Source organism: Microbacterium canaveralium (genome assembly GCF_047238045.1).
Taxonomy (GTDB): domain Bacteria; phylum Actinomycetota; class Actinomycetes; order Actinomycetales; family Microbacteriaceae; genus Microbacterium.
Window position 1 is genome coordinate 2,437,508 of record NZ_JBDFMA010000003.1, and the last position, 223,773, is coordinate 2,661,280.

Consider the following 223,773-nt stretch of genomic DNA (forward strand, 5'->3'; position numbering starts at 1 on the left):
GGCAGACCGGATGCCAGGCGCGTCACGCGGATCTCGAGCGTGTGCAGGAGTCGGCTGAGGTACGTCGCGGTCGCTTCGCCCTCGAGGTTCGGGTTCGTGGCGAGGATGACCTCCTGCACGGTGCCGTCGGCGAGGCGTTGCATGAGCTGGGTGATGCGCAGGTCGTCGGGACCGATACCGGCGATCGGGCTGATCGCGCCGCCCAGGACGTGGTAGAGCCCGCGGAATTCGCGAGTGCGTTCGATCGCGGCGACGTCCTTCGCGTCTTCGACGACGCAGATCAGGGCCGCATTGCGACGCGGGTCACGGCAGATCGAGCAGCGATCCTGCTCCGAGACGTTGCCGCAGATCTCGCAGAACTTGACCTTTTCGCGGATCTCGCCGAGGAGGGTCGACAGTCGGGACACGTCGAACGTCGGCGACTGAAGGATGTGGAACGCGATGCGCTGCGCCGATTTGGGCCCGATCCCGGGGAGGCGACCGAATTCGTCGATGAGGTCTTGGACGATGCCGTCGTACATCAGGTGAACCTCGTCGGGGGCTCGTAGGGCTCGTCGCGCACGTAGTTGGCCCCGAGCATCTGGCGCACCACGGCCTCACCGTAGCGCTGCACTCCCCCGCGCAAGGGGGCCATCCGCGGCACCACGACCGGCGGGATCGGCAGGTCGGCCTCGTCGTCGGGGGGCGGGATGACATCGTCATCGTCGAGCTCGTCGGGGGCGGACACCGACGCGACGACGTCGCCGGACGGAAGCACCGCGCCCTCGAACGGCGGCGGCGCGATGCGCGGGACGGCCCGACCCACCGCCTCCTCGGGCTCGTCGTCGACGGCGAGGGCGGTGGCGGCGGACGGCACGGACGCGGTGGCCGCCGACCCGGGGGGCGGGGTGGACGTCGCGGCGGGGCCGGATGGTGCGGGCGCCACCGGGGCGGATGCTGTCGGCGCACCGGTAGTCGGTGCGCCCGGAGTCGGGGCACCGGTCGGGGCGGAGGCCATTGAGGCGGATGCCGTCGGGGTGGATGTCGTCGGGGTGGATGTCGTCGGGGTGGATGTCGTCGGGGTGGATGTCGTCGCGGCACCGGGTATCGGGGCGACCGCCCAGTCGGTGACCGACGTCGACGCGTACGACGTGGACGAACGCGGGGCCGAGCCCTCCTGGGAGCCTCGCGTGCCGCCGTCGCCACCCGGCGCGGGTGAGCGTTGCGGCGCGCCGCCCGAGCCACCGGGGCCGGCGTCACCGTCGAGACGAGCGAGGTACTTGACCCGGATGCCGAGCACCGATTGGATCGCCCGCCGGAGGTCTTCGCTGGGGCCTCCATCGGCCGACCGCGTCTTGAACGCGGTGAGGTCGGAGCCCGTGCGGAAGCCCAGCGTCAGGACGTCATCGTCGAACGCGAGGACCGACGCGGTGGACACGACGAGCCACGATGTTCTGCTGAGCGCTTCGAGCTGAGCGAGCACCTCGGGCCAGGCGTCGCGCACGTGCGAGAGCTCCAGCGGCCCGACCGGCGCGACCGGAGGGGTCGGGGCCACCGGCTCGAGCGGGGAGGCATCGTCGGCGTCCACGGTGGGCGCGACGTCGAAAGGGTGAGGTTCGGCAGGGTGCGGGTCGGCAGGGTGCGGGTCGGCAGGGTGCGGGTCGGCAGGGCCGGGGGACGATGACGATGTGGCCGGGGGTGCGTTCGCGGCGGTCGGCGCCGCGGGCGCGGAAACCGGTGCGTCGACGTCTTCCTCGATCGGCGGCGGTGCGTCACCGTCATCGAACGGAGGCGGGGCATCGTCGTCGGATGGGGCGTCCTGCCGCGGCTCGGCGTGATGTGGCGCCGGATCATCGACGGGTATCGCAGGCGACGCCACGGGCGGGGCGCTCGGCGGTGCCACGGAAGGGCCCCCCGGCGACGCCACGCGCGGGGCACTCGGCGACGCGACGGAAGGCGCGGCGATCGTCGGCCGGGCGACGGCGGGTGCGTCGTCGGGCGAGGCTACGACCGGCACCGCTGCCGACTCCGTCGCGCGGCCCGGCGGCGCGACAGCCGGAGCGACCGCACCGGGGTTCGCAACACCCGGGGACGCAACACCCGGCGATGCGACGGTCGGCGATGCAACGGACGGGGACGTGACCGCGGGGGCAGCGGACGGCGGGGCTGCGGCAGCCGAGGCGGCGCGACTCGTCGGCGCGGCAGACGTCGCGGGTGCATGCTCGGCCGCGTGCGTCGAGGCGGCGGCCGGCGACGCCCCCTGCGAGACACCCGCGTGCGTGAGGACCCGTGCGACCAGGAGCTCGAGCTGCAACCGCGGAGACGTGGCTCCGGTCATCTCGTCGAGCGCGGCGACGACGAGGTCGGCCGTTCGCGACAGTCGCGCGACGCCGAACGCCGTGGCCTGGCGGCCCATGCGCTCGAGCTCGTCGTCCGGCACCCCGCGCAGCACCGCGGAGGCACCGGCACCCGTGGCGGCGACGACGATGAGGTCGCGCAGACGCTCGAGCAGATCGTCGACGAAACGGCGGGGATCCTGACCGGTCTGGACGACGCGGTCGACCGCCGCGAAGGCGGCCGCCCCGTCGAGCGCGGCGAAGGCGTCGACGACCTCGTCGAGCAGCTCGGAGTGGGTGTAGCCCAGGAGGGCGACGGCCCGCTCGTAGTTCACGAGGACGCGGTCGTCGGCATCCCGATCGGATCCGGCGATGAGCTGATCGAGCAGGGAGAGCGTGTCACGCGGCGACCCGCCGCCGGCGCGCACGACGAGCGGCAGCACACCCGCCTCGACGGCGACGCCCTCGGTCTCGCAGAGCTCTTGCACGTACTCGAGCATCGCCGCCGGCGGAACGAGGCGGAACGGGTAGTGGTGCGTGCGCGAACGGATCGTGCCGAGCACCTTCTCGGGCTCGGTCGTGGCGAAGATGAACTTCACGTGCGCGGGCGGCTCTTCCACGAGCTTGAGCAGGGCGTTGAATCCCTGCTGCGTGACCATGTGCGCCTCGTCGAGGATGAAGATCTTGAACCGGTCGCGGGCCGGCGCGAAGATCGCCCGCTCACGCAGGTCGCGCGCGTCGTCGACACCGTTGTGGCTCGCGGCGTCGATCTCGACCACGTCGAGCGACCCGCCGCCCCCGCGCCCGAGCTCGACGCAGCTGTCGCACTCGCCGCACGGAGTGTCGGTGGGCCCCTGCGCGCAGTTCAGGCAGCGCGCGAGAATACGGGCCGAGGTCGTCTTGCCGCAGCCGCGAGGCCCCGAGAAGAGATAGGCGTGGCCCACCCGGTCACTGCGGAGGGCGGTCATCAACGGCTCGGTCACCTGCGACTGCCCGATCATCTCGCCGAACGCCTGCGGGCGGTAGCGGCGGTACAGGGCTGTCGTCACTCCCCCAGCCTACGGCGTGCCACCGACATCGCGTCTGGCGCGGCCCCCGCAGGGCACCTCCGCCCGCCGCCGGGCTCCGACCCCCACCCCTGGCATCCGCGAGACTTCATCGCGCCGACATCTCCCTTGCAGCGTGCGGGGCACATGTCGGCGAAATGAAGTCTCGGCGAACCTGCCCTCCCGGAACGGCGAACGCGGCGACGCCCGGGAGGGCGCCGCGGCGTTCGAGACAGCGAATCAGGCGTCGAGGCCGACGGACACCGGCTCGTCGTCGCTCGAGACGAGCGGGATCGCCGCCGTGACGATCGGGACCGACGCCGACATCAAGGTGCCGTCCTCTCGAACCGAACCCTCGAGCTGACGGATCGACGGACGTCCAGGGATCAGCGGCCCCTGGCCGTGCAGCGCGACGCGGACGGTTTCGCCCGGGGCGACCGTGTAGTCCACACCTCGCACGGCGAAGTCGACGGGGGCGCCCTCCTCTCCGGCGTGCAGGGTCAGCGCACCGGAAGTGAGCGTCACGTTCAGGCGCGTCCCGTGCCAGTGCAGCACGTACGACAGCTCGGGCCAGTCCGCCGGAAGACGCGGGTCGAACGTCAGACGGCCGAAGTGGTCCCGCATGCCGCCGAATCCGCTCACGAGCGCCGTCCACACACCGCCCGCGGAGGCGACGTGCACACCGTCGGAGGCGTTGTGGTGCAGATCGCCGAGGTCGACGAACGCGGCCTGACGGAAGTACTCCAGCGCGAGGTCCTGGTACCCGACCTCAGCCGCGAGGATCGACTGCACGACCGCCGACAGCGTCGAGTCGCCCGTGGTGAGCGGGTCGTAGTACTCGAAGTCGGCGAGCTTCTCGGCATCCGTGAAGTGGTTGCCCTGCAGGAACAGCGCCAGCACGACATCGGCCTGCTTGAGCACCTGGTACCGGTAGATCACCAGCGGGTGGAAGTGCAGCAGGAGCGGGCGCTGGTCGGGCGGGGTGTTCTCGAGATCCCAGATCTCGCGCTCGAGGAACACGGCGTCCTGCGGATGGATGCCGAGGGCCGGGCTGAACGGGATGTGCATCGCCTCGGCCGCCAGTTCCCACCGGTCGGGCTCGGACGGGTCGAGGTTCATCCGGTCGGCCATACGGCCGTACGCCTCGGGGTTGTTCTCGGCGAGATCGCGCACCGTGCGTGCGGCGAAGCGCAGGTTGAACCGCGCCATGACGTTGGTGAAGAGGTTGTCGTTGACGACGGTGGTGTACTCGTCGGGACCGGTGACGCCGTGGATGTGGAACGAATCCGGCTCGCTGTCGGGACCTCCGTCGCTTGAGCGCCAGAAGCCCAGGGTCGACCACAGCCGAGCGGTGTCGACGGCGATGTCCACGCCCTCCCGGGCGAGGAACTCCTCGTCGCCGGTCGCGCGGACGTACTTCGCCAGCGCGAAGGCGACGTCGGCGTTGATGTGGTACTGCGCCGTGCCCGCGGCGTAGTAGGCCGAAGCCTCTTCGCCGTTGATCGTGCGCCACGGGAAGAGGGCGCCGGCCTCGTTGAGCTGGTGCGCGCGCTTCCGCGCCGCGGGGAGCATCAGGTACCGCATCCGCAGGGCGTTCCGCGCCCACTGCGGCGTCGTGTACGCCAGGAACGGCAGGACGTAGACCTCGGTGTCCCAGAAGTAGTGGCCGCTGTAGCCCGAGCCTGTGACGCCCTTCGCCGGCACGCCCTGACCGTCGGCGCGGGCCGCGGCCTGCGCGAGCTGGAACAGGCACCAACGCGTCGCCTGCTGGAGGTCTCCCTGACCGCCGATCCGCACGTCCGAGCGCTCCCAGAACGCCGCAAACCAGTCGATGTGGCTCTCACGGAGGGCGGTCACACCGACGCTGCGCGCCCGGTCGAGGGTGCGCCGGCAACGATCGACGAGTTCACCCGCGGGCACGCCGCGCGACGTGTGGTAGCTGACCAGCTTGGTCACGGTCGTGGGAACACCGGCCCGCGCCTGCACGCGGAAGACGTTCTTGGCGATGTCCGGCTCGATGAGCTGCCGCGACGTGTACTCGTTGGCCGTCTCGACCTCGTGATCGGCGACGACGGCGATCGTCATGCCCGACTCGGTGACCTCGTACGAGAGCGCGGACCGGTTGCCGTCCTGCCAGTACTCGCGCGGCTGGAGCACGCGGTCGGTGAGCCTCTCGGTCTTGCGGGGGTCGAATCCGGCCGTCTTGGATGCCATCGGCGAACCGCCGTAGATCCCCTCGCCGTCCTGGCGGTTCAGCAGCTGGCACGCCACCGTCACGGGCGCGTCGGAATTGAGCACCGTGACCGTCAGGCGGAGGACGGCGAGATGCTTCTCCTCGAAGGAGACGAACCGCTCGTCCTCGATGCGCACCTCCTTGCCGGAGGGAGTGACCCACAGGAGCGACCGGCGGAGGATGCCCTGCCGCATGTCCAGCACACGCTCGTACTCCCGCACATCGGCGACGTCGAGCGAGAGGGGCTCATCATCGACGTAGACGCGCATGACCTTGGCATCCGGGGCGTTGATGATGGTCTGCCCGACCTCGGCGAAACCGTACGCCTGCTCGGCGTGACGGATCGGGAACGTCTCGTGGAACCCGTTGATGAACGTGCCCTGCTCGTGCGCGAAGCGGCCCTCGATGGAGTTGCCGCGCAACCCCAGGTAGCCGTTGCCGACGGCGAAGAGCGTCTCGGTGACGCCGGTGTCGTCTGCCGAGAACTGGGTCTCGACGAGGCGCCATTCGTCGATGGGGAAGCGATCGCGATCGATCATCGGGCAGGCCTTCCGGTGTGCCGGGATTCGGGTGGGTCGCGCGGGGCGACGGCTCAGTCTACGAACGCCTGGAGGTCGTCGACGACCACGTCGGCTCCGGCGGCGAAAAGGTGCTCGGCGCCGACCCCGCGGTCGACGCCGACGACGAGCCCGAATCCGGCCGTGGAGGCCGAGGTGACGCCGCTGGTGGCGTCCTCGACGGCGGCCGAGCGCGCCGGGTCGACCCGCAGCATGCGCGCAGCCTCGGCGAAGACATCGGGAGCGGGCTTGGATGCCAGATGGTCGCGTTCGGCCACGACGCCGTCCATCACCACGGGGAATCGATCGCGGATGCCGGCCGCCTCGAGGACCTCGACGGCGTTCTTCGAGCTCGACACGACGGCGATCGGGGTGCCGGCCGCCTGCAGGACGTCGAGGAGCGCGACGGACCCCGGGTAGGGGGCGATGCCCTCGGCGCGGAGGATGCGCGAGAACACCACGTTCTTGCGGTTGCCGACGCCGCACACGGTGTCCAGGGCCGGGTCGTCGGACGGATCGCCCCAGGGCACCTCGACGTCACGGCTGCGCAGGAGGCTCGCCACACCGTCGTACCGCTTCTTGCCGTCGACGTGCTCGAAGTAGTCGCGGTCGGTGTAGGGCGGCTGGATGTCCCACGCCGCGAACAGCTCGTCGAACATCTCTTTCCACGCGCGCATGTGCACTTCGGCGGTGGGCGTGAGCACGCCGTCCAGGTCGAACAGGACGGCGTCGTAGGAGGTCAGGTCGGGCAGGTCACGGCTGTCGGTCACGGCGGACTCCAGATCCCGGGGCGGGAGACGCGGTCACGACGATGCGCCGCCGTTCCAGCGTAGTGGTGAGGGGTGTTCGCGATCGGGTCAGGAGGCGACCGACAGCGTCTGGCGGGCGATCTCGAGCTCTTCGTTGGTCGGGACGACGAGGACCTCGACGCGCGACGCATCGGTGGAGATCCGACGGATGCCACGCTCCCGTGCCGCGTTGCGCTCCGGGTCGAGCTCGACGCCCGCGAAACCGAGGGTGGCCACCGCTTCGGCGCGCACGCGGGCGGCGTTCTCACCGACGCCGGCGGTGAAGGAGATGACGTCGACACCGCCGAGCTGTGCGAGGTAGGCGCCCGCATACGCGCGGAGCCGGTGGACGTAGACGTCGAACGCGAGCTGCGCGTCGGGGTCGCCGGCGTCGCATCGCGCCGTGAGGTCGCGCATGTCGGAGACGCCCGCGAGACCGACCAGGCCCGAGCGCTTGTTCAGCAGCGCGTCGAGATCGGCGATCGAGAGATCGGCGCGCCGCGCGAGCTGGAGCAGCACGGCGGGGTCGAGGTCTCCGGACCGCGTGCCCATCACGAGGCCTTCGAGCGGGGTCAGGCCCATCGACGTCTCGACCGACCGCCCGCCCTCGATCGCCGTGACGGACGCGCCGTTGCCGAGGTGGAACACGATCTGACGCAGGTCGGCGAGCGGGCGTCCGAGGAACGCGGCCGCGGACTCGCTGACGAACTTGTGGCTCGTGCCGTGGAAGCCGTATCGGCGGATGCGATGCGCTTCGGCGAGCTCGCGGTCGATGGCGTACGTGTACGCCGCCGGCGCGAGCGACTGGTGGAACGCGGTGTCGAAGACCGCGACGTGCGGGATGCCCGGGAACGCCTTCTTCGCCGCCACGATCCCGGCCAGGTTCGCGGGGTTGTGGAGCGGGGCGAGGACGGAGAGCTCGTCGATGTTGATCTCGACGAGGGGCGTCACGAGGGTCGGCTCGAAGAAGCGTGCGCCGCCGTGCACCACGCGGTGTCCGACGGCCACCGGCGGCCGCTCCTCGAGGGAGGGGCCGTGCACTGCGAACGCCTCGAGCATGACGGCGAACCCGGCGGTGTGGTCGGGGATCTCGCGCTCGATGGTGGTCGTGGCATCCATGACCGTGGGTGCGGGACCGTCGGCGGAGGCCAACGCGGCGGCCGCGACGGTGTGCGTCGCGACGCCGATCCCGTCGCCGATGCGCTCGACCAGCCCCGAGGCGAGGACGCGCTCGTGCTCCATGTCGAGCAGCTGGTACTTGAACGACGACGACCCGCTGTTGACGACGAGCACGACGCTCACGAGTTGCTCCCCTGGGCCTGGATCGCGGTGATCGCGATCGTGTTGACGATGTCGTCGACGAGAGCGCCGCGCGACAGGTCGTTGATGGGCTTGTTGAGGCCCTGCAGGACCGGGCCGATCGCGACCGCTCCGGCCGATCGCTGCACGGCCTTGTACGTGTTGTTGCCGGTGTTCAGATCAGGGAAGACGAACACCGTCGCGCGCCCCGCGACCTCCGACCCGGGCATCTTGGCCTTCGCCACCGCGGCGTCGGCCGCCGCGTCGTACTGGATCGGTCCTTCGACGAGCAGTTCGGGGGCGCGCTCGCGCACGAGGGCGGTCGCGGCCCGCACCTTCTCGACGTCGGCGCCCGTGCCCGATTCGCCGGTCGAGTACGACAGCATCGCCACGCGCGGCTCGATACCGAACTGCTCGGCGGTCGCGGCGGACGAGATCGCGATGTCGGCGAGCTGCTCGCTCGTGGGGTCGGGGATCACCGCGCAGTCGCCGTAGACGAGCACGCGATCGGCGAGGGCCATGAGGAACACGCTGGAGACGACCGAGACGCCCGGCGCGGTCTTGATGATCTCGAACGCCGGACGGATCGTGTGGGCGGTGGTGTGCGCCGCGCCCGAGACCATGCCGTCGGCGAGCCCGAGGTGCACCATCAGGGTGCCGAAGTACGACACGTCGGTCACCGTGTCGGCGGCCTGCGCATAGGTCACGCCCTTGTGCGCACGAAGGCGCGCGTACTCGGTCGCGAACTTGTCGACATGCACGGCGTCGAAGGGGCTCAGCACCTCGGCGTCGCGGATGTCGATGCCCAGTTCGATCGCGCGCCCGCGGACCTCGAGCGGCTCGCCCAGGATCGTGAGGTCGGCGATGCCGCGCGCGAGAACGGTCGCCGCCGCCCGCAGGACGCGGTCGTCGCTGCCCTCCGGCAGCACGATGCGGCGGCGGTCGCTGCGGGCTCGGTCGACGAGCCCGTATTCGAACATCAACGGGGTCACGACGCTCGGACGCGCGACGCCGAGTTCGCGCGTGAGCAGCTCGGTGTCGACGTGGCGTTCGAACATCGCCAGGGCGGTGTCGTACCGCCGCTGCGAGTCGGCCGCGAGGCGCCCGCGGGTGTTCATGATCCGGACGGCGGTGTCGTACGTGCCGAGGTCGGTCGCGATGATCGGCAGCGACGACCCCAGTCCGTCGATGAGGCGCACGATGGGGTCGGGGAGCTCGAACCCGCCGTTGAGCACGACGCCCGCGAGGGACGGGAAGGTGCCCGAGGCGTTGGCCAGGAGCGTCGCCAGCAGGACCTCGGTGCGGTCACCGGGGATGACGATGACCGCGGACTCCATGAGGCGCGGCAGGACATTGACCATCGACATGCCTGCGACGACGACGCCCAGGACCTCGCGCGTGAGGAGTTCGGGGTCGCCCTTGATGAGCTCGCCCTCGACCGAGCGCAGGACTCCCCGCATCGACGGGGCGATGAGGAAACGGTCCTCGGGGAGCGCCCACACCGGGACGGTGCGACGGGGCGAGGATCCTGCGGCGTCGACGACCGGGCGCACGGAGCCGATGATCTCGTCGAGCTGCGCGGGCTCGGCACGATTGACGACCACGGCGAACACCTCGGCGCGCTCGTGCAGCAGCTCGGGCATCGCCAGGGCGGCGATCTGCCCCACCTCCTGCGGCGTGCGCGCGACGGAGAGCCCGAGCGTCTCTCCCTGCCCCTGCTGCGCGCGGCCGCCGAGCACGAGGAGGACGGGTGCCCCGAGGTTGGCCGCGATCCGGGCGTTGTACGCCAGTTCGGTCGGGCTGCCGACGTCGGTGTAGTCGCTGCCGATCACCACGACCGCGTCGCACTGCGCCTCGACGGCCTTGTAGCGCTCGACGATGCGCCCGAGAGCCGCGTCGGCGTCGTCGCGGACGTCGTCGTAGGTGACGCCGACGCACTCGTCGTACTCGAGGTCGACGCCGTCGTGATCGAGCAGCATCTCGAGGACGTAGTCGCGCTCGGCGGTGGAGCGCGAGATCGGTCGGAACACGCCGACGCGCGGGGTCACGCGACTGAGGGCGTCCAAGACGCCCAGAGCCACCGTGGATTTCCCCGAGTGCCCCTCGGCCGACGTGATGTAGATGCTCTGCGTCACGGCATCCACCCTAGGCGGGGCGAGCGACATCCCGTCGGGGTTGCCTCGGCGTCGAGCGATCAGGATGAGGGTGGGACCGGGAGGAGTCGAGCGCCCGCCCCGCGCAGGTCGGCGGCGCGAGGATCCGCGGGATCGATGTCGGCCACCACCCCCGCAACACCGTCGAGGGGCAGGATCCCGAAGCGCGACGCCGCACCCACCTTCTCCTCGCTCGCGAGGACGTACGTCTCGGCCGCCCGAGCCGCGAGCGCACGCTTCATCGCCGCCTCGTCCGCATCCCCCGTGGTCAGGCCCGCCTCGGGGTGCACGCCGGTCACGCCGAGGAAGAAGACGTCGGCACTCACCCGCTGAGCCGCTTCGACGGCGGCGGCGCCGCACGCCACCGCGGAGTGCTTGAACACTTCTCCCCCGATGAGGAAGACCCGGGCCTCGTGGTGCAAGAGCGCGGCGGCGATGGTCGGCGCGTGCGTGATCACCGTGCCGGCGAAGGTACGAGGCAGTGCGTCGACCAGGGCGAGGGTCGTCGTGCCGCCGTCGAGGAGCACCGTCATGCCGGGCGCGATCAGCTGGACGGCCGCCGCGGCGACGGCACGCTTGCTCTCGAGCGCCACCGAGCCGCGGGTCTCGTAATCGGCGACCGCCGGCGAGGCGGGGAGCGCTCCCCCGTACACACGGACGGCGAGGCCCGCGGCATCCAGCTCCCGAAGATCACGCCGGATGCTGTCCTCGGACAGGTCGAGCTCGGCCGCGACGTCTTTCACGACGAGGCGACCGTCGCGGCGGAGCCTCTCCAGCAGAACGTCCTTGCGCGCGGCAGCCAGCATCACGGTTCACATTCTTGCACGTTTCTGCACTATCGTTCCGACTATGAGCCGCCCGCTTCTGATTCTCATCGCCGGACCGTACGCCTCGGGGACAGACGGCGACCCCGACCGCATGGCCGCGAACCTGCGCCGCCTGGAGGCCGCGGCCTGGCCGATCTTCCGGGCCGGGCATGTCCCGATGATCGGCGAATGGGTGGCGTTGCCGGTGCTCGCGAGCGCGGGGGCGTCGGGGCCGAACGATCCGCTGGCGACCGACGTCCTGTATCCGACCGCCGAGCGACTCCTGCACCACTGCGACGCCGTCCTGCGCCTCCCCGGCGCGTCGCGCGGCGCGGACCGTGACGTCGAGATCGCGCGAGAGCGCGGCATCCCGGTCTACAGCTCGCTCGAGGAGATTCCGGCCGCATGAGCGCCGACCTGCCCGGAACCACCGTCCCCGACCACCGCGGACGCACCGGTCTGCACCTCACCGGCCGCGACCTGGATCGCAATCCCCGCGTCGAGGTCGTCGACGTCGAACTGCTCGCGGCCGGCTGGCACGTCCTGCGCGCGACGACCTTCCGCTACCGCGGCGACGACGGCGAGTGGACGACGCAGAAGCGCGAAACGTACGACCGCGGCAACGGTGCGACGGTCCTGCTCTACGACCTCGCTCGGCGCACCGTGCTGCTCACTCGACAGTTCCGCTACCCCGTCTACGTCAACGACCACCCGGACGGCATGCTCATCGAGACCGCCGCCGGACTCCTGGACGACGACGACCCCGTGACCGCGATCCGCCGCGAGGCCGAGGAGGAGACGGGCGTGCGGGTCGTCGATGTCGAGCCGGTGTTCGAGGTCTACATGAGTCCCGGGTCGGTCACGGAGCGCCTCCACTTCTTCGCCGCCGCGTACGACGGCGCGAGCCGCGAGGGCGATCGCGGTGGTCTCGTGGACGAGGGCGAGGAGATCGAGATCCTCGAGTACGACATCGACGACGCCCTGCGGATGATGCGCGACGGCGAGATCCAGGATGCCAAGACGATCATGCTGCTGCAGTGGGCGGTGATCGACGGGCCGTTCGCGAGGCGCTGAGGCGCGGCATCCGGAGTCGCCCGGGCAGAAAAAAGACCCTCCGCGCACCCGGTAGAGCCTGGTTACCCTTGCTACGTTTCCGTCCTGGGGGAGTTGGCCTGGATGCCGCCACGCGGAGAGCCGGGAACAGTCTACCCGACGTCCCGAAGCCTCACACCACGAGCGGCGCGAGGGCGTGCACGGTGGGTTCGAGGGCGCGGATCACCGCGGCCGGCTCGTCCACGCGGTGCCGTGCACCCGAGAAGCCGAGCGCACCGACCGTGGCACCGGTGTCATCGCGGATCGGAAGAGCGAGGCATCCGGTCGTCGTGGCGATCTCTCCGCTCTGCCGCGTGACTCCGAAGCGCTGGTAGTCGTCCTCGACGGCCGGGTCGACGCTCGCGCCGCTGGTCAGGAGCAGCAGACGCCCCAACGCGTAGCGGGCCGGTTCGCGGGCCATCCGGGCCTCGTCCGACAGCGGGAAGTCGGGGTCGGAGTCGAGGACGACGAGACGCCCGTCGAGGAAGAGCACCACGTGCACGCCCCCGCGCACCGTCCGCCGCGCCTCGGCGAGCACCGCCCGCGCCGCCGACGGGAGCCGCGCGGGTGCCGCCACCACCCCGGTCAGCTGCGAGACGCGCGCGCCCAGCGCGAAGCCGGTGAGGTCGGGCGTGCGGACGAGGTACTCGTCCTCGACGAGGAGATTCAGCAGACGGTAGGTCGTCGCCCGCGGCAACCCCAGTTCGGTCGAGATCCGTTGCGCGCTCACCCCCGCCCCGAGGTGCGCGACGGCCTCGAGCACGGCAAGGGCCGAGCGCACCGCACCCGGCTGCCGTGCCGCGAGCCCCGCCCGATCACTCACGCGCGGACCGCCCGGGAGGCGCGACTCCTCCGAGCACCTGGGCGGCGACCGGCTCGTCGTACGCCCCGAGCGTGAGGGAGCGTCGGCGACGGCCGGCCACGGTCACGAAGACGACCGCGAGGAGCACCGCGACGCCGACACTCACGAGCGCGATCGGATCGGAGCCGGCGATGAGGAACGTCACGAGCGCGGCGCCGAGGACGAGCGCCGAGACGACGGCGATCACTGCCGGCCACAGCGTGAACTCGCCGATGCGGCGGAGGAAGACGGGGGCGGCCACGCACACCAGGACGTACGCGGCGATGTATCCCGTCGCCCCGACCGAGAGCGTCACCTGCATCGCCTCGCGGGGATCGACGCCCAGGATCGCGAGGACGAGCGGCACGCCCGCCACGATCGGCAGTGCGGCGAGGATCGCGGCGATCGGCGTGCGCAGGCGCGGGTGGGTGCGCCCGAGTCGCGCGGGCAGCACGCCGTCGCGACTCATGGCGAAGAGCACCCGCACCAGGGCCGTCATCGACCCGATCGCGCACGCGAGGAACGAGGCGGCGATGCCGACGTCGGCGACCGTTCCCCACGGCCCCAGTCCGTACGCGACCGCGAGGTCGTTGACGGGCGAGGCGCTCGCGGCGAGGTCCTGGCCCAGCGCGTGGAAGCCCGAGACCTGCGTGATGGCGGCGAGCACGTACACCGCGCCCGTGATGACGACGGTTCCCGTGATCGCACGGGGGACGTTGCGCAGCGGCGCGACCGACTCGACGCCCAGAGTCGCCGACGTCTCGAAACCGACGAACGCCGTGAGGGCGATCACGGCCCCTGCGGCGAGCGCGACGGGATCGATGGGGCCGGGCGCGAGCGCCGCGACGACGTCGACGGGTCCGATGAAGATGAGGAGCGCTCCGAGAAGGACGACGATGAGGGCCACCGAGACCGCCTCGACGAGGAGCGCGACGCGGGCCGACAACCGGATGCCGGCCATCAACACCGCGGCCACGACCACGGACTCCAGGAGCACGGCGATCGTCACGGTCGACCCGCGGTCGAGTCCCGGCCACCACCCCCCGAGCAGGTACGCGAGGTAGTACGCGCTGCCCAGCAGCGAGAACATCGCGATCGCGGCGTAGCCCACGACCACGGCGGCGCCGGCGGCGAGCCCCGCGCGCGGACCGAGCCCGCGCGCGGTGTAGGTGTACAACGCCCCGGCGGCCGCGAAGCGGCGGGCGAACTCCGACACCGTGCGGGCGACACCGAAGCTCAGCACCGCCGCGGCGACGATCGCGGCGACCGTGGCGCCCGGGGCGACGCCGCTCACCAGCAGCACGACGGTCGTCGCCGCCGCGGCCGGGGCGACGGCGGCCACCGACTGCGCGGCGAGGTCGACGATGCCGATCGAGCGGCGTTCCAGGCCGTGCAAGGGCGAACGTTCGCCGAAGCCGGCGACGGGCGTGGGCCGGGCGATGGCGCGGGCAAGTGCGGTCATGGTGCTCCCCGTGGACTCGGTGAGACCGTACGCCGCGGCCGTTGCACCCCCGCGACACCGATGTTTCGCGCTCGTGTCCCCTACTGAGACGCGGGCGCGGGCGGTGTCCCACTCGGCATGCGGGCACTTTCACACCGGCTACATCGAGCGGCAACGGCGCGGGAGGAACCTCGGATCCACACCCGATGCGAAAGGTTCGACATGACCCAGCTGGAATCGAAGGGGGCCGCGGCAGCGACCCCGCGCACGCTCAGCGGCTCGCTGGGCGTCACCGCGATCGTCTTCATGGTGGTCGCCGCCGCCTCGCCGCTCACCGTCGTCGGCGGCGCGGCGCCCCTCGGCATCCTGATCGGCAACGGCGTGGGCTACCCGGCGCTGTACATCGTCAGCGCGGTCATCCTGCTCCTGTTCGCCGTGGGCCTGGCGGCGATGGCCCGGCACGTGCCCCGCCCGGGTGCCTTCTTCACCTACATCGGCTACGGCCTCGGCCGGCCGGCCGGGCTCGCGGCGGCCTGGACGGCGATGTTCACCTACACGACGATCCAGGTCGCGGTGTACGGCTACATCGGCTACCTGCTGAGCATCACCGCGGTGTCGCTCGGTGGACCGTCGCTGCCGTGGTGGCTGTACGCGCTCGGCACCGTCGCGCTCGTCGGCGTCCTCGGGTACCGCCACATCGACCTCTCGAGCAAGGTGCTCGGCATCCTGCTCGTCGCCGAGGTCGCGGTGGTGCTGGTCCTCGTGGCCGCGGTCGTTCTCCAGGGCGGACCGCAGGGCCTCAGCCTCGCGCCGTTCGAGCCGTCGAACGTCGTCAGCGGTTCCCCCGGCGTCGGCCTCATGTTCGCGATCGCCGCGTTCATCGGCTTCGAGGCCACGGCGATCTTCCGCGACGAGGCGCGCGACCCCGACCGCACGATCCCCCGCGCGACCTACACCGCCGTCATCGGCATCGGGATCTTCTACACCCTGTCGGCGTGGGGCCTCGTCATGGCGTGGGGACCCGACGGCATCCTCGCGGCCGCCGCGGAGGACCCCGGCACGCTGATGCTCCGCACGGTCGCGATCTACCTCGGCAGCGTCGGTGAAGTGATCGTGAACGTGCTGCTGCTGACGTCGATGTTCGCGTGCGTGCTGTCGTTCCACAACGTCCTCACCCGCTACCAGCACGCGATGTCCGGCGCAGGCGTGCTGCCCGACCGCCTGTCCGGCGTGCACGCCCGCCACCTCTCACCGCACCTGTCCTCGCTCGCGCAGACCGCGACCGCGGGCTTGCTCCTGGCGGTGTTCGCGCTGCTCGGCCTGGACCCGCTGCTGCAGGTGTTCACGTGGTTCTCCGGTGTCGCGACGGTCGCGATCGCGGGACTCATGGCCGCCACCTCGATCGCCGTGATCGTCTACTTCGCCCGCAACCGCGCCGACCAGCGGATGTGGAACACCGTCGTCGCGCCCGCCCTCGGGTTCGTCGGTCTCGCGCTGTCCGCCGGCGTGATCGTGGCCTACTTCCCGGTCATGGTCGGCGACGTCGACGCCGACGGCGCGCCCGTCTTCGGCGCCCTGACGTGGTCGCTCCTGGCTCTCGTGGTGATCGTCCCGGTCTTCGGGTGGCTCCAGGCGGGCTGGATCCGCCGGCGCCGCGCCGCCGCCTACGCCAAGCTCACCGACGCCATCGCCGGCTGACCCTCCTCTCCCCCGCCCGCTCCACCCAGGAAGACACCATGACCCTCACCGACCCCGCTGTTTCCGCCTACACCGCGCCGGAGGCCCCCGCCCACCCGCTCGGCTCGCTCACCCCCGCGGAGATCACCGCCGTGCGCACCATCGTCGCCGGGCTCGACGGCATCGACGAAGCGACCCGCTTCGCCTACGTCGGTCTGGAGGAGGCCTCCAAGGGCGAGGTGCTGGCGTGGGAACGCGGGGAGACCGCCGCCCCCGAACGTCGCGCTCGCGTGCAGCTGCTGAACCTCCGCACGGCGCACTCCCTCGACCTCGTCGTGTCGCTCGCCACCGGGGCGGTGCTACGGCAGACCGAGCTCGACGGGTCCGACGGCCAACTGCCCATCCTGGATGCCGAGTTCGAGGAGGTCGGCGTGATCGCGAACGAGAGCGCGGAGTGGGTCGCCGCGCTCGCCACGCGCGGCCTCACCACCGACGACGTCGTGCTCGTGCCGCTCTCGGCGGGCCACTACGGCTACGAGAACGAGGTCGGCCGCCGCGTGCTGCGCACGTTCGCGTTCCGTCAGGACCACCCCGCCGACCACCCGTGGGCGCACCCCGTCGACGGCCTCACCGCGTACATCGACGTCGCCGCCCGCGCGGTCATCGAGATCGTCGACACCCCCGGGTTCGCGGTGCCCGAGACACACGGCAACTTCGACGACCCCGAGCTGCAGGGTCCTCCGCTGGAGGGCCTCAAGCCCATCGTCATCACCCAGCCGGAGGGGTCGAGCTTCACCGTCGACGACGAGCACGTCACGTGGGGCGAGTGGGATCTGCGCATCGGCTTCGACACCCGCGAGGGCCTGATCCTCCGTCAGCTGTCGTTCGCCGGACGCCCCGTGATGTACCGCGGGTCCATCAGCGAGATGGTCGTGCCCTACGCCGATCCCGCGCCCAACCGCTTCTGGCAGAACTACTTCGACACCGGCGAGTACCTGTTCGGTCGGTACACGAACGAGCTCGAACTGGGATGCGACTGCGTGGGCGACATCACCTACGTGGATGCCGTGCTGTCGGACGAGAACGGGATGCCGCGGACCATTCGCAACGCGGTGTGCATGCACGAGGAGGACTTCGGCTCCCTGTGGAAGCACACGGACATCTTCACCGGCTCCAGCGAGGTGCGTCGGGCCCGCCGCCTCGTGATCTCGTTCTTCACCACGGTCGGCAACTACGACTACGGCTTCTACTGGTACCTCTACCTCGACGGCACGATCGAGTGCGAGGCCAAGCTCACCGGCATCCTGTTCACCTCCGCGTATCCGGGCGAGGGCTACCCCTTCGCCTCGGAGGTGGCGCCGGGGCTGGGCGCGCCGTACCACCAGCATCTGTTCTCGGCGCGGCTGGACATGACCGTCGACGGCGTCGCGAACGTCGTCAACGAGATCGACGCGGTACGCCTGCCGATCTCGGCCACCAACCCCGCGGGCAACGCCTTCACCAAGAAAGTGACGCCGATCGCGTCGGAGAAGGTCTCGGGCCGCGTGGCGGATGGCGCCGTGAACCGCGTGTGGCAGATCGCCTCCACCGAGAAGACCACCGAGCGCGGGCAGGCGACCTCGTACGTGCTGTTCCCGACCGAGACGCCGGTGCTGCTGGCCGACGAGGCGTCGTCGATCGCCGCGCGCGCGGCCTTCGCGACGAAGAACCTCTTCGTCACCAAGTACGACCCGGCCGAACGCTACGCCGCGGGCGACTTCGTCAACCAGCACCCGGGCGGGGCCGGCATCCCGGACTTCATCTCCGGCGACGAACCGCTCGTGGGCGAGGACGTCGTGCTCTGGCACACGTTCGGCCTCACGCACTTCCCGCGCAACGAGGACTGGCCGGTGATGCCCATGGACTACGCCAAGTTCACGCTCAAGCCGTACAACTTCTTCGAGCGGAACCCCGTGCTCAACGTCCCGGCTCCGGAGAACGCCCACTGCACACCGACCGGCACGGGTCACGCTCACGATGCGCACGGTCACCACGGTCACGACGGCGGCCACCACCACTGACCGATGAGCGAGACCCTTCACCTATGGGCGGTCGCCCCGGCCGCGATCGGAACGTGCTGCCTGGCCGCCGATCGCGCGCGGGTGCGGCCGCCCGAGGTCGTGGCATCCGTCCTGATGCTCCTGGCCATGCTCGACGCGGGACTTCTCGGACTCGTCGCGCCGGTCTATTGGGCAACCGTTCTGCTCCTCGCCGCCCTGGCGCTGGCGGCATGGCGGCGTCCGCGGCAGCGGCGCACGCCCCGCGTGCCCACGACGATGACGCTGCACACGGCGCTCGGCCTGGTCATGATGGCGGCGCTGCAGGTGGCGATGGGGACGCATCCGCAGACGTCCGCCCATACGCACGGCGTCGCCCTCGGACCTCTGCTTCTGGCGGCGGTGATCGGTTACGGCCTCGCGTCGGTGCTGATGCTGCGCCGCATGCCCGCACGTCTGGACCGTGCGCAGATCGGCGCGATGGCGGCATCCATCGTCCTGATGTCGATCGCGGGGCTCTGACCCCCGCCGTCGTCAGGCGCGCAGCGCGAGAGCCGCGGCGCCCAGCAGCGGACCGTCGCCGTCGAGGCCCGACGGCACGACACGACACCGGCGGGCGTACGCGTGGACGGCGGCGTCGTGCGCCGCGGCGGCCACGAGATCCACGTAGTCGTCGGCGACTCTCGCAAAGCCTCCGGCGACGGCGACGGCCTCCAGATCGCACAGCGTCGCCGCGGCGGCGATCGCCTGACCGACCGCGGTGGCCGAGCGCCGCACCGCGGCGACCGCGATCTCGTCGCCCGTCCGGTACGACGCCGCCAGGTCGAGGCCGGTCTCGCCCGTCCATCCCTGGCTGCGCGCCCACGCCACCGACCCGGGACCGGCGGCGACGGCTTCGAGGGTCGCGGCCCCGACATCGCCCTCGATCGTGCGGACGAAGATCTGACCGAGGTGACCGGCATTGCCGGAGCTTCCGGCGACGGGGCGCCCGCCCAGGATCAGCCCTCCCCCGACGCCGGTGGACACCACGATCGCCATCGCGTTGTCGTACCCGACCAACGCACCGCGCCAGTTCTCGGCGAGAGCGATGCAGGTGCCGTCGAGGGCGAGCGTGAGCGGACCGTCGACGAGGTCGCCCAGCACCGCGTCGATCTCCAGACCGGCCGCCTGCGGGAGGTTCAGCGGCGACACCGAGCGCGCGGGCAGATCGACCGGCCCCGCACTGCCCACCCCGACCGCCGCGACGTGCACGTCCGGCACCGCGGCGAGCGCCTCCTCGGCTGCGGCGCGGATGTTCGCCGCGATCCCCGCGCGGGTGGCATCCCGTCCGGTGGGACGGCGCGCGACGCTCGCGCGCAACACCTCGCCCTCGGCGGTGACGACGGCGGCATCCACTTTGGTTCCCCCGATGTCGACGGCGAGGACCGGAGCGGTGACGGGCATGACGTTCTCCTCCGTTGGGCAACGTGCCCGATCCTAGAGCGCCCGCGGCGTCCGCCGATCCTGGGCACCTGCCGTATTCCGGCCCCCGGTCGGTTCGCGCAGGTTACGATCAGGTCACGGCGGCCACGGACGCTCCTCCGCCGCAGTGCGACACGAGGGATGCCATGGACGAGACGATGACGCCCGCGGCGGCTCCGCGCCTGCGCCGGCCCGACCTCAAGCCGGTGCGCACCGAGGCCGAAGAGGCCCTGGACGCCGACTCCTTCGCGGACCTCACCGAGCGCATCATCGCCTCGATCTCCCGCGTGATCGACGGCAAGCCGGACGCCGTGCGCAGTGCCCTCATCGCACTGCTCGCGGAGGGCCACCTGCTCATCGAGGACGTTCCCGGCGTCGGGAAGACGATGCTGGCGCGCGCCCTGGCCGCGACCATCGACGCCGACGTCCGTCGCATCCAGTTCACGCCCGACCTGCTTCCCGGCGACATCACCGGGGTCTCGGTGTTCAATCCCGTTCAGCGGCAGTTCGAGTTCACGCCCGGCGCCGTCTTCGCGCACATCGTCATCGCGGACGAGATCAACCGTTCCTCCCCCAAGACGCAGTCGTCGCTGCTCGAGGCGATGGAGGAGCGCCAGGTCACCGTCGACGGTCGCACCCACGTCCTGCCCTCCCCCTTCCTCGTCGTCGCGACGCAGAACCCGCTCGAGATGGAGGGCACGTACGCCCTTCCCGAGGCGCAGCGCGACCGATTCCTGCTCCGGATCTCGATGGGATACCCGGATGCCGCGGCCGAGACGCTCATGCTCCGGCAGCGCGACACGGTCAACCCGCTCGACGCCCTCACCCCGGTCGTCTCCGCCCGGCAGGTCACGGCGCTGATCGCATGGGCGCGCGGGGTGCACGTGGCACCCGCGCTCGAGGAGTACGCCGTCGCGCTCGCGCAGGCCACCCGCAGCCACCCCGACATCCGGCTCGGCGCGAGCCCCCGCGCCACCCTGCAGCTCGTGCGCGCCGCGAAGGTGCGGGCGGCACTCGATGGCCGCGCCTACGTCATCCCGGACGACCTCACGGCCCTGCTCTCCCCCGTCTTCGCCCACCGTGTCATCGCGAACCGGTCGGCTGCGGGTGGACGCGCGGGCGCCGTCGTCGTGGCCGATGCGCTCGAGCGCATCGCCGCGAGCGTCCGAGTGCCGCTGGCCCAGCGAGCGTGAGCACGCCGTGAGGGAGCGCTGGCCGCTGACCCTGCGCGGCACGGGCGCGGTCGTGCTGGCGATCATCGCGCTCGTGGTGGCTCAGCAGGCCGCGATCCCGGAGCTGCTGTACTTCGGCGTCTTGATGCTGGCGCTCGTGCTCGTCGCCGCGGTGAGCGCGGTGGTCGGCCGGGCGAGCGGCGAGATCGTGCGGACCGTCTCACCCGAGGCCCCCGAGGTCGGCGGCCTGGCCGAGGTGCACCTTTCGGCCCGTCTGAGCACGCCGCTGCCGACGCTCCCCGGTCGGTGGTCGGACACGCTCCCGGCCGGACTCGAGGGCGTCGCGGAGGGCGCGTTCCCGGCTGCCGCGTCGACCCTCCGGCGTTCCGGGGCCCCCGTGCGCCTTCGCTACGAGGTCCGCGGCTCGGTGCGCGGCACCGCCACCGTCGGGCCCCTGCGGGTGTCGACCACCGACCCGTTCGGCCTGATCCGCCGCCGGTTCCGGGTGGGTCAGGCCACCGAGGTCACGGTCGCCCCGACGATCGTCGACCTCGCGCCGCTGCCGTCGTCGCCCGGTGAAGCCGGGGGGACCCGGCAGAGCAGCGCGCTGCAACTCGGCCAGGGCGCGGACAACCTCATCGCGCGCCCCTATGCACCGGGCGACTCGATGCGGCGCATCCACTGGCGCGCCACCGCCCACCGCGACACCCTCATGGTGCGGCAGGAGGAGCAGGAATCCAGCCCCGCAGCGACCGTGGTGTTCGACCGTTCGCTCTCGCGGTGGTCGCCCGCGGCCGCCGAGTCTCCCGGTCGGGACCGCGCGTTCGAGACCGCGGTCTCGGCCTGCGTCTCCGTCGTCGCCCGGCTCGTTCACGAGGGCTACACGGTCGACGTCATCGACAGCGACGGGGGCGTGCTCGGCGACCCCGTCGACGGCGGAGAGGATGCCGAGGCGCGTGCGCTCGCGGCATCTTTCGCCACGCTCCGAGCGCGCACCGACACCCCCGCACGCCGCGTGGTGCCGGCGTCAGCGGCCGCGATGCTCGGCCCGGTCGTGGTCGTGACCGGGCGACTGGAACACGACGATCTGCTGGCCCTGCGCGCCGCAGCTCCGCGCTCGGCTCTCGCGGTTCTGCTCACCGTCGCCGATGACGACGGCGCGCGCGACCTCCGGTCGGTGACGGGGTGGCACGCCACCGCTCTCGCACCGGGCGGCGACATCGCGCGGGCGTGGGACGACGCAACGAAACCGGAGGACGCCCGTGTCGGCGGCTGACGTGTACGCGCCACGACCGGTGCGCAGTCGGCGGGATCTCGCCCTGCTGTCGGCGGGGATCCTCGCGGGCATCACCGCAGCCCTGCTCCCGGTGTTCTCGGTCATCGCCCCGGGCCTGTGGACGGCGGGGGCATTGACCGGGGCGGCCGCGGTGCTCGCCTCCGGCCTCGCGGTGCGCGTGTTCCGTCTTCCCGCTTTGCTGGCCACGGGCGTTCAGCTCGTCGTCGGGGTCGTGTTCTTGACCGCCGTCTTCGGCCGCGCGACCGCGCTGCTCGGCATCATCCCCACTCCCGCCACGCTCTCGACCGTCTCGACGCTCTTCGCCGGAGCCTCGGAAGAGATCCGCCTGGGTGTCGCGCCGGTCGTTCCGTCCACGGGGCTCGCCTTCGTGCTCGTCGCCGCGGTGACGGGGCTCGCGGTCGTGCTGGACCACGTCGTCCTCACGGCGCGGATGCCGCTCCTGGCCGGCGTCGGCCTCGTCGCGGTCTCCCTGATCCCTACGATCGCCATCCCCGCGGCCGTCGACGTCCCCGCCGTGCTCGCTCTCAGCGCCGCCATCCTCTTCCTCCTCCGCATGGACGTGCGCTCGCGCACCCGCACGGTGTCGCCGGCACGCCGCGTTCGCGCACGGGTGTGGGGAGCCTCGGCCACGGCGATCGGGATCGCCGCCGTGGCGGTGCTGGTCACCGTGGTGGCGGTACCGATCCTCCCCCAGCCCGGCTTGCGGTTCGCCTCCGGCACCGGTGCGGGCTTCGGCACGACGATCAACCCGAACCTCGAACTCGGCAACGACCTGCGCCAGCCGCGCGACATCGACGTGCTCACCGTCACCACGACCGGCCCCTCGGCGCCGTACCTGCGTGCGGTCACGCTGTCGCAGTTCGACGGGGCGGTGTGGCAGCCCGACGCGGGAGACACCGTGCCCGTCCCGGGCGACGCACCGGTCTTCGATCCGGTCCAGGTCGACGGCGACATCGCTGTGGCCGACTGGACGACGACCGTCAGCGTCGGCGAACTGGACAGCCCGTGGCTGCCCGTTCCCTACCCCGCGTCGACGGTGACGGGCCTCGAGGGCGAGTGGCTCGGCGTGCCCGAGAACCGCACGATCGTGTCGCGATCTGGCTCATCCCGCAATCAGGACTACCAGGCGCAGACGCTCGTTCCGCGCCCCACTCTCGAGCAGATCAGGTCACGGCCGGTCGGCGGTTCCGAGCTCGGAAACGCCGTCCGCGCGCTCCCCGCCGACATCCCCCCGATCATCGGCGAGACCGCGCGCTCGGTGACCGCCGGTGCGCAGTCGCCGTACGACGCGCTCATCGCGCTGCAGACATGGTTCCGCAGCAGCGAGTTCCGCTACTCGCTGGACGCACCCGTCGAGGCGGGATTCGACGGGGCCGGGCTCGACGCGGTCGCTCGATTCCTCCAGGAGCGCGCGGGGTACTGCGTCCACTTCGCCTCGGCCTTCGCCGTCATGGCGCGCACCCTCGACATGCCCTCCCGGATCGTCGTCGGCTACCTGCCGGGAACGCGGTCCGGGTCGGTGGAGCAGCAGGGACGCATCGAGTACACGGTCACCTCGAGTCAGTTGCACGCGTGGCCCGAGGTCTACTTCCGCGGCATCGGCTGGGTACCGTTCGAGCCGACCAACAGCCTGGGCGTCCCGACGAGCTTCGCCTCGGGGACCACGGGCGGATCGACCAACGGGACGGACACCCCGGACGAGCAGGATGCCGCGACCCCCGGCGCCACCCGAACGGATGCTCCGCAGCTCGACGACCAGAACGGTGCGGGCACCGCCGCCGCGGGCTCGGGAGCGGCGAACGGGCAGAACCCCGTCGGGGTGCTGCTGACGCTCGGCGGCGTGGTGCTGCTTCTCCTGGCGGCGACGCCGGGAACGCTCCGAGCCTGGCGACGCCGGTCGCGCGCCGCGCTCATCCGCGAGGGCGACGCCGTCGCCGCGTGGACCGAGATCCGCGCCGAGGCGGTGGATCTCGGCATCCGCGCGCCCGATGCCGAGTCGCCGCGCGCGTTCGCCGCCCGGCTCATCGAGCTCGATGTCGTCGACGTCGATGACATCGGCGTGGTGCGCGAGGCGCTCGAACGCGCGATCTACGCCGAGGACGGTGGGGACCGGGGAAGCGGACCCGCGCTGGCCGACGCCGTGGCGCGGATCCGCGCGCGACTGCGCGCCGGCACGTCGCCGGGCCGCCGACTCCTCGCCCTCGTCTTCCCCCGCTCGCTCACCATGCGGGCGGAGCCGGCATCGGTCGAGGTGCCCGAGACCGTCGGCTGACCCCCGCAGCCGACACCGGGACGTTTCTGGCCTCCCGGACCCGCCGCGGGACGCTCAGGACGGATCGCCCGAGGCTACGCCCGTCACCGCAGAGCCGTGGCCTCGCGATCTCCGATAACCCCAGACGACCAGCGACGCAGACACGAGAGCCAGGATCAGCCCACCGGTCATGGTCGCGGTCTCGAACTCGGCATGCTGCGCGGAAGACCAGTCCTCGGCCACGACGCTGCCGGTGAAGATCGCGGCGAGAACCGTCCCCGCCACGGCGACACCGATGCCGGTCGCGACTTCGGTGGCGGTGTCCACGAGCGACGCACCGATGGTGGTTCGATCTTCCGGCATCCCCTTCATGACGTTGGTGCCCGCCACGACGCCGTTCAAACGGATGCCGAATGCCACGAGTACGAGCGCCAGCGCGACCCAGGGGTATCCCCCGTGGCCGAAGCCGGCGAAGACCGCGAGGCCCACCACGACGGCGCCCGCACTGAGCCAGGCGACACGGTCGAGACCGAACCAGCGGACGACCGCGCTGACGAACAGACCACCGGCGAGGAGAACCACCACCTGGGGAAGCATTCCGATCGCGGCCCAGAACGGCGACCAGCCCCAGTCCACCTGCAGCTGCAGAGTGACGTAGAAGCTGAGACCCGCTGTTGCGAGCCCCGTGGCCGCCTTGTACAGGAGTCCACTGGACACCAGGGGCAACGTCACGATCGACAAATCGAGGACCGGATGGGCCGCACAGCGGGCGCGGACCACGAAGAGCACGATCGCGCCGACCGCGGCCGCGAGAAGCACCCAGGGCAGCGGCGCGCCGACGCCGTCTTGGACGAACACGGTCGGCGCGGCGAGCAGAAGCACCACCGCGACGGTGCCGGTCAGAGCGCCCGCGACATCCAGCGGGGCTCGGTGCAGATCGGCGGGATCATCGGCGGCGATCCCCGCGCGGATGCCGATACCCGCCAGGAGCGCGATGGGCACGTTGACCAGAAGCAGCACCTGCCACGGAGCCCACGACAGCACGAAACCGCCGACGGCGGGACCGATCGCCAGTCCGACCAGACCGACCGTCGAGATGAGGGTGGTCGCACGCACGCGCCCGTCGTCCGTGCGGAACAGGCGGAAGGCGAGGGCGAGCGAACCGGGGGTCGTCATCGCGGCCGCGACACCCATCACCGCCCGCACCGCGATCAGCTCCTCGGCGGTCGTCACGAAGGCCGTTGCGAGGCTGGCGAGGCCGAGCAGCCCGAGCCCGATGAGCATGACGCGCCGTCGGCCCACGCGGTCGGCGAGGGCGCCGAAGAGGAGCATGAGCCCGCCGAACACGACCGCGTAGACCCCGGTGGCCCATTGCAGTTCCGTCGTCGAGGCGTGCAGATCCCGGCCGATGCTCGGCAGTGCGACGTTCAGGATCGAGTTGTCGAGCATCTCGAAGAGGAACACGATCGAGAGCCCGGCCAGAGCCACCCCCGCGGGGCGCAAAGACTCCCGCCCGGGAACAGGCGGCGGGGATGAGGGTGATCCGAAACCGGAGGAAGGGGTTGCCATGGCACGTCTCCTTGCGGGCGTAGGTAAATGCGATGCATTCCCTTTTCGAGTGGGCAAGCCCGACCGTTCTGGCCGACTCGCTCGCTCTCGCCACCAAGGACGTGCGCTGGAATCTCGTGGCGATTATGCGCCGATGGGTCACCTCAGTCAAGCGACCGTCGCCACGATGAAATGCGAGAACCCCGCCCAGGCTTTCGCGTGGACGGGATTCTCGGCTGAGCGGAAGTGACAGGATTTGAACCTGCGAGGCGAGTTACCCCGCCTACATGGATTCCAGCCATGCTCCTTAGGCCGCTCGGACACACTTCCAACAGACGATCTTACACGGCGGCGGCGGCCTCCCCGTCGAGGCGCCGCTCCAGCCCCCGGCGCACGTCGGGCCACTCGTCGCTGAGGATCGAGAAGTACAGGGTGTCGCCGACCGAGCCGTCCGCTGCGATCCGATGTCGGCGCAGCCGCCCCTCGGGCGTGGCTCCCAGACGCTGGATGGCGCGGGCGCTGCGCTCGTTGCGCGCGTCGCACCGCAGCGCGACGCGATTCAGTCCCCATTCCTCGAACGCGTGGGTGAGCAGCAGCATCTTCGCCGCCGGATTCGTGCGACCGCCCTGGAACTCCCGCCCGTACCAGGTCGTGCCGATCTCGACGCGCCCCTGCGCCGGCACGTGGTCGTAGAACGTCGTGGATCCGCGGACCGCTCCGGTCGTGACATCCCGGACCGTGAAGGCGAACATGCCGGGGGTGCCCTGCTGATGCTCGATCCGCTGCGCGTACTCCTCGACGGAGGCGGGCCATGGCGTCGTCATCCCACGCCACAGTTCGGGATCGGTGAGGGGCCACGCCTCGGCGGCGTCGTCGGGGTGGGCCGGAGCCAGCCGGATGCCGAAGCCCACGAGGTCGAGGGAGTGGAGTGTCATCTCCCCCAGTCTCCTGCACCGCCGCGAGCGGCGGCGACTCACGACCGGAGGGTCGTGGACGGCGTCTCGCCGAACTCGCTGCGGTACATCGCGGCGAAGCGTCCGAGGTTCGAGAAGCCCCAGCGTGCCGCGATCGCGGCGACCGTGTCCACCGAGGGGTCGGCGGCGCGCAGTTCCGCCCGCGCAGCGTCCAGCCGGACGCGTCGGACGTACTGCATCGGCGTGCGCCCGGTGGCGGTGCGGAAGGCGTACTGGAGCCCGCGCGGGGAGAGCCTCGCCGCCTGCGCGATGTCGGCCAGGGCGATCGGACCGGTCGAGTGGGCCTCGATGTACACCTTCGCCCTCCGGACCGGCGCGGGCAACGGCCGAGCCGGACGCCCCACGGCGAGCGCCTCGGTGAACGTGGACGGGAACGTCATGAGCGACGCCTCCAGCAGGAGCGACCGCACCTGCTGCTCGATCACCGGTGCACGTTCGGGCGAGCGCAGCAGCACGTCTCGCCCGTACTCCCACGTGCGGGTCCAGTAGCGCGATCGTTGCTCGGAAAGCGGCGCATGGCCGATCGGGCGCACCCGCAGGGAATCGTCACCGGAGAGGCGCCGCGCGGCCTCATCCACGTCCGCACGGGCGAAGGACACGGCGGTGCCGGCGATCCGGCCCGAGAACGCGATCTCGATCGGACGGTCGATGACGACGAACGGAACGGTCGTGTCGATACGTTCCCGCCGATAGGTCGCCCGGATCCGCGGGCCCGCGATGCGACCGACGACCATCTGATCGCCGGGATCGGACTCCGTGACCATCGTCGACCCCACGGTGTAGTCGCAGAATCCGAACCCCGGCTCGGCGGCACCGTGAAAGACGAAAGCGGATTGGATGCCATCGGCACGGGAAATGCGGGTTCCGGGTATCACCGTCTGCCACATCTCTTCGACCGTGGCGGCATCCCTGGTCTCGACATGAGTGTGCTCCACGGGCCGTTTCTAGATTCTGATTGCACAAATCGGATAGACCGTTGCGCGGGCCGGTGATTTGTGGCACGGAACCGGTCCCACGGCCCCGGGGGATGCGCATTCCGTCCCCCGGGACCGATAATCGATTCGTCACCGCCCCCGCTGTGCGCCTATCGACGGGATGCCCTATGCCTTACCGCACCATCACGACACTGCAATCGTGGATCGACGATTTCCGGGCGCTCGGTTATGACGACGCCGGAACGCTGCGCGTCATCCCGCAGGACAGCGAGGGCGACTCCGACACGGGACTCATCGCGGCACAGCTGCGCAGCGTCTCCACGACGTTCTACGTCGCCCCCGAGACCGAACCCGGGACCACCGGCTGGGCGGTGACCTTCGAGCCTCGCGAGACCGCCGCTCCGCTCGGTTCGGCCCGCGTCCTCGCCCTGTCGGGTGAGCTCGCCATGCTCTCCGCCCTGTGCACGTTCCTGCAGGCGCGCGCCGACGAGTTCATTCGCGCCCGCGCCTGAGGCATCCCCGTCCACCGACGATTTCCCCACCGCGACGGGCGTCGTCAGCGCGCCGCGGGGTCGTCAGCGCGCCGCCGCCCCGGCTCCGGTGAGGCGTTCGAGAGCGGCCGCGACCGCGTCCGCGTCCGTCGGGGGCATCTCGGCGATCGCCGCCTCCACCGCGTCGTCGAAGGCACGCAGTGAAGACCACGGCGGGGAGTTCAGGTCGACGATCGCGGTGATGTGATTCACGCGGCGGTCTTCGACATCCAGATCTCGACGGACCGCGCCTCGCTGGACGAGACGGTCGATGAGGGTCGTGACTCCCGCGGAGGTGATGCCCAGGTGGTCACGCACGTGCGAGGGCCGCGCGCCCGGGTTCTCGGCGACGAACAGGAGGGCCTTTGCGTCGAGTTCGTTCAGTGACAGGGCGCGGCGCGCCTCTGCGGTCGCGGCACGACGCGCTTCATCGAAGGACCGAAGCGCGCGTCCGAGAGCGGAGCCCGCCGCGGGAGCCGTCGACGAGTCGGAGGAGTTCTGCACGAGCCCTGATCGTACTGGTGCCACGCGCGCGGCGCGGGCCATGCCCCGCGGCGTTTGCGCGCCGTGTCCGCCGCGCCGGCGGGCCGACGCGCGCTACTTCCAGGCCGGCGCGCGCGTTGCACGCACCGACGCGCCACGCAAGGGTCGCACGCCGACGCGTGAATCGCCCGTATACCGGACGTCCCCCCAAACAGCAGCACGGAAGGAACGACCATGTCGCAGTTCACTGCGTCGAACGACGGAGGCGCCGACTCGACCTCGAAAGCCGAGACCGCCGCGCACCAGGCCTCGGACGTGACGGCCACCGTCGGACACGAAGCCACCGGTGTCGTCCGGACCGGCAAGGAAGAACTCACGGCCGTCGCCGGTGAGGCCAAGACCCAGTTCTCGCAACTGTTCGCCGAGACCGGCCGGGAGCTCTCCGAGCAGGCCTCCACCCAGCAGCAGCGTCTTGCCGCGGGAGCCCGCTCCTTCGGAGACGACCTGTCGCGCATGGCTCAGGCCGACGAGGGGTCGGGAATCGCCGGCGACCTCGCCCGGCGTGTGGCTGCGCACGCCTCAACCGCGGGTCAGTGGCTCGCCGACCGCGACCCGCAGGAGGTGCTGCGCGACGTCAGGGCGTTCGCGCGTCGCCGTCCGGGCGCGTTCATCGCCGGGGCCGCACTGGCCGGTCTCGTCGTCGGCCGGCTCACGCGAGCCCTCGCCGCCGGCGCGACCTCGTCGAACTCGGCAGCACACGACTCCGACGCCACCGCGGACGGTCCGCGGTTCGCCGAGGCCGATGCTCAGGCTCGCACCACCGAGCGCGCCGACACGGACACTCCCGTCTACAGCCGCTCGGCGCACCTCCTCGACGGCACCGGACAGGAGCAGGCCGATGACCGACCCGACGCCGTCTGAACAGCGCGCGGCCACGACATCGCTCGGCGAATTAGTCGGTGAAGTCACCCGTGACATGTCGACGCTCGTCCGCCAGGAACTGACGCTCGCCAAAGCCGAGCTCAAGGACTCCGCATCCAAATCCGCCAAGGGCGCTGGTCTCCTCGGCGGAGCCGGCTACGCCGCGGGCATGGTCGTCCTGTTCCTGTCGCTCGCGCTGTGGGCCGCCCTGGCCCTGTGGATCGGGTGGGGCTGGGCCGCCGTCGTGGTGGCCGTCCTGTGGGCGATCGTGGCGGGCATCCTGTTCGCGGTCGGTCGCACCGAGCTGAAGAAGGTGGAGGGCGCGCCGATCACGGCGGAGACCCTCCGTGAGATCCCCGACGCATTCACGAGAAACGAGGAGAACCGATGACCGATTCACCGGAAGCCATCCGCGCAGACATCGAGCGCACCCGCGAGACACTCGGCTCGGACGTCGACGCGCTCGCCGACAAGGTGACGCCGTCGAAAATCATCGACCGCCAGAAGAACAAGGTCCACCGCGCCGTCAGTGACCTCCGCGATCGCCTCATGGGTGCGGCCGACGACACCGCCCACGGCGCGTCGGATCTCGCTCACGGCGCCGCCGGTGCGGTTCACGACGTGGCACACGGTGCGACGGCCAAGGCGAAAGGCAATCCTCTCGCCGTCGGGCTGGTCGCCTTCGGGGTGGGTCTGGTCGTGGCATCCCTCATTCCGCCCACGCGTGCCGAGCGCGACGCGGCCGCAGCCGCCAAGGACAAAGCCGCGCCGCTCGTGGAAGGCGCCAAGGAGCTCGCCCAGGAGATCGCCGGCGACCTGAAGGAACCCGCCTCGGACGCGGTCACAGCGGTCACGGACCGGGCGAGCGAGGCCGTCGACCACGTCAAGGCGGAGTCCGCCTCGGCGGCGTCCACGGTACGCGACCAGGCCCAGGCAGCCGGAGAGAACGTCCGCCAGGCCTGACCCACCCCGCGGGACGGGGCACCGGGCTCGTTCCGTCCCGCGGCCCTCTCACTCGACGCGTCGACCCCTTCCCCCGGGGGCCGGCGCGTCGTCCTTTTCCGGCCGCACGCGTTCACGCAATGGTCTTCACGGCGTAACCCGCCACCCCGGGTCGAACCCTCAGCATGGGGAAACCGCACACCGCGGCCATCGACCCGGCTCCGCTCGTCGGCGCCCCTCCCCGGAAAGCGACCGCGATGAACCGACCCGTCCGCGTGCTGTCCCTGTACGAGGGATTCTTCGCCGGAGGTGCCCGCATCCTCCACTCCGATGTCGTCGCAGGGTTGCACACCGGCGGAGGCCAGGAGCACCGCGTCCTGTCGCTCACCTCGGCGGCGCGCCGCGACGCCTCGCTGCAGTACGCCCACGACGACACCCGGTTCCGCATGCTGCACGGCGCCGGCGTGCGCATCGACACGTTCGACCGTGTCGCGGGCGACACCCCCATGACTCCGGACTCCTTCACGGCGGCGGAGCTCGCGCACGCCGCCGCGCTCATCGCGGATGCCGACATCGTCCTGTCGCTCAAGGAGCAGCCGCTGAGCCTGATCGTCGCCCTCGACCGCGCGGGAATGCTCCCCGACCGCCCCACCGCGGCGTGCCTGCATCGCTCCGACCCGACGCACTCCGGTCCGGCACTGGGCTGGCTCGTCGACGCGGGAGCGTCCGGTGCGGTGTCGGCGACCATCTCGTGCGCGGCCTCGACCTCGCTCGCGTACACCCGCGCGGGGGTCGCCACGGCGCACGCATGGGTCATCGACAACGGCATCGACACGCGCCGGTTCCGCCCCGGCACGCGTGCCGAGCGGCGCGGCATCCGCGCCTCGCTCGGTATCCCGGAAGCGGCGCCGGTGGTGATGCTGGCGGCGCGGTTCGACGCGATGAAGGACCCCGGGCTCTTCCTGGACGCGGTCGCCCGGCACTCGCGCCGCCACCCCGGGGCGCACTACGTCCTGTGCGGGTCGGGGATGACCCACCGCAACCCCGGGTTCGCCGCGTTGCTCGCGGACACCGACCTGGGCCCCGGAGTCGCCGTGCACGCGCTGGGCCTTCGCGATGACATGCCCGCCCTCTACCGCATGGCCGATGTCGTCGCCCTCACCAGCGCGTTCGGCGAGGCGTCGCCCCTGTGTCTCGCCGAGGGGGCGGCATCCGGAGCCATCCCCGTCACGACGGACGTCGGCGATGCCGCACGCGTCGTCTCCGGCGTCGGACTCGTGACCCCGCGGGACCCCGACGCGATCGCGGCGGCATGGCAGGAGGCGGTGACGCGACGCGTCGAGTTGCGATCCGCGGCGATCTCCGCCCGCGCCCGCCTCGACCGGCGCCGCATGATCGCCGACTATCGCGGGGCGATCGAAGAGCTCGTGCTGCCCGAGGCTCTCGCGGCCTGACGGCGAGACGGCCGTCCGGGCTGTCAACCCTCGTGCGGGATTGCGCCGCAGCGGGTGGAGTCGGGTCTCCCCGATCCCCTGGAGGAAGACATGGCTCAGCAGCCCCCGCAGCAGCAAGACGTCCCCGGCACCGACCGCGCCATGGACCCGAAACCGGACTACGGCCAGGACAGCTACCGTGGCTCGGGGCGCCTCGAAGGAAAGGTCGCGCTCATCACCGGCGGCGACAGCGGCATCGGCAAGGCGGTGGCCCTCGCGTTCGCGCGCGAGGGGGCGGACGTCGCCATCGCCTACCTGAACGAGCACGAGGATGCCGAAGAGGCACGCCGCTTCGTCGAGGACGCCGGCCGCCGTGCGATCCTCCTGCCCGGCGACATCTCCGACCCGCAGCACTGCCGTGACCTGGTCGCGCACACCGTCGATCAGTTCGGCGGCCTGGACGTGCTCGTGAGCAACGCGGCGTTCCAGATGAGCCACGAAACGCTCGAGGAGGTGTCGGACGAGGAGTGGGACTACACGTGGGCGACCAACGTCAGCGCGTACTTCCACCTCGTCAAGGCCGCGCTCCCCCACCTGAAGGAGGGCGCGTCGATCATCGGGTCGAGCTCGGTGAACTCCGACATGCCGAACCCCACGCTGCTCCCGTATGCCGCGACGAAGGCCGCCATCGCCAACATGACGGCGTCGCTGGCGCAGTTGCTCGCCGACCGGGGCATCCGCGCGAATAGCGTGGCCCCGGGCCCGGTGTGGACGCCGCTCATCCCCGCGACGATGCCCGAGGACGCCGTCGAGAGCTTCGGCGAGCAGACGCCGCTCGGTCGCGCCGGACAGCCCGCCGAGCTCGCGCCGGTCTACGTCCTGCTCGCCTCGGACGAGGCCAGCTACGTCTCGGGCGCGCGCGTGGCCGTGACGGGTGGCAAGCCGATCCTCTGAGCGTGGCTGCGCCCCTCGATCGCTCGTTCAGTCGAGGGGCGCCCAGGCCGCCACCGCGATCACGATGATGACCAGCAGCGCGACCGCGGCCTGCACGCACATCAGCACCGCGAAGATGTAGCCCTGCGGGGAGCCGCGCCGGCTGGCGAGCCCGTTGACCACGATCGCGGCGAAGATGCCGCCCTGGAACGCGATACCGATCCACGCCCACGCCGCCACGATCGGGATCGAGAACGCGAAGACCACTACCGCGACGAGCGCGAGAAGAGCGGATGCCACGATCCACACGCGCGGCTTCGGTCGGCGCACGGCATCCTGGTTCGTGACACGAGTGGGGTCGACGTCGCTCATGAAGGGGTCCTCTCCGGGGGTGAGCGGCCACCGTACGGATGCGGCGAGACCGACTCCGACGGGGTTGACAGCCACCGCCACGGACCCGGGCACCATAGACGGCGCGCGGCAGGCGCACCATCCCCGACGCCGGAACCCCGAACCGTGCCTACAGTGAGGCATGACCGCGAGCATCCTCTCGATCGGCACGGCGCTGCCTCGCACCCGTGTCGCCCAGTCGGCGCTGCGCGACCTGTTCGCCGCGCAGCCCGGATTCGATCGGCTGAGCCGTCGTCTCGTGGGGGCCGCGTTCGACGCGGCGGCCATCGACACCCGTCACACCGTGCTCCCGCAACTTGCCGGCGCCGATTCCGACGGGCTCGCGGCGCTGGCCGACGGCGAATTGACGATGCCGCCCACGGGCGCCCGCAACGACGAATACCGTCGGACGGCTCCGGCCCTGTTCGCCGAGGCCGCCTCCGCGGCGCTGGACGGCTCGGGACTGGGGCCCGACGCGGTCACACACGTCGTCACGGTGTCGTGCACGGGTATGTTCGCGCCGGGCCCGGACTACCTCCTCGTGCGCGATCTCGGTCTCTCGCCCACGGTCGAGCGCTACCACCTCGGCTTCATCGGGTGCGCGGCGGCAATCCCCGCTCTCAGGCTCGCCGCGCGGATCGTCGCCGCCGACCCGGCAGCCGTCGTGCTCGTCGCGGCGACGGAGCTGTGTTCGCTGCACTGGCAGACCTCGTCGCATCCCGACCAGATCGTGGCCGCGTCGGTGTTCGCCGATGGTGCCGCGGCGGCCGTGGTCAGCGCGCCCGACGACACCCGGCCGAGCCTCGACCTCGAGGGCTTCGCGACGTTCGTCACCGACGAGGGCGAGAAGGACATGTCGTGGACCGTCGGCGATTCGGGATTCGAGATGACCCTGACCCCGGAGGTGCCGCGCATCATCGGCCGCGAGATCGCCGCGATCGCCGCCGACGTGGTGGGCGATCTTGCCGAGGTCGACGCGTGGGCGGTGCATCCCGGCGGTCGAAGCATCCTCGACCGCGTCGAATCCGCCCTCGATCTGGATGCCACGGCCCTCGCGACCTCGCGCGAGGTGCTGCGTACGCACGGAAACATGTCGAGCGCGACCCTGCTTTTCATTCTGCGCGACCTCCTCGCCGATCCCGACCGGGCGGATGGCGATCGGGTCGCCGCTCTGGCCTTCGGGCCGGGCCTCACGGTGGAGGCGGCGCGGCTCACGGTGCGCCGGCCGACGCCGTGACGGCCGACCGGCGCTCCCGCGACGCCGGCCCCGGGGACGTGTTCTGGCCCGACCTGGCCGCGCGCGACACGGTCGTCACCGAGCTGATGGACGACCCCGACTGCGACCCGCGTGCCCTCGCGGCGACCTATCGACGTTTCGACGTCGTGAATCGTCTCGTCTCAGCCTGGGGCCACGTGTACCGCACGCGCGTGCGCCCCCAGCTGAGCGCGCTCGGCCGGCCCGCGCGGGTGCTCGACCTCGGCTGCGGCGGGGGCGATGTGGTCGCGCGCCTCGCGGCGCTCGCCGCCCGCGACGGCCTCGACGTGGAATGGGTGGGCGCCGACCCCGACTCCCGCGCGCTCGACGCCGCCCGAGAGCGGGAGGGCGCGGGGCTCGTCTTCACCGCACAGGGGTCACGCGAGCTCCTGGCGGCCGGTGAGACGTTCGACCTCGTGCTGTCGAACCACGTGCTGCACCACCTCGACGCCGCCGGTCTTGCGGCCTTCGCCGAGGACTCCCGGGCGCTGTCCCGCGGGTCGGTGCTGCACGCCGACATCGCGCGCGGACGCCTGGCCTATGCGCTGTACGCGGTCGGAATCGCTCCCCTGGCGGCGGGGACCTTTCTGCGCGTCGACGGGCTGCGCTCGATTCGTCGCAGCTACCGAGCGCCGGAACTCGCGACCGCATTGGGCGCCCCCTGGCGCGTGGAGACCCCGGCACCGTTCCGTCTCCTGGCCACCGCGAAGGGACAAGCCCGTGCGTGAGGTTCTCGTGGTCGGAGCGGGCCCCGTGGGCCTGGCGCTCGGCGCCGATCTCCGCGCGCGCGGCATCGACGTCGAGATCGTGGAGCGGCGAATCGGCATCGACGACGGCACGCGAGCAATCGGCATCCATTCCCCCGCGCTGGCCCTGCTCGAGGCGTCGGGCGCGACCGGGGCGCTGCTCGAGCGGTCGGTGACGATCCGGCGCGGCGAAGCCCGGGCCGACGGGCGACTGCTCGCCGCGATCCGCTTCGATCGGCTGCGCGCACGGCATCCCTACGTCGCCGCGCTCCCCCAGGCCGACACCACGGCGGTTCTGACGGCTCTCGCCCCTCCCGTGCGCCGGGGCGTCCAGGTCACGGCCGTCGTCGACGACGGAGCGGGGGTGCGCGTCGAGACGGACGACGGTGACGTTCGCGCGGGTCTGGTCGTTGTGGCATCCGGATGGTCGGGTCGGGGCCTGGTCTACCGCCCCGATGCCGTGCACACGCGGCACTACCGCGATCGTTACGCGATGGTCGACACGGTCGCCGCCGGTGGGCCCACGGCCGTCGTTCACCTCGAGCGCGGCGGAGTGGTCGAGTCGTTCCCCTTGCCCGGCGGCCGACGCCGCGTGGTGGCTTGGACGGGGCGCGACGAGGTGACGGATGCGGCGGGCTTCCTCCGCGACGCGGTCGCCGCCCGCACCGGTGTCGACATCGACACGGCGGGCGCCTCGACGTTCCGGGTGCGGCGGGCGGTCGCGCCGGCGCTGCGGCGGCAGCGGGTATTCGTCGTCGGCGACGCGGCGCACGAGGTGAGCCCCATCGGCGGTCAAGGCATGAACCTCGGCCTGCTCGACGCCCTGACGCTCAGCCCGCTGCTCACATCGTGGATCCGCTCGGGGCGCGATGACGGTCTCGCCCGCTGGGAGCGCGACCGGCTCGCCTCGGCACGGCACGCGGCACGGCTGGCGGCGCTGAACACGGTGCTCGGTCGGGCGGCCGGCCCGACCGCCCACGCGGCACGATCGCTTGCGCTGCGCACCGTCCTGCGCGGCCCAGGCGCCGAGGCGTTCGCCCGGGCATACGCCATGCGCTACGACCGCGCCGCGCGGGACTGACAGGCATCACGCCCGCGAGACCGGCGCTGCGACGCCCGCGCGATCCGTGCGCGGCGTGCTCGATCGCCCCGCTCAGGCCAGCACGAGCTGCGCCGCCAGCAGCAGAGCCGCCAGCATCGTCACCCGGAACACGGCGCGCCCGGGCGGACGCCGCAGCGCAAGCACGACGGTGGCCGCGGCGGCCGTCACGACCGCCGCGAAGAACGCCCCGGCCAGCGGGGTGGGTGTTGCGGTCGGACCGACGAGCACGGCGAGTCCCCCGATGACGATCCCGGCGGCCGCGACCAGCACCGACGCGCGTGCACCGAGACGGTGCGGGAGCCCGCGCACCCCCGTCCGACGATCGTCGTCGAGGTCGCGAACGACGTTGGTCAGATGCACCGCCGCGCCGAGTGCCGCGCCCGCGAGCGACGCCCAGGGGGCGGCGAGGCCGGGCGAGGGGAGCGAGAGCGTCGCGAACGAGGGAAACAGGCCGAAGCTGAGCAAGAACGGCACGATCGAGAACGGCGTCGACTTGAGCCCGGCGTTGTAGGCCCACGCGGAGGCCAGGGCGACGGCGTGCGCGGCCAGCAGGCCTGTGCCCAGCGGCGCCGAGAGGACGACGGCGACGACGGCGGATGCCACCGCCACCGCGAGCGCGAACTCCGGCGTGATCGCTCCCCCGGCGATGGGCTTGTCGGTACGACCGACCGCGGCGTCTCGGGCGCCGTCGATCGCGTCGTTCGACAGCCCGACCGAGACCTGACCGGCGAAGACGGCCGCGACCAACACGGCGAGACGGAGCGGCTCGACGCCCGCCGCCACGCCCAGGGCGAGCGAGAGCACCGTGACCACCAGCGTGGGCCCGGGATGGGTGGCGCCCCACAGGGCTCGCACGAGCTGGGGCCGGGCGGAAGGGCGGGGCACGGCATCCATCACCCGACGACGCTACCGCGAGGCGGACGGTGCGGGTCGGCACCCGCGTGCACGAGGCTTCGGATGCCGACACGTCCCCTTCGCGCGGAGACGTCCGACCGCACACGGGGTTGCGGGGGCGCTGACGTGCTGTTATTGCGTCGCTGCCCGTGGCACGCCCTCGATGGAATCCCCACCGTCAACCCCCGCGGACCTCGCCGCGCCGCCGCCTAACCTCGCGGCACACGTCACGGGCCACCGCGGCGCGCACGAAGGGGGCAGCATGGGTCAGGTCGTCGTCGTCACCGGGGGTTCCCGAGGGATCGGGCGCGCGGTCGCGCTGCGCTTCGCACGACGCGATACGCGGCTCGTGCTCGTCGCGCGTGACGAGGTCGCCCTCGCCTCCGCCGCCGAGGAGTGCCGTTGCCGCGGTGCCGAGGTGCTCACCCTTGCCATCGACCTCGCGACCCCCGAGGGCCCGACCAGGGCGACGGACGCCGCGATCGTCCGCTTCGGTCGCATCGATGTGTGGGTGGCTGCGGCATCCGTCTTCTCGTACGGGTCTGTCGAAGAGACCCCGGATGCCGTGCGCGACAGGGTCATCGAGACGAACCTCGTCGGCCACATGCGGGCGGCTCGCGCCGTGCTCCCCCACTTCCGGGCGCGCGGCGGGGGCACCATCGTCTTCGTCGGCTCGCTGTACTCCCAGGTCGCCGGCCCCTACGTTTCGTCGTATGTCGCGGCGAAGCACGGCCTGCTGGGCTTCGCACGGTCGCTGCGCCAGGAGATGCTCCCGCACCGCGGCATCCGCGTGAGGGTCGTGCTGCCGGCGAGCATCGATACGCCGATCTACCAGCGCGCCGCGAATCACACCGGCCGCACACCGTTCCCCCTGCCCCCGGTGGTCTCGGCGGACCGCGTCGCCCGCGCGATCGTGCGCGTCACGCGTGGACGCCGGCTCGAGGTCGGCGTGGGCGCGGCGCAGTTCGTGGCCCGCCCGCTGCAGGTGCTCGCTCCGCGCGTGTACGACCGATTCATCCGCGCGCTGCAGCATGCCCTCGGCCTGCGCCGGAGACCCGCCGCCCCGACCGCCGGCGCAGTCCTGGCACCGCAGCACGACCCGGGCGCCGTGAGCGGCGGCTGGCCCCGGTTCCCCGTCCGCCGTCCGCGCTGAAGGACCCGGATGCCAGGGCATCCGGGGTCCCGAGAGCTCACGCCGTCTCGAAGCCCTCGCGCTGGGTGTGCTCGTCGGCGACGCGCACGCCCCAGCGGTAGGCCAGCTTGCCGCCGAGCCAGCCCGAGACGCTGAGTCCCGACGCGGCGATCAGACTGAGCGCCAACGCCACGCCCGGGACGCGGCCGAGATCGAGCATGCGCACGAACAGGCCGATCGAGAACAGCACCATTGCGGTGACGTTCAGAGTCAGGTGCACCAGGGCCGTCCGACGTGCGGGAGTGCCCTTCGGGATGCGCGACATGTCCAGCAGGCCGAGCACCGACGCTCCCACCGCCCCGCCGAGCCCGATCGCGATGAGCCACCTCGACCCCGTCGCGAAGGAACGCGGGTCATCGGCGGCGAGGCCGAGCAGGTCGAACACGAGGCTCGACGACCACGCGCCGATCGGAATCGTCACGGCCACCGGGTGGAAGGGATGGCCGTACGGTCCCGCCACAATCGCGCGCGGCATCTTGGCGGCCCGCATCGCGAGAAAGCTCGCTCCGCGGCGCGGAGCCGAGGCCGTCGAGGGCCCCGGCATCGCGGCATCCACCCCGCTCATTCCTTGTGCAGCGCGTCCTGGGCGCGCCCCGCGAGCTTCTCGACCGTGTTGGGGAGCTCGGTCGTGCCGTAGAAGCGGACGTCAGGGTGCGTGGGCGGCGGCATCGGCACACCCGGCTCCGGTGAGGCGAGGTACGTGAACTCGCCCTTGCCGTCGGGGGTGGGGCCGGACGCCCAGCGGCCCTCGGCGGCAGCGGCACCGTCGGAGAAGTTGATGTACTGATACGACACGTCGCGGTCCTCCTTCTCGAGCGGGAAGTTGCTGGGCACGGGGAGGCTCTCGTAGCCCTCCTCCTGCAGTTCGGCCGCGGCCGCCGCCCACTGGTTCTGGTGCATCGTGTCGCGGGCCAGCAGGAACGCGAGAAGGTCCTTCACGCCGTGGTCGTCGGTCTGGTGGTAGAGCCGCGCGACCTGCACGCGTCCCTGCATCTCGGCGTTCGCGTTGGCCGTGAAGTCGGCGAGCAGATTGCCGCTGGCCGTGATGAAGCTGCCCTGCCACGGGTTTCCGTTGGAATCGACGGGTCGCGCTCCCGCGCCCGCGACGATGCCGTGCTGGATGTCGGTGCCACCGATGACCGCGGCCACGGTCGGGTCGTTCTGGACGGCTTCCTCGGTGATGCCGAGGGGCGACTTCTCGAGCAGCTGCGCGATCATGACCGCGAGCATCTCGACGTGGCCCATCTCTTCGGCGCCGATCCCGAAGACGAGGTCGCGGTACTTCCCGGGCATGTGCATGTTCCACGCCTGGAACTGATACTGCATGGCGACGGAGATCTCGCCGTACTGTCCGCCGAGCACCTCCTGCAGCTTGCGGGCGTAGACGGCGTCGGGCTTGTCGGGTGTAGCGGCGTGCTGGAGTTCCTGCCGGTGGAAGTACATCGTGCTCCTTCGTCGTCGGAACACCGCCCGGGGGGGTGCGGTGTCGACGACCACGAAACGGGGCGGCGAACCCGGCGACACGGGGGTTGCCATAGCGCTCCGACGGGAGCACAATCGCGCGCCCGCGGTCTTGGCACTCGCCACACGTGAGTGCTAATCTGACATCAAGTTGAGCGTAACGGACTCAACTTGAACATCCCTCCGGATGCCGGATCCGGACCGATCGAAAAGGAGAACGACCATGGCCACCTACGACCCCTTCCGCGACCTCGACCGCCTCGCGTCGACGCTCCTCGACACCCGCCGCGGCGGACCGCGACGCATGCCGATGGACCTGTACCGCGACGGCGACCACTACGTCCTGTCCGCCGACCTACCCGGCGTCGACCCGGGATCGGTAGACATCGATGTCGACGGCCAACTGCTCACCATCCGGGCAGAGCGCACCCTCGCAACCGGCGACGACGTCAAGTGGATCACGCGCGAGCGCGAGACCGCCTCGTTCGTGCGTCAGCTGAACCTCGGTCAGGGGATCGACACCGAACACATCAGCGCCACCTACCGAAACGGCGTCCTGTCGGTCATGATCCCGGTGAGCGAGAAGGCCAAGCCTCGGCGCATCGCCGTTTCGACCGAAGACGGCAACGACGTCATCGCCGCTCACGAGAGCACACCACAGCCGATCGAGCAGTGAGTACACGGAGGGGGTGACCGCGGGGTCGCCCCCTCCTCCCGTGTCAAGGGTCTCGGCGATCACCGCTCCCGCCCGCAGAGTGCTCCGGTGTCCGCGACCCTCTCCCCCCACGATCCGCTGGCCGCCGTCGACGCCGACGACAGGCTCTCCCTCCCCTTCACGCCGCGCGGCCCGGTGAGCGCCGCCGTCCTCCGGCATCTCGCCGGGGGCGCGCCCACCAACCACACCGCCCTGGCCGACCGCGCCGTCGCCGCCTCGACCGACGTCGAGACCGACGATGACCTGCAGCTCGCCCTCTTCGCGCTGTACGCCTCGGCGTACGGTTCGGTCGCGGCGTTCGATCCCGAGCGGGAATGGGATCCGTCGCTCCTCGCCACGCGTGGCGTCATCGAGCGGGCTTTCGAGGCGGCACTTCGCGCTCGCGTGCCGCAGCCCGAACTCCCCGCGACGACGATGGATGCCGTTGCGCGGGCGCTCTTCGCCCTGACCGCCGCCGACACCGGCCCGAGTCTCTCGCGCTACCTCGCGAAGAAGGCCACTCTCGATCAGGCGCACGAGTTCCTCGTGCAGCGATCGATCTACACCCTACGGGAGGCCGACCCCCACTCGTGGGCGATCCCGCGCTTGACCGGGCGCCCCAAGGCCGCCCTGGTGGAGATCCAGTCCGACGAGTACGGCGGCGGGAATCCTGGACGCGTGCACGCCGAACTCTTCGCCCGCGCGGTCCGCAGCGCCGGACTCTCGGACACGTACGGCGCCTACGTCGACGACGTTCCGGCCGTGACACTCGCCTCGCACAACGCGATGTCGATGTTCGGCCTCAATCGGCGTCTGCTCGGCGCGATCGTCGGCCACCTCGCGGCGTTCGAGATGACCTCCTCGGTCCCGAACCGCCTCTACGCCGAGGGCCTGCGCCGCCTCGGCTTCGACGACGACGTGTGCGGCTACTTCGACGAGCACGTCGAAGCCGACGCCGTCCACGAGCAGATCGCCGCCCGCGACCTCGCGGGAAGCCTCGCCGAAGATCGCCCCGACCTGCTCCCCGACATCCTTTTCGGCGCCGCGGTCTGCCTCAGCGTGGACGGTCGCGTCGGGGAGTACCTCCTCGACGCGTGGACGCGCGGCGAGTCGTCGCTGCGGCCAGAGGAGGTGCGATGACATCGGAGCCGCCGCGGATCACGGCCTATCCCGACGGTCCACTGCTCGTGCGGGGCGATGTCGACCTGCGCGACGTGGACGGCAACGCGATCGAGAAGCGTCGGCGAACGGTCGCTCTCTGCCGGTGCGGGCTGTCGACCATCAAGCCGTTCTGCGACGGGACCCACAAGCCCGCGGGGTTCCGCACCGAGGACTGATGCGTCTCGCCGCAGAGTACGTACTCCCGCTGCGGTGGGAGCACGACGACAGCCTGGACGACATGACCGCGTACCTCTGCACGTTGGCGGAATGGATCGACGTCACCGTCGTCGACGGATCGGACGCCCCCGTCTTCGCCGTCCACGCGACCGCATGGGCGGCCCACGTCCGACACGTCCGCCCCACCGTGGCGACGGGCGCGAACGGCAAGGTACGGGGCGTACTCACGGGAATTTCCCTCGCGCGGCACGAGCGCGTGATCCTGGCCGACGACGACGTCCGCTACGACCGGAACGGACTGGATGCCATCGTCTCCGCGCTCCGCGACGCCGACCTCGTCGCGCCGACGAACATCTTCCGTCCCCTCCCCTGGCACGCCCGGTGGGACACGGGCCGCTCACTCCTGAACCGCGCACTCCACCATGACTACCCCGGAACGTGCGGCGTCCGCCGCGCCGCGCTCGAGCGAACCGGCGGCTATGACGCCGACGCCCTCTTCGAGAACCTCGAGCTCGAACGGACCGTCCGCGCCGGGGGCGGCGCGATACGACAGCTCACCGACGTGTACGTCATGCGCCGCCCACCCACGCTCCGCCACTTCCTCGGCCAGAGGGTGCGGCAGGCCTACGACAGCCGCGCCCAGCCCGGACGCCTGCTCCTCGAACTGGCCCTCGCGCCGACCCTCCTCGCGCTGCGCCGACGTCCCGGCATCCTCATGCTCATCGCGTTCGGGATCGCCGTCGTCGCGGAGCGGGGGCGACGCCGTGGCGGCGGGCGGCGCATCTACCCGCGATCCGCGGCGGTCTGGGCACCGCTCTGGGTCGTCGAGCGTGCGGTCACGAGCTGGCTCGCGCTCGGCGCCCACGCCCGCGGAGGCGTGCGCTACGCCGGCACCCGGGTGCGGCACGCAGCGACCCCGCTCCGCGACCTCCGCCGCCGTCACTCCACGACGCGCGCCCCTTCTGCGGGCCGCGAAAGCTCGGCATCCAGGGCGTCCACGAGACCCGCGACAGTGTCGTCGATCGACGCCGGCTGACGGAACGCCCCGACCCGCTCGAGGTCGGCGAAGCCGTGCAGCGCCGACCGGACCTACCGCCCAGCACGTCCACGACGCGATGAGATCGCCCGCCGTGGCTCGGTCGCCGAAAAGTGAGCCGTCAAAGATCCTCGGGCGCGAGGTCTCCCTGTCCGTCCTCGCCGAGTTCGACGACGCCGGGGTCCTCCCCCTGCGAGTCCGTGCCGGTGGACTCGGGGTGCACGTCCTCGAGCGGGATGTCGGCATCGTCGGCGGGGATCTCCGCGGGGTCCGCACCCGTCGCGGTCGCGGGCGCGAGATCCGCGGGGTCCACGCCCTCGTCGAGTGCGGTGGTGGCATCCCATTCCGCCTGCGCGGGGTCGAGCGCCGGGTCGGGCTCGATCGAGGTGTCACCGTCGCGAAGCGGCTGAACGCCCGTGACACCGTCGGGAGCGGCGGGGATGTTCGGGTCGGACGAGACGTCGCTCATGAGGGGGATCCTTTCCATCGTCCGTGCGGCGATCGCACGCGTCGCCGCGAAGGCGACTCCCTCATCCAACGACGGCGGATCCTTCCCCTCCCGCCCCTTGACAGCATCGGCCCACCGCGCGTACCCGCGACGTTTTCGCTCCGAGGCCGGACCCTCGCGCGCGGCGTCCCTCAGCGACGTGAGCCCCGCGGGTGGGGGCAAGATATCCCGGTGCCGCGGACCGACCCCCGCGGAGGAGGGGCGACATGGGCCGAGTCCTCACCGCGAGTGCGAGCGGTGCCGACGACGTCGAAGCCGTGTGGCAGCAGTTCATCCCTGCCGCACGTCTGGAACACGTCGACCCCGTGCGAGTGCGTTTCCACTGGTCGTCGATCGAGACGGGTTCGCTGTCGCTCGTGCAGTACTCGCTTCACGCGGACGTGCGCTCGTGGATCCGACTCGAGGACCAGATCATGGCGTCGCAACTGGCGGCCCTGGACGCACGAGTCGTGACCGCCGGCCGCGACCTCGACGCGCGCCAGCCCTGGCTCACCGGCGATGGTCCCATGCACGCCCACTGGAGGGGGACCGGGAGGATCCGAGCGTTCCTCTTCGATCGGACGTCCGCGGAGCAGGTCGCGCGCGCCGTCTCGGGCGACGACCGACTCGTGCTCCGCTCCATCGACCCGGTCGCGCGCGACCGCGCCCTCGCCGCGACCTGGGAGCGGACCTTCGGCTACGTGGCATCCGCCCTGGCCGCCGGGCACGAGCAGCCTCTGGTGGCCGCAGAGCTCGAACGCCACGCCCTCATCTCGACACTCACGGCCTTCTCGACCACGTATCTGGAAGCGCTCGACCGCGCCAGCCAGCGGGCGGCGGCACCGCGGACAGTACGCAGGGCGCTCGCCTTCATCGACGCGCACGCCCACGAACCGATCACGATCGAGGACATCGCGGCGGCCGCCGGCATCTCCACGCGTGGCCTGCAACACGCCTTCCGTCGCGCCCTCGACACGACCCCGTCGCATCATTTGAGGACGGTTCGTCTGGCCGCCGCGCACCGCGACCTCCAGCGCGGTGAGGCGCACGTGAGCGAGGTGGTGCAACGATGGGGCTTTTCCAGCCCCTCACGGTTCGCGCGGTTCTACCGCGACATGTACGGGCGCAATCCGGGGCAAACGGTCCGGATGTTCTGACATCCGTCGCATCGGGTACCGCGTTGGCGCGAAGAGTCTGCTCTCGCCCGCCGCGGAGTGAGGGCGGGAGACAGTGACCGCGTTCCATTGCGAGGAGGACCTTTCGTGGGGAAGTTCATTTACGAGGGGGCCGCCCGGGCCGATTTCGAGGACCGACTCCTCGCACACCTTCAGATCGTCATCGGCAACAAGCTGCGTCGTGGCGAGCCGTTCTACTTCCAGTGGAAGGACGAGGTGAGCACGGGCGGCGGACGCACATCGGTGTGGATGCACCCCCGCGCGAACATCGTGTTCAAGTTCCACGGCGGTCGCCCCCCTGCCCTGAACCGGACCTGGCTCGAGACGCTCATGACGATGGCGAACTCGCCCACGGGGCTGTACGTGGTGCCCGAGCCACCCGAAGACCAGGCGACGGCTGACCCGGTGGGCTGACTCCCTGTCAACCCGGTCGCGCTTCCCGGTGCGCCCGCGTTTGCTGGTGACGACGGAAGGATGCCGCATGTCCATCTCCCCCACCGCGCAACCGCGGATCGTGGTGATCGGGGGCGGGAACGCCGGACTCTCGATCGCCGGCCGCCTGCAGCGAGCGCGACTCGGCGCGATCACGGTGATCGAGCCGCGCGAGCGGCACGTGTACGCCCCGCTGCAGTCGCACATCGCCGGGGGGACCGCGCGCGCCTCCCAGGCCGTGCGCCCCCAGGCCGACGTCATCCCGCCGGGTGTGAGGTGGCTGCGCGACGAGGTCTTCACCGTCGATCCCGTCGCACGCCGCGTGCACCTCGTCTCGGGCGGCCACCTCGAATACGACCAGCTCGTGGTCGCCGCGGGCCTGCGCCTGGCGTGGGAGGCGATCCCCGGCCTGACCGAGGCCATGGCGGCCCCCGAAGGCGTGTCCAACTACGACCTCGCCCTTGCCGCGAAAGCCTCGACGAGGCTCCGCGATCTTCGTCGCGGAACGGTCGTCTTCACTCAGCCGCCCGAACCGGCGTCCTGCGGTGCCGCCGCCCAGAAGCCGCTCTACCTCGCGTGCGACTGGTGGCATTCTCTCGGGGTCCTCGACGACATCCGCGTGATCCTCGTGCTTCCCGACCCGGTGCCCTTCGGCGTGCCCGACATCGATCGCGAACTCCACCGCGTCCTCGACCGGTACGGCGTCGAGGTGCGGTACTCCCGCGAGGTGCGGCGAGTGGATGCCACGACCCGCACGCTCACGATCGGACACGGCGACATCGAGGAGACGATCGACTACGACGTGCTGCACGCCGTCCCACCCCAGCGCGCACCGGAGTGGATCGCGGGCAGCGGACTCGCTGACGCCGACGACCCCGACGGCTTCGTCGACGTCGACACCGAGACCCTGCAGCACCGACGGTTCGCCGACGTCTGGTCGCTCGGGGACTCGGCCAGCGTCGCGACACGACGCTCGGGCGGGGCGATCCGACCGCAGGCCAAGGTGCTCACGAAGAACCTGCGCGCCGTCCTCCGCGGCGGCACCCCCACCGCTCGGTACGACGGCTACAGCGTCGTCCCGTTCACCGTTTCCCGCGGCACCGTGGTGTTCGCGGAGTTCGACCGGTGGGGTCGTCCGCAGCCGACGATCCCGTTCTGGCGGTCCCTGTCGCGCGAGCGCCGATCGACCTGGATCGCCGACCGTCGGGTCCTCCCCTGGGTGTACTGGCACCTGATCCTGCGCGGGCTCGCCTGACGCGTATAGGCCACGCGGGCCGATCCCTCAACCCCCGGGGGGCTCGACCCGGCTCGGGCGAAGACTGGCCCCAGCCCCGGATCACCCCACGAAAGGACATCATGGCCCAGGTCATCGAAACCATCGACGTCGACGTTCCCGTCCGCGTCGCCTACAACCAGTGGACGCAGTTCGAGGAGTTCCCCCACTTCATGAGCTTCGTCGAGTCCATCACGCAGAAGTCCGACACCCTTACGCACTGGAAGGTGAAGATCGCGGGGAGCGAACGCGAGTTCGACGCCGAGATCACCGAGCAGCACCCGGACGAGCGCGTCGCGTGGAACAGCGTCGGAGGCAACGAGAACCACGCCGGTGTCGTCACGTTCCACCGCCTCTCGGACAACGAAACGCGCGTGACCGTGCAGATCGACTGGGAGCCCACCGGCCTGCTCGAGAAGGCCGGAGCGGTCTTCGGCGCCGATGACCACTCGGTGAAGAAGGACCTGAAGAACTTCAAGGAATACATCGAGTCGCGCGGTGCCGAGTCCGGCGCCTGGCGCGGCGACGTCAGCTGACGCCCGACGTGAAGACGGATGCCGGTCCCCGAGGGGGCCGGCATCCGTCTTTTGTCAGGGAAGAGTCACCACTGGGGGTGGATCTCGGCGCGCAGACGGCGGTCGTAGACGTCGCGCACGACGGCGTCGAAGGCGTCGAGGTCGAACCCGCTGTCGAGCAGGTCACCGGCTGCGGCGTTGGCCCGCGCCTGCTCGGCCGAACGGGCGCCCGGAATCACCGAGGTGACGCCCACCCGGGAGGCGATCCAGGCCAGCGTCGCGGCGGGGAGCGTCACGCCTTCCGGAAGCGCGCCCTTGAGCTCGTCGGCGGCGGCGATGCCCTCGCCGAACGGAACGCCCGAGAACGTCTCGCCCTTGTCGAACGCCTCGCCGTTGCGGTTGTAGGTGCGGTGGTCGTCCTTGTCGAACGTGGTGTCGGCGGTGTAGGTGCCCGAGAGCAGCCCGCTCGCCAGGGGCACGCGGGCGAACACTGCGACGCCCTTCTCGGCCGCCGCGGGAAGGACCTCGTCGAGCGGCTTCAACCGGAACGGGTTGAAGATGATCTGCAGGTTCGTCAGGTTCGGGCGACGCAGGGCCGACAGCGCCTGGTCCATCGTCTCGACCGAGACACCGTAAGCGGCGATGACACCCTCGGACACGAGCTGGTCGAGTGCGTCGTAGGTCGCATCGTCGTCGATGACCGCCGACGGCGGGCAGTGCAGCTGGACGAGATCGAGAGTGTCCTGCCCGAGAAGGCTGCGGGAGCGGTCGAGCCAGCCGCGGAAGTTCTCCATCGTGTAGTTCTCGGACAGCTGGTCGGCGCGGCGCCCCATCTTGGTCGCGACGGTGACGCCCGCGGCATCCGTCTTCTGCAGGAACGCGCCGATGAGCTCTTCCGAGCGACCGTCGCCGTAGACGTCGGCGGTGTCGAAGAGGGTCACGCCGGCGTCGACGGCGGCCGCGAGCACGTCCATCGCGGCGCCTTCACTCACCCCGCCCCAGTCGGGGCCGAGCTGCCAGGTACCGAGACCGATCGCCGAGACCTGGCGGCCGGTGCGGGAGAGGGGGCGCTGCTGCATGGCGGATCCTTTCGGGGGTCGGGTCGAGCCTATCCAGCCCCTCCGTGTTCGGGGCCGAGCGTCAACCCCGGTCGCGGTTGCAGGTCCGACGCCTAACGTGGCGGCACAGCCACGGAAGGACTGCCATGAACACTCCCGCCGATCGCCTCCCCGGAGCCGACGAAGAGAACATCGTCCCCGAATCGGACGGGCTCGCCGCCGACGTCCCCGCCGGCGGCGCCGGAGCCGACACCGGTGCGGTCGGTGCCGCCTCGATCGACCCGGACGACGACGCGCACATCCAGAACGTCTCGAGCCAGAACGACGTGCCCGGCGTGGGGACGCGGGCCGGCGATGACGGCGCCGAGCGCGGTGCCGGACAGCACGGCGCGACGTCGCGGCACCACGACGACGAGGCACAACCGGCGACGGAGAAGACCTCGTCCACCTCGGAGGGCGAAGACCACGTGGATGCTGACTCCCTCATCGCCCAGTACGAGCCGGGCGTCGGCCGCAGCTCGGCCGAGTCGAGCAAGATCGCGCAGAGTCTCCCCGACCGCGACGACGCCTGACCTCCCCCTAGGCTGATCGGATGACGCCCGCGAGCCCTCCCCGCGCCGTGATCGCCGGCGCCAGCGGGTTCGTCGGTCAGGCGCTGACGGCGGCGTTCCGCGCCGACGGGTACGACGTCGCCGCCATCGGCCGCTCGGGTGACGCAACGTGGGCGGATCCGGCGGGGATCGCCCGTCTGGTCGACGGCGCGGACGTGCTCGTGAACCTGGCCGGAAAGATCGTGTCCTGCCGGTACACGGACGACAACCGCGACGAGATCCTGCGCTCCCGCGTCGACACGACGCGGGCGCTGCACACCGCGGTCCGGGATGCATCCCGCCCACCGCGCGTCTGGATGAACGCTTCTACCGCCACCATCTACCGCCACGAGACCGAGAGCGGAAACGACGAGGTCCACGGTGTCCTCGGCGACGGGTTCTCGGTCGACGTCGCCACGAGCTGGGAGCGGGCGTTCTTCGACGGCGAGCTTCCGTCCACCCGCCGCATCGCGCTCCGGATGGCGATCGTGCTCGGCGACGGGCCGGCCACGCGCATGCTGTTCGCCCTGGCGAAGCTCGGACTCGGCGGCCCGCAGATCGACAGCTGGTGGTTCCCGCACCGCCGGTACCGCGGAATCGGCGCGCGGCCGACCGGTCCGGTGCGGTCGTCGTGGCACCGCACGAGCGGGCGGCAGAGATTCAGCTGGATCCACATCGACGACGTCGTGGCATCCGTTCGCTTCCTCCGCGACCGAGACGACCTCGAGGGTCCTGTCAACCTCGCCGCCCCCGGCGTCAGCGACAACCGCACCCTGATGCGCGAGGTTCGGCGAGTCGCCGGCGTGCAGTTCGGGCTGCCGGCGTTCCGCTTCCTGCTCGATCCCGCCATGGCGGTGCTCCGCAATGAGCCCGAACTGGTGCTGAAGAGTCGGTGGGCCGTCCCCCGCGTCCTGACGGACGCCGGTTTCGCGTTCGCATACGACGAGCTGGGGCCGGCGCTGGATGCCGTGGCATCCGTGCGCCGGCCCCGGGCCCGCGACCTCTTCTCGGCCTGAATCGGCGAGAAGAGACGATCGATCAGGTGTTGCGGCGAACGAATCGCAGCAGCGCGGCGATGATGCCGACGATCAGGATGATGATCCCGATCCACAGGAGGAACTTCACGGCCTCGACGAAGATGCCGAGGAACAGGAAGACGAGTCCGATGACGATGAGGAGGATGGCGAGAGCTGGCATGCGTCCACTCTCCTCCCCCGCCGTCAAACCGTCGTCGCCCTTGACAGGGAGGACACGCGCACGGCACGCGCGTGTCAAGCACCCGCGGTGACGGATCGACTCGGTCTAGCCTCGTTGTCGACACCACGAGAGAGGCGCATCATGGGCGATCGCGACACCACCGGCCACGGCACGGGACCCGAAGAGGGCGAATACACCGAGATCGAGTTGCCCGGCGGCGAGGAGGCCGGCCGCAACCTCGATGCTCCCGGCGAGTACGTCGACAACGAGCGCGCCGATGGGACGGCGGCGCGTCCGCGCGCGGACGAGGCCGGGGCGTACACCGACGTCCAGCTTCCCGACGGCGATGAATCGCGCGAAGACGTCGACAACCCGGGCGAATACACCGATCGCGATCGGTGAGTCAGCGTTCGAGGGTCGACCGCGCATCGCGGTGGTACGCCGCGCGATAGGCGGCGGAGAAGGCCGCAACGGTCGGGAACCCCCATCGGCGCGCGACCGCGCCGAGCGTCGTCATGGCGGAGTCCGCCGCCACGAGATCGGCGTGCGCGGCACTGAGCCGGGCGAGTTCGAGATAGTCCTCGGGCGTGGCTGCCGCCTGGCCGTTCGCCGCGAAGGCTCGGCGCAATCCACCCGTCGACGTTCCCGATGCCCGCGCGGCGTCCTCGATCGTGACGGGGAGTGACGCGTGGTCGTCGAGCCACGCGGCCGCGGTCCGATAGACCGCCGCCTGCTCCAGGGCCGACGCCCGCCGCTCGCGCGGATCTCCGATCAGCGGGAAAGCCTCGAGAGCGGCCACGGCCAACGTGCGATGGACGTGGGCGCGGACGAGCGGTTCACCCATCACGGGGATCTGCGTCCACGCCCACCGCAACGTCGACGCCCAGTAGGCGCGCAGCGTCGACGACACCGGGTCGACGCCGCCGAAGCGCACCTCGATGTCGTCGTCGCCGTAAAGGGTGCGCGCGGTCCGCGTGAGGGTCTCGGCGTCGAAGCTCACCACGTGCAGGTCGGCGTGATCGACCCTCGCCGTCAATCGATCGCCGGGCTGCAGCACGCCCGGGGACACGCTGAACTCGCCCCGCGCTCGGCCGATGCTCCACGCGTAGCCCGGGGTGGAGCTGACGACGAAGAAACGGTCGGCCTCGTACGCGAGGGTGAGGCGCGTGGACCACTGCAGATGGCGCAGCGAGAACGCCTCGTCACCCACCACGTGCTCGGCGTAAACCGCCTCGTCGGCGTGCAGCTCGACGCGACCGTACTGGGCGCGCAACCACTCGTCGGTCGCGGCGACGTCCGCCGTGCGGACGCGGGTGTCGTAGAACTCGCTCATAAGGGGGTCGGCCCCGCGCAACGCTGGGCACCGCCAGCAATAGTAGTTAACCTCTCACCCCATGAGCGCACACGAGACGCCCCGGATAGTTCACCGTCGCCGAACCTCAGGAGAACCATGACCGATTCACTCGTCATCCGTGACATCCATCCCGACGACGCCGGAGAGGTTCTGACCATCCAGCGCGCCGCGTTCGCCAGTGAGGCACTCATCTACGGCGACCCCGACATGCCGCCCCTCACGCAGACGCTCGAAGAACTCGAGGCCGAGCTCGTCGAGAATCTCGGCTGCGTGGCCGTCGACGGGCACCGGCTCGTGGGCTCCGTGCGCGCGCGGCGCGACGGCGACCTGTTGCTCATCGGGCGACTGGCGATCGCCCCGGATCAGCAGGGCGGCGGCCTCGGCTCGAAGCTTCTCGCGGCGGTCGAAGAGCGCGGCCGCCGAGACGGCGCCACCGAGGCCGAGCTGTTCACGGGCGGTCTCAGCGAGGCCAATCAACGTCTCTACGAGCGCGAGGGATACCACCGCACCGAGACGACCGCCGACGGCGAGATCTTCTACCGCAAGCCGCTCGCCTGACAGGCGAAGGGTCGAGCGGGGCGCCGGACGCCCCGCTCGACCGCTCAGGTTCTTACGGGGTCGGCATGCCGCCGTTGACGTTGAGGGTCTCGCCGATCACGTAGCTCGACTCCGCGGATGCCAGGTAGACATAGGCCGGGGCGAGCTCGGCGGGCTGACCCATGCGTCCGAGGGGCGTCTCCTCACCGAACTCGGCGACCTTCTCCTGGGGCTGCCCGTCCGACACCTGCAGCGGCGTCCAGATGGGGCCGGGCGCGACCGCGTTCACGCGGATGCCCTTCGGTGCGAGCTGCTGACCGAGCGCCTTGGTGAAGGCGTTGATGGTCGCCTTCGTCGAGGCATAGTCCACGAGGATCGCCGACGGTGAGTACGCCTGGATCGATGTCGTGTTGATGATCGCCGAGCCCGCCGGCAGGTGCGGCAGCGCCGCCTTGATGATCCAGAACATCGCGTAGACGTTGGTCTTGAACGTGTCGTCGAACTGCGCGTCGTCGAGGGTCGTCAGGTCTTCGTTGAACAGCTGCTTGCCGCCGTTGTTCACGAGGATGTCGAGGCCACCGAGCTCCTCAACGGCCTGCGCCACCAGTGCGCGGCAGTACTCCGGGTCGCGCAGGTCGCCCGGGATCTGGGCGACGGTGGCGCCGGCCTCACGCAGGATGCCGGCGATGCGATCGGCATCCTCCTTCTCCTCCGGCAGGTACGACATCGCCACGGAGGCGCCCTCGCGGGCGAAGGCGATCGCCGTGGCGGCGCCGATTCCCGAGTCGGCACCCGTGATGAGGGCCTTGCGCCCCTCGAGGCGACCGCTGCCGACGTAGGTGTCCTCGCCGAGGGCAGCCTTGGGCGTCAGCTCGGCATCCAGTCCGGGCTCGGGCTGGTGCTGCTTCGACGGCTCGATGTCCGCGTAGAGCTTCGCGGGGTCGGTGAAGGTGTACTGGGTGGTCATGGCGAGTCCTTTCAGGGGGATGCCGGGGCGCGAACCGCCCCGGGTGGGCAGGATCAGTGATCGCCGAGGTCGGCCTCGTCGACCACGTCGCGGATCACGAGGGCGGCGTTGATGAGCGCCAGATGGCTGAGCGCCTGCGGAAGGTTGCCCCAGAAGGCGCCATCCTGTTCGGCGATCATCTCGGAGTACATGCCGACGTCGTTGGCCTGGGCGACGAGGGCGTCCATCGCCTCGATGGCCTCGGCGTGACGACCGACGCAGGCCAGCGCCGTCGCGCGCCAGAACGCGCACGCGACGAAGGTCTGTTCCTCCTGATCCATGCCGGTGTACCGGTAGACCAGGTGGTTCGCGGTGCCGAGGCGCTCGGTGATGGCATCCAGAGTCTTGGACATGCGCTCGCCCCGGTCGAATCCGGTCGGGGCATGCAGCAGCACCGACGCATCGAGATCGTCGCTGCCGGGGAATATCGTGTACGCCTCGAGCTCGTCCGACCAGCAGTGCTCGTCGACCCAGGCGTGGATGCGATCGCGCTCGGCGCGCCAGCGATCTCCGTTGTCGGGGATGTGCCCGCCGTCGGCGAGCCACTGTGCGTCGTCGAGGGCCTTCCAGCAGCCCATCTTCGACGAGGTGTAGTGCTCGAGTTCGGGCAGCTCCCACATGCCCGAATCGGCGCGTCGCCACAGGTCGCACGTGCGGTCGGCGACGTCGGCCAGCAGCCGTCCGGTCTCGGTGTCGAGTCGGTTGCCGGCCTCGACGTACGTGCGACAGATCGCGATGAGATCGCCGTAGACGCCCAGCTGCAGCTGGCCCTGCGCGGGGTTGCCCGTGACCACCGGCTGATTGCCGTTCCACCCCGGCACCTCGTGCTTCTCGAGGCCGATCTCGGCGTCACCGTCGAGGGTGTACATGACCTGCACCTCGGGACCGTTGCGCCGAATCGTGCGCAGCAACCACGAGATCGCGGCATGCGTCTCCTCGCGAAGACCGAAACCCACCCAGGCGTGGGCGGTGTACGCCAGGTCGCGGACCCACGCGAAACGGTAATCCCAGTTCTTGCCGCCGCGCGGGTTCTCCGGCAGCGACGTCGTGGCCGCCGCGGCGATGGCGCCGGTGGGGCTGAAGAGGAGGAGCTTGAGAGCCAGGGCGCTGCGTTGCACGTCATCGGCCCACGGCCCGTCGTACGAGAACTCGTCCGACCACATCGACCAGCCGTCGATCGTGCGGTCGATGCCGCGATCGACGTTCTTCGCGTCGGGCACGCGCAGCGGCTCACCCTCCGTCGCCGCGACGACCAGGAGGTGACGCGATCCCTTCGCGGTGGTGAAGCGGCCGTCGATGCTCTCGTCACCGGCGTCCGGCTCGCCGCGCAGGCCGTGTTCGTGGCCGACCACCGCAAGCGAAACGTGACCGATCCGCATGATCGAGAATCCGTCGATGCGCTCGGTCCACGGCGCCGCCGACCGCAGCATCGTGCCCGGCTGCACGCACCAGGCGAACTCGACCTCTCCCTTCACTCCCTCGACCCGACGCGCGAGTTCGGCCCACGGCAGACGTCCCGCGATGCCGGTGACCATGGCATCTGTCAGCGTCGCCACGCCGGTCGGGGTCGTGAAGGTCGTCTCGAGCACGTTGGTGCGCGCGACGTAACGCCGCGACACCTCGTACTCGCCGACCGGGGCGAGCTCGATGCAGCCGCCCGCCGACTCGTCCACCAGCCGAGCGAAGACGGGGCGGGAGTGGATGTTCGGCAGCGGGAGCCAGTCCACCGAGCCGTCGAGTCCGATCAGAGCGACCGTGCGACCGTCGCCGATGGCGGCGTAGTCACGAAGAGGCCGAGACGGCGGAAGCGGGGTCATGGGCACGGGTCAACGCTAGGAAGACCGTGAGGAGGGCGGGCCGGGGTTGTCGATCCGACGCCGAGCGGCTACGGGACGGGTCGCTACCCCGCGACCGACGCCGTCGCAACCCCCGCTGCACCCGTGACCGACCGACCTAACGTCGATATCGAACGCGAGTGAAAGGAATGCGCATGGCCGCCACCACGAAGGACGCACCCACCAAGAACCGCCGTCGCCCGGCCCGAGGCGGCAGCGGCCCGGAGACCACCGACGAGCAGAACGCCGAGAAGGGCTTCCAGGCCTCCGAGAAGCTGACCGATGCGCTGCAGGCCGTTTTGATCGACCTCATCGAGCTGTCGATCCAAGGCAAGCAGGCGCACTGGAACGTCGTCGGCAAGAACTTCCGCGACACCCACCTGCAGCTCGACGAGATCATCGACGCCGCGCGCGAATTCAGCGACACCGTCGCCGAGCGGATGCGGGCGCTGCACGCCCTGCCCGACGGCCGCAGCGACACGATCGCCGAGACCACGACCCTGCCGGAGTTCCCCCAGGGCGAGATCGACACCGCCGAGGTGATCGACCTCATCACCCAGCGCATCGATGCCGTCGTCGGCACCGTCCGCGAGGTGCACGACGAGGTCGACGACGAGGACCCCACGAGCGCGGACATCCTGCACTCGATCCTCGAGCGCCTCGAGCAGCTGTCGTGGATGGTCAGCGCGGAGAACCGCGTCGCCCGCAGCTGACACGCACGGAACACACACCGGATGCCGGGGCCCGAGGGCCTCGGCATCCGTCGTTGCCGCGGCGGATCAGCCGCGCGCGATGAGGAACCGGGGGGTGCGGACCCTCGAGGCGAGCGACGGAGATCTTCACCTCCGTGAGGGAGGCACTCACCGCCCGCAATTGTTCGTCGACCTCGGCGAACCGCCTCTCGACCTGCGCGAACCGCTGATCCACCTGCGCGAACCGCTGGTCCACCTGCGCGAACCGCTGATCCACCTGCGCGAACCGCTGGTCCACCTCGGCGAAGCGTCGATCCACCTGCGCGAACCGCTGATCGGAGCGCTGCTCGACGCGGTTCAACATCCACTTCGTCCCACCGAGGACGGTGGTCGATATCGACACCATCAGGCCGACCGCGGTGGCGATGAGCGGAAGGGACTCCATGTCGGCTCCTCTCGGCTGAAGTGGTGACACCGACTTTAGGCGCCTACGACGACGTAAGTCGCCGCTCACGGGCGTGCCGTGCACAACTTCACCCCGCCGCCCGCCGGGGAGGAACTGTCAGAGCCGCACCACCTCGGTGACGCGCACGACGGCGGTGCCTTCGCCCTCGGACGCGGCGAGGTCGACCTCGGCACGGATGCGCCAATCGTGATCACCGGCGGGATCGTCGATGGTCTGCTCCACGCGCCACAAGCCGTCCGACGCGGCGGACTCGTCGATGTGAACGTAGGCCGAGGAGCGCGCCGCCCCGCCGGTGCCGATCGCGTCGTGCTCGTCGAAGTAGGCGTCCAGCGCCGCAGACCAGTCGGCGTCGGGATCCAGCTCGACGAGCTCGTCGTCGCGCTGGAGGGCGGCCAACTGCACGCGCCGGAACATCTCGTTGCGCACCAGGACGACGAACGCGCGCCGGTTGGTGAGGATCGAGGGCGGGGCCGGCGGCACGACGGGCGCGGTCGGATCGTCCGCGGGGTTGACGAGCTGTTCCCATTCGTCGACGAGGCTCGAGTCCACCTGCCGCACGAGCTCTCCGAGCCAGGCGATCAGATCGAGCAGGTCGGGCGTCTGCGCATCGACCGGGACAGTCTGGCGGATCGCGCGGTACGCGTCACTGAGATAGCGCAGGAGAAGGCCTTCGCTGCGTGCCAGCTGATACAGAGAGACGTACTCGCCGAACGAGCACGCCCGCTCGAACATGTCACGCACGACCGATTTCGGCGAGAGCTCGAAGTCGCGGATCCACGGCTGGCTCGACGCGAACACCTCGTAGGACTGCGCCAGCAACCCGTCGAGCGGTTTCGGCCACGTGATCTCCTCGAGGAGCTCCATGCGCTCGTCGTACTCGATGCCCTCGCGCTTCATCGCGGCCACCGCCTCGCCACGCGCACGGAACTGCTGCTGCGACAGCACCGGCCGCGGGTCATCGAGCGTCGCCTCGATCACGCTGACGACGTCGAGGGCGTAGTGCCCCGTGCCGACACCGCCGACGGTTGGCGTGGCGTCCGGCCCTCGCCCGAGCTCCACTTCCGGGTCGAGCAGCTCTATCGCGGCGAGCGCGAACGGTGACAGCGGCTGGTTGAGCGCGAAGTTGGCCTGGAGGTCCACGGTGAGCCGAATGCGTGAGGTGTCCACCTCCACCACGCCCGCCTGCACCAGCGTGCGGAAGATCGCGAGAGCCCGACGGGCGAGTTCGAACTGGCGAGGGCGCGACTCGTGGTTGTCGAAGACGAGCGAGCGGACGTTGCCGAACACGTCGCCGCCGCGCGCGATGACGTTGATCAGCATCGCGGCGGTGAGCTTCATCTGCGGTTGCAGCGGCTCGGGCTCGGCGGCGACCAGACGGTCGTAGCTCTGCTCCGTCCAGTTGACGAACCCCTGCGGCGCCTTCTTCCGGACGATCTTCTTCTGCTTCTTGAGGTCGTCGCCGGCTTTGGCGATCTGCGCGGCGTTCTCGATCTCGTGATCGGGCGCCATGACGACCACCGTTCCGGCCGTGTCGTAGCCGGCGCGGCCGGCGCGCCCCGCGATCTGGTGGAATTCGCGCGCCGAGAGTTGGCGCATGCGCTGCCCGTCGTACTTCGTCAGCGCGGTGAGGAGCACGGTGCGGATGGGCACGTTGATGCCGACGCCGAGGGTGTCGGTGCCGCAGATGACGCGCAGCAGCCCGCGCTGGGCGAGCGTCTCGACGAGTCGGCGGTAGCGCGGGAGCATGCCGGCGTGGTGTACTCCGATTCCCGCGCGTACGTAGCGCGAGAGCGTCTTGCCGAAACCCGTGGTGAAGCGGAAGCCGCCGATCGCGGCGGCGATCTCGTCGCGCTGCTCACGCCCGATGATCCGGATCGACGACAGCGCCTGCGCACGCTCCATCGCCGCGGCCTGCGAGAAGTGCACGACGTACACGGGAGCCTGGCGCGTGTCGAGCAGCTCTTGCACCGTCTCGTGGATCGGGGTCCGCGCGTATTCGAAGTGCAACGGCACGGGGCGTTCGACGCCCGTGACCCGCGCCGTGGGTCGCCCGGTACGGCGGGAGAGGTCATCGGCGATGGCGGCGACGTCGCCCAGCGTCGCGGACATGAGGACGAACTGCGCCCGCGGGAGCAGCAGCAGCGGAACCTGCCACGCCCACCCGCGATCGGGTTCGCCATAGTAATGGAACTCGTCCATGACGACCTGGGCCACGTCGGCATCCGGACCCTGGCGGAGAGCGAGATTCGCCAGGATCTCCGCGGTGCAGCAGATGATCGGGGCGTCGGCGTTGACCGAGGAGTCACCGGTGACCATCCCCACGTTCTCGGCGCCGAAGATCTCGACGAGCGCGAAGAACTTCTCGCTCACGAGCGCCTTGATGGGGGCCGTGTAGTAGCTCCGGCCGCCCCGGGCGAGGGATGCCGCGTGCGCGGCGACGGCGACGAGCGACTTGCCCGTCCCCGTCGGGGTGGAGAGGATGACGTTCGCCCCCGACACGATCTCGATGATCGCCTCGTCCTGAGCGGGGTAGAGGGTGAGGCCGCGTCCGCTCGCCCACTCGACGAAGCCCAGGTACGCGGCATCCGGATCGGCACCGGCGGGTACGTGGTCGAGGAGCGAAGTCACTGGTCCACCCTCTCATCCCGCCCGTCGCCGACCGGCCGATGCCCTCATTCCGCGTCCGAGAACACCCCCACCCGCTCGCCGTCACGGACGAACTGCACCGAGCTGCCGACGGGGAAGCGTTCCCGGAAAGCGTCCGGCATCTCCGGTGTGACGACGAATTCCACCGTGGCCGGGAAGACGCCGGCGCCGCAGGCCCCGCTGCGGTAACCGCCCTGGAACGCGCCGCTCGCGCCGAGCTCGGGGATGATCGCGGTGTCGACGAGCAGCAGGCAGTCGGCCCGGGTGCCGGCCGAGTCCACCGCCGTCGACCCGGCGAACGCCGTCAGGCCGTGGAAGTCGGTGTACCCCGCCACGTCGGCGGAGTCGAATCCCCACGTCCCGAGCGCCGAGGTGTCCACCGCCGGATCGGGACGGAGGGTGTCCACCTGCGCGACTCCGGCGGTGCGCGGGACCGGGGCAAACGTCGTGGCCGCGATCGAGGCGGCGCTGCTGAGCGCCGCGACAGCCGCGAGGGAGCCGGCCCACAGCCAGAGCGTGCGGGTGCGACGCACGAGCGGGCTGCGCTCCGGCCGCTCCTCGGCTTCGTCGGCGGAGAGGTCGGAAGTGGTGTCCGCCGCGGGAGCGGTATCCGCGTCGGTGGCTGCGGCGTCGGTGGCTGCGGCGTTGACGGCGGGTGCCGACGCACCCTGGACGACGATCGGCGAGGTCGACTCCGCGCGCCGACGGCGCTCGAGCTCCTCCAGCTCGCGCAATCGCGCCCAGGCCAGGGGATCCCCGGCGAGATCGGCTTCCGGGCCGTACGCCCGCGCTCGGAGCCGTGCCAGCTCGCTCCGCGCCTCGGCATCCATGCCCTGCATCGTCCCACAGCCTTGACGGTGCGGGGCCGGTCTGGACGACGAGCCGGGGCACCGGAGGGGTGTCGGCCGCGGCCGCGTCGCCCGGGAGCCTTCGACTCCCTGACATCGCGCATCCATTCGAGGGAATAGATCAAGGGATGCCGCGTTGCACACCGTATGCGCTCTTTCGGCACTCTCTCCTTCGGGCACTACGGGCCGCTCGGCGGTGGTCATCACCTCTCCGCCGGCGACTCGATGCTGCAGGCCATCGACCTGGCCCAGGGCATGGACGACCTGGGCGTGAACGGTATCTCGTTCCGCGTCCACCATTTCGCCCGGCAACAGGCGGCCCCCATGCCGTTGCTCGCGGCGATCGCGGCACGCACGTCGCGCATCGAGGTGGGTACGGGCGTCATCGACATGCGATACGAGAACCCGCTGATGCTCGCCGAGGAGGCGGCATCCGTCGACCTGATCAGCGCCAATCGACTCGCCCTCGGCGTGAGCCGCGGGTCACCCGAGTCGGTCGTCCGCGGGTACGAGGCATTCGGCTACACCGGGTCGGAGGACCCGCGCGGCGCCGACATCGCCCGTGACCACTTCGATCTGTTCCTGCGTGCGATCGACGGCGAGGGACTCGCCGAGCGCGACCCGATGAGCCCGTTCGGCGGCGGAACCGGTCTCCAGCGCATCGAACCCCACTCCCCCGGGCTGCGTAAGCGCATCTGGTGGGGCGCCGGCACGACGGCGACGGCCGAGTGGGCCGGACGCACGGGCGTCAACCTCATGTCCTCGACCCTTCTGACCGAGGCCGACGGCACGCCGTTCGACATCCTGCAGGCCCGCCAGCTCGACGCGTTCCGCGACGCGTGGAAGGATGCCGGTCACGCGGGCGAGCCCCGCACATCCGTGAGCCGCAGCATCTTCCCGATCGTGAGCGACGAGGACCGGATGTACTTCGGCGGTTCCGCCGGCTCCGACCAGATCGGCGTCATCGACGGGATGCGGTCGACCTTCGGCAAGACGTACGCCGCCGAGCCCGACGCCCTCATCGAGCAGCTGCAGAACGACGCTGCGGTGATGAGCGCGGACACCTTGATGCTCACGATCCCGTCGCAGATGGGGGTCGAGTTCAACCTGCGGCTCGTCGAGAACTTCGCAAAGCACGTCGCGCCGGCGCTCGGCTGGCAGTCGACGCTCGCGACGGTCTGATCACTTCTCCCGCCAACGGACCCGGATGCCGACACCCTCGGCACCCGGGTCCGTTCGTCTGCGCCGCTCGATCTAGGCTGGCGGAATGACGTCCGTGCGGGTAGCCGAATTCCCCCGCGATCGCGCCACCGTCACGGCACTTCTGTCCGCGTACCTTCGGACGACGGAGGCGGAGAAGGCCGAACACGGCCTCGTCGTCGCCGACGCTCCTCTTCCCGACCGCTACGCCCGCGAGATCGCCGACCCGGACGCGGCGCTGGCCGGACGCCGCGTCCTCATCGCAACCCACGATGGCGTCGATTGCGGCCTCGTGGTCGTGAGCGACGCGGGGGATGCCGCCGAGATCTCACGTTTCTGGACGACGCCCACAGTCCGCGGTCGCGGGATCGGCGCTGCCCTCCTGAGCGCGGCGACGAACCTCGCCGGCCGCCCCGTCCGACTGTCCGTCTGGTCGTGGCGCGAGCCGGCCATCCGTCTCTACCGCCGGTACGGATTCGAGGTCGTTCCGTCGTGGGACGACCGCCCCGACCTCGTGTGTCTCGAACGACACGAATGAGCGCGATGCCCCCGAATCGGTGGGTCTCACCCGCGCCGCGGATCCGCGTTCTACCATGAAACGAGGGCATCCGCTCACCGATCGAACGACGGTCGCGGGGTCCGAATCGCGTCGACGGCGACGTCACGGCGACGCGAGGCGAGGTGCAGGATGGACGTTTCCCGGCGAATGGTGCTCACCGGCGCACTCGGGGCGGTCGGGCTCGGTGTCGGCATCGGGTGCGTCGTCGTGGCATCCGGACTCCTCGGCGCCCCGGAAGCGGCGCCGACGCCGACGCGCGTACCGACACCCTTACCGTCGCCGAGCCGAAGCCCGGGCGTCGGAGATCTCGAGCTGCACGCGTGGGACAGGGTGGTGCGATCGATCTCCACGACGCAGGACGCGACGGTGACCCTCGTCGACGGCGCGCTCCCTACCGGACTCGCCATCGCCGGTGGAGCGCTGGTCGGTCGGCCGACCATCACGGGTCCCTACGCCTTTCGCCTCGACGTGAACGAAGGACCGACGCGGCATCGACGCACGTACGCCGGCGAGGTCGCCCCCATCAAACGCGACCTCAGCGTGTCGCTGACTCTGGATGCCACCACCCCGATGTCCGTGACCGAGAAGGAGCTCGACCGCATCGCGCTTCTCGGAGCCAACGCCACGCTCGTCATCCTCTGCTTCATCCCTGACGCGACCTCGACGACCTTCACCCGCGTCGCGGACGCGCGCATCCAGAGGGCGTTCCGTCTGGCGCGCGAACGCGGCGTGCGCATCACCCTCCTGAAGCCGCACATCGTGACGGAGAGCGAGGCGGACAACTTCTATCGCGCGAACTACGCGCCGGACTCCATCGATGCCTTCTTCGCGAACTGGGGCCGGCAGTTGCAGTACTTCGCGCGCCTCTGCGCCGAGAACGACGTCGAATACCTGTCCCTGACGTGCGAGCAGCCCGGCCAGACGGACGCCGCCCAGTACGACCGGTGGGTGCCGCTCATCACCAGACTGCGAGCGGCGTATCCGCGACTCAAACTGACGGCCGCGTTCACGACTCTCGAGCTCTTCCTGCTGTACACCCACTGGGTGCCGGCGAACACGCCTCATCTGGCGCGGTTGCTCGACGTCTTCGGTATCAATTCGTGGGTGCGATTGACCGACAAGGTGTACACCCCCGACGCGCCGAACATCAGCGTCGACGATCTCGTGGCGGGGTGGCGAGGCGCCGGTGGTCGGACGGACGACCACCTGGGCAAGCTCGAATTCGTCTGCGAGCACTTGCGTCTGCCTTTCTTGATCACCGAGGTGGGAGTGCGCCCGCACGTCGACGGCCTCGCCAAACAGGAGGGCAGCCAACCGGTGACAGGGGCGAGGAATCACGACGTCCAGGCCCTGCTCTACCGCTCGGTCCTGCGGGCGCCATTCGAGTCGGCGTGGTGCACGGGCGCGTCCATCTGGCACATTCATGAGCCGTTCGCCTTCGGCGATCCGCGCCACGACACTCTGCTCGCCGGCGAGCGCGTGGTGATGGACGCCATCGCGAGGACGCCGTCTTTCGCGACAAAGGACTTCTGATCCCTTGCCCTCCGCGCACCACGGACGGGCTGCCGCCGGCCCCGAGAGGATAGCCAGTCACGACCGCCGACTCAAGGGCCGACGAGAGAGCGGGCACCCGGCATAGCGTCGTCCGTGCACCTCATCCAGAGGGGCGCCGTGCCACCTGGCACCTCACAGCAAGGAGAAAACCGTGCTTTGGACGATCCTCGGCCTCATCATCGTGGGCCTCATCGCCGGCTTCATCGCGCGTGCCGTCATCCCCGGCAAGCAGAGCATGGGCATCCTCATGACCATCGTCCTGGGAATCGTCGGCTCGTTCGTCGGCGGATTCCTCGGATTCCTGATCTTCGGCAGCGACCCGATGGGCGGGTTCCTCCAGCCCGCCGGGATCATCGGTTCGATCATCGGCGCGATCATCGTGCTCGGGATCTACGTCTTCGCCACACGCGGACGCAGCGCCCGCGCGCGCTGACCTCGGCGGCAGCAGACACGGCGCCCCCGCGTCCCCGGCTCCGGCCGGGTCGCGGGGGCGCTTCTGCGTCACGGACCGCTAGGTTCGGCACATGCCCGCGCTCGCCTCACCGCCCCCGGACGCCGTCGCGGCCCTGGCCGACCGTGTCGAGCGGGCGGCATCCGGACCGTCCCGATTCCTGCTCGGCATCGCCGGGAGCCCCGGGAGCGGGAAGACGACGCTCGCCGCGGCGCTCGTCGCGGAGCTGAACACCCGACGCCCGGACACGACGGCGGCATTGCCGATGGACGGTTTCCACCTCGCCAACGCCACGCTCGACCGGCTCGGCCGCCACGGTCGCAAGGGCGCGATCGATACGTTCGACGGGTGGGGCCTCCTCGCGCTGCTGCGCCGCGTGCGCGCGGAGACCGGGCACACCGTCTTCGCGCCGAGCTTCCGTCGCGAGGTCGACGAGGGCGTCGCGGGCGAGATCGCCATCGAACCCGGAGTGCGAGTCGTCGTCGTGGAGGGCAACTACCTCCTCGTCGACGACGGCCCGTGGGCGCTCGTGGGCGACGCGCTCGACGAGGCGTGGTTCTGCGCGACGCCGCCGGGCGCGCGCGAGCAGCGTCTCATCGAGCGGCACACGCGGCACGGTCGCACGATCGAGGCGGCGACGGCGTGGGCGCGGGAGGTCGACGGCGTCAACGCCGCGCTGATCGAGGCGACGCGCACGCGGGCCGACCTCGTGGTGTCCGGCGAGACGGGAGCGGTCGCCTAGGGAACCGCGAGGTGCCCCGGTCCTTGACATCCCACATCCGACCTCCTAGGTTCATTACTCAAGTAACGAACCCAAGGAGTCCGATGCTCGACGACGGCAAGCCGATCTTCATCCAGATCGCCGAGTCCATCGCCGACGGCGTGCTCGCCGGCAGCTATCCCGAGGGCACGCAAGTGCCCTCGACGAACGAGCTCGCCGCGTTCCACCGCATCAACCCCGCGACGGTCGGCAAGGGTCTCGGCCTCCTCGTCGACCGCGACATCCTCCACAAGCGGCGCGGTCTCGGCATGTTCGTCAGCGAGGGTGCCCGCCAGCGACTCCGCGATGAGCGCACGACCGCCTTCCGCGCCGGCTTCGTCGCGCCACTCCTCGCCGAGGCCCACTCTCTCGGCCTCGACCTCACCGACATCCATCGCATCATCGACCAGGAAGGGGCATCCTCATGACGCAGCCCGCCGTCCGCCTGTCGGGGGTGTCGCGCCGTTTCCGGCGCACGCGCGCCCTCGACGACCTCACCCTCGACATACCCATGAACGCCATCACGGGCCTCCTCGGCCGCAACGGCGCGGGTAAGACGACACTCATGTCGATCATCGCCGGCCACGACCGACCCACATCCGGTTCGGTGGAGGTGTTCGGCACCGACCCCTTCGAGGATGCCTCGACCATGTCATCCATCAGCTTCGTCCGCGACAACCAGAGGTACCCCGAGGACTTCACGCTGCGCCAGGTGCTCGAGGTCGCTCCACTGTTCCACGCGGGGTGGAGCACCGAGGTCGCCGAGCGCCTCGTCCACGGGTTCCGACTCCCCCGCAAGACGGCGATCAAGAAGCTGTCCCGGGGCCAGGCATCGTCGCTCGGCATCGTGCTCGGCCTCGCCTCGCGTGCGCCACTGACGATCTTCGACGAGCCTTACCTCGGACTGGATGCCACGGCCCGCCGCTTCTTCTACGACACCCTCATGCAGGACTACATCGATCATCCCCGCACGATCCTGGTGTCCACGCACCTCATCGACGAGATGGAGCCCCTCCTGGAGCACGTCGTGATCGTGGACGAGGGGCGTCTCGTGCGCACGGCCGCCGCCGACGATCTGCGCGGCAGCGCGGTCACCGTCAGCGGATTCGCGGCGGCGGTCGAGACCCTGGCCGCGGGACGACCGGTGCTGCAGCGACGGACGATCGGCGGCCTCTGCTCCGTCGTCCTCGAGACGCCGGCCGACGACGCCCTCCGGGACGGCGCGGCGAGAGCCGGGGTGCAGCTGACCCCGGCGACCCTGCAAGACCTCGTCGCCGCGTACGGCGTCGAGGCGGAATCCCTGGAAGGAACGCGCGCATGAGCACCTCGACCATCGAACGTCGACGCGGCGCCTCGCCGCTGGACGTGCTGCGACTCCATTTCGCACAGCGTGCCCTGCTGCTGCGCACTCCGCCGGGGATCATGCTCGTGGTCTTCGCGTTCATCGTCATCCTCGCCGTCATCTTCTGGCGCGCCGGTCTCGAGCCGGGCAGCGCCGAATGGGTGCAGAGCAGCCGAAACAACGGCGGTGTGGTCTGGGCGCTGCCGGGCTTCCTGGTGTGGCTCGGGATCCAGACGGTGTCACTGACCTTCCCGCTCGCGCTCTCCCTCGGGAGCACACGCCGCACCTTCGTCGGGGGAACCCTCCTCACTCACGTCGCGCTCGCGCTGTACGTCACCGCGATGCTGCTGGTGCTGCTGGCCGTCGAACTCGCCACGAACCACTGGTTCTTCGGTCTCTACCTCACGGACGTCGCCATCCTCGGCTCTGGCAACCCGTGGCAGCTCGCGCTCACGTCCTTCCTCGGCGCACTGTTCGCACTGTCCGGCGGCGGTGCGTTCGCCGCGGCCTGGGTGCGGTTCGGGGCCATGGGTCCCACCGCGCTCGGCGCCGTCTCGGTGCTCGGCCTGGGGATCGCCGTGATCCTGCTCATCCCCCTCGCCCCGGCCGCACAGCCGTGGTGGGCCGCCGTGGCCGCGGTGATCGTGATCGTCCTCGCCTTCGTCGGCCAGTACATTCTGCTGCGCCGCGCGTCGGTGCGATGAGGTCGGGCCGCTCCTCCGTGACCGTCCACCTCGTTCCCCTGGATGCCGCGGGCACCGACCGCGAGGAGCTCCGCCGGTTCCTCACGACCGAGACCTTCCCGTTCCATGTCGTCGCGCGGCCGACCGCCGACCAGGTGGATGCGGCGATCGAGGCTGGCGCGTGGGGCGACGCGGACACCGAAGCGCTGTGGATCGATCATCCCGAGTACGGCCGCGTCGGCGTGCTCCGCCTCGAAGACCTGAACGATCCGACCGCGATGATCGACCTGCGGCTCGCGGAGCGGTGGCGCGGCCGCGGGCTGGGCGCCGAGGCGCTCGACGCGGCGTCCGACCGCGTCTTCGAGACGCGGGCGGCGGTGCTCCGGTTCGAGGGGCAGACCCGCGCCGACAACGTCGCGATGCGCCGCACCTTCTCACGCTGCGAGTGGACGCAGGAGGCCTCCTACCGCGACGGCTGGCCCGTGGAAGGCGGCGAGCCCCTGACATCCGTCGCCTACGCGATTCTCCGACGCGAGCGCGGTCGGGATGCAGCCGCCGTTCCCGATCCGGTCCGGCTCGCGTGGGAGTCCGAGGAGCTGCTGCTCACACCCACGGTCCGTGGCGATGCCGCTCGACTGCGCGAGCTCCTCGCGGAGGACTTCGCCGAGATCGGGCAGTCGGGACGCCGGTGGACCCGGAGCGAGATCATCGCGGCACAGACGACGGACACTCCGGGCGGCCGTTTCGAGATGAGCGAGCGCGAGGCTCGGGTCGTGGGCCCGGACCTCGTCCTGCTGCACTACCGCCTCCTGCTCGACGGGCGCGACACCCGTCGGTCGGCGCTCTGGCGCTGCGACCCGTACCCGCGCTGCGTCTTCCATCAGGGCACCGCGGTCGGAACCTGACTGCTCCTCCCCCTGTGGACGGTCGGGACGCGATGTCGGAGCTCCATGACAGCATGTGTGCATGCCAGATCGACCGCCCGTCTTCAACGATCGGGAGGACGCCGTCCTCACCGACGTGGTCGGCGCGCTGATCGAGAGCGAGCGCGCTCTCGCCGAGCTCGAGGCGGCCCGCGTCCTGCAGTTCGCGGCCGCGATGCGCGTCGCACTCCACCGGAGAGAGCACCGACCCCGAGCAGTGCAGGAACGCGAGATGGCGCTGCGGTCGATTGCGGCCGAGATCGGCGTGGCCCTCCGATGGAACGACCGCACCGTGCAACGCCGCCTCGGCGAGGCCCTGCAGTTGGTCGACGACTTCCCGGCGACGCTACGAGCCCTCGCCGAGGCGCGGATCAGCGCTCGGCACGCGGCGGTCATCCGCGACATCGGCGCAGAGCTCGCCGATCCGTCTGTCCGTGCCGAGTTCGAGCGTCGCGTCGTCGAACGCGCGGCGACCGACACGGTGGTCGGAACGCGGGCCTTCGCTCGCGCCCTCGTCGAAGAGCTTCATTCGGTGTCGATCACGGATCGGTTCGCGAACGCCCAGCAGCAGCGCCGCGTCTGGATCGACGACGCCGTCGACGGCATGGCCCGACTCGGCGTGCTCGACGGCGCCACGAAGATCCGGGCGATGTACGACCGCCTCACCCGACAGGCGCGCGAGATCCGGGCAGTCGCACGATCCGCCGAGCTCGACGACACCGGTCCGGATGCCGTGCACGACCGCCGTACGATCGACCACGTCCGCGCCGACCTGCTGTGCGATCTAGTCCTCACCGGCCGGCCGGTGATCGACCCGACGATCGACGCCCTGCCGGGCGGACTCGGGGCGATCCGCGCGCACGTATCGGTCGTGGTTCCCGCCCTCACCGCCGTCGGTGCGAGCGACGGCGGCGCCGAGGTCGACGGGCTCAGCCCGATCGACGCCGACACCGCGCGGCGACTCCTTGCCGACTGCCCGGCGTGGGAGCGGCTCGTCACGCATCCGATCACGGGCGCGGTGCTCGCGGTCGATCGGTACCGCCCCTCCCCCGCCCTCCGACGCTTCGTCCGAGCGCGCGACGTGCACTGTCGATTCCCCGGATGCCGTCAGCCGGCGCGCCGATGCGACCTGGACCACACCCACGATCACGCCCGTGGCGGACCGACCGCCCGAAGCAACCTCGCGTGCCTGTGCAAGCGCCATCACACGCTGAAGACCGAGACCCCCTGGACCGCCCAGCAGCTCCTCGACGGCACCATCGAGTGGACGAGCCCGCTCGGGCGCTCGGTCACGGACCGGCCCGAAAGGTACGTCGCATTCGTTCCCGTGCCGGATCCGCCGCCGTTCTGATCCGCTCTCGGGCGACGTGCCGGCTCGGGCGGGCACTCCGCCCTCCGCGAACGTCCCTCCTCACGCGACCGCGACGATGCTTGGCTGGCGAGCATGCGACGTGTCCTCATCCTCGGCGGCACCGCGTGGCTCGGCCGTGCCATCGCGAAAGCCGCGCTCGCGCACGGCAGCGAGGTGACGTGCCTGGCCCGCGGAGAATCGGGCATCGTCCCCCGGGGCGCCCGACTGCTCCGCGCGGATAGGAGCACCCCCGGCGCGTACGACGATGTCGACGGTGAATGGGACGACGTCGTCGAGCTTTCGTGGGACCCGGGCTTCGTGGCATCCGCGCTGGATGCCCTCGCCGGTCGCGCCGCGCACTGGACGCTGGTGTCCAGCGTGTCCGTCTACGCTCGCGCCGACGTCCCCTTCGCCGACGAGATGGCAGAGCTCGTCGACCCCGTCGATCTCACGCGATACGCGGATGCCAAAGTGCACGCCGAGCGACTCACCTCGGCGCGAAGGGGGGAACGGGCGCTGCTCGTCAGGGCCGGACTCATCGTCGGTCCGGGTGACCCCACCGACAGGTTCGGCTACTGGCCCGCGCGCTTCGCCCGCGGCGGACGAGTCCTGGTTCCGACGAGCACCGGGCGTCACGTCCAGGGCATCGACGTCGATGACCTCGCGGCATGGATCGAACTCGCCGGGCGCGCGGGTGTCACGGGGCCCGTCAACGCGGTCGGCGAGGAGCATCCGCTCGCCGACGTCCTCACCGCCGCCCGCGACGCCGCGGACGCGGCGACGGAGAGCGTCACCCTCGACGACGACACGCTCGAGGCACGGGGTGTGCAGTACTGGTCGGGACCCCGATCCCTCCCCCTGTGGCTCCCCGACAGCGAGGCAGGCTTCGCGCGGCGGAGCGACGCCGCGTTCCCGGCGGCGGGCGGGGTACGTCGACCGCTTGCCGAGACGATGCGTCGCACTCTCGACGATGAGCGGGCACGCGGGATCGATCGTCCCCGCCACGCCGGGCTCACCGCCGCCGAGGAGCGTGAGGTGCTCGAGACCTGATACCTCGCGTCAGCGCCCGTTGCGGTCAGCGGCGGAGCGCGGCGGGGCCGACGCGACATCCAGTCGGTCGAGACCGCGGAGCGAAGTCCAGATGAGCTCCTCGCCCTTCGCGGCATGCTGCGACGCCCGCACGGCGCGCTCGTCGGCCCACGAGTTCAGCACGTGGCCGCTGTGCCCGCGAACGTGCTCGAGCACCACGTCGGGGAGCCCAGCGGCGCGACGCGCATCCCTCGCCGCGATGAGCGCCTCGAGGATGCCGCGATTGGCGACGGGTTTCTTCGCCGACGTGACCCACCCGCGGCGGCGATGTCCGTCCATCCACGACGAGTACGTGTCGATGGCGTACTTCGAGTCCGCTTGCACCACGAGGTCCCGGACATCGGCGTGGTCGGTGATCGCGTGCAGCAGTCCGAGCAGCTCGCCGATGTTGTTCGTCCCCTCCGGGATCGAGCCGGCGGCCCAATGGCCGTCTTCGCCGACCCAGGCCCACCCGGCGGGACCCGGATTCCCCTTGCACGCGCCGTCGGTGGCGACGACGTAGCGATCGGAGGATGCGGGTGAGGAAGCACTGCTCATCCCTCTAGTCTCCCCGACCCCGCACGGATGAACTGCCGGATGGAGTCTCGGGCCGCGGCGCGCGTCATTCCGGCGCCGCCGCGCGGCCGAGCGTGGCGCGCCTGCCAGAGTCCCGTGCATGATCGTGCCGCGCACCCGCTTGTCGTTCGCCGCCCGCAGTGCCATCGCCGCAGGCGCCGTGATCATCGCCGCCACCGTCGGCTTCCTCGTCTGCTTTCTGACCGCTCAGCCCGCGCCCGCCGGACCGAACGCCGAGGCGACCGAGCGGCTGAGTCAGTGGCAGCAGATCTTCGAGCAGTACCGAGCGCGCAAAGGCGCTTTGCCCGACCTGCCCGATGGCGGGTACTGCCTCGGCACGGGCTTCCCGACGGGAAGCGGTGGCACCGCGAACTGCCGCGACTATGACGCCAGCAACTATTACACCGAGGCCGGCAGCGTGTCCCTGATGCAGGCGCTCTCTTCCGTCGGCTCGTTGCCCGAAGGTGTCTCCGCCCCGGTGCAGGGAACGATCGGGCCCTACGCGGAGTACCGCAACGGCCAGATCGCGCTCCTGACCGCGGAAGAGGGCGGCTGCGTCGCTCCGGCCACCGAAGTGTGGAACGACGGAGCCACCCTCTTCATCTGCGGGATCACGCTGAAGCGCTGACTCAGCTCCCGCTGCTGTCGGCCTTCTTGCCGCCCGCTTCGAGCACGTCTCCGGCGGGAAGCTCCTGGTGACCGCCGAACTGCAGTCGCATCGCCGAGAGCACCTGGTTGGCGAAGTGGTCCTCACCTCGCGAAGCGAACCGCTCGAACAGCGACGACGCCAACACGGGGACCGGAACGCCGGTGTCCACGGCGGCCTTCACGGTCCAACGTCCCTCACCCGAGTCCGACACGCGGCCCGCGAGCCCGTCGAGAGTGGGATTCTGCGCCAAGGCCGCGGCCGTGAGGTCGAGCAGCCACGACGAGATGACCGATCCGCGCCGCCACAGTTCCGACACCTTGGCGGTGTCGATGTCGAACTGGTAGAACTCGGGTTCCTCCAGCGGCGCGACTTCGGCGGAGTGCTCGCCCTGCTTGAGGCCCGCGTCGGCGTTGTTGAGCACGTTGAGTCCCTCGGCGAGCGCGGCCATGATGCCGTACTCGATGCCGTTGTGGACCATCTTCACGAAGTGCCCGGCGCCGGACGGGCCGCAGTGCAGGTAGCCGCGCTCCTCCGGGGAGTAGTCACCGGTCCGACCGGGGGTGCGCTCGACGTCGCCGGGGCCCGGAGCGATGGTGCGCAGCACCGGCTCCAGGTGGGTGACGGCCTCATCGGGGCCGCCGACCATGAGGCAGTAGCCGCGCTCCAGACCGAACACGCCGCCGCTCGTGCCGACGTCGACGTAGTGGATGCCGGCGTCCTTGAGCTTCGCGGCCCGACGGACGTCGTCGCGGTAGTTCGAGTTGCCCCCGTCGATGATGATGTCGCCAGCCTCCAGCACATCGGCGACCTGGTCCACGACGCTGCCGGTCAGCCCGGCGGGGATCATGAGCCAGACCACGCGCGGCGCCTCGAGCTTCGCGGCCAGATCCGCGAAGCTGTTCGCCCCGACGGCCCCTTCCGCAGCCAGACCGCTCACCGCGTCCTGGTTCACGTCGTAGACGACGCAGTCGTGGCCGTCTTTCATGAGCCTGCGGACGATGTTGCCGCCCATTCGTCCGAGTCCGACCATGGCGAGTTGCATCCGTACCCCGTTCGTCGTGATTTCCGCCACGGAGGGCGGCTCTTCGAGTCTAGGAGCGCGCGGGGCGCTCACGGCCCGGTCAACTGTCGAAGTCTTCGGGGTCCACATCGTCGAGGAACCTGCGGAACTCCTCCACGCGATCCTCGTCTCCGCGCGTGTCCAATTCCACGGCTCCCTCGGGCACGCCCGCGACGGCGAAGACTGCTTCCGCGACGGCGATCGGCGCGTCCGTGCGCACGGCGAGGGCGATGGCATCGGAGGGACGCGCATCGATGATCAACGGACCCGTCGGTGTCCGCAGGTGGATCTCGGCGTAGAAGGTGCCCTCGGCGAGCCGCGTCACCTGTACGCGCTCGACGGATGCCGCCAGCTGACGCAGCATGACGACCATCAGGTCGTGCGCGAGCGGCCGTGGAGTACTCGTTCCCTCGACCGCGACGAGGATCGACATCGCCTCCTGCGGACCGATCCATACCGGGAGCACGGTGCCGTCCTCGACGCCCGAGCCGGGCAGCGGAGCCAGGAGGATCACGTGCTGGTGGGCGGAGTCCAAGGCCACGCCGAGAACACGAACCGGGACCATGACGCCATCGTACGGCGCGGCCGAGATCGTCGAGATGGTCGGTGGAACAGCACGGATGACATGACGGGTGATTCGGTGAGGTCGCGAAGCGGCGACTCCCGCGAGATGGCGCGGGAGACATCAGAGACTCATAGGTGCGCATAAGTCTTCGCTAAGAACGCTTGTTACCTCTGACCTCCGAACCGGAGGTATCAATGTCCATCAATCGCATCACTCTCACCGTCCCCGCCACCCTCGGCGCGCTCCTGATGTTCGCGGGGTGCGCATCGTCGAGCCCGACGCCGGACGCCAGTTCAGCGGGCGACTCCCCGCTCACGCCCTACCTGTCCGCCATCTACGGCGTCGATGCCGATCCGACCTCGCGCAACGCCGAGTTCGCGGAGCGACAGAAGAAGTCCGAGACCCTCGTCGCCGCGTGCATGAAGGAGAAGGGCTTCGAGTACACCCCCGTCACCGACCTGGGCTCGGTCGCGAGCGGGCAGGAGCAGAAGCCCGACGACCGCGAGTGGGTGGCGCAGAACGGCTACGGGATGCTCAGCTCGCTGGGCGAGTCCACGACCACCGACCCCAACGCGGACTACGTCGAGTCGCTCTCGGAATCGGAGCGAAACGCCTTCAACGAGGCGCTCTGGGGCCAGTACGCCACGGGCGAGGTCAGCGGTCAATTCGATCCCGAGAAGGCCGGATGCCAGGGTGCCGCCCAGGTGGAGGCCGGACAGCAGAACCCCCTCGATTCGGACGAGTTCGCCGATCTTCGGCAAGCGTTCGAGGACCTCTCCTCCGAGATCAGCTCCCTCCCCGAGCAGCAGAAGGCGGACAGCGACTGGTCCTCGTGCATGGCGGATGCCGGCTACCCGGACCTGAAGACCCAGTCCGACGCCCTGATGAGCATCAGCACCCGTATCGGCGAGGTCAACGGCGACGGATCCACGCTGCCGGACGAGTCCAAGATCGCCGAACTGAAGAAGGTCGAGATCGACACCGCCCTCGCCGACTTCGACTGCCGCGCCAAGACCGACTACGCCGAGCGTTCGAAGAAGGCGCAGTGGGCGTTAGAGGAGAAGTTCGTCGCCGCACACAAGTCCGAGCTCGAGGCAGCCAAGGCGGCCGCCGAACAGGCACGATCGTGACGGGATTGCGGGAACGCACGACGGCGGTCGTGGCATCCACTGTCGCCGTCGTGCAGCGAAACCGACCCTTGTGGATCGTCGCGGCCGTGGCGGTCGCGTCGCTGGCGACGGGGCTCGGGGTCGGCCGCTTCGTCATCTCACCCGCCGACGCGGCCGCGAACAGCGCGCCTCCCGCGCCCGGGTACGTCACGGCTCCCGTCGAATCCGGCCCGCTCAGCAACGACGTGACCCTGCGGGCCGACTTCGGCTACGCCGACCCGGTGGAGGTCAAAGTCGACACCGCCGGACTCCCCGGCGCCGCGATCGTCACCGGTCGTGTGCCGGAGGTCGGGGCGCAGGTGGACAAGCTCTCGATCGCGCTCGAGGTTGCCGGGCGCCCGGTCATCGTTCTCCCCGGCGAACTCCCGGCTTACCGCGCTCTCCGATTCGGGGTCTCCGGTCCGGACGTCTCGCAGTTCAAGACCGCGATGCGGGCGATCGGGCTGGATGCCGGAGACCCGGCCAACGCGATGTTCGACGAACAGGCCGCCTCCGCGGTCACCGCGTTGTATGCACAAGCGGGGTATCCCGCTCCGACCATCCCCGACGAGACCATCGCCGCGGTGCGGAGCGCCCAGAGCGCCGTCGCGTCCGCCGAACGCGCGGTGGCGGCCGCCCGGACCGCCGACGACGCGGCGCGCGCCGGGGCCACAGCGGTGGACAAGCAGGAAGCCGACAACGCGGTCGCCGCCGCTCAGCGTGCCCTCGACACGGCCGTGGGCCAGGGGGAAGACGATGCGACCGTCGCCACCCTGCGCGACGCCCTGTCGCTCGCTCAGGCCAAGCGGACTCAACTCGACGCGCCCAAGGACACGTCGGCGACCCGCGCCGACCTCGAATCGGCCAGGGACCAGCTCGAGCAGGCGCGCGACGACTTGGCACGTGCGCGGGAACGGGCGCTCCCGTCGCTCCCCGCCGGGGAAGTGCTCTACCTCTCCAACTTGCCCCGGCGCGTGGACTCCGTGGACGCCCAGCGCGGCACCGAGCTCAAGGGCACCGCCATGGTCGTGTCGGGGGCGACGCTGTCGCTGGCGGGCTCGGCGCCCGAGTCGGATGGGCGTCTCCTCGCGAAAGGGTCTAAGGCGACGGTGGATCTGCCCGACGGGACGTCTCTCGACGCCACCGTGTCGGAGGTCACCCCGGGCGAGAAGTCCGGAGACCGGTGGAAGATCCTCCTCGCCCCCGCGGCCGTGACCGACCAGCAGCTCGCTGAGCTCCGGGGGAAGAACCTCCGAGTCCGCATCCCCGTCGCCAGCACCGCCGGCGACGTCCTGCACGTGCCCCTGGCTGCGCTCTCCGCGGGCCCCGGCGGTGAGGACCGTGTCGAGGTCGTCTCCGGCGACCCGCGGGACCCGAAGGCTTCCACCCGTCTGGTCGTCGTCGAGACGGGCCTCGCGGCCTCCGGCGCGGTGGAGATCCGCCCGGTCGACGGCGACCTGTCCGTCGGCGACCAGGTCGTGGTCGGCCGATGAGCGCGCCACTGCTGGAGCTGCGCGAGGTCACGCGATCCTTTCCCGGTGACCCGGAGGTTCGCGCCCTGCGCGGAATCGACCTCACCGTCGTCGATGGCGACTATCTGGCCATCGTGGGGCCGAGTGGCTCGGGAAAGTCGACGATGCTGAACGTCCTGGGGCTGCTCGATCGCCCCACCAGCGGGGAGTACCTGCTGGAGGACACCTCGACGACAGCACTGGGGGACGAGGCCCGCACGGCGCTGCGGGCGCGCGTCCTCGGATTCGTCTTCCAGTCGTTCCATCTGCTCCCCCGTCGGACGGTCCTCGAGAACGTCCTGCTCCCCCTGATCTACAGTGGCGCGCCCCGTGCCGAGCGAGAGACTCGCGCGCGCGAGGCTCTCCACCGGGTGGGGCTCGACCACCGCATCGACTTCCGACCCGACGTCCTCTCCGGGGGCGAGCGTCAGCGTGTCGCCGTCGCGCGCGCCATCGTCACCCGGCCCCGCGTGGTGCTGGCGGACGAACCCACCGGCAACCTCGACGGCGAGAGGACGGAGGAGATCATGACGCTGTTCGAGGAACTGCACCGAGGGGGAATGACGCTCGTCGTCATCACCCACGACACCGCCGTAGCGGATCGCGCCGATCGCGTCGTGCGGATCACCGACGGCCGCCTGAGCGAGGTCTCATGAAGGACAAGAAGTCGCCCGACCGTTTCCGTTTCGGCGATCTCATGATCGAGGCGACCAGCGACATCGGCGCGCGCCCCGGCCGACTGATCGTCACCATCGCCGGCGCGGTCCTCGGCATCGCGGCTCTCGTGGCCACGGCCGGTCTCGCGCAGACCGCCTCCGACCAGATCGAGCGGCAGTTCACCGCCATCGCGTCGACGCAGGTCGTGGCACGCCCCGCGACGGCCAAGAACCAGGACGGCGAGAGCGTCGCCACCGCGACCCTGCCCGCCGATGCCGCGGATCGGATCAGCCGTCTCGCGGGCGTGGAGGCATCCGCGACCCTGAGCCCCCTCGACCTGCGCGGCGGGTCGGTGTCGGCGGTGTCGGTGGTCGATCCCTCCGCCCCCGCCACCGTCTCACCGAAGGTCTTCGCATCCGGTGCCGGACTGGTCAACACCGTAGGAGCCCGGGTCGTGAGCGGACGGTTCTTCGACGCCGGACACGATCGGCGCGGAGACCGGGTCGCCGTCCTGGGCGCCGAGGCCGCGGACGCGCTCGGCGTGCGCCGGTTGGACGCTCAACCGTCGATCTTCCTCGACGGGCGGGCGTACGCGGTGATCGGCATCATCACCGACGTCGACGCCGTGGGCGACCTCGCCGGCGCGGTGATCATTCCCGACGGGGCCGCGCGGGTCGATTTCGCGTTGCGTTCCCCGAGCGAGGTCCGAGCGCGCATCGTGCCCGGAGCCGGCCCGCAACTGCGTCCGCAACTCGCCCTCGCCCTGGCTCCCGATGCACCGGACGACATCACGGTGGGAGCGCCGGCATCCCGATCCGAGGTCAGCAAGGGGGTTCAGAGCGACGTCGCGTCCATCTTCACGGTGGTGGGCATCGTGGTGCTCCTCGTCGGGGGCCTGGGGATCGCCACCGTGACGATGCTCTCGGTCACCGAGCGCACCGCCGAGATCGGCCTGCGTCGCGCGCTGGGAGCGACCCGCCGCCAGATCGCGGCGCAATTCGTCGTGGAGTCGGTGGTGATCGGCGGGCTGGGCGGACTGATCGGTTCCTCGCTCGGGGTGTTCACGGTGGTCGCGGTGGCACTCGTCCAGCACTGGACACCCGTGCTCAACCCCCTCGTGGCCGTCGGCGGCGCCTTCCTCGGGGCCGCGGTCGGCCTCGTCGCGGGTGGTCTCCCGGCGCGCCGCGCGGCACGCGTCGAACCCGTCGTGGCGCTGCGGGGCACCTGACCTCACCAGCCGAAGGAGTTGAACCAGTCGCGACGTCGATCGGCGTCCGCGCGGGTGGGGTCCCCTCGCCACGTATCGTGCGGGCTGAGGGTGCCGTCCTCGGTCAGCGGGACGAACGCCCAGCACACGGAGCACAGGGCTCGTCCGCCGGGGAAGCCGTCGTCGAGAGTCGGTGCCGCCTCCGCGGCCGACCCGGCGCCCGGGCATTCCGGCGGATCCGCCTGCGAGTCGTTCCACAGCAGCGACCCGCCGCGACGGTGATGGAGGCCGCGATGGCCTTCCTCACGCGTGCAGATCTCGCCCCTTCGGCGGCTCAGGCACAGCAGACGAGCCGCCCCGGGAAGAGCGGCCAGCGTTCGTGTCATCCTTCGATTCTCGCCCCTGCTTGCGCAACGGGGGCAGGTGCGCGATACGCACAGGGCGATGGGGGCCGGTGGGGAGGGGATCCGCGGTCATGGTCGGAGACCTCCGCGTCACCGGCCGACGCGCCGGAGTACGGTGTCGACGGCCGCGTGGAATGTGAGGTGCTGTGCGATCTCGACTGCGCGGTCGTAGCGCACGCCGCCCAGGGCCACGAAGATCGAGCCGACGACTTCGACGTAGCCGACGATGCGTCCGTCTCGCGCCACCTCGTAGAGGTCGAGGTCGATACGGGTCCACGGGATCTCGGTGACGATCTGACGCTGCTCCGGACGACCGATCGGAACTTCCATGACCATGAGAGACCTCCTTGTTCGACCGGTGTGCTCTCAGAATGCGCCGTCGAACGGAATGCCGCTCCGGGCTTGACGGATCGGCGTCGCGGAGTTACGCCGTCAGCGCGCGCTGCGGACGGGGCGCCCGCGACGGGGACGCTCATCCGAGAGATCGAAGGGGACGGCCTCCCCCGCCAGCCGCTCGACCTCGTCCAGGAAACGCAGGTCCGCCTCGAGCCGTGCACGGCGGGCGGCGGAGAGCACGGCCCGGGAGACGGCATCCATGTTCTCGTCCTCGGGCATCGCGGCCTCGAGCGCGTCACGGACCGCAGCGCGCTGCGCGGAGAGCAGGGCGGGGACGTCGGTACCCGGCAGCGTGAGCGCGAGCGCGATGCGCAGGGCGACCTCGTCGCGACGCTCCGCGATCGACGCGGCACCGAGCCATGCCCGGGCCTCGGCCCGGCCCGCGGCGGTCGCTCCCCACAGCACACGGCCTTCGTCGTCGGCGCCCCGGTTCTCCACGAGTCCGTCCCGCTCGAGTCGCTCGAGGGTCGTGTAGACCTGCCCGACGTTGACGGCGACACCGGTGCGCCGCAGGTATTCCGCGCGCAGTTGGGAGCCGTAGCAGTCGCCGCGATCGAGGATCGCTAGCAGGCTCTGGCGCACCGTCATAGGGACCTCCGACCTACCAGCAAATGCTTTTCCGAGTATATGGTTCGACACCGAATGAACCCGTTTTCCGCGTCGTGACGCGGGAGTAGCCTGTGGTCAGACCACAGAGAAACGTCGATCGGAGACATCCCGTGGAGTGGCTCGACCCCCTCATGCTCGCTCGGTGGCAGTTCGGACTGACCACCCTGTACCACTTCCTCTTCGTGCCCCTCACGCTCGGGATGTCGCTGGTCGTCGCGATCTTCCAGACCGTCTGGTACCGCACCGGCGACGTGAAGTGGCTCCACCTGACCCGCTTCTTCGGCAAGATCTTCCTGATCAACTTCGCCATGGGCGTCGTGACCGGAATCGTGCAGGAGTTCCAGTTCGGCATGAACTGGTCGGCCTACTCCCGCTTCGTGGGTGACGTGTTCGGCGCCCCGCTCGCGTTCGAGGGACTCCTCGCCTTCTTCCTGGAAGCGACCTTCATCGGCCTCTGGATCTTCGGCTGGGACAAGCTGCCCCGGCTCGCGCACCTGGCCAGTATCTGGCTCGCGACGCTGGGCGCCACCTTCTCGGCGTACTTCATCATCGCCGCCAACGCGTTCATGCAGAACCCGGTGGGCTACCAGATGTCCGCCGACGGCAATCGGGCGGAGCTCATCGACTTCGGGAAGCTCCTCTTGAACCCCGTCGCGCTCGCGGCCTTCCCGCACACGATCTTCTCCGGCTGGATGTTCGCCGCGATGGTCGTGGTGTCGGTGTCCGCGTGGCACCTGGCGCGCGGCCGGAACGTGGAGATGATGCGCGCCCCGTTGCGCTTCGGCCTCTGGTCGACAGTCGTGTCCTTCGTTCTCGTCGCGATCGCCGGCGACCAGCTGAGCCTGGTCATGGTGGCGACGCAGCCCATGAAGATGGCGGCGGCCGAGGCGACGTTCAACACGGTGTGCGGCGCGAACGCCTCGTTCTCGATCTTCACGCTCGGAACACCCGACGGCACGAGCGAGCTGTTCTCGATCCGCGTGCCGTTCCTCCTCAGCATCCTGTCGACGCACTCGCTGGACGGCTGCGTCGAGGGCATCAACGACCTCAACACGATGTACAGCCAGCAGATGTTCCCGCAGTTCGCCGATCAGGTGGACGGCAACTTCGCCCCCGTTCTGTGGGTGACGTACTGGGCCTTCCGCTGGATGATCGCTCTCGGCGGTCTCGCGACCCTCATCAGCGTCGTCGGCCTGTGGATCACGCGCAAGAACGCCAAGCGCCCCGTCGCTCCGTGGATGTGGCGTGTCGCGATCTGGGCGGCTCCCCTGCCGCTGCTGGGCAGCCTCGTCGGCTGGGTCTTCACCGAGATGGGTCGTCAGCCGTGGATCGTCTTCGGCCTGATGCTCACACAGGACGGGGTCTCTCCCAGCGTCCCCGGCTGGAGCGTGCTGATCTCGCTGGTCGCCTTCACCGCGATCTACGCCACCCTCGCCGTGGTCGAGTTCGGACTCATCAAGAAGTACGCGCAGAAGGGGCCGGACCCGCTGCCCGACCCGAACGCGCCGAGCGAGCCCGACACCGTCGAGAACACCCCGACGACCGTCTACTAGGAGCACAGTCATGGACCTCGCATACCTCTGGTTCTGGATCGTCGGATTCCTCTTCATCGGCTACTTCGTCCTGGACGGGTTCGACTTCGGCGTCGGCATGTCGCTGCCGTTCCTGGGCAAGGACGACATCGCCCGCCGACAGATCATCAACACCATCGGCCCCGTGTGGGACCTCAACGAGACGTGGGTGATCGTCGCCGGCGCGGCGTTGTTCGCCTCGTTCCCCGAGTGGTACGCCACGCTGTTCAGCGGCTTCTACCTCCCGCTCCTGCTGATCCTGCTGGCGCTCATCGCCCGCGGCGTCTCGTTCGAGTACCGCCACCAGCGCGAGTCGCTGAAATGGAAGCGCGGCTTCGACCGGATGATCGTCATCGGTTCCGCCGTCCCCGCGTTCCTCTGGGGCGTCGCGTTCGCCAACATCGTGCAGGGCGTGCCCCTGGATGCCGACCACGAGTACGTGGGCACCCTGTTCACGCTGCTGAACCCCTACGGCATCCTCGGGGGCCTGGTGACCCTGTTGCTGTTCTTCACCCACGGCGTCTACTTCGTCGCGCTGAAGACCGACGGCCAGGTGCGCACCGATGCCCGCGCCCTCGCGCGGAAGTCGGGCCTGGTGACGATCGTCGCCGCTGCCCTGTTCCTGGTCTGGACGATCATCCAGGCCGCGAACAACCAGGCACCGCTCCTGCTCGGCGTCGTCGCGTTCTCCGGGATCGCGGCGCTGACCCTCATCGGCTCCTGGGTGGCGAACCTGCGCGACCGCGAGGGAACGGCGTTCACGCTCGGGGCGATCACGATCGTCACCGCGGTGGCCGCGCTGTTCTTCGCCCTTTTCCCGAACGTCATGCCCTCGACCCTCGAGCCGGGTTCGGGCCTCACGATCGAGAACGCTTCGAGCACCGACTACACCCTGACGATCATGAGCTGGGCTGCGCTCATCTTCCTCCCGCTCGTCCTGGCCTACCAGGCCTGGACCTACTGGGTGTTCCGCAAGCGCGTCACCCGCGCGCGCATCGAGAAGGCCGCGCTGGTGGCGCATTGACCGACACGACCCGGGTACGCCCCGTCGACCCCCGACTGGTGCGATACGCCTCCGCCTCCCGCAGCTTCTTCGCGGTCAGCGCGGCGATCGTCCTCGCCCAGACGGGGGTCGTCGTCGGCTTCGCCTGGACGCTCACCTCGGCCCTGGTCGGGGCGATCGATGGGCGGCCCCTCCCCGAACTCTGGGGATACGTCGGGGCGGCGGCATCCCTCGTCCTTCTGCGCGGGCTGCTGATCGCGGCGTCGGAGCGCGTCTCGGCCCGCGGCGCCGCCGCCGCATCGCTGCAGCTGCGCGAGCGCCTCGTGGCCGCGGTCGCCGCGCTCGGCCCCGGGTGGCTCGCGCGACGGAACGCGGCGTCGTTGTCGGTGACCGCGGGTCACGGACTCGAGGCGCTGGACGCGTACTTCGGTCGCTACCTCCCCCAGCTCGTCGCCACGATGATCGCGACGCCGATCCTCATCGGCGCGATCGCGCTGGCCGACCCGCTGTCGGGGCTCACGGTCGTGCTGACGATCCCCCTCATCCCGCTGTTCATGGTGCTCATCGGCCTGGCCACGCGCTCCGTGCAGAAGAAGCAGTACGGCACGCTCGGACGCCTCGCCGCCCGGTTCGCCGACACCGTCGAGGGCCTCGGAACACTCAAGGCCTTCGGGCGCGAGCACCGTGCTGCCGACACCATCGAACGGGTCACGCGCGACTACAAGCGCGAGACCATGACGGTGCTGCGCGTGTCGTTCCTCTCCGGCTTCGCGCTGGAGTTCCTGGCATCCATCTCGGTCGCCATCGTCGCCGTGACGATCGGGTTCCGGCTGCTCGCGGGCGACATGAGCCTGCTCGTCGGCCTGTTCGTGCTGCTGCTCGCCCCCGAGGCCTACCTGCCCCTGCGGCAGGTGGGCGTGCAGTTCCACGCCGCGTCCGAGGGGGTCGCCGCGACCGAGGAGATCTTCGACGCCCTGGATGCCGCCCGCAGCGCGACGCCGACGGACTCGACCCCCGCCGCGAAGGGGACGACGCTCGAACTGCACGACGTCCGCGTCGAACGCGGAGCGCACCGGATGCCGACGGTATCGCTGTCGGTCGGACCGGGAGAGGTCGTGCTGCTGTCGGGCCCGAGCGGCGTGGGCAAGTCGAGCGTCCTGGCCGCGGTCCTCGGGTACGTCGACCACGACGGTGAGCTGCGGCTGGACGGGCGTCCGGTGGCGCACGCGCGCGCCGCCGTCGCGTGGGCCGGACAACGACCCGGGCTCGTGTCGGGCACGGTCGCCGCGAACGTGGCGCTCGGGTCCGACGCCGATCCCGCGGCCATCGCGGCCGCGCTCACCGATGCGGGTGCCGCCGACGTCGACCCGGCGACACCGCTCGGAGCGGGCGGTGCGGGACTGTCGGGCGGACAGGCGCAGCGCGTCGCCGTCGCGCGCGCTCTCTACCGCTCGCGGGTGGCCGGGGCGAGGATCCTCGTCCTCGACGAGCCGTCGAGCGCCTTGGATGCCGACACCGAGGGCCACGTGTGGCGCACCCTGCGCGCCGAGGCCGACGCGGGCGCCGCCGTGCTGCTCGTCTCGCATCGGCCCTCCGCGCGCGGGATCGCCGACCGCGTGATCGACCTGGGGGTGCCGGCGTGAACGGTCGGGTGCGCGGCATCCTGGGAGCCGCGATGCCCTCGCGGCGGCGGTTCGCCCCCGCTGTCCTCTCGGGATTCGGCACCGCGGGGAGTGCGGTGGCCCTGCTCGCGACGAGCGCGTGGCTCATCGCGCGGGCGGCGGAGCAGCCGCTGGTCATGTACCTCTCCGTCGCGGTCGTCGGCGTGCGCGCGTTCGCGCTCTCGCGCGGCGTGTTCCGGTATCTCGAACGCCTCTCGGGGCACGACGCCGCACTCGAGCGGCTCGCGGGTGTCCGCGCCGACCTCGTGCGCGAGCTCGTGCCCCTGGCCCCCGACGGCCTGGCGCGCGCTCGACGGGGCGGGCTGCTGTCCAGCGTCGTCGACGACGTGGAGGAGTTGCAGAACCTCCCCCTGCGGGTCGTGCTGCCCCTCTCGGTCGCGGCGCTGACCTCGCTCGCCGCGGTCGTCTTCACGGCGTTCGTCTCGTGGCCCGCGGCGCTGACGCTGCTCGCGTGCCTGGTCGCCGCCTTCGCCGTGTCGGTGGCGGTGGGGTGGGCTGCGGGCGCGCGCGCCGAACGCGCCATCGCCCCGCTGCGCGCCGATGTCGCCGACGCGGTGCACGACCTGCTGACCACCCTCGACGTCCTCACCGCGTACGGGGCGCTCGAGACCGCGCGGGCGCGGGTACGCGACGCCGACCGGGCGCTGCGCCGTGCCGTCGTGCGACGCGGAGCCGCGCAGGGACTCACCTCGGGCACCGTCTCGGTGCTCGCGGGGCTGGCGTCGCTCTTCGCCCTCGCTGTCGCGGCGCCGGCCGTGACGGGCGGCACCCTCTCCGGACCGGGCCTTGCGGTCGTGGTGCTGCTGCCGATGGCGGTGTTCGAGGTGTTCGGACCCGTGCCGCTGGCCCTCGCGTCCTGGCGCCAGGTGCGCGCGGCCGCCGAGCGCATCGCCGACGCCGTCCCGGCCGGGATCCCCGAGGGCCTCCCCCGCGACGAACCCGCCGCCACGGGCGTCGCCCCGGCCCTCGGCGACGGCCTCGAGCTGAGCGACGTGCGCGCGCACTGGCCGGCCCGGTCGGACGCGGGGCTCGACGACACCGGTCGCATCGACGACGTCACGCTGCACGTCGGCGCGGGTGAACGTGTGCTCGTCACGGGACCGAGCGGCGCCGGAAAGACGACGCTCGCGCACGCCCTCGTCCGGTTCCTCGACTACGAGGGCTCCTTCACGATCGGTGGCGTCGAGGCGCGCACCCTCGCGGGCGACGACCTCCGCCGCACGATCGGGCTCGTCGAGCAGGCGCCCTACCTCTTCGACGAGTCGGTGCGCCAGAACCTGCTGTTCGCCCGCGACGACGCCACCGACCACGACCTGACGCGCGTGCTCCAGCGGGTCGGACTCGACGCCTGGGTCACCGAACGCGGCGGATTGGATGCCACGGTCGGCGACCGCGGCGGACTCGTCTCGGGCGGGCAGGCGCAACGTCTCGCCCTCGCGCGGGCTCTGCTGCGCGGCTTCCCCGTGCTCGTGCTCGACGAGCCCACCGCGGGCGTCGATCCCGCGGCATCCGACGCCCTGCTCCGCGACCTGCTCGGCGCGGTCGGCCGCGACCGCGCCGTCGTGCTCGTGTCGCACGTGGAGGTACCGGAAGACCTCGTCGACCGCACAGTGCGACTCGAGGGCGGGCGGGTCGTCGCGGCGTAGCGCACCCGAGACACCCCCTATCGGACGGTCGGCTCCACCGCGACGAGCCGGACGTGCTCGGGGGCGACGAAGAACCGGACGGCATCCCCCGGGGTGAGCCCGGCGGCGGCGAGAACCGGGATCTCCGCCGCACCCCGGTCCGCGACGACGCGGACGCCCGTCGCCGTCGGCTCGAGGTGCCTGACGATCGCGTCCCATCCGCTCGGACCGTCGCCGATACGCACGTCCGCGGCCCGGAAGACCGCGGCGAGCGCGGAGCCGTCCGCCCCGGCGAACGGGACGACGGAGCTCAGGTGCCATCCTCGCGATTCCCACTCGCCGCGCGAGGCGACGCCCACGACGCGTTCCAGCCCCGCGATCCGCGCGGCGACGTCGGTCGCGGGGGTCGCGAGCACCTCCCGCACCGGTCCGAGTTGCGTCGCCCGTCCCTCCTCCACGATGAGCAGACGGTCGGCGAGGACGGCGGCGTCGACCGCGTCGTGCGTGACGGCGACGGCCGTGACCCCGTCCAGCGCCTCTCGCAGCATCGTCCGGATTTCGGCGGCGGTCACGGCATCCAGTGCGACGAGCGGCTCGTCCAGAAGCACCGCCCGCGGCTTCGCGGCGAGCGCGCGAGCCACCGCCACCCGCTGCTGCTCCCCGCCGGAGAGCTCGGCCGGACGGCGATCGCCGACCCCCGGCAGGCCCACGCGGGCGAGCCACGCGTCGGCGTCGGCGCGGGCAGCGGCGGCCGCGACACCCGCCGCGCGCGGCCCGAACGCGACGTTCTCGCGGACCGAGAGGTGCGGGAACAGCCGGGCGTCCTGCCCGAGCAGCGCGATACCGCGGCGCATGGGCTCTGTGCGCACGCGCGGGTGGTCGGTCCGGTCGATCACACGACCATCGATCGCGATCACGCCCGCATCGAGGGGCTGAAGGCCGGCGATCGCCTGCAGCACCGTCGACTTGCCCGCCCCGCTGCGGCCCATGATCGCCACCGTCTCGCCCGGTGCGACGTCGATCGCGACGTCCACCGTGAACGCCCGGCGCCGCACGACGACGTGCGCCGACAGCGCCGCGCTCACGGCGCCCCTACCGACGGGCGCCACCCGCGGACGAGGAGCAGCACCGCGATCGCGGTCATCAGCAGGAGCAACGCCAGCGCCACGGCGGTGCCCTGCGCGACACCGCCGCCGTTGAACGCCGTGTAGATCGCGAGCGGCATCGTCTGCGTGACACCGGGGCGGTTGCCGGCGAACAGCGCCGTGGCACCGAATTCGCCGATCGCCCGGGCGAAGCACAGCACGACGCCCGCGACGATGCCGGGTGCGGCCAGCGGGAGCGTGATGCGTCGGAGGATGGTCGCGCGGCTCGCGCCGAGCGAGGCCGCGGTCCGTTCGATCTCGACACCGGTGCTGCGCAGCGCCCCCTCGACGGCCAGCACCAGGAACGGCAGCGCCACGAACACCTGCGCCAGCACGACCGCGGCCGTGGTGAACGGCAGGCCCAGCCCGCCGAGCCAGCCGTTGCGGCCGAAGAGGTACAGGAGAGCGACGCCACCCACCATCGGCGGCAGCACGAGCGGCACGGTCACCACGGCGCGCAGCACGGCGGCCGTCCGGGGCGAGCTGCGCGCGATGAGGAGGGCGAGGGGGATGCCGAGCGCGGCGCACACGAGCGTCGCCGCCGCCCCGGTCGCCAGCGACAGCAGCAACGCCGAGCGGGCGGCATCCGAGGTGACGTCCGTCCAGAACGTGTCCGCCTGCACCCGCGTCACGAGCGCGATGAGCGGGACGAGGAGGAACAGCAGTCCGGCCACCGCGGGGACGACGATCCACCGCGGGACGTACCCGGCGCCGCTCACGGGGCGCGGAACCCGTCTGCGGCGAGGATCTTCTGCCCCGCGTCGGAGAGGACGAAGTCGGTGAATGCGGCGGCGCCCGCGCTGTTCGCCGCGTCACGCACGGGCGTGATCGGGTAACGGTTGACGACGGCATCCGCCCCGGCGGGGACGATCGCTTCCACGTCGTCGCGCCCGCTGACGTCGGTGGCGTAGACCAGACCCGCCCGCGCGTCGCCGGCGGCGACCTTGGCGAGCACCGCGGTGACGTTCTGTTCCTGGCTCACCGGGGTCACCGAGACGCCCGCGTTCTGCAGCAGCGTCGCGGCGGCCGCGCCGCACGGTACCTCCGCCGCGCAGAGCACGGTGGGGACGCGCGTCAGGTCGGCCAGCCCCTCGACCCCACCGGGGTTGCCCTTCGGGACCGCGATGACCAGGGTGTTGGCGGCGAACACGCGCGGGTCGGCGGCGAGGTCGCCGATCTTCTGCATGTTCTTCTCGTCGGCGGAGGCGAAGACGTCGGCGGGCGCGCCCTGACCGATCTGCGTCGCGAGCGTGCTGGACCCGTCGTACACCGTCACGACGTCGACCCCTGGGTGGGCGTTCTCGAACGCCGAGGCGATCTCGTCGAACGCCCGTTGCAGCGAGGCGGCGGCGTAGACCTGCACCGTCCCGGTCACGGGGTCCCCGGACGAGGCGGGGGCGGCGGGGCCGGTCGCCGCGCACGCCGTCAGCGAGAGAGCCGCGCCGAGGGCGACGACGAGACGCAGGGTCCGCATGGAGCACTCCGATCCGCGCGCCCGGGGCCCGCGGCATCCATTCTCCCGCATCTGAGGAGTATTAGGCGATTCAGATCCGCTCTCGCGGGGTCTCCACGGTCACGACGGTCGCCTTCACGGATGCCACGGCGAGCGCCCCCGGCTCGAGACCGAGTTCCTCGGCGGCCTCGGCCGACATGAGCGACACCACGCGGTGCGGGCCGCACTGCAGGTCGACCTGGGCCATGACGCCGTCGATCCGTACGCGCGTGACGATCCCGACGAAACGATTCCGCGCGCTCGACGCGATGCCCGTGGGGTCGTCGGGCTCGTCCGCGAGCGCCACGGCGCGGGCGGCGAGCGCCTCGCCGGGGATCTCCGTGGGCGTCGCGCCCGTCGTGGGGAGGAGGCCCTGATCGATCCAGCGGCGGACCGTGTCGTCGCTGACCCCGAGCAGTCGCGCGGCCGGCGCGATGCGGAAGGTGTTCGGCATGGCACGACGGTATCGCCGCGACCCCGCCTCCCGCGAACAACGATCCGCGAGACTGCATCCGGCCGACGCCTCCCGGGCAGGCTGCGGCGCACATGTCGGGAAAATGACGTCTCGCGAATCCGGCTCCCGCGGCGACCCCGGCCCGCCGCCGCTCGCCTAGGCTCGACCCATGGATGCCGTGCGCGAGACCGGGGCCCCGCGTGAGGGCGGGCTGCTCGACCGGTTCGGGCGTGTCGCCCGCGACCTGCGCGTGTCCGTCATCGACAAGTGCAACCTGCGGTGCACCTACTGCATGCCGGCGGATGGCCTGCCGTGGATGCCGCAGCAGCAGCTCATGACGGGCGAGGAGATCGCGCGCATCGTGCGCGTCGCGGTGCGGGCCCTCGGCGCGGAGGAACTGCGCCTGACCGGCGGCGAACCGCTCGTGCGCAAGGATCTCGAGGACGTCATCGCCCGCATCCGCGCCGACCACCCCGACCTGCCGATCTCCATGACCACGAACGCCGTCGGACTCGACCGTCGCGCGCAGGCCCTGAAGGATGCCGGCCTCAACCGCCTCAACGTCTCGCTCGACACGCTGCACCCCGAGACCTTCGCCGAACTCACCCGACGCCCGCACCTCGACAAGGTGCTCGCGGGGCTCGAGGCGGCGAGCGCGGCCGGACTCGGGCCGATCAAGATCAACGCAGTTCTCCTCCGCGGCATCAACGACGCCGAGGTCGTGCCGCTCGTGGACTGGGCCGTCACGCACGGCTTCGAGATGCGGTTCATCGAGGACATGCCGCTCGACGGCGATCGGTCCTGGACCGAGACGCAGGTCGTCCCGGCGCGCGAGATCCGTGCCGCCCTCGAGCAGGTGTTCGACCTCGCGCCCGACCCGCGCGGGCGCGGCGCCGCCCCCGCAGAACGGTTCGAGGTGCGCCGCCGCGGCGACGGCTCCCTCGCCGGCCACGTCGGCATCATCTCCTCGGTCACCGAGCCGTTCTGCGCCGCGTGCACGCGCACCCGCGTCACGGCGGACGGGCGTGTCCGCTCGTGCCTCTTCTCGCACGAGGAGACCGACCTCCTCACGGCGCTCCGCGACGGCGCCGACGACGCCGACCTGGCGCAGATCTGGCGCGAGGCGATGTGGCGGAAGCCGCGCGCCCACGGTTCCGACCGCGTCGGTCTCGCCCGCGCCGACTTCGTCCAGCCGGAGCGCACGATGAGCGCGATCGGCGGATGAGGCCGCTCGTCGAGCCGGTGGCATCCCTCGCCCCCGAAGAACTGATCCGCACGGCCCGCCACGCCGTCCTCGTCGGCATCGGCGAAGAGGGACAGCGGCGTCTCGCCGCCGCCCGCATCGCCGTCGTCGGGGCCGGGGGCCTGGGCTCGCCCGTCCTTCTCGCCCTCGCCGCCGCCGGTATCGGCGAACTCGTCGTGATCGACGACGACATCGTCGAACGCACGAACCTGCAGCGGCAGCTGATGCATCGCGTCGACGACATCGGGACGCCCAAGACCGCCTCGGCGGCTCGCGCGATCCGCGACCTCTCGCCGCTCACCCGCGTGCGCGAGGTGGACGCGCGCCTCACGACCGCGAACGCGCGAGACCTCCTCGGTGACGCGCACGTCGTGATCGACGGCAGCGACACGTTCGATACCCGCAGCGCCGTGGCATCCGCGACCGACGAGCTGGGGATGCCGCTCGTCTGGGGCGCCGTGCAGGAGTGGTCGGCGCAGGCGACCGTCTTCTGGTCGCGACCCCCCGCGGGATACTCTCCGGTCACGCTGTCCGACGTCTTCCCGCCGGACTCGGTGGGCGAACCGCCCACGTGTGCACAGGTGGGGGTCCTCGGCGCGCTGTGCGTCCAGGTGGGTGGTCTGCTCGCCACGGAGGCGATCAAGCTCGTCATCGGTGCCGGGGAGCCCCTGCTCGGACGACTCGCCATCATCGACGCCCTGCGCGCCCGGCAGGACATCGTCCCGCTCGTCGGAAGGACCCCGCGTGCCTGATCTCCGCACCGTCGAGGAGCACCGAGCCCGCGTGCTCGCCGCCGCCCGTCCCCTCGCCGTCGAGACGGTACCGCTCGCGGAGGCCGCGGGCCGAACGCTCGCGACCGACGTGCGCGCACACCACGACCTGCCCGGCGACGACAACTCCTCGATGGACGGTTTCGCCGTGCACTTCGCCGACGTGAAGCGGGCGGATGCCGACAGCCCCGTGTCGCTGCGGGTCGTCGGCGATCTGCCGGCCGGCTCGTCCGACGACCCGGCGTTCGGCGTCGGCGAGGCCGTCCGGATCATGACGGGCGCCCCGGTCCCCTCGGGCGCCGACACCATCGTGCCGTTCGAGGACACCGCCGGCGGGCTGGCCGACTCCCTCGGCGAGATCGAGGTGCGTCGCGCCCCGGCCGCCGCCGGGGCGTTCATCCGGCGCCGCGGCGGAGACGTGCGCGTCGGCGACGTCGTCCTCACGGCGGGTGAACGACTCGGCCCCTTCGCGCTCGCGGCCGCTGCGGCGGCCGGTGTCGACCGGGTCGACGTGCGGCGCCGTCCGCGGGTCGCCGTGGTGTCGACGGGGAGCGAACTGGTGCCGCCGGGCAGCGCGCCCGGCCGCGGCCAGACGCCCGACTCGAACTCGACGCTGCTCGCCTCCCTCGTCGCCGAGGCCGACGCCGAGGTGGTGCTGGTGGCCCACGTGACCGACGAGGTCGGCACGGTCGACGACGTGCTCGCTCGTGCGGCCGACACAGACGTCGTCGTGTTCACCGGGGGCGTGAGCGCCGGAGCCTACGAACCGGTGCGACAGGCGCTGTCCGACCGCATCCGGTTCGACCGCGTGGCGATGCAGCCCGGCAAGCCCCAGGCGTTCGGCGCCCTCGATGATGGGCGTGTCGTCTTCGGTCTCCCCGGCAACCCCGTGAGCGTCGCGGTCTCGTTCGAGGTGTTCGTGCGGCCCGCGCTCCTCGCGCTGCAGGGTCGCACGGCGCTCGACCGTCGCCACACCCGGCTCACGGCCTCCGAGACCTGGACCACGCCACCCGGTCGGCGCCAGTACCTCCCCGCCGCGATCGACCTCGTCGCCGGCACGGTGCGCCCCGCGACCCCGGGCGGATCGGGCTCGCACCTGGCCGCCTCGCTGGCGCGCGCGGAGGCGTTCGCCGTGATCCCCGCCGAGGTGGCCTCCGTCGCCGTGGGCGACCCGGTCGATGTCATGCTGATTCCATGACCTTCACCCACTTGGATGCCGCGGGCCACGCCCGTATGGTCGACGTCACCGCCAAACAGCCCACCGTTCGCACCGCGACGGCTCGCGGCTTCGTGCGGTGCAGCCCCGAGGTCGTCGCGGCGCTCCGCGGCGGCACCGCCCCGAAGGGCGACGTGCTGGCCGTGGCGCGGATCTCCGGCATCCAGGCGGCGAAATCGACGCCCGCGCTCCTCCCCCTCGCGCACGTCATCGGCGTGCACCGCGCCGCGGTCGACCTCGAGATCGTCGACGACGGTGTCGAGATCGAGGCCACCGTCGGCACCGCCGACCGTACCGGCGTCGAGATGGAGGCCCTCACGAGCGTGTCGGTCGCGGCCCTCGCGATCGTCGACATGGTGAAGGGCATGGACAAGGGCACGTTCATCGAGAACGTCCGCATCGTCTCCAAGACCGGCGGGAAGTCCGGCGACTGGCACCGGCCCGGGGAGCCCGCGTGACCGTGCGGGTCCGCTACTTCGCCGCCGCGGCCGAGGCGGCGGGGACGGATGCCGAAGACCGCGAGGAACAGACGCTTCTTGCGCTCCGCGCCGCCGTCGTCGCGGACCACCCCGCGCTCGTCGGCATCCTGGAGCGTTGCGCCGTGCTTGTGGACGGCGAGCGTCGAGACGACGACGCCCCCCTCGCCGGGATCACGCACGTCGACGTCCTGCCGCCGTTCGCCGGCGGCTGACGACCTCAGCCGCCCAGGCCCTTCCACGCGGTCGTGCCGTCGGCCTCGACCTGGCGCTTCCACACCGGGAGGTCGGTCTTGATCGTCTCGATCACCGCGCGGCACACCTCGAACGCCTCCGCGCGGTGGCCTGACGCGACCGCGATGATGACCGCCGCTTCCCCCACGTCCAGCCGCCCCACGCGGTGGCTCACCGCCACGATCGCGTCGGTGCCTGCGGCGGCGTCCGCCGCGATGCGGTGGAGCGTCTGCTCGGCATCGGGGTGCGCGCTGTACTCGAGCGCGACGACGGCGTCGGTGGCATCCGGATCCGTGTTTCGGACGCGCCCGACGAACGTGGTGAGGGCTCCCGAGGCGTCGTCCTCGACGGCGCGCAGGTGCACGTCGAGGTCGAGGGCTTCCTCCGACAATCGGGCCATGCGGACGGCGCTCATGAGTGGTCTCCTCCGGCGAGCTGATCGAGGACGTGGGGGGCGAGCTCGGCGAGCACGGCGATCCCGGATGCCACGGCCCGCGTGGATCCCGGGAGATTGACCACGAGGGTCGCGGGGTCGGCGATTCCGGCGAGCCCGCGCGAGATCACCGCGAGCGGGGTGTCGGCGAGCCCGCGGCGCCGCAGTTCTTCGGCGATGCCGGGGAGTTCGCGATCCAGGACCCGCGTCGTCCCCTCGGGGGTGCGATCGGTGGGGGCGATGCCGGTGCCCCCGGTCGTGACGACGAGTCCGACGCCCGTGGCGATCGCGGCGCGGAGGGCGGCCTCGACGCTGTCGGCGCCGTCCGGCACGACGACCGGAACGTCGCAGTCGAAGCCCGCGTCGCGCAGGAGCGACACCGCGAGCGGGCCGCCCCGGTCCTCGCGGAGCCCCGCGGCGGAGCGGTCGGACACGGTGATCACGCGGGCGGTGTACGGCACCGTCCCAGCCTAGGCGCGCGAATCGGCCTCGGCGGGGATCGTCTCGACGTCGGGCACCTCGGGGGCGATGCGCCCCGCCGTCGCCTTCGGCTCCAGATCCTCGCGCTGGACCGACTCCGCCGCCGCGGTGATCCGCCGGGCCATCCCGCTGAAGATGAGCCCGTGGAACGGGAGGACCGCGAGCCAGTACGCGCGCCCCGCGAGACCGGTCGGGAAGAAGAGGGCCCGCTGGTCGAAGCGGGCCCCGTCTCCGTCGGGGCTGGCACGCAACTCGAGCCACGCGCCACCCGGCACCTTCATCTCGGCGCGCAGCCGCAGCAGGTGCCCGGGCTCGATCGCCTCGACGCGCCAGAAGTCGAGGGCGTCCCCCACCGTGACGACGCTGCGGCTCCGGCGGCCACGGGCGAGACCGACTCCGCCGACGAGGCGGTCCATCCACCCGCGGATGGCCCACAACAAGGGTGACGAGTACCAGCCGTTCTCCCCGCCGATCCCCTCGATGACCGACCACAGCTGCGCGGGGCTCGCGCTCGTGCGCATGGTCCGCTCGTCGGTGTACACCAGGCGTCCGGCCCACTCGGGGTCACTCGGCAGCGGGTCGCTCGGGACGCCGGAGACCTCGGCATCCTGCCAGCTCGTCTCGATCGCGTCGTCGTTCACGCGCCCGAGCGCCCGGCGGACGGCTTCGCGGTAGGGCATCAGCCCGCCCTCGGGGCGCGGAACGAGGTCGTCGATCGCGCGGTCCTTCACGACGCAGTCGTTCTGCAGCGATTCGACGAGCGGGCGGGCGATCGACTTGGGGATCGGCGTGACGAGATTGACCCAGTGCGAGGCCAGGCGCGGGGTGAGCACCGGCAACGACGCGATCGCGCGCTGATGAAGACCCGCTTCGAGGGCGTAGCCGTTCATCATCTGCCCGTACCGCAGCACGTCGGGGCCGCCGATGTCGACGGCGCGATTGACGTTGGGCGCGACACGGGCGGCGCCCAGCAGGTAGTGCAGCACGTCGCGCACGGCGATCGGCTGGATGCGGTTGCGCACCCATTTCGGCGCGGGCATGTACGGCAGGACATCGGTGAGGTGGCGGATCATCTCGAACGACGCCGACCCCGAGCCGATGACGACTCCGGCCTGGAGCACCACCGTCGGCACACCGCTCGCGAGGAGGATCTCGCCCACCTCGACCCGCGAGCGCAGGTGCGCCGAGAGCGGAGCGTCGTCGGGGTGGAGTCCGCCGAGGTAGACGATGCGGGAGACGGATGCCGCGCCCGCGGCGTCGGCGACGGTGCGTGCGGCGCGACGGTCGGTGTCCTCGAAATTGCGGCCACCGCCCATCGAGTGGATCAGGTAGTAGAGGACGTCGACCGCGTCGACGGCGCGCGCCACGGCCTCCGCGTCGGTCGCATCGCCCTCGACCGTCTCGACGTCACGGCCCCACGGGAACGCTTCGACGCGGCGCGCGTCGCGCGCGAGCACGCGGACCCGATAGCCGGCCGAGAGGAGCCGGGGCACGAGGCGTCCGCCGAGGTATCCGGTGGCACCGAGGACGAGGGCGCGCGGTGGGGAACCGTCGGCACGCGGATGCGCGACGAGGGCGGGTTCACGGCCGGTGGGCGCGGACAGCTCGGTCATGCCGAAACGGTACGCCCGACGCCCGCCGCTGCCGGGGGCTTGACGCCGATAGGGTGAACGGCGTGGAGACCGCGTGGGTGCGACGCGTGCTCGTCGTGGAGGACCAGCCGGCGATGCGTGTCCTGCTGTGCGACATGCTGGCGCACCGCGGATTCGAGGCCACGGGAGCCGCGGATGCCGCCGAGGCCACGACCGTGTTCGCCGAGACCGATCCCGATGTGCTGCTGACCGACATCGACCTGGGCTCGCGCCCTTCCGGGATGGAGCTGGCGACGATGCTCACGGGCCTCGCGCCGCACCTGGCCGTGGTGTTTCTCAGCAGCTTCCCCCGGGCCGCGGAGGGTGCCGCCCGCCTCGGCCCTGCGGGAGCGGTTTTCGTCTCCAAGCTCGACGTGACCAGCGCCGACGTGGTCGTCGAGGCAGTGGAGGCGGCATTGAGCGAAGCTGTTCCCCCCGCGCCGACGCCCGCGCGCACGTCCCCTCTCGCCGCGCTCACGCGCCGGCAGATCGAGGTGCTCGCTCTCGTCGCGCGCGGGTGGTCGAACGCCGAGATCGCCCGCGAGCGCGGCACCACGCGCGCCGTCGAGCGTTCGATCAGTCGCGTCTTCGGGCGCCTGGGGCTGGGGGCGGATCCGGCGACGAATCCGCGGGTGCGCGCGAGCGCGATGTACCTGGCCGAGTTCGGCTCGACGTCGTGAGACCGGTCGTCAGCGTCTTCTCGAGCGGGCGATTCGTTTCGCGGTGGACGTTCGTCGCGATCGCCGCGGTGTCGCTGACGGTCCTGGCGCCCCTGCCGACCGAGCTCTCCCCGCGGGACCGCGCGGGGGTGTCCCTGCTGACGGCGGCCGCGTTCGCCGCGGTGTGGGCGCTCGTCGCCGTGGTCGAACGGCGCGTCCGGCGCACGGCGGCCCGCGCCGTGATCATCGCCTCGGTTCTCGTCGCCACCGCGGTCGTCCGCCCCGTGGCGCAGGACGCGCTCTCGATCGCGCTGGGGCTCGCGGTCCCCGCGCCCGACACCCTCCCCCTGCGCGCAGTGACCAACCTCGCGGTGTGGGCGATCGCCCTGACGGGAACGGCGGTGCTGGTCGACGCGGCGCGTGCCACGCGCGAGACCGACGCGCTGCTGCGCGCCGTCCTCGGGCAGCTCCGTGGCAGCGCCGAGCGCGTCGCCACGTTCCGCACCGAGTCCCGGCGCGCGGTGTCCGCCGCGGCCGACGCGATCGCGGCGGCGCACCCGGTCACCGCGGAGGACGTGCGTGCACTGGCCGCACAGCTGCGCGCCCACGCCCACGCCCTCGGGACGCTCGCCGAGGGTGTCCCCGCCGACCGCCCCATCCCCGCGGTCCCGGTCCGGGCCCCGCGCGGCGGGTTCCGGCTGCCTCCGCCGGGGCTGATCGCCGCGGTCTACATCGTCGCGGTGGTGCCCTACGCGGTCCGCACCGTGGCACCGGTCGACCTTGCCCTCGGTCTCTGCGCCACGGCGGTTCTGGGACTGATCGCGGATGTCCTCCCCCGACTACCGGGTCTGCGCCGCGCGCGGGTCGCGGGCAACCGGACCTTCGCCGCCGCGGTCCTCGGGGTGGGGATCGCGCTCTCGGCGATCGCGGCGACCCAGGGCGTGCCGATGCCGGCCGCCGCGGTGCCCGCCCTGGCCTACCCCGCGCTGGCGGCCGCGCTCGCCCGCTGGCGGGGAGCCGCCCGAACGCTCACGGTCGAACGGCGTCGTCTGTCCTCCGCCATCGCCGCCCGAGTCCGCGCCGACGATCTCGGCACGCGCGCGGAGCGAGCCGGGTTGCACGAGGCCGCCGAACGGGTGCATCGCGATGCGCAGGGCGCGGCGGTGCAGTTCGTTCTGCGGCATCCCGATGCCCGGCCCGAGGAGGTCGCGGCCTTCCGCGCCGAGCTCGGCGAGGTCGCCGCCGCCGTCCGGCACGCGCTCGACGCCCCCGCGACCGCGGCGGGCGCCGCCTCGCTCGACGCGCTGTTGTCGACCTGGGGACGCGCGATGCCCGTCGACGCGCAGGTCGCCGACGGCGCGCGGACCGTGCTGCAGACCGACCCCGCCCTCGCGCGCGACGTCATCGACGTGGTCGCGGAGGGGCTCCTCAACGCCGCGAAGCACGCGCGCGAGCGCGCAGCCGCCGTGTACGTCGAGCACCGGGCGACTCCGGGCGGGCCGCGTCTGGACGTCCGCGTCGTATCGCCGGGCGCCCCGCCGCGGGGCGCAGCGCTGCGCCCCGGCGCCCGAACGGCCACCCTCGGCGCCCGTCTCGTCGACGCGGGCGACACGACCGTGCTGGAGGCGCGTTTCGTCATCGCGGACGTGGATGTCGTGTCAGCCGAACATTCCACGGAAGGCTCGACGGCCCCGGCGTAGCGTCGGCGCCGATGTCCGAACTCTCCGCGCTCCTGCCCCTCGCCGTCGGTATGGCGATCTCGCCGCTCCCCATCGTGGCCGTGGTGGCCATCCTTCTTTCCTCCCGCGGTCGCGTGGCCGCCCCGATCTACACCGGGACGTTCTTCGCTGTCACCCTCGCGGTGATCGCCGTGGGAGCCGCGACCTCCGCCGGAGCCTCCGCCGGCTCGCACGGGGAGGGCGGTCGCATCGTGGTGCTGGTGCTCGGCGCTCTTCTCGCCGTCGGGTTCTCCGTCATGGCGATCCTCAGCTGGCGCGGTCGGCCGAGGCCGGGCGCCGCCCCGAAACCGCCGAGCTGGCTCGCCGCGATGGATGCCATCACCCCCGCGCGCGCCGCGGGCCTGGGCCTGCTCATGGCAGCGACCAACAGCAAGAACCTGCCGCTGGAGCTCAAGGGCGGCGCGCTCATCGGCGCAGCGCACCCGTCCGTCGTCGTGGCGATGCTCCTGTGCCTCGGCGTCGCCGTCGTCGGCACCCTCACCCTCCTCATCCCCACCGCCCTGGGCGCGACCGGCATCCCGAGCATCACCTCCGCCCTGGACCGGCTCAAGAACGAGATGATCGAGCACAACGCGGTCATCATGACGGTGCTGTTCGCCGTCCTCGCCGCCAACGAAGCGGCCCACCTCATCCACCAGCTGATCGCCTGAGGATCCCATGGACACCCCCTCTCCCTCCTGTCGCGTCACCGCTCCCGCGGGCGTCTTCGTGGGCACGACCGACCGCGGTGCGCGCTCGTGGCGTGGCATCCGCTTCGCCCTCCCTGCCATCGGCGAGCGCCGCTTCCGCGATCCCGTGGCAGCGCCCGACCTCGAGGACGAGACGGATGCCACGGCCTTCGGTCCCGTGTGCCCGCAACCGGAGAACCCGGCGATCCCGCTCGGCGACGACGCCGTGCAGAACGAGGACTGCCTCTCGCTGAACGTGTGGGCGCCCGAGTCGGAGTCCCACGCCGCCCTTCCGGTGATGGTGTGGCTGCACGGCGGGGCGTACACGTTCGGGTCGTCGAGCCAGCCGTTGTACGACGCCACCTCGATGGTGTCCTCCGGCGGGGTGATCGTGGTCACCGCGAACTACCGGCTCGGCGCGCTGGGATTCGTCGATCTGTCGGCGGCCGTGCCCGGCGCCGGCTTCGACGGCAACCTCGCCCTCAAGGACGTCCTGCTGGCGTTGCGCTGGGTGCAGCGGAACATCGCGGCCTTCGGCGGTGACCCCGACCGGGTGACGGTGTTCGGCGAGTCGGCCGGCGGCGGCCTGGTCACGACGCTGTTGGCGATCCCGTCCGCGGAGGGTCTTTTCCAGCGGGCGATCGCGCAGTCCTCGCCCGCGTCGAGCGTGTACGACTCCGAGCGCGCCCGGCACGTCGCGCAGCGCTTCCTGGACGAACTCGGCGTCGACCCCGCCGACGCGGGTGCCGCCGACCGACTGCGTTCCGCACCGGTCGATGCCATCGTGGCCGCGGGGAAGACCGTCTACGCCGAGATCCCGACGACCGACCCGGGAACGCTCGCCTTCGCTCCCGTCGTCGACGGCGATCTCGTTCCCGAGGCCCCGGTGACGGTGCTGCGCGAGGGGCGCGGCATCCCGGTCCCCTTGATGATCGGCACCAACAAAGACGAGGCGTCCCTGTTCTCGTTCATGAAGTCGCCCCTGATCCCGATCACGGGCGACCGCATCGACACGATGTTCGCCGACATGGCGGCGGAGAATCCGGGGGTCGAGCTTCCCAGCCGCGAGCAGGTGCTCACCGCGTACGAACACGTGCGCCACCGCGCCGTGGGACTCGGCGTGGCCCGCGACATCGGCTTCCGTCTGCCGACGCTGTGGATCGCGGAGGGTCACTCCAGCGCCGCGCCGGTGTGGCTGTACCGCTTCGACCACGCCTCGCCGTTCCTGCGCCTCATCGGCCTTGGCGCGACGCACGCCACCGAGCTGCCCTACCTGTGGGGCAACCTCGTGAGCGGCCCGAAGGACCTGACCTTCCGTCTGGGCGGGCACCGCGTCGCCGAGCTCATCTCGGCGCGCATGCGGGCGCGCTGGACCGCGTTCGCGCGCGGAGAGGAGCCGACGGCCCCGGATGCGGTCGCGTGGCCCACGTTCACCACCGGCGAGGACGACCGCGCGACGCTGGTGATCGACCGGCACGATCTCGTCGTGAACGACCTCGACGGCGAGCTGCGCCGCGCCTGGGGCGACGGCATCCTGTCCTTCTCGTGACGCCGTCGCGGGGGTACCACACCGCCCCGGCGCACCCCGGTCGACTGGAAAACGCGGGACGATCCGGGTAGGGGTAGAAGGATGAGCCAGCAACCCCCCGCGGCATCCGAAGCCCCCCGTCTCGAGGTCGATGACGTCATCGTCGTCGACAAGAAACGCGTTCGCACCGCTATCGGCGGCACCGTCGTCGGCAACTTCATGGAGTGGTTCGACTTCGGCATCTACGGCTACCTCGCCGTGACGCTCGCCGTCGTCTTCACGTCCGACCTGCCCGAGCCATGGGGCCTGCTCGTGACCCTCCTGGGCTTCGCGATCTCGTTCCTCGTGCGTCCCTTCGGCGGTTTCGTCCTCGGTCCCCTCGGCGACCGCATCGGGCGTCAGAAGGTGCTGTTCCTCACGATGGCCATGATGGCCACCGCCACCGCCCTCATCGGTCTGCTGCCCACCTCCTCCGCGATCGGACTGTGGGCGATCGTCCCGCTGTACCTGCTGAAGATGGTGCAGGGCTTCTCGACGGGCGGCGAGTACGCCGGCGCGACGACGTACGTCTCGGAATTCTCCCCCGACCGCAGCCGCGGCTTCTGGTCGTCATGGCTCGATGTCGGCTCCTACGTCGGGTTCGCCGCGGGAGCCTCGGCGGTGGCGCTGACCACCGTCGTCACGACCGCGATCTCGGGCGATGACGCGATGGTCGAGTACGGTTGGCGCATCCCGTTCCTGCTCGCGATCCCCCTCGGCATCGTCGCGATCTACTTCCGCCTTCGCATCCCCGAGACGCCGTCCTTCGAGCAGACCCACGCCGCCGAGGCCGCGCAGCAGAGCAACTCCGACGACCCGATGGCCCGGCAGGGGCTCGCGGGCATCGTCCGCCACCACTGGCGCGCGCTGCTCATCGGCATCGCGCTCGTCGCGGCGACGAACACCGCCGGATACGCCCTCACGAGCTACATGCCCACGTACCTCGAGACGGAGGTGGGCATCTCCAACCTCGGCGCAGCGGTCGCGACCGTCCCGGTTCTGATCGTGATGTCGGCGGCACTGCCCTTCATCGGCAAGCTCAGCGACCGCATCGGCCGCAAGCCCGTCTACGCGATCGCGGCCGGCTCCGCGCTCGTGATGCTCGTCCCCGCGTTCCTCATCATGCAGATCGGCGAGCTGTGGGCCGTCGTGGTGGCGCTGTTCCTCGCGGCCGTGCCCGTCGCGTTCTACGTCGCGATCTCGGCATCCGCTCTGCCGGCGCTGTTCCCGACGGCCTCGCGCTTCGGGGCGATGGCCGTGGCGTACAACATTGCGGTGTCGCTGTTCGGCGGGACGACCCCCCTGTTCAGTCAGGCGCTCATCGAGTGGACGGGGAACACGCTCATGCCGGCGTTCTACATCATGTTCTTCGCCGCACTCGGTCTCATCGCCCTGCTGTCGATGCGCGAGAGCGCGCGCCGACCGCTCCTGGGCTCCGTCCCGGCGGTGGAGACCCCCGCCGAGGCCGAGGCCGTCGTCGCCCGTCAGGACGACGACCCGCTCATCGACACCTCGACGATGCCCCTCGAGGTCCGCCGGGGCTGATCCGGATCAGCGGCGGCGACCCGTGCCGAAGATGCCTCGGATCACGCCGTTGAGGATCGTCTTCGTCGACCCTCGGCCGAGCAGATCGTCCAGCGGCCCCGCGGACGGCGTCGAACGCCGCGCGGGTGCGGCCGTGCTCTGGAGGAGCCGGTCGTACTCGCGTTGCGCCTTCTTCTGCGCTTCCGCGTGCGCCTTGTCGATCGCGGCCTTCTGCTTGGCGTACTCCGCCTCGTCGGCGGCGGCCCGCTTCGCCCGTTCGGCGGCCTCGCGCGCCTCGGTCGCCGCCTGCATGCGGGCCGCGAGGATCTCGCGCGCCGACTCCCCATCGATCGGGGTGCCGTACTGCGCGAAGAGGGGGGATGCCGAGACGGCGGCGCCGAGGTCGTCGGCGGGGATGGGCGACATCGACGCCCGCGGCGCGAACAGCCGCGTCCACGCGACCGGGGTCGGCGTGCCGCGCTCGTCCATGACCGTCACGATCGCCTCGCCCGTTCCGAGCTCCTGGAGCACGCGCTCGAGGTCGTATCCCGACGCCGGGTACGTGCGGACGGAGGCGCGGAGGGCGGTCGCGTCGTCGGGGGTGAAGGCGCGCAGAGCGTGCTGCACGCGCGAGCCGAGCTGCGCGAGCACGTCGCCCGGGACGTCCTTCGGCGTCTGCGTGACGAAGAAGACGCCGACACCCTTCGACCGGATCAGCCGCACCGTCTGGGTGATCGCCGCGAGGAACGCCTTCGAGGCATCGCGGAACAGAAGGTGCGCCTCGTCGAAGAAGAACACGAGCTTCGGCTTGTCGAGGTCGCCGACCTCGGGCAGCACCTCATACAGCTCGGCGAGCAGGTACATGAGGAACGTCGAGTAGAGCTCCGGGCGCGACGCGACGTTCGGCACCTCGAGGAGGCTCACCACGCCCTCGCCCTGGGCCGTCGTGCGCAGGAAGGCGGAGACGTCCAGCTCGGGCTCGCCGAAGAACGTGTCCGCCCCCGCGGCGGAGAACGCGACGAGCTCACGCAGGATGACACCGGCCGTCGCGCCGGAGAGCCCGCCGAGGTCCTTCAGCTCGCTCTTCCCCTCGTCACTGGTGAGGAAGGTCAAAACGGCGCGCAGATCGGAGAGGTCGACGAGCGCCAGACCCTTCTCGTCGGCGTAGTGGAAGACGAGACCGAGGCTGGACTCCTGCGTGGCGTTCAGCCCGAGCACGCGGCTCAGGAGCAGCGGCCCGAAGCCGGACACCGTCGCGCGCACCGGGATCCCCGACCCGGCGTCGTCGCCCAGCGCGTAGAACTCCGTCGGGTACGCCCGCGGGGACCAGTCCTGTCCGAGCGCGGCCGTGCGAGCGAGGAGCTTCTCACTCGCGACGCCCGGGGCGGCGATACCCGAGAGGTCGCCCTTGATGTCCGCCGCGAAGACGGCCACGCCGTTCGCCGACAGCTGCTCGGCCAGCAGTTGCAGTGTGCGGGTCTTCCCTGTTCCCGTGGCTCCGGCGACGAGGCCGTGGCGGTTCGTCATCGCGAGGGGGATGCGGACGGGAACGGATGCCACGGGCTCACCGTTCACCAGCACGCCGAGGTCGAGGGCGGGCGCTGTCCCCGTGTATCCCGCGGCGATCGTGGCGACCTGCGCGTCGGTGAGCGGAGCGGCCGCAGCCGGGAGCGGCGCCGCGGGTGCCGCCGGCGGCGTCTCCACCGCCGTCTCCGCGGGGACCGGCTCCGCAGGAACCGGCTCCGCGGCCGCGTGACCGCTCGTCGCGGCGCGGGCGCGTGCGGCGGCGGCTTCCGCCGCGGCGAGGTCGGCACGGGCGCGGGCCAGGCGCAGTTCCGCCTCCGCGGCTTCGGCCTCGGCGCGCAGCCGCGCGAGTTCGGGGTCGTCGGCGGAACCGGGAACGGACGGCGCTGTGTCGCTCATGCCGTCAGCCTAGGAGGGCGCCGACGACGCGGCATCCGGAATCCGCCGACGGCGGCGGAGCGTGGCCCGGTCGTCGTCCCGCGCACGGAGACGGGAGAAGACCACCGCGAGCACGAGCGCGGCACCGGCACCCACGAGCGCGCCCCCGACGGTGTCGGAGAGCCAGTGGGCGTGCAGGTACGTGCGGCTGAACGCCATCAGGACGATCCACGCGGCCCCGGCCACGCGCACCCACACCGTGGGGAAGACGATCGCCGCCACGACCGCGATGGTCGCCGCATTCGCGGTGTGTCCCGAGGGGAAGGAGCCGTAGTCGGCCAGCACGAGGATGTCCTCCGGACGCGCGCGGCCGAACGTGTGCTTGAGCACCTGGACGAGCAGCGCGCTTCCCGCGGACGCCGCGAGGAAGTACACCGCCGTCCACCGCCGCCCGGTGAGGAAGAGCGCGAGCGCTCCCCCGAGCGGGACGATGAGGATCGCGGTGATGTATCCACCGACCTGGTTCATCGCCAGCGCGATCGTGAGCAGCGGCTGGAGGGGCGCGGACGCGAACAGCTGGTTCCACCACACGTCGATCGCGAAGGGACTCGGCCCGCGGAAGTACACCCAGGCGCCGAGTCCGCACGCGAGAGCGATGAGCACGAGACCGAGGACGGCCCGCACGCGCTCGGAGCGCACGTTCACGATCGGCGGGTACTCCGGATGCAGGTCCATCGGCCCATGATGCCCGTCCGATCGGGTTCCGGGGAGCATCGGGCCCGCCGACCCGCCCTCTGCTACTGTTCTCGACCGGCGCTCAGGGCGCGAGACGGGCGACGGTGCGAGGACGCACCAGAAGCCAGAGCGCGAGGACGCCGATGATCGCGCAGCCCACCATGACGGATGCCATGGTCGTGGCGGTGATACCGGTACCCGTGGCGAGCAGACCCACGACGGGCGAGATGACACCGGCGATGCCGAAGTTCGACGCGCCGATGATCGACTGCGCCGTGCCCGCGGCCTTGCCGTGCCGGTCGAGCGCGAGCACCTGCGCGCACGGGAACGTGAAACCGCACGACGTCATGAACAGGAACAGCGGGATGACGGTTCCCCAGAGTCCGAAACCGAGCTGATCGAACACGACGATGACGATTCCCCACAGCACGAGCGACGCGGTGGAGAAGGCGAGCACCCACTGGGGTCCGAACTGCGCCGCGAGCCGGGACGCGACCTGCACGCCGATCACGAGACCGACCGAGTTGGCGGCGAACAGCACCCCGTACTGCTGCGCGTCGAAGCCGTAGCTCTGCTGGAACAGGAAGGACGACGCCGACAAGTACGAGAAGAGACCGCTGAAGGTCATCGCCCCGATCACGAGGACCCCGACGAAGACCCGGTCACGGAACACGCTGGCGTACCGCTGCCAGACGGTCGTGGCGCCCTTGCCGCCGCGCCGCGCAGCGGGCAGCGTCTCGGGCACGAAGGCGATCGCGGAGACGAGCATCACGGCCCCGTAGGCCGCGAGCACCCAGAAGATCCCGCGCCACGGCATCACCGAGAGCAGCAGCGACCCGGCCAGGGGCGCCAGCACCGGGGCGACGCCCGAGACCAGCGCGAGTCGCGAGAGCATGACGACCAGACGGCGGCCGCCGAAGAGGTCACGGACGATCGCGGCGGCGACGACACCGCCCGCCGCTGCGCCGGCCCCCATGAGGACGCGCGCGATCGAGAGCGTCCCGAGGGTCGGCGACAGCGCGGCGAAGACGCTGGCGGCCACATGCAGCGCGGTCACGGCGAGCAGGGGAATGCGGCGACCGACCTTGTCACTGAGGGGACCCACGATGAGCTGCCCGAGTGCGAAGCCGATCATCGTGCCGGTCAGCGTCAGCTGGATCGCGGCCGCCGAGGTCTGGAAATCGGCCTCCAGCACCGGGAACGCGGGGAGGTAGAGGTCGATGGTGAACGGGCCGAGGGCGGTCAGTGCACCCAGCAGCACGATGTAGAGGACACGACGCCGCGCCGAGATGCTGTCGCCCGGGTGAAGGACCACCGGGGCGGTCTCGGGATTGCTCCCGAGCGCGCGGATGGCACCCGTCGTCGGGGAGCCGCCACGGGAGGAGGGCGGAATCACGGGCTGAGAGGCGGTGTCGAGCACGGCGTCCGTTCGTTTGCAACACGGATTGCCCGGCGGCAGACCGGGCGGAAATTTCGGGGGGCATCGAACCTCGAATCGATTCGACGTCGTTATCTTATCGCGCGATCTCGGCCGATCACCACCCCCGTTCGGGGGTTGCTCTCAGGTCGTCTCCGCATTCACCCGCATAGGCTAGGCGCATCGCCCGCCGAGCCTCCCGCCCCAGAGAGAGACAGCACACACCGCATGAGCCCCTCCCCCGACAAGCGCACGAGCGGCAACCCCGCCACTCGGGCCGACATCGACCTGACGGTCAAGCAGCAACGCGAGCAGAAGCGTCAAGAGAAGCTCGCCGAGTACCAGAAGCAGATCGCGCGTCGCAAGCGCAGCAAGGTGGTGTGGTGGGTCGTCGGTTCGACGGCCGTCCTGGCCGTGATCGCCGTCGTCGTGGCATCCTTCGTCTTCGCTCCCGCTCCGGCGCCCAGCTACCAGGCGGGGAACACGACAGGACGCGAGATCGACGGCGTCCAGACGTTCCAGAACCGCTCCGACCACGTGCAGGGGTCGGTCACCTACGAGCAGACCCCGCCCGCCGGTGGACCCCACAATCCGTACTGGCTGAACTGCGGTGTCTACAGCGAACCGCAGCAGAACGAGAACGCGGTGCACTCCCTCGAGCACGGCGCGATCTGGATCACCTACGACCCGGAGCGCGTCGACGAGGCCGGGATCGACACGCTCAAGGCCGTCCTGCCCTCCAGCTACGCGATCCTCTCGCCGTACCCCGGGATGGACACCCCCGTCGCGGTGAGCGCGTGGAACCACCAGCTCAAGGTCGACGACCCGGCCGACCCGCGCATCAAGGAGTTCTTCACCGAGTACTGGCGCAGCCAGAACGCGCCGGAGCCCAACGCCGCGTGCACGGGTGCGATCGACGGTCCCGGCAGGGAGTGAGGTGAGCGACGACGCCCCCGTCGCCCGGCCCACGACGCGACGCCTCGTGGTCGCCGTCGCGGTCGTCGCGCTTCTCGCCGTGGCCTTCGCCGTCGGCCGGTTCACGGCGTTCGGCGCGACGGCGGCACCGGTGACGCCGTCGAGCACGTCCGCCGACGCCGGCTTCGCCCGCGACATGCAGGTCCACCACACCCAGGCGGTGCAGATGGCGATGGAGATCTACCGCAAGACCTCCGACGATGAGCTGCGCACCCTGTCGTACGACATCGCGACGACCCAGTCCGGCCAGCGCGGCGAGATGTTCGGCTGGCTCGTGCAGTGGGGCGTGCCGCAGGCGTCGTCGCAGCCGCTGATGCAGTGGATGGCTTCCTCCGGCGCGCACAGCCACGGCGACACGTCGGCGCTGTCGCAGGACGACCTGCTCTCCCAGATGGGGATGGCAACGGATGCCGAGCTCGATCAGCTGCGCGACCTGGACGGACAGCCCGCCGACTGCCTCTTCCTCGATCTCATGATCCGGCACCACCAGGGAGCCATTCCCATGGCCGAGGCCGTGATCGAGCTGGGCAGCGATTCGCGCGTGAAAGAGGTCGCGCAGGCGATCATCACCGGCCAGTCCGCCGAGATCGACGCGATGCGCGACATTCAGACCCGTCTGTCCTGCGCGGGCTGACGCGTCCCGCACACACCGAAGGGCGTGGCATCCGATCGATGGATGCCACGCCCTTCCGTGTTCGTGCGAGCGTCAGCCCTTCGTCGCCCCGGCGAGCAGGCCCCGGACGAAGAAGCGCTGCAGCAGGAAGAAGACGATGAGCGGAACGAGGATCGAGATGAACGTTCCCGCCGACTGCAGGAACCACTGGTCGCCCCACGTCCCCGACAGCGAGTTCAGCGATTGCGTCAGCGGTAGCGAGGACGATGGCGCGAAGATCGTCGCCACGAGCAGGTCGTTCCACACCCAGATGAACTCCAGCACCGCGAACGACGCCAGCGCGGGAGCCGCGAGAGGCAGGATCAGGCGGAAGAACACCTGGCCGTGACCCGCGCCGTCGACACGGGCCGCCTCGATCACCTCGTGCGGGATCTCGGCGATGAAGTTGTGCAGCAGGAAGATGGCCAACGGCATCGCGAAGATCACGTGGGCGATCCACACCGTCGCGAAGCTGTGCTCGATACCGCGCAGCTCGAAGCCGGGGAAGATCGTCACGTCGTTGATGGTGAGTCCGCGCGAGAACAGGCTGAGCAGCGGAACGAGGGCCATCTGCAGCGGCACGATCTGCAGCGCGAAGATGAAGATGAAGAAGAAGTTCCGGCCCTTGAAGTCGATCCACGCGAAGGCGTACGCGATGAGCGACGCGATCGCCAGCGCGAAGAACACGACCGGGATCGTGATCGCCAGCGAGTTCAGGAACGACGCGGCCAGGGTCAGCGCCGTCCCGCCCGACGTCAGCGCGAGACGATAATTCTCGAGCGTGAACGACGGGTCGACGAAGGCGGTCCACCATCCGGTCGACTGGGTGTCGGAGCCGGGGCGGAACGAGGTCACCAGGAGGCCGAAGGTGGGGATCGTCCAGAAGAATGCGATCGCGATCGCCGCGATCGTCGCCCCCTTGGAGGTGAGACGCTTGCGCGCCATCGCCTCGTGGCGGCGGGTGTCGCGGGCGACCTGACGGGCCGAGCGTGTGTCTTCGGTGGGCTCGAGCACCACGGTGGAGGTGGTCATCGCACTTCCCTCTGCTTCCGGATCTGACGCACGTTGAAAATGATCAGCGGCAGGACGAACAGGAACAGCACCACGGCCAGCGCCGCGGAGTGCCCGTAGCTCTGGAACCGCTGCTGCTGGTTGACCATCTCGAAGGCGAGGACGGTGGAGTCGTTGCGACCACCGGTCATCACCGCGACGATGTCGTAGATCTTCAGCGCGCCGATGGCGATCGTGGTGAGCACCACGATCAGCGACGAACGGATGCCGGGAACAGTGACGTTGATGAAACGCTCCCAGGCGTTCGCGCCGTCGAGTTCGGCGGCCTCCATCTGCTCCGGCGGGACGGCCTTGATCGCGGCGGACAGAATGACCATCGCGAGGCCCGTCTGGCTCCAGATGAACACCACGACCAGCAGGAGGGTGTTGATCAACGGGGTCGCCGCGAGCCACGACACGGGATCGCCGCCCAGACCGGTCACGATCGCGTTCAGGATGCCGATCTGGTCACCCTGGCGGAAGTCGTAGACGAACTTCCAGATGATGCCCGCACCGACGAACGAGATCGCGAACGGCATGAAGATGAGGACCTTGAGGAATCGCTCCCCCGCCGCGCGGTCGATGAAGACGGCGTAGGCCAGGCCGATCGCGGTGGCGAAGGTCGGAGCCAGGAGCACCCAGATGAGGGTGTTGATGACCGACCAGAAGCCCTCCGGGTTGGTGAACGTCCAGACGTAGTTCTCGAAGCCGACGAAGTTCTCGCCGGTCTTGTCCATGAACGACTGCACGAGCGTCGACAGCGCCGGGTAGACCAGGCCCATGAGCAGCAGGATCGCGGCCGGTGCCGCGAACAGCACCAGCTGGAACAGGTACCCTGCGCCCTGACGCGACCGGTAGTCGGCGTAGAACAGGATGCCACCGAGGATGACGGCGATCCCGAGGACGTAGATCACGGCGTTCTGGTACGGGCGAAGCAGCATGAACGCCAGGATCGGGATGCCGAAGCACGCGACCAGTCGGAGCCAGAAATATCCCGTGCCCGACCGCGGTGCGTACTCGATGAGGAGCAGCAGCAGACCCACGACCGCGCCGAACACGAGGAGGATGAGCGGGATCTGCACCAGCGGATTCATCCCGCCCAGCGTCTGGAAGAAGCTGTTGAGGGAGATGCCGATCGTCGTCGGCCTGGTCTCGGACGGTGCCCGCGTGACCATGAAGAGGAACAGTGCCACCGCGGCGATGAGCGCGATGACGACGACCATCACGGTCGTCCGATGCCTTCGTGCGAGATCGCGGGCTGCCGTCGCGGCATCCGGCGCCTCGCGTCGGGGAGATGCCGAGGGCTTCTCCGCCTGCCTGAGCTGGGTCATGACTTCCCTCCCGAACACACCGTCGTGTTCATCGTCGGACGGGCCGCACTGCGGCACCGTGAGGCTTACGGTACCGGTGGGCCGCCCGCCGAAGCGGACGGCCCACCGGTCAGGGGATCGAGGTCAGTTGTTGTAACCGGCCTGGATGTTGCTGAGCACCTCGTCGGTGGGCGTGCCGTCGATCCAGCTGACCATGCCCTTCCAGAACGAACCGGCACCCACGGTGGCCGGCATGAGGTCCGACGCGTCGAAGCGGAGCGTGGTCTTCGGGTCCTGCAGCGTCTTCATCGCCTCGGTGAGGAACTCGCTGGAGGCCAGGGACGGGTCGGCACCCTTGTTGGCGGAGATGACGCCACCGAGCTTGACACGGGCATCGGCGAACTCGGGGGTCGACATGTACTCGACGACCTTCTGAACGCTCTCGTCCTCGGAGAAGGCCGCAACGAACTCGCCGCCACCCTCGACGGCCAGCTCGCCCTCCTTGACGCCCGGGAGGAGGAACGCATAGACATCACCGTCGGGGGCGATGGTGGGCGTCTCACCCGAAGCCGTCTTGACCGTGAGGAAGTTGGCCGAGAGGAAGGACGCCTGGTGCGTCATCGGGCAGCTGCCGTCGGCGACCTTGGCGGCGACGTCGGCGAACGCCGTCGAGTTGATGCTCTTGACGTCACCGAAGCCGGCGTTGACGTACGACGGGTTCAGAAGGATCTCCCCCACCGCGTCGAAGGCCTGCTTGATCTGCGGGTCGGTGAACTTGACCTCGTTGGCGACCCACTGGTCGTAGACCTCGGGACCCGACTGACGCAGAACCATGTCCTCGATCCAGTCGGTGCCCGGCCACCCCGAAGCGGCGTCGGACGCGAAACCGGCGCACCACGGTGCGGCACCCGTCTTCTGCTGAATCGTCTGCGTGAGGGTGAGGAGTTCGTCGAACGTCTTGGGAATCTCGACGCCCCACTCAGCGAACTTCGCCGGCGAGTACCACACGTAGCCCTTCAAGTTGGCGAGCATCGGAGCGGCGTAGAAGGTGCCGTCCTCGGTGCCGTACGACTTCCAGTCCTCGCCCCAGTACTCGTCGACATTGGCCGAGACGGCGTCAGAGGCCTTCTGGACCTCACCGGTGCCGATCAGGGTCTTGAGCAGGCCGGGCTGCGGAACGATGGCGATGTCGGGAGCGTCGCCGCCCGACACCTTGGTGACGATGTTGCCCTCGAAGCTCTTGTCACCGGTGTACACGACCTTGATGCCGGTGTCCTTGGTGAACTGATCGAAGCTCTGGTTCAGCGCGTCGGCCTCGGTACCGGTGATGCCGCCGGAGATCCGAACGGTGGCCCCCTCGCTGGAACCGCCGGAGCCGCTCGAGTCGCCCTCGGCGCAGCCCGCGAGCGCGATCGCACCGACCGCCAACAGCCCGACGGGAGCCAGGAGGCGATACCGCTGTGACATGCCCATGTGATTTCTCCTCTTTGAGTTCTGTGCATCGGAACCTGTCGGGAACCGATTCCAGATCACCGTAAGGGAGAACAACGCGTTGCGCAACAATCTTTGGTCACGAGTCAATAACTGGCGGATTCCCGCGCCCTTTCGCCGCGTCACGGTGCAGGAACCGGTTCCAGTTTGTGGAATTGTCGGATACTCTTTCTGACGTCGACACGGACGTTGACCAGCTTCAAGGAAGACGGCTCATGAGCGGAATCGCCGATGTGGCACGCCTGGCGGGCGTGTCCAAGTCGACGGCAAGCCGCGCGCTGACAGGCGGCGGCTACGTCTCCGACGACACACGTCGGCGCGTCACCGACGCCGCGGCATCCCTCGGCTATGTCCCTTCGACCAGCGCCGTGAGCCTGGCAACGGGCCGCACGCGCACGGTGGCGCTCATCGTCCCCAAGGTCAACCGCTGGTATTTCGGCGCCATCATCGAAGGCGTCGAACGCTCGCTCATCTCGCAGGGGTACGACGTCACGCTCTACGTCGCCGAGCCCGGTTCCCGCGACCGCGAGAGCCTGTACTCCACGTATCTCGCGCGCAAGAGATTCGACGGCATCATCGCCGTCGCGCTCGAGCCCGGCGACACCGACCTCGAGCGCCTCCTCGCGATCGACAAGCCGACGGTGTGCATCGGGAACCCTCTGCAGGGCATTCCGACGCTCGGCCTGGACAACGTCGGCATCACCCGCATCATCACGCAGCACCTCATCGCGCTGGGGCACACCGACATCGCGTTCGTCGGCAGCACCCCGCCCACGGACGCCCCCGCGCGCGACGTCGACGAGCGCTCGATCGGGTACCGCAACGCCATGGCCGACAGCGGGCTCGCGGTGCGTATCCGGAACGTCCCGTCGACACTCACGATCACCGACGCGTACGCCGCCGCGGCATCCTTCCTCGCCGACGCGGCCTCGCGGCCCACCGGTGTCGTCGCGGCGTGCGACGAAGTGGCCGTCGGCGTCATCATCGCGGCGCGCCGCATGGGCATCTCCGTCCCCACCGAGCTGAGCGTGGTCGGCATCGACGGGCACGACTACGCGGAGATGTTCGCATTGACGACGATCGAGCAGTATCCCGGAGCGCAGGGCGTCGAGGCGACGCGTCTGCTCCTGTCGATGCTCGAGGGCGAGGAGCCGCCACCCCGGAGCACCGTCGACACGCGGCTGGTCGTGCGCGCGTCGACCGCTCCCCCGCGCGCACTGTGACACGAACGGGACCCCGGATGCCAGGCATCCGGGGTCCCGTCCCATGTGGGTCAGTCGGGCTGTCGCACCGACCGGCGCCGCACCACGACGCCGAGACCGAGGAGCGCCAGAGCGGCGAGGACACCCGCGCCCAGCCACGCCCCGTCGGTGCCGGTGACGGCCAGCGAGCCGCCGGACGGCGCGTTCTCACCCTCACCCGCACCCGCGCCCGGGTCGACGACCCGGAGCGGCACCGTGACCGACGTTCCGGTGGGCTGCGCCATGAGCTGCAGGTCGAGCGCGTCGGGGGCGGTGGCGGGAACCGCGACCGTGACCGTCGCCGCGCCGCCGACGACCGGGACCTCGACGGTCTGACCGGCGCCGAGCGTCGCCGACAGCGACGTGTGGGCCGGGGCACCGAGCGACGTGAGGTCGAGGTTCGAGACCGCGAAGGTCGCCGATCCGCCGCGCTCCACCTGGGCGGGGACACCCGAGACCTGCACCGCGCGGGCGGTGAAATCGGGGGTGAGACCCGGGTTCTTCCGCAGGAAGTCGAACCAGCCGTCGCGGTCGATCAGACCGGAGTCGCGGGTGTCGGTCCCTTCGCGGAACACCGAGAAGCTGTCCCCGCCCTGGAGGAGGAAGCTGAACGAGCCGACGCGGTACTCGGCGGCCGGGTCGACGGGGGCCCCGTCGATCCAGATGCCCGACACGCGCTGCCCGGCGGGCCGGGACGCGTCATAGGTGTAGCGGACGTTCTCCGACACCCCGAGCGCGAGGTTCGTCGTCCCCCGGCCCGATGCATCGCCCCACTGCTGCTCCAGCATGAGCCGCAGCTGGTCACCCGTGAGGGTCGTCGTCCACAGGTTGTTGACGAACGGCAGGACCGCGTTGGCCTCTGCCACGGTGATGACGCCATCCTCCCCGTAGAGCAGCTCGTCGCGCAGACCGCCCGGGTTCACGACGGCCAGGTCGGCCCCGCCCAGCGTCGGGTCCGACAGCTTCCAGAGGAGCGCGTCGGCCACGAGCCCTCCGAGCGCCGACGGCTTGGACCGGTCATCCCGCTTCCCGCCGGCGTACACACCGTCGACGTAGCCGCCGTCCTGGAAGGCGGTGGTGATGTCGGCCGTGACCGAACCGACGGGCACCCGGCCGACGACATCCGCTTCCGCGCGCGCCGCGGTGACGATGTCGTTGACCTCCTTCACCCGCGGGTAGGTCGCGATCAGGCGCGCGTCGAGTTCGGCGCTCGTCTCGGGCTCGACCGCGGCCAGGCGCGGCACGTTGCGAACCGTGTAGTCGACGACGTCACCGGCCTCGTCCACCTTCAGCACGATCTGCCCGATGTTCTCGCCGTAGCTGCCCGTCTGCAGGATCGGGCGCGTGCGCTCCGCACCCGGGACAGGGGCTTCCCACGCGTACTTCGCGTGCGTGTGCCCGGTGAAGATGGCATCCACCGCCGGGGCGGTGTCGTTCACGATCCTCGCGAACACCCCGCCGTCGGCGACGGCCTGCTCGAGCGTCGCGTTCGCGTCACCCAGCTCGGTGCCCTCGTGGTACTGCGCCACGATCACGTCGACCTGGTCGTCGATCTCGGCCACGACGCGGTTCACCTCGGCGACGGGGTCACGGAACTCGATACCGACGATTCCGCTCTGAGTCACCAGGGTGGGGGTCTGCTGTGTGACCGCGCCCACGACGCCCACGCGCACCCCGTCGACCTCGAAGATCGCGTAGCCCGGCAGGATCGGCTGACCGTCCTTGAAGACGTTCGCGGCGAGGTAGGGGAAGTCCGCAAGGTCGGAGACCCGACCGGTGAGGTCGTCAGCACCCTTGTCGAACTCGTGGTTGCCGGTGCCCGACGCGGCCAGGCCGAGCGCGTTCAACACGTCGATGGTCGGCTTGTCGCCGAACTCCGACGAGGCGAACACCGAGGCGCCGATGTTGTCGCCGTTGGAGAGGAACAGCGAGTTGCCGTCACCGTACTCGGCGCGCAGCTGCTCGATCGTGCCGGCGAACTTCACCGTGTTGGCATCGATGCGGCCATGGAAGTCGTTGATGCCGAGAAGGTTGATGTCGGTCGTCGACGACAGGTCCAGACCCACGATCACCGGGTCGTGGTCACTGGAGCGGTAGGGCGAGGTGTCGTAGAAGTTCAGCGCGTTGTAGTTGTAGCGGCTGTACTCCAGGGCGAGCGCCTCGACGGCGTTGATGTTCCAGATGTCGGTTCCGGTGACCAGCTCGCGCGCCGAGGGCGACGCCAGGATGTGGTCGAGCGAGCCGGATTGCCCGTCGTACGAGTACGAGTACTTGCCGGTCCCCGCCTCGAGCGGCTCGAAGCCGAACGAGCGGAGCTTCTCGATCGGGTCTTCCTTCGTGTAGGCGTTGAAGTCGCCGAGGAGGAACACGTCGTCCGTACCGACCGCGGCCGACCGCTCCTTCGCGAAGTTGCCGAGGGCGTCCGCCTGGCGAACGCGATCGCCGTTGAAGGCGCCCTGCATGCCGTCATCGGCGTTGTCACCGGTCGCGTCGTCGCTCGACCCCTTCGACTTGAAGTGGTTCACGATCGCGAGGATCTTGGCATCCGGGTCGCCGACCGGGGCGAAGGCCTGCGCGAGCGGCTGACGAGCGTTGGCGAACGCGGGGTCGTCCAGGATGACGCTGTCGCCGACCGGTGCCACCATCGCCTTCTTGTAGATGAAGGCCGTGCGGATGACGTCCTCGGACGCGGGCCGGGCTGCGGGCGAAGGCACGAAGGCCCACTGCTCCGCACCGAGAGCCGCGTTGAGCGCACCGACGAGGGTCGACAGCGCCGCGTCGCGGTCCTTGCCGAACTGCGCCGAGTTCTCGATCTCTTCGAGCGAGACGACGTCGGCGCCGAGGCCGTTGATGGCCGCGACGATCTTCGCCTGCTGCCGCTGGAGGTTCTCGTCGTTCGCCGCGCCTCGCGGACCGTTGTTCGGGCACGTGTCCGCGGTGATCGGGTTGCCCGCGCGGTCTTCGTAGGTCGAGGTGCAGCCGACGCTCTCGGCGGTCGTGGTGAAGTAATTCAGCACGTTGAAGCTCGAGATCTTGACGTTGCCGCCGACAGCCTCGGGCGCGCTCGTCCGCGTGTTCTCGAACGATGCGGGCTGGACGGTACCGGCGTTGGCGACGGTGAGCTGCTCGGTGGGCTGGAACGTCCACACTTTGTTGCGGAACTCCAGGATCACCGGGGTCTGGAACGTCACGGCCGCGCCGACGCGCACCGGATTCTCGAGCGACACGTACGGCAGCGGGTCGTTCTTACCCGTGGTGAGGTAGTTCACGGAGGCGCCATCGTCGAGGATCACGCCACGGGCCGCGTTCTCGGCTACCGCGGTGTCGTACTCCTCCGTCCCCGGGCGCGCGACGTCCGTCGGGGTCCGCAGCGGCGTCGTACCAGCGGCGAGCCCCAGGATGGCGAACCGGTTGGTGTCGTAGTTGTCCGTGACGGTGAAGTCGCCCGTCGGAGCGAGGAGCATGCCCTCGAACTTCTCGCGCTCGTCTTCGGTGGCGGGCCAGGCGATCGCGGCGGGCTGGACGGCCTCAGCGAGCTCGTCGAGCACACGCACTCCGTCCGCCGCCGCGGAGATCTCGGTCAGGGAGTTGTACTCGGACACCTTGCCCGTGACCTCGACGTAGTCGCCCTTGTTCACCGTGGCCGTCGCGGCCGATCCGAAGACGAAGAGGGCGTCGGACGCGGTGTGCGTGGCCAGGTCGATGTTCCCGCCGGTCCCGGGCGTCTGGATGTAGAAGCCGTTGTATCCGCCCGTCGGGTAGGCCGCCGTGACGACGCCCCGCGTCGTGACCGTGCTGCCTGCCAGCGGCGAGGACGCGCCCGTGCCCTGGATGTCGCGAATCGGCACGACCGTGCCGGGGGTCGTCGGCTCGTCGGTCGGAGGATCGGTCGGCTCGGGGTCCGTCGGCTCAGGATCCGTCGGCTCGGGCGCGGGCGTCGTGCCCGAGGCCTGCGGCGTGACTGTCGTGGCGTTGGTGAAGTCGGCGGAATTGTCGTCCGTGTCAGCGAAGCCCGTCCGCACGAGCGAGTTCGGAGTCGTGGTCGACCCGTCCACCACAGCCGGAGCCGTTTCGAAGGCCACGCCGGCGCCGTATCCGAGGAAGTCCACGACGCGGGAGTCGTCCACGTCCCCCGCGGGCAGGGCGAGCGATTCGGCGACGTTGGCGAGGAACAGCTGCCCGGTCGTACCCGACGGGTTCAGTCCCGTGCTCGTGAGGTCGGGGGTGGGCAGCTCGGCACCGTTCGTCCCGTTGCCGGGGAGCCCGATGAGGTAGTACCCGCCGGGCGCGATCGATCCGCTCAGCGGCTGCGTGTTCGCGCCGTTCGGGGCGGCGACGTTCGCTGCGGAGCGGTACTGCAGCGACCACCCGGTCAGGTCCTGGACGGTGTCGCCGGCGTTGTAGAGCTCGACGAACTTCTTCGTGAACGGCGCGCCGGCGCTCCCGCCCTTCAGGTAGGCCTCGTTGATCACCACCCGGGGGCCGTCGGCGGCGAACGCGGGGGCAGGGACCAGAGCGGATCCGAGCAATGCGGCGCCGAGGACGGCGCTGAGGGTCGTGGTGAATCGGCGCGCGGGCGCGCGGGAGGGTGCGTGATGCATGGGTCTCCAAGGACCGACGCGCGACAGAGCGACGTCGGGTGGGGGATCGACGGGGGGTCCCTTCGACCGTAAACGAAGACATATCGATTTCCCAGACTCGGATGTTTCGAGTCGGTGAACATCGGCCTCGCCGTCGCCCCGGAGACGAACGAAGGCCCGGATGCCAGTGGCATCCGGGCCTTCGTCTCCGCGAAGTGCGGGAATTACTTGAGGGTCACCGTGGCGCCGGCAGCCTCGAGGGCTTCCTTCGCCTTGTCGGCGGTCTCCTTGTTCGCGCCCTCGAGCACGGCCTTGGGGGCACCGTCGACGACGGCCTTGGCCTCGCCGAGGCCGAGCGAGGTGAGCTCGCGGACGACCTTGATGACCTGGATCTTCTTGTCACCGGCGGCCTCGAGGACGACGTCGAACGAGTCCTTCTCCTCGACCTCTTCGGCGGGGGCAGCGCCACCGGCGGCGGGGCCGGCCACGGCCACGGGGGCGGCGGCGGTGACGTCGAACGTCTCCTCGAACGCCTTGACGAACTCGGAGAGCTCGATGAGGGTGAGCTCCTTGAACGCGTCAAGCAGCTCTTCGGTGCTGAGCTTAGCCATTGTGTTTCTCCTTGATCGGGATTGTCATCCGGGCCGGGTCAGGCCGCGGTGTCCTGCTTCTCGCGCAACGCGTCGACCGTGCGAACGGCCTTCGACGGAAGCGCCTGGAAGACGTATGCCGCCTTGGTCATCGTCGCCTTCATCGCACCGGCGAGCTTCGCCAGCAGGACTTCACGGCTCTCGAGATCGGCGAGCTTGTTGACCTCATCCGCGGTCAGAGCGGCGCCATCGAAGTAGCCGCCCTTCACCACGAGCTGAGGGTTAGCCTTGGCGAAGGCACGCAGGCCCTTCGCGACGGCGACGGGGTCGCCGTGCACGAACGCGATGGCAGACGGGCCCTTGAGCTCGTCGTCCAGTCCCGTGACCCCCGCGTTGGCAGCGGCGATCTTGGTCAGCGTGTTCTTCACCACGGCGTACTCCGCGTCCTGACGGATGTCGTTGCGCAGCTGCTTGAGCTGGGCAACCGTCAGACCGCGGTACTCGGTCAGCAGAACGGCAGTCGAGTTCTCGAAGTGCTTCGTGAGCTCGGCGACCGATGCGTCCTTCTGCGCCATGGCCACTCCTTGTGTGTACGAGGCGCTCCGCGGAAGCGGGGCGCCGGCCAAGACACCGGGCGACGGCAAAAAAGAAGAGCTCCGGCGCAGGCGCACGGAGCTCGGAATCCCGATCGGGAGGAGTTTCATGTCACCTGCGCAGGTCCTCTGCCTTTCGGCAGACGCTTCGATCTTCGTGCACGCACGACGATGACCGGCGGTCTTTGGCTTGGCTCCACTGTACCCGGCATCCCCGCCCCCGCCAAATCCGCCCCGCCCGCCGCCGGCCCGCCGCGCCCCTCCGCCGGCCCGCCGCGCGCCGGGCCGCCCCGCCGCGCCGGCCCGCCGCGCCGCCCCGCCCCGCCCCGCCCCGCGCCACCCCGCCCCGCCCCGCCGTACGCCACCCCAGATCGCCCTTGTTTCGCGAGATGGCCTGCGTTTCGCCCGAGTCTCGAGTCCTCTCGACAAACGGGAGTCATCTCGACGCGCGCTTGGCGCCGGTCAGCACGCCGAACGCCCCGAGGCGCTCGGCGAGCGCCTCGGGGGTTGCGACGTCGGAGAAATTGCCGCGGCACACACGCCACTGAGTCAGGCCGCGGATCCAGTCCTCTCGCCTCTTCTCGTCGATCAGAACCTGCTCGAGCGAACGACCGCCGCGCATCGACGGGTCTCGGTACTTCACCTCACCGTCGAACTCCCAGAACGTGCGGATCTCCGGCAAGCCGATGTCGACGAAGTAGTCCGCGCCCCTCGGCCCCGGCACCGGGACCTGCAGGTGGAAGTCGCGGAAGCCGAGGCGAAACAACTGCAGCCGGCTGACACTCTCCCCGGGCAACTCAGCTCTCCCGTCCGCGAACTCGATGACCCAGCGAGCCCGCCGTATGCCCCGCACCCCCGGTCTTCGCGCAGCTCTCTCGCGCAGGCGTTCACGCCACGCTTCCTGGGCTACGGCATCGAAGCGTCGCGCGACCATCGATTCGCGTCGGAGTGCCGCGTCCGCGCACGCGACCGACGTCTCCAGAGGCATCGTCCGCGCGACATCGAAGACCGTGCGGTCAAGAGTCGTGCACGGAATGCCGTCGACCGACGTGACGTCCTCCCGGTCGATGAGGTCGAGATGACGACGGAGCCCCGGTCTACTGGTCGCCCCGACCTGGGCGGCCACCGTCACTTCCACCGGCCGGTCCGCGAAACGGTACTGCGGGAGCCCGTGTAGGACGCTGGCGGACAGGTGCGAGACCACCGCGGAGCCGTCGCGCGTGCGCCGCATTGCCGCGAGGATGAGCATTCGGTGCTGGTCGGCCGACCTCAGTCCGAGGTACGCGGCGCGATCGACGTAGACACCGGACTGGAGCCGAAGCCATCGGCCTCCACCCGTGGATTGCGCGAGTTCCGCGTCGGTCACGTCCCGTGAGATCAGGTCTTGCCGCGTGAACAAGTCCAACGTTGAACTGTCCCCCACCGCGCCTCCGTGCATCCCCCGATCGTGCCGCGCGCCTCCTCTCACGGCCCCGCGTCCTCCGGCATCCGTGGAGATTCTTCGCATTCCACCACCTGTGCAGGACCACTCTCAACGGTGCCGAGATGACCTCCGTTCCCCGAGAGGACCCGCAAACCCGGTTCACCTCGGTCCATTCGGCATACACGGGTCATCTCGCCGCCGCGCGCTCAGCCACCACCGCCCGCCGCCCCCGCCGCCCGGGCCGAGCCCGCGGCACGCCGAGGCACCGGGCGGGACCGCGGGCGCCGCGGGGTTAGGGTCGAACGTATGTCCCCCGAGCTCGTCGCCTCCCGCAGCGCCGACCTCGAGGCGCGGATCGTCGCGGATTCCCGTGACCGGGTCGCGTGGATCCGGGCGCGTTCGCGCGGCATCACGGCGACCGACGTCGCGACCCTCACCAGCGCCAACGCGATCGCGCGGGCGGCGGATGCCAAGCTCCTCGGGTCGAACTTCTCCGGCAACGCCTATACGGCTCACGGCCGTCGGCGCGAACCCGAGATCGCCGCGTGGGTCGCGGCCACGCATGGCATCCAGCCCTCGTCGGCGCTGTATCACGCGGTCGTGGAGAAGCGTCACCTGGCGACCCCGGACGGGGTGGTCGTGGATGCCGAGGGGCGCATCGTCCTGGCGGAGATCAAGACGACGAACAAGTCATGGCGCTCGATCCCCCGCACGTACCTGCGGCAGGTGTGGTGGCAGCAGCACGTGCTGGGCGCGGAGCGCACTCTGGTCGCGTGGGAGCAGCACGACGGATTCGTCCCCGTCGACGACGAGCCCCGATGCCAGTGGGTCGACCGCGACGAGAAGGAGATCGCCTCGCTCGTGCGGCTGGCCACCTCGCTCATCGATGAGCTGTACCGCCGCACCACGGCGGGCCGCGCACCGGTGCCGCGCCCCGAACCCACGGAGAGGTATCGCGCTCTCGCACTGCTCGAGGGATAGTTGACGCAAATCAAACATCCGGCGTATAGTTGATCTTCGTCAACTAACGCGCCGACGATGTCGCGGCATCCTTCTTCCTCCCCTGGAGAGCTCCGCATGACCTCATCCGTCCCCGAGACCGCCGCGCCGCGGCGTGTGCTCCCCGCCCTCATCGGACTGCTGCTCGGCATGTTCGTGTCGATGCTGGCCTCGACCGTCGTCTCGACGTCGCTGCCGGTGATCGTCCACGACCTGTCGGGCGATCAGAACGCCTACACCTGGGTCATCACCGCGACCCTGCTCACGACCGCGATCTCCACGCCCATCTGGGGCAAGCTCGCCGACCTGTTCAACCGCAAGGTCCTCATCCAGGTCGCGATCGCCATCTTCGTCCTCGCGACCGCCGCCGCCGGCTTCTCGCAGAACACCGACATGCTCATCGCGTTCCGCGCCGTTCAGGGCCTCGGAGCGGGCGGTCTCGCCGCGCTCAGCCAGGTGATCATGGCCGACATCATCAGCCCGCGCGAGCGCGGTCGCTACATGGGCCTCTTCGGTGCCGTGATGGCCGTCGCCACCGTCGGCGGACCGCTTCTCGGCGGCGTCATCACGGATGCCTTCGGCTGGCGCTTCAACTTCTTCGTCGCCCTGCCCTTCGCGGTGGCGGCGCTGCTCATCCAGCAGCGGACCCTGCACCTCCCGGCTCGGGCCAAGCGCAAGGTCAAGATCGACTACCTCGGCATCGTCCTCCTCTCCACCGCCGTGTCGCTTCTGCTGATCTGGGTGACCAACGCGGGCCGCACGTTCGACTGGGCCAGCACCGAGACCCTGCTCATGGTCGGCGGCGCCGTGCTCGCCGCGATCCTGTTCATCGTCGTCGAGTTGCGCTCGTCCGAGCCGCTCGTGCCGCTGACGCTCTTCCGCGACGCCACGTTCACTCTCGCCACGATCGCGTCGATCGCCACGGGTCTGGCGATGTTCGGCACCTCGGTGTTCCTCAGCCAGTACATGCAGATGGCGCGGGGCGCCACGCCCACGCAGGCCGGCGTCATGACGATCCCGATGATCGCGGGCCTGCTCCTGGCATCCGTCATCGTCGGTGCGCTCATCACACGCCTGGGCCACTGGAAGCCGTTCCTCATCGCCGGTGGCGCGCTGTTGATCGCGGGCACCTATCTGCTCTCCACGATCCACTACGACACGAACTTCGCCCTGGTCTCGGTGTACATGTTCCTGCTCGGCGCGGGTGTCGGCATGACGATGCAGAACCTCGTCCTCATCGTGCAGAACACCGCCGACCCGGCGCGTATGGGCGCCGCGAGCTCCGGCGTGACGTTCTTCCGCAGCCTGGGGGGCACCATCGGCGTCTCCGTCATGGGCGCGGTGCTCGCCAGCACGGCGACGACCCTGTTCACCGACCGCGCCGCCGATCTGCAGGCCGCGATCGTGGGCCTCGGCTCGGCGGGAGCGCCGGTCGCGCAGGCGCTGCAGTCCGGCACGATCCCGCAGGTGTCGAGCCTGCCCGACACGGTGCGCGTGATCGTCGAGGACATCTACGCCCAGTCCATCGCGCATTCCTTCCTCATCGCGGTGCCGGTGGCGATCGTGAGCCTCATCGCCATCCTGTTCCTGCCGAACCGCCCGCTCACGCGCATGACGACGTCCGAACGGGTCGCCGCCAGCGAAGCCGACCTTGCGACCGTGTCCGTCCCGGAGGGGATGGCCGTGCTCGCCACGACCGGAACCGTCTCGACGGCGGATGCCACTTCCCGTCGCGACACCCGTTCGAACGCCCCGATGGGGGAGGATGGGTGACGTGACCAACGAAGACGACGCCGAGCGGCAGGCGGCCGTGAACGCGCTCGAATCGTCGTTCTCGGAGCTCATGACCACGTTCCGCCGCTACGTCGCCGAAGCGGCGGAACGGGTCAGCCCCGGGATGCTCCCGGCGACCTTCAAGACGCTGTCGGTCGTGAGCCGGTTCGGGCCGATCACGCTCTCGGCTCTGGCCGAACGACTCGCCACCGACAAGGGATTCCTCAGCCGTTCGATCAGCGACCTCGAGGCTGCCGGTCTGGTCACGCGCACTCTTGACCCGAACGATCGGCGTTCGAGGCTCATCGCCGTCACCGAGATCGGGCACGAGCGTCTCCGCGACGCCCGCGCCCCCCACGAGAGTCGCCTCTATGAGGCACTGGCCGATTGGTCGGTCGACGAGATCGGGAACCTGTCGACGATGCTGCACGCGCTGGCCGTGGGCGGAGTGCCCGATCGCGCGTGAGCGCCCCGGAGATGCTCGGTGCAGCGACGCGACACGGTGATCGAGCGGTAACACCGTCGAGACAATGTGACGCTTGACTGAGGGGGTCGAGGCGGAGTCGCCATCGACGTGACCCCCGAGAAGGAGCGCCCGATGAGATTCCGATCGACGCGTCCCGAGGCCAGCGTCGAGGCGCCGGGCCCCACCCATCCCGAGACCATGCGCGCCGTGGTCCTGGACGCCCCCGGCGATCCCGACGCGCTGCACGCAGCGACCGTGCCGGTCCCGACGCCCATCATGAGCGAGGTGCTCGTGCGGATCGTCGCCGCCGGCATCAACCCCATCGACGCGAAGACCCGCGCGGGTCGCGGCGCGAGTGGCGCGATCGCCGCATGGCCGGCGACACTCGGCTACGACTTCAGCGGCGTCGTCGTCGCCACCCCGTACGAATCGCATCCGTTCCCGCCCGGCACCGAGGTGTTCGGCATGACACCGACGCCGCGCACACCGGGCACCTACGCCGAATACGCGGTGGTCCCCTCGCTCTCGCTCGCCCGCAAGCCCACCTCGCTCTCGCACGTCGAGGCGGCGGGTGTGCCCCTGGCCGCTCTGACGGCGTGGGGAGTCGTCGTCGAGACGGCGCTCGCGCACGCGAACCAACGCGTCCTCATCCACGCCGGCAGCGGCGGCGTCGGCCACTTCGCGGTGCAGTTCGCCGCGTACTTCGGCGCGCACGTGATCGCCACCGGCTCACCGCGCAACCTCGAGTGGCTGCGCGAACTGGGCGCGGCGGAGGTGATCGACCACACCTCAGTTCGGTTCGAGGATGCCGTCGCCCCCGTCGATGTGGTCGTCGACCTGATCGGCAACACGATCGACGACACAGGGACGCGCTCGCTGGAGGTCCTGCGTCCCGGCGGACTCCTGATCGAGGTGCCGACGGGCGCATGGCCGGGTTTCCGCGACGCCGCCTCGGCGCGCGGCATCCGCTCCACCGGCTACAAGGTCGTCCCGGACGGCAGCGCGCTCGCCACGATCGCGCGACTGCTGGACTCGGGCGCGGTCCGCGTCTTCGTCGACCGCGTCTTCGATCTCGAGGATGCCGCCAACGCCCACCGCGAGCTGGAGGTCGGTCACACGCGCGGCAAGATCGTCCTGCGCGTCAGCGACGACTGATCCCCGCGGCAGCGAGCACACGCCGCCCCTCGGCGACGACCTCGTCGGCGACGTCGTCGAGGAGCGGAGAGGTGAGGTTCCACTGCTGCCAATACAGGGGCACGTCGACGGGATCACCGCCCAGACGCTCGAGGGTGCCGTCGGCGAGCCCGCCGGCCGACTGGAAATCGGGCAGGAGCCCCCACCCGAGGCCCAACGACACCGCGGAGGCGAAGTCCTGCGACGCCGGCACCCGGTGACGCGGCGGCAGTCCCACGGGCACCCCGCGCGCGGCGAGCCACTGCGTCTGCAGATCGTCGCGCCGATCGAAGTCCACGACCGGCGCCGCCGCGAGGGCAGCGGTGTCGACGCCTTCGGGAAACCACCGCGCGGCGAATCCGGCCGAGGCCACCGCTTCGTAGCGCAGCACCCCGAGGCTCCGTACGCGGCAGCCGGCCACCGGCGCCTCGCGTGACGTGACCGCCGCCATGACGACCCCCGACTCGAGCAGCCCCGCCGTGAAGTCCTGATCGTCGCGGTGGAGGTCGAACACGACCGGACGACGCGCCGCGACGCGCTGCAACGGCGGCAGGAACCACGTCGCGAGCGAATCGGCGTTCACGGCGAGCGGGACGGATGCCACGGCACCGCCTTCCGCTCCGATGGCGGCCAGGGTGTCGTGCTCGAGCAGCGCGATCTGTCGCGCCAGACGGACGACGGCGTCCCCGGCCGCGGTGGTCCGCACGGGCTTCGATCGCACGAGCACGACCCGACCGAGCTGCTCCTCGAGCGCGCGCAGGCGCTGGCTGACCGCCGACGGGGTGATGTGGAGTCGCCGGGCCGCGGCATCCAGGGTCCCCTCGTCGACGACGGCCGCGAGGGTGCGGGCGAGGTCCGAAGGGATCGACATGTAGCGATGCTAATGGTTCGTGAGAATCCTGAACTGTCCTTTATGCCCACCGCCCCCTAGCGTCGAACCGTGTTCTCCTCTCTCGCCGCGGGTTTCGGGCTCGGCCTCTCGCTCATCGTGGCCATCGGCGCGCAGAACCTTTTCGTGCTGCGCCAGGGTGTGCGCCGCGAGCACGTGCTCGCCGTCGTGGCGGTGTGCGCCGTGTCCGACGCCGTTCTCATCGCCCTCGGTGTCTCGGGAATCGGCGCTGTCGTGACGGCGGTGCCGTGGCTACTGGACATCGTCCGGTGGGCCGGCGCGGCGTTCCTCGTGGGATACGGCGTCGTCGCCGCGCGGCGGGCGCTGAAGCCCTCCGGTGCCGCACTCCACGTCGACCGCACGGCGACCGCCGAAGGTTCGACGTCCGGCCCGACACGCACCGCGACGACCACCCGCACGTCGGTCGTGCTCACGTGCCTCGCGCTGACCTGGCTGAACCCGCACGTGTATCTCGACACGGTGTTCCTGCTCGGATCCGTTGCCGCGACGCACGGCGATGAACGCGGCGTGTTCGGGCTGGGCGCCGCAGCCGCGAGCGTGCTCTGGTTCGCGGCGCTCGGGCTCGGTGCGCGCTTCCTCGGACGCTGGCTCGACTCGCCCCGCGCGTGGCGCGTGCTCGACGGAGCCATCGCGCTGGTGATGTGGGCGCTCGCCCTGTCGCTCGTCCTCCCCGTGTTCACCGACTGAGGTCACAATGGAGGCATGGCCACCGTCGAGATCACCGTCCGCGGGCATGTGCAAGGCGTCGGGTTCCGCTGGGCCCTGCGCGCCGAGGCCGAACGCGTGGGCGCGAGCGGCTGGGTGCGCAATCGCCGTGACGGCACCGTCGAAGCCCGCGTGAGCGGCACGCCCGCCGCCGTCGACGCCCTCGTGGCCTGGGCACACCACGGTCCGCCCCTCTCCCGCGTCGAGCGGGTCGACGTGATCGACGTCCCGGATGCCGAGCCCGACGCAGGGTTCGAGATTCGCGCGTCCGCCTAACCGCGGTCCACGGGCAGTCCGGCGCGCAGCTCGGCGAGCACGTCCGCGGCGTCCTCGAGGCGGGCGAGGCGCGCCGCCTGACCCGCCCACAGCGACAACAGGTCGCCCTCGCCCGCCGCCGCGGCTGCCGACCGGAAGACCCCGGTGAGCCAGTTCTGCGCCGGGAACGGCGCGATCGCTCCCGCCGCCTCGATCTCGCGCACGGCGCGGTTCGGGATGCCACGGGCCCACCTCCCGCTCATGGCCCCGCCGCCTCCATCCCGGTGGCCACGATGGCATCCACGCCCGCCGCCTCGAGGGCGATCGCCTCGGCGACGGAGGTGGCGGTGCCGACGAGCCGGATGCCGTGCTCCCGCGCCCGCGCGACGGTCGCGGCATCCGGAACCCCGTACACGACGCTGAGCACATCGATTCCCCCGGCGAAGACGGCGTCGAGCTGCTCTGCGATGTCGGGGAGGAACGTCGGCGGCGGTGTCGGCCGCGGGGCTCCCGCAGCCTCGAACAGGGACGCCGTGGCATCCAGGACCGGTTCGAGGTCGACGTCGCCGGGTGTGACCTCGTCGCCGCGCGGCCACCAGAGGTTCACCGCCACGGGGCGGTCGGTCGCGGCCCGGAGACCCCGGATCGTCTCGGCGATGCGGTCGGGCGTGTACCCGTAGAGACCGAAGGAGCCGAGACCGCCTCCCGCGCTCACCGCCGAGGTCAGCTCGATCGAGGACAGACCGCCGAACGGGCCGAGGACGATCGGGACGTCGATCCCGAAGAGCTCCGTCAGCCGCGACACGATCAGTCCAGTGGCCGGAGGAGCCGGTCGAGGAAGCGGCGGGTGCGCTCCTTCTTCGGCGCGGTGAAGAGCTCGGCGGGCACGCCGCGTTCGACGATCACGCCCTCGTCGAAGAACAGCACCTCGTCGGCGACCTCGCGGGCGAAGCCGAGTTCGTGCGTGACGATGACCATCGTCCAGCCCTCGTCGGCGAGACCGCGCAACACCTTGAGCACCTCGCCCACGAGCTCCGGATCCAAGGCACTGGTCGGCTCGTCGAAGAGCAGCAGGTCGGGCTTCAGCGCCAGGGCGCGGACGATCCCCACGCGCTGCTGCTGCCCGCCGGAGAGCTCGAACGGGTAGGCGTCGCGTTTCTCGGCGAGTCCGACGCGGTCGAGCAGGGCCTCGGCCCGCGCGACCGCATCGATTCTCAGGACGCCGTGGGCGTGCACCGGACCCTCGATGACGTTCTGCAGGACCGTGAGGTGAGGGAAGAGATTGTGATGCTGGAAGACCATCGCCGACCGGTCGCGCAGGGCCGACCGATCGCCCTTCGTCGGTTTCGCGGCGAAGTCGATCGTGGGGCCGCCGTCGAACTGCACGACTCCCGCTTCGGGTGTCTCCAAGCCGTTGAGGCTCCGCAGCACCGTGGTCTTGCCCGATCCGGACGGACCGATCAGCACCAGCACCTCGCCGCGGCGGACCTCGAGGTCGACACCGTCGAGCACGCGGTTGTCACCGAAGCTCTTCTGCAGCCCGCGGACCTGCAGAAGGGGCGCCGCCGGGGCACCGGCGGGCGGGGTCAGGGCGTCGTCAGCGTGCGACATGGCGATCGAGCCTCCTCTCGAGAACTCCCTGCCCCGCCGACAGCACGAGGCAGAAGAGCCAGTAGATCAGGGCGGCTTCGAGGTAGATCGCCATGAACTCGTAGGAGAAGGCGGCGATGTTCTGAGCCTGCCGGAACAGCTCGGTGACCAGGATGAGGGATGCCAGCGAGCTGTCCTTCACGAGCGAGATGAACGTGTTCGACAGCGGGGGTACCGACACGCGCGCCGCCTGCGGCAAAATGATGCGCGTCAGCGTCTTGCTCGGGGACAACCCGACGACGTGCGCGGCCTCCCACTGCCCGCGGGGGACGGAGAGGATCGCGGCGCGGATCACCTCGGCGGCGTATCCGCCGACGTTCAGCGAGAAGGCGATGACCGCCGCGGGGAACGGATCGATGACGATCCCGACCGCGGGCAGCCCGTAGAAGATCACGAACAGCTGGACCAGCAGCGGAGTGCCCCGGATCACCGAGATGTAGAACCGGGCGATCCCGCGCAGCACGGCGGTGCGCGAGAGGCGCAGCAGCGCCATGCCGAGGGCGATGACGAGTCCGATGGCGAACGATGCCAGCGACAGCGGGATCGTTCCCCGCAGCCCCGCCAGCACCATGGGCCAGAACGAATCGAGCAGCAGCGTCCAGATGTCGTTCACTCGGCCTCCTTCCTGTCGCGAACGCGGCACGCCCGCCCTCTCACGCTAGGCGGGAGGTGCGGGCGTGCCCCGGGGGTTTACTTCGTGACGTCGGCGCCGAAGTACTTCTGGCTGATCTCGGTCAGGGTGCCGTCGGCGCGAAGCTCTTCGAGCGCGCCGTCGATGGCATCCACCAGGGCCTGCTTGTCTTTCGTGGTCGCGAACGCGCTCTCCGACGTGTCGTCGGTCTCGGCGGCGATCTTCAGACCGGTCGGGCTGTTGGTCTTCTCGTAGTCGAGGTAGGTCAGCTGGTCGTTGATCGTGGCATCGACACGACCCTGCTGCAGGAGGGCGACGGCCTGGGCCCAGCCCTCGACGGCCTCGACCTGCGCACCGCTCTCGGTGGCCAGCTCGTACCAATTGCTCGTGAGCGACTGCGCGGTGGTCTTGCCCGACAGATCGGCGAAGCTCGAGATGGACGAGTCGTCATCGGTGGTCACCACGACGCCGCGCGACACGGTGTACGGCGAGCTGAACAGGTACTTCTCCTGGCGCTCGGGGTTGATCGAGACCTGGTTGCCGATGACGTCGAAGCGGCCCGCCTCGAGGCCCGCGAAGATGGCATCCCACTGGGTCTCCTGGAAGCGGACCTTCAGACCCAGCTTCTCGGCGACCGCCTGGGCGATCTCGACGTCGTAACCGGTGAGCGTGCCCGACTCGTCGTGGAACGAGAACGGGCGGTACGTGCCCTCGGTGGCCACGGTGAGCGTGCCGCCGGAGACGAGACCGAGGTCATCGCCCTGCTCGGCCGAGCCGGACGTGGAGCCGCCGCTGCAGGCGGTGAGGGCGAGGGCGAGGGCGCCGATGGCGGCGGCGAAGACGGGGAGACGACGGGGCATAGCTGTTCCTTGCGTGTGGTGCGGAGGGATTTGCGGGGGGGGGCTGTGGATGCCGGGAGGTCGGGGGCGGCCGGCGGCGCCGAGGCAGGGGGCCGGGCGTACCTCCAGCTCAACACGGATCGGCGTGGCATCCTTCCGGGATGACGCCGTGTTGCACGTCCGTGCACCCGACCGGTGCGTGCGGCAGGTGCGTGCGGCAACGCGAAAGCCCCGCCGGCACGAGGCGCGACGGGGCTTTCGGCGTGGTGCGTCAGGCGAAGACGTTGACGTCCAGCGGGATGCCGGGACCGAAGGTGGTCGAGACGGCGCCCTTCTGGATGTAACGGCCCTTCGAGCTGGACGGCTTGAGGCGGATGATCTCCTCGAGCGCGGCCTTGAGGTTCTCGTCGAGCTGCTCGGCCGAGAACGAGGCCTTGCCGACGACGAAGTGCACGTTGGCGTGCTTGTCGACGCGGAACTCGATCTTTCCGCCCTTGATCTCCTCGACGGCCTTGGCCGGGTTGGGGGTCACGGTGCCGGTCTTGGGGTTCGGCATGAGACCGCGGGGGCCCAGGACCTTACCCAGACGACCGACCTGGCCCATGAGCTCGGGCGTGGCGACCGCCGCGTCGAACGACGTGTAACCGCCGGCGACCTTCTCGATGAGCTCGGCGCCGCCGACCTCGTCGGCACCGGCGGCGAGGGCCGCCTCGGCCGCGGGACCGTTGGCGAAGACGATGACGCGAGCGGTCTTACCCGTGCCGTGGGGCAGGATGACCGTGCCGCGGACCATCTGGTCTGCCTTGCGCGGGTCGACCGAGAGCTTCAGCGCGACCTCGACGGTCGAGTCGAACTTCTTCGAGCCGGTCTCCTTCGCCAGGGCGACGGCCTCGGTGGGGGTGTAGAACGTGTCGGGCGCGACCTTCTCGGCGGCGGCCCGGTATGCCTTGGACTTGGTAGCCATGATTATCTCCCTCAGTCCTCGACCGTGATGCCCATGGAACGGGCGGTACCGGCGATGATCTTGGCCGCGGCCTCGATGTCGTTCGCGTTCAGGTCGGGCTGCTTGGTCGTCGCGATCTCGCGAACCTGCTCCTTGGTGAGCTTGCCCACCTTGGTGGTGTGCGGCGTCGGCGAGCCCTTGGCCAGGCCGGCGGCCTTCTTGATGAGCTCTGCGGCCGGGGGCGTCTTCAGGATGAACGTGAAGCTGCGGTCCTCGTAGACCGTGATCTCGACGGGGATGACGTTGCCGCGCTGGGCTTCGGTCGCCGCGTTGTAGGCCTTGCAGAACTCCATGATGTTGACGCCGTGCTGACCGAGCGCCGGACCGATCGGCGGCGCGGGGTTGGCCGCACCCGCCTTGATCTGGAGCTTGATCAGGCCGGTCACCTTCTTCTTGGGTGCCATATCCTTTTCCTTTCCCGAGCGGCTGCCTTGCGGCAACCTCTCTCCCGCATGCCCGGCCGTTCCGGGTAGCGGTTGCGCTCGCACAGACGCACGAGCAACCTCCCCATCATACGCGATGTCCCGGCATCCGCGCCGCACCCGGTTCCGCCGCCCGCCGCGCGCCGCCGGCCGCCCGCCGCCGCCGTCGCGACAAACGCGCTCTGCACTGAGAAACGCTCGCTGCGAGCGCGTCTCGGTGCAGCAGGCGTTTATCGCGACGCATGGCGCGATCCGCGTGGGCAGCGGGCAGAGGGATGCCATCCGGCACGGCTTCTCCCCATGGCGCCGTGATCGCGAGTTGTCCCCGGATCGGCATCGCACGCCACCGGCGGCTCCGCACGACAGGCACGATCCGTGCATGCACTCGACGCCCGGCATCCGCCCCTGCCCCGCTCCCCTCGTTCACGCGCGAGATGCCCGGGAAGCGGGAATGCACCTGGATCTGCGCGACACGGCCGTCCGCGTCCGCCGCGGGGTCTACACCTCGCGGATGCGGTGGGAGTCGCTCGCCGAATGGGATCGCTATCTGGTCCGCGTGCACGCGTTCGCCCTCACCCGGCCGGAGGCTGTGTTTTCGCATGAATCGGCGGCAGCGCTCTGGGGCCTCCCGCTCTTCGGTCACCCGCGCGACATCCACATCTTCGACGCACGCCGCGCGCGGTCGCTGCGGTACGGCGACGTCGTCGCTCATACGAGCGTCGACACCCGCTCGTCCAGGATGGTCGACGGCATCCGCACGACGACGATCACCGACACGGCGCTCGACCTGATCCGGTGTCTGTCGCCCGCCTTCGCCCTCGCGGTCACCGACGCCGCTCTCCGCTCGCATCCCCACGACGTCTCCCTGGAGGCGCTGCGCTCGATCGCCGCCGACCAGAAGAACGCCCGCGGACGAGCACGCATCCCGTGGGTCTTGGATCGCGCCGATGGGCGGTCGGAGTCCGTCGGGGAATCGGTCAGCCGCGCCGTCATCGAGTGGTGCGGATTCCCCGCCCCCGAACTCCAGCAGTCTCACGTCGTGGGAGGCCGAACGTACCGGAGCGACTTCTCGTGGCCGGATGCCCAGCTGATCGGCGAATCCGACGGCTGGGCGAAGTACGGCGAGGAGGTCGGTGAGGCGACCCGCGCCATCCGCGCGGAGAAGGCGCGCGAGAATGCGCTCAGCAGGGCGGGGTGGACGCTCGTACGGTGGGACCTCGCCGCCGCGCTGCGGGGGTCGGATCTTCGGGACGCCCTGGCCGGGGCGGGCCTTCGCCCCGTCCGCCGCCCCGACACCGCCCGCCTGCTTGCCATCGGCCACAACCCCCGCTCGCGCTGACCCTGAGAGATGGCGTGAGAAACGCTCGCTGCACTGGGAAACGCTCGCGGCGAGAGTTTCCCAGTGCAGGAAGCGTTTATCGCGGAAGACCGGCAACGCAGCGCGCGCCCGAGCGCGCCGCACGCACCCCGACGCGCCGCACCCCGACGCGACGCCCACCCAAACGCGGAACGCCCCGCGCGGCACAGGCCGGACGGGGCGTTCGCGCGGACGCGCAGGGCGTCAGATCATCTTGGTGACCTGGTCGAACGACAGCTCGACCGGGGTCTCGCGCTCGAAGAGCGACACCAGCACCGTGAGCTTGCCGCTCTCGGGCTTGATCTCGCTGATCGTGCCGGGCAGGCCCGCGAAGGAGCCTTCCTTGATCGTGATGGTCTCGCCGGTCTCGAAGTCGACCTCGGCGGGGATGACGCGCTGGGCCACCGGGGCGCCCTTGGCTCCACCGCCCTTGACGGGTGCGGACTCCTTCACCTCGACGAGGCTCTTGAGCATGTTGAACGCCTCGTCGAAGCGCAGCGGCGTCGGGTTGTGGGCGTTGCCCACGAAGCCCGTGACGCCGGGGGTGTGACGCACGACCGACCAGGTGTCTTCGTTGAGGTCCATGCGCACGAGCACGTAGCCCGGGATCCGCACGCGCGTGACCATTTTGCGCTGGCCGTTCTTGATCTCGACGACGTCCTCCATGGGGACCTCGACCTGGTAGATGTCGTCCTCGACCTCGAGCGTCGACTTGCGCTGCTCGATGTTGGCCTTCACCTTGCGCTCGAAACCGGCGTACGAGTGGATGACGTACCACTTGCCCGGCAGCGAACGCAGCTCGACGCGGAACGCCTCGTACGGGTCGAGGTCTTCGTCGTCGGCGGAGTCCTCGTCGACCGGTGCCTCGGCGGCGTCGGCGGGAGAGACGGATGCCTCGACCTCGTCGACGACGCTGGCCGCGCCCGCGACCTCGTCGACGAAGTCCTCGTCGAGCACGGGCTCGTCGGGCTCGCCGTTGATGTCGGGGCCGTCGTAGGGGGTGACCTCGTCCGCGGCCTCGGCCGCCTCTTCGGCAGCCTCCTCGGCGAGCGAATCGTTGAGGACCTCGGCCGCAGCCTCGGCCTCGCTGGCCTCGTCGATCTCGAGTGCGTCGTTCACGATGGCGTCCGCCTCCGGGTCGGTGATGTCGATGTCGCCGAGGTCATCGGCGTCGTCGTCGTTCTCGTCGTCGACGATGTGGATGGCGGTGTGCTCGGCCGCGTCGGAGGCGTGCTCCTGGGAGGCCAGGATGTCGCCCTCCTGCGCCTCGTCGTCCTCGCTGGACTGCTCGGCCGTGGGCGCCCAATCGGCGTCGTCGACATATCTTTCAGACACTGGTGATCTCTTCCGTTCTGGAGCGGCCGCTCGTGGGGCCGAGCGTCCGCCGAAGCGCCGGTCAGGCGCCGGCAGCGCCCGGGATGCCGAACACGGCGCTGGTCAGCCACACGAACAGCACGTCGAGGCCGTAGACGAGCGCCATCATCACGACGACGAACCCGAGGACCACGGCGGTGAACTTGACCAGTTCCTGCCGCGTGGGCGTAACGACCTTGCGCAGTTCCGCGATGACCTGACGGATGAAAAGAGCGATCCGCGCGAAGAAGTTGAGCTTCTTCTCGCGGGGCGCGCCGCGTTCTGCGACGATCTCGCCTCTCGCCTCGTCCTGCGTCATCGAACCACCTAGGTCGCTTCTCGTTGCCAGCGTGCGCTGTGCGCAGGGCGGACAGGAATCGAACCTGCAACCTGCGGTTTTGGAGACCGCTGCTCTGCCAATTGAGCTACCGCCCTAAGACCCGCGGGGGGTCCGGGATGGTGAAACCGACACGCTTTCGCCAGGAATCTCTCGGGGAGGGATGCCGCCTGTGCGCGGGGCACGGCGAAAGAATGCAGATTTCTCCTGCACGTCCCAGTCTATGTCATGTCCCCCGGCGTGGCGAACCGCGCCGGGGACACGGCGATTCAGGCCGTACGGATGAGCTTCTTGTTGACGAACTCGTCGGCAGCGAGAAGCCCCATCTCGCGAGCGGTGCCGCTGCGCTTGACGCCACCGAACGGCAGCTCGGGCGAGTCGGCGAGAACGAGGTTCACATAGACCATTCCGGCCTCGATCCGCTCCGCGATGCGCTCGGCCTGCGCGGCATCCGTGGTGAAGACGTACGAGCCGAGACCGAAGCCGGTGTCGTTCGCGATCGCGACCGCCTCGTCCTCCCCCGACACGCGATACACCGTGGCGACCGGGCCGAAGAACTCTTCGCCGTAGGCATCCATGTCGCTCGTGACCCCCGTGAGGACCGTGCCGGGGTAGTACGCGCCGTCGCGTGTTCCACCGACCTCGAGCGTCGCGCCCTGAGCCACGGCGCGCTGGACCTGCTCGTCGAGGCGCTCGGCGGCGGCGAGGGACGAGAGAGGGCCCAGCACCGTGTCCTCGGCGAACGGGTCGCCGACCTTCGCTTCGCCCAGCGCCGTACTGAACTTGGCGAGGAACGCGTCGTAGAGGTCGTCGACGACGAGGAACCGCTTGGCGCCGTTGCAGGACTGGCCGTTGTTGTCCAGACGCGCGTCGACCGCGGCCTGCACGGCGGCGTCGAGGTCGTCGGTGGAGAGCAGGATGAACGGATCGGACCCGCCGAGTTCCAGGGCGACCTTCTTGAGGTTGCGACCGGCGATCTCGGCGACGGCGGCGCCGGCGCGCTCGGAGCCGGTGACCGAGACACCCTGCACGCGGGGGTCGGCGATGATCGTGGCGGCCTGGTCGTTCGTGACGCGGATGTTGACGTAGGCGCCCTCGGGGAGCCCGGCGTCGCGGTAGATCAGCTGCAGCGCCTCGGCGGACTCGGGGCACTGCGGCGCGTGCTTGAGGAGGATGCTGTTCCCCACCGCGAGGTTCGGGGCGGCGAAGCGGGCGACCTGGTAGTACGGGAAGTTCCACGGCATGATGCCCAGCAGCGGGCCCAGGGGCGACCGCCGGATGACCGCGGTGCCCTCGCCCAGGATGTCGATGGGGGTGTCGCCGACGATCTTGTCGATGTTGTCGGCGTAGTACTCGGTGATGTCGGCGGCGAAGTCGACCTCGCCGAGCGCGGCCTCCAGCGGCTTCCCCATCTCGCGCACGATGATCGCGGCGAGGTCGTCGCGGCGGTCACGGTGCAGTTGGGCGACGCGCCGGAGGGCCTCGGCGCGCTGAGCCGGTGCCGTGCGGGACCAGACGCGGTATCCGTCGCGAGCGGCGGAGATGGCGGCCTCGACGCCCGCGTCGGACAGGGTGTCGTATTCGGCGAGGGTCTCCCCCGTGGCAGGGTTGACGACGGCGTAGTCACTCATGAAGGCTCCCGTGTTGGTGTCGTGGTCGAAGGTCACTGGGCGAGGCGGCGGGCGCGGCGGGCGCTCGGCGGGGCGTCGATCGCGAGGGTCTCCCCGCGGAAGAAGGCCGGTCGGCGGAAGTACTGCACGACCATGATGACCGCCCCGAGCAGGATGATGGTGACGCCGAGGACGAACACCAGGCCCACCCCGCCGATCTCGGAGCCGCTGCCGTACTCGGGGTTCATGCTGTCGATCAGGGTCGTGATGAAGATGACCGCGAGGATCACGCCGCCCACGAGCGGGAACAGCAGCGTGAAGAAGACGTTCCGCGCGGAGTCGAACCACTGCTTGCGGAAGTACCAGACGCACGCGAATGCGGTGAGGCCGTAGTAGAAGCAGATCATGATGCCGAGGGTCAGGATCGTGTCCGAGAGCACGTTGACGCTCACCACCCGCATCACGGCGTAGAAGCCGGCGGCGACGATCGCCGACACGATCGTGGCGTATCCGGGGGTGAAGAACCGCGGGCTGACCGTGGCGAACTTCGGCGGCAGGGCGCCGTAATGCCCCATGGCCAGCAGGGTGCGCGCCGGGCCGACGAACGTGGATTGCAGCGAGGATGCCGAGCTGGTCAGCACCGCGAGCGACACGAACGCGGCGAAGGGCCCGAGGATCGGCCCCGCCAGCGCGAAGAACGCGTTGTCCTGGATCTCGGGGTTGCCCAGTCCGAACTCGCCGTCGCCGATGCCGGCGAACATGATCATGGACACCGCCAGCAGCAGGTACAGCGACACGATCGTGACGACCGTGATCGTCGCCGCGCGACCGGGGGTCCTCTCGGCGTCCTTCGTCTCCTCGTTCATCGTGAGGGTGACGTCCCACCCCCAGAAGATGAAGATCGACAGCGACACGCCCGCGGCGAACGCGCTGAAGGACGACACCGCGAACGGGTTGAACCACGCCCAGTCGAACGGCGTCGGGTCGAAGGCATCCCCGCCCACGACGTGCGCGATCGCGACGATCGCGAACACGACGAGCACGATCACCTGGAAGCCCACGAGCACGTACTGCAGCTTCTGCGTCGTCTGCATGTCGCGGTACGACACCACCGTCGCCCCGAGGACGAACAGCAGGCACACGATGATGTTGATCGGCAGATTGGATGCCAGATCCGCCACGCCGGGCTGCCCGGTGAGCTGCGAGATGAGCAGGAAGAGGAAGTCGACGGCGATCCCGGCGAGGTTGGACAGCACGATCACGGTGGCGGCGATGAGGCCCCACCCGGCCATCCAGCCGATCCACGGGCCGAAAGCGCGCGCCGCCCACGTGAACGACGTGCCCGAGTCGGGCATCCGGTTGTTGAGTTCGCGATAGCCGAAGGCGACGAGCAGCATCGGGATGAACCCGACCAGGATGATGGCCGGAACCTGCACGCCGACGGCGCCGACGGTGGGGCCGATCGCGGCGGTGAAGGTGTACGCCGGGGCGATGCAGGAGATGCCGATGACGACGGCGCCGAGCAGACCGATCGTGCCGGCGCTCAAGCCCTTCTTCGACAGGCCGCCGGCGTCACTGCCGGTGGCGGGGGCGGGAGCGGTCATGGCCGCGATCCTTCCGGGGACGAGGCGTCGGCACGACTGCGTGGCACGACGACGAGGGGGACGGGCAGCTCGTGCAGCATCTTCGCCGCGGTCGAGCCGAGGAACAGGCGCCGCGGCTGCGCGAGACGGCTGCTGCCGACCATCACGAGCTCGGCGGGATCCCAGGGCAGCTCGCGCACGGCTTCTTCGATGCTGTCGCCGTCGGCGACCACCACCTCGGCCGCGAGGTCGGTGGGCAGCTCGACGCGGGCCTGGGACAGCACCTCTTCGGCGTGCGCGGCACCGGCGATGCGAATCGCGCCGGTGGCCAGCCCCGGCGGCAGGTCGACGGTGACCAGCGACAGCAGGCGCAGGGGAACGGATGCCGCGGCGGCGAGCGCGATGCTCTCGTCCCGCAGCACGTCCGCGCCGGGTCGGCTGCCGATCGCGGTGGTGATCCGGCTGATGCCGACGGCGGGGTCCACGCGCCGCGATCCCTCGGGCGCGAGCACCACCGGCACGTCCGAGGAGTGCAGGAGCTCGGACGCGACCGTCCCGAGCCGGTGTCGTCCGCGCAGACCGCCGTTGGCGGCGCCCACCACGATGTACCCGGCGCGGATCTCGTCGGCGAACGCCACGAGACCCTCGGCGAACGAGTCGGCGAGACGGACGTGCTCGCGGTGCGGCACGGCATCCCGGATCGTCGCCGCGGCCTCCCCCAGCCACCGCTCGGCCTGATCGGCCACGAGCCGCGCGTACGCGGCATCCGGAGGGGTGATGACGCTGCGGGTGTCGTCGGGCAGCACGAGGACCACCTCGAGCGGCGCCCCGATCGCCCGGGCCAGGCGGATGCCGAGCGCGAGGGCGTCGGCGCCGGTGTCGGTCGCGGTGTATCCCACGACCACCGGGGCGGTCATCCGCGGGCCCGTTCCAGGATCTCGTCGGCGGCGCGGTGTCCCTGGCGGATCGCGCCGTCGACGTGCTGGTAGCCGGCGCCGGCCATGTCGCTGCACGCGAGGTGGATCGGGCCGACCGGTTCGCGCAGGTCGGCGCCGTAGCGGTTCAGGCCACCCAGGTCGAAGCTCGCGGCGTAGGCGCCACGCGTCCACTCCTCGGTGCCCCAGTCGCTCTCGTAGTAGACGATCGGGTCCTTGGCTTCGGGTCCGTAGTAGTGCGACAGCGACTCGAGGATGCGCTCCTTGCGTTCCTCGGCGCTCAGGCGGAAGAGGTCGTCGGCGTTCTGGTCCGACACGAAGCCCACCAGGGTGCCGCGCTCGTCGCCGTGGTTGGTGTTGTCGTACGCCTCGTGCGACAGCTCGTAGGGGCTGAACGCGGTGCCCGACAGGCCCTGCTCGCGCCAGAACGGGCGGTCGTACACGGCGTGCACCTTGATGACGAACCCCATCGAGATGTGCTGGTGCATCTGGTGCTGCAGGCGCGGCAGCGGCGGCTCGAACGAGATGCGCGTGTAGAGCACCGGGGCCAGGGCCAGGATCGCGAAGCGCGCACGGACGGTGACGCCGTCGGCGATCGCGGTGACACCCTCGTCGCCCCACTGCAGGGTGCGGACCGGCTGGTTCAGGAGCACGTCGTCGCCCAGGCGCTCGGCGAGGTGCTCGGGCACCTGCTGCAGGCCGCCGACGACCCGCTTGTCGAGGATGAAGTCGGCGTCGACGAGGTGCGAATACGACCCCGCGGATGCCGCCATGAGCAGCGACTGCAGAAGCGAGAACGTGTGGGTCGGCTTGGTGAGCATCGCCGAGCCCGTGGCGAACGCGAGGTTGCGGACGGCTTCGTCGTCGTCGGTCTGCTGACGCAGCCACGCGTCCCACGAGATCTTGTCCCACTCGGCGGCGTTCGGGTGCTCCCACGGCTTGTCGGGGTCGATCTCGGCGACCATGGCATCCAGGCGGGCGGTGATCTCGTCGATGACCTTCTCGGTCTCGGGAGCCACCGGGAACATCTCGCCCGTGAAACGCTTCGCGACCCCGTCGGGGCCGACGTACACGCTGTCGCCCTCGCGGTAGCGGCTGTAGGTGGACAGCCCCAGGTCGGCGACGGTGTCGATGAGCGCCTGCTGATCGGGCGAGACCCATTGGCCGCCGAGCTCGAGCATGGCTCCGTCGATCACGTCGGTCCACAGGCGCCCGCCGACGCGGTCGCGCGCCTCGAGCACGACGACCGACAGACCGGCCTTGCGCAGGTCGTTCGCGGCGGTGAGGCCCGCGGCCCCCGCCCCGATGACGACGACGTCACGCGTGATCTCGTCCATGAAATCTTCTCTCTCTGCGTCGGTGACCCGGGATGGTGCGGCGAACGGGGGCGGCGCGTTCGGGTCGGATGCCGCCCCCTCGGGTCTTTCGCTCAGTGGCGCGCGAGCACTCCGGCCACGACGTCGATTCCCTCGTTCAGGAGATCGTCGCCGATCGACAGCGGCGGAAGGAAACGGATGACGTTGCCGTACGTGCCGCACGTGAGCACGATCACGCCCTCCGCGATCGCCGCCTTGGCCACGGCTCCGGTGAGCGCGGCATCCGGGGCACCGGTGGCGGGGTCGACGAACTCGGCCGCGATCATGGCTCCGTGGCCACGGACGTCGCCGATGCGCGGGTCGTCCTGCTGCAGCGCGCGCAGGCGGGAGAGGAGGATCTCCCCGATCTCGCGCGCGCGCTCGATGAGGCCGTCGTTCTCGAACGCGTCGATCGCGGCGAGCGCGGCCGCGCACGCGATCGGGTTGCCGCCGTAGGTTCCGCCGAGGCCACCGGTGCGGGTGGCATCCATCATCTCGGCGCGCCCCGTGACGGCCGCGAGCGGCAGACCGCCGGCGATGCCCTTGGCGGTCGTGACGAGGTCGGGCACGATGCCGAAGATCTCAGAGGCGAACATCGCCCCGGTGCGGGCGAAGCCGGACTGGACCTCGTCGGCGATGAAGACCACGCCGTTCGCGCGGCACCAGTCGACGAGGGCCGGGAGGAAACCGTCGGCGGGGACGATGAAGCCGCCCTCGCCCTGGATGGGTTCGATGATGACGGCCGCGAGGTTCTCGGCGCCGACCTGCTTCTCGATGAGCGAGATCGCCTTGGCCGCAGCCTCGGGGCCGGACAGCCCGTCGCGGAAGGGGTAGGACAGCGGAGCGCGGTAGACCTCGCCCGCGAAGGGACCGAAGCCGCTCTTGTACGGCATGTTCTTGGCCGTGAGCGCCATCGTGAGGTTCGTGCGGCCGTGGTATGCGTGGTCGAATGCGACGACGGCCTGGCGTCCGGTGTGCTTGCGGGCGATCTTGATCGCGTTCTCGACCGCCTCGGCGCCGGAGTTGAACAGCGCGCTCTTCTTCGCGTGGTCGCCGGGGGTGAGTCGGTTGAGGGCTTCGGCGACCGAGACGTAGGACTCGTACGGCGAGACCATGAAGCACGTGTGGGTGAACGCGGCCACCTGCTCCTGCACCGCGGCGACGATCGCCGGGTGGGAGTTGCCGACGGAGGTGACCGCGATGCCCGACCCGAGGTCGATGAGCGAGTTGCCGTCGGCGTCGACGACGACTCCCCCGCCGGCGGCGACGGCATGGATGGGGGCGGTGTGGCCGACACCGGCCGAGACCGCGGCGGCCTTGCGATCCAGGAGCTCCTGCGAGCGAGGTCCGGGGATGCTGGTGACCAGGCGGCGCTCCTGCGGGAGGGAGGGGCCGCCGATGGGGGGCGCGGTGACGGTGTGCGGTGCGGTCATGTTCGGGAGCGTAGGCAACGCCGCCGGGCACCGGCACCTGCCGTCCTGTACATTCTGGTTACCCCGCTGTACGAGCCGTACAGCGCATTCCGCGGGAGCCCCATGGATGCCACCGACACCCCCACGCTCGGCGCACTGCTGCGCCGCCGCGATCTGCACCTGCGCCTCGAGACCGGTGAGCCCGAGGCGCTCGCACGCCCCGTGCGGTGGGTGCACAGCAGCGATCTCGCCGACCCCACCCCGTTCCTCTCGGACGGACAGGTGCTCCTGACCACGGGCACCCAGTTCCAGGGCCCGGCCGGCGCGTCCGCGGCCGACTACGTGCAACGGCTGACGGCGCGGGGGGTCGCGGGCCTGGGCTTCGGCACGGAGGTCGTGCGCGACGGCATCCCGCCCGAGCTCGCCGCCGCGTGCCGCGACGCCGGCCTTCCGCTCTTCGAGGTCCCCTATCGCACGCCGTTCATCGCCGTCGCCCGCGCCAACGCCGAGGCGATCGCCGCCGAAGCCTATGCGCGCCGCACGTGGGCGCTGTCGGCGCAGCGCGCGATCGCCCTCGCCGCGCTCCGCCCGGACGGGCTCGGCGCGACCCTCGCCGAACTCGCCCGCCAGCTGGGCACGTGGGTGGGCCTGTACGACGCGGCCGGCGAGCTCACGCGCGAGCACCCGGGCGGAGACCTGGATGCCGAGACCGCGGGCGCTCTGAGCGACGAGGTCGCGGCGGTGCTGCGGCGAGGCGCGCGGGCGGCCTCGGCGCTGCGCATCGCGGGACGCCCGTTCACGCTGCAGACCCTTGGGAGGGGCGGGCACTTGCGCGGTGTCATCGCCATCGCGGCCGGCGAACTCGACCAGGAGGGGCGCGGTGTCGTCACGGCCGTCATCGCGATGGCCGGCCTCGCCTTCGAGCAGCACCAGGGTCTCAGCCGGGCCCGGGGAGCGCTGCGGGCGGGTCTCGTGCAGTCGCTGCTGACCGACGACGCCACGCTCGCGCGACGCATCGCGCGCGACGCGTGGGGGCCGCTGCCGACCGCGCCCGTGGTCGTCGCGCTCACCGACGCGGCAGCCGGGCACAGCGGGGGGCTCGCGGAACTGCTCGAGCTGCGGGCGGAGGAGCGCCGGGGCGCGGTGTTCTTCGGCCGCGCGGACGACGGCATGGTCATCGTCGTCCCCGCCGATGAGCGTCAGGCGATCGACGAGGCCGCCGAGCGCTTCGGCGCGCGGATCGGGGTGTCCGACGCGACCGGGTACGACCGGTTCGCGGCCGCTGTCGAGCAAGCCCGCGTGGCCCGAGCTCGCGGGCGGCAGACGGTGACGACGTTCGCCGAGGTCGCGGCATCCGGTGTCCTCTCGGCTCTCGGCCCCGACGCCGCGGCCCTCGCCGCCGCCGAGCTCGCGCCGCTCACCTCCCACGATGGCGCCGAGGGCTCCCGCCTCGTGGAGACGCTGCGCGCGTGGCTCGACAACGACTGCTCGCACGAGCTGACCGCCCAGGCGCTCGGCGTCCACCGGCACACCGTTCGCACACGCCTGGCCCTGGCCGAACGCCTGCTCGGTCGCGACCTGTCGTCGTTCGCGACCCGCGCCGAGCTCTGGGCGGCACTGCGGGTGCAGGGGGCCTGAGGCTCAGCCGACGAAGTACGCCTCGGCGACCCGGGCGAGCGCGTGCAGATCGGTGACACCGGCGAGCTCGCGCGCCGAGTGCATGGACAGGATCGGGATGCCGACGTCGACCGTGCGGATGCCGAGGCGCGCAGCCGTCAGCGGCCCGATGGTCGATCCGCACGGGACGGCGTTGTTCGACACGAACTCCTGCGCGGCGATTCCGGCAGCGGCGCACCACCCGTGCCACGCGGCCGCGCCGACACCGTCGGTCGCGTACCGCTGGTTGGCGTTGATCTTCAGGATCGGTCCCGACCCCAGCCGCGGTTGCACGACCGGATCGTGCTTCTCGGGGTAATTGGGGTGCACGGCATGACCCACGTCGCTCGACACGCACCAGCTGCGCGAGAGGGCTCGATGTTGTGCGTCGCGATCCATGTCGAGCGAGAGATGGATCCGCTCGATCACGTCGGAGAGGAACGGACCGGATGCCCCGGACCGCGTGGCCGAGCCCACCTCTTCGTGGTCGAAGACGGCGAGCATCGCGATGTCGGCTCCATCGAATCCGTCGGACGCGTGCTCGAGGGCGACGACACCCGCGTGCACGGACGCCAGATCGTCGAGCCGCCCCGCGGCGAAGAACGCGTCATCGGCCCCGAACACCACTCCGCGGGCCGCGTCGGCCGTCACGAGGTCGTAGCCACGGATGCGGGAAGCATCCACACCCGCCGTCCGCGCAATCTCGCCGAGGAGATCCGCCGACTCCGTCTCACCGAGACCCCAGACCGGCTGCGTGTGCGACTGCTTGTCGAGTGTGAGGGCGTCGTTGGCGGAACGGTCGAGGTGGATCGCGAGCTGCGGGAGACGGAGGAGCGGCCCCGTCGCGGCCAGCACCTGCGTGCCGTCCTCGAGCACGAGTCGTCCGGCCAGACGCAGCTCCCGGTCGAGCCACGAGTTCACCAGCGGGCCGCCGTACACCTCGACGCCGGCCTGCAGCCAGCCCAGGCGACCGGTCGTCGGTTTCGGCTTGAGCGCGAACCCCGGCGAGTCGCTGTGCGCACCGAAGACGCGCACGGCCGTTGCCCGTGTGGCCGATCCCGGCACGATCCAGGCGATCACGGCACCATCGCGCACGACGACGAAGCGACCTCCCGGCTGGGCGGGCCACTCCTCACCCTCACGCAGGGTCGTGAATCCGGCATCCGTCAGGCGCCGTGCCACTTCCGCGGCAGCGTGGAAGCTCGACGGCGAGGCCGCGACGAAGTCGGCGAGATCCTCGGCGTGGGCGAGTGCGGCGGGTGCGGGCACGAACGGACCTCCGGGTTGGGAACCGTTCGATCGTAGTTCGGGTACCCTCCCGCGGAGCCCGTGCCCGACACGCCGGCCCGTAGCCCCGCGGCCGGGCGCGCCGCCCACGAACTCCGCACGACGGCGAAGCGGATGCCGCTGTCAGACGCCGCCGTCAGCAGCCGCAGCTCGCCCGGACGACCAGCCGCGGCTCGAACACCACGTCGAAGGGACGGTCGGCGGGGCCGGCGACCCCGGCGAGGATGCGCGCCGCCGCACGGCCCATCGCCTCCATCGGCTGCCGGACGGTCGTCAACGGCGGGGAGCTCAACCGCGCCGCGAGCGTGCCGTCGAAACCGGTCACCACGACGTCCTCCGGTACCCGCAGCCCCTCGGCGGCGAGCGCGTCGAGCACGGCGAACGCGTGCTGGTCGGTCGCGCAGACCAGCGCCTGGGGCAACCGCCCGTCGGCGATGAGCCCGCGCAGTTGCGGCACGAGCTCGTCCTCGCCGCGGACCGTGGCGTCGATGACCTGCGGCCGCAGCAGGAGCCCGAGGTCGGCGAGACCGTCCTGCAGCCCGGTCAGACGCTCCGCCGTGTCGGAGGCCTCGGGACGTCCGACGAAGGCGATGTCGCGGATGCCGTGCTCCCGCACGAGATGGGCGGCGAGGGCGCGCATCCCGCCGGCGTTGTCGACGCGTACCCGGTGGTGGTGATCGTCACCGGGGGTCGCGCTGAAAAGGACGATCGGGATCGTCGGAGCGTACCGCGCCAGAGCGGGGGCCGTCTGGGGCGAGGGGAAGATCGCCAGCCCGTCCACGCGGCCCGCGGTGTCGGCGACGGAGACGTCGGTGCCGGCGCCGCTGCTGAGCATCACGGGGCGCCCGAGCGCCCAGCACTCCAGTTCGAACCCGCGCTGCACCTCGTCGACATAGAGCGGGAACGCCCGGGGGTCGGACAGCACGTCGTCATCGGTCTGCGCCCACGGGATCACGCCGTCGACGTCGAGCCCGGGCATCGCGAGCCCCGTCATCGACGGCGTCTGCGTGAGAGGGTCGGCCCGCTCCAGCAGCAGGTCGAACGCGTGCAGGCCGAGGGTGCCCGTCCGGCCGTGCGCCAGACCCCGCGCCGCGGCGCTGGGGGCGTACCCCAGACGTCGTGCGGCGGCGAGGACCCGATCCCGGGTGGCCTCACTGAGCTTGTCTGGGCGGCGGAACGCGAACGACACCGACGCGATCGAGACGTTCGCCTCCTGCGCGACGTCGTAGACGGTCGGTCGACGTGTCGCGTCCGCTTCGCTCATCGGTGCGCGTACCCCCTTATCGGCCCCAGCGCGTCCTCCACACCCGAAATCTCCAGCCCGAAGTGCACGGGGAAGACGGGGTCACCGGTGTCCGACGGTACATCCTCGCGCGACGCGCGGACGGCATCCATCGACCGGGGGATCTCGATCGGCAGGCGCCCCTGAGGTGCCACGCGCCCGGTCAGGGCGTCCAAGACGGCACGTGCGGAACTGCCGTAATCGGCGACGATGGCCGCCGCGTGCCCGACGAACGGGGTGAGAATCGCGGGGCGGTCGAGGTTCACGACGAGGACCAGGGGGCAGGATGCCGCGATCTGCCGCAGCCGGTACACCAGGCCCGGCGCGAACTCGAGGGAGCCCTGGTGGAACCACGCCTCGAGGAAGAGATCGTCGCGCGGGTCGAAGGGGGCTCCGATGCGCACGAGGGCGAGGTCGGCATCCGCCGGGTCGGCCACGACCCGCCCGAGCTCGTGCACGTCGCCGGGACGGAAGCCCTCGACGTACACGGCGCCGACGGGGCGAAGGGGCAGCGTCGATCCCTCGTTCACCAGCACCGTGAGCGAGCGCGCCTGCGCGCGCTCCCCCAGGGCACGGAAATCGGCGTTGCCGACGATCCGCTCGGCCTCCTCGACGTCGACGAAGGGATCGTCGAACAGCCCGAGGGCGAACTTCACCCGCAGAAGGCGCCGCGCCGAGGCGTCGATCCGCTCCTCGGACACGCGACCCGAGCGGACGAGGTCGACGAGCATGTCGACGCACTCCTCGCCGCCGAACTGGTCGGCACCGGCATCCAGGATCTTCTCCATGCGCTCGCGCGCCGTGAGCTCTTCGACGCCCCACGCGCGCGCCGGCAGCACCTGGTCGCCGACGTGGTTGTCGTTCACGAGCTCCCAGTCGGTGACGACGACGCCGTTGTAGCCCAGCTCCTCGCGCAACAGGCCCGTGACGATCTGCTTGTTGTACCCGAAACCGACCTCCTCGACCGGGCGCCCGTCGAGCTCGAGCCCGACCGGCATGCCGTAGTACGGCATCATGCCGGCGGTGCCGCAGCGGATCGCCTCGCGGAACGGCTCGAGGTGGTAGTCGAACATGCCACCGGGGTAGACCTGCTCGCGGCCGTACGGGAAGTGCGCGTCCTCGCCACCCTGCTGCGGCCCTCCGCCGGGGAAGTGCTTCGTCGTACAGGCGACGCTGTCGGGGCCGAGCTGCTCGCCCTGGAATCCGCGGAGGTACGCGGCGGTGAACTCCGCGACGCGTGCGGAGTCCTGCCCCAGGGTCTGCGCCTGGCGACCCCACCGCGGCTCGGTGGCGAGGTCGATCTGCGGGTGCAACGCGGCGCGGATTCCGACGGCGACGTACTCGCGGCGGGCCACCTCGGCGAACTCGCGCACGGTCTCGACGTCGTCGAGGGCCGCGAGCCCCAGCCCCTCGGGCCACTGCGAGAACGGCCCCGCCGCGAAACCGACCCCCGTGTTCTCGACGAACGCGTGGCGCGGGTCGGTGCTGATGGTGACCGGGATGCCATGGGGCGTCGACTCGGCGAGAGCCTGCAGCGCGTTGTTCCAGGTCGCCGCCTGCCGGGCCGTGCGGATCGCGTGAACGTTGAAGTGGGTCATGTTCTTGCCGAGCACGACGGTGGTCGTCGGCGACTTCGAGATCCGACCGGGAGCCTCCAGCAGCTCGCCGTCCTCGCCCACCTCGATGACGGTCTGGAACATCAGACCGCACTTCTCCTCGAGGCTGAGCCGCCCGAGGAGATCCTCGGTGCGCTCGTCGACGCTGCGGCGCGGGTCTTCGTACGGGTCCATCACCCCATTGCCGTTGAGATCGCGGAAGCGCGTGCCGTCGAGCGCGGTGAGGAATCGGGGGGAGGTCATGGCATCCTTTCGGATCGGTCGCGGGTCACTTCAGTCCGGTGGCGGCGATGCCCTGGATGAAGTACCGCTGAAGGAAGACGAACAGCAGGATGATCGGCGCGATCACGAGCACCGAACCGGCCAGCAGCAGGCCGTAGTCGGTGGCGTTCTGCCCCGTGGAGTAGAGCGACAGGGCGACCGGGAGCGTGTACTTCCCCTCGGTCTGCGCCGCGACGAGGGGCCAGAGGAAGTTGTTCCACGACGCCAGGAACGTCAGGATCCCGAGCGTCGCGAGCGGCGGCCCGCACAGGGGCATCACGATGCGGGCGAAGATCCGCAGCTCCCCCGCTCCGTCGATGCGCGCGGCCTCGAGGAGGGGATCGGGGATGCCGAGCATGAACTGCCGCATGAGGAACACGCCCAGCGGGGTCGTGACGAACGGCAGGATCAGCGCCGCGTACGTGTCGACCAGGCCGAGTGACGACACCATCACGAACAGCGGGACGAACGTGACGACCCCGGGCACCATGAGCGTCACCATGACGACGACGAACAGGGCCTTCTTGCCGGGGAAGTCCATCTTCGCCAGCGCGTAGCCGACCATCGAGCAGAACACGAGGTTGCCGGCCACGGTGACCAATGCCACGAACACGCTGTTGCCGAAGAACTGGCCGAAGTTGAGCTGTCCGAACCACGCGGCGAAGTTCTCCCACGTGAACTGCTGCGGCCACCACGTCGGCGGGCGCTGCAGGATCTCGCGTTGGGTCTTCACCGATCCGAGCAGCATCCAGGCGAAGGGCAGCATCCACACCAGGACCCCGACGACGAGCACGGTGAGGGTGAGAGCGCGGCCCGGGCCGAGGCGGTTCTCGGAGCGACGGCGTCGGCGCGGAGGCTCCGCGGTTTCGGTGACGACGGCCGGAGCCGCGGGGGACGTGAGTGTCATGGCATCCTCCCTCAATCCTTCGAGCGCAGCAGACGGAACTGCAGCAGGCTGAGCAGCGCGATCGCGAGGAACAGCAGGTAGCTGGCGGCGGATGCCGTGCCGTACTGCCCGAAGCCGAACTGCTTGAACGTGTAATAGGCCACCGAGAGAGTGGAGTTGAGGGGGCCGCCCTGCGTCATCACGAACGCCTCCTCGAAGAACTGCAGGAACCCGACCGAGATCAGCACGGCTCCGAGCAGCAGCGTGGGACGCAGCAGCGGCAGCGTGACCGAGGTCAGACGTCGCCACGACGAGGCGCCGTCCATCAGGGCGGCTTCCTTGACGTCGGTGGGGATCGCCTGAAGCCCCGCGAGGAAGATCACCATGAGCGTGCCGACGTTGCGCCAGACCGCCATTGCGATGAGCGACGGGAGCGCCGTCGAGGTGTCGTTGAGCCAGTCCGGCCCCTGGATGCCGAAGACCGCCAGCGCCGAGTTCAACAGCCCCTCGGGCTGCAGGATGTAGCGCCACACCACCGCGACCGCCACGATGCTCGTCACGACGGGGGCGTAGAAGCCCACGCGCAGGATCGACACGAGACGTCCGCCGCTGGAGTTCAGCGCCAGCGCGAGCGCGAGGGCGACGGCCATGGTCACCGGGATGCCGACGACCACGAACGTCGCGGTCACCCCGAGCGACGTGAGGAACACCGGGTCGCCCAGCACCGAGAGGTACTGGTCGAGCCCGATGAAGTTCACCGCGAACGGCGAGCGGATGTCGCGCGCCGTGAAGTCGGTGAACGACATGGCGAAGGAGCCCACGATCGGCACGACCATGAACGCCGCGAAGACCGCGACGAACGGCAGGGCGAAGCCCCACGCGACCCATCCCTGACGCCGGCGGCGGCTCGACGCCCCGCCGGCGCGGGCGCGACCGGGGGCCGGAGCCCGTCCGGTCGCGCCCACGACTGCCTGCGTCATGGCCTCAGCCCAGACCCAGCTGGTCAGCGGTGGCCTGGAGTTCCTTCAGGCCGTCAGCGGGACTCTGCTGCCCGAGGCGGATCTTCTCCAGCATCGCGTCGCCGGCCGCGGCGACCTGCACCCAGGTGGTGACGGCGGGCACCGACTTGGCTGTCTCGAGCTGCGTACCGAAGGCGGCGAGGGTCGCGGACGACGCCAGGGCGTCGGACTTCCAGGCGTCCTGGACGGCCGGAAGGTCGCCCGTCGCCTCGTACCAGGCGGCCTGCGTTTCGGGCTCGGTCAGCCACTGCACGAGCTTCCATGCGCTGGCGGCGTTGTCGGAGTTGTCGAACACGGCCAGGTTCGCCCCGCCGCTGAACGAGGTGGACGACTCCTTCGCCGGCAGCACGGCGGTCGAGATCTTGTCGCCGAAGCCCTCCCCGCCGAGGTCGTTGAGCAGACCGATGAACGCCGGTCCGTCGATGAACATGGGCGTGTCGCCCGAGACGAAGTCCGCCTCCTGGGCCCCGGCCGAGCGATCGGCGGCGGGGTTGGCGATGCCGTCGGTGTAGAAGCTCTGGTAGTACTCGAGCGCCTCGACGGTCTCGGGGGTGTCCAGGGTCCAGGTCGAGCCGTCCTCCAGCTCAGCGCCGTTGGACCACGGCATCCACAGGTTGCCCTGGAACGAGTCGTTGCCGGCGGGGAGACGGATGCCGAAGTCGGCGCCGCCCTTCGACTGCATGTCGGCGGCCATCTGCTTCAGCTCGTCCCACGTGGTGGGCGCCGTGCTCCAGCCGGCCTGAGCCGCGATGTCGGTGCGGTAGTAGAGCACGCGCGTGTCGACGTACCACGGCACGCCGGTCGCGCGGTCGTCGATCTTCGTCGAGTCGATCGCGCCGGGGAAGATGCCGTCGGTGGAGAGATCGGTGGGCACGGTCTGCAGCGCGTCACCGAAGTCCGCCATCCAAGTCGAGCCGACCATCGCGAGGTCGGGGGTGTTGCCGCCGGCGATGGCGGTCTGGAACTTGCTGTACGCGGCATCCCACGGAACCGGCGTGACCTCGACGGTGACGCCGGGGTTCGCCTCTTCGAACGTCTTCACGAACTCGGGCAGTGCCTCACCTTCGGCCCCCATCGCCCACATCGTGAGCGTGCCCTCGGCCTTGGCGTCACCGATCGTCGTGGCGTCGGCGGCACCGGGGCCGGAATCGGAGGTGCGTCCGCACCCGGTCAGCGCGATCGCGGCCGCCGCGACGACGGCGACGGCGCCCCATCGGGTCATTCTCATCGTGTTCCTCCTCGAACGGGCGCCCCACATCGGGCGCGGTGTCCCGCCCAGTTTAAGCGCATAACTTCCCCGTCGGCAACCCGTCGCCCGCCGAAGGCACACGATCGGGCCGAGCGCACACGACGCGGCCGACCCGAACGGGCGCGCTCGACCCGTTCGTGTGCACTCGACGTTCACGAACGCCCGAGCGGCACGGGACCGAATGCCGGGACGTCAGGCCGGGGGCTGGAGGTACCCCCGGACGAACTCGGCGAAGTGGGCCGTCATGTCGACCGAGTCGTCGAGGAGCCACTGCTGCTGCAGGCCGTCCATCACGGCACTGAGGAGCCGGGCGGCCCGGTCGGGGTCGATGTCGCGGCGCACCTCCCCGGCGGCCTGCCCCGCGCGCAGCAGCTCGGCGGCGCGCACGGCACTGTCGCGGTAGCGGGCGGCGAACGCGGCGTGCGAGGGATGCTCGGGGTCGCTCGCCTCGGCGACGACCACCGTGTAGAGCGCGGTGAGCCCGCGGGCCGTGGCGTTGTGGGCGACGACTTTGCCCATCTGCTCGACGAGGGTGTGGGCGGACGGATCGCCGGCCGCGGCGCGGACGCTCTCGTCGCGCTGACGCAGCACCTCGGCGAACAGTTCCTCCTTCGTCGCGAAGTGGTGCAGAAGCCCCGCAGGTGTGAGCCCGACACGCTTGGCGACCTCGCGCAGCGATCCGCTGGTCACCCCCGACCGCGCGAAGACGACCATGGCCTCGTCGACGATGCGCTGGCGCCGCTGGAGACCCTTCGGGTAGCTCCCGCGTGGGGCGCGCGGCATCCCCTCGTCCGTCATCCGTCTCCTTCCGCACGCACCGATGCCCGGTCCCGCGAGGGTACCGGGCATCGGCTGGACGGATGGTCAGGGGTGTCGCGCGCCCCAGGACGAACCGAACACCTGCTGCTCCATCGCGGGGCGCAGCCGCTGCTCGAGCTCGTCGTCGACGAAGTAACCCTTGAGGGTGTCCCGGGTCAGGGCGTTTCCTATCGCCGCCATGATCATCGACTGATCGAGCGAAAGGTAGCGCTTCGCGACCGTGTCGCTCTTCACCGCGACGGCATCGTAGAAACCGCCCGGGCCGTAGGCGCCGAGCTTCTTCTCGATACCGCGGAGGTTCTTCAGCACGCCCGCGCGGTCGTACGGCAAGGCCAGGAAAGAGGCGTGCGGCGTCACGACGCCGTCGCCGAAGGTCGGGTCGGGGTTCGTTCCGGTCGTGCAGCCGGGGCGGTCGATGTCGACGTCGGTCTTCTCGGCATCCGAGGTGTAGCCGTCAGAACGGATGCCGGCGATGTCGACGCCGTACTCGCTGTAGCCGCCGAAAGGGTTGCTGGCGGGAGAGAAGCCCCAGTAGCCGTAGCCGGCCTCGTCGAGGCCGTGGCGCTTCTGCACCTCGACGGTGATCGGGTGATTGAGCGCCCACGAGTGCGGCCCCCAGGCGGTCTCGGGAACGAGCAGATCGGGCATGAGCGCTTCGAACATGCTGCCGCCCCAGCTCGGCACGAACGACATGCCCTCGTACGCGTACACGCCCTCGTACACGTCGACGCCGTCGTAGGTGCGCGTCTCGCCGGTCGGCAGCTGCTCCTGCCACGCCCAGTCGCAGCCGGCGGGCATCGTGCGATGAGTGCCGGACAGGGCGGTGGCCGGGATGCCACCCTGCGCGATGCCGAGGTACGTCGCGATGCGACTCTCGCTCACGGTGGTGTCGTAGTGGTGGCAGGTATAGAAGGCCTCCTCACCGCTGCCGTTGTACATCGGGGCCGGGACCGCACAGCCGTCGCCCGGAGGCTCCTCCCAGAAGCCACCACGGTTGGTGCCGGCGGGCAGCCCGGGCGCTCCGGCGGAGTCGAAGAACGCCGAGAAGTCCATCGACTCGTACAGCGCGTCGGCGCGGTCGGCGAGCGTCGGCTCGGCCTCGCGGACGATGCGGAGCGCCGCGGCGAGCCAGCCGTTGTCGACGGTGCTGAGGAACGGGTGGATGACCTCGCCCGAGGTGGGGAAGATGTCGAGCTTCGCGCCGGTCTCGGGCGCGTACCAGTTGTAGTACATGCCGCTGCCGTCGTTGCGCTCCATGCGCTCGAGGGTCGACACCGTGGCGGTGAGGCGCTCGCGCGCCTCGTCGGCGCCGACGATGCCGAGGTCGCGCGCGGTCACGGTCGACCACAGGTAGCCGCCGATGTTGGTCGGCGAGGTGTAGCCGGATGCCGTCGCCGGGTCCAGGTCTCCCCCGATGTTGTCATCCGGGAGGCCCGTCGCCGGGTGGGCCATCGCGGCCATCGAGGCCCAGGTGTCCTCGGCGTAGCGCTGGAGATCGCGCGCACCGGGCCCGGCATGAGCGGGCGGTCCCGCGTGCGGGGGCGGCGACGCCGGCCCAGGCGGCGCGGCGGCGGCGGGCGACGCGACGGTGAGTCCGCCGACGACGAGTCCGACGATCGCGATGGTTGTTGAGCGGGTGTGCTTCATGACGGCTCTCCTCATCGAAAGCGCTCCGGGGGGACGGAGTCGGTGTCAAAAACCTTGCATGTGTGAGGTTTTTTCGCAACCCATCGCCCCATCCCGTCCCGAAGCGCTCCTCGCACCCCGCGAGCGCACACGTTCGGGTCGAGCACACACGTTCCGGGCGTCCCGTTCGTGTGCGCTCGACCCGAATGTGTGCACTGGGCGCGGCCGCGACGCTGAACGGCGCGCGTCACTGCGGCGCGTGCGCCTGCAGGAACTCGTACATCTCCGTGGTGTCCACGCCGGGGAAGGCGCCCGTCGGCAGGGTCGCGAGCAGCGTCCTCGGGGTCCGCACGTTGGGCCACGCCTGCCCGCGCCACGCCGCTTCGAGGTCGGCGGGCGCGCGTCGGCAGCACGTCTCGACCGCGTGGCGGGAGACCCCGCGGTTGGGGGTGTCGCGACCGCGGAACCACTTCGTGTCGTCGAACCGCACGCCGACGCTCACCGAGTGCGCTCCCTCGCTGGACTGCTCCACCCGCGCGGTGCACCAGTACGTGCCGTTTCCGGTGTCGGTGTACTGGTAGTACGGGTTGAAAAGGTCGTCCTCGTCGAAGACGACGCGGCTCGTCCACCGCCGGCAGCACATCTGCCCCTCGATCGATCCGAGCCGATCGGTGGGGAAGTTCACGTCGTCGTTCTCGTAGGCCTTGGTGATCGTGCCGGACTCGTGCACCTTGAGGAAGTGCACCGGGATGCCGAGGTGCACGGTGGCGAGGTTGGTGAAGCGGTGCGCGGCGGTCTCGTACGACACCGAGTACGCGTCGCGCAGGTCTTCGATGCTGATCGTGCGCCGCTCCTTCGCCTCGCGGAGCGCCGACACGACGTGCGACTCGGGCATGAGCAGCGCCCCGGTGAGGTAGTTCGTCTCGACCCGCTGGCGCAGGAACTCGTCGTAGCTGGTCGGCTCGCCGTGCCCCAGGATCCGGCTCGACAGCGCCTGCAGCACCGCCGCACGGGGATCGCCCTTGGCGACCTTCGTCGACAGGTAGAGCCGCCCGTTCCTGGCATCCGCGATGCTGCGGGTCGACGGTGGCAGGTCGGGAACGTAGTGCAGCGAGAAGCCGAGGTGCGCGGCGATGTCGCTCGCCCCGCGCTGGGTCAGCGGGCCGCCGGGGTGGGCGATCGCGGCGAGCATCTCGGATGCCACCTTCTCCAGCTCCGGGAAGTGGTTGTCCTGCGTGCGCATCAGGCGTCGCAGCGCCACGTTCGCGCGCCGCGCCTCCTCGGGCGTGGCCGAACGCTCTTCACGGAGGCGTTCGATCTCGGCCTGCAGCGCGAGCATCGCCGCGAGCGCCTCGTCGGGCACCGCGCGTCCCACCCGGAACGGCGCGATGCCGAGCGCTTGGAAGGTCTGCCCGCGCATGGCCCGCTCCACCGACAGCTCGAGGGTCGAGCGGGCGTCGAGGGGTTCGGCATCCAGGATCTGGTCGAGTTTGCAGCCCAGCGCGCGGGCGATCGCCTGAAGCAGCGTGAGCTTCGCTTCGCGCCGCCCGTTCTCGATCATCGACATCTGGCTCGGCGCACGACCCACCGCCGCGGCGAGGTCGTCGAGCGTCATGCCGCGGGCCGTGCGCAACTGCCGGATGCGTTTGCCGATCGTGAGAGTGTCCACACCCTCATCGTCGGATGCCGCGCCCGCGGCGGTGAGGGAGACTCCGGTGTCCATGTCGGGATGATCTCACTCGAACAGAAGAACGGGCAATCTTCACAGCCGAATTCTTCAGATGGACCGCGCTTCTTCGCCCACAGTGGTCACCACGGGCACCGAAGCCCCGCACCCGAAGGAGGACGACATGACGATCCAGGCCACCCCCGCCCAGCCGCCCCTGCGCCCCGGCGACCAGACCGAGACCGCCGATGAGATCCGCGCCGCGTGGGAGAACGACCCCCGCTGGGACGGCATCGAGCGCGCCTACTCGGCCGAGGACGTCGTCCGGCTCCGCGGCAGCGTCCGCGAGGAGTCCACGCTCGCCCGCCGTGGCGCGGAGAACCTCTGGAACCTCCTCCACACCGAGGAGTACGTCCGCGCCCTCGGCGCCTACACCGGCGGCCAGGCCGTGCAGCAGGTGCGGGCGGGCCTCAAGGCCATCTACCTCTCGGGCTGGCAGGTCGCCGCCGACGGCAACCTCGCCGGGCAGACCTACCCCGACCAGAGCCTCTACCCCGCCAACTCGGTGCCGGCGGTCGTCCGCCGCATCAACAACGCGCTGCTCCGTCAGGACCAGATCGAGCGCGCCGAGGGCGAGATCACGCGGGACTGGCTCGCCCCGATCGTCGCCGACGCCGAGGCAGGCTTCGGCGGTCCGCTCAACGCCTACGAACTCGCGCAGTCGCTCATCCAGGCGGGGGCGGCCGGCATCCACTGGGAGGACCAGCTCGCCAGCGAGAAGAAGTGCGGCCACCTCGGCGGCAAGGTTCTCGTGCCGACGCAGCAGCACATCCGCACGCTCAACGCGGCGCGGCTCGCCGCCGACGTCGCGGGCGTGCCGACGGTCATCATCGCCCGCACCGACGCGCTCGCCGCCGACCTGCTCACCAGCGACGTCGACCCGCGCGACGCGGAGTTCCTCACCGGCGAGCGCACGAGCGAGGGCTTCTACCGGGTGCGTCCGGGCCTGGATGCCGTCATCTCGCGCGGTCTCGCCTTCGCCCCCTACGCCGACCTCATCTGGGTCGAGACGGGAGAGCCCGACATCGAGCTCGCCCGCGCCTTCGCCGAGGCCATCCATGCCCGTTACCCGGGCAAGCTCCTCGCGTACAACTGCTCGCCGAGCTTCAACTGGAAGCGTCATCTCGACGACGCGCAGATCGCGACGTTCCAGGCCGACCTGGCCGCGATGGGATACGCGTTCCAGTTCATCACCCTCGCGGGCTTCCACGCCGTGAACCACTCGATGTTCGACCTCGCCCGCGGCTACGCCGAACGCGCCATGAGCGCGTACGTCGAGCTGCAGGAGGCCGAGTTCGCCGCCGAGGCCGTCGGCTACACCGCCACCAAGCACCAGCGCGAGGCGGGCACCGGCTACTTCGACGTCGTCTCGACCGCGCTCAACCCCGACAGCGCCACGCTCGCCCTCGCCGGCTCCACCGAGACCGCGCAGTTCCACTGACCCCTCGCCTTGCGAACCTCGTCCCACTTATCGCAGACCCTGTCCCACTTGTGGCCACTCGCGCCCCGCCTGAGTGACCACTTTCGGGACATGCCTCCCCGCGCGGTTCGCAACACCGACAGAAAGACCTCATCATGACCCTCATCGACTCCCCGCCCACCGACGGCCGACGGATGCCGGAGCCCTCGGCATCCACTCCCGCTCCGCACCTGCGGATCGAGCGTCCCCTCGAGGGCCGCGACCGGGAGATCCTCACCCCCGCCGCGCTCGCCTTCCTCACCGAGCTGCACGACCGTTTCGGCCGCCGCCGCCACGACCGCCTCGCCGCCCGCCTGCGCGGACGCTTCGAGATCGGCAACGGCGACGACCCGCACTTCCGCTCCGAGACCGCGCACATCCGCGACGACCCGTCGTGGCGCGTGGCCGGAGCCGGTCCCGGCCTCGAGGACCGCCGCGTCGAGATCACGGGCCCCACCGACCCGAAGATGACCATCAACGCGCTGAACTCCGGCGCGCGGGTCTGGCTGGCCGACCAGGAGGATGCCACCTCCCCCACGTGGCGCAACGTCATCGGCGGCCAGCTCTCGCTGTTCGACGCGATCCGCGGGCAGCTGAGCTACACGAGCCCCGAGGGCAAGGAGTACCGCGTCACCGCCGAGCGCACGCCGACGATCGTGATGCGTCCGCGCGGGTGGCACCTGCCCGAGAAGCACATCACCGTGATCGATCGCGCGGGCCGGGAGCTGCCGGCATCCGGGTCGCTCGTGGACTATGGGCTCTACGTCTTCCACAACGCCCACGCGCTGATCGCGGCGGGCCGCGGACCGTACTTCTACCTGCCGAAGATCGAATCGGCCGATGAGGCACGGCTGTGGGACGACGTGTTCTCCTTCACCGAGGAGCGCCTGGGACTCCCCCACGGCACGATCCGTGCGACCGTGTTGATCGAGACCCTGCCCGCGGCGTTCGAGATGGAGGAGATCCTCTTCGCCCTCCGCGACCACTGCGCGGGGCTGAACGCCGGTCGGTGGGACTACATCTTCTCGATCATCAAGACGTACCGCGGTCGCGGCGCCCGGTTCGTTCTACCCGACCGCAGTGAAGTGACCATGACGGTGCCGTTCATGCGGGCCTACACCGAGCTGCTCGTGCGCACGTGCCACAAGCGCGGCGCCTACGCGATCGGCGGCATGAGCGCCTTCATCCCCAACCGGCGCAAGCCCGAGGTGACCGAGGCCGCGTTCGAGAAGGTCGCGGCCGACAAGCGCCGCGAGGCCGGCGACGGCTTCGACGGCACGTGGGTGGCCCACCCCGACCTGATCCCGGTGGCGCGCGCCGAGTTCGACGCGGTGTTCGGCGACGGCATCAACCAGCTCGACCGGCTGCGCGAGGACGTCGAGGTGCGCCCCGAGCAACTGCTCGACCTGCGGATCGGACTACCGATCACCGCGGGCGGGGTGCGCGGCAACGTCGCGGTGGCGATCCGGTACATCGAGGCGTGGCTGCGGGGCCTCGGGGCCGTCGCGATCGACGACCTCATGGAGGACGCGGCCACCGCCGAGATCTCGCGCTCGCAGATCTGGCAGTGGATCCACCAGGACCGCTCCACCGACGACGGCACCCGCATCACCCGCGAGTACGTCGAGGGGCTGCTGCGCGACGTGCTCGCCGGGGCGACCCGCTTCGACGGCGATCGCTTCGACGACGCCGCCGAGGTGTTCCGCGAGGTCGCGCTGCGCGAGGAGTTCCCGGCGTTCCTGACGCTCCCCGCGTACGCGAAGTACCTCGACTGACCGGGGCGAAGGGTCGGGGCCGTATCGCCCCGACCCTTCGTCACGCCCGTACGCTGCCTCCGGCTCGACGCGCCGTCACTCCCGCCCGGGATCGCGCGGCGCGAACCGGCGCAGGCTCGCGCGCGAGGTCAACCGCGCCGCGGCGAGTGACCCGGCGACGGCGAGGAAGATCGGCAGCAGGAGGTCGAACCCCGTGTTCGTGAACTCGATCACGAGCACGATCGCCGTGAACGGCGCGCGCATGTTCGAGGCGAGGAACGCCGCCGCCGCCACGATCGCGAGGCCCGTGGCATCCGCTCCCGGCCAGACGAACGCCCAGCCCGCGGCGGCCGCGGCACCGAGGCTCGCGCCGATCGCGACCGAGGGCTGCAGCGTCCCGCCGACGGCACCCGAGCCGAGCGAGACGGCGGTGGCCACGTACTTCAGCGCCGCGAGGGCGAGGAGGAGCAAAGCCGGCTGCGTGAGGTCGAACCCGGCCGTCGCGAGCGCACGGCCGTTGCCGAGGATCAGCGGGAAGACGGTGCCCAGCGCGCCGACGGCGGCGAATGTCAGTGGCAGCGCGACCAGCAGCTTCCACCCCGTCGGTCGCACCTTCGCCAGGAGCGACGTGGCGGCCGAGAAGCTCGTCGCGCCCCACCCCATGAGGGGTCCGATGAGGATCGCCGCCACGATGAGCGACGCGTTCACGTCGACGGATGCCACGTGGTAGAGCGAGTCGTCGCCGACGAGCGGGCGCGCGACGACGGTCGCGATGGCGCTCACCGAGAGCGCGACGACCGCGGCCCCGACGCTGAACTGCGCGAGGAGGATCTCGATCGCGAACAGCGCTCCCCCGAGCGGCACGTTGTAGACGGCGGCGAGACCGGCGCCCGCGGCGGCGGCGATGAGGATGCGACCCCACCGCGCGTCGAGGCGGAACCACCGCACGACCTTCGACCCGGCCATGGCGGAGAGCTCCCGCGGAGCGACCTCTTTGCCGATCGAGGCGCCCAGGGCGACGGACGTCACCTGGATCACGGTGTCGGCGAGAGTCTCCCACCACGGCATGGGGGCGCCCGCGACGCCCTGCTCCACCGTCGCGATCCGACGGCCGAAGCGGCGCAGCAGGTACCAGCCGACCGCCGCGACGACACCGGCCCCGCCGACGGTCGCGATCGGCAGCCACCACACCGACGGGGAGGCGAGTCCATCGAGGAACGGCCCCTCCTCGTGCCCCCATACGAGGTGCTCGACGGTGTGGACGATCCACACGAGCAGCAGCACGGCGAGACCGGTGGACACCCCGACGATCGCGGTCGCGAGCCCCAGCCGAAGCAGGATGCCGAGCCCCCGACGATGTACACGCGTCCGTTCCGGGGCCCCTACTGTCACGACGCCACGCTAACGCACCGACGACAGGCCGCCCGCCACGCGCTACCGTGACCGCATGGCCTCTGTCTCCCCGGCCGGTCGGCGCGCGAGCGACGGCTTCGGCATCGTCGCGATCATCCTGGCGGCGTTCATTCTGCTGCCGGCGCTCATGATCTTCCTCATCGGGCTCGCCCCGGGCATGAATGCGATCTGGTGGCTCGGAATCGTCCTGTTGCCGATCATGGCGTTCCTCGGTCTCGTCGCCGCGACCGTGGGGGCGATCGGCATCGTCCTGCGCGTCCGCGCCGGCCGCCGACCCGTTCTCTCCATCATCGGTCTCTCCCTCGGCATCCTGCTCATCCTGCCGAGCCTCTGGGTGCTCTTCTCCTCGAGCGTGTGACCCCCGCGGTCGCGCCGGGACCCGTGGCATCCCGGGCGCGCCGAGTAGGCTCGGTGCCGTGACCGACCGCGCACCGCTCTCCCGCAAGCTCTCCGCCATCGCCGAATCCGCGACCCTCAAGGTCGACGCCAAGGCCAAGGCCCTCAAGGCCGCCGGCCGCCCCGTCATCTCTTATGCGGCTGGCGAGCCGGACTTCGCCACCCCGCAGTTCGTCGTGGATGCCGCGGCCGAAGCGCTGCACAACCCGGCCAACTTCCGCTACACCCCCGCCGCCGGGCTCCCCGTGCTGCGCGAGGCGATCGCCGCGAAGACGCTGCGCGACTCGGGCCTGGAGGTCGCACCGTCGCAGATCATCGTGACCAACGGCGGCAAGCAGGCGGTGTACCAGGCCTTCCAGACCGTGGTGAACCCCGGCGACGAGGTGCTCCTGCCCGCGCCGTACTGGACGACCTACCCCGAGGCGATCGCCCTCGCCGAGGGAGTGCCCGTGGAGGTGTTCGCCGGCGCCGACCAGGACTACAAGGTCACCATCGCGCAGCTCGAGGCCGCCCGCACCGACAAGACCACCGTCCTGGTCTTCGTGTCGCCTTCGAACCCCACCGGTTCGGTCTACACGCCCGAAGAGACCGCCGAGATCGGCCGCTGGGCCCTCGAGCACGGCATCTGGGTGATCACCGACGAGATCTACCAGAACCTCACCTACGAGGGTGCCCGCGCGGTCTCGATCGTCGAGGCCGTGCCCGAGCTGGCCGGCCAGACGCTGCTCGTGAACGGCGTCGCCAAGACGTACGCGATGACCGGCTGGCGCGTGGGCTGGATGATCGGACCGGCGGATGCCATCAAGCTCGCCGGCAACCTGCAGTCGCACCTGTCGAGCAACGTCAACAACGTCGCTCAGATCGCCGCCGCCGCGGCGCTGAACGGTCCGCAGGACGAGGCCGAGCAGTTCCGCGAGGCCTTCGACCGCCGCCGCCGCCTGATCGTGTCGGAGCTGGCGAAGATCGACGGCGTCGAGGTGCCCAACCCGCTCGGCGCGTTCTACGTCTACCCCGACGTCCGCGGGCTCTTGAACCGCGAGTGGGACGGCGTCACGCCGACGACCTCGCTCGAACTCGCCGACCTCATCCTCGAGAAGGCCGAGGTCGCGGTGGTGCCGGGCGAGGCGTTCGGTCCGAGCGGCTACCTGCGTCTGTCGTACGCCCTCGGCGACGCCGAGCTGCTGGAGGGCGTCCAGCGCCTCCAGCGCTTGTTCTCCTAGCTCCCGCGCTCACGCGCTCCCGCGCGTGAGCGCCGGCTAGAGCTCGACGTTGACCAAGACGGGCTCGGGCTGCAGCACGAGACCGAACTCGGACTGGACGCGCTGCTGCACGAAACGCGCGAGCTCGGCGATCTCTGCGGCCGTCGCGCCCCCGCGGTTGGTGAGTGCCAGCGTGTGCTTGGTCGAGAGCCCGGCGCGCGAGCGCGGGAAGCGGAAGCCGCGCGACAGCCCTGCGTGCTCGATGAGCCACGCCGAACTCACCTTCACCTCGCGACGCTCGGCGACGGGCGCGGGGACCACACCGTCGAAGGCCGCGAGCGGAATCACGGTCACCGGATCCAGCACGGGCGACATCGGCCAGCGCGGGCACTCGTCGGGCAGCGTCCGAGCGAACGCCTCGGAGACGATCGCGTTCTGGAAGAACGACCCCGCGCTCCACGTGTCGGGGTCCTCGTCGTCGAGCACCATGCCCTTACGGGCCCGCGTGGCGAGCACGTGCTCGCGGATCCAGCGCAGCGAGACGGTCGCATCGGCTTCGAGTCCCAGGGCGCCGCGCAGCTGCGCGCCGGCGATCGGCCGCTCCCCGTCACCGACTCGCTCGAGCTCGAGCGTGACCGAAACGATGACGGCCGGGCGTTCGGCGACCGAGCCGTAGTGCTGCTTCAGCACCGAGGTGCGGAAGCCGAGCCCCAGATCGGATGCCGGGACCGTGGACAGCTCGCCGGTGGCCTCGTCGAGCAGCTCGACCTCGACGAGGGTCTGCACGATCTCCTGACCGTAGGCCCCGATGTTCTGCACGGGCGCGGCGCCGACGGTTCCGGGGATCCCCGACATCGCCTCGATACCCGCGAGCCCGCGGGCGACGGTCTCGGCGACGAGATCGTCCCAGTCGTGGCCGGCCTGCACCCGCAGCCGGACGCCGTCGGGCCCCGAGCCGGGGAACTCCTCGATTCCGGCGGTTCGCACGAGGACGACGGTTCCCTCGAACGGCTCATCCCCCACGAACATGTTCGACCCGCCGCCCACGACGAGCCACGGCTCGCCCGCGTCCCACAGGTCGCGGAGCACGGAGACGAACTCGTCGGCCGTCCGGGCCTCGATCGTGCGCCCGGGAAGACCGCCCGTGCGCAACGTCGTGAGCTCGGAGAGCGGGATGGGGCTGACGTGCGGCATCAGGACAGCCGCACCCGCACCTGCGCTTTGCCGAGCACCGTCGTCCCCGCGTGCGTCACGGTGAGGTCGATGCGGGCGGACTCGTCATCGACGGCGCCCACCTTCGCGCTGACGTGCAGGTCGGCGCCCTCCGTGGGGTCGACGACCACCGGCCGGGTGAAGCGCACGCCGTACTCGAGGATGCGGCCGGTGTCGCCGAGAGCCTCGGCGATCGTGCCGACGGCGACGCCCATCGTGAGCATGCCGTGGGCGAGGACGCCCGGCAGTCCGACCTCGGCGGCGACATCGTCGCGGTAGTGGATGGGGTTGAAGTCGCCGGACGCGCCGGCATACCGCACGAGCGACTCGCGGGTCAGGTGGACGGAACGTTCGGCGATGACATCTCCGACGGTGAACGCGCTCATGCGTCGGCCTCCCCGGCCAGCAGGACGCTGGTCGTCGTCACGACGTGGGCGCCCTCGGCATCCACGATCTCGGCTTCGCTCGTGATCATCGCGTTGCCCCCGAGAGTCCGAATGCCGGTCACGGCCAGGGTCGCCGTGAGCTCGTCTCCGGCGACGATCGGCCGGGAGTAGCGGAAACGCTGCTCGGCGTGGACGAGACGCGACAGCTCGATGCCCGAGTCCGGTTCGCCGAGCAGCTGCTGGAGCGTCAGGTCTTGCACGACCATGGCGAAGGTCGGCGGGGCGACGACGTCGGCGTAGCCGAGCGCGCGGGCGGCCGCGGGGTCGGAATGCTCAGGGGCGTCGGCGAAGACGGCACGGGCGAACTCCCGAACCTTCTCGCGGCCGACGAGGTACGGAGCGGTCGGCGGGAAGACACGTCCGACCAGTTCGGGGTTCACGGGCACCGGTCAAGTCTACCGACCGCCCCGCCGCCGGCTCAGCGCTGGTGGCGGCCGCGAACCGCCTTCACCGCCATCTGCGCGGCGATGAAGACGAGGAAGATGGAGAACAGGACGTTGCCGACGAACGGGTCGACGAGCTTCGCGAGCGACGCCCCGAGCGCGGTCGTCGTGCAGGCGGCGATGCCGACGCACGCGGCGGCACGGAGGTCGACGTTCGACCGGCGGAGGTTGCCGACGGTTCCGGAGATCGCGGTCGGGATCATCATGAGCAGCGAGGTTCCGCGCGCGATGAGGTCGCTCGTACCGAAGAGGAGCAAGAGCGCGGGGACCACGATGATCCCCCCGCCGACACCGAGGAGACCGGCCAGGATGCCGGTGACGACGCCGAGCACGAGGAGGCCGGGGCCCGTGATCCACGTGAGTTCGAGTTCGGCGTCGCGCGAGGGGATCACGAAGTACAGGCTGATGATGACGGCGACCAGGAACGCCACGAACGCCCACCGGAGCGCCGTCTGCGACAGTTTGGGCAGCAGCCACGTGCCGATCTGCGCGCCACCGACCGCACCGGCGGCGAGAATCAACGCCGGGATCCAGGCCACGTGGCCGTCGACGGCGTAGGTGATGACGCCGACCGAGGCCGTGGGAACGATCGCCGCCAGCGACGTCCCCGCGGCGAAGCGCTGGTCGAACCCGAGCAGGAGCACGAGGAGGGGGACGATGACCGTGCCACCGCCGACCCCGAACAGACCGGACATGAGACCGGCGAGGAGACCCACGCCGATGCAGACGGCGTAGAAGCGGGCGGAGCGGGGCGGGCGGGTCTGTTCGATCACGGAGGCGGAGTCCTTGCGGTGGGGTCGCGGCGGGCCGACACCCACCGACGGATCAGTCTTCCACTCCCCCGGCCGTGTCCCGGCAGCACCCTCGCCGGAAAAGAAAGCGGCCCCCGGTGGTCCGAAGCCGCGTCCACCGGGGGCCGTCGCCCTCACCGGTCAAGCGGAACGGTGACCCGAACACCGGTCTGCGACCACAATCGCGAGGGTGCGACAAGGAGAAGGTATCCCCCATGCCCTCAGCCTAGCTTGCTCTTGACAGTGATATCTAGGGATGCTAACTAACTAACTCATTTCTTCTACCTTTGTCGGAATGCGTCCTCGTCCCCCGTCGTTGGCGTGGGCATGACCACTGTGGGAATCATCGGAGCAGGAAACATCGGCCAGGCCCTCGCGCGGGGCTTCGTGGATCACGGGTACGACGTCGTGATCGCGAACTCACGCGGGCCGGAGACGCTCGCCGACTTCGTCGCGACGCTCGGCGACCGGGCGCGCGCCGCAACGGCGCAGGACGCCGCCGAGGCAGCGGACATCGCGGTCGTGACCGTACCCCTCAAGGCCTACCGCGACATTCCGGTGGAGCCGCTGCGGGGTAAGACCGTCCTCGACACCAACAACTACTACTGGGAGCGCGACGGGCGCATCGCCGAGCTCGACGAGAAGCGCACCACCACCGCGCAGATGCTGCAGGACCACCTTCCGGACAGCACCGTGGTGAAGGCGTTCAACCACATCGGTGCCGCCGAGATCCTGACGACCGGCTCCCCCGCAGGCACCCCGGGACGCCGGGCGCTGGCGACGGCGAGCGACTCGGACGAGGGCGTCGCACTGATCACCCGCATCTACGACGAGTTCGGCTTCGACACCGTGAACATCGGTCCGCTGACCGACAGTTGGCGCATCGAACGCGACACCCCGGGATACGGCATCCCCCAAGACCGCGACGAGCTCGAGCGGAACCTCGCCCGCGCGGAGCGCTGAGCCCACTCCCCACCCGCGATAAACGCGATCTGCACCGAGACACGCCCTCAGCGCGCGTTTCTCGGTGCAGATCGCGTTTATGGATGCCAGGACCCGGCGCTACCCCGCTCCGCGGTGGAGCGACTGGCCACCGGTGCCGCGTGGGGACGCCGCGTCAGAGCGAAGCGAGGGCCTGGTCGACGTCGGCCACGAGGTCGTCCGCCGTCTCGATGCCGACCGACAGGCGCACGATCGTGTCGGGAACGGCCAGCTCGGTCCCGCGCACGGAGGCGTGCGTCATGGCATCCGGGTAGTTCACGAGCGACTCCACACCGCCGAGCGACTCGGCCAGCGTGAACAGGCGCGTCGACTCCGCGAAGCGACGCGCGGTGGCGCCGTCGGCGAGCTCGAGCGAGACGATGCCGCCGAATGCGCTCATCTGGGATGCCGCGAGCGAATGCCCCGGGTGCGACGGGAGGCCCGGGTAGTAGACCTTCGCGACGCGGTCGTGCCCGGCGAGGTGCTCGGCGACGGCCTGCGCGTTGGCGCTGTGGCGCTGCATGCGGATGCCGAGCGTCTTGATGCCGCGCGTGGTCAGGTACGCGTCGAACGGACCGGACACGGCTCCGGCCGCGAACTGCAGGAACTGCGTCTTCTCGGCGAGGTCGGCATCCGCGAACGCGAGGGCGCCGCCGACGACGTCGGAGTGGCCGCCGAGGTACTTCGTGGCCGAGTGCACCACGACGTCAGCGCCCAGCGAGATCGGGCGCTGCAGCGCCGGCGAGGCGAACGTGTTGTCCACGACGACGATCGCTCCGGCGTCGTGACCGAGGCGCGCGAGACCCGCGATGTCGGTGATGCGCAGCATCGGGTTGCTGGGCGTCTCGACCCACACCATGCGCGGCGCGCGCCCCTGGATCGCCGCGGCCACGGCATCCAGGTCGCTCATGTCGACCACGCGGAGCTTGACGCCCCACGGGCCGAGTACCCGCGCGAGCAGACGGTAGGTGCCGCCGTACACGTCGTTGCCGAGCAGCACCTCGTCGCCCGGGACGAGGGCGGCGCGCAGCAGCGCGTCCTCGGCGGCGAGGCCGGACGCGAACGACAGCGCGCGGGCGCCGCCCTCGAGCGCGGCGATCTGCGTCTCGAGCGCCGCGCGCGTCGGGTTGCCGCTCCGGCCGTACTCGTAACCGCCGCGGAGTCCGCCGATGCCGTCCTGCGCGTAGGTCGTGGACAGGTGCACGGGCGGAATCACCGCGCCGGTCGTGGGATCGAAGGCCTGCCCTGCGTGGACGGCGAGGCTGTCGAAGCCGCGGGCGGCGTCGTGGGTGCTCATGCGGAGTGCTCCTGAGAGGTCGGGTCGGGAAGGACGGATGCCACGGGCTCGACGTCGTAGCCGCGCTCCGTCATCCACTGGTCGTCGAAGATCTTGCTGAGGTATCCGCGCCCGTGGTCGGGCAGGAGGACCACGACGACGGCGTCGGCGGGGAGGTCGCACGCGACCCGCAGGGCCCCCACGACGGCCATGCCGCTGGAACCGCCGACGAGCAGGCCCTCTTCGCGGGCGAGGCGACGCGTCATCGCGAAGGACTCGGCATCCGAGACCCGCTCGTACGCGTCGACGACCGTGGGGTCGAACGCGGGCGGCCAGAAGTCTTCACCCACGCCCTCGACGTCGTAGCCGTGGATGTCGTCGCCCGAGTAGATCGAGCCGACGGGGTCGACGCCGACGATACGCACGGACGACCCCGCGACCTCGCGCAGGTAGCGTCCGGTGCCGCTGATCGTCCCGCCCGTGCCGACACCGGTGACGAAGTGCGTGAGCGCTCCGTCGGTGTCGCGCCAGATCTCGGGACCCGTGGTCTCGTAGTGGCTGCGCGGGCCGTTGGGGTTGGCGTACTGGTTGGGCTTGAACGCGCCCGGGATCTCGCGCACGAGGCGGTCGGAAACGCTGTAGTACGAGTTCGGGTCGTCGGGCTCGACGTTGGTGGGGGTCACCACGACCTCGGCGCCGTACGCGCGGAGCACCGCGCGCTTGTCCTCGGCGACCTTGTCGGGCACGACGAACACGCAGCGGTAGCCGCGCTGCTGAGCGACGAGCGCGAGACCGACACCGGTGTTGCCGCTGGTCGGCTCGACGATGGTGCCGCCGGGGCGCAGCAGGCCGTCACGTTCGGCCGCGTCGATGATGTTCCGCGCGATGCGGTCCTTGGCGGAGCCGCCGGGGTTGAAGTACTCGATCTTGGCGAGGACCGTGGCGGCGATGCCATCGGTCACCCGGTTCAGACGGACGAGGGGGGTGTTGCCGACGAGGTCGGCGACGCTCTGGGCGTAACGCACGATGGAGTCCTGGGGGTCGATGCGCCCGGGGGCGCGGCTGACGGGGTCGTCGAAGAAGAACGCGGGGGCGTTCAGCGACAACAGCGACAGGTCAGCACGCGGTCAGCATACCCGACGATGCGGCGACTCGGTGACGCACCGCTCAGGCGACGGCGCCGAGGAACTCGTCGAACGTCTGGGCCGGGCGGCCCGTGATCGCTTCGACGTCGCCCGAGACCCGCGCCATGTCGCCGCTGGCGATCGCGGTGTAGGTGCTCACCCACGCGTCGACCTGCCAGCTCGGCGCTCCGTACACGGCGCGCGAGGCGTACGCCTCGTCGAGGGTCTCGTCGACGTAGCGCACGGGGCGTCCGCGCACCGCCGAGATCTTCTGGGCCACGTCCTCCATCGACAGCGCCTCGGGGCCGGTGAGGTCGTACGTCGTGTCGGCGTGCGCCGCCGGGTCGAGGAGCACCGCGACGGCCGTGGCGGCCACGTCCGACCGCGACACGAGCGAGCAGCGGCCGTCGCCCGCGGGTCCGCGGATGACACCGTCGTCGCCGGCGAACAGCTCCATCATGTCCATGTAGAAGTTGTCGCGGAGGAACGTCCACGACATACCCGAGGCGCGGATGACATCTTCGGTGACGGCGTGATCGCGGGCGAGCGTGAACACCGCATCAGGTGCGGCGCCCAGGAACGACGTGTACACGATCGACCGAACCCCCGCGCGCGCGGCGGCATCCACGAACGTCCGGTGGTGCTCCACCCGGTCGGCGGACTCGGACGCCGACACCATGAACAGCGTCTCGACACCCGCGAGCGCGCTGGTGGCGGCCTCCGCGTCCGAGTAACCGGCGACGTGCACCTCCGCACCCTCGAGTTCGGGCGCCCGAGCGGCGTCGCGGACGAGGAGGCGCTGCGGGATGCCGCGGGCCGCGAGGTCGCGTGCCACGCGTCCCCCTACGGCTCCGGTCGATCCGGTCACGGCGATCACGGGGTGCACGGGCATACGTCCTCCGAGGAGCGAGAGTCGGTGCTCTCAGCGTATTGCGCCGCCGCGGGGAGGAGGCCGAGAGACCCCTCAGGATCGGGGGGCGACCAAGCGGGCGACCCGGACCCGCACGGTGTCGTTGGCGGCATCCGCGCCCGCTCGGCGCACCGCTTCCGCGACGGCGGATGCCACCACGGCGCTGTCCTCGTCGACCGAGACGCCGATGCAGACGGTGACGGCACGCTCCCCTGCCTTCTCTTCAACCGCCGCGAGCGATCCCTCCACCTCCGCCATGCGCTCATACGCGCGGGCGACGACGGGACGCGCGGAGTAGGACTCGCGTACGCCTGCCACGGCGGTCACGGCCAGATCGATGCGCGGAGCCAGCTCCGCCGCGGTATCCGTCATCACTCGTCCTCCACATCGACGTGCACATCGCCCACGGTGACATCCACACGGCCCACTCGCAGGTCGCCATGGCGTTCGATCGCCGCGCGGACTCCCTCCCGCATGCGGTCTACGGTTTCCTTCATCGGGTACCCGAACAGCACGCTCACGGTCACCCGGACATCGAGGGGGGCGTCCGGCTCGGGCTGATCGATGCGCACGCGTCCCACGAGGACGCCCTTGATGCCATCGCCGACAGTGCGGATGAGTTCGTAGAGCGCACCCTCGGTGACCACCAACTCGGTCCCGTCGGCCGTGCGGGCCAGCGGAATGTCGCGGCCTGCACGGAACTCGCGCATCACCTCGCGCATGATCTCGTCGTACCAGGACTCCGCCAACGGCTCGGCGGACTGCTCGACGACGATCTCGCGCGAGAGGCGTCCCATCCGTTCCATGGACGCCAGGAGTGCCTGACACTCGGCGTTGCGCTCGATGGCGGGGATCCGGGGGGTACGTCCTCGATCGAGATAAGCGGAGAGATCCTCGAGCGAGTATCCCGAGCCGCCCACGTCGTCCACGTCCTCACTCATGCGATCACCTCCACTCCTGCATACGTTCCAACACGGTCTTGCGTGCCCGGGCGAGGCGGCCGCGGACGGTGGCCGCCGTCTCGCCGACCTCCGTGGCGATCTCGTCGTAGCTGTGGCCACCGATCTCGCGCAGCACCCACACGACGCGCAGTTCCTCCGGAAGCTCGGCCAAGACCTTCTTCAACGCGTCCATCTGCGACGATGCCACAACCGAGCGCTCCGGGTCATCACCGACGGAGACCATCTCTTCGTCGATCTGCTCCGAGAACTTCCGCGCCCGCATCCGATCGGTGACCTTGCGGGAGACGATCGTGGTCAACCAGCTGCGCACCTTCGCCGGATCGGTGAGGTCGGGGAGCCGCCGCCACGCGGTGATCAGGGCCTCCTGCACGCAGTCGTCGGCATCGGCGCGCGAACCGGTGAGCTTGGTGGCGAAGGCGACGAGGAACGGAGCGTGGCGGCGTACCAGTACCCCGAAGGCGATCTGGTCGCCGTCAGCCGCGCGTGCCGCGAGGAACGCGTCGGTCGCGGAGGACAAAGAGGTCATGCCCGTTCCTGTCAGCAGATGGAGTGGCCGTTCTGTGACGAATCACGAACCCGGCGCGTCCACATAGCGAAACACCCCGTTCGATCCGGCGGAGGGCTCTTGACGAAACACCGGAGTCATGCCATTTCACGCCGCCATGGCCCCACGCTCGCACGGCCCCGTCGCCGCATGGCGGCGGTAACGTCATGCGCATACCCCCGACCGAAGGACGCTCATGCGCATCGCACTCACCGGCTCGTCCGGAAAACTCGGCACCGTCGTCGCGCGGGAGCTCCGCGCGGCCGGACACGAGGTGATCGGCCTCGACGTCCGCGGTGAGCGCGGACCGGGTTTCGTCCAGGTGGAACTCACCGACTACGGCCAGGTCATCGACGCGCTGGCGGGCGTGAACGACCAGCACGACGGCATCGACGCCCTCGTGCACCTCGGCGCGATCCCCGCGCCCGGCATCCGATCCGACGTCGCGACCTTCCACAACAACATGGTCAGCACGTTCAACGTGTTCTGGGCCGCCGTGCGTCTGGGCATCGACCGCATCGTCTACGCCTCGAGTGAGACGGTGCTGGGCCTGCCGTTCGACATCGACCCGCCCTACATCCCCGTCGACGAGGACTACGCCCCGCGTCCGGAGTCGGTGTACTCCCTCGTCAAGGTGCTCGAGGAGCACCTGGCCACCGAGCTGGTGCGCTGGCATCCGGAGCTGTCGATCACGGCGCTGCGCTTCTCGAACGTCATGGTGCCCGAGGACTACGCCGAGTTCCCCTTCGACGCCGACGCCCGCGCGCGGAAGTGGAACCTGTGGGGGTACATCGACGCGCGCGACGGCGCGCAGGCCGTCCAGCGCGCGCTGGAGAACGCCCCCGCCGGCTTCGACCGCTTCATCATCGCCGCCGCGGACACCGTGATGACGCGGCCCAACGCGGAGTTGGTGGCCGAGGTCTTCCCCGACGTCGAGACGCGGGCCGACCTGAGCGGCACCGACACCCTGCTGTCGATCGACAAGGCGCGGCGACTCCTGGGCTACGACCCGCAGCACTCCTGGCGCGACCACCGCTGAGGCGAGGCCGGGCGAGCGACGTCGACATACCGGATGCCGAGCGTCCCCGCCTCGCCGGGCAGCTCGCGGCTAGACCTCGCGTCGTGGCGCGGTTCCCGGCCGAGCAGCCCGACGGGAGTAGGTCCAGTAGAAGATCGGCGTGAGCACGAGCGTGATGGATGCCATCGCGATGACGATCGTCAGCACCTGGTGCTGGCTCATGAGCGCGACGATCAGGTACCCGCAGCTCGCGGCCAGCGCCATGAGGAAGCTGTTGAACCAGAGGCGGCCCTTGCTGGCGGCGGGGGTCGATGACGACATGCGTTCTCCTGTCTTGGGGGGGGGTGGATCAGCGCGAGGCGAAGGCCGCGAGAAGACGTTCGGGATGCCGATCGAGGTAGGCCCCGCTCGCCCGCGTGGAGACGACGGCCGCGACGGCCGCCAGCACGAGCGCCGCGCCGAGGACGACCGCGACCGGGATGACGGGCTGCACCCAGGTGTTCATCCAGCCGATGCCGTACACGATGGCGAACGCGAGACCGAAGGCGGCGAGCATTCGGACCGACAGGGTGCTGCGGTCGCCCTGCGGAGCCTCCTGGTCGTACGGATTCCACGCGCTGCACGCGGCGCCGACCGCGAACGAGAGCAGCAGGGCGGCGAGCGCGGAGACGAGCGCGAGAGGGACCTGATCGGCGAACCCCGTCGCGATGCCGAGACCGATCGTGAGCAGAGCGACGCCGGGGACCAGGAACAACGAGACGGCCAAAAGCTTGCCGCGCAGCACGCTGGCGAGAGACCCGCCCGTCTGGACCGTGAGCTCTACCCCGCGGCCGTCGAAGCCGAACAGGTTCAGCAGCGCGCTGGCGCCCATCGCCACCGAGCCGACGGCGACGGCGAACGGCAGGCCGGTCGCGTGCACCTGCGCGCCGGCGAACATGACCCCCACGACCGGCCCCAGCACAACGAACTGCGCCGCTCGCGGCGCACGGAAGAAGTAGTAGCGCAGATGCTGGCTCGCCGCCGCGAGAACGGGCCCCGCGCGGAGCCCTCTCAGCACGAGGGGCACCAGCATCAACCCGGCCGCCGAATGGCGGTGACCGGATGCCACGGCCCTCGCCGTGTGCCCCTTCACATGGAGGCGCAGAGCGAAGCCCCAGAGCATCACCGCGATCCCGATCGTGGTGATCACGACACCCACCCGCGCGATCGCGCCGACCGCGTCGCCGCTCTCGAGCACGTACGCCAACGCTCCCGCGGCACCTGGAGGCGTCCAGGTGAGGATCGCGACGAGGATGGCTCCGGCATCCTCGGCCGCCCCCAGCAGGGGACGGAGAAGGTGGGGCAGGACGTAGAGCGTGAGGATCACGAGCGTCGATAGGACCACGGCGACGTCGCGGCCCCGCCGCGCCGTGAGCGCCTCGGCGAACAGCGCTCGCACAGCGCAGGACGAGGCCACGCAGAGCACCGTGAACAGCAACGCCGCACCGACGGCCACGGCCCGATCCATCAGCCCGACGTTGGTCGCGGCGACTCCTCCCGCCGCGGTGAGGAACGTCGCGGCGGCGGTCGGCGACGCGAGACCGCCCAGGAGCAGGCCCGTCACCTGCTGGGATCGCGTGAGCGGGTACTGCTCGAGCACGGCCGGGTCGACGATGTTCGACGTCGGCACGGGGACGGCCAGGGGCAGCACGATCCAGCCGCCGAAGACCGCGACGAACAACAAGAGGACGAGCAGATCGCCGAACGGGGAGCCTCCCGAGTCGAGGAAGGCGACCAGGAATCCGCCCGCGAGGCCGACGAGGATGCCCAGCGCCCACGCGAGCACGAAGACGACGATGCCGAGGCTCGACGTGCGCGCGCCGCTGATCTGGAGCGCTAGCTTCAGGCGGGCGAGGACGAAAGCCACGACAGATCTCCTTCGGCGAGCTCGCGCCCCCCGACGATGTCGACGAACGCGTCCTGCAGCGACCCGCCGTGCGAAAGCTCGGCCACGGTGCCTTCCGCGACCAGGGCGCCGCGGGCGATGATCGCCACGCGATCGCACAGCTTCTGCACGACGTCGAGAACGTGGCTTGAAAACACCACGGTCCCGCCGCCCTCGCGGAACCGCTGCAGCATCTGCTCCATCACCTGAGTGTTGACCGGATCGAGGGCACCGAACGGCTCGTCCAGGATGAGCACGCGCGGAGCGTGGAGCATCGCCACGGCCAATCCGACGCGCTTGGTCATACCGAGGGAGAAGTCCGCGATGGGCCGCCCGGCGTCCGCCTCGAGATCGAGCACTCGCAACAGGTCGTCTCCGCGGGTGCGGATGTCGGCAGCCGACATTCCTCGCAGCATCCCCGTGTAGTCCAGCATCTCTCGCGCCGTCAGGCGACCGAAGAGGGATGGATTGTCGGCGACGTAGCCGAGCACCGCTTTCGCCCCTCGCGGATTCGGCCATACGGCGAGCCCGGCGACCTCGATCGATCCGGCATCGGGTTCGAGAAGTCCGGCGATCATGCGGATCGACGTCGTCTTCCCCGCGCCATTGGGTCCCGCGATGCCGTAGAACGTCCCCTCGGGAATCGTGAGATTCAGACCGTCGACGCTCGTCACGTCACCGAACTTCTTGACCACCGCCGTGGCCTGGATAGCCGCCCCCATGACGCCGAGATTAGGGGAGACGCCCGAGCCGACACGTGGATCTCGCCAATCGGCCGAGATCTGCGTGTCGCGGCCTCGCGAGGACGGGCCCCCGTCCGATGTCTGCGGGCCGAGGTACCGTTGCGGCACTCGGCCGGAGGAAGGTTCCGGCACACGTGACCCACTGGCACCCCATCCTCGCCGCGGTCGAGGGCCCGACCGGGACGTGGCGCATGATCGACCCGCACGGGCATGAGTACGGGCGCGTGGAGATCCGGCGCGTCTCGCCGGAGGACCGCGTCGTGTACAAAGCCGTGCACGGTGACGAGATCATCGGATGGGCGACGACGCTGCGGCTCGCATGCTTCAACGTTCACATGGCTTTTCTTGCATCCTTGCGCCCGGGCGGTGCTCCCGCCGCGGACTGGGGTGAATTGACAGGAAATGGTCGACGGCCGGGTTGATAGCCCATTCAAGGTTTTTGTTTACTCCTCGGCAACCTTCAAATTTCGCGAATGGATCCCACCGGTGCCACGATGTGTTCGGGAGGAAATTGATGGCACGCGTCCGCACCGTCACGCACGGATACCGGCTCGCCACCGGGTGGGAGAAGATCGACAAGCGTCCCCTGACGCCCGAGGTCGCCCACGAATTGCGATCCCACGGGTACACCATGGTCGTCGCGAAGCGGGGGCTTTTCGACGCGCGAGAGATTTCCCTCAACCAACTGCCGCAAGGTCGCTGAGAAGATTATCTCGCCTAATTTAAAAATACGCTGATTAAACTAGTATCGCTAATATGCAGCACGATTGACACGAGGAATGGACAGCCCGGGATGACGGCACCGTCACCCCGGGCTTTCCTTTTTCTGAACCGCACACCAGGACGTATTCGGCGCGACCGTTCCGGAAGCGTCGGCGCGCCTCAGAGGCGCGTCTGCGGGCGCACGAGACCCCGGGTCGGTGGAGTCGATCGCGAGTTCGCGGGCATGGCGGGGGTGCCTTAGACGGGTGTATGCCGCGGGGGGGATCAGATCGCGCGCATGCGGTTGTTGCGCGCGTCGTGAGTCACCTCGGCGAGCCCGAGCGCCTCCCCCAGCGGGGGCAGACACATGCCGAGTTGCCCCCGGTAGCCCCCGCGGGTGCCGTACCAGCCGCCGACGGGGTTGGATGCCGATCGCCCCGACGCCTCGACGGTGCCTTCGGCGACCGGCTTCCGCTCGTCCGCCGCACCCAAAGGCACCCAGCCGCCCTACGCGCGGAGCCCCGCACGGAGGTCGTCGATCGCGCGAGCGTGATAGGTCAACCGCCCTCGGGCTCTTGGCTCGCCCTGGCGTGCATCTGTCGTCGGAGACGGGCCGCCAGGGCCTTTTAATCACCCACACCGCGGCCGTGCCGGCGGGTCACAACGCCCGCCAAATCGACGCGAATCGAATACGAGCCCACTCGGGGGACGTTGACGCCGCTTGCGCAATGCCCGTGCAGCGCACATCCACGAAAAGTCCTCTCACGACGGTCGGTGCGGGAGGCCCAACCCCAGCGCGATAGCCATGCCGGGCGGATATCGCAAGGCACTGCTGTTGCGACATCCGGAAATTCGTGCGAGCTAATCGCAGGTCACGTGGCGATTCAGTCGTCACTGAGAACTACCGAAGAGTTCCGAGCCTTCCCATTTGGCTGCACGCGCACAAATATGGCCGACGACGCGACAGAGGATGAAGCAGGAGGGTGAGATGAACATGTGCCGAAGGTTGACCATTGTCGGAGCCGTCCCGCTTGTGATGGCACTGGTGGCGTGCGCACCAGAGGCCCCGAGCCCATCCCCGACGCCTACTACCGCGATATCGACAACGCCCGCTAGGCCGTGTTGATCAAGTCTGATTTGATCCAGATGAGCGTGGCGGCGAGGCTGACGGCGGCTCGGTAGCTGCGGAGGAGTTTGTCGGAGCGCATCGCGATGCCGCGCCACTGCTTGAGCCGGTTGAAGCAGCGTTCGACGACGTTGCGGCCCTTGTAGCGTTCCTTCTGCTGTTCGCCGAAGTCGATCGGCCGGCCCGGCTTCTTGCGGCGGTGCGCGACCTGGTCATCACGCTCCGGGATGGTCGCGGCGATACCGCGGTCGCGGAGCCAGGCCCGGTTCGCCTTCGACGGGTACCCCTTGTCGGCGAGCACCCGGTCCGGTCGGGTCCGTGGCCTGCCCTTCCCGTCGCGGGGGACGCGGATGTCCTCGAGTACTGCGGTCATCATCGTGGTGTCGTTGATGTTCCCGCCGGTGATCATCATCCCCAGCGGCCGGCCGCGACCGTCGCAGACCAGGTGCAGCTTGGTCGTCAACCCGCCACGGGAGCGTCCGATCCCGTGATCAAGCGGCTCGAACCACGGATTCTTGTGATTCGGCAGAGCCCCCTGTGTCCCGCTTCAGGGTCGCGCCGTGCTGATGCACACGAGCGATCGTGGAGTCGATCGAGACGACCCAGTCGATCTTCCCCGCGGCGTCGGCCCGCTTCTGCACCTCGGCCAGCAGCTTCTCCCAGGTGCCGTCCATGGCCCAACGGTTGAACCGCTTGTAGATCGAGTTCCACTTCCCGAACCGCTCCGGCACATCCCGCCACGGAGCCCCGGTGCGGTACTTCCACGCCATCCCCTCGACAGCCAACCGATGATCCGCCCACGGCCTCGACCTCCCGGACACCGTCGGCATCAACGGCTCCATCACGGCCCACACCTCGTCAGAGATCTCCTGTCGCGTCACCGCTCAAGACTCACCCACCGAGGAGCGAAACCTCTTGATCAACACGCCCTAGTAGCACCACTGGCGGAGAACATTTCGCTGGCCAAGGAGAGAAGATCCTGGAGCACTATCCCCGTGCGGTCCCTGCTGGGAACTTCTCCGGGAACAGGGACGAAACCGTCGCGCTACCCGCGACCGATCTCAACGCTCCCGTTGAGGTCGTGCTTCTTCTCACCTGCACCGGCACGAACGCGTACTCGATCGCTGTGGAACAGGCGCACTCGAACACCGTCGGCGCCACATGCGGCACGGCGGGCACCTCGATCGCCGCCGTGCCGCTCGACGACCCGTCACAGCCGACGACTCTGCAGATCAACGTCCCGGACGGGAGCGATTACTGGCTCACCACTTACTACACACGAAAGGACGGGTGAGAAATGAACACGGCAGGTCAACGATGGGCACCATCTCGGCTGGGCAAACCAACGAAGTGCACTCGTGACCACGCGCTTCGATGCTGCCGAGCACTCGGAGTCCCGCGATGCGCAGAAAGTCGCGGGAGGAGATACGGCGATCGTTTGAGTAGGACAGTCAACCTGTCCGAGATGTAGCGGGAGCGGGGCTTGAACCCGCGACCTCACGATTGTGTATCCCGCCGAATCGAGGGTTATTGCGGGGTATCGCTGCGTCCGTCTGCCCAGCACGCCCATGGCCTGTCTAGATCAGGTGCTATCAGCGATTGTCATCCAATCTGCGGGGTAGATGCGGGGTTCTCTCGCTGTCGTTCTTCCTCCGCGCGCAGCGCAGCCTCATAGTCCTGCTGCTCGATCGCGTCGCGCATGATGATGGCTGCGGCTCGTAGCCGCTCGGCGGGGGTCATGTCCTGGATCCTCATGCGCACCACGATCCCTCATTTCGGATGAGGGATCGCGCGCACGGGGTCGCGGAGCGCGATCCCGCTCGTCTCGGATCGATCCGCCTGGCGGATGGTATCCCTGGCCACCCAACCGCTCGATCGTGAGGGGGGATGCAGAGTGCGCACCCCCTACACCTGCGCGAAGGGGGATCCGAGATAGATCGGCCCCCTGGTGGCGTGATTCGGAATCATGGGACGATGCGCGACGATCGATACCTCTCGCCGGCGATGGTGTGCGAGCTCATCCCTGGGATGACCCTCGACATCCTCGCCGTCCGGCGCCACCAGAGGCTGATGCCTCCGTACTACAAGCCGAGCGGCAACACCGTCGTCTACCGAGAATCCGAGATCCACGAGTGGGTCGCCAACTCTCGTGTGGAGACGCGATGTGGGTAGATGCGGCCGTCCGTTTATGGGTACTTCAGCGGCACTCGACGAAGTCGCTGCGCGCCGACTGCGAACACATAAGGGCCGGCCTTGTCGGCGAGCCTGTGGATCCGCGCTTCGTTGGCGACGAGCCACTCAAGCATGGTGGGACCCGTCACGCTTGAGCTGCTGAGGACGAAGACCTGCGCGTCGTTCATGTACACGGTCTGAGCTTCGATCGCGACGCGGGCGATGCGTTCATCCTTCGACAGGCACACCTCCCCAGCACGTGTGGCGTCCTCGATCCATTGTGTGTCCGCGAGCTGCTGACCAGCCTCGCTGCCGTATCGCTCGTTCATCGTGGTCACTGACCACCCTCGCTCGCGGAGCCCGTTCGGGACGACATCAGTCGTTCGTAGAGCGTCGCGTCGGGAGACAGTCGGGTGCGGATCTGTTGGACGGTTTCGACGAGCAACCACTCCGCGAGGGCCTGTCCAGCTTGATCGACTGTCAACATGGGCCAGCCGGCCGGTCTGGAATCCTCGCTCACAGTTCGTTAACCTAGGGGTCAGACGACCTACTGCGGTAGGAGACAAAGGTCCCGGTTCAAGTCCGGGTCGCCCTAGGGCGGGAGCGCGAGAGGCAGCGCAGCATGCAGCCCCCACCATCGAGTGGGGGCTCATGTCGTTAGTAGAGTTGTGGTGCGCGGCCACGAGTCCAGGCTTCCCCCAGCACCAGACTCGTGGCCGCGCCTGACTCCGTTCACACCATGCGTTCGCTGAGGAGCAGACCGTCCGGGCTGCTAGCGACGTGCATCATCTTCTCGACCAGCTCGATGTCGAGCTGGGGCTGTCGACCGCCGAAGAACTGCAGCACGAGCGGTATAGACGGACTGATGAAGAGCGAAGCGTGGCCACCGTTGGGCGTTGGGATCTGCAACATGAAGCTCTCCCCGCGCCGAAGCTTGTTCATTGCCACCACACGGAAGTGTGCAAGGAGACGGTCGTCGATGTCGAAACTCGCAGCCGTGGAGTCGTAGATCAGTCTTCCCACGTCGTGATGATAGAGCGACGGGGGACCCCGTGCGCAATCGACGTACCCGTATCACGCTGGACCTTGCGCTGTGGCCCCAAGACCGGCCTCGGGTGGGATGCGGAGGGCGTATGTTGCACGGGTGCAGCAGTCGATCGAACGCGCGCATCTCACCATCGGCGGGGTGACCCACGCACTTGCCCCGACCGAAGACGTTCGCGAGTTGAAGGACGGGATCGTTCAGGCCATCCGAGCGGGAGGCGACTTCGTCGAGGTGACCATCGACACCGGGCAACGTCTGAGCTTTCTCATCGCTGCGCCTGTCTCCGTGGTTATATCCGTGGAAACGGTACCCATCGCTGCCGACACCGCAGACCGGCCAACCGAGCCTTGGCGGCCTGGCTATGACTACGACATCGCCTACGACGACGACACCCCCTACGACACCATCTGACCCCACCGCTAGCCGGACACCTCATCCACGGCGCCCACCCACACCCAGCAGCGGTGCTCGGTCTCCTCGACGTGGAAGACGATGCCGATCGCGTCGGGAGTCCACCGTGCCGCGAGAGCGTCGACCCGCACGGGCACGTCACCGAACCGCACCCACGCCTTGACCTTGCGCCGACGCTTCGGGTCGACCGTCAGCGGCACCTCGTCGAGGCGGAGTTCGGTGGGCGTGAGCGTCTGCAGCGTGGCGCCGCGGGGCGCCGCGGTACTCGAACCGGTAGAGATCCGTCATTGGATACCCATCACCCCCAGGCGGAGGGCATGCAGGCCGCCGTCCGCATCGACGTAGAGCGCGTAGCCGCCGGTCAGGACGAGTGAGCGCCAGGCTTCGCGCACCTCCTCCACGGTGTTGTGAAACGTGATCTCAGGTGCGTCAGGCATTGCTCGATTCCTTCCTGGGCCGATACGGGCTCCCGGGGGCCGCCGTGAAATCCCCAGACTTGTACAAACTGCGAACACGAGCCTCGGCCGCGCTCCGTCCCCTGGGGGCGAGGGGTCCCCGGGTGGGGGTCGGCGCCGCGGCGTGGTGGCCGCGGCGCCGTGGTCGCGCAGGGATCCTCGTGGCGGGTTGTCCCTTCGTTCCCGGGTCCAGCAGGAGGTGCACCGTGGGGTGGAGGCTGGGGGTGACGTTGACGCGACGCATGGTGACGAGCAGACCTCAGTAGTCCGTGAGGCCGAGTGCTGCTCGTGCGGTCTTCTCGGCGGCGTTGGCATCCTCGGACGCCCACCGGTCCTGATCCGACGTGTTGCCGTACGGGATATGCGGCTCGGTCGGGATGTGCAGGTTGGGGCGTCCGGCGGCGACGGCGCGCGCGACGCGCATCGGGCGACCTGAGGAGGCGAGCGTGTCCCAGTACGCCTGCACGTCTTCGAGCATCGCCTCGAAGGGGTGATAGTCCCTCCCAAGGTCGAGCACTCCGGCCTGGTGGAGGGTGCTGATCAGGTCGGCGATCGCCCTCCACGTCTGCGCATCCCGCTCGAGCTGCGTGTACGTGTCCCCGTGGCCGAGGCGGGCTGCATCTCCGATGCTCATCACCCCGTAGGGGATCGTCTCCGCGGCCTCCACGATCCGGGCGGCGACTTCGTCGAATCGGGGGCGGAGGATCGCGAGGATGTCGGAGCGGCGGAAGATGCGGACGGCATCCCCGTGCAGCTCGTCGGCGGCGTTGTCGTAGAGGTTGGCTACGTTCGCGGCGTGCTCGGTGTTCTGGGCGTGCGCAGCGCGGTCGACGGCCACGATCACGGCGTCCTCGTCGTCCAGGTTGATCGTGGCGAGGAGCCGGCGTCGCCCGGCCGTGTGGGCCTGGTGTGCCTTCTCCTTAATCTTGAGGATGCGGTGCGCGCGCTCGTTCGCGGCGATCACGCCGGGGAACGCGTCGGCGATGTTCACGCCGATGTCTTCGATGGTGTCGAGCCACTCGATCAGATCGAGGTGCTTGCTCTCGTTCACGAGGTAGTTGGCCATGTGGGGTGTCCTGTTCGTGTCAGCGGCCGATGGCCTGGTCGAGGATGTCGTCGACATCGCTGGTGCGCCCGAGCGCGCGGTCGACGACCTGATCCGGAGTCAGATCGTCCACCTCGTCGCGGTCTCGTTCGTTGTCGGTCATGGGGCGTCCTTTCGGAGGTGAAGGTGTCCAGTAGTGGACACCTCGGATGTTCAGGCGGTGTGCTGCTCCACTAGTACGGGGGTGCTGGTCTTCTCGAACGCCTCACCCCAGAAGCCGTCGTCGTCGCCGTCATGGGCGGACCACTCGCATTGCTGGCACGCGTACCAGGTGCGGCCGTGGCCGTCGCGGGGCGGGGAGACGATGACCGTCTTGAAGTCGCACTCTGGACACGGGTTCGCTGCCCAGCGTCGGCGGTCGCGGATTGGCCAGCGTGCTGCAGCTCGCGCGAAGGTCCAAAACGTCGGGTTGTCTGGCATCTCGAGCGCCATCATCAGCGGCCACCACTCGGCGACAGATTGAGGATCGTTCGCGAGGTCGTCGAATCGGGCGAGGATCCCGCCCACGATCAGTCCCGCGGCATCCCGGGTCTGCTGTGCGTCCGCCGACGCGGGGAACCCCTCTCCTTGGAGGATGATGCCGAGGTCGCGGAGCGCGTCGAGCATGTCGACGCTGGTGGGGGCCTTCTCGGCCGGGTCGGAGCGGCCTCGTGCGTGGCTGAGGCGGTGTGCGGAGGTGAGATGGGATCGTTCGCGGATGTGCTCGATCAGCTCCGGCGCGGTCTGGAAGGCGGACCACAGGCGGCCGTAGCAGTAGGCGCAGACTACGACGCCGTCTCGTGCCGGGCGTGGCTTGCAGCCTCCGCACTCGCCATCGTCGCGGCCGTAGTCTTCACATGCTGCGAAGTGCTCGCCCCGCTGAGTGCACCCGCGCGCGCAGTCCCCGGTCACATGGTCTCCTCGTCGTCGATCGGATAGGCCACGCCCGCCCAGAAGCCCGCCAGCGGTCGCGCCGCAGTGGCGTAGGCCTCGCACGCCCGCCACACCCGGCAGGCGGCGCACACGGCGCTCAGCGCGGCGACGTCGGGCGTGTGGGAGGTGAACCGGGCATCGTCCGCACACGCGGCGGGAAGGCGGCCGAGAACGGCCGTCAGCGCGTCCAACTCGGCAGGTGCAGCCCGCGTCTTCGGTGCGGCCGGCTCGGCTACCTCCGCCACCGGGACGGTCAGGATCCCGGCCACCACGGCCGGGGGACGAAACCCCGTCACCGGGCAGACTCAGGACGACCTGCCGCGCGCCCGTCATCGCGGCGGCCGCACCCACACCAGCCCGACACCGGGTCGAAGCTGTGGCGGTGGGTTCGGACGCTCTGGATGCGGGCTGGAGCTGGTCGGGGTGCCAGGCGGATACCGCCGCCCAGGCCACCGCCGAGCTCGGCGTATGCGTTGCTGCGCTCATCCATCGTCGTCTCCGTTCTGTGGTTCCGATCGCTTCTTTCGCAGGGCTGCCAGATGTGTCATGCGCGCATCCCCGCACAGCCCGCAGGGGATCCCTCCCGACCCTGAAGGCATGTGCTCGGGGCAGAAGCTCGGGGGCAGGTCGTCGGGATCGAGTCCGGACGTGTCCCCCCACGGGAGCCCGCCCCCTCCCTCCCCCCTCTTATCGGTACGCCGTCCGGATGCCGTCCGGACGGTTCCGACAGGGGCGGCGGGGGTGGGATCTCCGAGCGCTTCGGCTTCTCCGGGGGTGTGTGATACCTCGATGTCACCTGGAAGTACTGCCGCCCGGCGACGACGTAGCTTCGAATGAAGCCGATCTCTTCGAGCACGAGCACGCTCGTCTCGATCACGTCCTCGCTCGTCCACTGATCGTTCGTGAACGCCTGCCCCTTGATCGAGCGGACGTTCAGCCGCGCCCGGCCCTCGTCGTCCGCCAGCATCCGCAGCGCGATCGCCACGAACCGCACGGTCGGCGTCTGTTCGCCGAGATCCTCGTCCTGCATCTCCTCCGGAGTCAGGAACCGTCGTTTCGTCATGGGCATAGCGCAGCGTCCCCGCCAAGATCGTGTCGACGGCGCGGTTCACGTCCCACCCGTCGACCCAGAAGCATTCCGTCCATCCGGACCCGTCGTGTGGGAGCAGGTCGGCTCCCTCGACGGCGGACGCGAACCGAGGCTCGAACTTCTTCCGCATGGCCTGCAGCGCGCCACGCTCCCACGACGCGGGTGTGTCCGGGTAGAACATCACCACGCGCGGGGAACCGACGCCGCGGCGGCACAGCTCCCGCAGGCGCCGCTCCGAGCCGCATCGTCCGACCTTCATCACGTCGAAGTCGGCCCAGTAGACCGCGTACAGGTAGGCGAGCTTCCGCACGGGTCACCCGTTCTCCTTCTGCTGGCGATCGTCGACCAGCGCCGTCGCCGCGGCCGCTCGGGACGGGTGCAGACCGGTAAGAGGCCCGCCGCGCCGGCGGATCGCCTCCCATCCGTCCGCGCCTCGCCGCACAGTGCCGACGTAGTCCCCGCGATAGGTGACCGACTGCAGGCCCAGCCCTGGCATCGCCGAGAAACGACACTGCGCTCCCGACGAACTCACCGAGTCACCAGCCTGGGGTTCACGACCGCCGGGGTCGTCTGGTCGATCATCATCTCGAGCTCAAGCTGGATTAACGGGTCACTGACGGGAGTGCCGAGCATCACGTACTCGACCCAGCGCCGACGGTCCTCCGGGTAGCGTCGCCGGTACATCACTCCCACCGCCTTGCAACGGGAGAACAGGACGCCCAGGTCACCGATGCGGCTCGCCCGTTCCTTCGCGCGCGCGCGATCCTCGATCGTCGCGTCCGCGAAGTGGGCCAGCGTGTAGCCCGCCGAACCGGACAGCCGCGCGATGCGAAAGTGCACTCGAAGCAGGAGAGAGCCTCCCGCGTTGTCGGAGTAGTAGACGTGGTTCGGGGCGTCGCTGCCGCTGATCCGGAGCGCCCCCTCGCGCATCTCGTCCTTCTGTGCCAACATGGTGATATTCATTTCGGTGCCCTCCTGGGGTGCTATACCCTCGCGTCCGGTTGCCGCCGGCGCGGGGGTTTCTTCTTGCGCGAGATCCGCTCGCGCGGCGGAGACGGTTGCGAACTCGCCGACGTCGTGGCCATGCATCAGGCTCGACCGCCGCCCGATTCGAGCGACTCGAGCCAGCGAAGGACGTCTTCCCGCAGGTATAGGCAGCGAGATCCCGCCTTGCGGAAGCGCGGGCCCTTCCCTTCCACGGCCCACCGAGCGAGGGTCGGCATCGAGATGCCCGTGAAGTCCGCCACGATTTTTCGGGTTGCCACTGCGGGTAGCTCCGCGATTTCGGATACGTCGCCACGACTATCTCCTGTCTTCCAATGACGAGCGACGTGACGCAAGATAGTCAGTCGCTGACTGTTCGTTGAAGTCTGCCACGTCATGCACGGAGTAGTCAACTGTGACGGTTGTCGATATCTGGGTATAGTCAGCGCGTGACTAACTCTGCCTCGCTCGCCGCCTGGGAATCGGAGTACGCGCTGCGCGTCGTGCATTCCGTGAACGAGCTCAGGAACTTCATGGGACTCTCCATCCCCGCCTTGCGGGACCGCCTAGAAGAGGTGGGGTGGAAAGTCGGTCTGGACACCCTCAATGGCATCCTCAGCACGAAGAAGCGCAAATCATTCAGCGTTGGCGAGATCTTTAGCTTCGCGAGCGCGCTGCGCGTGCCGCCCGAGTTCATCCTTCTCGGCCTGCCTTCGGCTGAGGACTTGCCTGAATCACCCATGCTCCCTGACGCGTCAGTTTCGGGAGCGTTGCGATGGTTGCGCGGAGCGTCCGATTCGGTGCTCCGTGGCTCCTATCTGAATCCGCTCGAGACGTACGCGCGCCTTCTCGCAGACATACGGCGAGAGAACGCCATCTGGCACCTCGGCGGGGAGGCGCGTGTTCGCGATGAGCCCGGCGGGAGCGTGCGGACCATCGATTACCTGATCGACCGCATGCGGGCGCAGCTCGATCATTGGCTTGCGAATATGACGGCCGGGGCATTGGTTCCTCAGCTCCCCGAGCCCCCGGCATCGTTGCGACCATACCTGGAGCGCCTCGAGTATCCGGACGCCCCCATAGCTGACTTGCTGGACGAGCGCACGGTGCGCGTCGTAGGCGAGGACATGGATCGTCTGGAGGCGGCGCAGCGAGAATTCGAACGACTGAAGGCCGCGAGCGATGGTCCGTCCACGAACGCCGCTGAGTAGCTACGGCGTCATCTCCGTCCAGGCCGTCGAGTACGTCGAAGGGGCGACTGGGCGGAGAGCGCTCCGGGTCAAGCCAGACGCCGACCGGCGAAAGCATCAGCTCTGGCGCGCCCGCACGAGATACCGATTCGAGGACGGAAAGTCTCGGCAGGTGGAGCGGTTCGGCGGGTCGGCCGCGAAGGCGGAGAACGCGCTCAAGGAAGCCCTCAAGACCGTACAGGCCTCGACCAGGGCGGACGTGAAGCGGGAGACCCGGCTCCGGGATCTGGGCGAGCGGTTCCTGGCGGCGAAGGCAGGCCGGGCGCCGCGCACGGTCGAGACGTACGAGCGTGCCGTCCGCAAGATCATCTCTCCCCGCATCGGAGACCTCGCGGTGAGCGAGGCGACCCCGGACAGGCTGCAGCGGTTCCTGGAGTCGATCACGGCCGAGGTGGGGGTGGGGACAGCAAAGACCGTCCGGTCCGTACTGTCCGGGATGCTGGGGCTCGCCACGAGGGCAGACGCCGTCCGGTCGAACCCCGTGCGGGAGTTGGCGCCGCTCGAGCAGAAAGCGCAGGGCGCAACCCCTATACCTCTCGCGGACCTCGCCGGCATCCTCGCGAAGCTCCGCGCTGACGAGCGCGCAAAGGCGATCGACCTCGTCGACCTGGTCGAGTTCGTCGCGGGCACCGGAGTCCGCATCAGCGAAGCGTGCGCGCTCGCCTGGGACGACGTCGATCTCGAGGCGGGCACAGCGACGATTCGGGCGAATGCCGTGCGCGCTACCGGCCGCGGCGTGATCCGGCAGACCCACACGAAGACGGACGCTGGCACGCGCCGCATCCGCCTTCCTGGGAGCGTCCTCGGCATCCTGGGCGACCGGCGCGTCCGCGGCGGACCGAACTCGCATGGGCTCGTGTTCCCGACCGTGCTCGGGAACCTCCGCGACCCACGCAACACCGCGAGGGACTGGGCGCTCGCCCGCACCCGGCTCGGGATCGCCGACTACACGTTCCACAGCTTCCGGAAGACCGTCGCAACGGCGCTCGATCAGGCAGGCCTCACGCCCCGCGACATCGCGGAGTACCTCGGGCACGCGGACCCGTCGCTGACGATGGGCACGTACATGTCGAAGACGGTCGGCGGAAACCGGGCAGCGGACGCCCTCGACGCGGTTCTCGGCGCGTAGGCTTGCACATCTGTCACATCTGTCTCATGCTTAGGCCATGCTCCGCCGTGCATTGACCGCAGCAGGAAGCGCGCGCCGTCTATGACGAAGGGGCGCCGGTAGAATCGACGCCCCTCGCCCCTCTCACCCCATCAGGTCAGCCCGTTGCAGCGGACTGTTCGACCAGATAGCGGTACGCGCATTCGCCCTTGCGGTCGATGCACGGCGGGAACGTAGCGCCCACCTCATGGTGGGTCACCTCCCCATACTGGTCAGTCCAGAATCCCGCGAACGGGACGCGCTGACCGGTCTTCCAGAGTCCATCGGGACCCTTCGGCTCGTGGTGCTTCACGCTAATCACCTCCTCTCGCGGTATCGTCTCGGCATGACACTGATCGCCTTCCCGACGGAGCGGGCTCAGCGAGCAGCCGGCGAGCGCACGTGCGTGTGCGGCTCGACGTGGTTCAGGCTCGAGCGAACGAACCTGCAAGGCGAACGAACCGGCGGGGTCGTCAACGTTGACGCCGACGGCCGGATCGTGGGGTGGTCGGGCGAGCTGCTCTGCAACGAGTGCGGCAGACACCAGTAGCCCCGACCGAATACGGCCAGGGCTGGATCGTTTCGCGGGGTCAGTGATGCACGCGATGCTCACAGGTCTCTACCTCAATCATGATCAGCAGCTCGTTCGCAAACATGTCGCGATCCCTCCCAAAGTCGGCTGACGGTCCTGGTGTGTGTGGTGGATCCGACCATAGGGAAGAGAACGCCGACCGAGGTTCCGACACGCCGATGCGCGGCTGTAAACGAAAGAACCCCCGCCCGGTGTAGGGCGGGGGTTCTGCTGATCGAGAGGTGAGCCTGCACCACACACGCTGACCTTGGGAGCAATTCTGAGTGTAGGAGCGCAGCGCCCGCAGTGTGGGACGACACGGGCGTGTCGCGAATCGAATGTGCGGGGTTTGTGCGGGATTTTGCACCCCATAACGACAGCAGCCCCGGCGGAAACCGGGGCTGATCTGGCGTATCTGTAGCGGGAGCGGGGCTTGAACCCGCGACCTCACGATTATGAGTCGTGCGCTCTCACCAACTGAGCTACCCCGCCGCGCGGCATCCGGTCTTCGAGAAGGATGCCTTGAGCCCCGAGTCAGGATTGAACTGACGACCCCTTCCTTACCATGGAAGTGCTCTGCCACTGAGCTATCGGGGCGTACCCGGATCACTCCGGGCAACTAGAAGAGAATATCAGAGCGAGGCGGCCTCTTCTAATCGAGGGAGTGACGCCCGGCGTTCGCGCGGAGCCACACGATCGGGTCGATGGCGACCGTACCGTTCATCAGGATCTCGAAGTGCGTGTGGGCACCGAACGAGTGGCCTGTGTTGCCCGTGTGGCCGATCACCTGGCCGACGTGCACGACATCCCCGGGCTTGACCTGCAGCGAGCCATACAGCATGTGGGCGTAGCGGCTCGAGACGAGCTGGCCGTCGATCTTGTGGTCGATCACGACGACGACACCGTAACCGCCACCGGCCTCTGTGGCCTCGCGGACCGTGCCGTCGGCGATCGCCTGGATCGGCGCACCCTCGCCCGGGACGAAGTCGGCGCCCTCGTGCATGACACCGTCACGCATGCCGAAGCCGTAGGTGATGCCGACACCCACGGCGAAGGGCCATTGGATGGCCGCCGACGTGTCGTTGACGTAGAAGTTGCTGGGGTTCTTGATGCCCGTGTCCGCCGCGACCTGCGCGTACGTGGCAGCGGAGTAGCCGTCCGCTCGATCGACGACCGCGGCCTGCGACTGCGCCGGAGCGACGTAAGCCTGGATGGAATCGCCGCCGACATCGCCACCGCCCACGGCGAGGTTCTGCGTCGCGACGGTTTCGGCGGACGCGACGTTCGCCGTGCCGTTGGCGGACGCGAGCGCGCTGACCGGCATCGTCATGCCGACGGTGAGGAGGCCGACGACGCCCATGACCCCGATGGAGAAAGAGGCGGCGGCGATGCGACGACCGTCACGCCGGCGGGGTGCGGCGGTCGCGGGAAGACCCTGCGCCACTGGGCGCGCCGCGGCGGCGACGGGCTGCTGAATGGCGGTCTCGCCCGTGAACGCGAACAGGCGTGCGGCGGCCTCGAACTCATCGGCGGTGTCATCCGCGACGACGGGCTTGCTTGCCGGCTCGGCCTCCTCGGCAGCCGACAGCCCCTCGGTGGCGTCGCTGGCGAGGCCGAGAACCGGCTCGTCGATTGCGCGCGATTCATCGACGGGGGTCGACGCGACGACGGTCGACGCGTCCTCGACGGGCGCGGGACGCCGACGACTCCGGCGTGTGACCGGAAGCGTGATCGGCGAGGTCGGGAGGGTCACCGGGGTGGTTGCCTCGGCGGCGTCGGAGCTCTGCAGGATCACGGCGACGTCATCGGAGCCGCGTTCGTCGACGACGGTGACATCGAGGGCGTCGGATGCCTCGGCCTCGGTCGTCGCGGCCGGCTCGGCGTTTGTCGTGACAGGAGCGGCGGAACGCGACGAGCGGCGGCGCGGAGCGGGGAGCGTCGGCTGAATCGTCGCGGCAATCACGGTCTCGACGATGGCGGCGGCGACCTGCTCGACGATCTCGGGCTGGGATGCGACCTCTGCGTCGACCGGTGCCGGGTCGAGGATGAGCGGCTCGGCGGCAGAATCTTCGACGACCACGGATGCCGCGGCAGTGTCCTCAGCAGCGGCGGGAGTGGTGCGGCGACGCCTCTCGGCTCGCGTCGGCTCGGTGGCGACGGGCGTGGCGGAGGGGCGACTGGATCGCCGCGTGCGGGCGGGCTCAGTCTCTGGGGCTTCTGACGGCAACGCGCGGGGGCTCTCGGTTCATGTCGCGGGCGCGACGGCTTCGGGCTTTCGGGCTTGCGCCATTTCCGCAGGTTCGGGTCGCGAAAATAACGAACAGGTAACTACCCTAACCCGGCCTGTCTGGGAATGCCATCAAGGCGTCGGCTTTCACAGCTCCGGTTCGAGGATCTCCTCGAGTCGGCCGTAGATCCCGGGGCTCGCGGCGATGACCATGCCCTTGCCCGGTCGCCCGCCCGGCGCGCCGCCGACCATGCCGCCGGCCTCCTCGACAAGCAGCACCCCCGCGGCGTGATCCCACGGGTTGGTGCCCTTCTCGTAATAGGCATCCATTCGTCCGGCGGCGACGGAAGCAAGATCGAGCGATGCGGCGCCGATGCGGCGGATATCGCGCGCGATGGGCATGACGCGGGCGAGCCTCTCGAGCGTGGGCCCGTGCGTGGCGGGGTCGTAGCCGAAGCCCGTGGCGATGAGTCCTCCGGCGGGGCCCACCTCGGCCGTGACCGCGAGGCGTTGCTCACCGAGCCAAGCGCCACCGCCGCGCAAAGCACGGAACATCTCCCCCGAAACCGGGTTGTAGACGACGCCGGCCACCGCGCTCCAGGTCGCCGGGTCGTCGGATCCTTCGACGGCCGCAATGCTGACGGCCCACGCCGGAATCCCGTACGCGTAGTTGACGGTGCCATCAATGGGGTCGACGACCCACGTGATACCGCTGCGGCTCTCCTGCGCCGCCGATTCCTCCCCGAAGAATCCGTCTTCGGGGCGCTCGCGCTTCAACTCGGCGCGGACGAAGGCCTCGACCTCCTTGTCGGCGGCGGTGACGATGTCGGCCGCGACCGACTTCGTGGCGATCTCCAGTCCCTCGCTCCGACGGCGGACAGCCAGATCCCCGGCTTCGCGGGCGATGCGGGTGGCGATCTCGAGCAGGTCTTCGGCGAGGGTCATGGCACCCACGCTATCGGGATGCCACCCCTGGGCGGTGTCGGACGGGGTCGCTAGCGTGGGCATATGAACCCCCCGGAGACCACTCGATACGACGTCGTCATCGTCGGCGGCGGGCACAACGCCCTCGTCGCCGCGGCCTACCTCGCGCGCGCCGGACGCTCGGTGGTGGTCTTGGAGAAACAGGATGCCGTCGGCGGCGCCGCCGTATCGGAGCGCCCGTGGGCGGGGGTCGACGCCCGCCTGTCGCGCTACTCGTACCTCGTGAGCCTGCTGCCGCGCCGGATCATCGACGATCTGGACCTGCGCATCGACCTGCGCCGGCGGCGATATTCGTCCTACACACCGGATCCCGCGGATCCCACGCGCGGCATCCTCATCGACACCCAGGATGCCGAAGCGACCGCCGCCTCCTTCACCCGGACGCTCGGCGACACCGACGAGGCCGAGCGGTTCGCGGCTCTCGGCGAGCGCCTCGCGCCGCTCGGTCGCGCCGTCTTCCCGACGATGACCGAGCCGCTGCCGACCGCCGACGAGGTGCGCGCACGGCTGGCGGACGACGAACTGTGGGTATCGCTGACGGAACGGCCGCTCGGTGAACTCCTGCGTTCCTCACTCGGCAGCGACCTGGCTCGGGGCATCGCGTTGACCGACGGCCTCATCGGCACGTTCGCGTCGTCGGACGACCCCTCCCTCGCACAGAACCGGTGCTTCCTCTACCACGTCATCGGCGGCGAGACCGGGCACTGGGACGTGCCGGTCGGCGGCATGGGCGCGGTGACGGCCGAGCTCGAACGTGCGGCGCGCGAAGCGGGGGCAGAGATCCGCACGGGTGTCGAGGTGATCTCGGTGTCGCCTTCCGGCGAGGTCCACACCGTGACCGATCGCCCCGAAACGTACGTCGGCGACGTGGTGCTCAGCGGGGTCGGGCGCGCGGTGCTCGCGCGGCTGCTGACCTCCGGTGGCACACCGACCGAGACACCCGAGCCCGAGGGCGCGCAGGTCAAGGTCAACATGCTCCTCTCGCGGCTCCCCCGGTTGAAAGACGCCTCCGTCACCCCCGAAGCCGCCTTCGCCGGAACCTTTCACGTCAACGAGACGATGACCCAGCTGGATGCCGCTTACGCTGCGGCATCCGCGGGTCTCGTGCCCGAGCCGCTCCCGGCCGAGATCTACTGCCACTCGCTGACCGACCCCTCGATCCTCGGCGACGAACTGCGGGCGAGCGGGGCACAAACGCTCACGCTCTTCGGGCTGCAGGTGCCGCACCGGCTCATCGACGGTGAGGATCGGGTCGCCGCCGGGGCGCGGCTCCTCGCCGCGGCGCAGCGATCGTTGGACTCCGTGCTCGCGGAGCCGCTCCGGGACTGCATCGTCGAAGGACCCGACGGCCGCTTGTGCATCGAGGCGCGCACGACGACCGACCTGGAGCGGTCGCTCGGAATGATCGGCGGAGACATCTTCCACGGCGGACTGTCGTGGCCATGGCTCGAGGGCGCCGCCGACGACCTGGGCGCCGCCGAGCGGTGGGGAGTCGAGACGGGGCACGCGCGGATACTGATGTGCGGATCCTCGGCCCGGCGAGGCGGAGCCGTGAGCGGCATCGGCGGTCAGAACGCGGCGATGGCGGCACTGGAGATCCTCCGGCGCGGGTAGGGCGGGTGGTGGATGCCACGCGGCCCGGGGGCGGGTGGCGGATGCCAGGCGGCCAGGGGGCGGGTGGTGGTGGATGCCACGCGGGCCAGGGGGCGGGTGTGCCACGCGGTCCAGGGGCGGGTGTGCCAGGGCGGGCCAGGGGCGGGTGGCGGTGGATGCCATGCGGGCCAGGCGGCGAGTGGCGGTGGATGCCACGCGGGCCAGGCGGGCGGGGCGTCGGCGCGTCAGCGTCCGCCTCGGGTGCCAGCGTTCGGGACGTCGAGTCCGGGGGCGCGGAGGCGGCGGGGCGACTCGGGCGTGCGTGGCTTGAGTGCCGGGCGGCTTCAGTCTCAGGGTTGGCTCGGATGCCGGAGCGTTGGGCGACGGGCGCGTGGGGAATGGCGAGCGGCTGAGGCATCCGGAGTCACGGCAATGGGGGCATCCGCGGCAGTGGACGAACGGGCGTCCCCGACTGGTGGATGCCGACAGCGACGTCTCGGGTGATGTCCGGGACCGCGAGGGTGAGACTGCCGCAATCATTCGAAGCTTTGTTCTAAACTCAAGCCATGCCCGCCACCCCGCCTCTCGACGCCGAATCGTCCGACGTCGAGCGGGAGCGCGTGCGGATGCAGGTACTCGTGCAATCGATTCGCGACGAGTCGGCGCGGGCGGCGCGCGTGCAGGCCTCGCTCGTGACGCTCCGCGCGGAGGCGTTGCAAATTGCGCTCGATCAGGTGGCGCGCTCACGCTCCCGGGAGAGCCGAGAGTGTGAGATGCCGGTTCGTTCCCTCGCGCTCGAGATCGCCGTGGCCACTCGCAGTCACGACCTCACTGTGCAGAAAGAACTCTCCGACGCACACACCCTGGTGGAGAAGTTTGCCGCGACGGTGGGCGCCCTCGCGGAGGGACGCATCGGGGTCCGTCACGCTCAGGCGATCCTGGAGACGGGGATCGTTCTCGACGATGACGCGACGCGCGCCGGGTGGGAGCAGGTCGTCCTCGCCCGCGCGGAGCGGGACTCCCCCGGTCGCGTGCGCGCTTTCGGGCGAGAGCTCGCGGAAAGCGTGCATCCGGTCGGGATGACGGAGCGGCACGCTCGTGCCGCCGCATCGCGCCGCGTGAGTGTGCGAGATCTGGCCGACGGCATGGCCGAGCTGAGCGTGATCCTGCCCGCCACGGTCGCCTACGGCATCCGCGACCGTCTGCGCCGGCAGGCCGCGGCGATTCGTGCCGCGGGGGCGGCCGGTGAGGCTGCGGGATCAACAGCCCCACCCGACCGCGGAGACGAAACGCTGAGCACCGATGCCCACGATGCGACAGACGTCGGGGCCGTCGACAACGGCGGGACGGTCGACGCGGAGGCCAGGGCGGACACAGACGCCGACGTGGGTGATCAACATCCGCATGACAACCGCACGCTCACGCAGATCACCGCGGATGTCTGCGCCGACCTCCTGCTGACGGCAACGCCCGCAATCGACCCGACGACAGACGCCATCTGCCCCGGAGGGCTGGGCGCCATCCGCGGACACGTGCAGGTCACCGTCCCGGTGATGACGCTCCTCGGCCGAACAGATGTGGGGGCGAGCATCGATGGCCTCACACCCATCGACCCCGAGACGGCGCGACGCCTGGCCGCGCACGCGCCCGGATGGGATCGCGTTCTGTGCGACCCGGTGACGGGGACGGTGCTCGAGGTCGACCGGTACGCGCCGACGACCTCGCAACGTCGATTCCTAGCCGCTCGCGACCGACACTGCCGCGCTCCCGGATGCCGTGCGCCGATCACGCGCTGCCAGGTCGATCACAACCACGAGGCTCACAAGGGCGGTCCGACCCGGCTCGACAACCTGTGCCACCTCTGCGTTCGTCACCACACGCTCAAGACGGAGACCGAGTGGACAGTCACCCAGGAGCCGGACGGCACGTTGCGGTTCCAAAGCCCTCTCGGACAAGACCATCGCGAGAAACTCCCCGGGCGGGTTCTGTTCGTGCCGGATGCCGATCCACCACCGTTCTGACTTGCACCCTGGTGATTAACGCCGTGCGGATCCACGCCGCGCGGATCCACGCCCAGCGGATGCACGCCGCGCGGATCCACGCGCCGGACGAGAAGCCTGACCCAGCCCGCCCGGCGACGGCCACAACCACAACCGCGATCACGCGCAGCACGCAACGACGAGGTGTCGCCGCCGCCTGGACTCGCGTCCCTGGGGAATCATCACGACCGCCCGGTCACGCCCCCCAGCTCAGACGGAACGTCAGACACGACGCCTGCCACCGCCCCGAGCCTGACGTCGGACCCAACGTCGGACACGACCCCTGCCACCACAGCCAGCGCTTCCGCCAGCCGCACCGTGGTCGGCTCGGCGTACCCGAGGACGAGACCAGCCGGAAGGTCGGTGGGCGCATCGGGGAATGCATAGGCACCGAGTCCGGTGACCAGCACTCCTCTCGCAGCGATTCGCGCCACCAGCCGCGACTCCTCCCCCGGCGACACCGCGGGAAGAAGCGCGACGGCGTGAAGGCCCCCGTTCATCGCCGCGAGCTGCACGTCCGCGACCGGCTCCAACGCCTCGAGCACGAGTCGCCTCCGATGGCGGTAGTCACGCCGACGACGGGCCGTGTGGCGGGCGAGCGATTCATCCGCCAAGTAGAGGGCGAGCGCGTGCTGCGTCACGGTCGACACCGACAGGTCGAGGTCCGCCCGCGTCTCGCGCAGGCGGTCGCGCACCGCTCCGGAGGCGACGACCCACCCGAATCGCAACGCGGGGCTCAGCACCTTCGACAGCGTTCCGATGAGGATCACCCCCTGCGGATCGAGCAGTCGGAGGGGCGGCAGCGGCGCACGGCCGTGCGGAAACTCACTGTCGTAGTCGCCCTCGATCACCATGGTCCCCGTGGCGCGCGCCCAGGCGACCAGGCGTGCACGCGCAGCGGCGTCGAGTCGGCTCCCGAGCGGATAGTGATGGTGGGGCGTCACGATCACGGCATCCAGGTCGTCGTGTTTCTCGACGGTATCGAGATCCAGACCTTCCCCCGGGGTGACGGGGAGCGGGACCATCTCGACGCCCACGCGTTCGAGGATCATCCGCACCCGCGGATAGCCGGGATTCTCCACCCCGAAGCGTCGGATGCCGTCCGGCCGCCGCGCCGGGAGTGCCAGAGCCGCGAGCAGCAGAGCGTCGCTCGTCCCGGCCGTGACGATCACATCGCCGGGGTCGACCACCACCCCGCGAGTGCGTCCGAGGTGACGGGCGATCTCAGCACGCAGGGCCGGCGAGCCCTGCTCATCAGAGATGTCGGACTCGGGATCCGTGGAACTCGCCCGGCGCCACGCCGACCGCCAGGCTGCGTCGGCGAGTCCGCGCGTCCCCGGCCGCCCGGGAAGCAGATCGATGAAAGCGGATGCCGACGCGGTCGGGGTCGTCGACACCAGCGCGGGCACGACCGCGTGGCGCGGAAGCGCAGCGACGATCGTCCGTGCCCCCGGCCGCGCGAGAAGGTATCCCTCGCCGACCAGAGTGTCGTAGGCGGCGACGACCGTCCCGCGCGCGACACCGAGGTCATCGGCCAGCACCCGGGTCGACGGCAGAGCCTCCCCCGCGGCCAGCCGCCCCTCGACGACCGCGGCACGCAGCCCCTGGGTGAGCTGCGTGTGCAGCGGCACCGACGAGGACCGATCGAGGATGCCGGCGGAGATCACGGATGCCAGTATCCCACTGGACCAATCAGCACCAAGGGAATCGGTCTAGGACTCGGTCCGCTCAAGGCGGTGCAATCAGAAGATGACCGACCTGCCGCTCACCCCACTCACCCGCGTCCGCCGCCTGCCGCACCACCAGGTCACCGACCGAGGCGCGCTCTACGACATCATCGACGGCGCCCTCGCGGCCACCGTCGCGTTCGTGCGCGACGGGCGCCCCATCGCCCTTCCGGTCGGAATCGGCCGCGACGGAGACGATGTCCTCATCCACGGCTCCACCGGCAGCGACTTCTTCCGCCGGATCGCCGACGGAACGCCGGTGTGCCTCACCGTCACCCACCTCCTGGGGCTGAAGTACGCCCGGTCCCTGTTCGACAGCTCGATGCGGTACCGCTGCGCGGTCGTGCATGCCGTGGCATCCGTCGTCCCTCCCGAGGAGAAGGAGGACGCCCTCCTCGCGCTGTCCGAGCACCTGATGCCCGGCCGGCCGGCGGAGGTCCGCCCCATGACCTCCCGCGAGCTCGCCGCCACCCTGGTGCTGCGCGTGCCCCTGGCCGAAGCCAGCGTCAAGGACAACGCCGGATCGGCGGTGGAAGAAGACGGCGACGGGGAGGACCGGGCGGTGTGGGCGGGACTGCTCCCGCTGCGGGTCGTCGCCGGCGAGCCGGTCACCTCGGCCCAGACGATCGCGGGCACGCCGGTCCCTGTGTCGGTCCGCCGTGCCGCCGAACGGGTGGCATCCGGCGGCACGGCGTAGGGAAGGTCAGCCCCGAACGAGCGGAGGGACCGCGTACCGACGGGGGGTGCCGAAGCGGTGGGCGGTGATGGATACCGCCTGCTCGCGCAGGAACGGCAGCAGCTCCACTTCGCCCGCGCGGGTCGGCTCACCCGCGTACAGCGCCACGGCGGGTGAGCCGGCGGTGTCCTCAGCGAACCGCTCGACCGAACCGCCGAGCAGACGAACCCGACCGCCGGCTCGCGCGAGTCGTGCCGCCCGGCGCGACCACGCAGCCGCGTCCTCGATGTCATGAGCGACGCCCGCGCCCTCGAGCCATGCCCGCACCGCGGGGGCCAGGTCGCGACCGGCACTCACCGTGACGGCCGAACCGGCGCGCAGACCGGCCGCCACGACACGCACCAGGGCCGCGTCGCGCGCATTCTCGAGCCGCACCGTCACCGGCACGGCGGCGTAGCGCAGCACGTTCTGCTCGGACTCCAACCCCGTGACATCGCGCGCCAGGGAGAACTCCGTCGCCCACGCCGCGGCATCCGAAGCCAGAGCGGATGCCAGCCACGCGCGGTCCCCGACCGGCACCGCCGCCGAGGCGGGTCCGGTGAGCGCGTCCGTACCGAGCGGCGTGTCGGACTCGGCATCCGTCCACGAACCGAACCCGAACAGGTAGTGCGGGCCGCCCGCTTTGGTGCCCGCGCCGACGGCGGACTTCTTCCAGCCGCCGAACGGCTGGCGCTGCACGATGGCGCCCGTCGTTCCGCGATTCACGTAGACGTTGCCGGCTTCGATGCGCGCCAGCCAGCGCTGGATCTCCGCCTCGTCGAGGGCGTGGAGCCCGGAGGTGAGGCCGTAGTCGATCGCGTTGACGATGTCGATCGCCTCGTCGAGGGTCTCGGCGGTCATGATCCCGAGCACCGGACCGAAGTACTCGGTGCGGTGGAACTCGCTGCCGGGCTGCACGCCCTCCCGGATGCCGGGACGCCACAGCCGGCCGTCATCGTCGAGGCGGCGCGGCTCGACGACCCAGCGCTGCCCGGGCTCGAGTGTCGTGAGGGCCCGCAGCAGCTTGCCCTGCGCGGGCTCGATGAGCGGTCCGACGCGGGCGGCGTGATCCCACGGCATCCCAACTTCGAGCGAGGTCACGGCGTCGACGAGCTGGTCGCGGAAGCGACGCGAGTGGGCGACCGACCCGACGAGCACGACCAGGGAGGCCGCCGAGCACTTCTGTCCGGCGTGGCCGAAGGCCGACAGCGCAACGTCCTTCGCGGCAAGGTCGAGGTCGGCGCTGGGGGTCACGATGACGGCGTTCTTGCCGCTCGTCTCGGCCAGCAGCGGCAGGTCGGGACGGAACGAGCGGAACAGTTCGGCCGTCTCGTACGCGCCCGTGAGCACCACGCGCTCCACGGCCGGGTGCGTGAGCAGCTGCCTGCCGAGGTCGTTCTCGGACACCTGCACGAGCGTCAGGACGTCACGGGGGACGCCCGCGTCCCACAACGCCTCCACCATGACCGCACCGGAGCGCTCCGCGAGAGCGGCCGGTTTGATGACGACAGCGGATCCGGCCGCGAGGGCGGCGAGAGTCGATCCGGCAGGGATGGCGACGGGGAAGTTCCACGGCGGCGTCACGACCGTCAGACCCACGGGCGTGAACCGGGCACCGTCGACACGGTTGAGGTGCCGCGCCTGTTCGGCGTAATAGTGCGCGAAGTCGATGGCCTCCGAGACCTCGGGGTCGCTCTGCTCGACGACCTTGCCGCACTCGGCACCCATCACCTCGATGAGATCGGCACGGCGAGCCTCGAGCACGTCGCCCGCACGATGCAGGATCTCCGCCCGCGCGTCCGCACCGAGGTCGCGCCACGCGGCGGCGGCGCCCGCGGCATCCCGCAGGCGCTCGTCCAGCACCGCAGCCTCGGTCACCGTGTGGGCGGCGATCGTGTCGGCGCCGAGACGCGACGACGCCATGCGTGCCACGATCCCGTCGGCCCAGACCCGGTTCGCGGCGATCGCGGGGTCGGAATCCGGCGTGTTGCGGAAGCCCGCGCGGGACGCCGGAACCGGAGCCGCGCTGCGGTCCTGGATCCGGTGCGACGCGGGAACACCCATGGGCATGTCGGCGAGCGACGCGAGGAACCGGTCGCGCTCGCGCGCGAACAGTGCTTCATGACTGTCGAGGTCGAACACCGCCGACATGAAGTTCTCGCTCGACGCCCCCTCCTCCAGACGTCGGATGAGATACGCGATCGCGACGTCGAACTCGCGAGGGTGGACCACCGGGGTGTACAGCAGGATCGACCCGACCGTCCTCCGGACGACAGCCTGCTGGGCGGTGGCCATGCCGAGGAGCATCTCCACGTCGATCCCGTCGGTCACCCCGCGGCGCTCGGCGAGCAGCCACGCCAGAGCGACGTCGAAGAGATTGTGACCCGCGACGCCGATGCGCACGTGCGCGGTGCGCTCGGGCCGCAACGCGTAGTCGAGCACCGCCTTGTAGGAGGCATCCGTCGCCTGCTTCGACGGCCACGTCGCGAGCGGCCAGTCGTGCACGTCGGCGTCCACGCGCTCCATCGGCAGGTTGGCCCCCTTCACGACCCGGACCTTGATCGGAGCACCCCCGGATGCCACCCGCGCGGCGGTCCACTCCTGCAGACGGATCATCGCGGCGAGAGCGTCGGGCAGGTAGGCCTGCAGCACGATCCCGGCCTCCACCTCGTGGAACTCGGCCTCGCCGAGGAGGGTCTCGAAGACCGCGAGCGTGAGGTCGAGGTCCTTGAACTCCTCCATGTCGAGGTTGAGGAAGGTGCCGGTCTCCTTCGCCACGCGATACAGAGGCCGGAGGGCCGTCACGGCATCGGCGACCGCCGCGTCGAACGCCCACGGCGTGTGCGGGGCGACGGTCGAGGACACCTTGATCGAGACGTAATCCACGTCGTCCCGGGCGAGCAGCCGCCGAGTGCCCTCCAGCCGGCGCGCGGCCTCCTTCTTCCCGAGGATCGCCTCGCCCAGCAGATTGACGTTGAGCCGGATGCCTTCTCCACGACCGCGGATCGCGGCAATGGCGTCGCCGAGACGGCGGTCGCTGGCATCCACGATGAGATGGCGCACCATCGACCGCAGCGCCGTGCGGGCGGCCGGAACCACGACCCGCGGCAGGATCGGCGCGGTCAGGGCGCCCAGGCGGATCGCCGCCTTCAGGTGCAGCGGCAAGAACCCGGGCACCAACGGCGCCAACCCGGCGAGGTTGGCAGCCGCGACCCGAAGGTCTTCGGGCCGGACCACGCCGTCGACGAACCCGACGGTGAACGCGAGACCGTTCGGGTCGCGCAGAACGCCCGCGAGCCGGGTGGCCGCGGCATCGACGGGTTCCGAGCGACTCTCGACGAGCCACCGGCGAACGAGGGCGACGGCGTCGTCGGCAAGGTCGGCCGGGGCGATCTCCGCGGGGGTGACATCGGTGAGCGACATGGGGGTCCTTCCTCGGATGCCCCCAGTGTGAGGTCGTTTTATGATCGACAAAAGCGATGATTTATGAAGAGTATTCTTCGACAAGAACGAAAGAAGAGGCGATGTTCGATCTGCGACGCCTCCGCCTGCTGCACGAACTCTCGATGCGGGGAACCCTCGCCGCCGTTGCCGAGGCGCTCTCTTTCAGCCCCTCCACGATTTCGCAGCAGCTCGCTCAGCTCGAACGCGAGGCCGGCGTGCCCCTTCTCGAACCCGACGGCCGACGCGTGCGCCTCACGGCCCAGGGCGAAGCCCTCGCCGCGCACGCCGCTCGGATGCTCGCGGCCGACGAAGCCGCTCGCGCGGAACTCGAGTCGCTCCAGCCGTCCTTGGCGCCCGTGCGCCTCGCCGTGATGCAGTCCGCCGCCCATGGCCTCGTGCCCCGGGCGCTCGACGTCCTGGCCGCGAGCGAGCCGCGCCTGCGCGTCGAGATCGCCGAACTCGCCCCCGAGGAGGGGCTCTTCGAAGTGGCCGCCCGCGGGTTCGACCTGGTCGTGGCCGAGCAGTACCCCGGTCACACGCGCGAGCAACGCGACCTCCTCGAGCGCCGCACCCTCGGGCGGGATGCCATCCGCCTCGCCGTCGCGAACGGTGACCCCGCCGGGTCGCTGTCCGACCTCGCCGATCGCGCGTGGGTGATGGAGCCCGAGGGGACCGCCGCCCGCCAATGGGCGACGCAGCAATGCCGAGCGGCCGGGTTCGAGCCCGACGTCCGTTTCGAGCTCGCCGACCTCACCGCGCACGTGAGGCTCGTGGCATCCGGTCACGCGGTCGGGATGATTCCCGCTCTCGTCTTCGGCGGCGACGAACCCGCCATACGATCGATCGACCTTCCCGAGCGGCCGCGACGAGAGATCTTCACGGCGGTGCGTCGAGGCACGGCCGACAGACCCGGCATCCGTGCGGTCCGGGGTGCACTGCAGGACGCGTTCGCGCGCATCCCCGTGATCAGCGACGAGCCAACGTCGCCCGGATGATCCGCTGCAGCGTGTCCGCGAAGGTGCTCGTGGCTTCCACAGGCTCCGATTCCACGACGTCGTCGAGGTCACGCGAGAACAAGTCCAACTGCGACCACGGCACGGCATCGAAATCCACCTCGAGGTGAATGTGGTTCACGCGCCGATCCTCGGTGTCGACCTCACGGCGCAGGAGCCCCCGCTCGACGAGACGGTCGACGAGGGTCGTCACCCCGGCCGAGGTCACGCCGAGGTGATCGCGCAGTTCGGACGGGCGGATGCCGGGTCTCTCGCGGATGCGCAGCAGAGCTCGCGCCTCCGTCTCGCTGACCCGAAGTTCAGCGCGCGCTGCCGCCTCTGCGGAGCGCCGCGCCTCGATGTAGGCGTCGAGCGCCGTGGAGAGTGCGGGGCGCGAGGACATGTCTCCACACTAGTGACAGCTGGTTAAACCTGTGAATATTTCAGTTAGTTATTTAACTGGATGAAATAGTGCTACCGTCGCGACATGGCCTCGCTTTATTACGGCACCGACGTCTCTCCGGTGACCTTCCCCGACCGGCTGCTGGCCTACGTCAAGGTGATCACCTCCACCAAACTCCGCCGCCAGGAGTCATTCACCCTCACGTGGTCCGGCGACCCCGACGTGGCGGGTCGCTCCTCCATCTGGCTGCACCCGTCCATCCCCCTCCGTTTCGTGTTCAGCTCCACCGAACCCGAACAGCTCGTGGGTGAGTACCTCCGCACTCTGGCCGACCAGGCCAACGCCTCGGCCGGCCTCGTCGTCGATCTGCGCACGTGGGAAGACGCTGAGCGCGCTGTCTCGCACGCCGCGGCTCCGGTGATCCCCGCCGCCCGACGCACCCGAGTGGTGCGCGCGGCCTGAAGCGGATCCGGGTGGCGCGGGACACATATCACGCGCGGAGCCGGGATAATGGCTCGAGCGCGTTCTGTGCGCCCGAGACGGAGTGTGCTGTGCCTGTACGTGATCTGCTCGATCTGCGACTGCTGGAACAGTGGCTCGATGAGTTCCGCCACCTGGGATACCTCACCGGGAGTGAAATCCGCGTCCTCCCGCAGCAGGACGAGACCGAGCTGAACCGTGGGCTGATCGTCGTGGACCTCAGCGAGGCGGCGACCATCACCTATCTCCAGCCGATCCCGGGCAGCGACGGGCGCTGGATGGCCACGATGGAGGCGCGCGACACGACGATCGAGCTCACTGCCGTCGCGATCGTGAACCTCGGCAACGAGCTCAACGTGCTCGGCGCCCTCGTGTCGTTTCTCGAGGCGAAGTCGCGCGCGCTTCTCGTCAACCAGTGACCCCCTGACGCGCGCATCGCGGGACGGCTGACCGCCCCGGGTATCGTGCCGGGGCGGTCAGCGCGTCAGCGCGTCAGCGCGATCTCATTCGGCGTGACCTCGAGGGTCGCGGTGGCCCGCACGTCACCGGTGGTGAGGTCGACGGCGTGGACCCTGTTCTTCGCGGGCTCGGTCACATAGGCGATGTCACCGCTGACCTTGATCGCCGGGTGCGCGTCCTGCCATTCGACCGGCCCCTCCCACGCATCGATGACCGGGAAAGCATCCGTGAAGGCCCGGGCCTCGGGGTCGAAGACGTGGATCGCACCGTCCGACGCGAGGACGTAGCCGAGGTCCCCCGGACCCCGCGCCAGATCGCGGAAGGTGTATGCGGCACCCTCGGGCATGTCGACGACGGTCTGCGTCTTGGTCGCGGTGTCGATGAGCGCGACCCGGTGCAGCAGGTAGCCCTCGGCGTCACGGTCGTCCTTGTAGTCGCCGAGGACCAGGGGACTGGTGTCGCTGACGAACAGGTTGCCGGTGCGCCCGTAGGGCTGATCCGGGGCGTCGACCTTGGTGATTCCGCCGCCCTCGAAGATCAGCGCACCGTCCTCGCATCCGAAGACGACCACCTCCCCCTGGGCGGTTCCCTCGCCGTGGACTCCCGGGCAGTCGGCGCTCTCGGCGACGGTGCCACCGGAGGGATCCTTCACCACGATGCCGGTGCGCCCGTCGGCGTTCCCGACCGTCGTGACGAACGAACCGTCCTCCAGCACGATCGAGACACCGTGGTGCGCCTGGACACCCGGAATCGTCTCCGTGTCCGGAAGGTCGTCCGTGGATGCCAAGAGCGCATCGGTGTCGAAGACGGTGGTGTCGCTCGTGCCGTCGGCGTACAGCACCGTCTTGCCGCCGTGGACGACGACGTGTCCGGCCTTCTCCGCCGGGAACACCAGGTCGGTGAGGACGGGGGCGTCCGTCGCCGTGCCGGCATCCAGCACCTGGAAACCGGCGCTGGTGGTCACCATGACATGCCGGCCGTCACCGGCGGAGTTCAGTCGCGTGAATTCCTCGGAGTCCACGTCACCGACGACCTCGAGCGTCTCGCCGTCGAGGACGACGATGCCGCCGGGGTAGGACAACGCGACGCGCGTGCCGGTCTCGTCCGCGGCGGACGAGGACGAGCCCGGAGCCGAGGCGCCGGAACAGGCCGCGAGTCCGACGGTCGCACCGACGGCGAGCGCGAGCACGCCCGCGCGTCGGAGGGAAAGGATGCGCATGTGATTCCTCTTTCTTCTTTCTCTGGTTCGGCCGGCCGCTAGGGCGACAGGCCGGCGGCGATGCGCTCCGTGTTGACGCGCATCATGGTCATGTAGTCGGGGGCGCCCCCGCTCGGCTCGGTGAGGGACTCGGTGTACAGCTCGGTCACGGTGACCTCGATGTCGGCCTCCTCGGCGAGGGCGCGGACGAGTCGATCGGGCTGCGAGGATTCGGCGAAGATCGTGCGCACCCCGGCGTCGTCGATCGCGGCGACCAGGTCGGCGAGGTCGCTCGCGCTGGGCGCGGCCAACGTGGTTCCGCCGGGGATGACGGCTCCGACGACGCGGAAGTCGAACCGCGCGGCGAGATAGCCGAACACGTGATGGTTGGTCACGAGGGCGCGCTGCACCGGCGGGATGGCCGCGAAGGCGGTGGTCATGTCGGCATCCAGCATCTGGAGCTGCCCGCGGTACACCGAGGACCGGGCGGCGACGGCCTCGGCATCCACACCGTCCATCCGTTCGAGGACGGGCGTGAGCGCCTCCACGACAGCGATCGTCTGCGCGGGGTCGGTCCAGAAGTGCGGATCGTCGGCGCCGTCGGCGTCGGTCGAGGTGTAGGGCAGAACGTCGACCGCGTCGCCCGCGACGAAGGTGACGACGCCCGCGTCGGTGGCGGCATCGAGGTGCTGCTGCAGCCCCTCCTCGAGTCCGAGGCCGTTCGAGACGACGAGATCGGCCGATCGTAGGCGCGCAGCCTCGGATGCCGAGATCTCGAAGGAGTGTGGATCCGCGCCGGGCCGCATGAGGGTCACGACTTCGACGTCCTCGCCCACCAGGTTCGACACGACGTCGCCCAGGATGTTCGTCGACACCACCACGAGCGGACGGTCGCCCTCGGCGGTCGCGCAGCCGGTCAGCGCACCCCCCGCGAGCAGCAGGGCGGCGGCGATGCGGAGCAGTCTCATCTCAGCGCCCCGTCTCGGCGAAGAACACGGGCGTGCGCTCGGTCGCGAATTCCCGAGCGATGCGCGCGTCGTCTGCGAAGTCGATCTCCCACAGCCGCCCTTCGACCGGGCCGTTCAGGTAGGCGCGCTGCTGATCCGCCACCAGGGTCACGGGGGCGCCGGCGGCGAGACTCTGCCCCACCAGGGGAACGGATGCCGCGCGCGCCGCGCCGGTCTCACCGTCGAGGACGAGCACACGCCCGTCCGGGGTCAGGGCGAGGACGTTCGCATCGGCGTCGTCGACCGCCGTCACCTGGACGATCGGCTCGGGCGCGGGGAGCAGCGTCCACGACCGAGCACGGGTATCGAGCATCCAGACGCCGAGATCACCGGCGAGCGCCGCCACGCGAGGACGCCCCTCGCGATTCGCGAACGCCGTGGCCCGTGCCGCCGGCACGCCCTCCGGATAGGGGATGCGCTCCACGACGGGTCGCTCGTCCTCGACGTGGACCAGGAGCGCGCCATCCCGGCATCCGATGACCGCCCCGACTCGGGTGGTGATGGTGCCGGCGGCATCGAGACACACGGCCGAGTCGCCGATCGTCGCGCCGTCGGACCTATGCAGCGTCACCTCGTCGGCGGACGCCACCGCGGCGAACGACCCGACGGGGACGACCATCCCGGGGCCGGGCTGACGCGCCAGACGGAAGGACTCCTCGACGCGTCCCTTGGAGAGCGCCTCGGTGTCGAGCAGGACGGCGTCTCCCGTCTCGGGGAAGAACAGCCCCGTTCCCCCGGTCGTCGAGGAGTTCGACGTCGCGACGGTTGCCGCCCCTCCGCCCTCGACGTCTCCCAGGTGCTGAGGATCGGCGCGGTAGTAGTGGAAGTGGTCGACGTGATCCCACGTCCACACCCCGCTGTCGACGACTGCGACACCCGTCTCGTCGATCGCGAAGAGGTACCGACCGTCGGTGTGGACCGCGAGCGGGGCGCGGACCTGTCCGATCTCGACCGTCGTCTCGTCGAGGAGGTCGAGGTGCGACACCCGCCCCTCCCCGTCGATCGAGGTGAGGCCGAGCGCCGGTTCGGCGAGTTCGACCGCCCCCTCGATCGCGCCGTGGGTGTCGGCCGTGGGCGGGGGCGCCGAACCGGTCGCCGCACAGCCGGTGAGCGCGAGGACCGCGACGAACGGGAGGGGGAACAGGCGGGGGAACAGGCGGGGCAACAGGGGGTGGAGCATGCGGTCTTTCTGAGTCAGGCCGGAACGGGATCGGGAGCGACGAAGCGGCGGACGACCTCGACGGACCGACGGAGGGCGAAGGACAGTCCGGCGGCGGCGATCGCGACGGCGGCGATCGTGGCGCCCGCCGCCGTCGCGGCGTGCCACGACACCAGCAGCCCGACGCCCACGGCGGCCGCGCCGAAGACGGCCGCGAGCGCCATGGTCGTGGGGATGCGCTCGGTCCACTGGCGTGCAGCCACGGCGGGGGCGACCAGCAGGCCGACGACCAGGAGCGACCCCACCGCCTGGTAGGAGGCCACGACCGCGAGGGTCACGAGGCCCACGAGGACCGTCTGCGCGACACGGGGCCCCAGGCGCATCACGTGCGCGACGCGTTCGTCGATGGCGAGGGCCACGAGCGGTCGGTGCGCCGCGGTGGCCGCGGCGATCCCGGCCGCCACGGCGATGACGAGGACGACGATGTCGCCACCGCCGATCGCGAGGATGTCGCCGAACAGGATCGCCGTGGCATCCGTCGCGAAGCTGCCCGCGTGGGAGATCACGATGACCCCGAGTGCCAGCATGCTGACGAACAGCAGACCGATACTCGTGTCGTACGAGAGCCGCGCCCGCCGCTGCAGCACGCTGATGCCCACGCTCATCACCACGGCGCTCGCCGCCGCCCCCAGCAGCACGGGCAACCCGAGAACGGTGGCCAGCGCCACGCCGGGCAGCATCCCGTGAGCGAGGGCCTCACCGAGGAAGGCCATCCCCCGCACGATGACCCACGTGCCGGCGATCCCGCACAGGACGGCCACCAGCACGCCCCCGAGAAGGGCGCGCTGGACGAACTCGAGCGAGAACGGATCGGTGAGCCAGGACACGAGGCACGACCGTATCTGTAATGAGAACGATTCTCAAACTCATAGAATGGATGCCATGCACCCCCGATCCGCGCCCCCGCCCCTCGCCGAGATCCGCGACGTCCGGGTGGACTACGGCGACACGCGCGCCGTCACCGACATCGATCTCGACATCGCGGCGGGCGCCCTGACCGTGATCGTCGGCGCGAACGGGTCGGGAAAATCCACCTTGATCGAGGTGCTCGCCGGCGTGCGGACTGTGACGGCCGGCTCGGTGCGCGTCGACGCGCGGGCACGCGCCTTCGTGCCGCAACGCACCGCCGTCGCCGAACGTCTCCCGCTGACGGTGCGCGACGTCGTCGTCGTGGGCGCGTGGGGACGCGTCGGTCCGTTCCGTCGCCTCGACCCACCCGCGCGGATGGCCGTCGACGACGCCCTGCGCCGTCTCGACATCGCGACTCTGGACCGCCGACCGTTCTCGGCGCTCTCGGGGGGTCAGAGGCAGCGCGCGCTCCTGGCTCAGGGCTTGGCGCGCGGCGCCGACCTCCTGCTTCTCGACGAGCCGACGACGGCCCTGGATGCCGCGAGCGCGGCACTCATCCGACGCGCCATCGGTGAGGAGACCGCCCGGGGGACGGGCGTGGTGTGCGTGAGCCACGACGATCGGCTCATCGCCGAGGCCGACGTCGTCGTGCGGATGGACGCGGGGCGGATCGTGGATCAGAAATCAGAGCAGAAAAGCGAAAAGCCCCGGTCTCCCGAGGCTGCCGCTCTTCTTCGCGGTGGCGAGTGAGGGATTCGAACCCCCGAATGCAATGCAGTCTGATTTACAGTCAGATCCCTTTGGCCGCTTGGGTAACTCGCCAGGTGCGCACCCGCCCGGCTTTCGCAGTCGACCAGAGGCGCGATCACCTACCTTACCCTCCCCGAGGGGGTGCTTCCAACACGGGTGGGGATCACTCCGGGATGCGCAGGAGCGCACCCTCGCTGCGGCAGGTCGCGGCCGCCACCTCCATCGCGCGGTCCAAGACGTAGCCCCAGGATGCCTCGTCCCCGGGCAGGCCGTCCCGCACCAGCGCCACGGTCGTCGAGAGCACCGCGTCGCCGCCGCCCATCGTGTCGATGATGCGACCGGGCAGATCGGCGATCCCCCGCGAGACGGTCAGCTCGCCGACGTCGATGGCCGCTCCCCCGGCGCCGTACGTGGCGAGAACGGCCTCCACCCCGAGGCTCGAGAGCTTCTCCCGCAACTCCTCCAATGGAGTCCCGTACAGCAGCTGCGCGTCATCCTCGCCCACCTTCACCAGCTGCGCGCGGGCGGCGGCCTTCTCGAAGCCGCGCACGAACGCGGCGCGGTCGCGGAGCATCCCCGCGCGAGGGTTGGGGTCGATGGCGAGCGGCACGGACGCCGCGGCATCCAACAGCGCGTCCGTCTGCTCGGCGTCGTCGAAGGGGAAGCAGCTCACCACGACCATCGGCGCGTCGGCGAGGGCGGCCCGCTCGGCGTCTCCGTACCGCACGCGTCGGTTCTGGGCGGCCTCGTTGAAGACGTACTGGGGCTCACCGCCGGCCGAGCGCGTGCTCACCGCACGCGAGGATCCGTGCTCCGAGGGACTGGGGAGCAGGACCACGTCGTGCTCCGCGAGGTACGCACGGATCTGCTCACCCGCCGCGTCGTCGCCGACCATCGCGATGAGCGACGTCGGGATGCCCAGGCGAGCGAGACCCACGGCGACGTTGAGTCCCGCGCCGCCGACGAACTCCCGCACACCGGCGTCGTCGCGCAGCTCGTCGATCAGGGCGTCGCCGATCACGACCACACGGCCGGTCACCGCTGGACTCCGGCCGTCTCGAGGATGCGGTCGACGAACGCCTCGGTGCGGCGCGTGGTGCCGTCGATCTTCAGATCCACGCTGGCACGGATCTCGCTCGGCGCGAGCGGCATCGCCAGACGCACGTTCTCGTGGCACGACAGATCGGCGCAGATGTAGGTTCCGACCGTGTCGCCGTGCTCTCCGGCCTCGCCGGCCTTGCGGGCGGTGAACAGAGCCACCTGATCGCCCGGCTGCATGGTGTGGCACAGGTTGCACATCGCCGACCGCGCCCGCGACTGTCCGTCGGCGACGCGCAGGACCACACCGGTGGGCTCCCCGTCCCGTTCGGTCACGACGTAGCCGCGCCCCCGGGTGCGGGGGTCGCGCCAGGCCAAGAAGTCGAGATGGTCCCAGTCGGTCAGCAGGAAGTCGTGCGGTAGGGACAGCACCCGCATCTCGTCCGGCGTCGCGTTGACGAACGCGTCGCGCACCTCGTTCTCGGTGAGTGCTCGCATGGCATCCGAGTCTAGAAGTGCACGAGACCGACCGGGCCGCAGCACCGACGCTCGGTAGAATCGAGCAATGGCCGACAGCTCATTCGACATCGTCTCCAAGATCGACCGCCAGGAGGCCGACAACGCCCTCAACCAGGCGCGCAAAGAAGTCGAGCAGCGTTACGACTTCAAGGGCACCGACGCCTCGATCGAGTGGAGTGGCGAGGCGATCCTGATCAAGGCGAACTCCGAGGAGCGCGCCAACGCCGTTCTCGACGTCTTCCAGACCAAGCTCATCAAGCGCGGCATCTCCCTCAAGAGCCTGGATTCGGGCGAGCCCGTCGCCAGCGGCAAGGAGTACCGCATCACCTCCACGCTGAAGGAAGGCATCTCTCAAGAGGATGCCAAGAAGATCGGCAAGATCATCCGCGACGAGGGACCCAAGGGCGTCAAGTCGCAGATCCAGGGCGACGAGCTGCGCGTGCAGTCGAAGTCGCGCGACGACCTCCAGGAAGTGCAGCGCCTGTTGAAGGCCGCCGACCTCGACGTCGACCTGCAGTTCACGAACTACCGGTAAGAACCCCGGAGGCGAAGGCCATGGCTGTCCGCGTCGACCTCAACATCTCACTCGACGGAGTCGCCGCCCCTGCGGATGTGTCGCCCGAGAACCCCATGGGGGCCGACTGGGGACTCCTCGTCGAGGACTACATGGCGACCCGCACGTTCCGCGAGCGCGTGTTCGGCGACACGTCCGGCGCGGGCACGACCGGGGTCGAAGACCGTTACGCCGCGGGCTACTTCGAGGGCATCGGCGCCGAGGTGATGGGGGCGGGGATGTTCGGCATCCATTCCTTCCCCGACGACCCGGACTGGCGCGGATGGTGGGGAGACGAGCCTCCGTTCCGCGTGCCCGTCCTGGTTCTGACCCACCGCGAACGCCCGCCGATCGAGTTCGACAACGGCACGCGGTTCGAGTTCGCGCAGACGAGCATCGAGGATGCCGTGCATCAGGCGAACGAGCTGGCGGCGGGCGCGGATGTGCGCGTCGGCGGCGGGGTGTCGACGGTGCGCTCGGCCTTGGCCGCCGGGCTCGTGGATCGCCTGCACGTCGCCGTCCGCCCCGTGATCCTGGGTCGCGGCACCCGGCTCTGGGACGATCTCGCCCACCTGCACACCGAGTACCGCGTCACGTCCGAGGTCGCCGAGAGCGGCGTCGTGCACGTGACGTTCGAACGGTGAGAACCCCCGAGGGTCGCCCGCTGTGCCCCACGTGCGGCGACCCGCTCCGGTTCGAGGTGCTCGACGACGAACGCTTCCTCGTGGCCTGGTCGTGCGTGAACTGCGGGCTGATCCGCACGACCGAGCCGAGCTAGCGGCTCAGTTGATGATCTCGGCGTTCCCGTCGCGCATCTGCGACAACCGTGTACGCCACGATGCGAGCGCTTCCGGGGTGAGGCGTGTCCAGTCGTCGCGCTGCGCCACGATCCGCAGCGGTGCCGCGCTGCGAAACGACCGCGTGGGATTGCCCGGGAACTTCTTGTCCGTGACGTTCGGGTCGTTCTCGAACTCGCCCGTCGGCTCGACCTCGTAGACCCGAGGCGGCCCATCGCCCGGGATGATCTCCGCCGCCAGCCCGGCCCCGTCGAGCAGGGCCGTGAAGTACACATGGTTCATCACGATCTCGGGCCGATAATTCGACCGGAATCCGGGGGTGAGGAGATCTCCCACGCCGAGCGCGGCCTTCGTCCCGTGAAAAAACGGACCGGGGTCGAGCGGGTCGTCCATGCCCGCAGTTTCCCACGCCGACGCCCTGAGTGGCGTCAGTACGTCAGCGCCGAGAGGACGGCATCCGCGATCGCCCGGTGCCCGGCATCGTTCGGGTGGAACTCGTCGCCAGCGCCGGCGAACGTGTCACGTCCGGCCGGGCCATGGAACTCCGCGTTCGCGAAGGCGTCGGCGAGGGAGACATAGACCCCGGCGTGCGCCACACAGGTGCGGGAGATGACCTCGTCGTAGGCCGCGCCGTCGGCGGTCCAGGTGCCGAGACAGAGCAGCCCAGCCCGGGGCGAGGTCGAGCGGATGCGATCGAGGAGACTCGCGTACTGCTGCTCGAAGTCGGCGAGTGGCGTCGGCACACCGACGTCGTTCGTGCCGAGCTCGATGACGGCCACGCCCACGTCCGCGGGAACGTCGGTCACGGCCGCGACGGTCGACAGCGTCTGCTGCGCCTGCGCTGCTCCCGTGACGTCGACGGATCCGATCCCGTCGGCGACGAGCTGGATGAACCCCCGGTCCTTCGTGGTGGCGAAGAAGCCGGCGGTGAGGGAGTCTCCGGCCACCAGCATCCGGACGCGGCCATCGCCCGCCCGCTCGATGAGCGCTGTCCCGGGCCGCGCGGTCGGAGTGGGCGTCGAGGTCGGTGTCGGCGTCGGCCGGGGGGCGGGGGTCGCCGTCTCACTCGGCCCGGGCGAGGCGAATGCCGGAGACGCCGTGGGCCGCGCATCGCGCGCGCCGTCCGTCATGACCGCCGCGACACCGATGGCGCCCGCGACCGCGACCGCGATGATCGCCACCGTCCAGGCCGTTTGGCGACGCACCGAGGGGGTCAGCCCTCGATGCCGTTGATCATCTGGTCGATCTCGCGCTCGGTCTCGCGTCCGATGGCGCGGTCCTCCTCCACCGAGGGCAGGTCGCTCTCGTCGTCGACCGACGGGTTCTCGAACGGCTGCTTCTTGTCGTTGTCCATGAACCGATGCTCACACGAGAACCGGCGAGCGGCGAGGGGGTTGCCGCGCGCCCTGGAAGTGGCGCCCGACTCCAGAACGTCGGCCGCCCGGGGGGATGTCCGTCAGCTCCGCGGCGGAGCGGTCGATGCACGCGGGATCAGCGTCGGCATGGTTCGCTCGATGCGCGCCACCCCGTCGGAATCCAACAACAGCTCCAGCGCGATCTCCGCGATGCGGTCGAAGTGCGTGTGCACGGAGGTCAGCGGAACCGGGAGGCGAGAGACGAGCGGGATGTCGTTGTAGCCGACGATGGACAGGTCGGTGCCGGCATCCATCCCGAGAGCCTGAGCGACCGCGGACACCCCGACCGCGAGGTTGTCGTTCGCCGCGAAGACCGCGGTAGGGCGATCGGGTCGGCCGAGCAGTCTCCGCGCGGCCTCGATGCCGTGATCGAGACCATAACCGGCGGCGAGCACGCGCTCGTCCGGCAGATCGACGCCCGCCTCGCGCAGGGCGCGTTCCGCACCTGCCCGCCGGTCCCGCCCGCTCGAGGTGAACCACGGACCCGTGATCACACCGATGTCGCGGTGACCGAGATCGAGCAGGTGCCGAACGGCCAGGTATCCGCCGGTCTCGTCGTCGCCGAGCGAGGACGGGCTCACGTCGTCGGTCCGCAGTGCCAGCACATGCGGAATGCCCCTCTCGCGCAGGGATGCCGGCAGGGCGTCGTCGAGGCGGGCGGTGGCGAGCACCACCCCGTCGACACCGCGGCCGAGGAGCGTCTCCGTCGCGCGCCGTTCCTCGTCCGCGTCGTCGCCGCAGGTGGCCACCACGGCGAAGTAGCCGCGACGGTGTGCGGCTCGTTCGACCGCCTCGAACATCATCGCCATCACGGCATCCGTGAGCCGGGGGACGAGGACGCCGATCGTCGCCGTGATCCCCCGCCGCAGGCTCGACGCCGAGACATTGCGTCGGTACCCGAGCTCGTCGGCGACGGCGCGGACACGGTCAGCGGTCGCCGACCGTGAGCGCGGCGTTCGGTCGTCGAGCACCCGACTCACCGTCGAGATGCTGACGCCGGATGCCACGGCCACGTCTTTCAGCGTGACCACGTGCCTCTCCGCGGCTTCGGTGTCGACCATGCGCCCTCCTTCCCGTCACGATACCCGTTCGATGAAAACCTTCCCGGGAACGATTCGACGAAATCCTTGACAGACGAAAGTTGCGAGGGCAAACTGCAAACGTTCCCGCAAACGTTCTTATCCAAAGAACGCTCGACGAAGAGACGAAGGAGACAACGATGGTCCTCGACCTCCGCGGCCTGAACCCCGCCCCCGTTACCCCGTTCACCCCTGACGGCGACGTCGACTACGACGCGATTCAGCGCTTGGGCTCGTGGCTCGGCTCGATCGAAGGCGTCAAGAGCCTCGTCGTCCTCGGCCACGCCGGCGAAGGCACCTTCCTCACCGAGAAGGAACAGCTCGACGTCATTCGCGCCTTCCGCGACTCCGTCGACGACCGGCTGCCGATCATCGCCGGCATCACCAAGGAGGGCAACCTCACCGCCGCACTCGAGGCCAAGGATGCCGCTGCCGCGGGCGCGAAGGGCGCCCTGGTCTACCCGTCCCACGGCTGGCTGCGTTTCGGATTCCAGCCGGGCGCTCCGCAGACGCGCTACCGCGCGATCTGGGAGGAGTCGGGGCTGGAGGAGATCCTGTTCCAATACCCCGACAACACCAAGGCCTCGTACGACCTCGACACGCAGCTCGAGATCGCCGGCCAAGAAGGCGTCAACCACACCAAGAACGGCGTCCGCAACATGCGCCGCTGGTACACCGAGATCCCGGCCCTCCGCGCCGCGTACCCCGAGCTGCAGGTACTGTCCTGCCACGACGAGTACCTGCTCCCCACGATGTTCGACGTCGACGGGCTGCTCGTGGGCTACGGCAACATCGCCCCCGAGCTGCTCGTCGACCTGATCGCCGCGGGCAAGGCGCGCGACTATGCCGCAGCGCACGCGATCCACGAACGCCTCCTCCCCGTGACGAAGGCGGTCTACCACCGCGGCTCGCACATGGAGGGCACCGTCGCTCTGAAGTGGGGCCTGGTCAACCGTGGCATCCTGGATCACGCCACCGTGCGCGAGCCTCTCCTGCCGCTGCCGGCGGGTGCCGACGCGGAGATCGCCGCAGCATTCGCCTCCGCCGACCTCGGCAGCGTGGTCGTTCAGGCCTGATCCCCTCGGGGGCGGCCCCGGACGGCCGCCCCCTCATGACCCATCACGTCAACGACGACGGAAGGACACACCCATGAGCGATCGCACCACTTCACGTCCCCCCGCGACCCCCGGCACCGGTCACGGCCGCATCTCGACCGAAACGATCCGCAACCTCGTCGGCGCGCAGAGCACGCGACGGACGTTCTGGCGACGCCTCACGCTCATCGGCCCGGCGTTCGTCGCCGGAGCCTGGCAGTTCGGCCCCGGCAACCTGACCACCGCGATGAACGCCGGTGCCCTGTACGGCTACACCCTCATCTGGGTCATCATCGTCTCTACCGTCCTGATGATCTTCCTCACCGACATGAGCGTGCGGCTCGGCATCCGCACCCCTGTGTCGCTCATCTCGTCCATCAAAGAGGCGTACGGCACGTGGGCAGGCGTTGTCGCCGGCATCGGCGTCTTCCTCATCACTCTGTGCTTTTCGGTCGGCAACGCCGTCGGCTCCGGCGTCGGCCTCGCAATGCTGCTGCCGGGCACATCACCGGTGATGTGGACGGTCATCTGCACGGCGCTGGTCGGCGCGATCCTGCTGCTGAAGAAGATCTACGGCGTCGTGGAGAAGATCCTCATCGCCATCGTCGCCCTGATGGCGTTCTGCTTCATCGCCTCGGCCTTCGCCTCGAACCCGGACTGGGCGGCAGCCGGAGCCGGACTCGTCCCCGTCGTCCCGGGCGGCGCGTGGCTGCTGATCATCGGCCTCGTCGGCACGAACTTCTCGATCAACGCGGCGTTCTTCGCCTCCTACGGCACGAAGGCACGCAACCGCGAGGAGAGCGAGTACCGAGACATCACCATCGTCGATACGATCCCCGGCATCGTCGCTCCTGGCATCATGACCGCTCTCGTGATCGTGGTGTCGGCCTCGGTCCTCGGTCAGACCGGTGCCGACACGCCCGGCGCTTTCACGGGTCTCGCGCGCATCTTCGAACCCGTGGCCGGTCCCGTCGGAGCGTGGATCTTCGCGCTCGGCTTCTTCGGCGCGGCATTCTCATCGATGATCCCGAACTGCATCGCCGGCGGAACGCTGCTGTCGGATGCCATCGGGCGCGGCGCCTCCGCCGAGACGCTCACCGCCCGCCTCGGAAGCGCTTTCATCCTGGCGTTCGGCATCGCGGTGACGATCGCCTTCTCCGGTAGCTCGCCGGTGCAGCTCATCGTCCTCGCTCAGGCGCTCACGGTGCTGTTCGCCCCGATCCTCGCGACGGTGATCATCCTCATGGCGAACAACCGGAAGCTCATGGGACCGCTCCGCAACCGCTGGTGGCAGAACGTGCTCGGTCTCGTCGGCCTCGTCGCGGTCCTGGCCCTGTCGATCCGCCTCCTGGTGAGTCTGGTCGCGGGGTGAGGTCCGCCATCGAACGGCCCGTCCCGTAAGGGGCGGGCCCTTCGCCGCGTCAGCCCCGGAGGCTGTCGTCGCGCCACTCCACGACGACGACCTCGCCGCGGGCCGCGCGCTCCTCGCGGTCCCGTAGTTCGACGCGCCGGATCTTGCCCGAGATGGTTTTCGGCAGCTCGGCGAACTCGATCCGCCGCAGGCGCTGGAACGGCGCGAGATTCTCCCGGGCGAAGCGCAGGATCTCCAGCGCGACCTCCTCCCCCGGCTCGTGACCGGACGCCAGGACGACATAGGCCTTCGGCACCGACAACCGCAACGCGTCGGGCGCTGGGACGACCGCTGCCTCGACGACCGCGGGGTGCTCGATGAGCACGCTCTCCAGCTCGAACGGGCTGATCTTGTAGTCCGACGACTTGAACACGTCATCGGTGCGGCCGATGTAGGTGATGCTGCCGGTCTCATCGCGTCGCGCGACATCGCCCGTGTGGAAGAGGCCGCCCGCGAAGGCATCCGCGTTGCGCTCGGGGTCTCCGACGTAGCCGGTCATGAGGTTGAGGGGGTGCTCGGTGAGGTCGAGGCAGATCTCCCCTTCGGCGGCGCGTTCGCCCGTCAGGGGGTCGACGATCACGACCGGGCAACCGGGGAGCGGGCGTCCCATCGACCCGGGTACGAGGGCCGCACCCGGCGTGTTCGCGACGATCGCGGTCATCTCGGTCTGCCCGTACCCGTCTCGGATGTCGAGCCCCCACGCGCGCTGCACGTGGGCGATGACCTCGGGGTTGAGCGGCTCACCGGCCGACACGACCTCGCGCAGCGCTCCGCGACGGCCCGTCAGGTCGGCCTGGATGAGCATGCGCCACACGGTCGGCGGTGCGCAGAACGTCGTCACGCGATCGCGCTCGAGTTCGTTCAGCAGCCGATCGGCTGAGAACCGCGAGTAGTTCAGCGCGAGCACGGTGGCCTCGGCGATCCACGGCGCGAAGAAGCAGCTCCACGCGTGCTTGGCCCATCCGGGCGAGCTGATGGCGAGGTGCACGTCGCCCGGTTGGAGTCCCAGCCAGTACATGGTCGACAGGTGCCCGACGGGGTACGACGCGTGGGTGTGCTCCACGAGCTTCGGTTTCGACGTCGTGCCCGAGGTGAAGTAGAGGAGCAACCGGTCATCGGCGGTGGTTCCCGGATGCCGGGCGGGCTCGGCATCCACCAGGAACGCGTCGTCGTATCGTGCCCACCTCGGCCGCGCCTCGCCCAGGACGATCCGGCCGAGACCCTCGGGCGCATCGTCGAACTTGTCGGCATCCGCCGAGCCGACGATCACGTGGCGGATCTCGGCGCGCTCAATGCGGTCGGCCAGATCGCCGGGACCGAGTGCGGTCGTCGTGGGCGCGATCACACCACCGAGCTTCATGATCGCGAGCATCGCCTCCCACAGCTCGACCTGGTTCCCGAGCATGAGCAGCACCGCGTGACCCTTGCGGACACCCCGGGATGCCAGCCACGCGGCGACCTGGTCGGACCGCCGAGCCAGCTCGTCGAACGTGCGCTCATGATGCGTCCCGTCGTCGTCCACGACGATCAGAGCCGGTCGGTCGTTCCCCCGCGCCATCGGATCGAACCAGTCGATCGCCCAGTTGAAGGGCCCCTCGATGCGCGGCCAGGCGAACGCCGCAGCGCGGTCGGGGTCGGTGCGGGCGGCGAGGAGAAGATCGCGGGCAGCGCGATACTGCTCCGTCGGTGTGGTCGAGGGCATGGGGCTCCTTGTTCACCCTCTACGCTAACCACCCCAGCCACCGCTCGAGCGCGTCGTACGCGGCATCCCGCGGGCTCGACTGCGACAGGAAGACGTCGTGCAGGGCGCCGTCGAGGCGGACGATCGTCACCTCGCGGGCGATGCGCGTCGCCGCGCGCGCGATGTCGTCGACGACGAGTACCGAGTCCGACTCGCGCATCGCCTGGCTCCACGAGAGCGCCGACGTGGATCGGGCCGACAGCAGCACGAGCGCCGGGCAGCCCACCTCGACCCCGGATGCCACCCGCGCATGGCCCGAGACCACGGCGGCGAGCCACCCCGGATGCGTCGGGAAGCCCCGCTCGGGCCGCCAGCCGTCGGGGCTGTCGGGAAGTGTTCCGACCTCGCGCTGCGCACGGGTGTAGAACCCGAGGTCGACGACCGGGTGCATGCCGAGCGGATCGATGCGGGCGCGGGCGTTGAGGATCGGCGCGAGCGCCTGGCGCCCCAGCGGACCGAGCTGCAGCTCCAACCACGGACTGTTGAGCACGAGGGCGTGGGCCCGTCCGGGATGCCGCGAGGCCCACAGGGTCAGCGTCAGGCCGCCCGTGCTGTGCCCGAGGAGCACGAGGCGCCGCCCGTGCGCCTCGGTGCCCATGACAGCCAGGGCCGCCTCGATGTCGGCGTCGTACACGTCGAGAGCGGCGACGTACCCGCGCGTCTGCCCCGGCCGGATGCTCCGCCCGTACTTGCGCAGGTCGAGCGCGTGGAACCGCGCGCCGCGATCGGTGAAGAAACGCGCGAGGTCGGTCTGGAAGAAGTAGTCCGACCACCCGTGCACGTACAGCACGTCGATCTCGCGCCACGCCCCGAACAGTCTCGCGCCGGGGTGCGGCATCGCCCGCACGAGTGTCGCGACGACCTCGCCTTCGTCGTCCGCTCCGAGCGGCAGAGTCCGCTGCTCGAACCCCGGGCCGAGGAGGTCCGGATGCCACTCCCCGTTCGCCTCCGCCATGGCCTCAGCCTAAGGGCGGGTCGACGCGGGTCACTCGCCGCGGGAGATCGCGATCATCTCGTCGCGCGGGACCACCTTGATGCGCGCACGCTCGTGCGGGGCGCCGAGGGCCATCTCGTGCTCGTCAAGACGGTGCCAGCCCTCGAGGTCGGTCCAGCGCACACCGCGCTCGGCCAGAAGCGCCGGAATGGCCTCCTCCTCGGGGTGCGCGGGCCGCCACCACTCGCCCTGGTCGTTGATGACGTGGCGCACCGTCTCCATGGCATCCGACTTGGTGTGGCCGATGAGGCCGACCGGTCCGCGCTTGATCCACCCGGTCGCGTAGAGGCCCGGCATCCGCTCGTTCGAGTCGGATGCCATGACCTGACCCTCCTGGTTGGGGATCACGCCGTGGCGCTCATCGAACGGCACGTCCTTGAGCGGCGAACCGAAGTAGCCGACGGCGCGGTAGATAGCCTGGATCGGGACCTCGCGGATCTCGCCGGTGCCGACGACGCCGCCCTCGGCGTCGGGCTTCGTGCGCTCGTACCGGAACGCGGACACGCGGCCCTCGGCGTCCGTGACGACTTCGAGGGGCTTCGCCCAGAAGTGCAGGTGCAGGCGGCGGGAGGCGTCTCCTCCGGCGTTGTTCACGCCCGGGCGGGTGCGCCACTCCTGCAGGACGCGGTCGATGACCTTGACCTGCTTGTTGGTCTGGATGGCGGTCAGGGATGCCTCGTCGTAGTCGAAGTCCTCGTCGTACACGACCATGTCGACGTCGCGCAGCTCGCCGAGCTCGCGCAGCTCGAGAGGGGTGAACTTCACTTGAGCGGGACCGCGGCGACCGAAGACGTGCACGTCGGTGACCGGGGAGGCCTTGAGCCCCTGGTACACGTTGTCGGGGACCTCGGTGGGCAGCAGGTCGTCGGCGTGCTTGGCCAGCATGCGGGTGATGTCCAGGGCCACGTTGCCGTTGCCGATGACCGCGACCGACTCTGCTTCGAGCGGCCACTCGCGGGGAACGTCGGGGTGACCGTCGAACCAGCTCACGAAGTCCGCCGCGCCGTACGATCCGTGGGCGTCGATCCCGGGGATGTCGAGGTCGGCGTCGCGGATCGCGCCCGTGGCGAAGATCACCGCGTTGTAGTGCTGCTTGAGGTCATCGAGCGTGATGTCGGTGCCGAAGTTCACGTTGCCGAAGATGCGGATGTCACCGCGATCGAGCACCTCGCGCAGAGCCGTGATGACGCCCTTGATGCGCGGGTGATCGGGCGCGACGCCGTAGCGGACCAGACCGTACGGGGCGGGGAGCTGCTCGAACAGGTCGATCGACACGTCGAACTGGCGCTCGGCTTTCAGCAGGATGTCGGCGGCGTAGATGCCGGCGGGGCCGGCGCCGACGATGGCAAGGCGCAACTTCGTCATGGGGGTCCTCTCGATCGTGATCGGGGGGGGGTGGAGAAGGGTCAGGCGGAACGGTCGGCCACCGCGCGGGCGAACCGCGTCAGGGCCTCGCGGACGGCACCGTCCGGTAGGGGCGCGAGCGCGTCGATCGCGTCCTGCGACCACCGATGCGCGAGGTCGAGCGTTTCGCGCGTGGTCTCGTGCTCGCGCAGCTCGGTCAGGGCGTCGTCGAGGATCGCGGGGTCGGCGCCCGCGGCGATGCGGTCTTGACCCTCGTCGATGCGTGCTCGCAGGTCGGCGGACGCCTGATCGGATCGATGGCCGAGCAGGAGGTACGGCATGGTCGGCACGCCCGCGCGCAGGTCGGTGCCGGGGACCTTGCCGGTCTCGGACGGGTCGGGCGAGAGGTCGATGACGTCGTCGAGCAGCTGGAAGGCGACGCCCGCCTTCTCTCCGAAGACGACCATCGGGGCCTCGAACTCCTCGGGGGCCCCCGAATAGATCACGCCGGACTGCGCGGCCGCGGCGATGAGCGAACCGGTCTTGTCGGCGAGCACGCGCAGGTAGAACTCCACCGGCTCGTCGCCCTCCTGCGGGCCGACGGTCTCGTGCATCTGCCCGAGCACCAGCCGCTCGAAGGTGTCGGCCTGCAGCTGGATCGCGCGCTCGCCGCGACGGGCCATGAGCTGGCTGGCGCGCGAGAAGAGGAGGTCGCCGGTGAGGATGGCGATGTTGTTGCCCCACACGGTCTGCGCACTCGGGACACCGCGGCGCTTGTCGGCGCCGTCCATGACGTCATCGTGGTACAGCGAGCCCAAGTGGGTCAGCTCGAGCGCCGTGGCCACCTCGACGACCTCGGTCGTCGTGCCCTCGCCCAGCTGCGCGGTGAGGATCGCGAGCATCGGGCGCACGCGCTTGCCCCCCGCTTCGTACAGGTACCGGGCGGTGACGTCGGCGAGCCGATCGGCGCTGCGCACCTCGCGTTCGAGGGTGCTCTCGACGCGGTCGAGACCGGCCTCGACGGTGGCGAGCAGGGTGCGCGCACGGAGTCCTGCGAAGATGCGGTCACTCAGGCCCAGCTTGCCCGACAGGCGGGTGCCGGCCGCGGGCGGTCTCGGGGTCACGGTTTCAGCCTATCCTGGCGCGGTCCGGGGTCGCCGTCGGTATCTCGACGGTTGACAGGCCATGCTCTCTCGGGGCTACGCGCCGGGGTTGACACCGCGGTGGAGCGCCACGATGCCGAACGTGAGGTTCCGATACGCGACATCGGCCCAACCGGCGTCGCGCATCCACGCCGCGAGCGTCGGCTGGTCCGGCCAGTCGCGGATGGACTCGTTCAAGTAGTCGTATGCCTCGGCGTTGGAGCTCACGGCCTTGGCCACGACCGGCAGCACGCGGTCGTTGTAGAAGCGGTACAGGCCGTTGAACGCCCGGGACGGTGGATGCGAGAACTCGCACACCACGATGCGCCCTCCGGGCTTCGTGACCCGGCGGAGCTCCCGCAGGGCGCGGCGCGGGTCGTTGACGTTGCGCAGCCCGAACGACATCGTCACCGCGTCGAACTCGGCATCCTCGAACGGCAGGTCGGTGGCATCCGCCTGCACGAACTCCAGGTTCGGGACGTTTCCGTGCCGACGACGGCCCTCCGCGATCATGCCGCGCGAGAAATCGGCGGCGATGACGTGGGCGCCGCTGGGGACGAACGCCATCGACGAGGTTCCGGTGCCGGCGGCGAGGTCGAGGATCCGCTCCCCGCGACGCGGGGCGACGGCCCTCAGGGTGGCGACGCGCCAGAACCGGTCGTTGCCCAGGCTCAGCACGGAATTCGTCCGGTCGTAGGCCGCGGCCACCTGATCGAACATGCCGCTGACGCGCTGGGGGTCCTTGCCGAGATCGGCACGGTTCGGGTCGCTGCTCACCCGTCGAGTCTAGGCGCGGGCAGCGGCCTCGTCCTCGGGTTGCGCGAGGTCGGCGAGACGCTGCAGCCACGGACCGGTCACGTCGTCGGAGAACGGGGCCTCGCCCGCACGCACGCGGCGCTCGAGGTCGACGGCCACGGTCTCGAGGTGGTCGACGATCTCGGCGGGGTACCCGTACTGGACGCGGTGCTCGTCCCACTCGTCGCGGTCGTCGATCCACGTGCCCCGTTCGTCGGTGCGCCGCACGACGTCCAGATCCATGTCGATGCCGACCGGGGTGCCGGCGTCGTCCCATCCGGCATCCCACGCCAGGTCGATGTACACCGCGACCGGATGCGGAGCGGCGTTGTGCGTGAACGCCCAGTCGCCGCTCGCAGGCACCAGCGTCACGTTCGGCTCGCGGCAGACGAACTCGCGGCCCGGGCGGACGCTGCGCCAGCCGACGCGCTGACCGAACCAATCGCCCCAGCTGTCCGAGCCGAGGTAGACGCAGTCCTGCTCCCAGTGCGGCGACCCGTCCCATTTGCGCCAGCGGAACACGAGTCGGGTGCCGGGTGCGGGGCGGGAGGTCATGCCGCGAGTCTAAGTCGCGGTCTACTGTGGGAAGGTGCAGGAACCGGCGGATGATCTCGTCCCGCGTCTGCGTGTCATCACGCGCGAACTCGCTCCCATGGAGGACGTCCTCGACTACACCACCGGGTACGACCCGCTGTTCTGGAGCCGCCGGGGCGAGTCCCTCGCCGGCTTCGGCGACCTCCTGACGATCCGGTACACCGGCGCACAGCCCGGCGACGCGACCATCGCCGATCGATGGCGGCGGATCGCCGCCGCGGCCGAGATCGACGACCCGGTGGGACTCCCGGGCACGGGGCTCGTCGCTTTCGGTTCGTTCGTGTTCGACCCGCGGTCGGAGCGCGAGAGCGTCCTACGGGTGCCCGGCACGATCGTCGGACGCCACAGCGGGCGGGCCTGGGTCACGCGCCTGGCGTTCGCCGACACCCCCGATGAGCCCGAGCCCGATCTCCCGCCCCGCTCCCCCTTCGGCCCGCACTGGTCGGCGACGCTCGGTCCCGGCGAACAGACGGCCGAGGGGTACCAGGATGCCGTCCGCCAGGCGATCGAGGCCGTGCGCGCCGGTGAAGTGGGCAAGGTCGTGCTCGCGCGCGACATCGCCGGGACCCTTCCGGCCGGCTCAGACCTCCGGCGACTCGTCCGCTCCCTCCTCGAGGGCTACCCGGACTGCTGGGTGTTCGCCGTCGACGGTCTCATCGGCGCGAGCCCCGAGACCCTCGTGACCGTGTCACGCGGCACCGTGACCGCGCGGGTGCTCGCGGGGACCACCGCACGTGGCGGCGACGCCGACAGCGACGTCGCGGCAGCCCTCGCGCTCACCGAGAGCACGAAAGACCAGGAAGAGCACCGCTTCGCCGTGCAGAGCGTCCTCGCCGCGCTCCGCCCGCACACCGCGGTGCTCGCCGCCGCCGAACAGCCCTTCACGCTCAAGCTCCCCAACGTCTGGCACCTGGCCACGGACGTCGAGGGCGAGCTGTCCGAGGCCGCCTCTTCGCTCGACCTCGTCGCGGTGCTCCACCCGACAGCCGCCGTCGCGGGCACCCCGACCGCCGCGGCGATGGAGGTCATCCGCAGGCTTGAGCCGTTCGACCGCGGCCGTTACGCCGGCGCCGTCGGGTGGATCGGTGCCTCCGGCGACGGTGAGTGGGCCATCGCCCTGCGCTGCGCGCAGATCGACCGCGCCGCCCCCTCGGCGGCGACCGCGCCCATCACGGCCTATGCGGGTGCGGGAATCGTCGCCGACAGCGTGCCGGAGTCGGAGCTGCTGGAGACCCGCGTGAAGTTCCGGCCCATCGTGGAGGCCCTGGCCTAGGACTGGGCGAGGCGCTGCTTCTCGGTCGCCACGTCGTAGTCGGCCGCGGGCCACTGCGGGTCGATGTCGGTCAGGGCGCCGATCAGCAGTCGCTGGACGGCCAGCCGCGCGTACCACTTGCGATCGGCGGGCACGACGTGCCACGGGGCGATCGGCGTCGAGGTGCGCTCGAGCGCCACCTGGTAGGCATCCATGTAGTCGTCCCACAGGGCGCGCTCATCGACGTCCGACGGGTTGTACTTCCAATGCTTGTCGGGTCGCTCCAGGCGTGCGGCCAAGCGCTCGCGCTGCTCGTCCTTCGAGATGTGCAGCATGACCTTCACGACACGGATGCCGAGCTCCGCCGCCTCGGCTTCGAAGGCGACGATCGCACCGTAGCGTCGCTCGATCTCGTCCGCCGGCGCGAGCTGACGCACCCGGCCGATCAGCACGTCCTCGTAGTGCGAGCGATCGAAGACCCCGAGGCGCCCCGCATCGGGCAGCCGCTTGCGGATCCGCCACAGGAAGTCGTGCGACAGCTCCTCGGCCGTGGGCTTCTTGAACGAGGCCAGCTCCACGCCCTGCGGGTCGACGGCCCCCACGACGTGCTTGACGATGCCGCCTTTACCGGCGGTGTCCATCGCCTGCAGCACGAGCAGCACGGAGCCGGTGGCGGTCCCGGCGACACTCTGGGCGAAGAGGCGCTCCTGCAGATCGGCGAGGGGCGCGACGCCCGCCTCGAGGTCCGCCTTGCCCTGGTCTTTGTCGCCTTCGTATCCGGGCGTCGAGCGAGTGTCGACGTCGGCGAGGACAAAACCCGGGGCGACACTCAGGGCTTCGGCGGCGGGCGTGGTCCAACGGCTGTGCGAGCTCATCGACACATCGTGCCCCGCGGCAGAGATCCGCGCCAGGAGGTTGACGAACCCGCTCAGCGGTCGAGCGGCACCTCGATGAGCTGCCGACCGCCGGTGGGCGAGGTGAGCGCCTGATCGAGCGCGACACGCGTCGTCACGCGGTGATACTCCCACCCGTACGCGAGGGCGAGCTGCTCGAGCCGGACGCTCTGCGGCGTGAACTGCACGCGCTCCATCGCGTCCGCCGCCGCGACCCCGGCGACCTCGAGGCCGTCGAAGATCGTGCCGCCCCCGTCGTTGCCCACGACCACCTGGAGTCGCGGCTCGGGTTCCCCGGGCGGGAGAAGCAGAGCGCCGACGTCGTGGAGGAAGGCGAGGTCGCCGAGCAGCACGCGCGTGACGCCCGGCCGCTCGGCATCCTGACTGGCGAGGGCGACACCCGTCGCGGTCGCGATGGTTCCGTCGATGCCCGCGAGCCCGCGGTTGGCGTGCACGCTGACCTTCTTGCCGCCGAGCAGCTCGTCGGCGACGCGCACGAGACGCGACGAGCCGAAGACGAGCCGGTCGTGCGGCCACGTCGCGCGCCACAGGGCGTCCACGAGCGCCGCGCGATCGACGGGGGCGCGCATCACCTCGACCTCGGCGTTGATCGCCCCGAGTCGCTCGTGCGGCACGGCGGACGACAGTCCGTCCGCGTCGGGCGCGGGCGGGCTCAGATCGACGGCAGCGGCCCGCGAGGCACGCATCCACTCCCCCAGCCATTGCCGATCGGCCACACCCGCGACGCGGACGGCATCCACGGAGTGCGTCGCGCCGTTGAGGTTGACCGGCTCACCGGGGCCGCGCACGGCGATCACCTCGACGTCGTCCCGGCCGAGGAGCCTCGCGACCTCGCGGCTCAGGGTCGGGTGGCCGAACACGACCACCCGTTCCACGCGACCGCCGAGTTCCGGCTCGCGGAGCAGGGCGCGATACGCGTGGACGATGTGCCGCCCGAAGCGTGCGCCGCTGACGATCTCGGCGACGAGCGGCAGGCCGGCGTGGTGGGCGAGTTCTTCCGCGGCGGGTCCGGCATCCGCTCCGGCGACGACGATCGTGCGCGGACCCGGCTCGAGGAGGAAGGAGACCTCGGGCTCCGGAGCCACATCCGCAACGCCGATGCCGCCGCCACCCTGGTACAGCGCGCCGGACGCGTCCTCGTCGACGAGACCCTCCGCGGGCACGGCGCGCGTGGCGCGCTCGACGAGCCAGTCCGGCGCCGCGCCGGCGAGGGGCTCACGCAGCGGCACGTTCAGGTGCACGGGCCCGGCCGGACGACTGCCCTCGCCGCACGCCGCGGCCAAGGCCGTCGCGGCCACGTCGTCGAACGCGGCGGTCTGGGGGTCGCTGGCATCCGGGTCGGCCACCTCGGGGACGGGGAGGTCGGCTTCGTACCGCGCCGCGGAGCGGAACAGCCCGAGCTGACGCGTCGTCTGGTTCGCGCCGATGCCGCGCAGCTCGGGCGGACGGTCGGCCGTAAGCAGCAGCAGAGGAATGCCGGAGTGGTGAGCCTCGAGCGCGGCGGGGAGGAGGTTGGCCACGGCGGTGCCCGACGTGCAGATGACCGCGGCGGGGATGCCCGTCTCGCGGCCGATGCCGAGCGCGGTGAAGCCCGCGACGCGTTCGTCGATGCGGACGTGCAGCCGTACGAGACCGGCGCGTTCGAGTTCGGCCGCGACGAGGGCGAGCGCCTGCGACCGTGAGCCGGGGCTCACGACGAGGTGGCGGACGCCGCGCGCGACGAGACCGGCGAGGAGCGCCGCAGCCGCGTCGGTACTCGGGGCGTGGGCGCCCCGTTCCCCAGACGTCACGGTCAGCCGACGGCGCCGCGCTGACCGCGCGTGTCGTCGTCGCCCTTGCCCGGGGTGTCTCCGGGGCCGTCGTCGTCGGGCTTAGGGGCCGGGCGAGTCTCGCTCGGGTCATCCGCCTCGGAATCGAGCTCCGCGAGCTCTTCCTCGAGACGCCGGATCCGCTCGTCCTGATCGGCGCGGGCCCGGGCGGACAGACCGCCGAGGAACTCCGGGTCGTCGTCGGGCGCGCGTCGCGGCGCGGGGCCGCCCGCGCGGCCACGACCGACGAGGAACCACAGGATGCCGCCGAGCACCGGCAGAAGGATGACGATCGCCATCCAGGCGGGCTTGCTGACCCCGCGGTGGCGTCCCGCCGGTTGAACAGCGCAGTCGACGATCGTGTAGACCCAGAACGCGGTCGCCACGAGCGCCAGGATCAGCAGCAGGCGTGCCATGCACTGATTCTACCGGCGCTGCGTGGGCGACGGCCGGGCACCGGGGCGCCGCGGAGCGGTCGTAGAGTGGGAGTATGCGTGCCCGTTCCGCCCTGGTCTATACGGTGCTGCGGCTGCTGGCGTTCCTGGTGCCGCTCGGCATCCTGCTGCTGTTCCCCATCTTCCGCGAGCTGCCGTGGCTGGCCGCCGTCTTCGCGGCACTCATCGGGCTGAGCCTGTCGCTGCTGTTCTTGCGTCGGCCTCTCGACCAGGTGACCGGCGACCTCGCCGAACGCCGCGCGGCAAGCCGCCGCACGGGCGCCGAGCGCGATGCAGACGCAGAGGACGCCGTCATCGACGCGACGCGCGACGACCGGCCCGACGCCGAGCGCTGAGCGCTCAGGCCACGAGAGCCCAGAACACGACCGCGCCGTACGCGACCGAGGTGAAGCTCGTCACCTGCAGCGCGACGATGAGTTCGCGCGGCGCGCGGTAGGTCCAGACGATGAGGATCGCCGACAGCGCGCCGAGCAGCGCGATCAACGTGAGCCAGGCGATCGGATACACCAGCGCGAGGAACACGGAGATGCCGAACGGTGCGAGCACGAACACCGTGAAGAGCACCTGGGTCGCGCGCCGGCCGATCAGCACCGACAGGGTGCGCTTGCCCGCGAGCCGGTCCTGGTCGATGTCGCGCAGGTTGTTCGCGAGGAGCACCGCGCACGCCAGCAGACCCGCCGCGACGGCGCCGAACCACGCCTCCTGCGGCAGCGACTGCACCTGCACCCACGTCGTGCCGAGGGTGGCGACGAGACCGAAGAAGACGAAGACGAAGACCTCGCCGAGCGCGTTGTAGCCGTACGGGCGCTTGCCCCCCGTGTAGAACCACGCGGCGACGATGCACGCGGCGCCGACCGCGATCAGCCACCACTGGCCCGTACGGATGACGAGCGCGAGACCGACCACGGCGGCGAGCGCGAAGAACGCCAACGCCACGATCAGCACCGTGCGCGGCTTCGCCTTCTTTCCCCCGGTGAGGCGCCCCGGGCCCACGCGCACGTCGTCGGTTCCCCGGATGCCGTCGCTGTAGTCGTTGGCGTAGTTGACACCGATCTGCAGGGCGAACGCGACGGCGAGGCACGCCAGCGCGATGACCCAGTGCAGCTGATCGTCGACGAGGGTCGCCGCGCCGGTCCCGATCAGCACCGGAGTGATCGCCAGCGGCAGCGTGCGCAGTCGCGCCGCCGCGATCCAGTCTCGCGCGGTCGCGGGGGTCGCCGCACGGGGAGCGGGGCGGTGGGCCTTCTGGGGGTTGCCGCCGGGACGCCGCTTCGGGGCCGGACGCGAGCGCTTGCGAGACTGTGCTGCCACGGAGGGAAAGCCTAATTCTTCGCGGAGCCGAACCGTTGCCGCAG

General features: G+C 70.4%; 229 protein-coding genes, 5 tRNA genes and 1 other RNA gene (2 of these 235 only partly in view). 99 read left to right on the forward strand and 136 right to left on the reverse strand.

Annotation, left to right across the window (positions count from 1 at the left end; all coding sequences use genetic code 11):
* The 7 genes from recR to ABC271_RS12650 all read right to left on the reverse strand — a co-directional run.
* Window positions 1-521: the 5' portion of a recombination mediator RecR gene (gene recR / locus ABC271_RS12620; protein WP_412925192.1), read on the reverse strand. It extends 73 nt beyond the left edge of the window; only the first 521 of its 594 coding nucleotides appear in the window; the start codon lies at window positions 519-521; its stop codon lies off the left edge, out of view.
* Window positions 521-3,364: a DNA polymerase III subunit gamma and tau gene (locus ABC271_RS12625; protein WP_412925193.1), complete on the reverse strand. Its 2,844-nt coding sequence runs from the start codon at window positions 3,362-3,364 to the stop codon at window positions 521-523. The genes recR and ABC271_RS12625 overlap by 1 nt, the downstream gene beginning before the upstream one ends.
* A gap of 237 nt (window positions 3,365-3,601) precedes the next feature.
* Window positions 3,602-6,133 (reverse strand): glycoside hydrolase family 65 protein, encoded by a 2,532-nt coding sequence (locus ABC271_RS12630; RefSeq protein ID WP_412925194.1) that lies wholly within the window; start codon window positions 6,131-6,133, stop codon window positions 3,602-3,604.
* A 53-nt stretch (window positions 6,134-6,186) separates the two neighbouring features.
* Window positions 6,187-6,921 carry an HAD family hydrolase gene (locus ABC271_RS12635; protein WP_412925195.1) on the reverse strand — a complete coding sequence of 245 codons (735 nt, stop codon included), beginning with the start codon at window positions 6,919-6,921 and terminating at the stop codon, window positions 6,187-6,189.
* Between the two features lie 87 nt (window positions 6,922-7,008).
* Complete coding sequence (locus ABC271_RS12640; protein ID WP_412925196.1) at window positions 7,009-8,241, reverse strand: acetate/propionate family kinase; 1,233 nt, start codon at window positions 8,239-8,241, stop codon at window positions 7,009-7,011.
* On the reverse strand, window positions 8,238-10,373 hold the full coding sequence (pta, locus tag ABC271_RS12645; protein WP_412925197.1) for a phosphate acetyltransferase: 2,136 nt from the start codon (window positions 10,371-10,373) through the stop codon (window positions 8,238-8,240). Before pta ends, ABC271_RS12640 begins: the two co-directional genes overlap by 4 nt.
* A gap of 59 nt (window positions 10,374-10,432) precedes the next feature.
* Complete coding sequence (locus ABC271_RS12650) at window positions 10,433-11,197, reverse strand: DeoR/GlpR family DNA-binding transcription regulator (RefSeq protein ID WP_412926162.1); 765 nt, start codon at window positions 11,195-11,197, stop codon at window positions 10,433-10,435.
* A gap of 43 nt (window positions 11,198-11,240) precedes the next feature.
* Between ABC271_RS12650 and ABC271_RS12655 the strand changes: the two genes are divergently transcribed.
* Window positions 11,241-11,606, forward strand: coding sequence for a DUF4406 domain-containing protein (locus tag ABC271_RS12655; protein ID WP_412925198.1), 366 nt, complete (start codon window positions 11,241-11,243; stop codon window positions 11,604-11,606).
* A complete protein-coding gene (locus ABC271_RS12660; protein ID WP_412925199.1) occupies window positions 11,603-12,271 on the forward strand; it encodes an NUDIX domain-containing protein in 669 nt (222 codons plus the stop codon). Before ABC271_RS12655 ends, ABC271_RS12660 begins: the two co-directional genes overlap by 4 nt.
* Before the next feature lie 28 nt (window positions 12,272-12,299).
* On the opposite strand, the gene ffs is transcribed toward ABC271_RS12660, so the two are convergent.
* The 3 genes from ffs to ABC271_RS12675 form a co-directional block, all read right to left on the reverse strand.
* Window positions 12,300-12,396, reverse strand: an RNA gene (ffs, locus tag ABC271_RS12665) — signal recognition particle sRNA small type.
* Between the two features lie 26 nt (window positions 12,397-12,422).
* Entirely contained in the window at window positions 12,423-13,112 is a 690-nt protein-coding gene (locus tag ABC271_RS12670; protein ID WP_412925200.1) for a helix-turn-helix domain-containing protein, read from the reverse strand.
* The gene (locus ABC271_RS12675) at window positions 13,105-14,592 is read right to left on the reverse strand and encodes an APC family permease (RefSeq protein ID WP_412925201.1); all 1,488 of its coding nucleotides are present in this window, start codon (window positions 14,590-14,592) and stop codon (window positions 13,105-13,107) included. The genes ABC271_RS12670 and ABC271_RS12675 overlap by 8 nt, the downstream gene beginning before the upstream one ends.
* Before the next feature lie 201 nt (window positions 14,593-14,793).
* On the opposite strand from ABC271_RS12675, the gene ABC271_RS12680 reads away from it, so the two are divergent.
* The 3 genes from ABC271_RS12680 to ABC271_RS12690 are packed head-to-tail and all read left to right on the forward strand — an operon-like array spanning window position 14,794 to window position 18,806.
* Window positions 14,794-16,269 (forward strand): APC family permease, encoded by a 1,476-nt coding sequence (locus ABC271_RS12680; RefSeq protein WP_412925202.1) that lies wholly within the window; start codon window positions 14,794-14,796, stop codon window positions 16,267-16,269.
* A 38-nt stretch (window positions 16,270-16,307) separates the two neighbouring features.
* On the forward strand, window positions 16,308-18,308 hold the full coding sequence (locus ABC271_RS12685; RefSeq protein ID WP_412925203.1) for a primary-amine oxidase: 2,001 nt from the start codon (window positions 16,308-16,310) through the stop codon (window positions 18,306-18,308).
* 3 nt (window positions 18,309-18,311) lie between these two features.
* The gene (locus ABC271_RS12690; protein ID WP_412925204.1) at window positions 18,312-18,806 is read left to right on the forward strand and encodes a hypothetical protein; all 495 of its coding nucleotides are present in this window, start codon (window positions 18,312-18,314) and stop codon (window positions 18,804-18,806) included.
* A 12-nt stretch (window positions 18,807-18,818) separates the two neighbouring features.
* On the opposite strand, the gene ABC271_RS12695 is transcribed toward ABC271_RS12690, so the two are convergent.
* Entirely contained in the window at window positions 18,819-19,727 is a 909-nt protein-coding gene (locus tag ABC271_RS12695; protein WP_412925205.1) for an ROK family protein, read from the reverse strand.
* 164 nt (window positions 19,728-19,891) lie between these two features.
* Between ABC271_RS12695 and ABC271_RS12700 the strand changes: the two genes are divergently transcribed.
* From ABC271_RS12700 to ABC271_RS12710, 3 genes are read left to right on the forward strand one after another with little or no spacing between them, the layout of a single operon-like run.
* Window positions 19,892-20,938, forward strand: a complete 1,047-nt coding sequence (locus tag ABC271_RS12700; RefSeq protein ID WP_412925206.1) for an AAA family ATPase — start codon at window positions 19,892-19,894, stop codon at window positions 20,936-20,938.
* Window positions 20,939-20,945: 7 nt separating this feature from the next.
* Entirely contained in the window at window positions 20,946-22,193 is a 1,248-nt protein-coding gene (locus ABC271_RS12705; RefSeq protein ID WP_412925207.1) for a DUF58 domain-containing protein, read from the forward strand.
* Window positions 22,180-24,486, forward strand: a complete 2,307-nt coding sequence (locus ABC271_RS12710) for a transglutaminase TgpA family protein (protein ID WP_412925208.1) — start codon at window positions 22,180-22,182, stop codon at window positions 24,484-24,486. The genes ABC271_RS12705 and ABC271_RS12710 overlap by 14 nt, the downstream gene beginning before the upstream one ends.
* Before the next feature lie 54 nt (window positions 24,487-24,540).
* Here ABC271_RS12710 and ABC271_RS12715 read toward each other — a convergent pair whose 3' ends face one another.
* The 4 genes from ABC271_RS12715 to ABC271_RS12730 form a co-directional block, all read right to left on the reverse strand.
* Complete coding sequence (locus ABC271_RS12715; protein WP_412925209.1) at window positions 24,541-26,034, reverse strand: MFS transporter; 1,494 nt, start codon at window positions 26,032-26,034, stop codon at window positions 24,541-24,543.
* A gap of 220 nt (window positions 26,035-26,254) precedes the next feature.
* Window positions 26,255-26,343 (reverse strand) — tRNA-Ser (locus tag ABC271_RS12720).
* An 11-nt stretch (window positions 26,344-26,354) separates the two neighbouring features.
* Entirely contained in the window at window positions 26,355-26,948 is a 594-nt protein-coding gene (locus ABC271_RS12725; protein ID WP_412925210.1) for a GNAT family N-acetyltransferase, read from the reverse strand.
* Between the two features lie 38 nt (window positions 26,949-26,986).
* A complete protein-coding gene (locus ABC271_RS12730) occupies window positions 26,987-27,922 on the reverse strand; it encodes a helix-turn-helix transcriptional regulator (protein WP_412925211.1) in 936 nt (311 codons plus the stop codon).
* A gap of 167 nt (window positions 27,923-28,089) precedes the next feature.
* Between ABC271_RS12730 and ABC271_RS12735 the strand changes: the two genes are divergently transcribed.
* Complete coding sequence (locus ABC271_RS12735; protein WP_412925212.1) at window positions 28,090-28,434, forward strand: hypothetical protein; 345 nt, start codon at window positions 28,090-28,092, stop codon at window positions 28,432-28,434.
* Between the two features lie 63 nt (window positions 28,435-28,497).
* On the opposite strand, the gene ABC271_RS12740 is transcribed toward ABC271_RS12735, so the two are convergent.
* Window positions 28,498-28,956: a MarR family winged helix-turn-helix transcriptional regulator gene (locus ABC271_RS12740; RefSeq protein ID WP_412925213.1), complete on the reverse strand. Its 459-nt coding sequence runs from the start codon at window positions 28,954-28,956 to the stop codon at window positions 28,498-28,500.
* Window positions 28,957-29,169: 213 nt separating this feature from the next.
* Between ABC271_RS12740 and ABC271_RS12745 the strand changes: the two genes are divergently transcribed.
* The 5 genes from ABC271_RS12745 to ABC271_RS12765 all read left to right on the forward strand — a co-directional run bounded on the left by ABC271_RS12745 (window position 29,170) and on the right by ABC271_RS12765 (window position 33,185).
* Entirely contained in the window at window positions 29,170-29,856 is a 687-nt protein-coding gene (locus ABC271_RS12745) for a hypothetical protein (RefSeq protein WP_412925214.1), read from the forward strand.
* Window positions 29,834-30,247: a phage holin family protein gene (locus tag ABC271_RS12750; protein ID WP_412925215.1), complete on the forward strand. Its 414-nt coding sequence runs from the start codon at window positions 29,834-29,836 to the stop codon at window positions 30,245-30,247. Before ABC271_RS12745 ends, ABC271_RS12750 begins: the two co-directional genes overlap by 23 nt.
* On the forward strand, window positions 30,244-30,819 hold the full coding sequence (locus ABC271_RS12755) for a DUF3618 domain-containing protein (RefSeq protein ID WP_412925216.1): 576 nt from the start codon (window positions 30,244-30,246) through the stop codon (window positions 30,817-30,819). The genes ABC271_RS12750 and ABC271_RS12755 overlap by 4 nt, the downstream gene beginning before the upstream one ends.
* Before the next feature lie 236 nt (window positions 30,820-31,055).
* A complete protein-coding gene (locus ABC271_RS12760; RefSeq protein WP_412925217.1) occupies window positions 31,056-32,252 on the forward strand; it encodes a glycosyltransferase in 1,197 nt (398 codons plus the stop codon).
* Window positions 32,253-32,342: 90 nt separating this feature from the next.
* A complete protein-coding gene (locus ABC271_RS12765) occupies window positions 32,343-33,185 on the forward strand; it encodes an SDR family oxidoreductase (RefSeq protein WP_412925218.1) in 843 nt (280 codons plus the stop codon).
* A 27-nt stretch (window positions 33,186-33,212) separates the two neighbouring features.
* Here the strand turns inward: ABC271_RS12765 and ABC271_RS12770 are convergent, their stop codons facing one another.
* The gene (locus ABC271_RS12770) at window positions 33,213-33,536 is read right to left on the reverse strand and encodes a hypothetical protein (protein WP_412925219.1); all 324 of its coding nucleotides are present in this window, start codon (window positions 33,534-33,536) and stop codon (window positions 33,213-33,215) included.
* Between the two features lie 160 nt (window positions 33,537-33,696).
* Here ABC271_RS12770 and ABC271_RS12775 point away from each other — a divergent pair, with 160 nt between their 5' ends.
* The 3 genes from ABC271_RS12775 to ABC271_RS12785 all read left to right on the forward strand — a co-directional run bounded on the left by ABC271_RS12775 (window position 33,697) and on the right by ABC271_RS12785 (window position 36,636).
* Window positions 33,697-34,791, forward strand: a complete 1,095-nt coding sequence (locus tag ABC271_RS12775; protein ID WP_412925220.1) for a type III polyketide synthase — start codon at window positions 33,697-33,699, stop codon at window positions 34,789-34,791.
* An 86-nt stretch (window positions 34,792-34,877) separates the two neighbouring features.
* Window positions 34,878-35,537 carry a methyltransferase domain-containing protein gene (locus tag ABC271_RS12780; protein ID WP_412926163.1) on the forward strand — a complete coding sequence of 220 codons (660 nt, stop codon included), beginning with the start codon at window positions 34,878-34,880 and terminating at the stop codon, window positions 35,535-35,537.
* Window positions 35,530-36,636, forward strand: coding sequence for an FAD-dependent oxidoreductase (locus ABC271_RS12785; RefSeq protein ID WP_412925221.1), 1,107 nt, complete (start codon window positions 35,530-35,532; stop codon window positions 36,634-36,636). Before ABC271_RS12780 ends, ABC271_RS12785 begins: the two co-directional genes overlap by 8 nt.
* 72 nt (window positions 36,637-36,708) lie before the next feature.
* Here the strand turns inward: ABC271_RS12785 and ABC271_RS12790 are convergent, their stop codons facing one another.
* Window positions 36,709-37,551, reverse strand: coding sequence for a UbiA family prenyltransferase (locus tag ABC271_RS12790; RefSeq protein WP_412926164.1), 843 nt, complete (start codon window positions 37,549-37,551; stop codon window positions 36,709-36,711).
* Window positions 37,552-37,813: 262 nt separating this feature from the next.
* On the opposite strand from ABC271_RS12790, the gene ABC271_RS12795 reads away from it, so the two are divergent.
* Complete coding sequence (locus ABC271_RS12795; protein ID WP_412925222.1) at window positions 37,814-38,704, forward strand: SDR family NAD(P)-dependent oxidoreductase; 891 nt, start codon at window positions 37,814-37,816, stop codon at window positions 38,702-38,704.
* Between the two features lie 37 nt (window positions 38,705-38,741).
* Here ABC271_RS12795 and ABC271_RS12800 read toward each other — a convergent pair whose 3' ends face one another.
* Together ABC271_RS12800 and ABC271_RS12805 are read right to left on the reverse strand one after the other, a co-directional pair.
* A complete protein-coding gene (locus tag ABC271_RS12800) occupies window positions 38,742-39,308 on the reverse strand; it encodes a DUF2231 domain-containing protein (protein WP_412925223.1) in 567 nt (188 codons plus the stop codon).
* On the reverse strand, window positions 39,305-40,186 hold the full coding sequence (locus tag ABC271_RS12805) for a manganese catalase (RefSeq protein ID WP_412925224.1): 882 nt from the start codon (window positions 40,184-40,186) through the stop codon (window positions 39,305-39,307). Before ABC271_RS12805 ends, ABC271_RS12800 begins: the two co-directional genes overlap by 4 nt.
* Window positions 40,187-40,427: 241 nt before the next feature.
* Between ABC271_RS12805 and ABC271_RS12810 the strand changes: the two genes are divergently transcribed.
* The 4 genes from ABC271_RS12810 to ABC271_RS12825 all read left to right on the forward strand — a co-directional run bounded on the left by ABC271_RS12810 (window position 40,428) and on the right by ABC271_RS12825 (window position 43,272).
* Window positions 40,428-40,880 carry an Hsp20/alpha crystallin family protein gene (locus ABC271_RS12810; protein ID WP_412925225.1) on the forward strand — a complete coding sequence of 151 codons (453 nt, stop codon included), beginning with the start codon at window positions 40,428-40,430 and terminating at the stop codon, window positions 40,878-40,880.
* A gap of 117 nt (window positions 40,881-40,997) precedes the next feature.
* Entirely contained in the window at window positions 40,998-42,038 is a 1,041-nt protein-coding gene (locus ABC271_RS12815) for an iron-containing redox enzyme family protein (protein WP_412926165.1), read from the forward strand.
* Window positions 42,035-42,235: a CDGSH iron-sulfur domain-containing protein gene (locus tag ABC271_RS12820; protein ID WP_412925226.1), complete on the forward strand. Its 201-nt coding sequence runs from the start codon at window positions 42,035-42,037 to the stop codon at window positions 42,233-42,235. Before ABC271_RS12815 ends, ABC271_RS12820 begins: the two co-directional genes overlap by 4 nt.
* Window positions 42,235-43,272 (forward strand): glycosyltransferase family 2 protein, encoded by a 1,038-nt coding sequence (locus tag ABC271_RS12825; RefSeq protein WP_412925227.1) that lies wholly within the window; start codon window positions 42,235-42,237, stop codon window positions 43,270-43,272. Before ABC271_RS12820 ends, ABC271_RS12825 begins: the two co-directional genes overlap by 1 nt.
* 121 nt (window positions 43,273-43,393) lie before the next feature.
* On the opposite strand, the gene ABC271_RS12830 is transcribed toward ABC271_RS12825, so the two are convergent.
* Window positions 43,394-43,741, reverse strand: coding sequence for a sugar ABC transporter ATPase (locus ABC271_RS12830; protein ID WP_412925228.1), 348 nt, complete (start codon window positions 43,739-43,741; stop codon window positions 43,394-43,396).
* Between the two features lie 245 nt (window positions 43,742-43,986).
* Here ABC271_RS12830 and ABC271_RS12835 point away from each other — a divergent pair, with 245 nt between their 5' ends.
* From ABC271_RS12835 to ABC271_RS12850, 4 genes are all read left to right on the forward strand, one after another.
* Window positions 43,987-44,916 (forward strand): helix-turn-helix transcriptional regulator, encoded by a 930-nt coding sequence (locus tag ABC271_RS12835; RefSeq protein ID WP_412925229.1) that lies wholly within the window; start codon window positions 43,987-43,989, stop codon window positions 44,914-44,916.
* Between the two features lie 105 nt (window positions 44,917-45,021).
* Window positions 45,022-45,348 (forward strand): DUF7882 family protein, encoded by a 327-nt coding sequence (locus tag ABC271_RS12840; RefSeq protein WP_412925230.1) that lies wholly within the window; start codon window positions 45,022-45,024, stop codon window positions 45,346-45,348.
* 67 nt (window positions 45,349-45,415) lie between these two features.
* Entirely contained in the window at window positions 45,416-46,621 is a 1,206-nt protein-coding gene (locus tag ABC271_RS12845) for an NAD(P)/FAD-dependent oxidoreductase (protein WP_412925231.1), read from the forward strand.
* Between the two features lie 101 nt (window positions 46,622-46,722).
* Window positions 46,723-47,175 (forward strand): SRPBCC family protein, encoded by a 453-nt coding sequence (locus ABC271_RS12850; protein ID WP_412925232.1) that lies wholly within the window; start codon window positions 46,723-46,725, stop codon window positions 47,173-47,175.
* A gap of 65 nt (window positions 47,176-47,240) precedes the next feature.
* Here ABC271_RS12850 and ABC271_RS12855 read toward each other — a convergent pair whose 3' ends face one another.
* Window positions 47,241-48,233: an aldo/keto reductase gene (locus ABC271_RS12855; RefSeq protein ID WP_412925233.1), complete on the reverse strand. Its 993-nt coding sequence runs from the start codon at window positions 48,231-48,233 to the stop codon at window positions 47,241-47,243.
* A 125-nt stretch (window positions 48,234-48,358) separates the two neighbouring features.
* Between ABC271_RS12855 and ABC271_RS12860 the strand changes: the two genes are divergently transcribed.
* Window positions 48,359-48,784, forward strand: coding sequence for a hypothetical protein (locus ABC271_RS12860; protein WP_412925234.1), 426 nt, complete (start codon window positions 48,359-48,361; stop codon window positions 48,782-48,784).
* Window positions 48,785-48,804: 20 nt separating this feature from the next.
* Window positions 48,805-49,818, forward strand: coding sequence for an epimerase (locus ABC271_RS12865; protein ID WP_412925235.1), 1,014 nt, complete (start codon window positions 48,805-48,807; stop codon window positions 49,816-49,818).
* Between the two features lie 22 nt (window positions 49,819-49,840).
* Here the strand turns inward: ABC271_RS12865 and ABC271_RS12870 are convergent, their stop codons facing one another.
* On the reverse strand, window positions 49,841-49,999 hold the full coding sequence (locus ABC271_RS12870) for a hypothetical protein (RefSeq protein ID WP_412925236.1): 159 nt from the start codon (window positions 49,997-49,999) through the stop codon (window positions 49,841-49,843).
* A 141-nt stretch (window positions 50,000-50,140) separates the two neighbouring features.
* Between ABC271_RS12870 and ABC271_RS12875 the strand changes: the two genes are divergently transcribed.
* A complete protein-coding gene (locus ABC271_RS12875) occupies window positions 50,141-50,401 on the forward strand; it encodes a hypothetical protein (protein WP_412925237.1) in 261 nt (86 codons plus the stop codon).
* A gap of 1 nt (window position 50,402) precedes the next feature.
* Here ABC271_RS12875 and ABC271_RS12880 read toward each other — a convergent pair whose 3' ends face one another.
* Window positions 50,403-51,332 carry a hypothetical protein gene (locus ABC271_RS12880; protein ID WP_412925238.1) on the reverse strand — a complete coding sequence of 310 codons (930 nt, stop codon included), beginning with the start codon at window positions 51,330-51,332 and terminating at the stop codon, window positions 50,403-50,405.
* A 117-nt stretch (window positions 51,333-51,449) separates the two neighbouring features.
* Here ABC271_RS12880 and ABC271_RS12885 point away from each other — a divergent pair, with 117 nt between their 5' ends.
* A complete protein-coding gene (locus tag ABC271_RS12885) occupies window positions 51,450-51,911 on the forward strand; it encodes a GNAT family N-acetyltransferase (protein ID WP_412925239.1) in 462 nt (153 codons plus the stop codon).
* A gap of 52 nt (window positions 51,912-51,963) precedes the next feature.
* Here the strand turns inward: ABC271_RS12885 and ABC271_RS12890 are convergent, their stop codons facing one another.
* Together ABC271_RS12890 and ABC271_RS12895 are read right to left on the reverse strand one after the other, a co-directional pair.
* On the reverse strand, window positions 51,964-52,857 hold the full coding sequence (locus ABC271_RS12890; RefSeq protein WP_412925240.1) for an SDR family oxidoreductase: 894 nt from the start codon (window positions 52,855-52,857) through the stop codon (window positions 51,964-51,966).
* Between the two features lie 53 nt (window positions 52,858-52,910).
* Window positions 52,911-54,713, reverse strand: coding sequence for a glycoside hydrolase family 15 protein (locus tag ABC271_RS12895; protein ID WP_412926166.1), 1,803 nt, complete (start codon window positions 54,711-54,713; stop codon window positions 52,911-52,913).
* Between the two features lie 173 nt (window positions 54,714-54,886).
* Between ABC271_RS12895 and ABC271_RS12900 the strand changes: the two genes are divergently transcribed.
* Entirely contained in the window at window positions 54,887-55,444 is a 558-nt protein-coding gene (locus ABC271_RS12900; RefSeq protein ID WP_412925241.1) for a Dps family protein, read from the forward strand.
* Here the strand turns inward: ABC271_RS12900 and ABC271_RS12905 are convergent.
* The 3 genes from ABC271_RS12905 to ABC271_RS12915 all read right to left on the reverse strand — a co-directional run bounded on the left by ABC271_RS12905 (window position 55,413) and on the right by ABC271_RS12915 (window position 59,374).
* Window positions 55,413-55,868 carry a response regulator gene (locus ABC271_RS12905; RefSeq protein WP_412925242.1) on the reverse strand — a complete coding sequence of 152 codons (456 nt, stop codon included), beginning with the start codon at window positions 55,866-55,868 and terminating at the stop codon, window positions 55,413-55,415. The two genes, ABC271_RS12900 and ABC271_RS12905, sit on opposite strands and share 32 nt — an antisense overlap.
* A gap of 117 nt (window positions 55,869-55,985) precedes the next feature.
* Window positions 55,986-58,517: a DEAD/DEAH box helicase gene (locus ABC271_RS12910; protein ID WP_412925243.1), complete on the reverse strand. Its 2,532-nt coding sequence runs from the start codon at window positions 58,515-58,517 to the stop codon at window positions 55,986-55,988.
* 44 nt (window positions 58,518-58,561) lie between these two features.
* On the reverse strand, window positions 58,562-59,374 hold the full coding sequence (locus ABC271_RS12915) for a hypothetical protein (protein WP_412925244.1): 813 nt from the start codon (window positions 59,372-59,374) through the stop codon (window positions 58,562-58,564).
* Window positions 59,375-59,530: 156 nt separating this feature from the next.
* Here ABC271_RS12915 and ABC271_RS12920 point away from each other — a divergent pair, with 156 nt between their 5' ends.
* From ABC271_RS12920 to ABC271_RS12970, 11 genes are all read left to right on the forward strand, one after another.
* Window positions 59,531-60,565, forward strand: coding sequence for an LLM class flavin-dependent oxidoreductase (locus ABC271_RS12920; RefSeq protein WP_412925245.1), 1,035 nt, complete (start codon window positions 59,531-59,533; stop codon window positions 60,563-60,565).
* Window positions 60,566-60,650: 85 nt separating this feature from the next.
* The gene (locus ABC271_RS12925; protein ID WP_412925246.1) at window positions 60,651-61,121 is read left to right on the forward strand and encodes a GNAT family N-acetyltransferase; all 471 of its coding nucleotides are present in this window, start codon (window positions 60,651-60,653) and stop codon (window positions 61,119-61,121) included.
* A 150-nt stretch (window positions 61,122-61,271) separates the two neighbouring features.
* Window positions 61,272-62,675 carry a glycoside hydrolase family 113 protein gene (locus ABC271_RS12930; protein WP_412925247.1) on the forward strand — a complete coding sequence of 468 codons (1,404 nt, stop codon included), beginning with the start codon at window positions 61,272-61,274 and terminating at the stop codon, window positions 62,673-62,675.
* Between the two features lie 172 nt (window positions 62,676-62,847).
* Window positions 62,848-63,129, forward strand: coding sequence for a GlsB/YeaQ/YmgE family stress response membrane protein (locus tag ABC271_RS12935; RefSeq protein WP_412925248.1), 282 nt, complete (start codon window positions 62,848-62,850; stop codon window positions 63,127-63,129).
* A gap of 91 nt (window positions 63,130-63,220) precedes the next feature.
* Window positions 63,221-63,889 (forward strand): nucleoside/nucleotide kinase family protein, encoded by a 669-nt coding sequence (locus ABC271_RS12940; RefSeq protein ID WP_412925249.1) that lies wholly within the window; start codon window positions 63,221-63,223, stop codon window positions 63,887-63,889.
* An 83-nt stretch (window positions 63,890-63,972) separates the two neighbouring features.
* Complete coding sequence (locus ABC271_RS12945; RefSeq protein ID WP_412925250.1) at window positions 63,973-64,335, forward strand: GntR family transcriptional regulator; 363 nt, start codon at window positions 63,973-63,975, stop codon at window positions 64,333-64,335.
* Window positions 64,332-65,228, forward strand: a complete 897-nt coding sequence (locus ABC271_RS12950) for an ABC transporter ATP-binding protein (protein WP_412925251.1) — start codon at window positions 64,332-64,334, stop codon at window positions 65,226-65,228. The genes ABC271_RS12945 and ABC271_RS12950 overlap by 4 nt, the downstream gene beginning before the upstream one ends.
* Entirely contained in the window at window positions 65,225-65,953 is a 729-nt protein-coding gene (locus ABC271_RS12955; RefSeq protein WP_412925252.1) for a hypothetical protein, read from the forward strand. Before ABC271_RS12950 ends, ABC271_RS12955 begins: the two co-directional genes overlap by 4 nt.
* A gap of 17 nt (window positions 65,954-65,970) precedes the next feature.
* Entirely contained in the window at window positions 65,971-66,837 is an 867-nt protein-coding gene (locus ABC271_RS12960) for a GNAT family N-acetyltransferase (RefSeq protein WP_412925253.1), read from the forward strand.
* Window positions 66,838-66,898: 61 nt separating this feature from the next.
* Window positions 66,899-68,206, forward strand: coding sequence for an HNH endonuclease signature motif containing protein (locus ABC271_RS12965; protein WP_412925254.1), 1,308 nt, complete (start codon window positions 66,899-66,901; stop codon window positions 68,204-68,206).
* Window positions 68,207-68,299: 93 nt separating this feature from the next.
* Window positions 68,300-69,256, forward strand: a complete 957-nt coding sequence (locus ABC271_RS12970) for an NAD-dependent epimerase/dehydratase family protein (protein WP_412925255.1) — start codon at window positions 68,300-68,302, stop codon at window positions 69,254-69,256.
* A 9-nt stretch (window positions 69,257-69,265) separates the two neighbouring features.
* On the opposite strand, the gene ABC271_RS12975 is transcribed toward ABC271_RS12970, so the two are convergent.
* Complete coding sequence (locus tag ABC271_RS12975) at window positions 69,266-69,832, reverse strand: ribonuclease H family protein (RefSeq protein WP_412925256.1); 567 nt, start codon at window positions 69,830-69,832, stop codon at window positions 69,266-69,268.
* Between the two features lie 118 nt (window positions 69,833-69,950).
* On the opposite strand from ABC271_RS12975, the gene ABC271_RS12980 reads away from it, so the two are divergent.
* Complete coding sequence (locus ABC271_RS12980; protein WP_412925257.1) at window positions 69,951-70,478, forward strand: hypothetical protein; 528 nt, start codon at window positions 69,951-69,953, stop codon at window positions 70,476-70,478.
* 1 nt (window position 70,479) lies between these two features.
* Here ABC271_RS12980 and gnd read toward each other — a convergent pair whose 3' ends face one another.
* Window positions 70,480-71,541, reverse strand: a complete 1,062-nt coding sequence (gnd, locus tag ABC271_RS12985) for a phosphogluconate dehydrogenase (NAD(+)-dependent, decarboxylating) (protein WP_412925258.1) — start codon at window positions 71,539-71,541, stop codon at window positions 70,480-70,482.
* A gap of 79 nt (window positions 71,542-71,620) precedes the next feature.
* Window positions 71,621-72,124, reverse strand: coding sequence for a bifunctional nuclease family protein (locus tag ABC271_RS12990; protein ID WP_412925259.1), 504 nt, complete (start codon window positions 72,122-72,124; stop codon window positions 71,621-71,623).
* Window positions 72,125-72,318: 194 nt separating this feature from the next.
* Here ABC271_RS12990 and ABC271_RS12995 point away from each other — a divergent pair, with 194 nt between their 5' ends.
* The 4 genes from ABC271_RS12995 to ABC271_RS13010 are packed head-to-tail and all read left to right on the forward strand — an operon-like array spanning window position 72,319 to window position 76,668.
* Window positions 72,319-73,254, forward strand: coding sequence for a hypothetical protein (locus tag ABC271_RS12995; RefSeq protein WP_412925260.1), 936 nt, complete (start codon window positions 72,319-72,321; stop codon window positions 73,252-73,254).
* On the forward strand, window positions 73,251-74,765 hold the full coding sequence (locus ABC271_RS13000; RefSeq protein WP_412925261.1) for an efflux RND transporter periplasmic adaptor subunit: 1,515 nt from the start codon (window positions 73,251-73,253) through the stop codon (window positions 74,763-74,765). Before ABC271_RS12995 ends, ABC271_RS13000 begins: the two co-directional genes overlap by 4 nt.
* Window positions 74,762-75,439, forward strand: coding sequence for an ABC transporter ATP-binding protein (locus ABC271_RS13005; protein ID WP_412925262.1), 678 nt, complete (start codon window positions 74,762-74,764; stop codon window positions 75,437-75,439). The genes ABC271_RS13000 and ABC271_RS13005 overlap by 4 nt, the downstream gene beginning before the upstream one ends.
* Entirely contained in the window at window positions 75,436-76,668 is a 1,233-nt protein-coding gene (locus ABC271_RS13010) for an ABC transporter permease (RefSeq protein ID WP_412925263.1), read from the forward strand. The genes ABC271_RS13005 and ABC271_RS13010 overlap by 4 nt, the downstream gene beginning before the upstream one ends.
* 2 nt (window positions 76,669-76,670) lie before the next feature.
* On the opposite strand, the gene ABC271_RS13015 is transcribed toward ABC271_RS13010, so the two are convergent.
* From ABC271_RS13015 to ABC271_RS13025, 3 genes are all read right to left on the reverse strand, one after another.
* Complete coding sequence (locus tag ABC271_RS13015) at window positions 76,671-77,033, reverse strand: hypothetical protein (RefSeq protein ID WP_412925264.1); 363 nt, start codon at window positions 77,031-77,033, stop codon at window positions 76,671-76,673.
* Window positions 77,034-77,141: 108 nt separating this feature from the next.
* On the reverse strand, window positions 77,142-77,387 hold the full coding sequence (locus tag ABC271_RS13020) for a hypothetical protein (RefSeq protein WP_412925265.1): 246 nt from the start codon (window positions 77,385-77,387) through the stop codon (window positions 77,142-77,144).
* A 96-nt stretch (window positions 77,388-77,483) separates the two neighbouring features.
* A complete protein-coding gene (locus ABC271_RS13025; RefSeq protein WP_412925266.1) occupies window positions 77,484-78,035 on the reverse strand; it encodes a PadR family transcriptional regulator in 552 nt (183 codons plus the stop codon).
* A 131-nt stretch (window positions 78,036-78,166) separates the two neighbouring features.
* Between ABC271_RS13025 and ABC271_RS13030 the strand changes: the two genes are divergently transcribed.
* The 4 genes from ABC271_RS13030 to cydC are packed head-to-tail and all read left to right on the forward strand — an operon-like array spanning window position 78,167 to window position 83,958.
* The gene (locus ABC271_RS13030) at window positions 78,167-79,609 is read left to right on the forward strand and encodes a cytochrome ubiquinol oxidase subunit I (protein ID WP_412925267.1); all 1,443 of its coding nucleotides are present in this window, start codon (window positions 78,167-78,169) and stop codon (window positions 79,607-79,609) included.
* A gap of 10 nt (window positions 79,610-79,619) precedes the next feature.
* Window positions 79,620-80,651: a cytochrome d ubiquinol oxidase subunit II gene (gene cydB, locus ABC271_RS13035; protein WP_412925268.1), complete on the forward strand. Its 1,032-nt coding sequence runs from the start codon at window positions 79,620-79,622 to the stop codon at window positions 80,649-80,651.
* Window positions 80,648-82,273 carry a thiol reductant ABC exporter subunit CydD gene (gene cydD / locus ABC271_RS13040; protein ID WP_412925269.1) on the forward strand — a complete coding sequence of 542 codons (1,626 nt, stop codon included), beginning with the start codon at window positions 80,648-80,650 and terminating at the stop codon, window positions 82,271-82,273. Before cydB ends, cydD begins: the two co-directional genes overlap by 4 nt.
* Window positions 82,270-83,958 (forward strand): thiol reductant ABC exporter subunit CydC, encoded by a 1,689-nt coding sequence (gene cydC / locus ABC271_RS13045; protein WP_412925270.1) that lies wholly within the window; start codon window positions 82,270-82,272, stop codon window positions 83,956-83,958. The genes cydD and cydC overlap by 4 nt, the downstream gene beginning before the upstream one ends.
* Before the next feature lie 17 nt (window positions 83,959-83,975).
* On the opposite strand, the gene ABC271_RS13050 is transcribed toward cydC, so the two are convergent.
* The 4 genes from ABC271_RS13050 to ABC271_RS13065 form a co-directional block, all read right to left on the reverse strand.
* Complete coding sequence (locus ABC271_RS13050) at window positions 83,976-85,022, reverse strand: sulfate/molybdate ABC transporter ATP-binding protein (protein ID WP_412925271.1); 1,047 nt, start codon at window positions 85,020-85,022, stop codon at window positions 83,976-83,978.
* The gene (modB, locus tag ABC271_RS13055; protein WP_412925272.1) at window positions 85,019-85,801 is read right to left on the reverse strand and encodes a molybdate ABC transporter permease subunit; all 783 of its coding nucleotides are present in this window, start codon (window positions 85,799-85,801) and stop codon (window positions 85,019-85,021) included. The genes ABC271_RS13050 and modB overlap by 4 nt, the downstream gene beginning before the upstream one ends.
* Window positions 85,798-86,556, reverse strand: a complete 759-nt coding sequence (gene modA, locus ABC271_RS13060) for a molybdate ABC transporter substrate-binding protein (RefSeq protein WP_412925273.1) — start codon at window positions 86,554-86,556, stop codon at window positions 85,798-85,800. Before modA ends, modB begins: the two co-directional genes overlap by 4 nt.
* A 70-nt stretch (window positions 86,557-86,626) precedes the next feature.
* Window positions 86,627-87,028, reverse strand: coding sequence for a TOBE domain-containing protein (locus tag ABC271_RS13065; RefSeq protein WP_412925274.1), 402 nt, complete (start codon window positions 87,026-87,028; stop codon window positions 86,627-86,629).
* 169 nt (window positions 87,029-87,197) lie between these two features.
* Between ABC271_RS13065 and moaA the strand changes: the two genes are divergently transcribed.
* Genes moaA through ABC271_RS13090 form a run of 5 tightly spaced genes read left to right on the forward strand, consistent with a single transcriptional unit; the run spans window position 87,198 to window position 90,948 of the window.
* Window positions 87,198-88,253, forward strand: a complete 1,056-nt coding sequence (moaA, locus tag ABC271_RS13070; RefSeq protein ID WP_412925275.1) for a GTP 3',8-cyclase MoaA — start codon at window positions 87,198-87,200, stop codon at window positions 88,251-88,253.
* Entirely contained in the window at window positions 88,250-89,023 is a 774-nt protein-coding gene (locus tag ABC271_RS13075) for a HesA/MoeB/ThiF family protein (protein ID WP_412925276.1), read from the forward strand. The genes moaA and ABC271_RS13075 overlap by 4 nt, the downstream gene beginning before the upstream one ends.
* Complete coding sequence (locus tag ABC271_RS13080) at window positions 89,016-90,239, forward strand: molybdopterin molybdotransferase MoeA (protein ID WP_412925277.1); 1,224 nt, start codon at window positions 89,016-89,018, stop codon at window positions 90,237-90,239. The genes ABC271_RS13075 and ABC271_RS13080 overlap by 8 nt, the downstream gene beginning before the upstream one ends.
* Window positions 90,236-90,715, forward strand: coding sequence for a cyclic pyranopterin monophosphate synthase MoaC (gene moaC / locus ABC271_RS13085; protein WP_412925278.1), 480 nt, complete (start codon window positions 90,236-90,238; stop codon window positions 90,713-90,715). The genes ABC271_RS13080 and moaC overlap by 4 nt, the downstream gene beginning before the upstream one ends.
* Window positions 90,712-90,948, forward strand: a complete 237-nt coding sequence (locus tag ABC271_RS13090) for a MoaD/ThiS family protein (protein ID WP_412925279.1) — start codon at window positions 90,712-90,714, stop codon at window positions 90,946-90,948. The genes moaC and ABC271_RS13090 overlap by 4 nt, the downstream gene beginning before the upstream one ends.
* Window positions 90,949-90,953: 5 nt before the next feature.
* On the opposite strand, the gene ABC271_RS13095 is transcribed toward ABC271_RS13090, so the two are convergent.
* The 3 genes from ABC271_RS13095 to ABC271_RS13105 are packed head-to-tail and all read right to left on the reverse strand — an operon-like array spanning window position 90,954 to window position 93,493.
* Window positions 90,954-91,382 (reverse strand): molybdenum cofactor biosynthesis protein MoaE, encoded by a 429-nt coding sequence (locus ABC271_RS13095; RefSeq protein WP_412925280.1) that lies wholly within the window; start codon window positions 91,380-91,382, stop codon window positions 90,954-90,956.
* The gene (locus ABC271_RS13100; RefSeq protein WP_412925281.1) at window positions 91,379-91,861 is read right to left on the reverse strand and encodes a MogA/MoaB family molybdenum cofactor biosynthesis protein; all 483 of its coding nucleotides are present in this window, start codon (window positions 91,859-91,861) and stop codon (window positions 91,379-91,381) included. Before ABC271_RS13100 ends, ABC271_RS13095 begins: the two co-directional genes overlap by 4 nt.
* Window positions 91,862-91,870: 9 nt before the next feature.
* Window positions 91,871-93,493, reverse strand: coding sequence for an SDR family oxidoreductase (locus ABC271_RS13105; RefSeq protein WP_412925282.1), 1,623 nt, complete (start codon window positions 93,491-93,493; stop codon window positions 91,871-91,873).
* Window positions 93,494-93,555: 62 nt separating this feature from the next.
* On the opposite strand from ABC271_RS13105, the gene ABC271_RS13110 reads away from it, so the two are divergent.
* The 5 genes from ABC271_RS13110 to ABC271_RS13130 all read left to right on the forward strand — a co-directional run bounded on the left by ABC271_RS13110 (window position 93,556) and on the right by ABC271_RS13130 (window position 99,689).
* Entirely contained in the window at window positions 93,556-94,191 is a 636-nt protein-coding gene (locus ABC271_RS13110) for a response regulator (RefSeq protein ID WP_412925283.1), read from the forward strand.
* Complete coding sequence (locus tag ABC271_RS13115; RefSeq protein ID WP_412925284.1) at window positions 94,188-95,870, forward strand: hypothetical protein; 1,683 nt, start codon at window positions 94,188-94,190, stop codon at window positions 95,868-95,870. The genes ABC271_RS13110 and ABC271_RS13115 overlap by 4 nt, the downstream gene beginning before the upstream one ends.
* Window positions 95,871-95,881: 11 nt before the next feature.
* Window positions 95,882-96,559, forward strand: a complete 678-nt coding sequence (locus tag ABC271_RS13120; RefSeq protein WP_412925285.1) for a GAP family protein — start codon at window positions 95,882-95,884, stop codon at window positions 96,557-96,559.
* A 7-nt stretch (window positions 96,560-96,566) separates the two neighbouring features.
* Window positions 96,567-98,126, forward strand: coding sequence for a carboxylesterase/lipase family protein (locus tag ABC271_RS13125; protein ID WP_412925286.1), 1,560 nt, complete (start codon window positions 96,567-96,569; stop codon window positions 98,124-98,126).
* Between the two features lie 81 nt (window positions 98,127-98,207).
* Complete coding sequence (locus tag ABC271_RS13130; RefSeq protein WP_412925287.1) at window positions 98,208-99,689, forward strand: MFS transporter; 1,482 nt, start codon at window positions 98,208-98,210, stop codon at window positions 99,687-99,689.
* A gap of 6 nt (window positions 99,690-99,695) precedes the next feature.
* Here ABC271_RS13130 and ABC271_RS13135 read toward each other — a convergent pair whose 3' ends face one another.
* From ABC271_RS13135 to ABC271_RS13145, 3 genes are all read right to left on the reverse strand, one after another.
* A complete protein-coding gene (locus ABC271_RS13135) occupies window positions 99,696-101,591 on the reverse strand; it encodes a helicase HerA-like domain-containing protein (RefSeq protein WP_412925288.1) in 1,896 nt (631 codons plus the stop codon).
* A gap of 9 nt (window positions 101,592-101,600) precedes the next feature.
* Window positions 101,601-102,305 carry a phosphatase PAP2 family protein gene (locus ABC271_RS13140; protein WP_412925289.1) on the reverse strand — a complete coding sequence of 235 codons (705 nt, stop codon included), beginning with the start codon at window positions 102,303-102,305 and terminating at the stop codon, window positions 101,601-101,603.
* Between the two features lie 82 nt (window positions 102,306-102,387).
* Window positions 102,388-103,725 (reverse strand): multidrug effflux MFS transporter, encoded by a 1,338-nt coding sequence (locus ABC271_RS13145; RefSeq protein ID WP_412925290.1) that lies wholly within the window; start codon window positions 103,723-103,725, stop codon window positions 102,388-102,390.
* 225 nt (window positions 103,726-103,950) lie between these two features.
* Between ABC271_RS13145 and ABC271_RS13150 the strand changes: the two genes are divergently transcribed.
* On the forward strand, window positions 103,951-104,658 hold the full coding sequence (locus tag ABC271_RS13150) for a thioredoxin-like domain-containing protein (RefSeq protein WP_412925291.1): 708 nt from the start codon (window positions 103,951-103,953) through the stop codon (window positions 104,656-104,658).
* Window position 104,659: 1 nt separating this feature from the next.
* Window positions 104,660-105,331 carry a DUF305 domain-containing protein gene (locus ABC271_RS13155; protein WP_412925292.1) on the forward strand — a complete coding sequence of 224 codons (672 nt, stop codon included), beginning with the start codon at window positions 104,660-104,662 and terminating at the stop codon, window positions 105,329-105,331.
* 72 nt (window positions 105,332-105,403) lie between these two features.
* On the opposite strand, the gene ABC271_RS13160 is transcribed toward ABC271_RS13155, so the two are convergent.
* The 3 genes from ABC271_RS13160 to ABC271_RS13170 all read right to left on the reverse strand — a co-directional run bounded on the left by ABC271_RS13160 (window position 105,404) and on the right by ABC271_RS13170 (window position 109,182).
* Window positions 105,404-106,381 carry a carbohydrate ABC transporter permease gene (locus ABC271_RS13160; RefSeq protein ID WP_412925293.1) on the reverse strand — a complete coding sequence of 326 codons (978 nt, stop codon included), beginning with the start codon at window positions 106,379-106,381 and terminating at the stop codon, window positions 105,404-105,406.
* A complete protein-coding gene (locus tag ABC271_RS13165; protein ID WP_412925294.1) occupies window positions 106,378-107,730 on the reverse strand; it encodes a carbohydrate ABC transporter permease in 1,353 nt (450 codons plus the stop codon). The genes ABC271_RS13160 and ABC271_RS13165 overlap by 4 nt, the downstream gene beginning before the upstream one ends.
* Before the next feature lie 123 nt (window positions 107,731-107,853).
* On the reverse strand, window positions 107,854-109,182 hold the full coding sequence (locus ABC271_RS13170; RefSeq protein ID WP_412925295.1) for an ABC transporter substrate-binding protein: 1,329 nt from the start codon (window positions 109,180-109,182) through the stop codon (window positions 107,854-107,856).
* A gap of 233 nt (window positions 109,183-109,415) precedes the next feature.
* On the opposite strand from ABC271_RS13170, the gene ABC271_RS13175 reads away from it, so the two are divergent.
* A complete protein-coding gene (locus ABC271_RS13175; protein WP_412925296.1) occupies window positions 109,416-110,423 on the forward strand; it encodes a LacI family DNA-binding transcriptional regulator in 1,008 nt (335 codons plus the stop codon).
* Between the two features lie 50 nt (window positions 110,424-110,473).
* Here the strand turns inward: ABC271_RS13175 and ABC271_RS13180 are convergent, their stop codons facing one another.
* From ABC271_RS13180 to ABC271_RS13195, 4 genes are all read right to left on the reverse strand, one after another.
* On the reverse strand, window positions 110,474-115,042 hold the full coding sequence (locus tag ABC271_RS13180) for an ExeM/NucH family extracellular endonuclease (protein ID WP_412925297.1): 4,569 nt from the start codon (window positions 115,040-115,042) through the stop codon (window positions 110,474-110,476).
* Between the two features lie 203 nt (window positions 115,043-115,245).
* Window positions 115,246-115,632: a 50S ribosomal protein L7/L12 gene (rplL, locus tag ABC271_RS13185; protein WP_058232706.1), complete on the reverse strand. Its 387-nt coding sequence runs from the start codon at window positions 115,630-115,632 to the stop codon at window positions 115,246-115,248.
* A 38-nt stretch (window positions 115,633-115,670) separates the two neighbouring features.
* Window positions 115,671-116,186, reverse strand: coding sequence for a 50S ribosomal protein L10 (gene rplJ, locus ABC271_RS13190; RefSeq protein ID WP_138177968.1), 516 nt, complete (start codon window positions 116,184-116,186; stop codon window positions 115,671-115,673).
* 454 nt (window positions 116,187-116,640) lie between these two features.
* Window positions 116,641-117,570, reverse strand: a complete 930-nt coding sequence (locus ABC271_RS13195) for a hypothetical protein (RefSeq protein ID WP_412925298.1) — start codon at window positions 117,568-117,570, stop codon at window positions 116,641-116,643.
* Window positions 117,571-117,933: 363 nt separating this feature from the next.
* Here ABC271_RS13195 and ABC271_RS13200 point away from each other — a divergent pair, with 363 nt between their 5' ends.
* The 4 genes from ABC271_RS13200 (at window position 117,934) to ABC271_RS13215 (ending at window position 122,020) form a co-directional block, all read left to right on the forward strand.
* On the forward strand, window positions 117,934-118,608 hold the full coding sequence (locus tag ABC271_RS13200) for a YqaJ viral recombinase family protein (protein ID WP_412925299.1): 675 nt from the start codon (window positions 117,934-117,936) through the stop codon (window positions 118,606-118,608).
* A gap of 96 nt (window positions 118,609-118,704) precedes the next feature.
* On the forward strand, window positions 118,705-120,399 hold the full coding sequence (locus tag ABC271_RS13205) for an MDR family MFS transporter (RefSeq protein WP_412925300.1): 1,695 nt from the start codon (window positions 118,705-118,707) through the stop codon (window positions 120,397-120,399).
* A gap of 1 nt (window position 120,400) precedes the next feature.
* Complete coding sequence (locus ABC271_RS13210) at window positions 120,401-120,865, forward strand: MarR family winged helix-turn-helix transcriptional regulator (protein ID WP_412925301.1); 465 nt, start codon at window positions 120,401-120,403, stop codon at window positions 120,863-120,865.
* A gap of 132 nt (window positions 120,866-120,997) precedes the next feature.
* Window positions 120,998-122,020, forward strand: coding sequence for an NADP-dependent oxidoreductase (locus ABC271_RS13215; RefSeq protein ID WP_412925302.1), 1,023 nt, complete (start codon window positions 120,998-121,000; stop codon window positions 122,018-122,020).
* Here ABC271_RS13215 and ABC271_RS13220 read toward each other — a convergent pair.
* On the reverse strand, window positions 122,007-122,909 hold the full coding sequence (locus ABC271_RS13220; protein ID WP_412925303.1) for a LysR family transcriptional regulator ArgP: 903 nt from the start codon (window positions 122,907-122,909) through the stop codon (window positions 122,007-122,009). The genes ABC271_RS13215 and ABC271_RS13220 overlap by 14 nt on opposite strands.
* 69 nt (window positions 122,910-122,978) lie before the next feature.
* Between ABC271_RS13220 and ABC271_RS13225 the strand changes: the two genes are divergently transcribed.
* Together ABC271_RS13225 and ABC271_RS13230 are read left to right on the forward strand one after the other, a co-directional pair.
* Window positions 122,979-123,635, forward strand: a complete 657-nt coding sequence (locus tag ABC271_RS13225) for a LysE/ArgO family amino acid transporter (protein ID WP_412925304.1) — start codon at window positions 122,979-122,981, stop codon at window positions 123,633-123,635.
* A gap of 15 nt (window positions 123,636-123,650) precedes the next feature.
* A complete protein-coding gene (locus tag ABC271_RS13230) occupies window positions 123,651-123,929 on the forward strand; it encodes an acylphosphatase (RefSeq protein WP_412925305.1) in 279 nt (92 codons plus the stop codon).
* On the opposite strand, the gene ABC271_RS13235 is transcribed toward ABC271_RS13230, so the two are convergent.
* The 7 genes from ABC271_RS13235 to rplK form a co-directional block, all read right to left on the reverse strand.
* Complete coding sequence (locus tag ABC271_RS13235; RefSeq protein WP_412925306.1) at window positions 123,926-124,171, reverse strand: nitronate monooxygenase; 246 nt, start codon at window positions 124,169-124,171, stop codon at window positions 123,926-123,928. The two genes, ABC271_RS13230 and ABC271_RS13235, sit on opposite strands and share 4 nt — an antisense overlap.
* Entirely contained in the window at window positions 124,168-124,713 is a 546-nt protein-coding gene (locus tag ABC271_RS13240; RefSeq protein WP_412925307.1) for an NAD(P)H-dependent flavin oxidoreductase, read from the reverse strand. The genes ABC271_RS13235 and ABC271_RS13240 overlap by 4 nt, the downstream gene beginning before the upstream one ends.
* 2 nt (window positions 124,714-124,715) lie before the next feature.
* The gene (locus ABC271_RS13245) at window positions 124,716-125,519 is read right to left on the reverse strand and encodes an amino acid ABC transporter ATP-binding protein (protein WP_412925308.1); all 804 of its coding nucleotides are present in this window, start codon (window positions 125,517-125,519) and stop codon (window positions 124,716-124,718) included.
* On the reverse strand, window positions 125,506-126,129 hold the full coding sequence (locus ABC271_RS13250) for an amino acid ABC transporter permease (RefSeq protein WP_412926167.1): 624 nt from the start codon (window positions 126,127-126,129) through the stop codon (window positions 125,506-125,508). The genes ABC271_RS13245 and ABC271_RS13250 overlap by 14 nt, the downstream gene beginning before the upstream one ends.
* 119 nt (window positions 126,130-126,248) lie before the next feature.
* Window positions 126,249-127,049, reverse strand: a complete 801-nt coding sequence (locus tag ABC271_RS13255) for an amino acid ABC transporter substrate-binding protein (RefSeq protein ID WP_412925309.1) — start codon at window positions 127,047-127,049, stop codon at window positions 126,249-126,251.
* 250 nt (window positions 127,050-127,299) lie between these two features.
* On the reverse strand, window positions 127,300-127,992 hold the full coding sequence (rplA, locus tag ABC271_RS13260; RefSeq protein WP_134128556.1) for a 50S ribosomal protein L1: 693 nt from the start codon (window positions 127,990-127,992) through the stop codon (window positions 127,300-127,302).
* 11 nt (window positions 127,993-128,003) lie between these two features.
* Entirely contained in the window at window positions 128,004-128,435 is a 432-nt protein-coding gene (gene rplK, locus ABC271_RS13265; RefSeq protein WP_022880012.1) for a 50S ribosomal protein L11, read from the reverse strand.
* 397 nt (window positions 128,436-128,832) lie between these two features.
* Between rplK and ABC271_RS13270 the strand changes: the two genes are divergently transcribed.
* Window positions 128,833-129,792 (forward strand): type IV toxin-antitoxin system AbiEi family antitoxin, encoded by a 960-nt coding sequence (locus ABC271_RS13270; protein ID WP_412925310.1) that lies wholly within the window; start codon window positions 128,833-128,835, stop codon window positions 129,790-129,792.
* 222 nt (window positions 129,793-130,014) lie between these two features.
* On the opposite strand, the gene nusG is transcribed toward ABC271_RS13270, so the two are convergent.
* The 8 genes from nusG to gabT form a co-directional block, all read right to left on the reverse strand.
* Window positions 130,015-131,145, reverse strand: a complete 1,131-nt coding sequence (gene nusG, locus ABC271_RS13275) for a transcription termination/antitermination protein NusG (RefSeq protein WP_412925311.1) — start codon at window positions 131,143-131,145, stop codon at window positions 130,015-130,017.
* Window positions 131,146-131,206: 61 nt separating this feature from the next.
* Window positions 131,207-131,482, reverse strand: coding sequence for a preprotein translocase subunit SecE (gene secE / locus ABC271_RS13280; RefSeq protein WP_412925312.1), 276 nt, complete (start codon window positions 131,480-131,482; stop codon window positions 131,207-131,209).
* A gap of 43 nt (window positions 131,483-131,525) precedes the next feature.
* Window positions 131,526-131,598: transfer RNA gene (locus ABC271_RS13285), tRNA-Trp, on the reverse strand.
* 171 nt (window positions 131,599-131,769) lie between these two features.
* On the reverse strand, window positions 131,770-133,131 hold the full coding sequence (locus ABC271_RS13290) for an NAD-dependent succinate-semialdehyde dehydrogenase (protein WP_412926168.1): 1,362 nt from the start codon (window positions 133,129-133,131) through the stop codon (window positions 131,770-131,772).
* A gap of 32 nt (window positions 133,132-133,163) precedes the next feature.
* Window positions 133,164-134,714, reverse strand: a complete 1,551-nt coding sequence (locus ABC271_RS13295) for an APC family permease (RefSeq protein WP_412925313.1) — start codon at window positions 134,712-134,714, stop codon at window positions 133,164-133,166.
* The gene (locus ABC271_RS13300; RefSeq protein WP_412925314.1) at window positions 134,711-135,610 is read right to left on the reverse strand and encodes a universal stress protein; all 900 of its coding nucleotides are present in this window, start codon (window positions 135,608-135,610) and stop codon (window positions 134,711-134,713) included. The genes ABC271_RS13295 and ABC271_RS13300 overlap by 4 nt, the downstream gene beginning before the upstream one ends.
* On the reverse strand, window positions 135,607-137,166 hold the full coding sequence (locus tag ABC271_RS13305) for a flavin monoamine oxidase family protein (protein ID WP_412925315.1): 1,560 nt from the start codon (window positions 137,164-137,166) through the stop codon (window positions 135,607-135,609). Before ABC271_RS13305 ends, ABC271_RS13300 begins: the two co-directional genes overlap by 4 nt.
* Complete coding sequence (gabT, locus tag ABC271_RS13310; RefSeq protein ID WP_412925316.1) at window positions 137,058-138,416, reverse strand: 4-aminobutyrate--2-oxoglutarate transaminase; 1,359 nt, start codon at window positions 138,414-138,416, stop codon at window positions 137,058-137,060. Before gabT ends, ABC271_RS13305 begins: the two co-directional genes overlap by 109 nt.
* 102 nt (window positions 138,417-138,518) lie before the next feature.
* Here gabT and ABC271_RS13315 point away from each other — a divergent pair, with 102 nt between their 5' ends.
* Window positions 138,519-140,033 (forward strand): PucR family transcriptional regulator, encoded by a 1,515-nt coding sequence (locus tag ABC271_RS13315; RefSeq protein WP_412925317.1) that lies wholly within the window; start codon window positions 138,519-138,521, stop codon window positions 140,031-140,033.
* A 3-nt stretch (window positions 140,034-140,036) separates the two neighbouring features.
* Here the strand turns inward: ABC271_RS13315 and ABC271_RS13320 are convergent, their stop codons facing one another.
* The 9 genes from ABC271_RS13320 to ABC271_RS13360 form a co-directional block, all read right to left on the reverse strand.
* Window positions 140,037-141,320 carry a M18 family aminopeptidase gene (locus ABC271_RS13320; RefSeq protein ID WP_412925318.1) on the reverse strand — a complete coding sequence of 428 codons (1,284 nt, stop codon included), beginning with the start codon at window positions 141,318-141,320 and terminating at the stop codon, window positions 140,037-140,039.
* Window positions 141,321-141,474: 154 nt separating this feature from the next.
* Window positions 141,475-142,602 (reverse strand): LacI family DNA-binding transcriptional regulator, encoded by a 1,128-nt coding sequence (locus ABC271_RS13325; RefSeq protein WP_412925319.1) that lies wholly within the window; start codon window positions 142,600-142,602, stop codon window positions 141,475-141,477.
* Entirely contained in the window at window positions 142,599-144,479 is a 1,881-nt protein-coding gene (locus ABC271_RS13330; protein WP_412925320.1) for a glycoside hydrolase family 3 protein, read from the reverse strand. Before ABC271_RS13330 ends, ABC271_RS13325 begins: the two co-directional genes overlap by 4 nt.
* Before the next feature lie 25 nt (window positions 144,480-144,504).
* Window positions 144,505-145,404, reverse strand: coding sequence for a carbohydrate ABC transporter permease (locus tag ABC271_RS13335; protein ID WP_412925321.1), 900 nt, complete (start codon window positions 145,402-145,404; stop codon window positions 144,505-144,507).
* An 11-nt stretch (window positions 145,405-145,415) separates the two neighbouring features.
* Window positions 145,416-146,363 (reverse strand): carbohydrate ABC transporter permease, encoded by a 948-nt coding sequence (locus ABC271_RS13340; RefSeq protein WP_412925322.1) that lies wholly within the window; start codon window positions 146,361-146,363, stop codon window positions 145,416-145,418.
* 4 nt (window positions 146,364-146,367) lie between these two features.
* A complete protein-coding gene (locus tag ABC271_RS13345) occupies window positions 146,368-147,630 on the reverse strand; it encodes an extracellular solute-binding protein (protein WP_412925324.1) in 1,263 nt (420 codons plus the stop codon).
* A gap of 213 nt (window positions 147,631-147,843) precedes the next feature.
* Window positions 147,844-148,449: a TetR/AcrR family transcriptional regulator gene (locus ABC271_RS13350; protein WP_412925325.1), complete on the reverse strand. Its 606-nt coding sequence runs from the start codon at window positions 148,447-148,449 to the stop codon at window positions 147,844-147,846.
* A gap of 66 nt (window positions 148,450-148,515) precedes the next feature.
* Window positions 148,516-150,117, reverse strand: a complete 1,602-nt coding sequence (locus ABC271_RS13355; RefSeq protein WP_412925326.1) for a glucoamylase family protein — start codon at window positions 150,115-150,117, stop codon at window positions 148,516-148,518.
* A gap of 226 nt (window positions 150,118-150,343) precedes the next feature.
* Window positions 150,344-151,819, reverse strand: a complete 1,476-nt coding sequence (locus ABC271_RS13360; protein WP_412925327.1) for a helix-turn-helix domain-containing protein — start codon at window positions 151,817-151,819, stop codon at window positions 150,344-150,346.
* Window positions 151,820-151,946: 127 nt separating this feature from the next.
* On the opposite strand from ABC271_RS13360, the gene aceA reads away from it, so the two are divergent.
* Entirely contained in the window at window positions 151,947-153,263 is a 1,317-nt protein-coding gene (gene aceA, locus ABC271_RS13365) for an isocitrate lyase (protein WP_412925328.1), read from the forward strand.
* A gap of 134 nt (window positions 153,264-153,397) precedes the next feature.
* Complete coding sequence (aceB, locus tag ABC271_RS13370; RefSeq protein ID WP_412925329.1) at window positions 153,398-155,056, forward strand: malate synthase A; 1,659 nt, start codon at window positions 153,398-153,400, stop codon at window positions 155,054-155,056.
* Window positions 155,057-155,131: 75 nt separating this feature from the next.
* Here the strand turns inward: aceB and ABC271_RS13375 are convergent, their stop codons facing one another.
* On the reverse strand, window positions 155,132-156,427 hold the full coding sequence (locus tag ABC271_RS13375; protein WP_412925330.1) for a chloride channel protein: 1,296 nt from the start codon (window positions 156,425-156,427) through the stop codon (window positions 155,132-155,134).
* A 55-nt stretch (window positions 156,428-156,482) separates the two neighbouring features.
* Between ABC271_RS13375 and ABC271_RS13380 the strand changes: the two genes are divergently transcribed.
* Window positions 156,483-156,806: a hypothetical protein gene (locus tag ABC271_RS13380; RefSeq protein WP_412925331.1), complete on the forward strand. Its 324-nt coding sequence runs from the start codon at window positions 156,483-156,485 to the stop codon at window positions 156,804-156,806.
* 58 nt (window positions 156,807-156,864) lie between these two features.
* Window positions 156,865-158,064: a pyridoxal phosphate-dependent aminotransferase gene (locus tag ABC271_RS13385; RefSeq protein WP_412925332.1), complete on the forward strand. Its 1,200-nt coding sequence runs from the start codon at window positions 156,865-156,867 to the stop codon at window positions 158,062-158,064.
* Window positions 158,065-158,100: 36 nt separating this feature from the next.
* Here ABC271_RS13385 and ABC271_RS13390 read toward each other — a convergent pair whose 3' ends face one another.
* The 4 genes from ABC271_RS13390 to ABC271_RS13405 are packed head-to-tail and all read right to left on the reverse strand — an operon-like array spanning window position 158,101 to window position 160,917.
* Entirely contained in the window at window positions 158,101-159,237 is a 1,137-nt protein-coding gene (locus tag ABC271_RS13390; RefSeq protein WP_412925333.1) for a UDP-N-acetylmuramate dehydrogenase, read from the reverse strand.
* On the reverse strand, window positions 159,237-159,641 hold the full coding sequence (locus ABC271_RS13395) for a MaoC/PaaZ C-terminal domain-containing protein (protein WP_412925334.1): 405 nt from the start codon (window positions 159,639-159,641) through the stop codon (window positions 159,237-159,239). The genes ABC271_RS13390 and ABC271_RS13395 overlap by 1 nt, the downstream gene beginning before the upstream one ends.
* Window positions 159,638-160,087, reverse strand: a complete 450-nt coding sequence (locus ABC271_RS13400; protein ID WP_412925335.1) for an FAS1-like dehydratase domain-containing protein — start codon at window positions 160,085-160,087, stop codon at window positions 159,638-159,640. Before ABC271_RS13400 ends, ABC271_RS13395 begins: the two co-directional genes overlap by 4 nt.
* A gap of 32 nt (window positions 160,088-160,119) precedes the next feature.
* Entirely contained in the window at window positions 160,120-160,917 is a 798-nt protein-coding gene (locus tag ABC271_RS13405; RefSeq protein WP_412925336.1) for a sulfite exporter TauE/SafE family protein, read from the reverse strand.
* A 345-nt stretch (window positions 160,918-161,262) separates the two neighbouring features.
* On the opposite strand from ABC271_RS13405, the gene ABC271_RS13410 reads away from it, so the two are divergent.
* Window positions 161,263-161,898 (forward strand): NADPH-dependent F420 reductase, encoded by a 636-nt coding sequence (locus ABC271_RS13410; protein ID WP_412925337.1) that lies wholly within the window; start codon window positions 161,263-161,265, stop codon window positions 161,896-161,898.
* A 154-nt stretch (window positions 161,899-162,052) separates the two neighbouring features.
* Here the strand turns inward: ABC271_RS13410 and ABC271_RS13415 are convergent, their stop codons facing one another.
* The 6 genes from ABC271_RS13415 to ABC271_RS13440 all read right to left on the reverse strand — a co-directional run bounded on the left by ABC271_RS13415 (window position 162,053) and on the right by ABC271_RS13440 (window position 166,714).
* A complete protein-coding gene (locus tag ABC271_RS13415) occupies window positions 162,053-163,213 on the reverse strand; it encodes a cystathionine gamma-synthase (protein ID WP_412925338.1) in 1,161 nt (386 codons plus the stop codon).
* A complete protein-coding gene (locus ABC271_RS13420; RefSeq protein ID WP_412925339.1) occupies window positions 163,210-164,298 on the reverse strand; it encodes a pyridoxal-phosphate dependent enzyme in 1,089 nt (362 codons plus the stop codon). The genes ABC271_RS13415 and ABC271_RS13420 overlap by 4 nt, the downstream gene beginning before the upstream one ends.
* A 61-nt stretch (window positions 164,299-164,359) precedes the next feature.
* Window positions 164,360-165,208, reverse strand: coding sequence for an SDR family oxidoreductase (locus tag ABC271_RS13425; protein WP_412925340.1), 849 nt, complete (start codon window positions 165,206-165,208; stop codon window positions 164,360-164,362).
* 72 nt (window positions 165,209-165,280) lie between these two features.
* Window positions 165,281-165,598, reverse strand: a complete 318-nt coding sequence (locus ABC271_RS13430; protein WP_412925341.1) for a hypothetical protein — start codon at window positions 165,596-165,598, stop codon at window positions 165,281-165,283.
* Window positions 165,598-166,167, reverse strand: coding sequence for an Asp23/Gls24 family envelope stress response protein (locus tag ABC271_RS13435; protein WP_412925342.1), 570 nt, complete (start codon window positions 166,165-166,167; stop codon window positions 165,598-165,600). Before ABC271_RS13435 ends, ABC271_RS13430 begins: the two co-directional genes overlap by 1 nt.
* Before the next feature lie 4 nt (window positions 166,168-166,171).
* On the reverse strand, window positions 166,172-166,714 hold the full coding sequence (locus ABC271_RS13440; RefSeq protein WP_412925343.1) for an RNA polymerase sigma factor: 543 nt from the start codon (window positions 166,712-166,714) through the stop codon (window positions 166,172-166,174).
* 214 nt (window positions 166,715-166,928) lie between these two features.
* Between ABC271_RS13440 and ABC271_RS13445 the strand changes: the two genes are divergently transcribed.
* Entirely contained in the window at window positions 166,929-167,771 is an 843-nt protein-coding gene (locus ABC271_RS13445) for an NAD-dependent epimerase/dehydratase family protein (RefSeq protein ID WP_412925344.1), read from the forward strand.
* Between the two features lie 69 nt (window positions 167,772-167,840).
* On the opposite strand, the gene ABC271_RS13450 is transcribed toward ABC271_RS13445, so the two are convergent.
* From ABC271_RS13450 to ABC271_RS13460, 3 genes are read right to left on the reverse strand one after another with little or no spacing between them, the layout of a single operon-like run.
* The gene (locus ABC271_RS13450; RefSeq protein ID WP_412925345.1) at window positions 167,841-168,071 is read right to left on the reverse strand and encodes a hypothetical protein; all 231 of its coding nucleotides are present in this window, start codon (window positions 168,069-168,071) and stop codon (window positions 167,841-167,843) included.
* A gap of 28 nt (window positions 168,072-168,099) precedes the next feature.
* Entirely contained in the window at window positions 168,100-169,656 is a 1,557-nt protein-coding gene (locus ABC271_RS13455; protein WP_412925346.1) for a hypothetical protein, read from the reverse strand.
* Window positions 169,632-170,396, reverse strand: a complete 765-nt coding sequence (locus tag ABC271_RS13460) for an ABC transporter ATP-binding protein (RefSeq protein WP_412925347.1) — start codon at window positions 170,394-170,396, stop codon at window positions 169,632-169,634. Before ABC271_RS13460 ends, ABC271_RS13455 begins: the two co-directional genes overlap by 25 nt.
* Window positions 170,397-170,551: 155 nt before the next feature.
* Here ABC271_RS13460 and ABC271_RS13465 point away from each other — a divergent pair, with 155 nt between their 5' ends.
* Together ABC271_RS13465 and ABC271_RS13470 are read left to right on the forward strand one after the other, a co-directional pair.
* The gene (locus ABC271_RS13465; RefSeq protein WP_412925348.1) at window positions 170,552-170,839 is read left to right on the forward strand and encodes a hypothetical protein; all 288 of its coding nucleotides are present in this window, start codon (window positions 170,552-170,554) and stop codon (window positions 170,837-170,839) included.
* Between the two features lie 92 nt (window positions 170,840-170,931).
* Window positions 170,932-171,120 carry an alternative tryptophan synthase beta-subunit gene (locus ABC271_RS13470; RefSeq protein WP_412925349.1) on the forward strand — a complete coding sequence of 63 codons (189 nt, stop codon included), beginning with the start codon at window positions 170,932-170,934 and terminating at the stop codon, window positions 171,118-171,120.
* 284 nt (window positions 171,121-171,404) lie between these two features.
* Here ABC271_RS13470 and ABC271_RS13475 read toward each other — a convergent pair whose 3' ends face one another.
* Complete coding sequence (locus ABC271_RS13475; RefSeq protein ID WP_412925350.1) at window positions 171,405-171,617, reverse strand: DUF6855 family protein; 213 nt, start codon at window positions 171,615-171,617, stop codon at window positions 171,405-171,407.
* A 614-nt stretch (window positions 171,618-172,231) separates the two neighbouring features.
* Window positions 172,232-173,087, reverse strand: a protein-coding gene (locus ABC271_RS13480) for an IS5 family transposase (RefSeq protein ID WP_412926131.1) whose coding sequence is annotated in 2 segments (ribosomal slippage) — window positions 172,232-172,768 and window positions 172,770-173,087 — 855 coding nt in all. Because the reading frame shifts where the segments join, the coding sequence is not laid out codon by codon here.
* A 239-nt stretch (window positions 173,088-173,326) separates the two neighbouring features.
* Between ABC271_RS13480 and ABC271_RS13485 the strand changes: the two genes are divergently transcribed.
* Window positions 173,327-173,539 (forward strand): hypothetical protein, encoded by a 213-nt coding sequence (locus ABC271_RS13485; protein ID WP_412925351.1) that lies wholly within the window; start codon window positions 173,327-173,329, stop codon window positions 173,537-173,539.
* 308 nt (window positions 173,540-173,847) lie between these two features.
* On the opposite strand, the gene ABC271_RS13490 is transcribed toward ABC271_RS13485, so the two are convergent.
* Complete coding sequence (locus tag ABC271_RS13490) at window positions 173,848-173,985, reverse strand: hypothetical protein (protein WP_412925352.1); 138 nt, start codon at window positions 173,983-173,985, stop codon at window positions 173,848-173,850.
* A gap of 234 nt (window positions 173,986-174,219) precedes the next feature.
* On the opposite strand from ABC271_RS13490, the gene ABC271_RS13495 reads away from it, so the two are divergent.
* The gene (locus ABC271_RS13495; RefSeq protein WP_412925353.1) at window positions 174,220-174,417 is read left to right on the forward strand and encodes a helix-turn-helix transcriptional regulator; all 198 of its coding nucleotides are present in this window, start codon (window positions 174,220-174,222) and stop codon (window positions 174,415-174,417) included.
* Window positions 174,418-174,431: 14 nt separating this feature from the next.
* Here ABC271_RS13495 and ABC271_RS13500 read toward each other — a convergent pair whose 3' ends face one another.
* Both ABC271_RS13500 and ABC271_RS13505 read right to left on the reverse strand, forming a co-directional pair.
* On the reverse strand, window positions 174,432-175,070 hold the full coding sequence (locus ABC271_RS13500) for a PIN-like domain-containing protein (RefSeq protein WP_412926169.1): 639 nt from the start codon (window positions 175,068-175,070) through the stop codon (window positions 174,432-174,434).
* A 79-nt stretch (window positions 175,071-175,149) separates the two neighbouring features.
* Complete coding sequence (locus tag ABC271_RS13505; RefSeq protein WP_412925354.1) at window positions 175,150-175,440, reverse strand: DUF7882 family protein; 291 nt, start codon at window positions 175,438-175,440, stop codon at window positions 175,150-175,152.
* A 121-nt stretch (window positions 175,441-175,561) separates the two neighbouring features.
* On the opposite strand from ABC271_RS13505, the gene ABC271_RS13510 reads away from it, so the two are divergent.
* A complete protein-coding gene (locus ABC271_RS13510) occupies window positions 175,562-175,873 on the forward strand; it encodes a hypothetical protein (RefSeq protein ID WP_412925355.1) in 312 nt (103 codons plus the stop codon).
* Between the two features lie 8 nt (window positions 175,874-175,881).
* On the opposite strand, the gene ABC271_RS13515 is transcribed toward ABC271_RS13510, so the two are convergent.
* The 10 genes from ABC271_RS13515 to ABC271_RS13560 form a co-directional block, all read right to left on the reverse strand.
* A complete protein-coding gene (locus ABC271_RS13515; RefSeq protein ID WP_412925356.1) occupies window positions 175,882-176,073 on the reverse strand; it encodes a hypothetical protein in 192 nt (63 codons plus the stop codon).
* A gap of 84 nt (window positions 176,074-176,157) precedes the next feature.
* Complete coding sequence (locus ABC271_RS13520; protein WP_412925357.1) at window positions 176,158-176,310, reverse strand: hypothetical protein; 153 nt, start codon at window positions 176,308-176,310, stop codon at window positions 176,158-176,160.
* 277 nt (window positions 176,311-176,587) lie between these two features.
* Window positions 176,588-177,394, reverse strand: coding sequence for a hypothetical protein (locus tag ABC271_RS13525; RefSeq protein WP_412925358.1), 807 nt, complete (start codon window positions 177,392-177,394; stop codon window positions 176,588-176,590).
* Window positions 177,395-177,413: 19 nt separating this feature from the next.
* The gene (locus ABC271_RS13530; protein WP_412925359.1) at window positions 177,414-177,536 is read right to left on the reverse strand and encodes a hypothetical protein; all 123 of its coding nucleotides are present in this window, start codon (window positions 177,534-177,536) and stop codon (window positions 177,414-177,416) included.
* Window positions 177,537-177,586: 50 nt separating this feature from the next.
* Window positions 177,587-178,039: a hypothetical protein gene (locus ABC271_RS13535; protein ID WP_412925360.1), complete on the reverse strand. Its 453-nt coding sequence runs from the start codon at window positions 178,037-178,039 to the stop codon at window positions 177,587-177,589.
* Between the two features lie 281 nt (window positions 178,040-178,320).
* Window positions 178,321-178,641, reverse strand: a complete 321-nt coding sequence (locus tag ABC271_RS13540; protein WP_412925361.1) for a WhiB family transcriptional regulator — start codon at window positions 178,639-178,641, stop codon at window positions 178,321-178,323.
* A gap of 248 nt (window positions 178,642-178,889) precedes the next feature.
* Window positions 178,890-179,408 (reverse strand): hypothetical protein, encoded by a 519-nt coding sequence (locus ABC271_RS13545; protein WP_412925362.1) that lies wholly within the window; start codon window positions 179,406-179,408, stop codon window positions 178,890-178,892.
* Between the two features lie 340 nt (window positions 179,409-179,748).
* The gene (locus ABC271_RS13550) at window positions 179,749-179,931 is read right to left on the reverse strand and encodes a hypothetical protein (RefSeq protein ID WP_412925363.1); all 183 of its coding nucleotides are present in this window, start codon (window positions 179,929-179,931) and stop codon (window positions 179,749-179,751) included.
* Window positions 179,932-179,963: 32 nt separating this feature from the next.
* The gene (locus ABC271_RS13555; protein WP_412925364.1) at window positions 179,964-180,524 is read right to left on the reverse strand and encodes a hypothetical protein; all 561 of its coding nucleotides are present in this window, start codon (window positions 180,522-180,524) and stop codon (window positions 179,964-179,966) included.
* Window positions 180,524-180,928: a helix-turn-helix transcriptional regulator gene (locus ABC271_RS13560; protein WP_412925365.1), complete on the reverse strand. Its 405-nt coding sequence runs from the start codon at window positions 180,926-180,928 to the stop codon at window positions 180,524-180,526. Before ABC271_RS13560 ends, ABC271_RS13555 begins: the two co-directional genes overlap by 1 nt.
* Here ABC271_RS13560 and ABC271_RS13565 point away from each other — a divergent pair.
* The gene (locus ABC271_RS13565) at window positions 180,869-181,630 is read left to right on the forward strand and encodes a hypothetical protein (protein WP_412926191.1); all 762 of its coding nucleotides are present in this window, start codon (window positions 180,869-180,871) and stop codon (window positions 181,628-181,630) included. The genes ABC271_RS13560 and ABC271_RS13565 overlap by 60 nt on opposite strands.
* The gene (locus ABC271_RS13570) at window positions 181,602-182,798 is read left to right on the forward strand and encodes a site-specific integrase (RefSeq protein ID WP_412925366.1); all 1,197 of its coding nucleotides are present in this window, start codon (window positions 181,602-181,604) and stop codon (window positions 182,796-182,798) included. The genes ABC271_RS13565 and ABC271_RS13570 overlap by 29 nt, the downstream gene beginning before the upstream one ends.
* 136 nt (window positions 182,799-182,934) lie before the next feature.
* Here ABC271_RS13570 and ABC271_RS13575 read toward each other — a convergent pair whose 3' ends face one another.
* From ABC271_RS13575 to ABC271_RS13595, 5 genes are all read right to left on the reverse strand, one after another.
* Window positions 182,935-183,360, reverse strand: a complete 426-nt coding sequence (locus ABC271_RS13575) for a hypothetical protein (RefSeq protein WP_412925367.1) — start codon at window positions 183,358-183,360, stop codon at window positions 182,935-182,937.
* A gap of 445 nt (window positions 183,361-183,805) precedes the next feature.
* Window positions 183,806-183,879: transfer RNA gene (locus ABC271_RS13580), tRNA-Met, on the reverse strand.
* Between the two features lie 33 nt (window positions 183,880-183,912).
* A tRNA-Thr gene (locus tag ABC271_RS13585) sits at window positions 183,913-183,984 on the reverse strand.
* 55 nt (window positions 183,985-184,039) lie between these two features.
* Window positions 184,040-185,467 carry a M23 family metallopeptidase gene (locus ABC271_RS13590; protein WP_412925368.1) on the reverse strand — a complete coding sequence of 476 codons (1,428 nt, stop codon included), beginning with the start codon at window positions 185,465-185,467 and terminating at the stop codon, window positions 184,040-184,042.
* A 294-nt stretch (window positions 185,468-185,761) separates the two neighbouring features.
* Entirely contained in the window at window positions 185,762-186,559 is a 798-nt protein-coding gene (locus ABC271_RS13595; RefSeq protein ID WP_412925369.1) for an inositol monophosphatase family protein, read from the reverse strand.
* A gap of 63 nt (window positions 186,560-186,622) precedes the next feature.
* On the opposite strand from ABC271_RS13595, the gene ABC271_RS13600 reads away from it, so the two are divergent.
* The gene (locus ABC271_RS13600; protein ID WP_412925370.1) at window positions 186,623-188,212 is read left to right on the forward strand and encodes a phytoene desaturase family protein; all 1,590 of its coding nucleotides are present in this window, start codon (window positions 186,623-186,625) and stop codon (window positions 188,210-188,212) included.
* 545 nt (window positions 188,213-188,757) lie between these two features.
* Complete coding sequence (locus tag ABC271_RS13605) at window positions 188,758-190,212, forward strand: HNH endonuclease (RefSeq protein WP_412925371.1); 1,455 nt, start codon at window positions 188,758-188,760, stop codon at window positions 190,210-190,212.
* Between the two features lie 200 nt (window positions 190,213-190,412).
* On the opposite strand, the gene pdxR is transcribed toward ABC271_RS13605, so the two are convergent.
* Window positions 190,413-191,897, reverse strand: a complete 1,485-nt coding sequence (pdxR, locus tag ABC271_RS13610) for a MocR-like pyridoxine biosynthesis transcription factor PdxR (RefSeq protein WP_412925372.1) — start codon at window positions 191,895-191,897, stop codon at window positions 190,413-190,415.
* Between the two features lie 82 nt (window positions 191,898-191,979).
* Here pdxR and ABC271_RS13615 point away from each other — a divergent pair, with 82 nt between their 5' ends.
* Window positions 191,980-192,654, forward strand: coding sequence for a pyridoxamine 5'-phosphate oxidase family protein (locus ABC271_RS13615; protein WP_412925373.1), 675 nt, complete (start codon window positions 191,980-191,982; stop codon window positions 192,652-192,654).
* 6 nt (window positions 192,655-192,660) lie between these two features.
* Here ABC271_RS13615 and ABC271_RS13620 read toward each other — a convergent pair whose 3' ends face one another.
* Entirely contained in the window at window positions 192,661-196,095 is a 3,435-nt protein-coding gene (locus ABC271_RS13620) for a bifunctional proline dehydrogenase/L-glutamate gamma-semialdehyde dehydrogenase (RefSeq protein ID WP_412925374.1), read from the reverse strand.
* A 101-nt stretch (window positions 196,096-196,196) separates the two neighbouring features.
* Here ABC271_RS13620 and ABC271_RS13625 point away from each other — a divergent pair, with 101 nt between their 5' ends.
* A complete protein-coding gene (locus ABC271_RS13625; protein WP_412925375.1) occupies window positions 196,197-197,111 on the forward strand; it encodes a LysR family transcriptional regulator in 915 nt (304 codons plus the stop codon).
* Here the strand turns inward: ABC271_RS13625 and ABC271_RS13630 are convergent.
* Window positions 197,083-197,511, reverse strand: coding sequence for a MarR family winged helix-turn-helix transcriptional regulator (locus ABC271_RS13630; protein WP_412925376.1), 429 nt, complete (start codon window positions 197,509-197,511; stop codon window positions 197,083-197,085). The genes ABC271_RS13625 and ABC271_RS13630 overlap by 29 nt on opposite strands.
* An 84-nt stretch (window positions 197,512-197,595) precedes the next feature.
* Here ABC271_RS13630 and ABC271_RS13635 point away from each other — a divergent pair, with 84 nt between their 5' ends.
* Window positions 197,596-197,973, forward strand: coding sequence for a DUF7882 family protein (locus ABC271_RS13635; RefSeq protein ID WP_412925377.1), 378 nt, complete (start codon window positions 197,596-197,598; stop codon window positions 197,971-197,973).
* 89 nt (window positions 197,974-198,062) lie between these two features.
* Window positions 198,063-198,410 (forward strand): hypothetical protein, encoded by a 348-nt coding sequence (locus tag ABC271_RS13640; RefSeq protein WP_412925378.1) that lies wholly within the window; start codon window positions 198,063-198,065, stop codon window positions 198,408-198,410.
* Window positions 198,411-198,475: 65 nt separating this feature from the next.
* On the opposite strand, the gene aztD is transcribed toward ABC271_RS13640, so the two are convergent.
* The 4 genes from aztD to aztB are packed head-to-tail and all read right to left on the reverse strand — an operon-like array spanning window position 198,476 to window position 202,701.
* Window positions 198,476-199,669: a zinc metallochaperone AztD gene (gene aztD / locus ABC271_RS13645; protein ID WP_412925379.1), complete on the reverse strand. Its 1,194-nt coding sequence runs from the start codon at window positions 199,667-199,669 to the stop codon at window positions 198,476-198,478.
* Between the two features lie 38 nt (window positions 199,670-199,707).
* Window positions 199,708-200,616, reverse strand: a complete 909-nt coding sequence (gene aztC, locus ABC271_RS13650; RefSeq protein WP_412925380.1) for a zinc ABC transporter substrate-binding protein AztC — start codon at window positions 200,614-200,616, stop codon at window positions 199,708-199,710.
* A gap of 1 nt (window position 200,617) precedes the next feature.
* Window positions 200,618-201,835, reverse strand: a complete 1,218-nt coding sequence (locus ABC271_RS13655; RefSeq protein ID WP_412925381.1) for an ABC transporter — start codon at window positions 201,833-201,835, stop codon at window positions 200,618-200,620.
* A 14-nt stretch (window positions 201,836-201,849) separates the two neighbouring features.
* A complete protein-coding gene (gene aztB / locus ABC271_RS13660) occupies window positions 201,850-202,701 on the reverse strand; it encodes a zinc ABC transporter permease AztB (RefSeq protein ID WP_412925382.1) in 852 nt (283 codons plus the stop codon).
* A 55-nt stretch (window positions 202,702-202,756) separates the two neighbouring features.
* Between aztB and aztA the strand changes: the two genes are divergently transcribed.
* Complete coding sequence (aztA, locus tag ABC271_RS13665; RefSeq protein WP_412925383.1) at window positions 202,757-203,473, forward strand: zinc ABC transporter ATP-binding protein AztA; 717 nt, start codon at window positions 202,757-202,759, stop codon at window positions 203,471-203,473.
* On the opposite strand, the gene ABC271_RS13670 is transcribed toward aztA, so the two are convergent.
* The 3 genes from ABC271_RS13670 to ABC271_RS13680 all read right to left on the reverse strand — a co-directional run bounded on the left by ABC271_RS13670 (window position 203,464) and on the right by ABC271_RS13680 (window position 205,009).
* Window positions 203,464-203,545, reverse strand: a tRNA-Tyr gene (locus tag ABC271_RS13670). The two genes, aztA and ABC271_RS13670, sit on opposite strands and share 10 nt — an antisense overlap.
* A 91-nt stretch (window positions 203,546-203,636) precedes the next feature.
* The gene (locus tag ABC271_RS13675; RefSeq protein ID WP_412925384.1) at window positions 203,637-204,512 is read right to left on the reverse strand and encodes a PfkB family carbohydrate kinase; all 876 of its coding nucleotides are present in this window, start codon (window positions 204,510-204,512) and stop codon (window positions 203,637-203,639) included.
* Window positions 204,509-205,009, reverse strand: coding sequence for an FBP domain-containing protein (locus tag ABC271_RS13680; RefSeq protein ID WP_412925385.1), 501 nt, complete (start codon window positions 205,007-205,009; stop codon window positions 204,509-204,511). The genes ABC271_RS13675 and ABC271_RS13680 overlap by 4 nt, the downstream gene beginning before the upstream one ends.
* A gap of 67 nt (window positions 205,010-205,076) precedes the next feature.
* Here ABC271_RS13680 and ABC271_RS13685 point away from each other — a divergent pair, with 67 nt between their 5' ends.
* From ABC271_RS13685 to ABC271_RS13695, 3 genes are read left to right on the forward strand one after another with little or no spacing between them, the layout of a single operon-like run.
* Window positions 205,077-205,565, forward strand: a complete 489-nt coding sequence (locus ABC271_RS13685) for a YajQ family cyclic di-GMP-binding protein (RefSeq protein ID WP_412925386.1) — start codon at window positions 205,077-205,079, stop codon at window positions 205,563-205,565.
* Between the two features lie 20 nt (window positions 205,566-205,585).
* Window positions 205,586-206,227, forward strand: a complete 642-nt coding sequence (locus ABC271_RS13690) for a dihydrofolate reductase family protein (protein ID WP_412925387.1) — start codon at window positions 205,586-205,588, stop codon at window positions 206,225-206,227.
* Entirely contained in the window at window positions 206,224-206,361 is a 138-nt protein-coding gene (locus ABC271_RS13695) for a hypothetical protein (RefSeq protein ID WP_412925388.1), read from the forward strand. The genes ABC271_RS13690 and ABC271_RS13695 overlap by 4 nt, the downstream gene beginning before the upstream one ends.
* 4 nt (window positions 206,362-206,365) lie before the next feature.
* Here ABC271_RS13695 and arr read toward each other — a convergent pair whose 3' ends face one another.
* The 4 genes from arr to ABC271_RS13715 form a co-directional block, all read right to left on the reverse strand.
* On the reverse strand, window positions 206,366-206,773 hold the full coding sequence (gene arr, locus ABC271_RS13700) for an NAD(+)--rifampin ADP-ribosyltransferase (protein ID WP_412925389.1): 408 nt from the start codon (window positions 206,771-206,773) through the stop codon (window positions 206,366-206,368).
* 35 nt (window positions 206,774-206,808) lie between these two features.
* Window positions 206,809-207,585, reverse strand: a complete 777-nt coding sequence (locus ABC271_RS13705; protein ID WP_412925390.1) for an SGNH/GDSL hydrolase family protein — start codon at window positions 207,583-207,585, stop codon at window positions 206,809-206,811.
* A gap of 8 nt (window positions 207,586-207,593) precedes the next feature.
* A complete protein-coding gene (locus ABC271_RS13710; protein WP_412925391.1) occupies window positions 207,594-207,734 on the reverse strand; it encodes a hypothetical protein in 141 nt (46 codons plus the stop codon).
* 102 nt (window positions 207,735-207,836) lie between these two features.
* Window positions 207,837-208,856 carry a LacI family DNA-binding transcriptional regulator gene (locus ABC271_RS13715; protein ID WP_412925392.1) on the reverse strand — a complete coding sequence of 340 codons (1,020 nt, stop codon included), beginning with the start codon at window positions 208,854-208,856 and terminating at the stop codon, window positions 207,837-207,839.
* Window positions 208,857-209,014: 158 nt separating this feature from the next.
* Between ABC271_RS13715 and ABC271_RS13720 the strand changes: the two genes are divergently transcribed.
* A complete protein-coding gene (locus ABC271_RS13720; RefSeq protein ID WP_412925393.1) occupies window positions 209,015-209,950 on the forward strand; it encodes a dihydrodipicolinate synthase family protein in 936 nt (311 codons plus the stop codon).
* Between the two features lie 73 nt (window positions 209,951-210,023).
* On the forward strand, window positions 210,024-211,340 hold the full coding sequence (locus ABC271_RS13725; RefSeq protein WP_412925394.1) for an Nramp family divalent metal transporter: 1,317 nt from the start codon (window positions 210,024-210,026) through the stop codon (window positions 211,338-211,340).
* Between the two features lie 49 nt (window positions 211,341-211,389).
* Here the strand turns inward: ABC271_RS13725 and ABC271_RS13730 are convergent, their stop codons facing one another.
* From ABC271_RS13730 to ABC271_RS13755, 6 genes are all read right to left on the reverse strand, one after another.
* Window positions 211,390-213,081: an AMP-binding protein gene (locus tag ABC271_RS13730; RefSeq protein WP_412925395.1), complete on the reverse strand. Its 1,692-nt coding sequence runs from the start codon at window positions 213,079-213,081 to the stop codon at window positions 211,390-211,392.
* A 19-nt stretch (window positions 213,082-213,100) separates the two neighbouring features.
* Window positions 213,101-214,075: an alpha/beta hydrolase gene (locus ABC271_RS13735; protein ID WP_412925396.1), complete on the reverse strand. Its 975-nt coding sequence runs from the start codon at window positions 214,073-214,075 to the stop codon at window positions 213,101-213,103.
* Window positions 214,076-214,105: 30 nt separating this feature from the next.
* Entirely contained in the window at window positions 214,106-215,479 is a 1,374-nt protein-coding gene (locus ABC271_RS13740; RefSeq protein ID WP_412925397.1) for an FAD-dependent oxidoreductase, read from the reverse strand.
* A 41-nt stretch (window positions 215,480-215,520) separates the two neighbouring features.
* Window positions 215,521-216,582 (reverse strand): polyprenyl synthetase family protein, encoded by a 1,062-nt coding sequence (locus ABC271_RS13745; RefSeq protein ID WP_412925398.1) that lies wholly within the window; start codon window positions 216,580-216,582, stop codon window positions 215,521-215,523.
* 75 nt (window positions 216,583-216,657) lie between these two features.
* Window positions 216,658-217,377: a demethylmenaquinone methyltransferase gene (locus ABC271_RS13750; protein WP_412925399.1), complete on the reverse strand. Its 720-nt coding sequence runs from the start codon at window positions 217,375-217,377 to the stop codon at window positions 216,658-216,660.
* A 9-nt stretch (window positions 217,378-217,386) separates the two neighbouring features.
* Window positions 217,387-217,950 (reverse strand): DUF402 domain-containing protein, encoded by a 564-nt coding sequence (locus ABC271_RS13755; protein WP_412925400.1) that lies wholly within the window; start codon window positions 217,948-217,950, stop codon window positions 217,387-217,389.
* A gap of 97 nt (window positions 217,951-218,047) precedes the next feature.
* Between ABC271_RS13755 and ABC271_RS13760 the strand changes: the two genes are divergently transcribed.
* The gene (locus ABC271_RS13760; protein WP_412926170.1) at window positions 218,048-219,262 is read left to right on the forward strand and encodes an isochorismate synthase; all 1,215 of its coding nucleotides are present in this window, start codon (window positions 218,048-218,050) and stop codon (window positions 219,260-219,262) included.
* Here the strand turns inward: ABC271_RS13760 and ABC271_RS13765 are convergent.
* Genes ABC271_RS13765 through ABC271_RS13775 form a run of 3 tightly spaced genes read right to left on the reverse strand, consistent with a single transcriptional unit; the run spans window position 219,259 to window position 222,379 of the window.
* On the reverse strand, window positions 219,259-220,116 hold the full coding sequence (locus ABC271_RS13765) for a polyphosphate kinase 2 family protein (protein ID WP_412925401.1): 858 nt from the start codon (window positions 220,114-220,116) through the stop codon (window positions 219,259-219,261). The two genes, ABC271_RS13760 and ABC271_RS13765, sit on opposite strands and share 4 nt — an antisense overlap.
* A 53-nt stretch (window positions 220,117-220,169) precedes the next feature.
* Window positions 220,170-221,945: a 2-succinyl-5-enolpyruvyl-6-hydroxy-3-cyclohexene-1-carboxylic-acid synthase gene (gene menD / locus ABC271_RS13770; RefSeq protein WP_412925402.1), complete on the reverse strand. Its 1,776-nt coding sequence runs from the start codon at window positions 221,943-221,945 to the stop codon at window positions 220,170-220,172.
* A 2-nt stretch (window positions 221,946-221,947) separates the two neighbouring features.
* Window positions 221,948-222,379, reverse strand: coding sequence for a PLD nuclease N-terminal domain-containing protein (locus ABC271_RS13775; protein WP_412925403.1), 432 nt, complete (start codon window positions 222,377-222,379; stop codon window positions 221,948-221,950).
* A 74-nt stretch (window positions 222,380-222,453) separates the two neighbouring features.
* On the opposite strand from ABC271_RS13775, the gene ABC271_RS13780 reads away from it, so the two are divergent.
* A complete protein-coding gene (locus ABC271_RS13780) occupies window positions 222,454-222,753 on the forward strand; it encodes a DUF4229 domain-containing protein (protein ID WP_412925404.1) in 300 nt (99 codons plus the stop codon).
* Window positions 222,754-222,757: 4 nt separating this feature from the next.
* Here the strand turns inward: ABC271_RS13780 and ABC271_RS13785 are convergent, their stop codons facing one another.
* Together ABC271_RS13785 and ABC271_RS13790 are read right to left on the reverse strand one after the other, a co-directional pair.
* Window positions 222,758-223,729, reverse strand: a complete 972-nt coding sequence (locus ABC271_RS13785) for a 1,4-dihydroxy-2-naphthoate polyprenyltransferase (protein WP_412925405.1) — start codon at window positions 223,727-223,729, stop codon at window positions 222,758-222,760.
* Window positions 223,730-223,740: 11 nt separating this feature from the next.
* A protein-coding gene (locus ABC271_RS13790) for an AMP-binding protein (RefSeq protein WP_412925406.1) crosses the window boundary here: on the reverse strand, window positions 223,741-223,773 show its 3' portion. 1,119 nt of this gene lie beyond the right edge of the window; 33 of the gene's 1,152 nt are visible here — the last part of the coding sequence; its start codon lies beyond the right edge, outside the window — the gene reads right to left on this strand; the stop codon is at window positions 223,741-223,743.

Bases quoted from the DNA above. Each gene is read 5' to 3' on its own strand.
- ABC271_RS12630 (WP_412925194.1), bottom strand. From the start codon at position 6,133: ATGATCGATCGCGATCGCTTCCCCATCGACGAATGGCGCCTCGTCGAG.
- ABC271_RS12650 (WP_412926162.1), bottom strand. From the start codon at position 11,197: ATGCTGGCTGCCGCGCGCAAGGACGTTCTGCTGGAGAGGCTCCGCCGC.
- ABC271_RS12655 (WP_412925198.1), top strand. From the start codon at position 11,241: ATGAGCCGCCCGCTTCTGATTCTCATCGCCGGACCGTACGCCTCGGGG.
- ABC271_RS12660 (WP_412925199.1), top strand. From the start codon at position 11,603: ATGAGCGCCGACCTGCCCGGAACCACCGTCCCCGACCACCGCGGACGC.
- ABC271_RS12675 (WP_412925201.1), bottom strand. From the start codon at position 14,592: ATGACCGCACTTGCCCGCGCCATCGCCCGGCCCACGCCCGTCGCCGGC.
- ABC271_RS12680 (WP_412925202.1), top strand. From the start codon at position 14,794: ATGACCCAGCTGGAATCGAAGGGGGCCGCGGCAGCGACCCCGCGCACG.
- ABC271_RS12685 (WP_412925203.1), top strand. From the start codon at position 16,308: ATGACCCTCACCGACCCCGCTGTTTCCGCCTACACCGCGCCGGAGGCC.
- ABC271_RS12690 (WP_412925204.1), top strand. From the start codon at position 18,312: ATGAGCGAGACCCTTCACCTATGGGCGGTCGCCCCGGCCGCGATCGGA.
- ABC271_RS12695 (WP_412925205.1), bottom strand. From the start codon at position 19,727: ATGCCCGTCACCGCTCCGGTCCTCGCCGTCGACATCGGGGGAACCAAA.
- ABC271_RS12700 (WP_412925206.1), top strand. From the start codon at position 19,892: ATGGACGAGACGATGACGCCCGCGGCGGCTCCGCGCCTGCGCCGGCCC.
- ABC271_RS12715 (WP_412925209.1), bottom strand. From the start codon at position 26,034: ATGGCAACCCCTTCCTCCGGTTTCGGATCACCCTCATCCCCGCCGCCT.
- ABC271_RS12725 (WP_412925210.1), bottom strand. From the start codon at position 26,948: ATGACACTCCACTCCCTCGACCTCGTGGGCTTCGGCATCCGGCTGGCT.
- ABC271_RS12735 (WP_412925212.1), top strand. From the start codon at position 28,090: ATGCCTTACCGCACCATCACGACACTGCAATCGTGGATCGACGATTTC.
- ABC271_RS12745 (WP_412925214.1), top strand. From the start codon at position 29,170: ATGTCGCAGTTCACTGCGTCGAACGACGGAGGCGCCGACTCGACCTCG.
- ABC271_RS12750 (WP_412925215.1), top strand. From the start codon at position 29,834: ATGACCGACCCGACGCCGTCTGAACAGCGCGCGGCCACGACATCGCTC.
- ABC271_RS12755 (WP_412925216.1), top strand. From the start codon at position 30,244: ATGACCGATTCACCGGAAGCCATCCGCGCAGACATCGAGCGCACCCGC.
- ABC271_RS12760 (WP_412925217.1), top strand. From the start codon at position 31,056: ATGAACCGACCCGTCCGCGTGCTGTCCCTGTACGAGGGATTCTTCGCC.
- ABC271_RS12765 (WP_412925218.1), top strand. From the start codon at position 32,343: ATGGCTCAGCAGCCCCCGCAGCAGCAAGACGTCCCCGGCACCGACCGC.
- ABC271_RS12770 (WP_412925219.1), bottom strand. From the start codon at position 33,536: ATGAGCGACGTCGACCCCACTCGTGTCACGAACCAGGATGCCGTGCGC.
- ABC271_RS12775 (WP_412925220.1), top strand. From the start codon at position 33,697: ATGACCGCGAGCATCCTCTCGATCGGCACGGCGCTGCCTCGCACCCGT.
- ABC271_RS12780 (WP_412926163.1), top strand. From the start codon at position 34,878: ATGGACGACCCCGACTGCGACCCGCGTGCCCTCGCGGCGACCTATCGA.
- ABC271_RS12790 (WP_412926164.1), bottom strand. From the start codon at position 37,551: ATGGATGCCGTGCCCCGCCCTTCCGCCCGGCCCCAGCTCGTGCGAGCC.
- ABC271_RS12795 (WP_412925222.1), top strand. From the start codon at position 37,814: ATGGGTCAGGTCGTCGTCGTCACCGGGGGTTCCCGAGGGATCGGGCGC.
- ABC271_RS12800 (WP_412925223.1), bottom strand. From the start codon at position 39,308: ATGAGCGGGGTGGATGCCGCGATGCCGGGGCCCTCGACGGCCTCGGCT.
- ABC271_RS12805 (WP_412925224.1), bottom strand. From the start codon at position 40,186: ATGTACTTCCACCGGCAGGAACTCCAGCACGCCGCTACACCCGACAAG.
- ABC271_RS12810 (WP_412925225.1), top strand. From the start codon at position 40,428: ATGGCCACCTACGACCCCTTCCGCGACCTCGACCGCCTCGCGTCGACG.
- ABC271_RS12820 (WP_412925226.1), top strand. From the start codon at position 42,035: ATGACATCGGAGCCGCCGCGGATCACGGCCTATCCCGACGGTCCACTG.
- ABC271_RS12825 (WP_412925227.1), top strand. From the start codon at position 42,235: ATGCGTCTCGCCGCAGAGTACGTACTCCCGCTGCGGTGGGAGCACGAC.
- ABC271_RS12830 (WP_412925228.1), bottom strand. From the start codon at position 43,741: ATGAGCGACGTCTCGTCCGACCCGAACATCCCCGCCGCTCCCGACGGT.
- ABC271_RS12835 (WP_412925229.1), top strand. From the start codon at position 43,987: ATGGGCCGAGTCCTCACCGCGAGTGCGAGCGGTGCCGACGACGTCGAA.
- ABC271_RS12845 (WP_412925231.1), top strand. From the start codon at position 45,416: ATGTCCATCTCCCCCACCGCGCAACCGCGGATCGTGGTGATCGGGGGC.
- ABC271_RS12850 (WP_412925232.1), top strand. From the start codon at position 46,723: ATGGCCCAGGTCATCGAAACCATCGACGTCGACGTTCCCGTCCGCGTC.
- ABC271_RS12855 (WP_412925233.1), bottom strand. From the start codon at position 48,233: ATGCAGCAGCGCCCCCTCTCCCGCACCGGCCGCCAGGTCTCGGCGATC.
- ABC271_RS12860 (WP_412925234.1), top strand. From the start codon at position 48,359: ATGAACACTCCCGCCGATCGCCTCCCCGGAGCCGACGAAGAGAACATC.
- ABC271_RS12865 (WP_412925235.1), top strand. From the start codon at position 48,805: ATGACGCCCGCGAGCCCTCCCCGCGCCGTGATCGCCGGCGCCAGCGGG.
- ABC271_RS12870 (WP_412925236.1), bottom strand. From the start codon at position 49,999: ATGCCAGCTCTCGCCATCCTCCTCATCGTCATCGGACTCGTCTTCCTG.
- ABC271_RS12875 (WP_412925237.1), top strand. From the start codon at position 50,141: ATGGGCGATCGCGACACCACCGGCCACGGCACGGGACCCGAAGAGGGC.
- ABC271_RS12880 (WP_412925238.1), bottom strand. From the start codon at position 51,332: ATGAGCGAGTTCTACGACACCCGCGTCCGCACGGCGGACGTCGCCGCG.
- ABC271_RS12885 (WP_412925239.1), top strand. From the start codon at position 51,450: ATGACCGATTCACTCGTCATCCGTGACATCCATCCCGACGACGCCGGA.
- ABC271_RS12890 (WP_412925240.1), bottom strand. From the start codon at position 52,857: ATGACCACCCAGTACACCTTCACCGACCCCGCGAAGCTCTACGCGGAC.
- ABC271_RS12895 (WP_412926166.1), bottom strand. From the start codon at position 54,713: ATGACCCCGCTTCCGCCGTCTCGGCCTCTTCGTGACTACGCCGCCATC.
- ABC271_RS12900 (WP_412925241.1), top strand. From the start codon at position 54,887: ATGGCCGCCACCACGAAGGACGCACCCACCAAGAACCGCCGTCGCCCG.
- ABC271_RS12905 (WP_412925242.1), bottom strand. From the start codon at position 55,868: ATGGAGTCCCTTCCGCTCATCGCCACCGCGGTCGGCCTGATGGTGTCG.
- ABC271_RS12915 (WP_412925244.1), bottom strand. From the start codon at position 59,374: ATGCAGGGCATGGATGCCGAGGCGCGGAGCGAGCTGGCACGGCTCCGA.
- ABC271_RS12920 (WP_412925245.1), top strand. From the start codon at position 59,531: ATGCGCTCTTTCGGCACTCTCTCCTTCGGGCACTACGGGCCGCTCGGC.
- ABC271_RS12925 (WP_412925246.1), top strand. From the start codon at position 60,651: ATGACGTCCGTGCGGGTAGCCGAATTCCCCCGCGATCGCGCCACCGTC.
- ABC271_RS12930 (WP_412925247.1), top strand. From the start codon at position 61,272: ATGGACGTTTCCCGGCGAATGGTGCTCACCGGCGCACTCGGGGCGGTC.
- ABC271_RS12940 (WP_412925249.1), top strand. From the start codon at position 63,221: ATGCCCGCGCTCGCCTCACCGCCCCCGGACGCCGTCGCGGCCCTGGCC.
- ABC271_RS12945 (WP_412925250.1), top strand. From the start codon at position 63,973: ATGCTCGACGACGGCAAGCCGATCTTCATCCAGATCGCCGAGTCCATC.
- ABC271_RS12950 (WP_412925251.1), top strand. From the start codon at position 64,332: ATGACGCAGCCCGCCGTCCGCCTGTCGGGGGTGTCGCGCCGTTTCCGG.
- ABC271_RS12955 (WP_412925252.1), top strand. From the start codon at position 65,225: ATGAGCACCTCGACCATCGAACGTCGACGCGGCGCCTCGCCGCTGGAC.
- ABC271_RS12965 (WP_412925254.1), top strand. From the start codon at position 66,899: ATGCCAGATCGACCGCCCGTCTTCAACGATCGGGAGGACGCCGTCCTC.
- ABC271_RS12970 (WP_412925255.1), top strand. From the start codon at position 68,300: ATGCGACGTGTCCTCATCCTCGGCGGCACCGCGTGGCTCGGCCGTGCC.
- ABC271_RS12975 (WP_412925256.1), bottom strand. From the start codon at position 69,832: ATGAGCAGTGCTTCCTCACCCGCATCCTCCGATCGCTACGTCGTCGCC.
- ABC271_RS12980 (WP_412925257.1), top strand. From the start codon at position 69,951: ATGATCGTGCCGCGCACCCGCTTGTCGTTCGCCGCCCGCAGTGCCATC.
- gnd (WP_412925258.1), bottom strand. From the start codon at position 71,541: ATGCAACTCGCCATGGTCGGACTCGGACGAATGGGCGGCAACATCGTC.
- ABC271_RS12990 (WP_412925259.1), bottom strand. From the start codon at position 72,124: ATGGTCCCGGTTCGTGTTCTCGGCGTGGCCTTGGACTCCGCCCACCAG.
- ABC271_RS12995 (WP_412925260.1), top strand. From the start codon at position 72,319: ATGTCCATCAATCGCATCACTCTCACCGTCCCCGCCACCCTCGGCGCG.
- ABC271_RS13005 (WP_412925262.1), top strand. From the start codon at position 74,762: ATGAGCGCGCCACTGCTGGAGCTGCGCGAGGTCACGCGATCCTTTCCC.
- ABC271_RS13010 (WP_412925263.1), top strand. From the start codon at position 75,436: ATGAAGGACAAGAAGTCGCCCGACCGTTTCCGTTTCGGCGATCTCATG.
- ABC271_RS13015 (WP_412925264.1), bottom strand. From the start codon at position 77,033: ATGACACGAACGCTGGCCGCTCTTCCCGGGGCGGCTCGTCTGCTGTGC.
- ABC271_RS13020 (WP_412925265.1), bottom strand. From the start codon at position 77,387: ATGGTCATGGAAGTTCCGATCGGTCGTCCGGAGCAGCGTCAGATCGTC.
- ABC271_RS13025 (WP_412925266.1), bottom strand. From the start codon at position 78,035: ATGACGGTGCGCCAGAGCCTGCTAGCGATCCTCGATCGCGGCGACTGC.
- cydB (WP_412925268.1), top strand. From the start codon at position 79,620: ATGGACCTCGCATACCTCTGGTTCTGGATCGTCGGATTCCTCTTCATC.
- modA (WP_412925273.1), bottom strand. From the start codon at position 86,556: ATGCGGACCCTGCGTCTCGTCGTCGCCCTCGGCGCGGCTCTCTCGCTG.
- ABC271_RS13065 (WP_412925274.1), bottom strand. From the start codon at position 87,028: ATGCCGAACACCTTCCGCATCGCGCCGGCCGCGCGACTGCTCGGGGTC.
- moaA (WP_412925275.1), top strand. From the start codon at position 87,198: ATGGATGCCGTGCGCGAGACCGGGGCCCCGCGTGAGGGCGGGCTGCTC.
- ABC271_RS13075 (WP_412925276.1), top strand. From the start codon at position 88,250: ATGAGGCCGCTCGTCGAGCCGGTGGCATCCCTCGCCCCCGAAGAACTG.
- moaC (WP_412925278.1), top strand. From the start codon at position 90,236: ATGACCTTCACCCACTTGGATGCCGCGGGCCACGCCCGTATGGTCGAC.
- ABC271_RS13095 (WP_412925280.1), bottom strand. From the start codon at position 91,382: ATGAGCGCCGTCCGCATGGCCCGATTGTCGGAGGAAGCCCTCGACCTC.
- ABC271_RS13105 (WP_412925282.1), bottom strand. From the start codon at position 93,493: ATGACCGAGCTGTCCGCGCCCACCGGCCGTGAACCCGCCCTCGTCGCG.
- ABC271_RS13120 (WP_412925285.1), top strand. From the start codon at position 95,882: ATGTCCGAACTCTCCGCGCTCCTGCCCCTCGCCGTCGGTATGGCGATC.
- ABC271_RS13125 (WP_412925286.1), top strand. From the start codon at position 96,567: ATGGACACCCCCTCTCCCTCCTGTCGCGTCACCGCTCCCGCGGGCGTC.
- ABC271_RS13130 (WP_412925287.1), top strand. From the start codon at position 98,208: ATGAGCCAGCAACCCCCCGCGGCATCCGAAGCCCCCCGTCTCGAGGTC.
- ABC271_RS13135 (WP_412925288.1), bottom strand. From the start codon at position 101,591: ATGAGCGACACAGCGCCGTCCGTTCCCGGTTCCGCCGACGACCCCGAA.
- ABC271_RS13140 (WP_412925289.1), bottom strand. From the start codon at position 102,305: ATGGACCTGCATCCGGAGTACCCGCCGATCGTGAACGTGCGCTCCGAG.
- ABC271_RS13150 (WP_412925291.1), top strand. From the start codon at position 103,951: ATGAGCCCCTCCCCCGACAAGCGCACGAGCGGCAACCCCGCCACTCGG.
- ABC271_RS13160 (WP_412925293.1), bottom strand. From the start codon at position 106,381: ATGACCACCTCCACCGTGGTGCTCGAGCCCACCGAAGACACACGCTCG.
- ABC271_RS13165 (WP_412925294.1), bottom strand. From the start codon at position 107,730: ATGACCCAGCTCAGGCAGGCGGAGAAGCCCTCGGCATCTCCCCGACGC.
- ABC271_RS13170 (WP_412925295.1), bottom strand. From the start codon at position 109,182: ATGGGCATGTCACAGCGGTATCGCCTCCTGGCTCCCGTCGGGCTGTTG.
- ABC271_RS13175 (WP_412925296.1), top strand. From the start codon at position 109,416: ATGAGCGGAATCGCCGATGTGGCACGCCTGGCGGGCGTGTCCAAGTCG.
- ABC271_RS13180 (WP_412925297.1), bottom strand. From the start codon at position 115,042: ATGCATCACGCACCCTCCCGCGCGCCCGCGCGCCGATTCACCACGACC.
- rplL (WP_058232706.1), bottom strand. From the start codon at position 115,632: ATGGCTAAGCTCAGCACCGAAGAGCTGCTTGACGCGTTCAAGGAGCTC.
- rplJ (WP_138177968.1), bottom strand. From the start codon at position 116,186: ATGGCGCAGAAGGACGCATCGGTCGCCGAGCTCACGAAGCACTTCGAG.
- ABC271_RS13200 (WP_412925299.1), top strand. From the start codon at position 117,934: ATGTCCCCCGAGCTCGTCGCCTCCCGCAGCGCCGACCTCGAGGCGCGG.
- ABC271_RS13205 (WP_412925300.1), top strand. From the start codon at position 118,705: ATGACCTCATCCGTCCCCGAGACCGCCGCGCCGCGGCGTGTGCTCCCC.
- ABC271_RS13215 (WP_412925302.1), top strand. From the start codon at position 120,998: ATGAGATTCCGATCGACGCGTCCCGAGGCCAGCGTCGAGGCGCCGGGC.
- ABC271_RS13220 (WP_412925303.1), bottom strand. From the start codon at position 122,909: ATGTCGATCCCTTCGGACCTCGCCCGCACCCTCGCGGCCGTCGTCGAC.
- ABC271_RS13230 (WP_412925305.1), top strand. From the start codon at position 123,651: ATGGCCACCGTCGAGATCACCGTCCGCGGGCATGTGCAAGGCGTCGGG.
- ABC271_RS13235 (WP_412925306.1), bottom strand. From the start codon at position 124,171: ATGAGCGGGAGGTGGGCCCGTGGCATCCCGAACCGCGCCGTGCGCGAG.
- ABC271_RS13245 (WP_412925308.1), bottom strand. From the start codon at position 125,519: ATGTCGCACGCTGACGACGCCCTGACCCCGCCCGCCGGTGCCCCGGCG.
- ABC271_RS13250 (WP_412926167.1), bottom strand. From the start codon at position 126,129: ATGGTGCTGGCGGGGCTGCGGGGAACGATCCCGCTGTCGCTGGCATCG.
- ABC271_RS13255 (WP_412925309.1), bottom strand. From the start codon at position 127,049: ATGCCCCGTCGTCTCCCCGTCTTCGCCGCCGCCATCGGCGCCCTCGCC.
- rplA (WP_134128556.1), bottom strand. From the start codon at position 127,992: ATGGCTACCAAGTCCAAGGCATACCGGGCCGCCGCCGAGAAGGTCGCG.
- rplK (WP_022880012.1), bottom strand. From the start codon at position 128,435: ATGGCACCCAAGAAGAAGGTGACCGGCCTGATCAAGCTCCAGATCAAG.
- ABC271_RS13270 (WP_412925310.1), top strand. From the start codon at position 128,833: ATGCACTCGACGCCCGGCATCCGCCCCTGCCCCGCTCCCCTCGTTCAC.
- secE (WP_412925312.1), bottom strand. From the start codon at position 131,482: ATGACGCAGGACGAGGCGAGAGGCGAGATCGTCGCAGAACGCGGCGCG.
- ABC271_RS13290 (WP_412926168.1), bottom strand. From the start codon at position 133,131: ATGAGTGACTACGCCGTCGTCAACCCTGCCACGGGGGAGACCCTCGCC.
- ABC271_RS13295 (WP_412925313.1), bottom strand. From the start codon at position 134,714: ATGACCGCTCCCGCCCCCGCCACCGGCAGTGACGCCGGCGGCCTGTCG.
- ABC271_RS13300 (WP_412925314.1), bottom strand. From the start codon at position 135,610: ATGACCGCCCCGGTGGTCGTGGGATACACCGCGACCGACACCGGCGCC.
- gabT (WP_412925316.1), bottom strand. From the start codon at position 138,416: ATGACCGCACCGCACACCGTCACCGCGCCCCCCATCGGCGGCCCCTCC.
- ABC271_RS13315 (WP_412925317.1), top strand. From the start codon at position 138,519: ATGGATGCCACCGACACCCCCACGCTCGGCGCACTGCTGCGCCGCCGC.
- ABC271_RS13325 (WP_412925319.1), bottom strand. From the start codon at position 142,602: ATGAGCGAAGCGGACGCGACACGTCGACCGACCGTCTACGACGTCGCG.
- ABC271_RS13330 (WP_412925320.1), bottom strand. From the start codon at position 144,479: ATGACCTCCCCCCGATTCCTCACCGCGCTCGACGGCACGCGCTTCCGC.
- ABC271_RS13335 (WP_412925321.1), bottom strand. From the start codon at position 145,404: ATGACACTCACGTCCCCCGCGGCTCCGGCCGTCGTCACCGAAACCGCG.
- ABC271_RS13340 (WP_412925322.1), bottom strand. From the start codon at position 146,363: ATGACGCAGGCAGTCGTGGGCGCGACCGGACGGGCTCCGGCCCCCGGT.
- ABC271_RS13345 (WP_412925324.1), bottom strand. From the start codon at position 147,630: ATGAGAATGACCCGATGGGGCGCCGTCGCCGTCGTCGCGGCGGCCGCG.
- ABC271_RS13350 (WP_412925325.1), bottom strand. From the start codon at position 148,449: ATGACGGACGAGGGGATGCCGCGCGCCCCACGCGGGAGCTACCCGAAG.
- ABC271_RS13355 (WP_412925326.1), bottom strand. From the start codon at position 150,117: ATGAAGCACACCCGCTCAACAACCATCGCGATCGTCGGACTCGTCGTC.
- ABC271_RS13360 (WP_412925327.1), bottom strand. From the start codon at position 151,819: ATGGACACCGGAGTCTCCCTCACCGCCGCGGGCGCGGCATCCGACGAT.
- aceA (WP_412925328.1), top strand. From the start codon at position 151,947: ATGACGATCCAGGCCACCCCCGCCCAGCCGCCCCTGCGCCCCGGCGAC.
- aceB (WP_412925329.1), top strand. From the start codon at position 153,398: ATGACCCTCATCGACTCCCCGCCCACCGACGGCCGACGGATGCCGGAG.
- ABC271_RS13380 (WP_412925331.1), top strand. From the start codon at position 156,483: ATGGCCTCTGTCTCCCCGGCCGGTCGGCGCGCGAGCGACGGCTTCGGC.
- ABC271_RS13390 (WP_412925333.1), bottom strand. From the start codon at position 159,237: ATGCCGCACGTCAGCCCCATCCCGCTCTCCGAGCTCACGACGTTGCGC.
- ABC271_RS13395 (WP_412925334.1), bottom strand. From the start codon at position 159,641: ATGAGCGCGTTCACCGTCGGAGATGTCATCGCCGAACGTTCCGTCCAC.
- ABC271_RS13410 (WP_412925337.1), top strand. From the start codon at position 161,263: ATGACCACTGTGGGAATCATCGGAGCAGGAAACATCGGCCAGGCCCTC.
- ABC271_RS13415 (WP_412925338.1), bottom strand. From the start codon at position 163,213: ATGAGCACCCACGACGCCGCCCGCGGCTTCGACAGCCTCGCCGTCCAC.
- ABC271_RS13425 (WP_412925340.1), bottom strand. From the start codon at position 165,208: ATGCCCGTGCACCCCGTGATCGCCGTGACCGGATCGACCGGAGCCGTA.
- ABC271_RS13430 (WP_412925341.1), bottom strand. From the start codon at position 165,598: ATGACGGATACCGCGGCGGAGCTGGCTCCGCGCATCGATCTGGCCGTG.
- ABC271_RS13435 (WP_412925342.1), bottom strand. From the start codon at position 166,167: ATGAGTGAGGACGTGGACGACGTGGGCGGCTCGGGATACTCGCTCGAG.
- ABC271_RS13440 (WP_412925343.1), bottom strand. From the start codon at position 166,714: ATGACCTCTTTGTCCTCCGCGACCGACGCGTTCCTCGCGGCACGCGCG.
- ABC271_RS13445 (WP_412925344.1), top strand. From the start codon at position 166,929: ATGCGCATCGCACTCACCGGCTCGTCCGGAAAACTCGGCACCGTCGTC.
- ABC271_RS13450 (WP_412925345.1), bottom strand. From the start codon at position 168,071: ATGTCGTCATCGACCCCCGCCGCCAGCAAGGGCCGCCTCTGGTTCAAC.
- ABC271_RS13460 (WP_412925347.1), bottom strand. From the start codon at position 170,396: ATGGGGGCGGCTATCCAGGCCACGGCGGTGGTCAAGAAGTTCGGTGAC.
- ABC271_RS13470 (WP_412925349.1), top strand. From the start codon at position 170,932: ATGGCACGCGTCCGCACCGTCACGCACGGATACCGGCTCGCCACCGGG.
- ABC271_RS13490 (WP_412925352.1), bottom strand. From the start codon at position 173,985: ATGACCCCCGCCGAGCGGCTACGAGCCGCAGCCATCATCATGCGCGAC.
- ABC271_RS13495 (WP_412925353.1), top strand. From the start codon at position 174,220: ATGCGCGACGATCGATACCTCTCGCCGGCGATGGTGTGCGAGCTCATC.
- ABC271_RS13500 (WP_412926169.1), bottom strand. From the start codon at position 175,070: ATGAGCCCCCACTCGATGGTGGGGGCTGCATGCTGCGCTGCCTCTCGC.
- ABC271_RS13520 (WP_412925357.1), bottom strand. From the start codon at position 176,310: ATGCCTGACGCACCTGAGATCACGTTTCACAACACCGTGGAGGAGGTG.
- ABC271_RS13525 (WP_412925358.1), bottom strand. From the start codon at position 177,394: ATGGCCAACTACCTCGTGAACGAGAGCAAGCACCTCGATCTGATCGAG.
- ABC271_RS13530 (WP_412925359.1), bottom strand. From the start codon at position 177,536: ATGACCGACAACGAACGAGACCGCGACGAGGTGGACGATCTGACTCCG.
- ABC271_RS13535 (WP_412925360.1), bottom strand. From the start codon at position 178,039: ATGCTCGACGCGCTCCGCGACCTCGGCATCATCCTCCAAGGAGAGGGG.
- ABC271_RS13545 (WP_412925362.1), bottom strand. From the start codon at position 179,408: ATGACGAAACGACGGTTCCTGACTCCGGAGGAGATGCAGGACGAGGAT.
- ABC271_RS13550 (WP_412925363.1), bottom strand. From the start codon at position 179,931: ATGCCAGGGCTGGGCCTGCAGTCGGTCACCTATCGCGGGGACTACGTC.
- ABC271_RS13555 (WP_412925364.1), bottom strand. From the start codon at position 180,524: ATGCATGGCCACGACGTCGGCGAGTTCGCAACCGTCTCCGCCGCGCGA.
- ABC271_RS13560 (WP_412925365.1), bottom strand. From the start codon at position 180,928: ATGCACGACGCGCAGCGCGTACTCCGATTCCCAGGCGGCGAGCGAGGC.
- ABC271_RS13570 (WP_412925366.1), top strand. From the start codon at position 181,602: ATGGTCCGTCCACGAACGCCGCTGAGTAGCTACGGCGTCATCTCCGTC.
- ABC271_RS13595 (WP_412925369.1), bottom strand. From the start codon at position 186,559: ATGACCCTCGCCGAAGACCTGCTCGAGATCGCCACCCGCATCGCCCGC.
- ABC271_RS13600 (WP_412925370.1), top strand. From the start codon at position 186,623: ATGAACCCCCCGGAGACCACTCGATACGACGTCGTCATCGTCGGCGGC.
- ABC271_RS13605 (WP_412925371.1), top strand. From the start codon at position 188,758: ATGCCCGCCACCCCGCCTCTCGACGCCGAATCGTCCGACGTCGAGCGG.
- ABC271_RS13615 (WP_412925373.1), top strand. From the start codon at position 191,980: ATGACCGACCTGCCGCTCACCCCACTCACCCGCGTCCGCCGCCTGCCG.
- ABC271_RS13620 (WP_412925374.1), bottom strand. From the start codon at position 196,095: ATGTCGCTCACCGATGTCACCCCCGCGGAGATCGCCCCGGCCGACCTT.
- ABC271_RS13625 (WP_412925375.1), top strand. From the start codon at position 196,197: ATGTTCGATCTGCGACGCCTCCGCCTGCTGCACGAACTCTCGATGCGG.
- ABC271_RS13630 (WP_412925376.1), bottom strand. From the start codon at position 197,511: ATGTCCTCGCGCCCCGCACTCTCCACGGCGCTCGACGCCTACATCGAG.
- ABC271_RS13635 (WP_412925377.1), top strand. From the start codon at position 197,596: ATGGCCTCGCTTTATTACGGCACCGACGTCTCTCCGGTGACCTTCCCC.
- aztD (WP_412925379.1), bottom strand. From the start codon at position 199,669: ATGCGCATCCTTTCCCTCCGACGCGCGGGCGTGCTCGCGCTCGCCGTC.
- aztC (WP_412925380.1), bottom strand. From the start codon at position 200,616: ATGAGACTGCTCCGCATCGCCGCCGCCCTGCTGCTCGCGGGGGGTGCG.
- ABC271_RS13655 (WP_412925381.1), bottom strand. From the start codon at position 201,835: ATGCTCCACCCCCTGTTGCCCCGCCTGTTCCCCCGCCTGTTCCCCCTC.
- aztA (WP_412925383.1), top strand. From the start codon at position 202,757: ATGCACCCCCGATCCGCGCCCCCGCCCCTCGCCGAGATCCGCGACGTC.
- ABC271_RS13680 (WP_412925385.1), bottom strand. From the start codon at position 205,009: ATGCGAGCACTCACCGAGAACGAGGTGCGCGACGCGTTCGTCAACGCG.
- ABC271_RS13685 (WP_412925386.1), top strand. From the start codon at position 205,077: ATGGCCGACAGCTCATTCGACATCGTCTCCAAGATCGACCGCCAGGAG.
- ABC271_RS13690 (WP_412925387.1), top strand. From the start codon at position 205,586: ATGGCTGTCCGCGTCGACCTCAACATCTCACTCGACGGAGTCGCCGCC.
- arr (WP_412925389.1), bottom strand. From the start codon at position 206,773: ATGGACGACCCGCTCGACCCCGGTCCGTTTTTTCACGGGACGAAGGCC.
- ABC271_RS13710 (WP_412925391.1), bottom strand. From the start codon at position 207,734: ATGGACAACGACAAGAAGCAGCCGTTCGAGAACCCGTCGGTCGACGAC.
- ABC271_RS13715 (WP_412925392.1), bottom strand. From the start codon at position 208,856: ATGGTCGACACCGAAGCCGCGGAGAGGCACGTGGTCACGCTGAAAGAC.
- ABC271_RS13720 (WP_412925393.1), top strand. From the start codon at position 209,015: ATGGTCCTCGACCTCCGCGGCCTGAACCCCGCCCCCGTTACCCCGTTC.
- ABC271_RS13725 (WP_412925394.1), top strand. From the start codon at position 210,024: ATGAGCGATCGCACCACTTCACGTCCCCCCGCGACCCCCGGCACCGGT.
- ABC271_RS13730 (WP_412925395.1), bottom strand. From the start codon at position 213,081: ATGCCCTCGACCACACCGACGGAGCAGTATCGCGCTGCCCGCGATCTT.
- ABC271_RS13735 (WP_412925396.1), bottom strand. From the start codon at position 214,075: ATGGCGGAGGCGAACGGGGAGTGGCATCCGGACCTCCTCGGCCCGGGG.
- ABC271_RS13740 (WP_412925397.1), bottom strand. From the start codon at position 215,479: ATGACGAAGTTGCGCCTTGCCATCGTCGGCGCCGGCCCCGCCGGCATC.
- ABC271_RS13755 (WP_412925400.1), bottom strand. From the start codon at position 217,950: ATGACCTCCCGCCCCGCACCCGGCACCCGACTCGTGTTCCGCTGGCGC.
- ABC271_RS13760 (WP_412926170.1), top strand. From the start codon at position 218,048: ATGGAGGACGTCCTCGACTACACCACCGGGTACGACCCGCTGTTCTGG.
- ABC271_RS13765 (WP_412925401.1), bottom strand. From the start codon at position 220,116: ATGAGCTCGCACAGCCGTTGGACCACGCCCGCCGCCGAAGCCCTGAGT.
- ABC271_RS13775 (WP_412925403.1), bottom strand. From the start codon at position 222,379: ATGGCACGCCTGCTGCTGATCCTGGCGCTCGTGGCGACCGCGTTCTGG.
- ABC271_RS13780 (WP_412925404.1), top strand. From the start codon at position 222,454: ATGCGTGCCCGTTCCGCCCTGGTCTATACGGTGCTGCGGCTGCTGGCG.